Genomic DNA, 227,897 nt, shown 5'->3' with positions numbered 1-227,897 from the left:
GGAACGAGCCGCTGCGGGTCGAGATTGCGCTCCGTCGGGCGGAGCATACCGGCGACGCGGCCGTCGAACTGACGTTCGACCGGGAGCGGGTTCGGAAGCCGTTTTACCGCGATCTCCATTACGTGACGCAATTCGCGTCGTTTTCGTTCGCCGACGTCGAGGTCGAGCCGGGTACCGTCCGCGTTTCGTTTTTGCGTTTGCGGGAGCGGGGCGAGGCGGGAGCCGCCGACCGGATCTTGCTTTGGCTTCACGATCGCCAGGTGGAGGCGGTTCGGAGCTTGAGTCCGGTCGGAGGATGGATGCACGATTTGAAAAACGGGCTGTGGATCTTGAAGAACAGGATCGCCCTGTTCCGCAAAAAAGGGATCGGCAGCGAAGCGGAGCTGCACCGGCTCGGACAAGCATGCCTCGCCAAAGTGCATCGGCTGTCCTCCTTCTTCCGCTTCACGAAGCCGAAGCGGCAGCCGGTCGACGTGACGGCGCTCGCGGCGCAAATCGCGGGGGAGCTGGGCGCCTTGGCGGGCGAACGCCGGACGGTATCGGTCGACGTCGCGCCGAAGCGTCTCGTCGTGCGCAGCGACGCGGACATGCTCTATTCGCTCGTGACGAATTTGGGCAAAAACGCGATCGAAAGCTTGGGCGCCGACGGCCGGCTGGACATCGCGTTCGAGGGCGCCGACGGCGGCGGTGCGCTGCGGATCACCGTAGCCGACAACGGCTGCGGCATGCCGGAGGAGAAGAAGGAGCGGCTGTTCACGTCGTTTACGACGACGAAGGCGGGCGCGAGCGGAAGCGGTCTCGGGCTCCCGACGGTGAAGCGGATCGTCGACCTGCTGGACGGCGACATCGTCTGCGAAAGCGAGATCGGCCGCGGCACGACGTTCCGTGCGACGATTCCGGCGAAAGCCGTTCGGCAGACGGAGCCGGACGATTCTCCGGCGACGTGAGCCGCGGGAAGTTTGTCGGACGGCCGCGACTTTTGCGCTTGCCCGGGAAATGGAACCATACGAAAGGCGCCCGCGAGGGCGCCTTATTCAATGCTTATCGGTTATTCAGTGGCAGTCCGGGGCGTCGTTGTACGTAATCGTGCCTCCGTCGAGCACGATCAGCGGCTGGGGAACGTACGGCTTTGCCTCGACGACGCTCGTGCGGTCTTTTTGTCCGTAGAGGGCGATAACGACCGCTATGACGGCGATTGCGGCGAAACCGGCCCATTTTTTTGCTCTGTTCATCCGTCCAAGCTCCTTTCGCGAAACGATCCGATACCGGTATTGTACCTCATTCCGGAGCGAAATACTAGGGATTTTTCGTGTCCTCGCATGGCGTCTCCGATTTCCGAAATTCCTTCATCCCCTTGTACCCGACTCGCCGCGATGCGGCGCGAAATTTGCAAAATGCTGACAATCGCCGGCGACACCCGGTTTGCAAATATTTTGCAAACCATGTAACTTTTTTTAAGGTCGCGACGTCTAAACATTGTATGAACGGAGTATGAACGACAGGATGGGAGGGAGAGCCGGGAAATGGGGTGGCTTCCGCGTTTCGCCGCAAAGACAAAGAGGGGAACAGCGCCGACCGAACCGTTGCCCGACGACGGGAAGGACATGCCGGCCGAGCCGGGCGCGCATTCGGAGATCGCCTCGGCCGCCGAGCGGGTTAGCGCGCTGCCGGTTTCAAACGAGCCGATCTTGACCGTCAGCGGTGTGGAACGGTCGTTTCCGGTCGGCGGCCGGCAGCTTCACGTGTTGAAAGGAATCGACATGGAGCTGAGACCCGGCCAGCTCGTCATGCTGCGGGGCCGTTCGGGCTCCGGCAAGACGACGCTCATGAACATGATCGGGGGCTTGGACCAGCCGAACCGGGGAGAAATTTATTTTTTGGGACATCCGTTCCATCTATGGAACGACGATCAGCGGACCGATGTGCGCCGGAAGCAAATCGGGTTCATTTTCCAGACGTACGCGCTTATGCCGCTCTTGTCCGCTTGGGAGAACGTCGAGCTGTCGCTGCGCATGGCGGGCGTTCCGAGGTCGCAATGGAAGCCGCGGGTGCAGCATTGCCTCGAGCTCGTCGGACTGGGCAAGCGGATGCACCACCGGCCGTTCGAGCTGTCCGGAGGCGAGCAGCAGCGGGTCGCCATCGCCAAGGCGATCGCACACCGGCCGACGCTGCTGCTGGCGGACGAACCGACGGCCGAGCTCGATTCGCAAATGGGGGCGCAGGTCATGGCGGTTTTCCGCGAAATTATCGACACGGAACGGGTAACCATCTGCATGACGACACACGACCCTACGATTTTGGAGGTAGCCGACCATGTCTATCAAATGGTTGACGGAAAATTCATCACTACATAAGCGTTCCCGATCGCTCCTGTCGATCGTACTTATCGCGGCGCTGGCGACCGCCTCCGGCTGCTCGCTGCTTCCGAAGGAAGAAGAGGAGGAGACGCTTCCGGCGATTACGCCGCCGAAGCTGTCGGAGAAGCCCACCTACACGGTGAAGACGACGACGCTCGAAACGAAGGTTCGCGCCTCGGGCCGGCTGATGTCGACGAAGGAAGAGATTCTTTACTTCACCGAGGACAACAAGCGGATCAAGGACATCTACGTCAAAACAGGCGACGCCGTCAAAGCCGGCCAGCTGATCGCCGAGCTCGACGCCTCGACGCAGGAGAGCGATCTCCGGCAGAAAAGGCTGCAGCAGCGAAGCGAAGAGCTTAGAATGATCGAGATGCTTCGCAAAAACGACGGATCGCAATCCGCCGCGGAGCTGGAGCAGGCGAAGATCCAGTTCGAGCTGAAAAAGGAAGAGCTCGCGAAGCTCGAGGAGTCGATCGCGAAGTCGAAGCTGACCGCCCCGTTCGACGGCACGATCGTATCGGTCTCCGTCAAGAAGGGCGACAGCGTGAAGGCGTACGACGACATCGCCGTCATCGCCGATCTGAACACGCTGACCGTCGCGGCCGACCCCAGCGCCGACGATTTGAAGAAGGTGGCCGTCGGCATGGAGGCCATCGTCGACATCAACTCCGCCGGCCAGCACAAGGGCAAGGTGCTGCAGCTGCCCGTGCCGAAGCCGGAAAACGGTCAAGGCCAAGGCAACCCGGGTCAGGAGAAGGAACAGGATACGATCGAGAACTACTTGGTCGTCGCGCTCGACGAATTCCCGCAAGGGCTGAACCGCGGAACGCCGCTTAGCGTGACGGTCATTACGCAGCGCAAGGAAAACGCCGTCGTCATTCCCTCCGCGGCGCTCCGTACGTACTCCGGACGCAATTACGTCCAGGTGGTCGACGAGAAAGGCGGCAAGCGGGAGGTCGACGTCGAAATCGGTCAGCAGACGTCCACCGAAGTGGAAATCGTCAAAGGCTTGCAGCCGGGGCAAAAAGTGGTGGGGAGATAACGCTTATGCCGATGCTGCGGTTTTTATATCGTAAAATGTGGAACAACCGCTGGATGACGCTCAGCACGCTGCTCGGGCTTATCGTCGCGGTTGCGTTCACGACGAGCATCCCGATGTACGCGGACGGCTCGCTCAAGCGGGTCGTCGCCAACACGCTGCTCGACAACACGGACGGATTGCCTCCGGGGTCGACGCTGATCCGCTACCAGGCGGTCGGCTCCGACAAGGCCGATCTCGAATCGCTCCGTAACGTCGACGACTACATTCGCGACGAAATACCGCCGATGATCGGCTTTCCGCATACGACGTATGTGCGCACGTATTCGATCCGCGGCTCGCAGATTACGCCGGTCGATCCGTCCAAAACCGATCCAAGCAAACGTCGCCAAATGACGCTGACCTCCTGGAGCGGCCTCGCCGATCATGTCGAGATGACGAACGGCAACCCGGCCTCCGATCAGGTCAAGAACGGCGTCATCGAAGCGGTCGTCTTCGAGGAAGCGATGTACCGCAACGACTTCCGCGTCGGGGACGAATTCAACTACCCGATCGGCGGGGGACTCGGCATCGCCCCGCTCAAGGTGAAGGTCGTCGGTACGTTCAAGCCGAAGCAGGACGACGATCCTTATTGGTATCAAGGGTTCGAAGGACTGCTGAGCAGCCTGATCGTCCCGGACGACGTCTTCCAGAAGGAGCTGCTCGAGAAGAAAAAAATTCCGTTGAACCTGGCGAACTGGTATTACGCCTTCGATTTGCGGGAAATCAAAACGAGCCAGCTGTCCGATTTGTCGCGCAAGCTGAACCGGCTCGACATTACGCTCTACCAGACGCTGAAGGATACGAAAGTCGATTTCTCGTTCCAAGACATGCTGTCCGAATTCCGGAAGCAAAGCGTGCAGATGCAGATGATGCTGTTCACGTTGGCCGCGCCGATGATCGCCATGGTTTTCTATTATATCGTCATGAACGCGCGCCAATCGCTCGACCGACAGCGGAGCGACATCGCCGTGCTGCGAAGCCGGGGAGGCAGCACCTTCCAAATCATTTGGGTGTATTTGCTGGAAGGGCTTCTGCTGGGGGCCGTCGCCCTCGTCATCGGCCCGATGATCGGCTGGATGATGGCCAAAAGCATCGGCTCGTCGAACGGCTTCCTCGCCTTCGTCGAGCGCAAGTCGGTTCCGGTCGGCGTCACGACGGAAGCGCTCCTGTACGGCGTCGGAGCCGTCGCCATCGCCATCCTGGCCAGCATCATTCCGGCCGTGTCGTTTGCGCGCGCTTCGATCGTCAGCTACAAGCAGTCGCTCGCGAGGTCGGACCGGAAGCCGGTATGGCAGCGCTGGTTTCTCGATATCGCGCTTGTCGCGCTGGCAGGCTACGGGTACTATTCGTTCATGAATTACCAGGTGCTTTCGGCGAAAACCGGCCTGACGAACGACCAGCTGCAAGTGCATCCGCTTCTGTTCTTCGTGCCGGCGCTGTCCATTTTCGCGCTGGGGCTGTTTTTCCTGCGGCTGTTCCCTTGGCTGCTGCGGCTGTTCAACTGGCTCGGCAAAACGTTTTTGCCCGTGCCGATCTACTTGACGCTGACGCAGCTGTCGCGCTCGGCCAAGTCGTATTATCCGCTCATGCTGCTGCTCATTTTGACGCTCGGCCTGGGCGTCTATAACTCGTCGGCGGCGCGAACGATCGACTTGAATTCGACCGAACGGACGCTGTATCAGTTCGGCACCGACGTCGTACTGGAAACCGCATGGGAAGCTTACTCGGAGACGCCGCTTCCTTCCCAGGGGGGACAAGGACAGGGTCAAGGTCAAGGCCAGGGACAAGGCCAAGGTCAAGGCCAAGGCGGCGGCGGTTCCGGTTCGGGCGGCTCCGGAGGGGGCCAGGGCGGACCGGGAGGCGGAGGAGGCGAGCAGCAAAATTCGAAAATGCTGTACGTCGAGCCTCCGTTCGAGATGTACCGGACGCTCGAGGGCGTCGAGCATGCCGCGCGCGTGCTTCAGACGAAAGGCAACATCGTCGTTTCCGGCAAATCGCTCGGCCAAGGCACCGTCATGGGCATCGACAACGTCGATTTCGCCGAGGTGGCGTGGTTCCGCAACGACCTGTTCCCGGCTCATCCGCGGCAATATTTGAACTTGCTCGGCTCGTACGAGCAGGCCGTCATCATTCCGGAATCGTTCGCGCAGAAGCACCAGATCAAGCCGGGCGACCTGATCTCGCTTGCGATCCAGCAGCAGATGGTCGAATTCGTCGTCGTCGGCACGCTCCCGTACTGGCCTTCGCTGTATCCGGACCAGTCGCCGTTTTTCATCGCCAATCTGGACTACATTTTCGATCAGGCTCCGGTCGTCCCGTACAACGTCTGGCTCAAAATGAAGCCAGGGGCGCTGCTGGCACCGGTCATCGAGGAGCTCCAGGCGAAAAACATCCAGCTCGTCAGCTACAAGGACGTGCGGCGGGAGCTGATCACGCAAAGCAAGCATCCTTCGCGCGGCGGCGTCTTCGGCATCTTGAGCCTTGGCTTCCTCGTGTCGGTGCTGGTGTCGCTGATCGGGTACGTGCTGTACTGGTTTTTCAACTTGTCGAGCCGGGTCGTCCAATTCGGCGTCCTCCGGGCGATGGGCTTGTCGCGCCGCCAGCTGACCGGGATGCTGCTGCTCGAGCAGCTGTTCACCGCGGGGCTGTCCATCGTGCTCGGCTTTGTCATCGGCAAGCTGACGAGCATCTTGTTCCTGCCGTTTCTGCAAACGGCGGAAAGCGCGAAGACGCAAGTGCCTCCGTTCCGCGTCGTATTCGAGGCGAGGGACATGTACCAGCTGTATGCCGTCGTGGCGTTCATGATGGTGACCGGGGCGACGCTCTTGCTGCTGCACATCCGCCGACTGCGCGTGCATCAGGCGGTCAAGCTGGGGGAGGAGCGGTAACCGATGATCCATTGCGAAGGGCTAGTCAAAATTTACAAAACCGACGAGATCGAAGTCGTCGCGCTCCAAGGCTTGAACATTACCGTCGAGCCCGGTGAGATGATGGCGATTATCGGCAACAGCGGAAGCGGCAAGTCGACGCTGCTCAACATTTTGGGCGGCCTCGACCGGCCGTCCGCCGGACAGGTGAAGGTCGGAGAATGGGATTTGCTGAAAATTACCGACGATCAGCTGGTCGAGTACAAGCGCAAGACGGTCGGCTTCATCTGGCAAAACAACGCGCGCAACCTGCTCCCGTATTTGACGGCGCTGGAGAACGTGGAAATGCCGATGATGCTGAACGGCAAAGTCGACCGCGAGTACGCCAAGCAGCTGCTCGAATGGGTCGGCCTGAAGGAACGGCTGCACAACAAGCTGTACCAGCTGTCCGGGGGCGAGCAGCAGCGCGTCGCCATCGCCATCTCGCTGTCGAACCGGCCGTCGCTCCTGCTCGCCGACGAGCCGACCGGCTCGGTCGACACGCAGACGTCCGACATGATCATGGACATCTTCCGCAGGCTGAACAAAGAAATCGGCGTGACGATCGTCATCGTTACGCACGACTTGTCGCTCGCCAGCAAAGTCGACCGCGTCGTGGCGATCCGCGACGGCTTGACGAGCACCGAGTTTGTGAAACGCAACGAAAATCTTGACGGCACCGGGCGCAGCCGGTCGATCCAGGAAGGCCACGAGGAATACGTCGTGCTGGACCGGGCGGGCCGTCTGCAAATTCCGAAGCCGTTTTTGCAGGCGCTGAACATTACGAACAAGGCGTCGATGGAATTCGACGGGGAGACGATCGTCATCAGGGCGCCTAAACAATTGGGGGGAACGAACGATGAACAATAACAAACCGCGGTGGCTCAAAACGATTACCGGGCTGACGCTGGCGGTCACCTTGACCGTACCGGTCCTTGCGGCGTGCAACAAGAGCGACAGCGCCGACGACAAGACGGAGCGCGTCCTGCGCATCGCCACGCCTTATTACGGCGAGGAGGACGAATACTTCCGCCAGCAGTTCACCGAAATTTTCGAATACACGAACCCGAACATCAAAGTGGAAATCGTGTCCGCGATGAATCAGGACCGGTACCGGTACGGTCCGCCTCCGGAAGGGGAGAAGCCGGAAGATCCGAACGAGAAAATGAAGGAGCTGATGAACGGCGACAACCCGCCGGACGTCGTCATGCTCGACTACGGCCAGCTTCCGGACTTTATCGGAAGCAACCTGCTGCAGCAGCTCGATACGATGATCACGAAAGACAAGTTCGACATCAGCGACTTCGTCCCCGCCGTCATCGACGGAATCAAGTCGGCCGGCGACGGCAAGCTGTTCGCGCTCGCGCCTACGTTCTCGTCCCAAGTGCTGCTCTACAACAAGAAGCCGTTCGACGACGCCGGCGTCGAATACCCGAAGGACGGCATGACTTGGGACGAAATGTTCGATCTGGCGCGCCGCGTATCGAAGGGCGAAGGGGAGAACCGCGTATACGGCTTCTCGTTCAATCCTTACAACTACGGCTCGAAGGAAAACCTGTTCTGGGAAATGAACACGTACACGGCGCCGCTGCAGCTGCGCATGTTCAACGATACCGCGGATAAAATGACGGTCGATTCCGACCAGTGGGAAAAAGTATGGTCGACGATGATTTCGCTCAGCAAGGAGAAAATTTTCCCCGAGCCGATCGACTACAGCAAGATGGACGCGGCGAGACGGGCGGCCATGGACAAGGGCGAATACAATCCGTTCCAGGGCAATCCGTTCATGAGCGGCCAGGTCGCGATGACGCTCGGCCAAACGTATAACCTGAACGAGCTGATCAATGCGAACAAAAGCGCGCAAAACATTAAAGGCTATACGCCGATCGATTGGGACATCGTCTCGGTGCCGACGCATCCCGACGCGAAAGGAATCGGCGGCAACGTGTACATGAACGGGCTGATGGGCATTAACGCCAAAGCGCAAAACCCGAACGACGCCTGGAAATTCATCAAGTTCATCAACGGCGAAGAGTGGGCGAAGCTCAAGTCGAAGAGCGTTAATCAGCTCGTATCCCGCGCAAAATATATTCAGCCGCGCGACGGCATGCAGTACAACGTCAAGGCGTTCTATTCGAACAAGCCGATCCCGATCGAGAACGAAATGAGCAAGCTGTACCGCGAATACCCGAACATCGGTCAAGTGAGCCAAATGGGCATGGAGTATTTCAAGAAGGCGATGGAGGGAACGTCCACGGTACGCGACGCCTTGAAGGAATGGCAGACGGCCGGCGACGCCGCGCTGAAGCAGATGAAAGAAAATCCGAACGCACCGATCAACCCGATGCCGGGCAAGGCGATTGCCGTACCGGCCGGCTAATCGGCCGTAGCAGGCAGCCGGATCGCGATCAGCGATCCGGCTTTTCGCGTTCCTCGCGGATGTCGCAGACGTTCCGGGCGTAGTGGCTGCCGCCTACGACGACGTGCTTGTCGTCGAAAGTCTCGATAACGCCTCCCCGGGACGGCTCGTATGCGACGTTCCGAACGAATACCGTCACCGGGGTTTGGAACAGCATCGCCAAGTACAAGTCCGCATCCGTTGCAAGCTTTCTGCCGTTCATTCCCGATCCCTCCGGAAGCTGGGTTGGATATAGATTGGACGAAGAAAGGCCGAATTCCTGCATCCGCACGGACCGTAACGTGCTATAATGAGGGTATGTCTGACATCGAAGGGGAGATTCCTATGCCACAGCGGATACACAGTAAGGAAGTCAAGGAAGCCGCCCGGCGCAAGCTCGCGGAACGCGGCGTCCTGCTTGAGGACGTTGCCCATATCGTCTACGAAATGCAATCTCCCTACAACCCGGGGTTGACGATCGACACGTGTCTCGAAAGCGTCCATGCCGTGCTCGAGAAGCGGGAGCTGCAGCACGCCATTCTGGTCGGCATCGAGCTGGATCAGCTTGCCGAGAAGAAGCTGCTCTCCGAGCCGCTGCAGACGATCGTGGAGTCGGACGAAGGGTTGTTCGGCTGCGACGAAACGTTGGCGCTCGGATCGGTGTTCGGCTACGGGAGCATCGCGGTGACGACGTTCGGGCATTTGGATAAGCATAAGATCGGCATTATCAAGCGTCTGGATACGAAAAGCGGCAAAGGCATTCATACGTTTCTGGACGATCTCGTCGCGAGCATCGCGGCATCGGCCGCCAGCCGGATCGCGCACCGTCTTCGCGACGAAGAAGAGAGCCGGGACGAAGCGATGCGCTCCTCGCGTCTTCCCGAGGAAAACGCCGGCTGATCGGATTTGCGAAAACCTCTTTCCCGCCGGGAAAGAGGTTTTCCGCTTATTTCCGCCGTCGGACGGCGGCTGCGCGCGCGATTTTTCGGGGTCAAAACGACGCGTTTCTTCGTTTTTTTCGCACGACCCGTAAAAAAGAGAAGGAGATGGGATATGCTATAAAGGAACAATTCTCGCGAAAGGAACGTTGGGTCGTGATCAAATGGGTATATTGGGTGAAATTGTACGAAAGCAAATTCCAAGCCGGCTGCTTGGCCAAACGGATGGAGGAGGATTGGTGGATTTACGGCTACGAATGCCCCCAATCCGTCGAAGTGTTCCGTTCGAAAAAGGGACGGTTTGGCGTCCGGTACCAGCTGTAGCGGCCGCCGCTCGGCCTTTGCAAAATACGCTTGACATATGCTTCCGCTCTGGTGTATAGTTATTTTTGTCGCTGTTCGATATTGATCAGCATTTTCCAACGACGCGGGGTGGAGCAGCCCGGTAGCTCGTCGGGCTCATAACCCGAAGGCCGCAGGTTCAAATCCTGCCCCCGCAATTCCTCTTAACCCATAGGGGCCCTTAGCTCAGTTGGTTAGAGCGGTCGGCTCATAACCGATTGGTCGGGGGTTCGAGTCCCTCAGGGCCCATCCGCGATAAACCTTGATCTTGAGCAAGGTTTTTTTGTTTTATATCGACTCTTAATCGGACGCGGACCGATACGTTCATTCGCCAGCCTTTTCCGTTCGGGGACTGTATCGCGAGGCTGAACCCGGCCGAATCCCCCTGTCTTCACGCTTTCGCCGCCCTTTTCCAACGTAACCGGTAATTGACCCCATCGAGGGGTTATTTTTGCTGCGGGGACTCGCCGACGGCCTTCACATCGTTGTCATAATGGAGACCGAGATCGTATGCCCGGGCCAAAATTTGTTCGAAAACTTCCGGCTTTGTATCCAAGGTGTCGTATAAAATCTCGACCTGGCTGTTGGAAATGCCGCAGTATTCGGCTATTCCGACGTTCAGCAGGTGGGAGAGCGTCTTGCCGTATTGTCTTTTCTCGAAATGTTCCCTCGACGCGGCCGCCAAGCCGAGCCACAGCACTTTTTGATGGTGCAATCGGTTCGAGCCGTACGCAAAACCGTTATTCCACACCCGATCGATATATCCTTTCAGCATGGCGGGCAAGTAGTACCACCAGATCGGAAAAACGAAGGCGAGAGCATCGCATGCTTTCATCCGTTCGATTTCCGCTTCCACCTCGGGCGAATACGTTTTGCGGCTGGATGACCAATCCGGCTCGTCGGCTTCCCCCAGCACGGGATGAAATCCGATGCGATGCAAATCCAGCATCTCCGCTTCGTGCCCCGCAGCGGCGAGTCCCGAAATAAACCGGGATGCCACGGAAAACGTTAAAGAATTTTCCCGAGGGTGCGATACGACAACCAAAATTTTCATAGTTTTCCCCTTCCGTCCGATCCGTCTGTACTTCTTTATCTGGTACAATCAAATTATGTGTTGTACCGGGAAAGAAAGGAAGAACGCACTTTTCTGTGCTATAAGCACCAAAAGGTAATATAGGCACCGAAAAGTGCCGTGCGTGTTACCAAAGTCTTGCAATCGCTTGACTAACGGTTGCGAAGCGTGATATTATCAAATTCGTTGACTAGCGCGAACGTACCGGATTTTGTTGCAAATGAGCGCAGCTCTAGAGGCGGTTTGAAGGCAGCCTGCGGGACAAGCCTCACATCTGTTAACGAAATTGGCGAAGCGGTAGATGACGCAACAATCGAGCAGAAGCGCATACGATCATGCCGGGGTGGCGGAATGGCAGACGCACAGGACTTAAAATCCTGCGGGGGCAACCCCGTACGAGTTCGAGTCTCGTCCTCGGCATTTCTCTAGCAGGCTAGCAAGCGAAACGTTCGGACGCACGGGAAGGTGCTAGTCTTGCACCGCTCCTCCGAACGTTTTTTTTGCTTTTCCGCCCCGTTTCTCCCGCTCCGGCTCCATGGGCGGAGAAGGGGCTTTTTTCTTGCCAAACGGCGGCACTTGTAGGAAGATGGACGTGAACTGTTTCTACGTATGGTACGTATATTCCTATAGAGGTCGTGACTTCGACCGGGGAGCGCTGGATGCACAAAGCTACCGATGGAGAGTTGATGCGGCAAGTTCGCCAGAAGGACAGGGCCGCCTTTGAACAATTGTATGACCGGTACGTCAAGCTCGTCTATTCGTTCGCCTTGAAATCGACCCGGAACGAGCAGGCGGCGAAGGAAGTCGTGCAGCTCGTGTTCACGCGGCTGTGGACGACGGAGAGCGGCTACGATCCGGAGAAAGGCCAATTCGCCAATTGGATCATTACGATCACCCGCAATATCGCCATCGACCATTTGCGCAAGCAGCGCCGTCATGACTCGTCCGTCTCGATCGAACCGGACCAATGGGCGAACATTCCGGACGACAGCGGCCGAACGCCCGAGGAGGAGATCGGGCGGAGATGGGTACGGGAAGAAGTGCGGGGCGCTTATCATATGCTGTCGGAGCATCAGATCCGGCTGATCGAGCGGGTGTACTGGGAAGGCTACACGCTAAGCGAAGTCGCTCAAATGAACAACGAGCCGCTCGGGACGATCAAGAGCCGGCTTCACCAGTCGTTGAAGGTGCTGCGCAAACATTTGACACCGAAGAAGGAGGGGATCTGACGATGGAGACGACTAACGGAAATCCTTGCGACCATTTGCTCGACTGCTTGCTCGGGGAAGCGCCAGACGAGGCGCGCAAGGCGTTTGAGCGCCATTTGCCAGGATGTCCTTCCTGCCTGCAGCAATGGAACGAAATGACGGAAGTATGGAACGCGATGCCGTTCGTCGCGGAGGAAGCGGAACCGCCGGCCGGTTTGAAGGACGACGTCATGAACGCCATTTTCGGTACGGAGCGTCCCTCTGGCGCCGAGATGGCGGATGCGCCCCGCGCCGTCGCGGATGTAAGAACCGCCCCGGACGCCGCCGCGAAAACGGCGGCCATCGCGCGTCCGCGTCGAATCCGCACATACGGGATCGCCCTTGCGGCCGCCGTGCTGCTCATCGCCGCCTCGATCTGGACGGTTTCGTCCCGCTTCGACGAGGCGAACGTCGTAAACGCCGTCGATCAGCCGCTATACGTGGAGCAGACGTACGTGCTGAACGCCTCCGACAAGTCGATGGCCGACGCGCGCGGAACCGGATGGATCGTCTGCCAAGGGAACAAAAAGAAGCTCGTCTTGAACGTAAACGGTCTAGTCAAAACGAACGACGACGAAGCGTATCAAGTGTGGCTCATTCACGAGGGCAAACGCAGAAACGCCGGCACGTTCTGGGTCGACCCCCAGGGCAGCGGCGTGCTCGTCTACGAGCTGCCGCAGACGGGCGGGGAATTCGAAGCGATCGGCATTACGCTCGAGCCCGATTCGCGGGGCAGCGCGCCGCGCGGCAAAAAGGTGCTGGGCACCTGATCTTCCGCGACTGTCGGTGGATCGGCTAGAACGAAAAGGACTCCCGGAATCGGATATCCGGGAGTCCTTTTTTTGCCGCATACCGGCCGTCAGTCGGCGGCTCTTTTCAATACGGGCTTGTAGGAGGCGGCGACGAACGTGTCGACCTTTGCTTCGGTGACGACCTGCGGGTACATTTTGCCCGGCTCCGGCTCGTGCAGCACGTACGAGATGACCGCCTCTCCGCCGTTCGTGAACTCGATGTTCGATACGGTGATGCGGTAGCCCGGATTCGGCATCTCGCCCCAAGTCAGCGTCACTTTGTTTACCTCGTCGTTGACCTTCGCGACCGACAGGGCGATGTTCGGCTCTTCGACCGGCGGCTTCGGAAGCGGCTCCGTTTTTTTGACGAATTGGACCGCCTTGTGGACGAGTCGAGCCGCTTCGCTTCGCGTAATTTCGCTCTTCGGATGGAAGCGGCCCTCGTCGAGCTCGGCGATTTTGGCGACCAGCAATTTTTGGATGCTGCCCATATAATCGGGATTCACGTCTTTCTCGTCCTTCAGCATGACCCACATTTCGATGAAGGCGTAGTCGCCTTTGGCCGTAATCGCGTGGAACAGCAGATCGGCGAATTGCTCCTTCGTCAGCCGCTGCGCCGGATCGACGTCTTTCGCGAGCGGCAGACCGTTCAGCTGGGCGTACAGAAACGCTTGCGCGTACCAGGCGTCGTCCGGAATCGTCGTGAAATAGTCGCTCGCCTTCGGCTCCTTGATAAACGTCATATGAGCGATGTTCAAATCGAACGCCTTCACGAGCATGGCGACGCCCTGCGCCATCGTCACTTTTCCTTTCGGCGCGAACAGCTCCGCCGTTACGCCGTTGACGACGCCGGACTGCCGAAGCGCGTTAATGTCCGCCGCGTTCGGATCGTCCTGAATGTCCGTAAAAGCAAATACCGAGCCTCCCAGCATCATCGTCAACACCAATGCCGCAACGAGTGCGAACGTCCAACGTTTTTTCATGCGCATCACCTATGTTTTCGAATAGTTTGATCGATCGATCACTATTCCTAACGGACGTCATCAGGAAAATGTTGCACGACCCGACTCCTTTTTTTGGAAAGGCGTCCGACTCGGCCTCGGCCGGTCAACGTTCAGTCGTTCAGCCCGGCCCTGCACGATTCCTCTCCTTCGGCATCGGTACGGGCATAGGCGATCAGCGTAACGGAACGGCCGGTTTGCTTGTGCAGGCGGCGCTCCAGCTCGACGATTTCGTCGACCAGTTCGGGTTTGTCGTTCAAATCGGCGTATTCGTATTCGTTTCGGGTGGACATGGGAAACGCTCCTTCTCTTCTCGGATGATTCGCGCTTCGGGCGGACGCACGGACGGCGACCGCCGCGCTGACGGGAATAGGGTCGCCGGAAACACGCGCCGTTATTCCTTTTTTTCCAAACGCGAAGGAATCGGAGCCTTGTCGTAGAATGGGTAAATGGTGTTGAATATGTCGGACAATGACGAGGAGAGACGCGATGAAAGCATTGCTGCTGGCCGCCGGGTACGCGACCCGGTTGTATCCGCTGACGCTCGACAAGCCGAAAGCGCTGCTCCCCGTCGGATCGAAGACGATCATCGACCGGATCGTCGATCAGCTGGAGCGGATTCGTCCGATTACCGCAATCGTTGTCGTTACGAATAACAAGTTCGCGGATCGGTTCCGGCAGTGGCGTGACGGGCGGGGCGCCTCCGTACCGATCTCGATCGTCGACGACGGTACGGCCTCGGACGCGGATAAGCTGGGAGCGATCGGCGACATCCGGTTGGCCGTGGAGCGCGCGGGGATCGACGACGATCTGCTCGTCATAGCCGGCGACAACGTGTTTACGTTCGATTTGGGCCGGTATGTCGATTATTTTTACCGGGTGGAGCGCGATTGCATCGTTGTGCGGACGGTCGACCGTCTCGAGGAACTGAAGCGGGTCGGCGTCGTGGAGCTGAACGGCGACGGGAGGGTGGTCTCGTTCGAGGAGAAGCCGGCCAACCCGAGGTCGAATGTCGGCGCATTCGCCCTATACGCTTATCGTCGCGATACGATTCCGCTGTTCGCGGATTATTTGAGCGAGGGCAACGATCCGGACGCCCCGGGACACTTTCCGGCGTGGCTGTGCAGGCGGAAGGACGTCAGGGCGTATTTCGCGGACGGAGCCGTGTACGATGTAGGGACGCCCGAAGCCTACGAGGAAGCGCGGCGCGCGTTCGGGCCAGGCGATGAACAATTAGATAGAAGAAGCGAGGATTAGCGACTATGAGTATAGCGGACGACATTTATAAAGAGCTGGTGACCGATATTTTGGAGAACGGCGAATGGGACCGCGACCAGCGGGTGCGGACCGTGTGGGCGGACGGGACGCCCGCCTATACGAAAAGCGTCATTTGCAAGCAAATCCGGTTCGACAATACCGAAGTGCCGATTTTGACGACGAAGCGGGTGCCCTGGAAGTCGGCCATCCACGAGCTGCTCTGGTTTTACGTAAAGCGGACGAGCGACTGCTCGTATTTGGACGAGCATGACGTCAAGCTGTGGCGGGAATGGACGAACGCGCACAACAACATCGGCAAGGCGTACGGCTATCAGCTGGGCAAGCCGATTTACATCAAAGGGAAAATCACGAACCAGGTCGATCATCTGATCGACGAGCTGATCCATAATCCCGCGTCGAGAAGACACGTCATTTCGTTATGGAACATCGACGACCTGGACCAGATGGAGCTGTATCCGTGCGTCTGGAACAACCAGTGGCTCGTCAAGACGGGCAAGCTGCATCTCGTCGTCAACGCGCGGTCCAACGATATCGGTCTCGGCAACCCGTTGAACGTGTTCCAATATTACGTACTGCAGCGGATGATCGCTCAAGTGACGGGCTACGAGCTCGGCACGCTGACGTTTAACGCGAACGACGCGCACATCTACGAGCGCCACGAGCAGCCGCTTCGGGAGCAGCTGAAGCGGGAGCCTTATCCGGCCCCAAGGCTTTGGATCAATCCGGAGATTAAACGATTCGACGATTTTACGATCGACGACTTCAAACTGATCGATTACCGGTACCACCCGTCGATCAAGATGGAAATCGCCATTTAAAGGCGACAATCCGTCTAGGTTGACTTCGATCGGAGCTTGCCGGTATAATATAGGAACAAATGTTCCTGTGTGGGAGGTCGTTACGATGATCAAACAAACGGCCGAAGCCGGCTCGCCGGTCTCGTTCCCGATCGATTCCGGTTCCGCGCGAAGAGCTCCGGCAATCGACGATTTGCAATACGAGGAGAATATACGTTCGTTGGCCGTCGCTCTGTTCACGGAGAGAGAAACGATCGTAACCGTCTGGGGAGACGGGGAAGACCAATCGATTCAAGGGCGGATTACGAAGCTGGACAAAGAACGGAGAAGGATTAAGATCGAGAACGCGGCCGAATACAGCTGGATCGACTTCGCGGACGTCATCGGCATCGAGCTGCTCGTCGACCGGGCGTAATTGGAGATCGTTCGGACCGAATGATAAGCTGGTGTCGGACTTAGTACATCGTTATTTTATTACTGGAGCTGGGAAGATGGTCAACACGATCGACATGCGCCTTGTGAGGGACAAGCTGAACGTCATCTCCGAGCAATTCGCGGAGACGCTCTTCTTGCTGAAGGCGAAACAAAACGCCGACGGCGTAAGCCTCGTGACCCGCAAAGAAATGGCGGCCGCCATGCGGATTACGCCGAAGTCGGCCGTCGAGCGGATCGACGGGCTTATCCGGTTCGGCTTGGTCGAGAAGCTGGACGACAAATCGTACAAAATCGTACATACGGAAGTGGAGCGAACCGCTCTCGGCATGGTGACCGGGCTGATTCGCGTCGTATCGGAGCAGCCGGACGCGAGCTATAAGCGGCAGGCCGAGGCGCTCGGCATTACGGTGAAGGAGCTCGAATACGTGTACGAGACGCTCGTCGATTTGATCCGATGATAGAACAAGCGCGATTATCGCTATAAGCAGCGCGAAAAGGGACGGTGCCCGAAAACCGTCCTTTTTCGCGTATATGGAGCCAACCGGTTCAAGCTCAACAAAAGCGATTTCCTCGTTCCGAGTGCGATTCCGCCATGCGCGTTCATGACGGCGCGTCCGTATTCATATACTGATGTCACCCGGTATGGAAGAGGTGAACCGCATGGAACGCAACGGCTCGGCCGTTAGAGGTCTCTTGTTCGCGACGCTGATCGTCGCGCCGGTCTGGATATTCGTCATTTGGCTCTTGTTTTGCCACTAAGCGGAAAAAGAATGGGGCGGCTCCCACGCTTTGACAAATCTCGTAATCCGGACATGGTATGCTGGAAGACGACTATGACGGAGCGGAGGGATCGCGATGTATACGATTCATATCGAGCTGCACAAGGACAAGCATTTGTACGTCTTGACGGACAACGCCAAGCTGAACGGACTCATTCGGCGACAATCGTTCATGCTCGGTCCCCGCGACGAGGACGGCTTCTACGCGGTCGTAATCGATACGGACCGCGACGGGTACCGCAAGGCGGTGCACGTGGACGTCTGGCTGCAGCAAATCGCGCGAGCCGGAGCCGTCGGCGATTTTATCGCAGTCAAGCAGTACGTGGACGAAAACGGGCCGGCGGGCGGGGATTTGTTTTGCAGCGGCCGCTACCGAAAGACGGTCGTGCGGGAGGCGGTGCGCTTGCTCCGGGCGATAGCGGTCCGACCGGCCGTGTACGGCGGATACGGGCGGGAGAAAGTGACGGCACGCATCGGCACGCTCCAAGCGTCTTACGTCGAACCGCAACCGGCGGACGACATCGGTATCGGTGCAGAAGGCAAGTAAAAAAAGCGAGGATCGCATAGCGCGGGTGAATCCTAATTCGCATCGTCGGCAGAAGCGAATAGCAATGCGGCTTCTTCCGGTCGAGCGAACATGATACAATGGAGGGGCCATCATCCTATGTTCTTCGCTAAGAGGTGTATGTCATGATCGAATGGACCGTTATTTGGCCGTTTTTGGGCGTATCGATGCTGCTGACGATTGCGCCTGGACCGGATAATTTGTTCGTTGCCGCCCAAAGCATCGCGAACGGCCGCAAGGCGGGGATTGCGACGGCGCTCGGCTTGTGCACGGGACTGATCGCCCATACGTCGGCGGCCGCCTTGGGCGTTTCCGCCGTTCTGTACGGCTCCTCGTTGGCGTTCCAAGCGGTCAAATATGCCGGTGCCGCCTATTTGCTTTACATGGCTTGGCAGGCGTTCCGGGAAGGGCGCGAGCCGACAGGGGCGCTCGCGGTACCGCGGCAAAAGCTGTCGTCCTTATACGTCAAAGGAATCGTCATGAACGTTCTCAACCCGAAAGTATCTTTGTTTTTCATCGCGTTTCTTCCGCAATTCGCCAATCCCGAGGCCGGGAGCATGATCGCTCAGATGATCGGGCTCGGCTTGCTGTTCATGGCTCAGGCGCTCGTCCTGTTCGGCTTGATCGCGCTATTCGCCGGAACGGTCGGCCACCGGTTATGGTCGAGGCCGTCGTTCGCCCGCGTCGTCGGGTACGCGAAATCGGTTCTATTCGCCGCAATCGGCGTCCGGCTCGTGTTTGCGGAGCGGTAAGCGTAAGCGTCCCGATTACGGGGCGCTTTTTCGGTTAAGCAGCCGGACAACCTTTAAATTCGATATGAGTAGCAGGAAGGCGATCGGGTACAAACAGGCGGAATACCACCATTTCCAGCCGTTGTAATAAAACATCTCGGTATGCGTCGCCAGCGCCTCGTAAGCCGTCGCGAAAATCGACCATCCCAATATGTACGACGCTTTGGTGCCCAGCCCTTTCCCGAACGGAAAAAAGTTCAAGAACAGCATATTAACCTGAGGGTATATGCCATAGATGACCAGGTACCCTTTCCAGTCGACGCCTTCCTCGAAATAGCCGTACAAATGAAACTGCAAATTGAAAATAAAGTCGCAAAGATTGTTCAAGCCGAGGGCGAACAAGGCGGTTGCATACGTTTCAATCGCGTTGATCCGTTTCGGCATGAATGTGACGGCAAGGTTGAAGACGATTACGGATACGATTGTCAGAGCCATGGAGTCACACTTCCCCGTATGCGTATATGGAAACCAGTATCTCCCGTTAGCCGTCGCTTTACTCCGCGATACCATTTCGAATCCGGCCTGCCCCAAAGGAGGGAACCTAGTTTGACGCAACCGATCCGAGTCGTAATAGGAGCCGGGACGACGAATAACAACCCGGGATGGATTCATACGCAGGAGGACGAGTTGAATTTGCTGCATCCCGACGATTGGGATCGCGCGTTCGAGCCGGACTCCGTAACGGCCGTTTTGGCCGAGCATGTCTGGGAGCATTTGACTTACGAGGAAGGGGTTCGGGCGGCGAAGGTGTGCTACCGGTATTTGAAGCCGGGCGGCTACATCCGCTGCGCCGTTCCCGATGCGTACTTTCCGGACGAGGATTACCAACGGCTCGTGCAAGTCGGCGGTCCCGGCCCTATCGACCATCCCGCAGCCTCGCACAAAATCGTCCATTCCTACAAAACGTTGACCTCGATGTTCGAGCAGGCCGGCTATCGGGTGCAGCTGCTTGAATATTGCGACGAGTCGGGCCAATTCCATGCCGTCCCTTGGGACGAATCGCAAGGGTTCATTTACCGGTCCAAACGGTTCGACCATCGCAACCGGGACGGGAGGCTGGGGTTCGTTTCGTTGATTGCGGACGCATATAAGCCCGTTATTCCTTCATAAACCAGCGTACGACGAAAGCGATCAGCGAGAGCGCCGCGCTCACGATCACGCATGTCGCGACCGGGAAATAAAACTTGAAGCTGCCTTTCTCGATGGCGATGTCGCCCGGCAGCTTGCCCAAAGGGACGAAACGGCCGACGAGCATCCAGACGAGGCCGATGGCCACGAGCGCGATGCCGGAAACGATCATGATTTTCGGTATATGCATAGACGTTCACCCCCCTTATCCAGTATGCCCGACGGATGGATGCGCAGTCGCGGGCAAGCCGGACGAGCGACAAAACAAGAAAAGAGCCCTTGCCGTCCGTCAAGGGCTCTTGGTTATGGTCCGTTCGAAGAAGGCGATCTTACTTTTTGTTTTTGCCGCCGCGCCAGCCGTGGTCGTGCCCCCAATCGTGCCCGCCGCCGTAACCGTGATATTGCCCGTACGGATGATAGCCGTAATGATGGTGGTGATGATGCGGATAGTGCGGGTGCCAATAAGGGGCATGATGATAGTAATGACCATGATACGGAACCATGTGGTGCGGCTGATGATAGGAGGGGTACGAATACGTTTGGTAAGGGTTGTAAGCCATACTTTCACTCCTTCGGGATTATTCACGATCAGCATATGGCCCATTCCATAAAACGAAACTTGGCAAAGTCGAAATGGGCGAAAGCCGTGGAGGGAGCAGAGTTTCGAAGCGAAGGAGAGGGAAGGGCGCTGCGAAACGTAAAAAAGACGAATGCTCGGAAGCGTCCGTCTTCATAATCGGAAAATCGTTCGTATAAAAGGCGAAAACCTCTTGGAATCAAGAGGTTTTGAGATGACCTGTAGTGGGCTCGAACCACTGACCCCTACCCTGTCAAGAAGAACTTACGTTGCTGCTGATTTTTGTTGAATGTTGCTAAACCTTGATCTTATGCTGATTTTTAATTTTGTGTGTTTGTTGCATTTAGTTCTCGGTTGGTGGGGATTTTTAACTTTCGGCACCATTTTCGGCACCAAAATAAGAGAGGGATTACCGCCCTTCCAGCCAATTAAAAAACGAGTCTCTTGACACCTTGATCAAACGCCTTTTCCCGATTCGGACAACATGGAAAGGCGGATTTTTTAACAGCTCGTATGTTTGTCTCCGCCCGATGCAAAGAATTTCTTGAATTTCTTCTGGTCCAAGGACTAATGGATAACATTCCCTCGTTAACATGTACTGGATCACCTCCCGGTGACCATGGTACATGCTTGAAGGGGTCTAAGTCACCGCCCCCCGCAGCCGCAGCGTGCCCCCCATGCGTTCGAATGTCTTCTGTGCAATCACACGGCCATCCATCTCCAAAATAAGCGTTGTAGGGACTGCGGACGGTCCCGACATGCTGACGTTCGGCGTGCTAGCCACCGCATCGGTCACACCGGAAAGCGGAACGGCTGCCATGTTTTGAGCGGCAGCGCCGACCATGCTGGAGCTGTCATCCAAACCGATTGCGAAGCCCTCGCCAGTCCATGCGCCGATTTGCATGAACAGTTTGGACGGCGAGTTTATCCCGAGGAAGTTTTTCGCAGCATTGACGGCAGACTCTACAACCTGTTTGGCTTTTTGTGCGAGAGCGTTCGCCATGCTCGCGATACCGTCCATCATGCCTTGCATCATGTTTTTGCCGATCTCAAACGCTTGGTCAGGAACGCCGAGGAAAAACTTTTTGATCGCATCCCATGCACCAGTAAACAGCCCCTTTATATGGTCCCATCCTGCCTGTGCCGCGTTCCCGATCGTTTCGAATGCGCTCGACCATATCCCCTTGATTTTGTCCCAAGCGTCACCCAAAATCGATTTGAGTTTTTCGCCGGCAGCAGCGAACACCTTGCCGATCTCGTCCCATCGGCCCGTAACAAGATTGTAAACAACAAGGAAAGCGGTCGCGAATATAGTCTTGATGGTTTCCCATAGAGTCGATACGATCGTTTTCAACGTCTCGTACGCGGCCTTGAAGTATGCCTTTATCGCGTCCCATCCCGCTGTCACGATCGGGCCAACAATTGCCCAATAGCGCTTAAACAGGCCGACGATCCAATCCCAAGCGGCTTGTAATGCGGATTTAACGGCCTCCCAAACTTTGACCGTGTAGGCTTCGATCGTATCCCAATTGTCGTATATGACGTAGGCCAACGCAGCAATGATCGCTATGACCGCGACGACGGCCGCTATTATCCCGGCGATCGGGAGTATGACGGCCCACTCTGCCGCGGCGAGGAATCCAAGGGCTACGGCGAGGAATCCAACGACGCCAGTCAAAACGAGCAGTCCGGCAGCAAGGGATGCGCCGATTGCAATTAATTGTTTAGTTTCCGGTGAAAGCTTACTGAACCAATTTATCGTGTCTCTCAATGCGTCAGTTATGGCAATTAAAGCAGGCTTTAAGGAATCTGTGAACAGAATTTGAGCGGTTTCAATAGCACCAAATAATTCTTCGAATGACCCTTTTAAATTTTTTCTCATCAACTCTGCCACTAATTGAGCAACGCCCTCGGAGTTTTGCATTTCGGTCGTGAGCGACCGAAATTTTTCAGGGCCGGCTTCGATAAGCGACAACATCCCGGTCATGGCCTCGGTTCCGAAAATAGTAGACAACGCCTGCGCCTTTTGCGCGTTATTCAAGTTGGCAGTAGATGCCGAGAGTTGGGCGACGATCTGGTCGAACGGCAGGAAGTTTCCGGCCGCGTCCGTAACCGACACCCCGAGCGCCTTCAATTGGTTTGCCGCTTCCTTCGGTGGATCGGTCAGACGGAGGAGTGCAGCCCGCAGAGTCGTGCCGGCCTGTTCGCCTTTCATGCCGCTGTCGGCCATGATCCCCGTCGCGGCGGCGAGCTGTTCCATCGATATGCCGAGAGCATTCGCAACCGGGGCCGCGTACTTGAACGAATATTGGAGGTCTTGAATCCCGGCAGCGGACGTATTGGCGGACATTGCGAGGATGTCGGCTACACGGGAAGCGTCTGCGGCCTTCATCTGGAACGCATTAAGCGCGCTGGCGACCGTGTCAGCGACAAGCGCCATATCCTCCCCGGATGCTTCCGCAGCCGCGATGACGCCGGGCATGGCGGCCATTACCTCGGACGCTTCGTACCCCTTGGTCGCCATCAGCTCCATGCCCACGGCAACTTCTGACGCGCTCTTAGACGTGCTCGCTCCAAGTTCGAGGGCGGTCTGCCTCATGGCTTCCAATTCCGCCGCCGTGCCTCCTGCAATTGCTCCAACGCGGGACATCTGCGCGTCGAAGTCCATCGCTGTCGAAACTGCCGTCCCCAGTCCGGCCGCAACCGCTACACCCGCCGCCGTGAATCCAGCCCCGATTTGTGTCCCGACTTGTTGGAGCTGCCGGCCGAGTTTACCAAATGTTTTCTGAAATTCGGCCATGTCCTTCGTGAAATCGGAGAGGTCAACCCCTATCCGCACCGCCATACTAGCGATCGTTTCACTTGGCATTCTGTTCACCTCTGCTTTCGAACACTGGTTCTATCAAGGCATATTTCCGGTAACGCTTTGGAACGCTCCAAATCATCGCGTTTTCCCGAACGACTTCCCAACACTTCCCGGCGCATATCGGCCTAGGCGAGCCCTTATAACGCATGGGAATATCGGTTTTCCGATTGTCCCGTTTGTCCGTGATACGTACCGCCTTCAATATGCCGGCGCTCTGCTTGCCGCAATTCGCGCAAATCATCGTTCTCACCGTCCCCTTATGGAAAAAGGGGGCACTTTGGCCCCCCTTAAATTAGGCTTGCTTCAAACCAGTGATTTTACAGATTCGCTCCGGGCGAAGAACCGCGATGTCGAGCATGGCGTAAACCCGCAAATACACAATTCCCTTTTGCCATGCGTCGCCTGCTTCTCTCGAAATCTCCACCATGAGCGGCGATTGGAGTCCAATCAGCAGAGCGCTAGGGTCATAAATCAAAGAGGTGCTTTCGTTCGTGCCCGTTCCGCCATCGCTCGGCAATTGATTTGAGATTAGCCTTTGAAGATTGGATACCACCGGCGGAATTGTCATCGGGTCGCCTTGCGTGTTAAGGAGTAGGTTCAACATTTCGTCCGTTGTCGCATTAAGCGCCCACGCTGTCGGTTCTCCGTTGGCCTTGCGTACTTTACCAATAGCTTTAACGAACGGGCTATAGTTCGCCAAGGCCGCCGTTTCAGCTTGTTCGCCGATTTCGGAGTATGTCAAAATTCCCTTCGGCTCGTTGTTGGCCGTTTGACCGTACAAGCATTTGAGATCAATCGTCCGAGCCATACTTTCGGCGATTGCATTTGTTACAACAGATTCGAGGTTCCCGCTACTCTTAAGAGCTTCCAGCGTAACGGAAATCAAGCCGTATGCGGTTTTCGATTTCAGTGTTACACCTTCGAATTCCATAACACTTTCAGTAGTTGCAGCACCTTCGGCCTTAAAGCCGAACGTCGGATCGGTCTTCACCTTTGAAATAGTCAGGTTGTTAGAGGTCATTTCGACCATTGGCACATTGGATTGAAACAAGATGCTCTTATTCCTCGCCAAATCGATCACCTGCGCGGAAAGGACTTCCGGTATCATGACGCTAGACGTGGCCGTGGACAAAGCACGGAATTCCATCTGTTCCTTATCGGCGTTCTTCCAATCCCCGGTAATGGCCCCGCGGAGATAGCGGCCGAGGCTCAATTCCTCTTTGTTCGGATGGAAGTCGGACAAACGGTGATTTCTCCGGTAGATTCTCACTTCGTCACCGGTGCTAGTTATTGCCGTTTCAAAGCTAGACGTTCCGGGGTGGATAGCCCTAGTTTCGACGTTCCCGTTGTTGATTCCGTCCACGATCTCTTTGCGCTTTTCGATTTGTTCCTTTTCAGCGCCCAAATCGCGCACCTCTTTCTCTAATGCATCCAAATCGATGGGCTCGCTGCCTTCCAGCAGGGCGCGAATTTCCTTCATACGTGCTTCGATTTCTTTCAGTCTGTTCATATGGTTTAATTGCCTCCTTCGTTTTCGTCTTCACCCAATTGGTATTTGTTGGCCTTGTCAGCCTGCACGAAATTCAGCGATACGATATACTTATCGCCGCCCGGAATCGGGCCAAGGTTGAAGATTTCGCGTCCTTCGTTTTTGTTAAGCAATCCGCGGTCGACCAATGTTTCGATAAGCTTGATCTTGGTTCCGTTCGACGCATATTGCAGGCGGTTGGCCTCGAAAATGATCTCGTTACCGTTACTCCGCTCGCGGTTCGTGAAAATCTTTGCCGTAAATTCAAGGCTCATTTGAATTGCCAGCGGTTCGAGAACGGACTCATAGAATGCGTTCCATTCGTCTTCGGAATAGTTCGAGGCAATGATCTTCTCGTTGACGCTGAAATACTTGTACACCTTGTCCTTGATCGCGGCCATTTGCTTGTCGTCGATCATCTTCGGATCATTTTTCAATTCCTGATATTCGGTTTTGGAATCCGTCGCCGCTACGCCGCCGTTGTTGCTTACGTCGAGGTAGTCCTTAACAAAATCATCCCTCTGCTTTTTCAAATCCTCCGGCTTAAGCATGGTCGTGAATTTGAGCAACCCCCGGAGGAAAGCGGAAGATTTGACCGCGTTCGCTATGCCTTGGTCGGTCGTGTTGATAAGCTCCAGCGTAGGCGTAAGGGCTTTTTCGGATGTTTCCCCGAACATATCGTCCTTGTAGAAAAAACGCCGCAAATGAATCAAGTCCTCGTATGGCAACGTCACCGCTTGACCGCCCCGGAATCGGAATCTGGCGTACACTTCCCCCGGCTGGTTTCGAGCCTCCAAGAAGTCGACCGTTGAAAAATCAATTGGGTACAGGCCGCGGACGTCCCCTGTTTCGTCATCCCAATCGATGTACACGAACGCATTGTTCGTCATCATGAGCAGCGTGACAACCTTGTACAGAAAGGCGAATGAATTCATGAACGGGTTAGGACGGACTTGGAGAAGCTTTTCCAAATTTGACTCCGTCTTTACGATCTCGCCGTTCACTCGCCGGACGTGCTTCGGCTTGAATTTCGCGGCGTTCCGTGCGATTGCGTCAACAGTTGAGCGGACGACATCGCTATCGTAGGCATTCCCTGAAAAGGGCGTGAATGTCGGTACGAAGCCATTGAGAACGCGGAAATAATTTTTGTCGGTGTCGTTCACTTTCGGGCGATTGCCAAACATAATTTGATACAAAGATCGTTTTTGCACCTTTTCACCTCCCCTTCAAGTCGAATTTTTACCCCCCCGGTCTATACGCGAGGCCCGTGTGTTCTCTGAAAGTCCCCTCACCGGTCCTCGGCCGGGGCACCCTGTTCCGGGATAGGGGGGGCCTCGCGCATGTTTCCCTTTGCGATACGCTGCTGCTTGTGCTATAATGTGAATGTTTCGAGTCATTTCAAACGTTTGCCGTTCTCGCTACTGCCAATAGTGGGAACGGTTTTTTCTTTGATCCGCCGCACTTCTTCAAACAGACCGCACGCACGCGCTCGTGCGATTACTTCGTTTCTGCTCCGGGTGACTTCAACCAGATCGGCTTCGAGCGCCTCCAGTTCTGCGCGTGCCTCGATTATTCGCATCTGGAGGAGTCGGCATTCCTCATTCCATTCGTGGATTTCAATGCACATACGTTCCATATCGACAGTGTTTAACGCCATCGTCATTCCTCCCCAGTTGGCTTATACCTCCCGCAGTTCTCTACTTCCTTGTTGACGAGAAAGATTTGTTGGCGTGCATCATAATGCTTCGTTATGAGTTCGTACCCCGACATGCCCCGGAGTTTCCTTACGATCTTCTCCAGCGCCGAAACCGTGCGACCGCCCTTGGCTATTGTGATATAAGCGTAGTCGTAAGCGGCCCTGTATTCGTCCGGGCCGACGCGCTCTACCTCGACCAAATCGACCCAAAATCGATCGGATACGACGACATGGGTTTCATCCACGAGGAGGGCGTTTTGGACCCGTCCGTATTGATTGCGGGGCAAAAGTTTTACCGGTTGCACCGTGTTCACCTCCCTTCAAATTGTGCAATGATCTCGTCCCGCTCGCGGCGCAGCTCGTCGATACGGTCATAGAGAGCGGATGCCGCTCGGAGTCCCATTTTCCGAATTTCGCTGATCCTGCGGGCAAGGCGCGTATGTTCTAGGGCGATCTGTAAGAGGCGATCGCCCTTATCGCTGCTAGCGGCAAGCCAAACGGCCCGCTTACTCTGCGACATCTTCCATTTCCCTCCTCGTAATCCCCAATGCTTCCGCCAGCTTTTCAAATGCTCGGGCACGGATTTTCCGATATGGCACGTGGCTGATCTGCATCGCATTATAAACATGGTGGTCGTTCAAATAATCCGAATCGACCTGTAAATAGCGGCGTTCGATCAACTCTTTTTCGATAGACGCTAGTTTCGACACGGCCCTTTCGATGCGAAGAATAAACTGTCTGCGCTGCTCGGTTGTTTCGGCGTATCGCTTGCCCTGCTCCGGGTCTGTGTATCCCATGACGACTTCGGGTTCATCTTCAACTAACGATTTGTAGAAGCGGGATCGGATAAGCATTTCTTCGATCATGCGGCGAGTAGGTTTGTCCATGGGTTTTCCTCACTTTTTCGTAACGATCTCTTTGCGTTTTTCATGTCGTTGTAGCATCCTCGACCTTGACGCTTCCCTTTGTTCGGGAGTCATTTTCGAAACGATCTCGACAGCAAAACGCACTTGGTTGCCCCGTAATTTCCATTTGGCGGCGGTGACGCGGTCGCCATTTTTTTCTTCCCAACAAGGTTCAGCAATCTTTCGTAGCTTGGTTATGTGCCGGGGTACGCAGCTGTAAACCGTCCATTGATCGTCGATGTAATCATAGACGCAGGTCGTTTCCTTTTCTTCTGCCGAATACTGCAACGGATTTCACCTCCATACCGATTTTCGTGACGATCTCAACATGATAATGGGATTGTCACGAGGAAACATTACCTTGCCGCCTTGCAGTTCTCCCGTTCCTGTTGTGCGATCCAATCGTCGAGCGTTGTTTTGCGGAAAAGGATGCGGCTACCGATGCGATACGAGGGAATTTCTTTTTGCCGGACCATCTCGCGCAGCTTGTATTCACTCGCACCGATATAAGGAGCAGCTTCTTTCACGCTCATACGTTCCATTTGTTCCTTCACCTCCGATTGTTGATGTATCAACATTCTGTTGATGTATCAAATATAATACATCTCTGTTTCTCTGTCAACATTTTTGTTGTTGATTCACCAACAATGGGGTATTATATGGTTAAAGGAGGATGAATTAACTTGAATATCGATGAATTTGGTTCGTATCTAAGGAGCCTGCGTGAAAAGAAAGGGCTTACGCTTTCAAAAATCGCTCAATTATCGGGTGTTTCGCACCCCTACTTGTCACAAATTGAGAATGGCAAAGTAAAGGGGGTGCCGTCCCCGGAGATATTGAAGAAACTGGCTGAACCGCTAGGGGTGTCACATGCTGAATTAATGGTTGAAGCTGGACATTTCACCTTTGCTGATTATTTAGCAGAAGAAGATGAGGAAGGGTATGACAAGGAACTGCATGATGCATATTCCCGAAAGTTGATTGATAACGATCGGAGATTAATGGAAAGGGAGATCACCAAGATACTTATTCATCGAGAGGACTTAACGTATAACGGGCACGCTCTAACAAGCGACGATCGTCGCCGCATCTTGGACATGCTGGCCGTTTTATTCCCGGAGAGAAATAAATAATCGATGATCGATGGATGACTATATGTTTTTATATATTCTTTATTTCTTAATTCTTGTTAGTTGTTAGTTTTCGAGTAGAAAGACTGTTAGACCCTTTGTTAGACCGAACAGGTGAAACGCCGAAATCCCTTGATACGACTGGATTCTCGGCATGTCGTCGCTTTGTTGGAAACTATGTTAATTACTTTGTTAGTTGTCTGTTCATTTTTCATTATTTCCCGGAGTATTTCCCAAGGCATCGAAGGAGGATTTCGAATGGCTGTAACCAAGGACAAGAACCTAAAAACAAACCCGTGGTACTTCACGATTGAGGTGAACGAGAACGGAAACCGGAAGCGGATCAAACGGCGTGGTTTCAAGACGAAGAAGGATGCAGAAGCGGCGCAACGCGATCTTTTGAAAGAGCTGGAACGGGGGCTCGACTTGCAGGCTTCGAAGACGCTTTATAAGGATTTCATGCACGATTGGTTGGAGGACAAGAAAGCCAGCGTCAAGGGGCGCACGCTCAATACCTACAGGGCACTCGTTAATAATCACATTCTCCCGATGCGAAAAAACGAGCAGGGCAAGGAAGTAGGGCTTGGGGAGCTGGCTTTGTCCGAAATCACGCCGCGGCACATTCAAAACCTATACAACTATCTGCGCGAGAACGGGAGTCTATCCGGGGAGAACATCCAGAAGGTTCACACGATCATCAACGAGTCGTTAAAGAAGGCGGCGGGGTGGGACATGATTATCAAGAATCCCGCTGCTGTTGTGGATCGGCCGAAAGCAGAGATGGGGGAAATGTTGTTCTGGACCGACGAGGAGGCCCACCAATTTTTGGCGGCAGCTCGGGAGGATCGGTATTATACCGCTTTCCTTCTGGCCGTAACAACGGGCATGAGACAGGGGGAATTGCTCGGCTTGCGGTGGCAGGATGTCGATTTGAAAAGCCGGACCATTTCAGTCCGACAAATTTTGAGCCATGATGGAAAGAGTCTCGAGCACGGGGCAAAAACGGCATCTGGAATCCGTTCAATCGGGATTGACAGGGTGACGGCCGTGGAACTTGAAAAGCTTCAGCGGAGAATGAAGCTAGAAAAAATGCACCATCGCGACATATACGAGGACCACGACCTCGTGATTTGCACAGCTCACGGGACGCCTGTATCGCCTCGTAATCTTAATCGATCGTTCTATAGGTTGATCGAGAAGGCCGGCGTAAAGAAAATTCGCTTCCATGACCTTCGACATTCCCACGTTGTAATGCTTTTGAAGATGCGCGAAAACAATAAGCGTATTGCGGAGAGGATGGGGTGGGCGAGCGTGAAGATGCTGGACCGTTATTCGCACATTACGCCGCATATGCAGCAGGAAACAGCGGATGCATTCGGAGAAATGTTCTTCACGGCACCAAAAGGCACCAAATCGCTTTAGTCGAATGAAGGGCACCATTTCGGCACCAAATCGGAAAAATGGGGCTCGCTTGGGCTTGCTTCGTTGTGCCAAAAAGGAAAAGAGCCCTTGATATACAAGGGCTCTTGCTTATGACCTGTAGTGGGCTCGAACCACTGACCCCTACCCTGTCAAGATAGTGCTCTCCCAACTGAGCTAACAGGTCTTGTTTATTCGTTTTTGTCTTTCATTTTCGTTTACCTCGCGGCGACAAGATTTATAATACCAAGGATCGTTTCCGAAGTCAACACTTTGTCCGCATTTTTTTAAAAAAAGGTGATATTACATTCCTTTGTTGATTTTGACGATCTGAAGACAGCCTTGAAGAAGGGAGGTAATGGAGCTATCGTTTCCCGTTCGCTTCCCATCCGCAGCGCCATTCAAGCGGTCGCGAAAAAAGGAAAAGGCCGAACCCGTCCGGTTCGGCCGACGAAAAGAGCGCAACTACGAGAGCGTCGATTGCTCGTCTTCCCGCTCCAAATATTGATCCTGGTCGCTCCCGTAAATAAAGTCGACGGTGTAATCGATACCGGGTTGTTGCGTATTCGCGACTTGCGATTGGGTCTCGTCGTAGTCCGACGGCTGCCGGTCGTTCGGCATCACGGATCCCTCCCCTGTCGTTGTTGAAGGAAGTATGTGCCGGAATCCTCGAACTTATTCCGTTCGGGGAGGGGGAGAAGAATGTCGAAATTCGCCGGGCGCTTTCTAGTTCGACGGCCGTCCGACGATCGAAGCGGAGAAAGGGCAAAATTTGTTGTTTCCCTAGTTCTTCGGATCTCCTTCTACGGTCTGTCGTCCGATTTTTCTCATACTTTTTTCACGTTGTTCTTAATCGACAAGATGTGATAATGTAAAAATAAGGCCGAATAGGCCGAAACTACCCGATTGATGCAGGCGGAGGAGCCGATGAAACGGTATGGCGAAATGACTCGCGAGGAGCTCCTCGCGGAAGTGGACAAGCTGAAGCGCGAGAAGAAGGGCGCCTCGTTTCCGAGCCAAGCGGAAATGCTCGAACGCAAAATCAAAATGGCCGAGTCGTACTTGCTCTCGCCGGATTCGTTTCCGCCCGGTACATACGAGGTCGAAGGCAGCGCGGAGCGATTCGAGCTCCGGTACGTAAACGGCGTCATGGCATGGGGGACAATGGGCCGCGAGGACGAGGCAAGCTTCCCGCTCTCCATGCTGAAACGGATCGAAACGGATTGAAACGGCTCGCAACTTGCAATTTTTTATAAAAATTCGACGATGAAAAGCAGGAATTTCGTTCCAGCCGCCGAAATAGTACGAGGATTCCGATTCTCGGTTTCGCGGTGCGGCGGTCAAGGATTCATCGCGGTCGAGGGGGGAACGAATGCATAGAGGATGGCTACATTCCACCATCATCAACCAAGAGCAGCGGGCGATCAGGCTGTTTTTGACCTTGTTTTACACGATCGTCTTTTCATTCGATGCGTTCTACTTCTACATCTACCCCAAATATATGAGCGATACGAGAGCGGTCGGCATGACCGAGGGCGGCTTCGGCTTCGGCTTGTACGTCGTCCTGCTGGCGATGATCCCGTTCGCCGTATACTTGTACCGCCACGGCAAGCCGACCGCGGTGAAATATGTGTACCTGTACGGCTACTTGGCCGTTACGACGTGCAACGATCTGATCGTTTACGCGGGCTCGGACAAGTCTTACGACGCGAGCAACGTGGCGGAAGTGCTGTTCGTTCTGTTTTCTCCGATTTTTTTGAATCGCAACTATTTTTTTCAGGTCATCGGCGGCATTACGGCCAAATATATCGTTCTGTTCCTCGTCATCCGCCAGCCGGTGCTCATCATGGCGCTCGCCCTGTACCCGATCTTGTCCTCGATCGCGTATATCATCCTGAATCGGTTTATCGGATACGTGAACGCGATCCGCGATTCGTACAACGCGCAGATGGAAGGGATCGTCCGGGGGATCGTCGCCACGCTGGAGCTGAAAGATCCGTACACGCGGGGACATAGCGAGCGGGTCGCCCATTTCTCGCTCGTGCTGGCGAACCGGATGAACCGGTTTTCGGAAGAGGAGATGAAGTCTTACTACTACGCCTGTTTGCTGCACGACGTCGGGAAGGTGAACATCCCGGACAGCATCTTGACGAAACCTTCTTCTCTGACCGAACAGGAATACGAGATTATTAAAACCCACCCGGTCGTCGGGGTGAACGCCATTCGCGATATCGAAGGATTGCGCGATAGCGTCGACGTCGTCCTCCATCACCACGAAAGATGGGACGGCAACGGGTATCCGCATAGGCTGGCCGGCGAACAAATTCCGCTGCTCGCCCGCATAACGGCGGTGGCCGACGCTTTCGACGCGATGACGACGAAGCGGTCGTACCGCGGCGCGCTGTCGGTCGAGGAGGCGTACGACCGGATCATCCAAGGCAAAGGAACGCAATTCGATCCTTCCATCGTCGAAGTGTTCCAGGACGTATTCCCGATTTGGGTCAATTACGTCAAGTCGAAGCAAGCGAATTCCGCCGTCGTTCCGGGACGGCCGTCGGAAACGGCTTTATCCGGATGACCTATACGATTCCCATTGAAAGGGGGTGAATCAAGATGATCATTCGCAAACTCGCGAAAGTGAAAACGACTTGCTGGTGGTGCGGCATTTGGCACTAATGATCGATATGGGAAGCGGGATGCAGCCGTCGCGGCTGCATCCTTTCCCTTTTTTTGGGCAAGGCTTGGGAAGGAGGGGCGGCTCGTGAACGTAACGAAAGAGAGCCGGGTCGTACCCGTCGAGCTGACGGTTCGGCCCGATCGCGGAGGTTTTATCGTCGAAGACGCCCGGACGGGCGATTACTACGAAATGCCCGAGCCCGCGGTAGAAGCGCTGAGGCGAATGCGCGAAGGCGGGACGCTCGGCGAGATCGGAGCGGAGCTGGCCGGGCGGTATCCCGACGAAGAGATCGATATGGTCGGCTTCGCCGGGCAGCTGTTCGAGCTGGGGCTGGTCGCGCAGGTAGACGGGACGGCGATCGGAAACGGGAGGCCCGACGGAGAGAGCGAGGCGTCCGCCGCAATCGAAGGCGGCGTGGCGGGGAGGAACCGTCGGGAACGCGGCGGCTTTCTTTGGATTCCGCAGTCGTTTGCCCGGCTGTGGGTACATCCGGCGGTGCGAGCGATCGCGGCGGCGGCCGTATGCGCCAATATCGCGCTCATCGCGGCGAAACCGGAGCTGCTCCCGCGATACCGGGACGCCTTCCCGTTTGAATCGATGGCGCTCAACGGCGTAACGTGGCTCGTCGTATCGCTGGCGCTCGTGCTGCTCCACGAGCTTGGACACATCATGGCGCTGCGCGCGTACGGGCTGCCGGCCAAGCTCGGCATCGGACATCGCACGATATTCGTCGTGCTGGAAACGGAGATGGACGGCATATGGCGTTTGGAGCCGAAGCAGCGTCACGTCGCCTACTTGGCGGGGATGGGCGCGGATCAGCTGGTGCTGCTTCTCGCTTTGGCCGTTCAGGCTGCCTACCCCGGCGAAGGAGGATGGGCGCTCAAGCTGGCCGCTTTCGCCGCGATGGACTTGTTCGTCAAAACGTTATTCCAATGCTGCCTGTTCATGAAGACGGACTTGTACTACGTGCTGGAAAACGGGACGGGATGCTACAACTTGATGGAGAGGAGCCGCCGGTGGCTGGCGGTGACGCTCGGGGGAGGGAGCGACGGCGGGCGCGGTGCGGACAAGGAGCCTCGCGCCGTCCGTCTGTATGCGGTTTTGCTAGTGGCGGGGTACGCGTTCCAGCTCGGGCTGCTTGCGTTCTATTTCGCTCCGCAGCTGATCGCGTCGGCCGCCGCCGTCGTTCCCCACTTGGCCGATTGGGACGGAGGCGCCGCGTTCTGGGATGCGGTCGTATTCGTCTTGGAGTTCGCTCTTGCGGCGGGCTTGCTCGTGTATTCGTGGCGGAAACAGCGCGGAGGAGGGGCGGCTTCCCGGTCAGGATGAGCTATCCCCGCCTCCGCACATCGCGTTGTACAGCCGGTCGCACCGGTCGATCAGCTCGAAATCGAGGGGCGTGATGCCGCCTTCGCTCCAGCTCGTCACGCTGATCGTAACGACTTTATATTCGATCGCGATCATCGGGTGATGGTTGAGCGCTTCCGCGGTCATCGCCGTCTGCTGGACGAATTCGATGCCTTTCATGAACTGCGGAAACCGGTATTTTTTGACGAGCCATTTGGCGTCTTTGCGCGTCCAGCCGGGTCTGTCGCCGAGCAGCTCCTGGATGCGCTCGTCGGGCAATTTGGCCATGCGGGTCACCTCGATCGCGAAGGGTTGGGGTACCCTTCTATTATACACCATGCGCCGGGAAGGGAGGCCCCTCATGATCAAATTTGATGCCGAATTGATGTTCGAGGCCGAGCTTCGGCCGTACCGCCCGATCGTCGAACGGCGGGGCGCGTATATCGACATTTTGTTGAAGCTGGAGCGCGGCGGAGCCGAATGGCCCGCGGAGCTCGCCGATCCGGGGGCGCTGATCATTTGCGATTCCGCCGGCGAGCCGATCCAATACGTCGTGCTGGACGAAGGCTGCGACAGCGAGTACAAGTTTACGGAGAACGAAAAAGAGCAGCTTCGCCGTTATATCGAGACGGAGCGTCTCGTCGAACGGGCGGGTCCTCCGGGCTGACGGTCCGAAAGGCAACAAAAAAGAGAGGGGGAGTCCCTCTCTTTTTTTGCCGTCTTATTCGACGATCAGTTTCGCTTTCATGTTCACATGGCCCGCGCCGCAAGGAACGGTACATACGATTTCGTACGATCCCGCTTTGTCGAACGTGACGTCCTTCGACAATTCTTTACCGCTCAGCGTAACGCCGAGACCGTTGATTTCCATGCCGTGGACGCCTTCTTTATTTTTCAATACCACTTGCAGCGTCTCGCCCTTTTTCACTTTGTACTCCGGTTGGTCGAACTGGAAGTTGCTGGCCGTAATTTTCAGTTGAGGCTTCCCGCTTTCGGCGGCCGCATCTTCTTCGCTTTTTTCCGGTTTTGCGCTGACCAACAGGAAGATCAGTCCGAACGCGCATGCGCCGAAAAACAAGACGGACATTAACCATTTATACATGTGTGGTCCTCCTCGAACGAAATGTCACTAGAAGATTATACGCTATTTCGGATTTCAAATCCATTCGCCCCTGAATCGTCTTTTTGACAAAACGTTGAACAATCCCGGCTTGTCCGGTCCGTCCCAAATAGACGATTCCGCCAAACCGTAGCGTATGCGGGACGCCGTCCGTTTATCCGCGCGGCGAAACGTGGTACAGTATAGGCGTAAGCGTATAACGCCGGAAGCTCCCAGCAAGGAGCGACGGCCGATGCCAACGACGGGAGCTGACAGCATGTACTTCTCATCCAAGGACGAAACGACCCATCGCGAACGATACGAGCGGCTGCTTGCCCGATACGAAGCCGGGGAAGACGAGCCGGAGCTCGCCGCGGCCTGCTACGTTCTCGCCTATCCCGGCATTTACGAAGCGATCCCGGACGGCCGAACGGGCGGCAATCCGTTCACCTGGTATTGGGGGCCGTACGATACGACGCTGGAAAGGCGGACCGAGTCGGAGGCGGTCGGCGGCCTGCCGCCGGGCTTGCGTCAGCTCGTCCGGGCCGCGGCGGAGCTGTACGCCGGCCGTCCGCTTTTCTTCGATCTCGCCGCGGCGGTCCGCGATTGGGATGCGGACATGACAGCCGCGTTCGCGCAGACGATCGCGCTGAGACGGGGCGAAAGCCGACGGTAGCCGAGCCCGGCACGGCGATCGCGCCGGTACCGGCTGGGCGTCCGACCAATTTGTCTAGACTGGGTATTTAACCGTGTTCCCGGTAGGTGCTTCCCCATAGACTGATGGTAGATCAGGTCGCAAGGGAGGTGTCATAATGGAATATACGCCCAAACCGGTCGTCAAGCCGTCTACCGCGCCGATGCCGCTGCCCGCGCCGGTTCCGCAAGCTCCGATCGCGGCGGCGCCGCTGCCGGCCCCGATGCCGCTGCCGGTCGTCAAGCCGTCGTATGAACACGTGACGGTCAACTACGTGCATGCGCATGTGGTGGAGAAAAAAGCACCCGTCTATTCGTCGACGGGCGTCATCCTCGTCTTGTTCATTTTGCTGGTCATCATTAGCCGCGCCAAGTGCTAGCGGACGGTGCGATAGATCGAAGAGCCGGGAAGCTTGTTCCCGGCTTTTTCGCATCCGGCGGAAAACGAGGCCGCCCGCGAGCCCACGCCGCAGCCGGCGGCGGCGCGTATACTACCGAGGGCAAACGTACAGACGGCAGGGGGATGAATGGAAGAGATGAAACGTCAACAACGGAAACGGGCTGACGATATCGCCCGAAAAATGAGCCCGCATTTGCGAAAGGCGTTATCGGCCGAGTCCCGGCGGAAAGCCGGAGGGTCCGGCGGCGGCAGGACGATGCGCATCCTGCTCGAAGTCGATCGCCGGCCTTCCCGGGGCTGGGTCGAATCGCTGAAGCGCGGCTTCGCCTCGCGCGGCTACCGGTTCCAAGTCCTGCGGCGGATGCCGAGATTGCGCCTCGTGTCCGCGATCGTGTCGATTCCGTGCTTGCGCACGCTGTGCCGGCATCGCCGCGTGACGCGGGTCCACCTGGACCGGAAGGTGCGCGTCAGATTGAACGTCGCAACGCCGTCCGTCGGGGCGTCCGCGCTGCAAAGCCGCGGCAGCACCGGCAAGGGCGTCGCCATCGCCATTATCGATACCGGCGTATATCCGCATCCCGACTTGACGAAGCCGGTCAACCGGATCGCCGCGTTCCGCGATTTCGTCGGAGGGCGCACGAAGCCTTATGACGACAACGGCCACGGCACGCACGTCGCCGGGGATGCGGCGGGCAACGGCTTCAGCTCGAAGGGCAAATACCGAGGTCCCGCGAGCGGAGCGAAGCTCGTCGTCGCCAAAGCGTTCGATCGGAACGGGGAAGGGAACAGCTCCGACATCGTCGCGGCGATCGACTGGGTGCTGCGCGTTCGGAAAAAGTACGGCATCCGCGTCGTCAACATGTCGTTCGGACTGCCGGGCGTCTCGCGCTGCTCGGACGATCCGATATGCCGGGCGGCCGAACGCGCCTGGCGGTCGGGACTCGTCGTCGTGGCGTCCGCGGGCAACGACGGTCCCGGCCCGAGGACGGTCACGTCGCCCGGCATCAGCCCGCTGCTGCTGACGGTCGGAGCGGTCGACGACCGTCGGACCGTCCGGCAGGCGGACGACCGCGTCGCCGCGTTCTCCGGACGCGGGCCGATCGCCGGAGGCCGGACGAAGCCCGACCTGACCGCGCCCGGCGTCGGTATCGTTTCGCTGCGGGCGCCCGGCTCGGCGATCGACCGCGACGATCCGTCCGCCCGTGTCGGCGCCCGCTATTTCAAGCTGACGGGCACGAGCATGGCGGCGCCGATCGTCGCCGGCGGCGCGGCGCAGCTGCTGCAGAAGCGTCCGAGGCTGTCGCCGGCCGGCGTGAAGCGGCTGCTGAAGCGGGGGGCGTTCCGGCTGAAGGCGCCGCGGAACGCGCAAGGCAGCGGCGAGCTTGATTTGAGATTCGCGGTGAAATGATATTGCCAGCGAATCGGTCGCGTGGTAATATATAACAAACTTCCTGGAAGGGCTTCTAGGGATCCGCGGCGGCGTCGACAGCGTCCGCCGGCGAACCGAGCGGAGCCGAACGCGACTTCGACGATTGCGTTACACCGTGGGGATAAAAGACCCGTGGCAAGTTCCGGCTCATGACGAGCGGAACGCCACGGGTCTTTGTTGCTTTACAACGGTAAAGATTCGGCTGAGGGGAAAGAGAGGAGCGAAAACGAATGAAAGCGATCCGGGTGAACGGCCTGACGAAGCGATTCCGGCAAAAACGGAAGCGGGAAGGGCTGGGGGGAAGCGTGCGCGCGCTATTTCGGCCGGACTATACGGAGAAGACGGCGGTCCATCCGATCGACTTCGAGGTGGAGGCCGGCGAGTTTTTGGCGTTTCTCGGACCGAACGGGGCGGGGAAATCGACGACGATCAAAATGCTGACCGGCATTCTCCATCCGACGGAGGGGGAGGCCGAGGTGCTCGGGCTTTGCCCGTGGACGGACCGGAAGAAGCTCGCGTACCGGATCGGCTCGGTGTTCGGGCAAAAATCGCAGCTGTGGTACCATCTGCCCCCTTCGGATACGTTCGAGCTGATGCGCCGCATTTACGAGCTGGAGGACGGGGACTACAAGCGCCGACGCGCCGACCTGATCGAACGGTTCGAGCTCGGTCCTTACGTCGACGTGCCGGTGCGCAAGCTGTCGCTCGGAGAGCGGATGCGGTGCGAAATCGCGGCGGCGCTCCTGCATCGCCCGAGCATCGTCTTTCTGGACGAACCGACGATCGGCCTCGACGTCGTCGTCAAGCAGCGCATCCGCGAGCTGCTGCGCGAGATGAACGAGAAAGAGAACATTACGGTGTTTCTCACGTCGCACGACGCGGGGGACGTCGAGCAGCTGTGCCGCCGGGCGATCGTCATCAATCACGGCCGCATCGTGCTGGACGGCCAAGTATCCGAGCTGAAACGGACGTACATGACCCGCAAGACGATCGGTCTTTTGCTGGAGGAGGAGCCGGAGCGCTTCGAAGGCGCCGGCATCGAGGAGCTGGAGCGGTCCGGCCGCCGGCTGAAGCTGTCGGTCGATACGTCCTTGACGACCGTCGAGGACGTGCTGGCGAAGCTCGTCGCCCGTTATCGGCTCGCCGACGTCACGATCGAGGATCCGCCGATGGAGGAAGTGATCACGCACATTTACGAAGGCCGGGCGTTGAAGGAGGGAGCGCCGTGATCGCGATTCGCAAGGCGGCCAAGTACGTCGCGTACGCCCGGGTGACCGTGCGCAGCCATTTGGCGTACGTGCCCGATTTTTTGATCCGGTCGGCGTTTCTGGTCGTCATCCTGTTCATCTTCTTCCAGCTCTGGTCCGTTACATACGGCGGCGTCGGAGAGAGTGTCATCGGCGGGTATACGTTCGAGCAGATGATCTGGTATTTGGCCGTCGCCGAATCGGTCATCCTCGCTTCCCCGAAGCTGAACGCCAAGGTGGAGGCCGAGGTGAAAAACGGCGACATCGCCTACCAGCTGACCCGTCCGGCGAGCTATCTGCTGCTTCATTACGGCAGCTATATGGGGGAGGCGGCCGTTCGCGTCGTCGTCAACCTCGCGCTCGGCTCGGCGCTTGCGATGCTCTGGTTCGGGTGGCAGACGCCCGGCTGGAACGTGCCGCTCTGCCTGCTCGTCATGGCCGGCTCGTTCACCGTCAACTTCCTGCTGACGATGCTGCTGTCGCTGGCGGCGTTCTGGGTCGAGGAGACGCGAGGACTCGACTTCGTGTACAACAAGCTGCTGTTTACGGTCGGCGGCATGCTGCTGCCTCTGGAAATGTTCCCGGACGCGCTGCGCTCGGTCAGCGAATGGCTGCCGTTTCAGACGGTCGCCTACTTCGCGGCGAAGACGGCCGTTCGCCCCGAGGCGGCCGAGACGGTCCGGATGATCGCGATCCAATGGGGGTGGGCGGCGCTGCTTGCGGCGGCGGCGGCCTTCGTTTACCGGAAAGGGGTGCGCAAATTAAATGTCAACGGCGGTTAAGCTGCTCCGGTTCGTCTTGGCGTGCTGGAAGCTCAATTTGGCCGGAGCGATGGAATACCGGATGAGCTTCCTGCTGACGGCCGGCATGATGGTTGTCAACAACGTCGTTTGGATTTTTTATTGGGCCGTCTACTTTACGAAATTTCCGGTCGTCAACGGCTGGGAGCTGCGGGACGTCATGATGATGTGGGCGGTCGGGGCCGGGGGGTTCGGGCTGTCCGCCGTCCTGTTCGGCAACAGCTACGCGATGGCGGGGCTGATCGCGAACGGCCAGCTGGACACGTACTTGACCCAGCCGAAGCCGGTGCTGCTTCACGTCCTAATCAGCCGGATGTCGGTATCCGCGATCGGCGACGTCGTCTTCGGCTTGATGCTGTACGCCGTCTTCGGCGATCATACGGTAACGGGACTGCTCAAGTTCGCGTTCGCGCTGACGCTGGCCACGGCGATTTTCGTCTTTTTCAACGTCATCGCCCAGACGCTCGCCTTTTATATCGGCAACGCGGAAGGGATCGGGCAGCAGGTGTTCATCGGGTTCGTCACGTTCTCCACGTATCCGACCGACATCTTCCGCGGCCTCGGCCGGCTCGTCCTGTTCACGGTCATTCCGGCGGGCTTCATCAGCTATTTGCCGATCGGCCTGCTTCGCGAAACGCAGTGGACGTTCGTCGCCGGAGCCGCCGGCATGGCGGCGCTTCTCGCGGCGGGCGGCATTTTGCTGTTCTACCGCGGATTGAAGCGGTATTCGTCCGGCAACGCGATAACGCTCCGGTCGTAGCGCATAGACGCTCCCGTTTTCATCTATGCTATAATCGAGGTGATGACAGCCATGAACAAAGCGCTCTCCACCGCGATTGCCGGCATCGGAATCGCGCAAGCGCTGAAGGTGCCGTTCCATTATGCGAAAACGGGACGCTGGAAATGGTCCAAGGCATTCGATGCCGGCGGGATGCCGAGCTCGCACGCCGCCGGCGCCGCTTCGCTCGCCACGTCCGTCGCGTTGAAGCGGGGCGTCGCGTCGGTCGAATTCGCGATCAGCTCGCTGTTCGGCCTGATCGTCATGTACGATGCGATGGGCGTCCGTCGGCGCACCGGCGAAATCGCCGTCGAGGTGAACGATCTCGACGCGGCGGTCGAGAAGCTGGCGGAGCGACATCCCGGCATTTATCATCGGAAGCGGGACAAGGAATTGAAGGAAATGATCGGTCACCTGCCGAGGGAAGTGGTCGGCGGCTGTCTGCTCGGCGTCGCCGTCGGGCTGTGCGGCCATTTGACTGGCAAGCCGAAGTGACCGCGGGCAACGGAGGGTGGACCGAACGGAGTTCAAGGATGGGGGAAACGATGGAAGCATTCGTTGTCGAGAAGCCGGAGCAGCTCGCTTCGTGCTTGAAGCTTCGCAAGGACGTGTTCGTCGGGGAGCAGGCGGTACCCGAGGAGCTGGAAATCGACGAGCTGGACGCGCTCGACGCGCCGTGCCGCCACATTTTGCTGACAGACCGCGGGGAACCGGTCGCGACGGCGCGGGTGAAGGCGTACGACGGGCGAACGGCCAAAGTGCAGCGGGTCGCGGTCAGACGCGAAAGCCGCGGACAAGGCTGCGGGCGGCTCGTGATGGAGGCCGCGGAGCGGGCGGCCCGCGAGCTCGGGTACGACTACGCGGTGCTGGACGCGCAGCTTCAAGCGCGGCCTTTTTACGAGCGGCTCGGATACGCCGCCGAGTCGGAGGAGACGTTTTACGATGCCGGCATTTTGCACGTCCGGCTGAAAAAAAAGCTGTAAGCCGCAAAAGACGAAAAACGCCCCGGGAATCCCCGAGGCGTTTTTCGTTTTTTGGGCGTTTGCTCTCTCGGGAGCCCGCCCATGCACCGCGCGACGACGTCGCCGGGAAAACGTTCACTCCCCGGCGTCCTTCCCTTCGCGATGCAGCGGGAGCGTAATGCGGAACGTCGTTCCCGCGCCCGGCTCGCTTTCGACCTCAATCATCCCTCCATGATCATGTACAATTTTTTGGCAAATCGATAGACCGAGTCCGGTCCCTTGCTCCTTCGACGTATAGAACGGCTGGAAAATGCGATCCAGCTCCTCGCGCGGAATGCCGACGCCGGTGTCCGACACTTCGATGACCGCGCGGGAGGCTTGCTCCATCAGGCGGATCGTGACGAGACCTTGGCCGGGCATCGCCTCCAGCGCGTTTTTGACCAAATTGAGCAGCACCTGGATCAGCTTGTCCTGATCGCCCCGGACCGCGATGCCCGGGTTCGACGTCTCGTAGACGAGCCGGTGGCCGAGACGGCTCGTTTCCGATTCGGTCAGAGAGACGACCCGTTGGATGCAGACGTGCAAAGGCATCGTCTCGTAAAGCGCATCCCGGGGCTTCGAAAATCGCAAAAACTCGGTCGTCAGCTCGGACATCCGGTCGACCTCGTTCATGATCAGGGCGTACCACGGCTCGATGTTGTAGCCGTTCGCCCGGGAAAGCTGCAGGAAGCCCTTGATCGTCGTCAGCGGATTGCGAATTTCGTGGGCCATGCCGGACGCCAGCTCGCCGACGACGCGCAGCTTCTCCGACCGCGCCATATGGTTTTCCCGCTGCTCCCACAGCTCCCGCTTCATCGCGTTCAAGCGCGTCTCGGCGGCGTGCAGCAGCTTCGCCCAGCCTTTCCCGTCGTCGGGCGACGCGGAGAACCCGTATGCGAGCCGGACCCCGGACCGCTTCGGAATGTCGTAGTCGAGCATTCTCCGGATCTCCCCGATCTCGTCGTCGGTACGGCCGCCTCGAAACGCCATCGCGAATTCGTTGCCTCCATAACGGGCGACGAGCGTCGCGTCGGGGATCGACTCGTACAGCATCTCGGCGACTTGCTTCAACATTCGGTCGATTCCTTCGACGCCTTCCGCTTCGCTCAACGACTTGATTTCGTAACAATCGATCAGCACCATGAGGACGCGGGAAGCGGAACGGTTCAGCCCGTCGATGCGGCGGACGAATTCGTCGCGGCCAATCAGTCCGGTAAGCGGATCGCGCGTCTCCGCGGGCCTCTTGTCCGAGCCGCTTTGCCGGCTCCAGCCGCCGGAGATGAAGGCGCGGTACTTGACCGAGCCGAGCAGGACGATCCCGGCGCAGCCCGCGGCCAATAAGACGTACAGCATAACATTACCTCCATCGTAATGTTAAGAAAGTTATCACCACAATACCATGCCAAACCGTCGAATGGTAAGGGAGCGTTCTTCAGGTTTGCTAAAAAAATGATAAAGTTTTCATAAAACGGCGTCAAACGGGAAACGATAAACGGGAATTCGATTACAAGGAGGCGTATCGCATGAACTCGAACCAAGGGAACGAGCGAGAATCGTTCGTAGCCGTTCAAAAAAACGGAGACGGGGACATTACCGCCTTCCGGACATCGGGCGGACGCACGCTGAACTACGAGCAGGCGTTGGAGGAAGTGAAGGCTGGCGCGATTCAGGGCGTCAACGCTTTTAAAGGAAGAGACGGCGAGACGTATATACGCGGCGACGCCGACGGAGATCCGAGCAACAATCTCGACAACTTGCCGACGTTTTAATAACGGCTATATAAGGAAGAAACGCGGAAAACCGGGCGATGCGAATGCCCGGTTTTTCGTCGTGTTTCGCCGCATCGTCCGGTTCGGGCGGAATCGGATCAGTCGGCCGTCGCCGGTGCCGAAACGGGGAACGAGTACGTTTCGTGCTGAAGCAGGAACTTCATCGGGCCGGTTTTGCCGATATACGATTCCATATTGTCTCCGTAATGCATGAGCCATATTTTTTGCTGGATCGACTCCGGCAGCGTCAGCAGCTCCTGCAGCGTCGCATGAACGAGGCCGTGCCCGTCCAGCTGGCAGTCGTGGAGCAGGTACGTGCAATTGCGCTCGTGGACGGACCGGATCAGCTCCGGATCGAACACGGTGTCCCCGCTGTAGAACAGCTCGTCGTTCAAAATGACGCAATAGCTCGGCATGTCGCGAAAATGCTTCGTCGGCAAAATCTCCATCCGGAATCCGGGAACGATTTCGTGGGGCTTGCCGACGGAAAGCGGAACGACGTCGAAAAATTGGTCCAGCGTCTGGCGCTCCTCCGCGCCGAATTCCAAGCCGCCCCGGAGCGAGTATTCCCAGAACGGCTCGATCAGCCGCCCTTCGATGAACAGCTGCGGCTTCTTGCCGTAATGGAACCGGAGACGAAGCATCAGCTCTTCGAAGCCGCCGATATGGTCGGCGTGCAGATGGGTGATGAATACGCCGTCGATCACGTCGAGCGGCAGGCCGAGACGATGCATCGCGAGCGGGGCGGTGATGCCGAAATCGATCATGAGCTTATAGCCGTTGCAGGCGACGAGCGCATTATTGTTGTAGTAGTTTTTGGCGAAAGCGGAGCCGGTTCCGATCATTTGAATATCAATGCGCATAAGCGTCCTCCTTAAGCGGGTTCGAGCAATCGGAATCGATCGATGGCGATGGCGAAAAAAGACATATTACATCCAATGTACCATTTTTCCAGCGAAAATGAAAGAATGCGCTTCCCTGATTCGACAAAATCTTCGCTTGCCGAACCGGACGATCGCCCATTGGGCCCGGTATCCGGGCGGGAGCGGAGTCCCGTTTTTCCGCATTCGCATACGATACAGTGCGATTTTGTCGCGATATGCGTTGGGCGGGAGGACGAAGGCGATGGCAGGAAAAAAAGTGAAGAAGCAGGCGCCGGGGAGCAGGGTGCAGGCGCACTACAAAATCGTCAGCTCCGACGTGTGCGCCGTATGCCGGCAGCAATGCGAGCGCGGCATCCGGTACATGGCCCGGCTGGAAAGGCCGGGGGCGGTAGGCAACGGCGTTCCCTGCGTGCTCACCCGTTATTTCAAATGATTATCGGATCCGGTCCGGATGCGTATACACGTTCATGGCGCCGCCTCTCAGGAAGCCGACGGCGGTGAGGCCGAGCTCGTCGGCGAGCTGCAGGCCGAGCACGGTCGGCGCCGATTTGGACAACAAGACCGGTGCGCCGATTTTGACCGCCTTCAGGACGACCTCGGACGAGAGCCGGCCGCTGAAGGCGACGATTTTGCCGGATGCGCTCAAGCCGCGCATCAAGCTGTGCCCGTACAGCTTATCCAAGGCGTTATGCCGGCCGATGTCGGAGAAGCGCGCCTCGATGCCGGCCTCGCCGAACAGGGCGGCGCCGTGCACGCCGCCGGTCAGCCGGTGCTCGGCGGACGCGTCGTGCAGGGCGCGCATCAGCTCGTAGCAGCGGCCGGGCGTCACGGCGAACGACGGGTCGGCGCCGATCGGCCGCGCCGTCCGCGCGTCGGCGTGGAAGTAAAACGACTGCCGGCTTTTGCCGCAGCAGGAGCCGATGCGCCGCTTCGCGAAGGCGGCGGGATCGAGCGCGTCGCGCCGGACGAGCCCGACATAGGCGATGCCGCGGTTCTCGTCGATCGCCAGGCTGGCGATGTCGGCCGTCCCCCGGATCGCGCCTTCCGAAGCGAGAAACCCGACCGTCATCTCCTCGAGATGATCGGGGGAGCAGACGATCGTGGCGAATTCGGCATCGTTGACGATAACGGTAAGCGGGTATTCCTCGGCGACGGGATCGATCGCTTCGGTCCAGATGTCGCCGTCGTATTTGCGCGCAAGCCAGCGGCCTGTGCCGATGATGTCGCTCATGTCGCTCATGTCGGATCGCTCCTTGTCGTTCGCGAAATCGCGGATGCCGCGAGGAAATCGTTCGTGGTATTATACTCATAATAGCATGAACGAACGCGAACGGAGGAGCCCCTCATGGGTAAAACGAAGCATACCGGGCCGGTCAAGCTCGACCGGACGCCGAAGCCGGCGCTGTGGGTCAGTGCGGCTCCGCTCGGGCTCGGCAAGGTGAAGCCGCGCCATATTCGGGATACGTTGAAAGCGCTTTACGAAAACCGCGACAATTTGCCCTACGCCTACCGTATTTTGACGAAGGGCGTATGCGACGGCTGCGCTCTCGGCGTATCGGGCCTGCGCGACCGCACGCTGACGGGGCCGCATCTGTGCACGACCCGGCTGAACGTGCTGCGGCTGAACACGATGCCCGCCATCGAGCCGCATTGGTTCGAGGACGTGGAGAAGCTCCGGGCGATGGACAGCGCGTCGCAGCGCCGGCTCGGCCGCATTCCGTATCCGCTGATCCGCCGGAAAGGGGAGAACCGGTTTACCCGGCTAACGTGGGACGAGGCGCTCGATCGGATCGCCGCCAAAATCCGTTCCGTCGATCCGAAGCAGCTCGCCTTTTATTGGACGGCGCGCGGCATTACGAACGAGACGTATTACGCGGCGGCCAAAGCGGCGCGCTTCCTCGGGACGAACCATATCGACAACGCCTCGCGGATATGCCACTCGCCCAGCAAAACGGCGCTCAAGCGTTCGCTCGGCATCGGCGCGTCGAGCTGCAGCTACAAAGATTGGATCGGCACCGACGTGCTCGTCTTCTGGGGGTCCGTCGCCGCGAACAATCAGCCCGTCTCGACGAAATATATGTACGCCGCGAAGAAGGCCGGCACGAAAATCGTCGTCGTCAACCCGTACCGCGAGCCGTCGATGGAACGGTACTGGATCCCGTCCATAGCGGAAAGCGCGCTGTTCGGTACGAAAATCGCGGACGAATTCGTCCAGGTGAACATCGGCGGCGACATCGCCTTGATGAACGGCGTCATGAAGACGTGGTTCGAGATGGAGAAGGCGCGTCCCGGCTCGGCGATCGACCGCGCTTTCGTCAACGCGCATACGACGGGCGTCGAGGACGTAAGGCGCCACGTCGCCTCGCTCGATTGGCCGACGCTCGAACGAAGTTCGGGCATGACCCGGGAGAAGATCGCCGACTTCGCCCGGCTGCTCGCCGCAGCCAAGACGGGCGTATTCGTCTGGAGCATGGGGCTGACGCAGCACCGGTTCGGCACCGACAACGTTTCCCAGCTCGCCAATTTGGCGATGCTGCGCGGCTTCGTCGGCCGCGAGAAGTGCGGGCTCATGCCGATCCGCGGCCACAGCGGCGTGCAGGGCGCCGGCGAGATGGGCGCGGAGCCGATGTCGCTGCCGGGCGGCGGGCCGATCGACGACGAGAGCCGCAGACGGTTCGAGGCGCTGTGGGGGTTCCCGATCCCCGATTGGCAGGGCGACATCGTCGGCTTGTCGCTCGAAAACGCGCTGCTGCCGGACGGCCACGAACGGCGGACGCGCGTGTTCTATACGAGCGGCGGCAACTTCCTCGAGACGATGCCGAAGCCGGATTTCGTCCGGAGATGCCTCGAGAGCGTCGAGCTCCGCGTCCATCAGGATATTATCCTGAACACGTCGACGCTGGCCGACGCGAGGGAGGAAGTGATCGTGCTGCCGGCGATGACGCGCTACGAGCAGCCGGGAGGGGGAACGTCGACGAGCACGGAGCGGATGGTCTACTTCAGCCCGGAAATCGACGGACCGCGCATCGCGGAAGCGCGCGCGGAATGGGACATCGTCACCGAAGTGGCGGCGCGGGTGAAGCCGGAGATGCGGGGGAAGATCCGGTTCCGCTCGGCGCAGCATATCCGCGACGAGATCGCCGCAGCCGTACCGTACTACGACGGCATCCAGCATTTGGCCAAAGCCGGGGACGTGTTCCAATGGGGCGGCGCCTGGCTTTGCGAGGACGGGGAATGTCCGACGGCCGACGGCAAGGGGAAGCTGCTGCCGATCCAGCTCCCGGAGCTGCGCAAGCCCGAAGGCCATTTCCGGGTGACGACCCGGAGAGGCAAGCAGTTCAACTCGATGGTGTACGCCGCCGTCGACCCGTTTAACGACGCGAAACGGGACGACGTCCTGCTTCGCCCGTCGGACGCGCGGGAACTCGGCATCGCGGACGGGGAGGCGATCGTCGTGTACAACCGGAGCGGCACGCTGTACGGCCGGGCCAAGCTCGCCGAGATGGCGCCGGGCAACATCGGGGTGTATTGGCCGGAAGGCAACGTGCTGTTCCCGAAAGGGGTCTACGAGCCTTATGCCGGCATCCCGGAATATAACGGGACCGCGATCGTCGAGAAAGCCGAGACGTTTTTCGCCTTCAAAGACACCCGGTATGCGGAGCGCCGCATCGCCGAGCTGGACGTCGGCACGGAATGACGGAGCGGCCCCGCGGCCGCATGACGAAGCCGGAGAAGGCCGATCTCTTCCGGCGCGACAAAGAACCCCTTCGCGAAAGGCGAAGGGGTTCGGACATATCGATTAAGCGGTAGCGGTTATCGGGTGTATCTCATCACTTTAACGATCAACCGGTCCAATTGCTGACTGATTTCCAACACGTGGGGATGTCCGAAATTGTACTTGTGCTCTTTCGCAGTCCGAACGAGCAGCTGCTTCAATTGGTTGATTTCACGATTCAATCCGATATGATGGCTCATGATGACTCCCGCTTCCCCTTCGATTGTATATTTCTGTATCAGTTTACATGATTTTATCCCATCGCGTAACTTCAATCTGAGCATGCTTATTTTTGTTTACAAAAGATGGGTATTTCGTGTAAAATATATGGATTTTCCGGTTGCCGTTACCACTGCCGGTGAATACGATGTATCGTGCGGGCTGCACGAACAGGATCGACAGGCAGGAGGCGAACCGGATTGGACATCGTATGGAAGGGAAACGCCAATACCAACTCCAGCAGCAGGGAAGGCTACGTCCCTTTCGTCATCGTCGACCATATCTCGGTCGGTACGATGTCGAGCTTGGACAATTGGTTCACGGACCCGAACAACAACGTCTCGTCCGCCCATTTCGGCGTCGCCAAGGACGGCCGCATTCACCAATATGTGCAGATCGAACGGATGGCGTGGGCGCAAGGCATTCCCGCAGACCGGATTCCGCAGGCGCGGGCGCAGGTCGTGCGCGATATGGGCGTCAATCCGAATTTGTACTGCGTATCGATCGAGCACGAGGGGTACGACGGCGACTTGACGCAGGCGCAATTCGAAGCGACCGTCTGGCTGCACCGGTACATTCGGGATTATATCGCCGGCGCATACGGCAAACGGTTCCCGCTGGACGAATACCACGTCATCGGCCATTATCAGGTGAATCCGGTCGGCAAGCCGAACTGTCCGGGGCCGGCGTTTCCGTGGGAGCAGCTGTACGCCACGCTTGCGGAGATGGAGGAGGGAGACGAGGAGATGGAACAATTGCTCGCGCAGCTGCAGGAGCTGCAAAACCGCGTCGCGGCGCTCGAAAGCCTCGAGCGGTTGGACGAAGTGCCCGCATGGGCGCAGGATGCCGTGCAGGCGGCCGTCAGCCAAGGGCTGATCGATACGCCGCAGGGCGGCTCGTACGACTTTTACCGTCTGCTGACCGTCCTGCACCGCAAAGGCATCATCTGACCGCGAGCCCCGAAGCCTGCGGCGAAGCCGCTTTCCGGCATCGTCCGCCGTGGCGGATCGGGGACTATTTTTGGAGTCGATTGGTAATATAAAACATTATTGTAACTATATTCACGTCGAAATGCAAAACATTTCTCCGCCCGCTCCCGCAACTTTTCGTTCGACATCGAGTATAACGATTCAGAACGACACGCTTGATGGGGGTATCCGATAATGAAGGTGAAGCGGCTTGCAGCACTAACTGCCACGCTGGTCGTGCTAGGAGCTGGGATCGTTTACGCAAGCTCGCCTTGGGGTGAGTACCAAGGATTTGCGAAAGTCAGAGTGCAATTGAACAATTCGGGCGTCGCCACCGACGACGTACCCGCTTTCATGATCAACGGCCGCGTCGTGCTTCCGCTTCGCTCGCTCTCCGATTCGCTCAATGCGATCGTCAAGTGGGACGACGACACGAAGACGGCATCGATCTACAAGCCCAACGTACATATGTTCGTAGCGACGGATATCGCCAAGGACGACTCGCCCAAGACGCCGTTCGGCAAAGTGAGCAAAGGAAAAAAGCTCAGCTTCGTCGTCGCCGCGCAAGTGGACAGCCTCGCCACGCCGATTCATTCGTTCCGGATCGATCTCGTCGCGCCGGACGGCTCGGTCATTCGAAGCACGGACGCGGTAGCCCTCGAAGGAAGCAAGGACAGCTTCTGGTACAGCTGGCCGCTCGAAGGCGTCACCTTCGACGCTTCGGGCACGTACAAGGTGCAGTTCAAAATCAAGCTCGACGATTCCCGCGATTATGCGGTCGTTTCCGAGAAGACGATTACGTCCGAATGACCCCGGCGGAGCGGTTCGCTCCCGGCCCTTCATTGACCCGCCATTTGGAAAATGGTACGATAGGAAAGATTTGAAATTCTATCGATGAAATGAGGGCTTGGCATGAGCGAGCATCAGCACGACGAGAATTGCGGCTGCGAAGACCACGAGGACGAAGTGTTCATCCTGACCGACGAAGACGGCAACGAGCACGAGATGGTGATCGTATATACGTTTGAAACGAAAGACAAAGCATACGCCGTATTGCTCGACCGGAACGAACCGGAAGCGGACAGCATCATTTTCCGGATCGAAGAGGAAGGCGAAGAATCGTTCCTCGTCAATATCGAGGACGACGCCGAGTGGGAGCACGTAACCGCGGTGTACGAGCAGATCGTGGAGACGGAAGCGAACGCGTAAAGCGGCGAAACCCCCTTGTCCGGCAGGACGAGGGGGTTTTTGTTCCGTTCAAGCCGCGCATGCGGGCCTTTCTCTTATTTGCGCGGATTGAAGTACATCGTGCGGCCGTTGAACAACCGCAGCTCCGCCTTCAGGCGGCGGGCCAAATATTTGCACAGCTCGTTGCCCTTCGACTTGTCGCCGTGGGTCGCATCGTCCGGAAGCGTCACTTGGACGTACGCCTTTTCCTTGTCGCCCTCCGTCTTGGTGCCGACGCCGAACAAAATATATTTGTAGAGTGGATTGAGGCCTTTCAAATAAAACCATTTGCCTTCGCCCTCCGGCTTCGTCTCGACCGAATACGGGAAGGCGGAAGCGGCGTAATCCCAGCCGAGCTGCCGGCCGGTCAACGAGGTTTGCTCCTTGTAGCGGTCCAGATGCTCCTTCAGTTCGTCGAGCGTCAAGGCGGAAGCGGCGGATCCGTCCACGAGATAAATGTAAGCGCTTTGCGCCATCGTTGCACCACCTTTGTCGTTGGCGTTTTTCCATGACCATCATAGCACTTCGGATTCCCGATGACAATATGTCCCACCGGGGGGCGAAGCGGCGCATGCGCGCCGGCGGCAATGTCAATTCGGCATTGTCACCGAACCGTCGGCGTGGTATAGTATGAAAACAGAACAAATATTCAGAATATTCAAACCAAAAGGAGTGTGACGCATCATGTTCGAACGACTGTACGATACCGCGGAGCAAGCGAATATCCAATTTGTCGGGTATGCGACCGAACGGACCCGCTACGATTTCGGCATCGTCTATACGAACGCGTTTTTCGGCAAGCCGCTCGTCGTGTGCATGCAGACGAACCGATCGTCCCTTTTGGACTACCACGACCTCGACAACTTGACGCATTTGCAAAAATCGTTCCGGCTGACTCCGGTGGAAGCCGCCGAGGTGTCGTCCTTTCTCAGGCAGCTGATCCCGCCGCTGCCGGCCAAGGATCAATATTGACTCGGCGGGCGTCCGGCGCGCCATGACGCAACCGGAAAGAGCGTTCCCCTTCGATGGGAACGCTCTTTGTCGTTATCGCGCATTCGTTTAGAAGATCGGCTTCGTCTCGACGATCACCTTGACGTACTCGATCGTGCGGTCCTCGGGCCCTTTCACCGGCAAGCCGACTTCGAGATGGTCGACGATATAATCGATGTTGTCCTGCGAGATGACCTCTCCCGGGAGCAGGATCGGGATGCCGGGCGGATAGACGTAAATAAATTCGGCCATGATACGACCGGCCGATTCCTTGAACGGCACGAGCTCGGTATCGCCGTAGAACGCGTCGCGCGGCGTGAGCGACAGCTGCGGAATTTCCGGAATTTCGATGACGAGCTCCTTCGATTCGCGCGCGCCGCCCGTCTCACGGGAAAGCTCCCGCAGCGCCTCGAGCAGCGTGTCGACGTTTTCCTGCGTATCTCCCGGCGTGATGAGGCAAAGGATGTTGTACATATCGCTAAGCTCGATCTCGATATTGTACCTTTCCCGCAGCCAATTTTCCGCGTCGTATCCCGTAATGCCGAGATGGCGGACGTGAACGGTCACCTTCGTCGGATCGTAGTCGAAGGTCGCCTCCGTCCCGAGGATGTCTTCGCCGAAGCAGTACAAGCCGGGAATTTCGTTGATGGCGCTGCGCGCGTACTGGGCGAGTCCGATCGCCTTCTCCGCCATCGCTTTGCCGTTCAGCGCCAAGTTCCTTCTCGACGTGTCGAGCGAGGCGAGGAGCAAATACGACGTCGACGTCGTCGTCAGCATGCTGATGATCGTCTGAATGCGCCGTTGGTTAATGCGCGGGCCTTGGACGTTCAGCACCGAGCTTTGCGTCATCGAGCCGCCCAGCTTATGGACGCTCGTGGCGGCCATGTCGGCTCCCGCCATCATCGCGGAGAGCGGAAGCTTGTCGTGGAAATGGATAAGCGAGCCGTGCGCTTCGTCCACGAGCACCGGAATGTCGTAGCCGTGCACGAGCTCGACGATTTCCTTCAGATGGGCGCATACGCCGTAATACGTCGGATTGATGACGAGAACCGCCTTCGCGTCCGGATGCTTCTCGAGCGCCTTGCGCACGGAGCTGGTCGTGACGCCGTGGTCGATGCCCAGGTTCGGGTCGCGCACGGGGGAGACGAACACCGGCTTCGCGCCGGAGAAGATGATCGCCGATAAAATCGATTTATGTACGTTCCGGGGAACGATGATTTTGTCGCCTTCCCCGACGACGGACATGATCATGGTCATGATGGCGCCGCTCGTCCCCTGCACGGAGAAGAACGTATAGTCCGCTCCGAACGCGTCGGCGGCGAGCTGCTGCGCTTCCTGGATGACGCCGGTCGGTTGATGCAGATCGTCAAGCGGCGCTATATTGATCAAGTCGATCGAGAGCGCGTTGTCTCCGATAAACGATCGGAACTCCGGATCGGCTCCCGCTCCCGTCTTGTGCCCGGGGATGTGAAATTGAATCGGGCGTCTGGCCGCATGTCGGGTCAATGCGGTGAATAAAGGGGCGCGGCTGTGATCCATGCGGTCATCCCTTCCTTCCAACGAATTCGAATGATATGCTTAAACAAGCTTGAGTATATCAAATTGGGGGAGCGATGCAAGTCCGTCTTTCATGAACGGAGCGAGTCGGGGGAATACTGGAAGGAAGCGTCCGCGCATCCTGCGGCCGGACGCCGTACATAAAGCGAATCTCAGAGGTGAAGGCATGAACCGGCTCCAAACGTTTTGGGCAACGCAAAGGCAGTTTTTCACGCCGTTCGTCGTCCTGCTGCTCGTCATCATGTTTATCGTCGAATTCGTCAAGGGAGCGATCCTCGTCTCCATCTTGCCGATTTACATGAAGTCGGCGCTGGGCATTACGACGTTTATTATCGGATGGACGATGGCGCTTCAATACATCGGGGACAACTTGTTCCGCTCGCCGATCGGCTGGCTGATCGACAAGGTCGGCTACCGGCCGGTCATGCTGACCGGCATCGTCCTGACGTTTTTGTCCGTCGTCATTCTCGTGACGTTCTCGAACCATTACTGGATCATGCTCGCCTGCACGCTGCTCGGCGTCGGAACGTCGCCGCTGTGGCCCTGCGTCATTACGGGGGCGACCGAGTCGGCGGGCGAGAAGGCGACCGGCACGACGATGTCGGTCGTGTACATTTCATGGCTTTCCGGCGTCGGCTTGGGGCCGGTCGTCATCAACTTTTTCATCGCGGACTCGTATACGCCGGCATTCCGGGTATTGATCGGATTGATGGCGATATGCGTCGTCGTTACCTTTTTTTTGCCGGGACGCCGCCGGGACGCGGCCGATTTGAAGACGCTCGTGCACGATTTCAAGGAGCGCAAAGGGCCGGCGGAGGCGGGAGGCGGCAACGTGTTCGTCCGGCAGCTGGACAAAATGCGCCGCTATTTGGACGAGGCGAACCGGTCGCTGAACGTCGGCTGGGCGTTTTACGCCGCGCTGTTCGCGCAGACGTTCGCGATCGGGCTGCTGACGCCGGTGCTGACGCTGTATGCGCGGACGGTGCTTCAGTTGACGCCGTCCCAATACAGCTTGTTTCTGGTCGCCGGGGGGGCGATCACGGTGCTGTGCCTCATCCCGGTCGGCAAGCTGGTGGACCGATGGGGCGTTCGTCCGTTTATCAATACGGGCCTTCTTCTTAGCGCCGGATCGCTCCTTACGTTTACGTACATCCGTTCGGTGTCGCTCGTCCTCGTCCTCGTCGCGCTGCTCGGCATCGGCTACGCGCTCATCATTCCGTCGTGGAACGCGCTCATCGCCTCGGTCGTCCCGAAGGAGAAGCGGGGGGCGATATGGGGCTTTTTCCTGACGATCGAAGGGTCCGGCAACGTCATCGGCCCGATCGTATCGGGCAAGCTGTGGGACACGCTCGGTCACCGCTCGCCGTTTGTGGCGAGCGGCCTCGTCCTCGCCACTTTGTTCGTTCTCCAATTGTTCATTTTCGCCCGGCGAAAAGTTATGGTAAGATAAGGAGAGCGCCCGCAGGCGCTTTCTTTTTGCGTACGGATGTTTCGTTCGGAATAGGGGAGGCCATTCGTTCAATGAGAAAACAATTGTCCGCGATCATGCTCATCTTGATGACGATTTTCATCGGGTTCGGCATCATCATTCCGGTGCTTCCGGAAGTCGTCAGCCCGTTTCACCTGAATATGATGCTGATGCTGTACTCCGCCGTCTCCTTCGTCATGTCGCCGTTCTGGGGCTCGCTGTCCGACCGGATCGGCAGACGCCCGGTGCTGCTGCTCGGCCTGCTCGGCTTCGCGGTCAGCTTCCTGCTGCTCGGGCTCGCCGGCGACAGCCTGTGGCTGATGTACGGATCCCGGCTGCTCGGCGGTCTGTTCTCCGGAGCCGCGACGTCGTGCGCCGTCGCTTACGTCGCCGACGTGACGACCGAGGAGAACCGGACGAAAGGAATGGGGCTCGTCGGGATGTCGATCGGGCTCGGCTTTATTTTCGGTCCGGCCGTCGGCGGCTTGCTGAGCGGGTTCGGGCTGTCCGTTCCGTTCTTCGTCTCGTCGGCGCTGTCTCTCGTCACGCTTCTGTTCGCGGCGAGCCGGCTCGTCGAATCGCTGCCGGCCGACAAGCGGGGTCAGGCGCGGAAGCGGCCGTCCCGGTGGAGCGCCTTTTCCGGCTCGTTGAAATATTTGTACGTTTTGTCGTTTTTCGTAACGTTTACGCTCGCCGGCCTGGAAGGAACGCTGCAATATTTCGAGGCGCTCCGATTCGGCGCGGGGCCGATGGACATGGGCATCATGTTCCTCGTCAGCGGCATCGTCGGCGCCGGCATCCAGGGCGGCGTCGTCCGCCGGCTCGTCAAGCCGGGCGACGAGACGAAGGTGATCGCGATCGGGCTTGTCCTGTCGGCGATCGGCTTCTTCCTCATCCTGCTTTCTTCGAGCCTGCTGACCGCCACCGTTTACATGACCGTCTTTGCGGCCGGCAACGCGCTGATTCGGCCATGCGTCCTGTCGCTCATTACGCAGAAGACGAAGGCCGGCCAAGGGGTGGCGACCGGGCTCAACTCCTCGATGGACAGCCTCGGGCGAATCGCCGGCCCGCTGATGGGGATGGGGGCGTACCATCTGAACGTCCATCTGCCGTTCGCGATCGGCGGAGCGCTCTGTCTGGCGGCGATCGCGCTGCTCGTGCCGTTCCGGGCGCTCGACCGGCGGGCGGGGAAAGCGGCGGGCTGAATCCGATGCCCGCCGCCCGTTCGGCGAACGGGCGGAACGTTTCGTTTGCTTTTTCCGTTCGCCTGTGGTAAAGTATAACTAACTGGAAAACGTAATCCGATTCACATATTGATAATCGTTATCATTTGTGAGAATGGTACCATTATCAATGTGTGAATTTTTATTTTCGAATAAAAAGAACATATTAGTTTCTGATGGAAGGAGTGACCTCCATGCAAACCGGAACAGTAAAATGGTTTAACGCGGAAAAAGGCTACGGCTTTATCGCGACGGAAGGCGGAAATGACGTATTCGTTCATTTCAGCGCCATTACCGGCGACGGCTACAAGTCGCTGGACGAGGGCCAACGCGTACAATTCAACGTGGTTCAAGGCAATCGCGGACCGCAAGCCGAAAACGTAGTCAAGCTGTAATCGAAAAAGCTGCCCTGCCTCGTCGTATGGGCGGCTTTTTTACTTCAGGCCCTGTGTTGGCGATCCATACCACTATCGGAAGGGGTACCCCGATGAACAAGCGCAGACGGTTTACGGAAGAGCTCCCGCTCGAGGAGACCGAAATTTGGTCTTGTACGAACGACGGATGCAACGGTTGGATGAGGGACGATTTCGCTTTCGATCATACGCCGACCTGCCGGCTTTGTTTGTCGCCGATGACCCGGACGATGAAGATGGTTCCGGCGATCGCCGGTCCGAGCGGCGGCGCGAAGCCGCTGAAGAGCGGAACCGACGTCTGAGCCGGCCCCGATACCCGGCATCCGATTCGGTGCCGCATCATGTCATGACAACCTCGATCCCCTTTTTCCGCACGCGGAAAAGGGGATTTTTTGTTGGTGACTTCTGTAAACGCTTCAGCTATAATTACTCGTGATAGAACCGCACCGGCTTGTCGGACATCAGGAGGGACCCGCATTGAGAGGATGGCTGTTCGGCCGCAAAGCCCGTATCCGCTTCTCCATAGCCGCCGCGATCGCGTTCGTGCTGCTGTACGCGCTGCACTTCGCCCCCGTCGTAGGCAACGATAACAAGCCGAAGCAGATGCTGCTTCGGCTCGAAGACGTCGGCCCCGGCGGACAGTACGAAGGCCCCGAGCAGCTCGGCAAGCTGCGTGCCGTCCTCGACCTGTTGAAGGAACGCGGCGTCCGGTTCCAGATCGCGGTCATTCCGCGCTGGGTCAACATCGGGAAGGACGGGAAGCGGTACGACGTATCGATCGACCAGCTCGACAACGAATACGTCCGCTCGTTCGTGTCGCTTCTTCAGGATGCGGCCCGTTCCGGAGCGGTCGTCGGGATGCACGGCTACACGCATCAGGTCGGCGGCGTCTTCCGTGACGACGGCCAGCACGAATCCGGTATCGGCAACGAATTTTTCGTACCGGACGCCGGGGAGACGATGACGCCGCAATTCGCTTCGCAACGGGTGGAGGAGGCGGCCGAAACGTTTCGCCGCGCCGGGCTGTTCCCGTATTTTTGGGAAGCGCCCCATTACCATACGCTGCCGGAGCAGGACGCCGTCTTCCGCAACTATTTCGGACTTCATTTCCAGGCGGACATGCAGGCGAACCGCAACGCTTTGCACCCGCAATACTCGACCGCGCGCAACGCGGGGGACGGGGCGCCGTCGCTCGGAGCGGTCAACGTGCCGACGCCGCTTTCCTATATCCCATACAACCGGGACGTCGATATCATCATGAACCAGCTCGGCAAATCCGATAAGCTTCCGGCTTTTTTCTTCCATCCATTTTTGGAATTCCGTCATTTGATCCCGGTTACGGACGACGAAGGGAATCCGGTCGTTCGCGACGGCTTGCCGCTGTACCGGTATCCGGACGCGGAGAAAAGCCATCTGCAGCGGCTGCTGCCCCGGTTGGCCGAGAAAGGCTACGGCTTCATCTCGCTCACCGACTTCATTCCGTTCGTCCCGGCGCACAGCGTCAAGGTAGGGACGTCGATGGAAGGAGCGGTCGAGACGGCCGACGTCACCGGTGACGGCCAAGCCGACGTCGTCGTCTGGGACCGGGGGAAAGGAGAGATCGTCGTTCGGGACGGCCAGTTCCGCGGCCTTCGCAACGAGGAAAGCGGTCCTCCCCGGAAGTGGTGCGACGTCGCGTACGGAAAAGGAGACGTCTGGACGCTATTGGACGACGACGGAGACGGCAAATCGGATTTATGGGTCATGCGGTCGACGGGGGCGATGGAGTCGTACCGGTCGCAAGGGGACCGGTTCGTTCCGGCCCGTACGTGGAGGAAGGGCAAGCAAGGATGGACCGACATGTATGCGTTGAGGCGCGGACCGAAAGAATGGGTCATCGCCGGGGAAGCGGCGGACGGCAGCCAGCTTGAAAGCTTCTCCCTTCGGCAGGGGGAGCTCACGCCGCTCGCGCCGCGGGCGTGGGACCGGAAATTTCCGGTACGGCTGACGGTCGGCGATTTGGACGGCGACGGCCGCGATACGCTGCTCATCCCGTTCCCGCATTCGTCCCGGTGGATCGAGCTCATCCCGGACACGGAGGCGAAAAAGTGGAAGCGCAGCGTGCTCGAGCTCGACATACCGACCGGAGAGAACGGCACGGTCAAGGTCGGCGACTTCAACGGCGACGGCAAGGACGACGTCCTGTTCTGGGATGCGGAGGAGAAGCGATTCGCCGTGTACCGGCAAACCGATCCGATGAAGTTCGAGCTGTTGTCCCGGATGGGACCGTGGGGACATTCGACGGGGGAGCTGTTCGTCTGCGACATGAACGGCGACGGGAAAAAGGACGTAGCCGAGCTGGCCAACGACGACTCGTACCTCGATACGGCGCTGTCGTTTCAATCGAAAACGCCGTTTCCGGCGGAGAGCCGCCATTAGATGCGTAAATCAGAGGGCTATCCCTATAAGGCCAGTCATCGGCCGGGGGATAGCCCTCGTTTGTTGGATCGATACGGTTACGCAACCGGGGGTCGGCCCGATGCCGATAAGCCGTACAGGATGAAGTCGAGCGTCGTGTCGATCTCCTTGGCGTCGTCCCATTCGCGCTCCGGCAGCATGACGAAGCGCATAAGCAGGAAGCCGAGAATGGCCGAGGCCGACAGTCTCAGCACCGATTCGGGCGGAATCGGTACGATCTGCCCTTCGTCCTGAAACTTGCGGATGACCGGCACGATCCGCTCCAACACCTTTTTGCCGACCCGTTCGACAAACTGTTCCTTCAGCTCCGGATGGAACGGGATTTCCTGCAGCATGATTTTGATGACGGGCAAATGGTTGCGGGCGAATTCCGCCCGGTTGATCAAGACGGCGCGCATGAAATCTTCGTACCGGGCGTACTTCGCATCCAGCACCTTCGAGAAGTCGCGCAGCACGAACGGCGCGATCAGCTTGCTCATCATCGGCGCGACGATGGACAGGAGCAGCTCCTTCTTCGTTTTGTAGTGCCGGAAAATGGTACCTTCCGCGACCGCCGCCCGCTGGGCGATCTCGCTTGTGGACGAAGCCGCGAACCCTTTCTCCGCGAACACCTCGATCGCCGCGTTCAGGATGCGCAGCTGCTTCTCGGTCATTTTCCCTTCTTCGTCGTAGGATTGGAGCAGCTCCTTCACCCATTGCTCCACCGGTTCGGACATGCGGCTCCCCTCCTCTCGAAACGGGCATGTCGCTTGCGATTTCGTTCAGATGCGCCGATGCTTCTTCAGCGCGAATACGTTCAAAACGAGGACGACGGCGGAGAAGCCGAGCAGGACGTAAACGTCGGTCGCGATATCCGCCCAGCCTTTGCCGCGGATCATGATGTCCCGCAGCGCGTCGGCGCCGTATGAAAGCGGCATGAGCCGGCCGATCCAGCGCAGCCATTCGGCCATCGTGTCCATATTGAACAGGCCGGAGAAAAACACCTGCGGCACGATAACCAACGGAATAAATTGTATCATCTGAAATTCGTTGTTGGCAAATGCGGACAAAAACGTGCCGAACGTCAGCGCGGTGACGGCAAGCAGCAGCGTCACGAGCAGGACGTAGACGAACGAGCCGGCCATCCGCATATCGAGAACGTCGATCGCAAACCAGGCGATGAGCGCGGACTGAATCGTCGTAAAGAGGCCGAAGCCGGTCACGTAGCCGACGACGATTTCCCAGCGGCGCAGCGGGGAGGCGAGCAGCCGCTCCAGCGTGCCGCCGGTCCGTTCGCGCAAAAAGGAGACGCCGGACAGCAGGAAGACGAAAAAGAAGACGAAAAAGCCGATCAGCACCGGACCGAAATGGTCGAAGGCGGCCATCGAAGCCGATCCGTGCAAATACGCGACGGCCGGCTCCGCCGAGGCGGCGGCCGGGTTCAATGCCCGGACGGCGTGCTGCAGCAGCAGGAGGACGGCTTTGTTCGCGGACGGGTCGCTCCCTTCCAGCCGGACGGACGGCGCACCGCCTTCGATCGAGACGATCGCGTCGATCCGGGCGTCGGCCAGCGCCCGTTCGGCCTCCTCCGCGGAGTAGCGGCGAACGATTGCGTCGCTTTGCTCGAGCTTCCGGACGAAGCTGTCGGGAGCTTGCACGACGGCGATTTCGGGCCGGTACGGCTCCCCGTTGAAGACGAGCGACATGAGCAGCAGAACGAGCATCGGGGCGACGATCATGAGCGCGAGCGTGCGCTTGTCGTGCCAAAATTGGCGCAAAATGCGGATAATGAGCGCGCGAATTCTCATCCGGCGGCACCTCCGTAACGGAGAAACGCCTGCTCGATCGTAGCCGAGCCGGTTTCGCGCTTCATCGATTCGGGCGTGCCGACGGCGATCAGCCGGCCGTCGCGAATCAGGCCGAGCCGGTGGCAGCGGTCCGCCTCGTCCATGACGTGCGTCGTGACGACGACCGTCGTGCCGGACCGGGCCAGCGACTCGAGCTCCCGCCAAATCGACTGGCGAAGCACGGGGTCGATGCCGACGGTCGGTTCGTCCAATAGAAGCACCGGCGGCTCGTGAAGGAGCGCGATCGCGAGCGACAGCCGGCGCTTCATGCCGCCGGAGTAGCTGCGGACGGGGCGGTTCAAATGCGCCGTCAAGCCGACGAGCTCGATCGTCTCGCCGATCCGCTTCTTACGGCGGCCGCCCGCCAGCCCGTACAGCGCCGCGAAAAACTCCATATTTTCGCGGGCGGTCAGCTCGGCATACAGCGCGTCCGACTGCGCCATGTAGCCGATGCGCCGCAGCTGCGCCAGCTTCGGCATCCGCTCCCCGAGCACGTAGACGTCGCCCGCGCTCGCCTCGTCGATGCCCGCGATCAGTTTGACGAGCGTCGTTTTGCCCGAGCCCGAAGGCCCGAGCAGTCCGAATATTTCCGATTCGTTGACGGCAAGCGTAATGCCTTCGAGCACCGTCTTGCCGCCGAAATTCCGCCCGACCGACTCCAATCGGATGCAATCCGTCCGTGTCATGTCGCATCCATCCTCTCTGTTGAAGTGAGTAATCACTCATTATTAGTCTACGTCATCGGATGTGATGTTGTAAATGAGCAAGCACTCACTTTTTTTGGGGATGCCGTACGATAACCGCCGCCGAATCGCGGTGGAGGCGCGATCCGGCACGTTACGGCTGAACAGAAGGAGGGATCGGGAAGGGAGAACTCGCCGGAAATGCCGTTTGGATGAATCGGGCGGAGGCGGGAGCGGAGCGACGGCGTCACGCCCGGTTATCCGGAGCGACGGCCGGTTCGGGCGTTGACGCCCTTTTCTCGTGCTGCACGTCGTCCAGCCATTTGATCCCCCATGCGTCCATTTCGTGCAGCACGGTTTGAAAGTCGATTCCTTTCGGCGTAAGCGAATATTCGACCGTCACCGGAGTCGTCGCGTAGACGCGGCGGTCGACGATGCCGTGCGATTCCAGGTGGCGGAGCGTGTCGGACAGCGCCTTCGAGCTGATTTGCGGCAGCTGGCGATGCAGCTGGTTATACCGCTTCGTGCCGGAGAACAGCAAATCGAGGACGAGAAACGACCATTTGCCGCCGAATATTTCCAGCACTTTGGACACGTTGGCGCGGCAAGCGATAGGGCAGAACGGTTCGGACATCTGGGATACCTCCTGTTACAATAAGTAACTAAGTATACTTTTATTCACCACATATAAATTATTTTCGTACTTCACATTTTATAGTTGTAGAATTAAAATAGCAACTGTACGAATCATAAGAAAAGAGGAGAGAACCAGAATGTCCAAAGACTTTTTGACTTCCGTCCGCGAAAGAAGATCGATTTACGGCATCGGGAAGACGTCCCCCATCTCGGACGATCGAATTGTGGAAATCGTCCGCGAAGCGGTCAAGCATACGCCGTCGTCGTTCAACTCCCAAAGCGGCCGCGCCGTCGTTCTGCTGAACGAGCAGCACGACAAGCTGTGGGACATGACGACCGCCATTCTGAAATCGATCGTCCCGGCGGATCAATTCGAATCGACGCAGCAGCGGATGAACGGCTTCCGCGGCGGCTACGGCACCGTCCTGTTCTTCGAGGACCAATCCGTCGTCGAAGGGCTGCAAGCGCAATTCCCGACCTACGCCGACCGGTTCCCGATCTGGTCGCAGCAATCGAACGGCATGCTGCAATTCGTCGTCTGGACCGCGCTGGAAAACGAAGGGCTCGGCGCTTCGCTGCAGCACTACAACCCGCTCATCGACGACAGCGTGCGCGCGGAATGGAACCTTCCGGCCACTTGGCAGCTCGTGGCGCAGCTGCCGTTCGGCCAACCGTTGGCGCCGGCGGGCGAGAAGCAGTTCAGCCCGGTCGATGACCGTCTGAAAGTGTTCCGCTAAGCAAAATTCGGTAAATCGTCACCCCCCGTACTGTCCCGTTGTGGCACAATGGAATCGATCGGCATGAACGATGGCGATCGCCACGAACTAGTACGAGGGCGGTGACGGTTCATGGACAAATGGCACGGCGCGGCTGGCGTCTGCGTCGACGAGGCGGGACGGCTGCTGATGGTGCTGCAAGGGAAGCCGGACGAAGAGAAGCGGTGGTCCGTCCCTTCCGGCGGCATGGAAGCGGGGGAAACCCTCGAGCAATGCTGCGTCCGGGAAGTATGGGAAGAGACCGGCTTCCGGGCGCGGGTCGTCGAACAGGTATTCGGCAAGGAAGGAACGGTCGGCTCGGTCGAGTTTTCGGTGACGTACTACGAGATCGAGCTCGTCGGCGGAACGGCCGCGATCCAGGATCCGGACGGACTCATTCACGACATCGCGTGGAAAACGGCCGGCGAAATCGAATCGCTTTCGCTTTCGTTTCCGGAGGACCGGGCGTTTTTGCTCGATTATATCCGGAACAAAAGCGGCCGCGGTTCCTTGTAACCTCTGCGCCATCCCGGCGCAAAACGGCAAGCCCCCGACTTTCCGCAAGGAAGGTCGGGGGCTTGTCCGCGTTCGGCCGGATCAATACAGCGACAAGGCGAGCGAGTCGTTTTCGTTGAGGCAGTGCAAAATCGCTTCGCCTCCGTCGATTTCGATGCTGATGAGCGAAGCCAAACATTTTTTCATCGCCGATTTGCCCGTTTCGATTTTCGTCTCCAACGCTTTCAGCAGCTTGTTGTACGCCTTTTTCGACGTCGAATTTATGAAGTAAACGGGAATGCGCCTATTCTGGAAATGTATCAACGTTCTCATCGGAAACCATCCTTTCGTATCGGTCCGCCTCGCTTCCGCGCCCCAATAAGTCGACGAAGCGCGGCCGCTTCGCTAGGAATGCCTCGATCGTACAGCTCTTATAAATAATTTAAATAATGAACATTAAAATAACCTTAAAAGACGGTTACACAAATGTGAAAATTTTGTCCGCGAAACTTCAAGCGGTACCCTGCGTCGAATACGGGGAAAGGAGCCGGGGAACGATGGATGTCGATTTGTCGAAGGTCGTCATCGCGCCGATTCGGGAAAGCCAGCACTTGGAGGCGAAACGGCTGGTGCTGGAAGGGCTGAAGGAACATTTCGGGTTTCTCGACGAATCCTTGAATCCGGATTTGGACGATATTGCGCAAAGTTACGCGGATAAAGGACACGTTTTCCTGACCGGCTCGGTCGACGACCGGGTCGTATGCTGCGGCGCCTTGGTCGAGGCGGACGAAGCAACGGGACGCATCGTGCGGATGTCCGTCGGGAAGCCGTACCGCAGAAACGGCTTGGCAAGCCGGTTGATCGACGCGCTGGAACGGAAGGCGAAGGAGCGCGGCTATACGTCGGTCATGCTCAAAACGATTCACGACTGGTCGGACGCCGTCGGGTTTTACGAGAGCAAGGGGTATGCGGTCGTCGGACGCGAAGGCCGGAGCGTGAAGATGGCGAAACGGCTGACGTAACGGGCGTATCGCGGCATACGATAACGGCCGGGCGACGAAAGCGAGCCGGCTCCGTCGCGGCGGAGTCGGCTCGTTCGCATGCTGATCGATCATTCGGCGGACGATTCGTCCGCTCCCGTTTCTTGAGGGTGCGGATGACGGTGCGGCTTGTCGTCCTTCCGTTCCTTCCAATCCTTCCGGTTCACGAGCGTTTTCAAATGGTCCGGCAGCTTTTGCTTGATCCGGTCCGCTTTTTCTTGCGGCCATTTGCCCGCTTTGACCGCTTCGTCGATTTTTTGCGTCCGGATGGCGACCAGCTTGTCGATCAGGTCGTCCTCGCGGATGCCTTTCGCTTTGGCGATTTCGGCCAAGCTTTTGCCTTCCTTCAGCTGCTTTTTCAGCTCGTCCTTGTCGATGCCGATCACGGCGGCGGCGTCCTCGAACAGGAAAAAGCGTTTATGCCGCTTGATCTCGCCGCGCTCGCCTGCGGACGGATCGGCGCCCGGCGAGCTCCGCTGCGCCTCCGGGGCGGCCGGCTCGGACGGTGCGGCTTGCGCGTACGCTTCGGGCGCGGATAAAGCGATCGTCCCCGACACGCCGAGGACGACGGCGCCGAGCGCAAGACGTTTCAGCGCATGACGGCCGTTCATGGAACATCACCTTCCTTTTCGTATTCGTTCCCGGGTAGTTTGTTCCAAAGATTGGTCGATCATACGCGTCGGCGGCAAGCACCGCCCTTGCCGGGCGGCGAAGCCGTACCGGTTAAAACGCCATCCGGTACAGCGGCATGACCCGCTCGAACGTCCGTTTGACCGTTTCGGCCAGCTTGTCCGGGTCGGAGAGGAGCGGATCGTCGCGCTCGATGCGGATGCCGCACAGCGCCTCGGCTTTTTTCACGCGCTTCAGCTTGTCGATCAGGGCGGCGAAGCCTTCGTCGCCAAGCTCGTCCTGCGGCGTCGATTCGGGCTGCATATGGTCGGTCGACCAGCGGAAGTGGCCGGGAATGTCGCGGCGCACTTCGTCGAGCTTGCGCTCGAGATGGCGGGCGAACGTTTCCTTCTGACCGCTTTCGTAGATGAGGGCGAATTGCACGAACAGGTGGGTCGACCATAGCCCGACCTGGAAATGGGGGTGGGCTTTGTACCCCTTCTTGCTGTTCGCCCACGCCACCCACGTATCTTGGGGCGGGTTGATCGTCCGGCGGGCGTGCTTCGCGACGTGCGCGAACATCGGCTCTCCGCACAGGACGGACAAATAAGGCTCGAGCTCGGCGCCGAGCGCCGTCAGCTTCGGACGGACGCGCTCGATCAGCGCCTCCATGCGCGGCGCGAGGCCGGGAATGGCGAATACGTCGAAATCGGATGCGTCGAATGTCGGAAAGGTCATCGTAATCCTCCTGCGTGTCTTGTAGCCGTCTCGCCAAATCGTACACCAGAACGGAGGCCGGGCGCAAACGGGATCGATCGGCTCCTTCGGCTTACCGTTTCAAATAAAAGATGGCGATCTGGGTCCGGTCGCGCAAGCCGAGCTTGCCCAATATTTCCGTTATGTAGTTTTTTACCGTGCCTTCGCTCAAGAACAGCTCTTGGGCGATTTCTTTATTCGACAGCCCTTCCGCGATTTTCTCCACGATTTGCCGCTCGGAGGCGGTCAAGCCGTAATCGGCGAGTCGTTTGTCGGCCGTTTCTGCGGGGGCCGAAGCGGGGTGGAGGAAGACGGTCAGCTTTTTGGCGATGTCGGGATGAATGAGCACGCTGCCGCGGCGGACGGTTTTGATCCCTTCGACGATGCGGTCGGGCGGAATGTTTTTGAGCAGATAGCCGCCGGCGCCGTTTTTGAGCGCCTCGATGATGTACTCGTCGTCGTCGAACGTCGTCAGGATGAGGATGGCGACGTCGGGCCGGGCCGCCTTGATCCGTTTCGTCCCTTCCACGCCGTCGCACACCGGCATGCGGATGTCCATCAGGACGACGTTCACCGATTCGCGCTCCGCGACGAACCGGACCGCTTCCTCTCCGTTCGTGCAGACGCCTTCCACCGTAATGTCCGGATCGAGCTCCACGATCATTTTCAAGCTTTCGCGTATAAACGGATCGTCGTCGACGATCAACAGCCGGATGTCGCTCATGACAGTTTCCCCCTCGGTTCGTTAACGTTCGTCCGGCTTGCGGTGTCTCGGGATGGCGGTGGTGACCGCGAATTCCGGACCCAGCTCGAAGGCGAGCGAGCCGCCGAGCAGCGCGACCCGTTCCTCCATGCCGCTCAAGCCGAGCCCCCTGCGGGCGATCGACTCGGGCACGGCCCCGTTGTTCGACACGGTCATGACCACCTGCCGCTCCCCGTACGAAATCCGGATGCGGAACGCGTCGGCGCCGCCGTGACGGATCGCGTTCGTCACCGCCTCCTGCGCGTTGCGATACAGGACGATCTCCTCGCTCGGATAGAGCGGGTAAGGCATCCCTTCGGTGGCGAAGTCGAGCCGGATGCCGTTTTGCTTGCCCAAATCTTCGATCAGGGCGGCCAGCGAATACGGGTGCTCCGCCTCGCGCGGCTTCATGTTGCGGACGGTGCTTCGCAATATGTCCATGCTGTCGGTCAGCTGGTCGCGCACTTGCCGGACGAGCTCGAACCCTTTGTCCGGCTGGCCGGGAATAACCGCACAGGCGGCGTCCATCATCATTTTAAGCCGGACGAGCTTATGGCCGAGCTCGTCGTGAATGTCGCGGGCGATCCGGTTCCGCTCTTCGACCTGCGCCAGATGCTCGACTTTGGCGGCATAATCGGCCAGCCGGTTGCGCGCTTCCTCGAGCTCGTAATGTTTGCGGCGCAGCGCGTCGTTGTACGATTCGGCCCGGATCATGCCGGACGAAGCGGCGCGCAGCGCGTACAAGGCGGCCGCCCAGGCGACGAGCGCCAGATTGAGCGCAAGCCGGACGGACGGCGTCGCGGACGAGGCCGAAACGTTCACGGCGGCGAGCAGCACGGCCGCCGGCGCAAAGGCGGCGAACCGGCTCCGTGCCTCGACGACGGCCAGCAGCGGGGAGAACAGCATCGCGTGGGCGATGCCGCCGTACGTCCAGCATATCCAGAAGGCGAGGCCGATCTCGCCTCCCAACGCGATCGCCCGAACCGGACGGCCGCGCAGCTTGTCGCCGATCTGGACGAGCCAGACGAGCGCCAGCGCGTACAGCGTATACAGCGAATAAGAACGAATGTCCGACAGGAACAGCCCGGACACGGCGGGAACGATGACGAGCAAGTAGCGGGTCGCGCGGAGCGGCGCAGGCACAAGCATTCCTCCGGAATTCAGCTTCCCCTCCATTATACTCGCCGTCGCAGGGAGGTCCATCGGAAATTTGGTGACTTTCGTCATGTCGTCGGGATGACTTATTCTACCTGCTACGACGGCCGGGGCGCGTTACAATGAAATCAATCGAAACCGTCGAAGACGCGAAGGAGGAAGGGTCGGAATGGATTACGTGCAAGCGAAAGATGTGGTCAAACGATACGGCAGCCAGCTGTCGGTCGACCATTTGAGCTTCGGGATTCGCGAAGGGGAAGTATACGGGCTGCTCGGACCGAACGGCGCCGGCAAAAGCACGACGATCAAAATGATGTGCGGGCTGCTCAAGCCGGATTCCGGCGACATTACGATCGGAGGCTTGTCGGTTCGATCGCATCCGCTCGAGGTGAAGAAGCGGATCGGCGTCGTGCCGCAGGATTTGGCCATCTACGAAGATTTGACCGCACGGGAAAACGTGACGTTTTTCGCCAAGCTGTACGGGCTGAGGGGCAAGGAGCTGGAAAGCCGCGTGGACGAAGCGCTCGGCTTCGTCGGACTGCTCGACCGGCAAAAGGATAAGCCGGGCGCCTATTCCGGCGGCATGAAGCGGAGGCTGAACATCGCCTGCGCCATCACGCACCGCCCGAGCTTGATCATCATGGACGAACCGACGGTCGGCATCGATCCGCAGTCGAGGAATCATATTTTGGAATCGGTTCGGACGCTGAACCGGTCCGGCTCGACGATCATTTATACGACCCACTATATGGAAGAAGTCGAAGCGATCGGCACGCGCATAGGCATCATGGATCACGGCCGTTTGATCGCAAGCGGCACGAAGGAGGAGCTGGTCCGCCAGCTGGCGCGCGAGGAGAAGCTCGTCATCCGGACGGACGGCGCGAAATTGTCCGCGATCGAAGAGCTGCGCGAGCATCGAATGGTGCAGCGCGTAGACGTCGAGGGGGACGAACTGACCGTCTATTTGCCGTCGTCGTCCTCGTATTTGCAAGACATTTTGTTCATCCTGTCGAAGCACGAAGTATCGATTCAGACGCTGACCCGGGTGGAGCCGGATTTGGAAACGGTGTTCCTGTCGTTGACCGGCCGTACGCTGCGGGATTGAGGAGGGGAGTGACAGCATGCGCTTGTGGACCGTAATGAGGACGGAAATCGTCCGGATGACCCGAACCCGCGCGTTTTATTTCGTCTTGTTTCTTCTCCCGTTCACGCTCATCCTGATCCTCGGCAACGCGCTGGAGGATGCGTTCAGTCAAGAGGACCGAACGATCGAGCCGGCGCGGGTGTCGGTCGTGCTGGCCGACGGTGGCGCGCTTGCGTCCGGTATCCGTTCGTTCCTGGATAACAAGGACATGGCCCGGTATGTCACGCCGGCCTACGTCGGAACGCGAGAGGAGGCGGAAGCGTCGGTGCGGGCGGGTGACGCCGATTTCGGTCTCGTCGTGCCGGCAGGCTTCAGCGAGTCGGTGCTGCAAGGGAAGCCCGCCGAATGGGAAATGATGCACGGCCGCGACCGGCTCAAAAACATGACCGCGGAAAACGCGCTCGGCGCGTTCGTCCGCCAGACGAATGCGATGCAGGCGATCCGGATCGCGATGGGCGGGGGCCCGACCGCGTCCGCGGGGATGACGGGAACCGCGCCGGCAGGCGATACCCCCGTTCGCATCGGAAGCTTGAACAAGGAGGCGAAGTCCGTATCCGCCCTCCAATATTACGCGGCGGCGGAGCTGATCATGTTCCTTCTGTACGCCGGGATGCTCGCGGCGAACAGCTTGGCGAGAGAGAAGGCCGGCCATACGCTGGAGCGGCTCGCCGCGATGCCCGTATCGTCCTCGACCGTCATCGCCGGCAAAATGCTCGGTCAAGGGCTGCTCGCCCTTTTGCAGGCTGCCGTCATTATCGGCGGCACGGCTTGGCTGTACGGAGTCGATTGGGGGAACCGTTGGGGACTGCTCGCGCTCGTCGTCGTCATCGCCGTGATCGCGTCGATGAGCATGGCGCTGCTCGTCTCGCTGCTCGTCAAGTCCGGCCGGGCGGCGATCGCCGCGTTCCAGACGGTCATTATCGTCATGACGCTGCTGAGCGGCGGCTTTACGCAGATTCACGGGTTTCTCGAGCGTGCCGGTCATTTCACGTTCAGCTACTGGGCGACGGATAGCGTCATGCGCATCATGACGGGCTCCGAGCTAGAACCGCTGCTGGGCGGCATCGGCATCATGGCCGCCATCGGGGCGACGCTGCTGGCCGTCTCGATCGGCGTATTCCGGAAGGTGGGGTATCGATGAACAGTGTTCCTATCGCATTGAATTTGATCCGCCGCACGCTCGGCACCAAGAAAGGCATATTGCTCTTCCTGCTCGTTCCGTCGATCGTCGTGGCGCTCGTCATCGGTCTTCTCGGGCATTCGTCCGACGAGCGGCCGACGGTCGCGTACTTCGACGGGGACCGGGAAGGGATGGGCGCCCATATCGCCGACGGAATCGCGAAGGCGGGGACGTTCGAGCTGGCGCCGGCGGACAGCGCGGAATCGGCAAGAGCGGCGGTACGCGACCGGAAGGCGACGGCCGCCGTCATCGTTCCCGAGTCGTTCGGCGAGAGGTCGATGCGCGGCGAGACGCCCGAGGTCGAGCTGATCCAGCGCAGAATGGACGAAACGACGTTCGTCCTGAAGCTTCGGCTCGAGCAGTCGGTCCGCGACGTCGCCCAGGCGGCGGGATACGCGAAAGCGTCGGGACTCGCGGGGACGGAGCTGAAGCAGGCGATCGAGCGCATCGTGCGCCAGCAGGAGAAGGAGCAGGTGAGCGTCAAGAAAACGGATTTCAACTTGTCCGTCAATCCGGCCGTCGCGACGGCGACCGGCATGCTGTTCCTGTTCATGCTCGGCCTCGTCAACAATTCGGTGTCGGCCGTCGTGGACGATCGGGAGAATAAAACGATGTCCCGCATGTATACGGCGCCGGTCCGGGCGATCGAAATCGCCTTCGGCAATTTCGCCGGCAGCTTCGCCGTCGGAACGCTGCAGACGATCATCGTTCTGCTGTTCTCGCGGTACGTGCTCCGGTTCGATTACGGGGTCGGATTTTGGGCGCACTTCCTCGTCATCGAATGTTTCCTGCTGGCCGCCATGGGCATCGGCTGCGCCATCGCGGGGATGGTCAAAAACCCGAACCATCTGAGCTCGATCAACTCGCTCGTCGTCGTGCCGACCTGCATGCTCGGGGGCTGCTTCTGGCCGGTCGAGATTACGCCGGACTTCATGCAGAAGCTGTCGCTCGTCGTGCCGCAGCGATGGGCGATCGACGCGCTGCAGCGGCTTGCCGCCGGCGAGACGATCGCGGCCGTTTCGTTGAACTTGGCGATACTCGGCTTGTTCGCGGTCGTTCTGCTCGGCTTCGGCGCCATCGTCCTGAAGCCGAACGAACAATCGTAAGCGCAGCGGCGCCGCCCGTTTCGCCCCGCTTTCGCCCCTTCGGGGCGGGCGGGGCTTTTGCCGTTCGCAGCCCCGCCGCGCCGTCGGACGGTCGTCCCGCCGGGGCGGGCCTGTTTCGTTTTCCGCCCGTCCGGCTTAAAAAATAATCAATAATCCAAGTTGCTAAAACATATGATCCATAATAAGATAGTAGTAAGCAAACGAAGTTGTCTGAACATTCTGTCAAAACTTACCTAAACCGAAACGGGTACGGAATCGCGGCGCACGGCGCGCCTCCGCGGCCGCAGGCGGACGCAATACGACGAACATGCGGCCGGGAACGCCGAGAAGTTGTTGGTCGAGCAAGGGTGTTCCATCGTTACTAGGGAGGGGATTGCCGTGAATAAAAGTTACGAAGTGGAATATTGCAACCTGGAGTTGCGTTTTGACCGCCGGCAAATCCGCAACTTCATCAAGTCGCTCATCCAGGAAGGCTACTCCTTGTATTGGAACGAAAACGAACAGCAGTTCGTCATTTCGATCCGCACCGGCCGCAAATTGATCAAGCTGAAGTTTCAACGGATCGGAGACCGCTACAAAATCGTCGGCGACTACTCGTTCAAGGACGAGAAGCTGTCCGAGCTGATGGAGAAAATGATCGGGGATACGCGCGGGCACGCCATCGTGAAGCGGTTCCGCGAACGTCAAATCGTGATCGAAAACATTATGTTCGGCGAAATTATCCGCATGGTGGAAATATCCGGGGTCGAGCACAAGGTGCTGTTTCAAAAGGAGCCCGTCGTGACGCTGGACGAAATGATCCAGGCGTTCAAATCGAAGCGGGCGGAGGAGCGCGCGGCGGTGCTGCGGCTCGAGCTCGATTACGAGCTTGCCGTGCTCCACGAAGCGATGCAAGCGGGCGACGCGGAGAAGACGGCGGCCTGCAAAGAACGGTTGAAAGGGATGCGCAGCGAGATGCTGCAGCTGGAAATGTGAGCATGAACGATAACGATACGAGGTAGCGGCCGTCAGCTCGGCCCCGGAGGCGGGGGAGCGGACGGCCTTTTTGCTTGCGCCGGAAGCGGCCGGCGAACGCCTTTCGGATTGCGCCGGATCCCTTCCGAGCCGACGCCGCTATGTCGGCCGAGAACGAGGACGGCCGCGCCGATTCGTTCTTGTTAACGTGTGCATGATGTGCTATGATCAAGGCGACAAGAGCGCATGGTTACGAAGTGCGGTTCTGACGAAACGCTTGAGGTGGTAGGATGACCGTTACGATCAAAGACATCGCGAGGATGGCGGGCGTGTCGCATACGACCGTATCGCGGGCGTTGAACGACAGCCCGCTGATCCACGAGGAGACGAAGCGGAAAATACGGGCGATCGCCGAACGTCTCGACTATACGCCCAATTACAGCGCGAAAAGCTTGGTGCTGTCGCGATCGTATCATATCGGCCTGTTTTTTTCGACGCTGTCGACGGGGACGTCTTCCAACTTTTTCCAACAGACGGTCAAGGGCGTCCACGGCGCGATCCATTCCGCGTATCATCTGATCGTGAATGCGATCGACGATTACGAAGGCAACTTCTCGGCGGTTACGCGCAAAACGTTCGACGGCGTCATCGTCATGAGCCAGAGCGACCGCGACGAAGCGTTCATCCGTTACGTTCACGACAAGGGGATTCCGCTCGTCGTGCTGAACCGGAATGCCGAACGGCTGTCGCCGGTCAACGTGCTCGCCGACGACAGGGCGGGCGTTTACCGTATCGTCGAGCATATGATCCGGCAAGGGCACCGGACGATCGCCATCATCGAAGGGAAGCAGACGTTCAAGTCGTCGCAGGCGAGGAAGGACGGGTACCTCGAAGCGCTCGGCCGGTACGGCATCGCGGCGGACGCCCGCTATCAGGCGGTCGGCGGCTATACGCTCGAGGGGGGCTACCGGGCGATGAAGGAGCTGCTGCGGACGTCGCCGCTGCCAACCGCCGTCTTCTGCTCGAGCGACGAGATGGCGGTCGGGGCGATGAAGGCGATTGCCGAGCACGGGCTCACCGTGCCGGGCGATATTTCCGTCGGCGGCTTCGACGACGACGTCTTTTCCGCGTTTTTGTCGCCGGCGCTGACGACGGTGAAGCGGCCCGTCGAGACGATCAGCCGGATCGGCGCGGAGAAGCTGCTGCGCGACATCGAGCGCGGCTCGCCTGCGAAGGAGACGGTGTACGTCGATACCGAGCTCGTCATACGCGATTCGGTGCGGAACCTATAGGCAAGCGGGCCCGGCACGAACGTGTCCGGACATGGAAACGAGGACAAGGAGGCCATCCCAAAGATGAGCATATTGCGAACGCTGCTGGACGACATTCCGATTCCGCAAATGGTGCGGATTCGCCAAAAATTCGACGCCGCGAAAGTCGACGACTACGCCGGCGCGCTGCGCGCCGAGCTGGCCAAGCCGGGCGCGATCGACGCGATCAAGCCGGGGCAGCGGGTCGCCGTCGCCGTCGGCAGCCGCGGCGTGGCGCACATCGCCGATTTCACGCGCGTGACGATCGACGCGATCAAGGAGGCCGGCGCCGAGCCGTTCATCGTGCCGTGCATGGGCAGCCACGGCGGCGCCACGGCGGAAGGGCAGCGCGACGTGCTGCACCATCTCGGCGTCACCGAGGAAGCGATGGGCGCCCCGATCTTGTCGTCGATGGACGTCGTCCAAATCGACAAAATGCCGAACGGCTTGCCGGTCTACGTCGACAAGTACGCCTACGAGGCCGACGCCATCGTCGTCATCAACCGGGTGAAGCCGCATACCGCCTTCCGCGGACGCATCGAAAGCGGCATCATGAAAATGATCGCCATCGGGCTCGGCAAGCAGAAGGGCGCCGAGGCGTGCCACCAGCTCGGCTTCAAATATATGGCCGAGAACGTGCCCGCGATGGCGAACATCATGCTGAACAAGCTGCCGATCGTCTTCGGCGTCGCCCTCGTCGAGAACGCTTACGACGAGACGTGCCGCGTCGAGGTGCTCCCCGCGGCCGATATCGAGAAGCGGGAGGAGCAGCTGCTCGAGGAAGCGAAGTCGCGCCTGCCGAAGCTGCTGTTCGACCAAATCGACGTGCTCGTCATCGACTACATCGGCAAAAACATTAGCGGCGACGGGATGGACCCGAACGTGACGGGACGTTACCCGACGCCCTACGCCCACGGCGGGCCGGACGTGTCCAAGATGGTCGTCCTCGACTTGACGCCCGAATCGAAGGGCAACGCGAACGGCGTCGGCACGGCCGACTTCACGACACAGCGCCTTGCGGACAAAACCGACTGGCCCGGCACGTACGCGAACGGCCTCACCTCGACCGTCTGCGCGCCGACGAAGCAGGCGACGACGCTCGAAAACGACTTGTACGCGATCAAGGCCGCGGTCAAAACGTGCAACATTCTCGATTATACGACGTGCCGGCTCGTCCGCATCCGCGACACGCTGCATCTCGGCGAAATCGAAATTTCCGTGAACATGCTGGAGGAAGCGCGCCGGCATCCGGATATCGAAGTGTTGACGGAGCCGTACGATTGGACGTTCGACGACGAGGGGTATTTGCCGAAATGACCGACATCGCCAACCGTACGAAACGATACGTCATCGCCGCCGATCTCGGCACGACGAGCGCGAAAACGCTCGTCATCGACCGGGACGGACGGGTGCTCGCCTCCCGTTCGATCGAATATCCGCTCCATACGCCTACGCCGGACCGGGCCGAGCAGGACCCGCTCGAACTATTCGCGGCCGTCGTGCGCGGCATCCGCGAAGTCGCGGCGAAGGCCGGCATCGCCGCCTCCGACGTGCTGTGCGTCTCGTTCAGCTCGGCGATGCACAGCCTGATCGCCGTCGACCGCGAGCTGAACCCGCTCACCCCTTGCATCACGTGGGCGGACAACCGGGGCGCCGAGCTCGTCGGCCCGCTTAAAGCCGAGCGGAACGGGCTCGGCATCTACCGGAACACCGGCACGCCGATCCATCCGATGTCGCCGCTGCTCAAGCTGATGTGGCTGAACCGGCACGAGCCGGAGCTGGTCGCCCGTACGTACAAGTTTATCGGCATCAAGGAGTTCGTCTTCGCCAAGCTGTTCGGCACGTTCGTCGTCGACCATTCGATCGCGAGCGCCACCGGCCTGTTCAATCTGCGCAAGCTCGCCTGGGACGACGAGGCGCTCGACGTCGCCGGCGTGACGCGGGAGCAGCTCTCCGAGCCGGTGCCGACGACGCACGTCGTACAGGGGCTGTCCCCGCAGTACGCTGCGGAACTGGGGCTCGCGGCCGACACGCCGTTCGTCGTCGGCGCTTCCGACGGCGTGCTGGCGAACCTCGGCGTCGGCGCCTTCGAGCCAGGCGTCTACGCCGTCACGATCGGCACGAGCGGCGCGGTGCGGGGCGCCGTGAGCGAGCCGTTGACCGACCCGCAAGGCCGTCTGTTTTGCTATGCGCTGAAGGAACATTTCTGGGTCGTCGGGGGCTCGATCAACAACGGCGGCATCATGTTCCGCTGGGTGCGCGACCAGCTGGCCACGCTGGAAGCCGAGGAAGGACGCCGCCGCGGGATGGATCCGTACGACTACTTGACCGGACTGGCGGCCGAGATCGCTCCCGGCTCGGACGGTCTCCTGTTCCTGCCGCTGCTGGCCGGCGAACGGGCGCCGTACTGGAACGCCAACGCCCGCGGCGTATTTTTCGGACTGTCGCTGTTTCACGAGAAGAAGCATATGATCCGATCCGTGCTCGAAGGAGTCGTCTACCGGATCCATTCCGTCGCGACGGCGCTCGAGGAGCTCGGCGGCAAGACGAACGAAATCCGCGCGTCCGGCGGCTTCGCCCGCTCGCCGTTCTGGCGCCAGATGATGGCGGACGTGCTGAATACGCCGGTGACGGTGCCGGATTCGATCGAAAGCTCCGGACTCGGCGCGGCGCTGCTCGGCTTGCTCGCGATGGGCGAAATTCGCGACTTTTCGTCCGTGCACGACTGGGTGCGCTCCACCGTGCGCCATGAGCCGAACGGAAGCAACCATGCCGTTTACAAGGAGCTGACGGCGATCTACAGCGCCGTCTACCACCAATTGAAGGACCAGTTCGACGCGATCGCGGCGTTTCAAAAACAGCACGTCGGGGGACGCCAGCCATAACCGCCGTTCGGCGATAACGGGGAGGATGAATCATGATGAATTTGTTCGATTTGACGGGGAAAACGGCGGTCATCATCGGAGGGAACAGCACGCTCGGCGGCGCCATGGCGGTGGCGCTCGGCGGGCACGGCGCGGACGTGGCCATCGTCGGCCGCAATCAGGAGAAGTGCGAGCAGGTGGTCAAGCAGATCGAGGAAGTCGGCGGCAACGCGAAAAGCTTCAGCGCCGACGCGACGAGCGTCGAGGATTTGCGCGCCGTACTGGCCGACGTGCTTGCCTGGACCGGCCGCGTCGATGTGCTCATGAACTGCCCGGGCAAAAACAGCGCGACGCCGTTTTTCGATATCACGATGGAGGAATGGGACTCGATCATGGACGTCAACCTGAAAAGCGTCGTCCTCGCCTGCCAAGTGTTCGGCAAGCATATGGTCGAGAAGGGCGAAGGCGGCAGCATCATCAACATTTCGTCCGTCTCGTCCGAGCCGCCGCTGTCGAAGGTGTTTACGTATTCGGCGTCGAAGGCGGCCGTCAACAACGTGACGAAGTTTTTGGCGCGCGAGTTCGCGCCGAGCCGCGTGCGCGTCAACGCGATCATCCCGGGCTTCTTCCCGGCCGAGCAAAACCGCAAAATTTTGTCCCCCGAGCGGGTCGCCTCCATCATGTCGCATACGCCGATGAACCGGTTCGGCGAAGCGAGCGAGCTGCAGGGCGCGGCCGTCTATTTGGCGTCCGAGCGGGCGTCCGGATTCGTGACGGGAACGCTGCTTCGGGTCGACGGCGGATTTGGGGCTATGACAATTTGACCGAATGGGATAAAATAGGTTCGTGCGACTTTTTGTTTGAGACGTATACATACTTCGGATAAGGGTGGTTGAGAATCCATGTCGAAACAACAAATCGGCGTCGTCGGCCTAGCCGTAATGGGCAAAAACCTGGCGCTCAATATCGAAAGCCGCGGTTTTACCGTCTCGGTGTACAACCGTTCCCGCGAGAAAACGGACGATCTCATCGCGAACGAAGCGAAAGGCAAAAACTTGGTGCCGACCTATACGGTCGAAGAGTTCGTGCAGTCGCTCGAGCGTCCGCGCAAAATATTGCTCATGGTCATGGCCGGCAAGCCGACCGACGATACGATCAACCAGCTCGTCCCGCTTCTTGAAGAGGGCGACATTTTGATCGACGGCGGCAACGCCTACTTCCCGGATACGCAGCGCCGCAACAAGGAGCTGGAAAGCAAGGGCATCCGCTTTATCGGTACGGGCGTATCGGGCGGCGAGGAAGGGGCGCTCAAAGGTCCGGCGATCATGCCGGGCGGCCAAGAGGACGCCTACCGTCTCGTCGAGCCGATCCTTACGGCGATTTCCGCCAAAGTGAACGGCGATCCGTGCTGCACGTACATCGGTCCGGGCGGCGCCGGCCATTATGTGAAAATGGTACACAACGGCATCGAGTACGGCGACATGCAGCTCATCTGCGAAGCGTATCAGCTGCTGAAAGAAGTGCTCGGGCTGAACACCCAGGAGCTTCACGAAATTTTCTCGGAATGGAACAAGGGCGAGCTGGACAGCTATCTGATCGAAATTACGGCCGACATTTTCACGAAAACGGACCCGGATACCGGCAAGCCGATGGTCGACGTCATTCTCGATACGGCGGGGCAGAAGGGCACCGGCAAATGGACGAGCCAAAGCGCGCTCGATCTCGGCGTGCCGCTCTCGATCATTACGGAGTCGGTGTTCGCACGCATGCTGTCGGCGATGAAGAGCGAGCGCGTGCAGGCGAGCAAGCTGCTGAAGGGGCCGCAAACGACCGGCGAGACGCCGGACAAGGCGGCGTTCGTCGAAGCGGTGCGCAAGGCGCTGTACGCCAGCAAAATTTGCTCTTACGCACAAGGGTTCGCCCAAATGCGCGCCGCTTCCGACGAATACGATTGGAATTTGAACTACGGCAACATCGCGATGATTTTCCGCGGCGGCTGCATCATCCGCGCCCGTTTCCTGCAAAACATCAAGGACGCGTACGACCGCGAGCCGGGCTTGCGCAACTTGCTGCTCGATCCGTATTTCAAGGAAGTCGTGGAGTCTTACCAGGATGCTTGGAGACAAGTCGTCTCCGTCGCCGTCTCGCGGGGAATTCCGGTGCCGTGCTTCGCGTCCGCGCTGGCGTATTACGACAGCTACCGGACGGAGCGGCTGCCGGCGAACTTGCTGCAGGCGCAAAGGGACTACTTCGGAGCGCATACGTTCCAGCGGGTGGATAAAGAGGGGACGTTCCACTTCCACTGGATGGATTAAGGCGTCCGTTCCCCCGGAGCGGGCGTCAGCAAGCCGTATGCCGCTTCGCGAAGCGAGCTGCGAAGGCTGTCCGCTTCGTTGCCGTAGCAAGGTCGGCGCTGCATCAGCATCGTGGCCGCTTCGGCGAAATGCTGAAAGTTTTTCAACAGGCGTGGCTGAGACAGGTCCAGCAACCGGGGGTCCTGCTCGGCCACCTTTTTTTTCACGTATTCGAGCACCCAGACGACGTCTTCCTTGCACAGCGGGTGGTTCGGGCTCAAAATTTGGGCGAGCCGGTTGTGCGAAGCTTTCGGAACGGCGGCATGCTGCATCGGAACGGTCAACTCCTTTTCGGCGTAGAAGGTTTACTATTAACTTTACGATTCGCGATGGAAATTATTCACAATGTTTGGCTGAACCCGCCGAAACCCGTCGCCGATCGGTCCCGATTTGTCACAAATAAGTGCCGTCGATCGTCATGCGGGTATAACGTCGAAAGGTGTGGTGACGATGACGGTGAAACACAAGGGGATCGATGCGGGCACGGTGATCGTAGGAGGAGGATTGGCCGGCTTGACGGCCGCGGTATGGCTGGCCGGAGCGGGACACCGGGTGACGGTGCTGGAAAAAGCGGGTCGGGCCGGCGGCCGGGCCGCTACGGTGCGCAAAGAAGGGGTCTCGTTCAATCTCGGCCCTCACGCCTTGTATAAGGGCGGGGAAGCGTACCGGACGTACCGGCGGCTCGGCTTGCTCCCGAGCGGCGGGACGCCGCCGCTGTGCATGCTCGGGCTGTGGAAGGGCGCCGCTTATCCGATGCCCGTATCGGTCGGCACTTTATTGAAGGCGAAGCTGCTGTCGTGGACCGGCAAATTCGAGCTGGCGTCGTTTCTGTCCGGCCTCGGCCGGCTTGATCCGAGCTCGGCGGGCGGCGCAAGCTTGCGGGAATGGGCGGAGGGACGCTTCCGCGACCCGATGGTCCGCCACTATTTATACGCCCTCAGCCGGACGTGGACGTTCCGCTCCGACGTCAGCGCGCTGCGGGCGGAAACGTTTTTGCGCCAGGCGCGCCATTCGGTCGTCGACGGCGTCCACTATATCGACGGCGGCTGGCAGACGCTCGTCGACGGCTTGAAGGAGGCCGCCGAGCGGGCCGGCGCACGCGTCTTGACCGGCACCGCCGCCGTCCGCATCGAGCGGGAGGACGGGGAGGCGAGACGGGTCCGCTGCGCCGACGGCACGGCGTTCGACGCGTCGGCGGTCATCGCCGCCGTCCCGCCGGCCGCCGCCTGCAAGCTCGTCGAGGGCGGGGAGCCTGCGGCGGCGCTGGAGGCGTGGAGCCGGCAAGCCCGCCCGGTGACGGTCGCGGCGCTCGATATCGCGCTTCGGCGCGCGCCGGAGCCGGGGCGCAACCTGGCGGTCGGCCTCGATACGCCTGTGTTTTTCAGCGCCCAATCGCTGGGCGCCAAGATGGCCGACGACGGCATTCTGGTCGCCACGCTGGCGAAGTACGCCGACGCGAGCCGGATGGACCCGGCGCGCGACGAGGCCGATCTGGAGGCGGCGCTCGACGTCGTCGTCCCCGGCTGGCGCGGGCAAGTCGTGCGGCGTCAATTTTTGCCGCGGCTCACGGCGATGTACGAGACGCGTCCGGCGGGTTCGCCCGCGCCGTGGATCGGCCCGGAGGTGCCCGGCATACGCGGCCTGTATGTCGCCGGCGACTGGGCCGGGCACGGGGAGGAGCTGGCGGACGCGGCCGTCGCCAGCGCGGCGCGCGCCGTTCAAGCGATCGCCGAATCGTCCGGCGGATCGGCCGCGGCCGACCGCATCGTATCGATAGGCGGATAACGGGGGGGAAACGTTCATGACCACGTCCACGGAGCAATGGTACGCGTCTTACAAGCCGCTTCTGTTTTCGCTCGCTTACCGGATGCTCGGCAGCGCGGCGGACGCCGAAGATATCGTTCAAGATACGTTCGTCGCCTCGGCGGGCGTCGATGAGTCTCGTATCGGCAACATGAAGGCGTATTTGTGCAAGATGGCGACGAACCGGTGTCTCGACCGGCTGAAGTCGGCGACCCGGCAGCGGGAGACGTATGTCGGACCGTGGCTGCCGGAGCCGCTCGCCACGGACGTCTCGGCCGACGATCCGTACGAATCGTTCGCGCTCAAGGAGTCGATCTCGACCGCCTACCTGCTGCTGCTCGAGCAGCTGTCGGCGACGGAACGGGCAGTCTTCCTGCTGCGCGAAGTGTACCAGTACGACTATGAGGAAATCGCCGACATGGTCGGCAAGACGGCGGCCAACTGCCGGCAAATATTTCGCCGGGCGAAGCGGAGCTTACACGGCGGGCCCGAGGCGAAGGCGATTCCGGCCGCCGCGCCGGCGCAAGGCGAAGCCCGGGCGGTCGTCGAGCAGTTCGTCGAAGCGCTCGCCGGGGGCAACGTGCCGCGGCTGCTCGAGCTGCTGGCGGCCGATGCGGTCATGCTGACCGACGGGGGCGGCAAAGTACGGGCGGCGATCAACCCGCTGCTCGGAGCGGATCGCATTTTGCGGTTTTTCGAAGGGATTCGGCACAAGTACGGGGAGGAGCTTCGCTACGAATGGCGGACGATCAACGGCGGACCGGGTCTTGTCACGCGTTGGGGCGAGGCGGCCGTCTGGGTCGTTACGTTCGACGTCCGCGACGGGGTGCTCCGTCGCATCTACAGCGTGTCGAATCCGGATAAAATCAACCGGTTTCTGGACGCGAACGGTTGAATGTCCGAAGCGCCGGGCGCTCCCTGCGGGGCGCTTTTTTGGCGTTTAATCGTGTCGCGGGCGGCGAGATCGTTGCGTGCGACGGTTTCTTTTTCGCGGGGGAGCCGTTATGATAGGATAGGAAACAGAACGGAAGGGGGGCGCGAGCGAATGAATGCGCGCAACATCGTGTTGATCGGATTTATGGGCACGGGCAAATCGACCGTGGCGCACGAGCTGGCGCAGCGGTTCGGCTGGAAGCGGGTCGACCTGGACGCCTCGATCGAGGAAGCGGAGAAGGCCACGATCCCGCAGCTGTTCGCGGACAAGGGCGAGCCGTACTTCCGCCGGGCGGAGACGGAGGCGCTGCGGCGGGAGCTCGAGGGCGTCGAAGGACGCGTCGTGGCGACCGGAGGCGGAGCCGTGCTGGCGGAGGAGAACCGGGCGATCATGACGGCGAACGGCCTCGTCGTGGCGCTGACCGCGGACGAGGAGACGATCGTGCGCCGGGTGAAGGACGATCCGAATCGCCCTCTGCTGCAGGGAGATTTGCGCGAACGGGTCCGTACGCTGCTGGGGCAGCGCAAGCACGCCTACGATTTCGCGCACGTCCGCATCGATACGTCGGACAAGACCGTCGAGCGGATCGCGGACGAAATCGCCGCGCATCTCGCGCGGTAAGACGACTTCCCGGCAACGAAAAAAGCTGCAAGGCGCAGCGTTAGCGCCTTACAGCTTCTCCCAGGCGAGCATGCCGCCGGTCATGTTTTTCAGTCCGGTGTAGCCGATCGACTCCAAAAAGCCGTAGGCGCGGCTGCTCCGGTTACCGCTGCGGCAGACGAGAACGATCTCGCCTCCGGAACGGTCGATTTCCTCGTGACGCTCCGGCAGCTGCCCCAGCGGGATGTGCTTGGCGCCGGGAATCATGCCCGCGGCGACTTCCTCGTCCTCGCGCACGTCGACGACGGTCAGCCGCTCGCCGGCTTCCAGTCTGAGCTTCACGTCGGACGGATCGATCGATACGATATCGCTCATGAGGGTATCCTCCTTGCCGCCCGCCGCCGCTTCCGAAGGAAGCGATCGGAATCGGACGACGAATAGTCACGCTAATCATAGGGGAACGAATCGGAGAAGTCAATTCGTTCTCAGCAAGCAGGTGATCGTAAATGCGCAACGTTACCGAGGTGGCGCTCGTCTTCCTGAAGCTCGGGACGACCGCGTTCGGCGGACCGGCCGCCCACATCGCCATGATGGACGAGGAAATCGTCAAGCGGCGAGGCTGGGTCGACCGGGAATCGTTTCTCGACATGCTCGGCACCGCGAACTTGATCCCCGGCCCGAACTCGACGGAGCTCGCGATCCATATCGGCTACAAGCGGGCCGGCTGGCCGGGGCTGCTTGCGGCCGGCATATGCTTCATCGCGCCGGCGATGCTGATCGTTTGGCTGCTCGCGTGGCTGTACGTCCGCTACGGGACGCTGCCCGAGCTGACCGGCGTCCTGTACGGGATCAAGCCGGTCATCGTCGCGGTCGTGGCGCAGGCGCTCTGGAGCCTCGCCCGGACGGCCGTCAAATCGCGGACGACGCTGGCGCTTGGCGTCGCCGCCTTGGCGGCGGTCGCGCTCGGGGCGAACGAGCTTCCCGTCCTTCTGGCTGCCGGGTTCATCGGCGCCGCCCTGTCGGGGCGTATCGCTCCCGGCGGCGCGGCCTCGTTCGCGCCTTGGCCGGCGATGGCCGCCGCGGCCGCGGCAGCCGAGCCTTCGGCGCTCAAGCCGGCGGGCTTGTCGCTTGCGGCCTTGTTTTTCACTTTTCTGAAAATCGGCTCCGTCCTGTACGGCAGCGGCTACGTGCTGATCGCCTACCTGCAGGCGGACTTCGTCGACCGGACGGCGGCGCTGACCGCCGGGCAGCTGATGGACGCGGTGGCGGTCGGCCAGTTTACGCCCGGACCGCTGTTCACGACGGCGACGTTCGTCGGCTACCTCGTCCATGGGGGACCGGGGGCGCTGGCGGCGACGGCCGGCATCTTTTTGCCGGCGTTCGTCTTCATCGCGTTGATCGGCCGTTGGGCCGCCAGGCTGCGGTCGCATCCGCGCACGTCCGGCTTTCTCGACGGGGTTAACGTCGCCTCGCTCGCGATGATGACGGCCGTTAGCGGGAAGCTCGCCGTCTCGTCGGTCGTCGACTGGACGACGGGGGCGCTGGCCGCCGCGGCGTTCCTCGTTCTGGTCCGGTATAAATGGAATTCGGCCTGGCTCGTCCTGGCCGGCGGCATCGCCGGCTGGGCGGCGACCGCGGCGTCGGGAGGCTGACGGGGCTCATGACCTATTTGTTCGTCGGCTTGGCCGGCATTGGGGGCGCCCTGCTCCGCTTCGCGATCGGCGCGGCGTTCGAACCTTTCGTCCCGCCTGCGCTGTTCCCCGCGGCGACCTTGTTCTGCAACTGGACGGGCAGCTTTGCTTTGGGGTGGATGCTCGGCGGGGGACTGGCGCGAACGAGCTTGTCCGAAAGGGCCCGGACGGCGATGGCGACCGGCTTCGTCGGCTCGTATACGACGTTTTCGACGTTTAGCGCGGAGACGGTTCGGTTCATCGACGGCGGGCAGGGCTGGCTGGCCGTCGTCTACATCGTGACGAGCATGTGGGGCGGTATCGCTCTCGCATGGGCGGGGGACAGACTGGCGGCCGCACGGTCGGACGGAGGGGAGACGGCATGATGTGGACCGACGTCGGACTGGTGGCGGCAGGCGGCTTTCTCGGGGCGGTGGCCCGGTATTACGTCTCCAAAAAGATTGGAGGGCGATTCCAAAGCGCGGTCCCGTATGGTACACTGACAGTAAACCTGACCGGATGCTTCGCGCTCGGTCTGCTCGTCGGCGCCGATTGGGGACACGCCGTCTCGCTGCTGGCGGGGACCGGCTTCATGGGAGCGTATACGACGTTTTCCACCTTCAAGGCGGAGCTCGTCGCTCTCGCCCGGCAGTCGCGCTACGGCGCGCTGATCGGTTACATAGCGGCGACTTATTCGCTCGGAATCGCATGGTGTTATATCGGATATTGCGTCGGTCGATCGATTTGACGCGTCCACAGCATAAGGGAGAGATGAATTCACGATGAAAGCGATTGTAAGACCGACTGCGGCATTGCAAGGGGAAATCAACGCCCTTTCCTCGAAAAACTATACGACGCGCTACATGCTGGTCGGCGCGCTGGCGGACGGGACGAGCACGATCCGGTTTCCGGCGCACAGCGAGGACAGCGACGCGATGCGGCGCTGCATCCGCGATCTCGGCGCGGACTTGATCGAGGAAGGCGACACGATGACGATCCGCGGCTTCGGCCGCCATCCGAAGCCGGTACGGGAGCTCAACGTGGGCAATGCGGGCGCCGTCCTCCGCTTCCTCATGTCGGTGGCGGCTTTCTGTCCGGAGGTGACGTTCGTCAACGCGTACCCCGATTCGCTCGGCAAACGTCCGCACGACGACCTGATCGCGGCGCTCGGCCAAATGAACGTTTCGATCGACCATAACAACGGCAAGCTGCCGATTACGATACGCGGAGGCCATCCGAAGGGCGGACGCATTCAGGTGTCCGGCAACGTCAGCTCGCAATTTTTGAGCTCGCTCCTGTTCATGACGCCGCTTCTCGACGAGGATAGCGAAATCGAAGTGCTGCACGACCTGAAATCGAAGGTCGTCGTCGGCCAGACGCTCGAGGTCATTCGTCAAGCCGGCATCCGGCTCGAGTCGAGCGACGACCTGATGCATTATCGCATCCCCGGCCGGCAACGCTATGAAGCGAAGGAGTACGTCGTTCAGGGCGACTATCCCGGATCGGCGGCGATATTGGCGGCGGCGGCGGTCACCCGCTCCGACGTGCGAGTGCTCCGGCTGGAGGAAGCGAGCAAGCAGGGCGAGCGCGCCGTCATCGACGTGCTGCGCGCCATGAACGTCCCGCTGACGCACGAGAACGGCATCGTCCACGTACGCGGAGACGGGAAGCTGAAGGCGGTCGAGTTCGACGGCGACCATTTTACCGACGCCGTTCTCGCGATGGTGGCGGCGGCCGTATTCGCGGAAGGAACGTCGCGATTTTATAACGTCGAAAATTTGCGGTACAAGGAATGCGACCGGATTACCGACTATTTGAACGAGCTTCGCAAGGCCGGAGCCGACGTCGAAGAGCGGCAAAGCGAAATTATCGTCCACGGCAAGCCGGAAGGCGTCGAAGGCGGCGTCGAGATCGACGCGCATTTCGATCATCGCGTCATTATGGCGCTGACCGTCGTCGGGCTCCGCTCGAAGCGCGGACTTACGATCCGCGACGCGCATCACGTCGCCAAGTCGTACCCGCAATATTTCGATCATTTGCGATCGATCGGCGCGCAGGTCGAGCTGGCGGACCAATGAGCCGGCCCCGGCCGGCGGTCGCACGGTCGCGGCCGCCGAAGCCGGTCCGTTTCCGCCCCGCGCCTATCCCTACAACATGCGAATGAGTTGATTGCGAATGATGATCGTCTTGAATATCGTCAAGTCTTTGTTCACCGTCTTTCTGATCGTCGGGCTGCTGTTCTCGAGCGGCGTCTTCAGCGTCCTGCTTTATGCGAAAATGACCGGAAAAGAATTTTTCGCGGAAAGTCCTCCCGCGGTCGTCCTGGCGGAAGGGGCCCCGGACCAAGCCGGGCAAGCCGGGCAGAAGCCGCCCGAGCCGGTCAAGCCGAAGCCGGCTTCGGCGATGCTCGACGCCCCGGTCGTCCGCCAGCTGCCCGAGCTGCCCGCCGGCTGCGAAATCGTCAGCTTGACGATGCTGCTGAACTATTACGGCATCGACAAAGGGAAGATGGAGCTGTTCGGCGAAATGAAAAAGGACCCTACGCCGATCCGATGGGAAAAAGGCGCGATCGCGTATTGGGGCCACCCGAATACCGGCTACGTAGGCGACGCCACCGGCAAGTCGCGCGGCTTCGGCATTTATCACGCCGCGCTGTTCGACACGCTCAAGGCTTACGTACCGACGGCCAAAGATTTGACCGGCTCCGCGTTCGACGCCGTCGAGCGGCAAATCGCCGACGGCTATCCGGTTGTCGTTTGGACGACGATCGATTTTGCGGTTCCGCAAAAATGGGTATCGTGGGATACGCCCGTCGGTCCGATCGAAACGACGTTCATGGAGCACGCCGTCCTGTTGGTCGGCTACGACGAAACGCACGTGTTCGTCAACGACCCGCTCAGCGGGAAAAAAGCCCACAAGCTGAACAAAGACCAATTTTTGGCGACATGGGATGCGATGGGGAAGCAAGCGTTGTCTTACGTCAAGTAATCCGGGATTCGTATTCCCAATCGAACGGAGGTACGTGCCGATGGCATTCGAAAACCCGCCTCGCGAACGGATCAAAACGATTTTGGAGCAAACGAAAACGATCGCCGTCGTCGGCCTGTCCGACAAGCCGGACCGGACGTCCTACATGGTGTCGGAGGCGATGCAGCAAAAAGGATACCGGATCGTCCCGGTGAATCCGAACGTCGAATCCGTTCTGGGCGAGAAAAGCTACGCGTCGCTCGCCGATATCGATGAACCGGTCGACATCGTCAACGTGTTCCGGCGGAGCGAGGATACCGTGTCCGTGGCGGAGGATACGCTTAGGATGAAGCATAAGCCGAGCGTCTTTTGGCTGCAGCTGGGCATCTATAACGAAGAAGCCGCCGCCCTCGTCCAAGCGGCCGGCATCGAGGCGATCATGGACCGCTGCATCAAAGTCGAGGATTCGATACTGCGGCCGAAGCAGTAAACGACTTCCAGCCATAAAAAATCGCATAACCGAAAAAAATAGTAAAGGCTTCAGCAACGGATGCCGCATGGAACGCAATACGGACCCGAAGCTGAAGACTTTTCTATTTCCAAGGGAGGAACCCCACTCGTGTACAGTCAACAAAACAGCTCCTTTTTCGGTAATGCTTCCGCTTTCGGCGCGCCGGTATCGTCGCAATACCGCGGCATTCAAAAGCCGTATCAGCCGGTAGGCCTCGTCCAATCGCAATACGGTCAAAACCAATCGTTCGGTACGTCGACGCAATACCAGCCGACTTCCGCTTTCGGCGCTCAAAGCACGAACGCGTTCCATACGGCGAACTACCGCGGCAACCAACAAGGCCATGACAACTACTTGCGCGCGGACTCGACCAATCCGTCCCAATTCGGCGGTTCGGCTGCGGGTGCGTCCTTCGGCACGATCAGCCAATCCAGCCAATTCGGCATCGGCTCTTCCGCATTCGGCGGCGGCGCTTCGTCGTACCAAAATCAAAACCCGAACGCGTTCCATACGGCGAACTACCGCGGCAACCAGCAAGGCCATGACAACTATCTGCGCGCGGACTCGACGAATCCGAGCCAATCCGCATTCGGCTTCGCCGGCTCTTCCGTACAAAGCCAATATCAGCCGCAAAGCCAGTTCCAAGGCCAATTCCAAAATCAGTTCCAAAGCCAATCGAGCGTATCGCCGCAATCGTTCCACACGGCGAACTACCGCGGCAACCAGCAAGGTCACGACTCGTACTTGCGCGCCGATTCGACTCAACCGACGAACGCCTTCTCCGGCTTCGGCGCAAGCTCCTATCGTTTCTAAACATCGCGATCGACGGATGCGGGCCGCAAGGTCCGCTCCTTCTATTATGCGAAGGATGCATCCATTCGGAAAAAAGACGGAGGTAGCGAACGCATGACTCAATCGCAGCAATCGAACGCCACGATGACCGCCGACCGGAGCCAGCTTTCCGACAAAGAGCTTCATTACTTGAAAGATTTTTTGTCGTGGGAGCTGCTTGCCATGAAGAAGTGCAAGGACGCCGCGGATCAATGCGCCGATCCCGAAATTCGCGCGAGGATCGAGCAGACGGGCCAGACGCATATCGCCCATTTCGATACGATCTTGTCGCTGCTGCAATAATTCATTCGAACCGAAAGGACGGAGAAGGCCGATGGCTACGCAAATCGCGGTACCGCAAACCGGACAGCTGCCGAAGGTGAAGGGGCCCGAGTTCAACGACCGGGACCGGATCAATGACATTTTGTCCTATGAGAAATATTTGACCGCCGGCTACAACACCGGATTGAACGAAATGCAAAACCCGAAGCTCCGCGAGGCGATCGGGTCGATTTTGCGGGACGTTCACGACAATCAGTTCCAGCTGTTCGATCTGATGTTCCAAAAGGGCTGGTACAAAATGAAGGCGGCCGACAAGCAGGAAATCGGGCAGGCGCACCAGCAGTTTTCCAATTACAAAACGCAGTTTCCGACGTTCTCCTAAATCGGCTTCGCAAGCGTGCCCCGTCCGGCGCAGGGCGGGGCTACATACGTTTTGACAAAAGAAGGGCGAACCTTTACGATGGATGAGAAGGGGGGACAACGGTTGAACTGGATGGGGAATTTGCAGCAATTCGGACGCTCGCTCATGATCCCGATGATCGCGCTTCCGGCCGCGGCGATTTTGCTGTTCCTCGGCAATTTGCCGTGGGACTTGATCGGGATGGAGCGGTTCGCGGAACTACTGAACTTTACCGGCAACGCGATCTTTACTTATTTGCCCTTCCTGTTCTCCATCGGCGTCGCGCTCGGCTTGACGCAGAACGCCGGGATCGCGGGCATGGCCGCCCTGCTCGGTTATTTCATCTTTTTTTCGCTTACGAAATATTACATGGGAACGTTTTTCGAGCTGGGGGTGGCGGGCGGCGTCCTGATCGGATTGCTGGCCGCGTTGTCGTACCACCGGTTCAAGTCGATCCAGCTTCCCGAATACATACAGTTTTTCGGCGGACCGCGGTTCGTGCCGCTGTTCATGAGCTTCGCCTCGATTTTGTTCTCCGCCGTCGTCATCCAGGTCGGGCCTTCGGTCAAGTCGGTGCTCGACCGGCTCGCGGAATGGATATTGACGCACGGCGCGGCCGGCACGTTCGTCTACGGCGTCGCTTATCGGCTGCTCGTGCCGACAGGCCTGCATCACATTTTGAACAACGTCGTCTGGTTTCAGGTCGGGCCTTACATGCGCGAGGACGGACACGTCGTCTACGGCGACCTGCCGCGGTTTTTCGCCGGCGATCCGGACGCCGGCATGTTCATGGCGGGTCTGTATCCGATCATGATGTTCGCGCTTCCGGCTGTCGCCTTCGCGATCATTCACGAGGCGCGGGAAGATTTGAAGCCGAAGGTGAAGGCGACGTTTTTGACGGCGGCGCTCGCTTCGTTTTTGACGGGCGTGACCGAACCGATCGAATTCGCGTTTCTGTTCGTGGCGCCTTACTTGTTCGTCGTTCACGCGCTATTGTCCGGCGTCGCGATGTGGCTCGCGTACGAGCTCGACATTCGGCACGGCTTCTCGTTTTCGGCGGGGGCGATCGATTTCGTCATCAACGAGCATTTGGCGACGAACGGGCTGCTGCTGCTGCCGATCGGCGTCTTGTTCGCGGGCGTCTACTACGTGCTGTTCCGGTGGGCGATCCGGCGGTTCCAGCTGCCGACGCCGGGCCGGGAGGAAGGCTCCCAGCTCGAGGAATGGGCGGGCGACGTCCGTTACCGGGCGCCGCTCATCCTGCAGGCGCTCGGCGGCAAAAACAACGTCAACGAAATCGAGGCGTGCATCACCAGGCTCCGGCTGACGCTGGCGAACGACAAGCAGATGGATATCAACGCGTTGAAGCATTTGGGGGCGGCCGGCGTCATCCGGCTCGGAGGGGGCAATGTGCAGGTGGTGTTCGGGACGTTTTCCGAATTGATCCGGGAAGAAATCGTGAAAGTGCTGCATAAGGAAATTCATCAGGTTCATTTTCACGCGCCGGTCCAAGGCGATATGATCCCGATCGAAGACGTCCCCGACGCCATCTTCGCCCAGAAGCTCGTCGGCAACGGCGTCGCCTTTTACCCGGAGCGCGGCGAGCTGCTGGCCCCCGTATCGGGGAAGGTGGTCCATATTTACCCGACGATGCACGCCATCGGCTTGAAAACGAAAGAAGGTCTCGAGGTGCTGCTTCATATCGGCATCGATACGTCCCAGCTGACGGGCAAATGGTTTCAGGCGGTCGTGAAGGAAGGGGACGACGTGGAGGTCGGCCAGCTGCTGATCCGTTTCGATTTGCAAAAAATCAAGAAGCATGCCAAGTCGCTCGCAACGCCGATGGTCATTACGAACCCGAACGTCGTCAAATCGTGGGCGTTCGCTCCTTTCAAGCACGTGAAGAAAGGCCAGGCGTCCGTCATGTCGGTCATTATGAAGGAAGCCGGCGATCAAGACGCCAAGCTCTCGGGAGGTGACGCATCGCATGGTTAAAGGCAGCGGAGGAGCGGTCGGGATCGCCATCGGCAAAGCGTTTGTCATGCCGGACTGGGAATGGGAGCTGTCCGAGCATTCGATCGACGTGGGCGACATGGCGAACGAGTTCGAGCGGCTGTACGAAGGCGTCCGCATTTCCAGAGCGGAGCTGCAGCAGATCAAGCAGGAAATCGCGGAAGTGATCGGCGCGGAAGAGTCGAACATTTTCGACGCGCACTTGGCGATACTCGAAGATCCGGTGTTCATGAACGAGGTGGCGACCATCATTCAGCGGCAGTACAAAGCCGCGGAGGTGGCGGTCAAGGAAGTCGTCGACAAGTTCGTGAACATGTTCGACCTGCTGGACGACGAGTACATGAAGGAGCGGGCGCTCGACATCAAGGACGTCGGGACGCGGCTGCTGAAACATTTGCTCGGCGCGTTCGAGGAGGCGAAGCCGCCCGAGGACCATCCGTTCGTCATCGTCGCCCGGGAGCTGACGCCGTCGCAGCTCGCCCACTTGAATCCGACGCGGCTGCTCGGCATCGTGACGGAAGCGGGCGGCAAGACGTCGCATACGGCGATCATGGCCCGGGCGATGGGCATCCCGTTCGTCTTCGGCGTCGAGGGCGGCATCCAGACGGGCGATCTGCTCGTCGTCGACGGGGAATCCGGCGACGTGTACGTCAACCCCGACGAGGACGTCGTCGCGACGTACCGCGAGCGGCGCAAGCGGATGGATACCGTCCGGGAGCGCCTGCGGGAGGTCGTCGGCGTCCCGTCGGTGACGAAGGACGGCCGGGAAGTGAATTTGTCCGCGAACATCACCTCCGTGCAGGAGCTGGAGCAGGCGCTCAAGCTCGGGGCGAAGGGCGTCGGCTTGTTCCGGACCGAGATGCTGTATATGGACCGGGACACGTGGCCGAAGGAAGACGAGCAGTTCGAAGTGTATCGGAGCGCCGCGGTCATGCTGGAGGGCCGTCCGATGATTATCCGGACGCTCGACATCGGCGGGGACAAGCAGCTCGACTACATCTCCCTGCCGGAGGAGGACAATCCGGTGCTCGGCTACCGGGGCATCCGGATCTCCATCGACCGGCGGGACTTGTTCAAGACGCAGCTGAAGGCGATTTTGCGGGCGAGCCATTACGGCAACGTCAAAATTTTGCTGCCGATGATTTCCTCCGTCGAGGAGGTGCGCCGGGCGCGCGACGTGCTGGAGCTGGCGAAGCAGGAGCTGCGGAAGGCGAACGAGCCGTTCAACGAACGGATCGACGTCGGCATCATGATCGAGGTGCCGGCCGCGGTGGCGATCGCCGATTTGCTGGCGCGGGAGGTCCAGTTTTTCAGCATCGGCACGAACGATCTCGTCCAGTACGTCCTCGCGGTCGACCGGATGAACGAGCGGATCGCGCACTTGTACGAGCCGTATCATCCGGCCGTGCTGCGGATGCTGAAGCTGACGGTGGAAGCGGCGCGCCGGAACGGCATTTCGGTCAGCGTCTGCGGAGAGCTGGCGGGAGACGCGGACGCGCTGCCGATCTGGCTCGGACTCGGCGTGCACGAACTGAGCATGTCCGGACAATCGCTGCTCGACGTCCGCAGCCGGCTCATCGAAAGCTCGGAGAAGGAGAGCGAGAGGCTGCTCGAGAAGCTGCTCGACTGCCGCACGAGCGCGGAGATGAAGGCGCTGCTGCACGGTGTCGCGAGCGTGTCCGTCGCCGGGGACGAAGGCGGGACGAAAAACCGGCTCCCCGCGATCGGCACCGGCTCGAACGGGAGTGAGCCGGCTTGACGGGTCGTTCCATTTTGATGTATGGGGAGGAAGGGCCATGTTGACGAAAGATCAGCTGCGCGCGGCGCAGGAAAGGACGGCCGCTTTGTTCCGCGAAGCGGGAATCGTGCTGACGGCCGCGGAAAGGGACAACATCGAAATCGCCGATTTCGGGCTGAACGAGCTGGAGCGGCAAGGACTCGAGCTCGTCACTTACGTGAACAACGAGCGCTATTGCGCGAAGGAGCTCGTGCTGTTCCCGCGTCAGACGTGTCCGGAGCACCGCCATCCGCCGGTCGGCGACGATCCCGGCAAGACGGAGACGTTCCGGTGCCGGCACGGAAACGTGCTGCTCTACGTCGAGGGAGAGCCGGCGGAACGGCCGCAAGCCCGCATTCCGGAAGGAAGCGAGCCGTACTACACGGTATTTCGCGAAATCGTGTTGAATCCTGGCGACCAATACACGATTCCGCCCAATACGCTGCATTGGTTTCAAGCCGGCGATGCCGGCGCGATCGTATCCGAATTTTCGAGCACGAGCCGCGACGAGTTCGACGTGTTCACCGATCCGCGCATTAAGCGCATTCCGGAAGCGGCGGACTAAACCGGCCGCGGGTTATTGCACGCGGGAAAGCGAAAGCGATAGGCGGACCATATCCCGGCAGCGAATCCCGTTCTCGACGATTTCTTCCGGGTAATGCCGGACGAAAAAGTCCGGGTCGACGCCGGTAATGCGGAACCCGCACTTCTGGTACAGCGCAAGCTGCAGCATGCCGGAATTGCCGGTCCCGACCTCGATATCGGCGTAGCCGAGCGTTTTCGCCGTTTCGATGGCGTGCAGGACGAGACGCTTGCCGATGCCTTTCCCGTGCAGCGGCTCCGCCACGGCGACGTTGACGAGCTCGGCCGTGAGCGGACGGGTCGCGATCAGGACGTATACGCCGACGACGTCGCCCGCCAGCTCGGCGACCATGCACGTGCCGCGCCGCAAATAATCGTCGACCGCCTTGCGGGACGGATCCGCCAGCAGCAGCAAATCGAGCGGCGCCGGCTCGCCGTCCGCGAGCGGACGAATGACTAGGTGTTCCACGTTATCCTCTCCTTCAGTATTTCTGATCTTGCGATGGACCGCCCAGGCGAAAAGCCCCCGTGTCGGCCGGTACCCGGCTTCGATCGGGGGCTCCTTCATCGCCGGCGCCATCTTGTCATTCGCCGGCCAATGCGTCGCAAAACGCCTTCGCGTAGGGCGGAAGATCGGGCGGACGGCGGGACGACACGAGGTTCCGGTCGACAACGACCGGCTCGTCGATCCAGATCGCGCCGGCGTTCTCCATATCGTCGCGAATGCCGGGCGTCGACGTCACTTTGCGCCCCTGCAATATTTTCGCGGATACGAGCACCCAGCCCGCATGGCATATTTGTCCGATCGGCTTGCCCGCCGCGTCCATGTCGCGGACGAGCTGCAGCACTTTGGGGTACCGCCGCAGCTTGTCCGGCGCCCAGCCGCCCGGTACGAGCAGCCCGTCGACGGCGGAAGCGTCCATTTCGTCGAACGACAGGTCGGATACGGCCGGCACGCCGTATTTGCCGGTATACGTCTTGCCTTTGTCCGCGCCGGCGAGCTTGACGACGGCGCCTTCCTCGCGAGCCCGGTATATCGGGTACCACAGCTCCAAATCCTCGAACTCCTCGTCCACGAGGCAGATCACTTGCTTGCCGTTCAATCGCATCGTTACATCCCTCCGTGCAACATTGTACCATAAAACCGTTGCAAAATTTACCCGCTCCTTACATAATGGGGAATGATCGGACGGACGGGCCCGCCGCAGAGCGTTCGCCGTTTCGTCGACTATTCGAGGACCGGACGGGAGGAACGCCATGCATCGGATCGTGCGCTGGCTGCCGGCCGTCGCCTGTATGGCGGCCATTTTTTATTTGTCCCACCAGACGGGGGACGACCTCGGGACGCTGCTTCCTTTTTTTCAACGGCTGCTGCCGGCGATGGAAAGCTTCGACTGGGGGCATTTCTTCGCCTATTTCGGGCTCGCGCTCACGTATTACTGGGCGCTGCTGCCCCGGCTGTCCGGATGGGGAGGGAAGGCGCTCGTCGTGCTGCTGAGCGTGCTGTACGGCGTGACGGACGAATTCCATCAACGATTCGTGGAAGGCCGGATGTCCGACGTGCGCGATCTTCGCAACGACGCGATCGGAGCGGCGCTCGCCATGCTGTTCGTTTCGCTTCCCGCGATCGACCGGCTTCTCCGCCGCGCTTCGGACGCTAGCAAAAAATACTAGCGTCGGGCGGAAGGAGATTCGGGACGAAAATCGAATTGGTATACATCACATACCGTCCATAGACAGCGAGGGCCGACCGGGAAGGAGTGCTTTTGGGAGTGCAAAAGCCATGCAATTGCGGAGCGACGATGCACATTCGTCTGCGCACCGTCATTTTTCAAAATAAAGTGGAGATCGAGAACGTGCCGATTTACTCGTGCGACGATTGCCATCGTTCGGAAGTGTTTCCGCCCGTCAAGCCGGAGCTGACCGGCTACATCCGGACGCTCGGTCCGAAGCCCGAGCCGGCGACGGTGTCGTTCGGCGATTTATCGGAGCTCGCGCACCTGATGCAGATGGCGACGAGCAAGGAGCACCAGCACCGTTCCGTCGAATCGATTGTCGAAGATCGGGTCAACGAGCTGCTCGATCTGCTTCTGCTTGCCCGGTCGCTCGAAGACGGCGCGTGGGCGGAAAACGTCCGGCACCGGTTGACGCAAATTACGAGTCATATGACCACTACATATCGTCTGTCTTGAGAAAGAAGGGGATATCGGCGAAGGAAACGGGACCGTTTTCGCGCCGCGAGCGACAAGCCGACGCAAGTTGGCTTTTTTGCCTTGTTTTTGGTAGTATTTAATAGTAGGCAGGAAACGGAATGCGAGAGGTGTGAACGACCGATTGGAAACGATCGAACTGGAATCCGAGAAGCAATGGCTCAGCTTGCTCGAATCGAGCTCCGAGACGCCGGTGCTCGTGTTCAAGCACAGCACGCGCTGCCCGATCAGCGCCGAAGCCCATGACCAATGGCTGTCTTACTTGGGCGATTCGCCCAATCCCGATATCGAATACGCGATCGTGCTTGTCGTCGAATCGCGCCCCGTGTCGAATTTGATCGCCGACACGCTGAACGTGAAGCACGAATCGCCCCAGGCGATTCTCGTCAAGGGACGCCGGGCGGTATGGCATACGTCGCACGGACGGATAACCGAGCCGGTGCTGCGGGAAGTGCTCGGCGGCGATTCTGTAACCGAAATGTAACCGTGTTTTCATTGCGATTTGGGCGGTTTTGTCGTATGATGTATGCAAATGGAAGAGAAAACGTTTCCTTTCGCTTTTACACTGAATACTGGAGTAGATGATAGTGACCGTAACGATTTATGACGTCGCCCGCGAGGCCGGCGTGTCGATGGCGACCGTATCGCGCGTCGTCAACAACAACCCGAACGTAAAACCCCAAACGCGCAAAAAGGTATTCGAAGCGATCGAGCGTCTCGGCTACCGCCCCAATGCGGTGGCGAGAGGTCTCGCCAGCAAGAAGACGACGACCGTCGGCGTCGTCATTCCCGACATCTCCAACTCGATTTTCTCCGAGGTGGCCCGCGGGATCGAAGATATTGCGAACATGTACCATTACAATATCATTTTGTGCAACGCCGACAAGAAGAAGGAGAAGGAAATCCGCGTCATCAACACGCTGCTCGAAAAGCAGGTGGACGGGCTCCTCTTCATGGGCGGCACCGTCACCGACGATCACCTGCAGGCGTTCAAAACGGCTTCCGTCCCGATCGTCCTGTGCGGCACGACGGACGACAAGGATACGATTCCTTCGGTCGACATCGACCACGAATCGGCCGCTTACGACGCCGTCAAGCTGCTGATCGGACAAGGCCATACGAAGATCGGCATGATCAGCGGCACGCTGCAGGATCCGGCCAACGGCTACGCGCGCTATCAAGGGTATAAGAAGGCGCTCGAGCAGGCGGGCATTCCGGTCACCGAGGAACGGGTACGCGTCGGCAACTACCGGTACGAGTCCGGCTATGAAGTGATGAAATATTTCCTCGAGCTGTCCGACCGCCCGACCGCGATATTCGCGGCGACCGACGAGATGGCGATCGGGGCGATTCATGCGGCCCAGGACCAAGGGCTGAAGGTGCCGGACGATCTATCCGTCATCAGCGTCGACAATATCCGGATGGCTTCGATGGTTCGCCCGCAGCTGACGACCGTCGCCCAGCCGATGTACGATATCGGCGCCGTGTCGATGCGGCTGTTGACGAAGCTGATGAACAAGGAAAACGTCGAAATGTCCAAAGTGACGTTGCCTCACGAAATTATTCAGCGCAAATCGGTGGCTCATGCATAATGAGCCGCTTTTCTTTGTCCGGCAAACCCGCGGCAGCGAGATTGAGAAGGAGGCGGTTGACGCATGTGGAACAAAATCGGCCTGATCGGCGCGATGGTCGAAGAAATTCAACGAATCGAGGAACGGCTGGAAAGCCGGACCGTCACGGATAAAGCGGGCATCCGCTTCATGGAAGGAACGTTTTGCGGCAAGCCGGTCGTGCTGTGCAAATCCGGGGTCGGCAAAGTGAACGCGGCGGTTTGCACGCAGCTGCTGATCGACCGGTTCGGCGTGGACGCCGTCGTCTTCACCGGCGTGGCGGGCGCGCTCGACCCGTCGCTCGACATCGGCGACATCGTCATTTCGACCGACTGCCAGCAGCACGATATGGACGCCTCGCCGCTCGGGTTTCCGCGCGGCACGATCCCGTTCGCGGAGACGTCGGTCTTCCCGGCGCATCCGGAGCTCGTCCGGCTCGCCGTCGAGGCGAGCGAGCGGCTGGCCGAAGGCCGCACGCTGCAGGGGCGCGTCTTGTCCGGCGACCAATTCGTCGCCGACCGCGAGACGGTCCGGCTGCTGCACGAGCGGCTCGGCGGCGCCTGCACGGAGATGGAAGGCTCCGCCGTCGCGCAGGTGTGCGCGATGAACGGCGTGCCGTACGTCGTCATCCGTTCGATGTCGGACAAGGCGGACGGGTCGGCGCACGTCAATTTCGCCGAATTCGCGGTGCAGGCGGCGGACCGCTCGTACCGCATCGTGGAGCGGATGATCGGCTCGATGTAAACGAATAGAGGCGTACGAACGGATTTCCCGTCGTACGCCTTTTTTTGCAGCCTGCCGAAGCGCTCATTTCGGCACGTACATCAGCGCGATTTCCCGTGCGCGCCGGTTGCTTTCGACGATTTCCCGGCGCCGCGGCATCGGCGTCCACAAGTCGGTCGGGTCGAGCCACGTCGTCGGCAGCTCCACGGGACTTTTGTCCGCCCACGCCGCCAGCCAGTCGGCCGGCAGCGGCAAATCGGGCTCGCGCTCGATCCGGTCGAGCAGCGGATGCTCCGTCATGGCGAGCCAGACGAAGCTCCACGCCCGCGGCACGACGCGCCAGATGTCGTAGCCGCCTCCGCCGAGTGCGATCCATCGTCCCCCGCAGTACCGATGCGCCAGCCGGTGAATCGTCCGCGGCATATCGACGTAGATGCGGGTGCTGCAATGGACGTGGGCGAGAGGGTCGAGCGCGTGGGCGTCGCAGCCGTGCTGGCTGACGATGACGTCCGGCTTGAAGAAGCGGACGACCCGATCGAGCGCCTCGTCGAACCCTTCCATCCACGACTCGTCTTCCGTATACGGCTCCACCGGCACGTTGACGCACATGCCGTAGCCTTCGCCTTCGCCGCGCTCGTTCGCCGCTCCCGTGCCGGGAAACAAATATTTGCCCGTCTCGTGAAACGATAGCGTGCATACGTTCGGGTCGTGGTAAAACGACCATTGCACGCCGTCCCCGTGATGGACGTCCGTATCCACATACAGCACCTTGACGCCGTAGCGGGCGCGGATGTAAGCGATTGCGACGGAGGCGTCGTTATAGACGCAAAAACCGGCGCCCTTATTGGGCATGGCGTGGTGCAGGCCGCCGCCCAAATGCAGGGCGTGATCGGTCATACCCGACATGACGGCCTCCGCCGCTTCGATCGATCCGCCGACGATTTGCAGCGTCACGTCGTGCATGCCCGCGAAGTAGGGCGTATCGTCGGTATTCAAGCCGAACCGCTCCGCGTCGCGTACCGCCTCCTCGGACGGATGCGGCTCGCTCAGCCGCTTGACCGCCTCGACGTATTCGGGCGTATGAACGAGGAGCAGATCGCGCTCTCCGGCTTTGGTCGGCGTCACGATCTGCGAATCGTCCAGCGCGCCGGCTTTCCGGAGCAGGTCTCCGGTCAGAAGCAGCCGTTCCTGGTCGAACGGATGCGTATCGTTGAAGCGGTACAACGTTTCGTCTGGATGATAGACGTACACCGCATGTTGGCTCATGGCAGTTCCTCCGTTATATCAAAACATGAACCGTTGGCGAAAACGGATCGTATCGAATTTTTCCACCGAGGACTGCGGCACTTCCTTGCCGATGCGCACCATCAGGCAGTTGGCGGGATGGGAGCATATTTCCGGATCGTCCGTGGCGAACCAGATCATATCGACCGACTTCATCAGCTTCTCCATCATTTTGCGATAGTCCCATACGTTGGACAGGCTGCCCTTCAAGTCCCAATGCCAATAATACTCCGTCGTGAAGACGATCATGTTCTCCAATTGCCCGCCCTCGAACGCGAGCCGAATCATCGTCTTGCCGAGTCCGACCGACCGGTAGTCGTCCGCCACCTCGATCGCTCCGAGCTCGACGAGATCCTCCATGTTGCCTTCGGACCAGCGTTCCATCTCGTCGGGATAATGGAACGTGACGTAGCCGACAATCGTGGAGCCGTCCCGGGCGAGAATGATGCGGCCTTCGGGAAGTTCGGCGATTTCGACGAGCGCCTCGTGCTGCTCGTCGGGACGACGAAAGGCGTCCAAATCGGGATGCATGCGCATATCCCGCAGACGGCCCGGCTCGACCGGCCCTTCCACAAGCAGCGGGCGGCCCTCGTATTCGACTTCGCACGAATGGTACAGTTTGCGGTGCTCCATGAGCGGCTCCTTTCCGGATGCGTATCGTTCCTTGAACACGAGCTCCCTTAAGCTACTTATAACAGATTCGGGGGGAGTTGAAAAGGAATGGGCGCATATTTTCAGCTATGCTATAATAGAATGGCCACAAAACTTCCAAACTTTTCACATCTTGGAACGAAAGACGACGGAACGGAACAATGGGGACGAGCGTCCCCGGGAAGCGGCGTTAGGATTCGATAGGATCTTATACCGGGAGGGAAAGCTCATGAGCAGCGAGCAGAAGGAAACGTTGCGTGCGACCGCCGCGAACGCCAACTTGACCAGCTACGAAGAAGCGCGCAGGACGTTCGATTGGTCCGAGGTGGAGAAGCATTTTACTTGGCACTCGACGGGCAAAGTGAACATGGCCTACGAAGCGATCGACCGGCATGCCGAAGGCGGCTTGGCGGACAAGGTGGCGCTGCATTACAGCGACGCGACCCGATTGGAAGCGATTACGTACGCGCAGATGAAAGCGAATTCGAACAAGTTCGGCAACGTGCTGCGCCAGCTCGGCATCGGGAAGGGAGACCGCGTCTTCATCTTCATGCCGCGCTCGCCGGAGCTGTACTATGCCTTGCTCGGCACGATCAAAATCGGCGCCATCGTCGGGCCGCTGTTCGAAGCGTTCATGGAACAGGCGGTTCGCGATCGCCTCGAGGACAGCCAAGCGGTCGCCATCGTCACGACGCCTTCCCAATTGCCGCGTGTCCCGGTCGCCGACCTGCCTCACCTGAAGCACGTCATTCTCGTCGGAGACGACCTGCTGCAGCTGGCCGCCGGACAAGTTGATTTCAAGGCCGAGATGGCGCAAGCTTCCGACGAGCTGGCGATCGAATGGGTCGACCGCGAGGACGGGCTCATCCTGCATTACACGTCCGGCTCGACGGGCAAGCCGAAAGGCGTCTTCCACGTTCACAACGCGATGATTCAACATTATTATACGGGACGCATCGTCCTCGATTTGAAGGAAGACGACGTATACTGGTGCACGGCCGACCCGGGCTGGGTGACGGGGACGAGCTACGGCGTATTCGCCCCGTGGCTGAACGGAGCGACGAACGTCGTGCGCGGCGGACGGTTCAAGCCGCAAGACTGGTACGATACGATCGAGCGGTTCAAAGTGACGGTCTGGTACAGTGCGCCCACGTCGTTCCGGATGCTGATGAGCGCGGGCGACGACACGGTAAAAGCGTTCGACTTGAGCAGCCTTCGCCATGTATTGAGCGTAGGGGAGCCGCTTAATCCGGAAGTGGTCCGTTGGGGATTCAAAGCGTACGGTCAGCGCATCCACGACACGTGGTGGATGACGGAGACCGGCGGCCAGCTCATCTGCAACTACCCGAGCATGGATATTCGGCCGGGCTCGATGGGCAAGCCGATTCCGGGCACGGACGCCGCGATCATCGACGATAACGGCAACGTGCTGCCGCCGAACCGGATGGGCAACCTGGCGATCAAGACGCCGTGGCCGTCGATGATGCGGGCGATTTGGAACAATCCGGCGAAATACGAGGAATATTTCCGCTTTCCCGGCTGGTACGTATCGGGAGATTCCGCCTACATGGACGAAGACGGCTACTTTTGGTTCCAGGGCCGCGTCGACGACGTCATCAACACCGCCGGCGAACGGGTCGGACCGTTCGAGGTGGAAAGCAAGCTGATCGAGCATCCGGCGGTCGCGGAGGCGGGCGTCATCGGCAAGCCGGACCCGATTCGCGGCGAAATCATCAAGGCGTACATCGCGCTGCGCGAAGGGTTCGAGCCGAGCGACGAGCTGAAGGCCGACATCGCCAAATTCGTCAAGGAAGGGTTCGCCGCGCATGCGGCTCCCCGCGAGATCGAGTTCAAGGATAAGCTGCCGAAGACGCGCAGCGGCAAAATAATGCGCCGCGTCCTGAAAGCGTGGGAGCTCGGCCTGCCGACCGGGGACCTGTCGACGATCGAGGATTAGAATCGGTATATCGTTTCGAAACCACCCCGTCGGCTCGCCGATGGGGTGGTTGCCTTTCGTGCGCATAGGTTCGTTATAACGAAACGTTCCCTTTCCTGCGGCGAACCGGTCGTAGTACAATAGACGCTCATTCGTCCGGAAAGGGGACTGGCTATGGATCGAATCGCCGTCATTTCCGATATTCACGCCAACTTGCCGGCGCTGCGGGCCGTCTTGGCCGATATCGATCGGAGGAATATCCGGCGCATCTTTTGTTTGGGCGATTTGGTGGGCAAAGGGCCGCATCCGTCGGAGGCGGTCGACCTCGTGCGGGAGCGGTGCGAGGTCGTGCTGCAGGGCAATTGGGATCACAAGATGACGCTTCCGCCGGAAAACGAGGAATGGGTATGGCAGCTGTGGGGGCAGCCGCTGCTCGGGGACGCCCGGCTCGATTATTTGCGGGGCCTGCCGTTCTCGCACGATTTTTATTGGAGCGGGCGCAAAGCGAGGCTTCTGCACGCTTCCCCGACGAGCGTATACGATCGAATCCGGTTAAAAGCGACGGAGGCCGAAAAAATGGCCATGTTCGACAACACGCCGTTAACCGTAGATTGGCTGGGGAGGAAGGGGGAGGCGCCCGATCTTGTCCTGTACGGGGACATCCATATGGCATACGCCCTGCCTTTGGAAAATCGCTTCCTCGTCAACGTCGGGAGCGTCGGACTGCCGCTCGACGAAAATCCGCTGGCCGCCTACGTCGTGCTGGAAGGCCTCTTGCACGGAGAGGAGAGCTCCGCCTTCTCGGTGCAAATCGTTCGAATTCCTTACGATCGCGATGAAGCGCTTCGGGAAGCGGCCGTTACGGGCATGCCGAGGCGGGAGAAATTCGTCCGAGACGTCACCCGGGCGAAATAACGAAGCCGCCCCGCCTCTTGCATGGAGGCGGGGCGGCTTTTTGCAGGCTACTCCTGCTTTTTTTTGCCGGTATATTGCACCGCTTGCGACGCCTTCGATTCGCCGGCGTCGTTGACGGCGACGACCCGGTACCAGCCGTCGTAAACGATCGCGTAATAGCTCAGCTTGTTGGATTCGCTGGACTGCAGCTTCTTGTATGTGCCGTCCTGCTTGTCGCTGTAGTAGACGTCGTACCGTTTCACCGCTTCCGCCTTCGGGTTGGCGGACCAGCCGATCTCGATGCCGACGCCGGACGCCTTGACGGAAACGTTTTTCGGAGCGGTCGGCGGCGTTTTGACGTCGGTCTTCTCGTCCGGCTTCTCGCCCGGCTTCTCACCCGACGGCTGGACGGACCCGTCGCCGGGCTGCGAACCCGACGACCCGCCGCTAGGCACGCCGAACGGATCGAGCGGAGACGAGACATCCGCGGAATGGCCGTCCGTGTATACCGCCTTGCTCGGCTTCGACTCCCGGCCGGCGACGTCGACCGCCGTAATGTAGTAGCCCGCGATATGCTGGCCCGGGGCGATGTCGGTGAACAGCCGGTCTTGGCCGGTCAAGACGACTTTGCCCGCGACCCGCTGGAAGCCCGCGGTCGAGTCGGATTTGTACAGCCGGTAGCCGACGATGTCGGCGCTGCCGGCTTCCTGGAACGTGATCTCGGTTTTGTCGCCGGACCGCTTCAAGACGACGGCGCCGGGCGGATTCGGATTTTGCCCGTCGTCGGCGCGCGGATCGACCTCGGAAGCGGCGTCGTTCTCGTAATCGAGCGGATAATAATGGTCGATGCTCGGCCGGTTGTTCGCCGGCAGCTGCGGCAAGATCGCCTCGATTTCCTTGATGATGGCGGCGATCGGCCGCTCGCGCTTGACGACCGTTTTTTGCAGCACCATATCGTCCGGCGTGCTTGGCTGCGGCAGGTACACTTTGCCGTCGAACGTGACGTACTTTTGGTTGATCAGCACCGAGTCTTCCTCGGTCGGAATAAACTTTTTGTTGAAGATGTCGGTGACGAGCTTGCCCGCTTTTCTCGTCTGCTCGTTCGGCAGCTTGCCCGAATAGCCCGACACCGTCATGCTGACGATGTTGGCCGGCTTGACGAAATCTTTCGTCACGAGCAGATCCGGCTTCTTCTCGACGACGGCGTTCATCACCTTCGCCCAAATTTTCATGGCGCGCTGCGTGCCGCAGCCGAGCTCGCTCGACATGCTGCAGCCCGATTTTTTCAGCGTATGCTTTTGCTGGTCGTATCCGGCCCAGACGCCGACCGTAATGTCCGGCGAATAGCCGATAAACCAGGCGTCCCCGTCGTTTTGGGTGGAGCCGGTTTTGCCGGCGACGGGCGTTTTGCCGTAATACTTGAACTCTCTTTTCAACAGCGACGCGGTGCCGGAGCTGATGACCGTTTTCATCATGTCGGTAATGATGTAGGCCGTCTCCTCCGAGAAGACCGGCGTCGGCTTCACTTGGTGCTCGTAGACGACTTTGCCTTCGGAATCCGTAATTTTGCGAATGAGGAACGCGTCCGTGAACACGCCCTTATTCGGAATGGCGCTGTAGGCGTTCGTCAGCTCCTCGACCGTCACGCCTTTGGAGAGACCGCCGATGACGCCGGTTTGCGCCGCGTAGTCGCTTTTCTCGAGCGTCGTAATGCCGAGCTTCTTCGCGAAATCCCAGGCGTTGTTGATGCCGACGACGTCGAGAAACACTTTGATCGCCGGGATGTTGTACGACTGGTTCAACGCATGGCGCGCGGTGACGAGGCCGTGGAAGTCGTTGTCCCAGTTTTCCGGCAAGTGGAATCCTTTGGAGCCGTCCTTCAAAATGACGGGCACGTCGTCGATAACCGTCGCCGGCGATATCGCGCCTTTATCGATGGCCGGGATGTAGGCGGCGATCGGCTTCATCGTCGAGCCCGGCTGCCGGGTCATTTGCGTCGCCAAGTTCATCTGCTCTTTGTAAAAGTCGCGGCCCTCGATCATGCCGAGAATGGCGCCCGTCTTGTTGTCGAGGGCGATCGCGGCGATCTGCTCCATCCCTTTCTCCTTGTCGTCCGGGGTGAAGTTGGCCTTATTGTCGGAGATGGCGTGCATCTCGTCGTACAGCTGCTTGTCGATCGTCGTATAGATGTGGTAGCCTTTGCGCAGCAGCTCCTCCCGCGTCTGCTTCACCGCTTCCGCGAACTGCTCCTGGCCTTCCTTCGTATCCTTTTTCAGATCGGGATTGGCGATATCGGCGAGCACTTCCGCCGCTTTCCGTTCGACCTCGAGCATCAGGTACGGGTATGTATTGTACGCCTTTTGCTCGGACTTGGCGAGCGAGCCCTTGATGTCGAAGGCGAGCGCCTCTTCGTATTGCGCCTGCGTCAGCTTTCCTTCGTCCAGCATCCGCTTCAGGACGAGCTTCATCCGGTCGACCGCGCCGGCGAACCCTTTCTCGTCGAGCTCCCCGCGGCTCGTGAACGCCGAATATTTGGACGGCAGCTGAGGCAGCCCGGCAAGGTAGGCCGCTTGGGCCGTATTGAGCTGGTTCAGGTCGTCGATATTGAAAATCCCTTTGGCCGCCGCCTTGATTCCGAACAGATTGTAGCCGGACGAGCCGTTGCCGTACGGAATTTTGTTCAGGTAGGCGAGCAAGATTTGCTCCTTCGACAGCAATCGCTCGAGCCGGAGCGCCAAAAAGATTTCTTTCGCCTTCCGGTTGTCGCTCTTGTCGAGCGTCAGAAAGACGCGTCGGGCGACCTGCTGCGTGATCGTGCTGCCGCCGGTCTGCACGTCGGCGTTCGTCAGCTTCTGCGTCACGGCCCGGAAAAAAGCTTTCACGTTGACGCCGTAATGGTTGTAAAACTCGTGGTCCTCGATGGCGAGCACCGCGTCCTCGACGAGCTTCGGCAGCTCCTCGATGCCGATCGGCCGGCGGTCTTCCTCGGAGCGGAGCTGGCCGATTTGCGTGTCGTCGTTGAAATAGACGAAGCCGGTTATCGCATTTTCGTTGATTTTCTCCAAAATTTCGCTCTGCGGCCGGACCGGGTCGTCCTTCACCAGCGCGCTCACGTAGCCGAATGCGGCCCCCGCCCCCAAAAATCCGACGATGAGTCCGGTAAAGACCATCCATTTGAGGGTGACCAGGGTTATCCAGACCGCTTTTCTCGCTTTCATGTTGCGAATGAACGTAAGCTTGTTCGATAAGTCCTTGGCCATTCACTTTCCTCCTTCGGCATAACAGGCTTTATTATACCACAAAATTCATGGTTTGACTTTGCCGCGGTTTCTGTGATAAGGTAATTAAAAATTTGACGGCCCAAGCGGCCGTTCTGTTGCAAAGCGACGAAGGACTGCGCCGCGGAATCGTCTCCGGCGGGCGCGAGTAAGCGGGCGAAGCGGGCGTTTCAGAGAACCGGCGGGTGGTGCGAGCCGGTACGCCGCCGCCGGCCGAATTACGGTCCGGAGCAGCGGGAAGGGAAGCGCGCCTGCGAAGGGCGGCGCCAATTTTCCGCCGGGTTCTCCCGTTACAGGGAATCGAGCGAGAACGCTCGGATCGGATACGGATGCAGCGCGCCGGGGCGCCGCTCTCGATCCGGCACGGCGTTCTAATTAGGGTGGTACCGCGGGTTTGAGCCTTCCCGTCCCTTGTGGACGAGAAGGCTTTTTTGCGTTTTTCCGCAGAGACTGCCGCGGACAACCGCAAATCGACAACGAGGGGATGGGGCAAAATGGAGAGGAACATGACGTTGACGGAGGAGCAAAGGAGCGAGGTCGAGCGCCAGCTCGCGGCGATTCGCCGGGGGGCGGCCGATATCGTGCCGGAGGAGGAGCTCAGACGGAAAATCGAGCGTTCGGTCGTTACCGGCAAGCCGCTCAAAGTGAAGCTCGGGCTCGATCCGTCCGCGCCGGACATTCACGTCGGGCATACGGTCGTGCTGCACAAGCTGCGGCAATTTCAGGAGTTCGGGCACGAGGTGCAGCTCATTATCGGCGATTTTACCGGTCGGATCGGCGACCCGACGGGCAAGTCGGAGACTCGCAAGCAGCTGAGCGAGGAGGACGTGCTGCGCAACGCCGAGACGTACCGGACCCAGCTGTTCAAGCTGCTGCATCCGGATCGGACGACCGTCCATTACAATTCCCATTGGCTCGGCAAGCTGCATTTCGCCGACGTCGTCCAGCTTGCGGCCAAGGTGACGGTGGCACGCATTTTGGAGCGCGACGATTTCGCGAAACGGTATGCGAACGGGCTGCCGATCGGGGTTCACGAGTTTTTTTACCCGCTTATGCAGGGCTACGATTCGGTCGAATTGGAGAGCGACGTCGAGCTCGGCGGAACCGATCAGACGTTCAACGTGCTGATGGGCCGCGTGCTGCAGAAGGAATACGGCAAGGAGGCGCAGGCGGTCATCACGATGCCGCTGTTGCCCGGTCTCGACGGCGTCAACAAAATGAGCAAAAGCTTGGGCAATTATATCGGCATCGACGAGTCCCCGACCGACATATACGGCAAAACGATGTCGGTGCCCGACGCGCTCATGATCGACTACTTCCGGCTCGCCACCGACTTGCCGGACGAGGAGCTGCATCGGTTGGAGGCGGGGCTTGCGGACGGGACCGTCCACCCGCGGGACGCGAAGATGAAGCTGGCCTGCACGTTCGTCCGGATGTACCACGGCGAAGCCGCGGCGGAAGAAGCCGAGCAGCGGTTCGTCGCCGTGTTCCGGGAAGGCGAGCTGCCGGAGGACATCGCCGAGGCCGAGCTGGTTCTCTCCGAGTTGACGGACGAAGGGGGCGCGGTCCGGCTCGTCCGGCTGCTCGTGGCCGCGGGGCTGCAGTCGTCGAACGGCGAGGCGAAGCGGAGCGTCGAGCAGGGAGGCGTCCGGCTGAACGGAGCGAGAGTGACCGATCCGAACGCCGTCGTGACGGTCGGCGACGGGGACGTGCTGCAGGTCGGGAAACGCAAGTTCGCGCGCATCCGGCTGCGCTGAGAGCCGCGCCCGTCAACACGGCGGGCACAAGAAAACCCCCAAGCGGTCGCTTGGGGGTTGCGGTTCTTCTTAGCGGCTGTAAAACTCGACGATTTGCTTCTCGTCGATTTCTTGCGGAAGCTCCGAACGCTCCGGCAGACGGATGTACTTGCCTTCCATCGACGAATCGTTGAACTCCAGGTAGTTCGGCAGGAAGTTGCGGTTCGCAAGAGCTTCCTTGATCGAGGACAGGCCGCGGCTTCTTTCGCGCAAGCCGATGACGCTGCCGGTAGCGACCGTGTACGAAGGGATGTCCACTTTTTTGCCGTTGACCGTTACGTGACCGTGAGCGACGAGCTGACGAGCGCCCGCGCGGGAGTTCGCCAAGCCGAGACGGTAGACGAGGTTGTCCAGACGGCTTTCAAGCAGGATCATGAAGTTTTCGCCGGAGATGCCTTGCATGTTCGACGCTTTGTCGAACAGGTTGCGGAATTGCTTCTCGCCCAAGCCGTACATGTGGCGAAGCTTTTGCTTTTCTTGCAGCTGGATGCCGTAGCCGCTCAGCTTTTTGCGTTGTCCCGGACCGTGCTGTCCCGGAGGAAATGCGCGTTTCAGTTCTTTGCCGGTGCCGCTGAGCGAAACGCCGAGACGGCGGCTCAATTTGAATTTGGGGCCTGTATAGCGTGCCATGTATGAGTTGCTCCTTTGACCGTTAGTGTTAATTTCTATTGGGCGGCGGAATAGGGGAGACGTTCCGACGCGGCGATCGTTGCGAAACGGGGCGGTTCGCGCCCGCTTCCCGGCAAACAGTTCAGCCGCTGGCCTGCCGGTAACGAAAGCCGTGAGGGTGCGCATCGTGCGTCGCCAATTAAACAAACACCTTTTTCCACTCGACTATTAATTTTAAAAGATCGGCATAGGCAATGTCAAGCGAGAATTCGCTTTAGCAAAACTTGAAGCAAATTTTAATGCAGTTGCCCGTCGAGACGTAGTATGATAGAAACATTGACGTTTCATAGAAGGGGTTCGTTATGGAAGAGTTGCCACACCAGGAACGTCTCGCCGCCTGGATAACGAATGCATTCCGCTCGTTCGCGGCCGACCTCGGGAATCGTGCGTCCGTCCGTCCGGACGTGTACGCGGTATTCGACGCCGACGGCCGATATTTGACGCACCACCCGTCCGATCCGATCCAATCGGGCTCGAAGCGCTCCGCCGCGACGGACGCCGAGCCGTTCCATACCGCACCTATCGCCGCCGCCATCGCCGATTGCAGCGCCGCCCGCAAGCTCCGCATCGCCCCGGTCGTCTGGCCGCCCCGGCATCCGGAAGCTCGTCCATCCGTACTGGCCGCTTATCCTGTTCGCACCGATCGCCACGACGACCCGATCGCATTCTTGATCCGCATATCCGACGAAACGGACGACGCCGACCCGGCGGCCGCCGCCCAGATGGCCGGCCTCGCTTTCGGCGCTTATTTGCGAGCGCACCGGTCCGAATCAGCGTCGGCGGAGCTGCGCGGGAAGCTCGACGCGGCGGAACGGACGGCGCTTCGCAACGAAGCGCTGTTCGACATGGCGGTCCGGCTTCATTCCCGCACCGAAGCCGACCGGGTGATGGCGGAGCTGACCCGCTGCCTGGAGGAGCTCGCGTCGGAACGGCCGTTCGACATTTATTTGTCGCAGGAACAATACGGCCCGATCCCGTCGGTGAAGCCGCTGCGATTCGGCCCGTCCGAGGAAGACATGCGGTTCCGGGCGTTTACGGAGGGCAAGCCGGTCGTCGGCAGGCGCGATGGTCGCGTTCATGCCGAAGCCGTCTTCCCGCTGCGCGGCAAGCAGGGCGTCTACGGCGTCGTCCGCCTCGAGCTCGCGGATGGCGAATCCGGGGACGAGGACTTGTTTCGCAGCGCGGCGATTTTGGCCGACATCGCCGGCAGCGCCTTCGAAAACGCCCGGTTGTACGAGCAGTCGAACCGCCTCGTCGGCGAGCTGCGTCTGATTAACGAGATTACGCAGCGGCTGAATCAAAGCTTGAAGCTGCAGGACGTTTTTTTGTTCGCTTCGACGGAGCTGCGCCATATTTTCGACGCGGAGTTTTCATGCATTTTGGAGCTGGACCGGGACCGCGACGAGCTCGTCGTCCGGGCGAGCGAGCCCGCCTCGTTTTTCAGCGAGCATTTCGCCTCCGATTACGGCTATGCGGGACGCGTCGTCGCGACGAAGGAGCCGGTCATCATTTCGGATTATAAAACGGACGAGGCCGTGCCGTCGGTCTGGATGGAAGCGACGCGCTCGCGGTCGCTGCTCGCTTGCCCGGTATTGGTCGAAGGCGACGTGGTGGGGGTTATTCTCGTCGCCCACCGGAGGCCGCACTATTTCACGTACGAAAATTACAAGCTGCTGCAAACGCTGTCCGGCCATATCGGCCTGGCGATCTCGAACGCGAGCCTGCACGCCGAAGTGCGGCGCATGGTGCAGACCGACCGGCTGACCGGCTTGTACGCGCGGCATTATTTGGACGAGCAGATCGGCCTTCTGCAAAAGAAAGACTACTGCGGCTCGCTGATCGTCGTCGACATCGACGACTTCAAGAAGGTGAACGACACGCACGGCCACCAGATCGGCGACCGCGTCCTCATCCAAGTAAGCGCGATTATCCGCTCCTGCATCCGGGAGGGAGATACCGCGTCGAGATGGGGCGGGGAGGAGCTGGCCGTCTACCTGCCGCAGGCGACGGGAGAGCAAGCGCTCGTCGTGGCCGAGCGGATCCGCCGCAAGGTGCAGACGGAGACGTCTCCCAAGGTGTCCGTCTCGTGCGGGGTGTCGGACTGGAATTGGGAGGACGACAAAATCAGCGTGGAGTCGCTGTTTTACCGGGCGGACATGGCGCTGTACAAGGCGAAGCATTCCGGTAAAAATCGGATCTGCACCGGCTGAAGCCGTGCCTTCCAACGCATAACATTGCTCTTCATGGAAACGATAAGCGCGAACGGCTTGATCCATCACGCTTTTCCAAGAGGAGAGATATCATGCGAACGAAAGGGAGTCGGTCCCGGCTTCGTCGATTGCCGGCCGTTTTGGCGGTGTTGACGTTGGCCGGTCTTTGGTCGTCGGGCTGCTCGATAACGGGGATGCAGACCGAACCGGGCGAACTATTGAAGCAAACCGTGTCCGGCCTGTCCGGTACGGACGATTTCCGGTTCACGGGCACGACCAACGTGTCGGTCGGGGATCGGCCGATGCAGGAAGCGGCGGCATTCGAAGGCGTCGTCACCGGCCACAACCGGCTGTCCATGAAGTTCAAGCGCGGTGCCGGGACCGGCGCGATCGGCGCGATGGGAGCGAAGTCGGATGCCCCCGTCGTATTCAGCCGCAAGCAGAACGAGTGGGTGCTGGCCGAGCCCGCTTCGGAGAGCGATGCCAGTCTGCTCCTCCCGTGGAGCCCGATCTTCAAGCTGGAGCAGCTCAATACGATGGCGAAGCGGGTGGAGGGCGCCCGCGACGAGTCGGACCGCAAGCTGACCGTCTTGACGGTCACCCCGGAGCCGGGCGACGTCACGGAATCGGTCAAGCGGCAGCTGACGCGGCAGTCGGGCATGCTCGATACCGACAAGAAGCTGTCCGAGCTCCGGACGAAGCTCGGCATGTCGGAGGCGGAAGCGTCCCGGCTGAAGGACGAGCTGGACCGGAACGTGCAAAAGACGAAGCGGCAGCTGGACGAGGCGGCCGGCTCGCTGCAGGCGAGCTCCGTCTATCGCATCTGGGTCGGCCGGGTCGACCGGCTGCCGCAAAAGATGCAGGTGGAAACCGACATGAGCTACACGGTCGACGGGCAGCCGAAGCGGGAGAAAACGCGCGTCGATTACCAATTCACCGGCTACGGCAAAGCGGCCGGGAGCGCGGAGAAGGCGGAATAATCCGGTTTCGACGGCCTTCGACGGAGCCGGTTTACTTTCCATTTACATTGTCCGTTTCCGTGATACAATAGGTAAGGGTATACACAGGGGAGGGGCGCAGGCTTGAACACCATTCGTTCGCGATTGAAATTCGGCATACCGATTGCCTTGTTCGCGGCCGTCGCCTATTTCGTCCTCTTCACGGAAGCCGGTTCCGAGCTTCGCCACGGAAACGTCGAGCAGCTCGCCGATTTGCTGCACTCGTTCGGCATTTTCGCCGTCATTGCGGGCATGCTGGCGATTTTTTTTCAGACATGGTTTCCGTTCGTTCCTTTCGTTCTGCTGGCCGGAGCCAACGCCTACGTATTCGGGCTGTGCGGCGGCTTCGCCATCAATTACGTGATGTCCTGCGCGGCCGCGGTGTCCGCCTTCGTCATCGCGCGCTACGTCGCCCACGATTATGTCGAAGGGAAGCTGGCGAAATACGCCTCGGTTCAGTCGTTCAACCGAAAGCTCGAGCGGCACGGCTTCTTTTATACGCTGCTCGGCCGATTGATCCCGGTGATCCCGTCCTCGCTCATCAACTTCGGTGCGGGCGTCTCGAAAATCAAGTTCCGTCCGTTTTTCGTCGCGACGGTCATCGGCAAGCTGCCGATCGTCCTGATGGAAACGTTGATCGGACACGACTTGCTCCGCTTCAAGGAACACAAGGGGCGTCTTTTTGTCGTTCTTTTGCTGTTCGTGCTGCTGCTGTGGGCCGGTCATTACATGAAGAGCAGATGGACGCTGAAGCGGGATGAAACCGATACGATGTAAGGAGATGATTCGTCGATGCGCGACCCCCGTTTGCAAACGCTGGCCGCCAATCTGGTGGGCTATTCCGTAGACGTGAAGCCGGGCGACAAGGTGCTGATCGAAATGATCGGCTCGGAAAGGGAAATCGTCCGCTGCCTCGTCGAGCAAGTTCACGAGAAAGGCGGTTATCCGTACGTCGTTTACGAAGACCGGGCGGTGTTAAGCTCGCTTCTCCGGTCGATGACGAAGGAGCAGTTCGAGCATTGGGCGGAGCTCGATTTGCGTCGTATGGAGCAGATGGATTGCTACATAGCCGTACGTTCCGGAGAGAACGTCAACGAGCTGGCCGACGTGCCGGCCGACAAGAACGACATGTACAAGCGCATTTATTACAAGCCGATTCACCTGGAGCAGCGGGTGAAGAAGACGAGATGGGTCGTGCTCCGTTATCCGAATCCGTCCATGGCCCAGCTCGCCAACATGAGCACGCGCGCGTTCGAGGACTTTTACTTCGACGTCTGCAACCTCGACTACCGGAAAATGGACAAAGCGATGGATCCGCTCGCCGACCTGATGGCGCGGACGGACAAAGTCCGGATCACGGGACCGGGCACCGACCTGTCGTTCTCGATCAAAGGGATCGGCTCGAAAAAATGCTCCGGCCACCGGAACATTCCCGACGGGGAAGTGTACTCGTGTCCGGTGCGCGACTCCGTCAACGGCGTCATCCAATACAACACGCCGAGCGTCAACTCCGGCATCACGTTCGAAAATATCCGGTTCCGGTTCGAAAACGGCAAAATCGTCGAAGCGACGGCGAACGATACGAAGCGGCTGAACGAAGTGCTCGATACGGACGAAGGCGCCCGCTACATCGGCGAGTTCAGCATCGGCTTCAACCCGTACATTTTGCACCCGATGAAGGATACGCTGTTCGACGAGAAGATCGACGGCAGTCTGCACTTCACGCCGGGTCAGGCGTACGAGGATTGCGACAACGGCAACCGGTCGGCCGTCCATTGGGATTTGGTGCTCATCCAGCGTCCGGAATACGGCGGCGGCGACATTTATTTCGACGACGTGCTCATTCGCAAAGACGGACGGTTCGTCGTGCCGGAGCTCGAAGGGCTCAACCCGGAGCATTTGAAGTAAGGGCTTACCCTTTAAGCAAATTCAGGTAAATTGAGCATTGCGCGAAAACTTGTTCCACGCTAATATAGAAGTAACAAATACGGAAGCCGGGCTAACATCCGCTTCTTTGGAGGGATTGTGCCATGTCAAGCGCAAGCAACGCGGCGATTGTGGAAGTGTCGCAAACGGCCAACAAATTCAGATCTTCCATCGTGCTCCAATACGAGAACAAATTCATCGACGTCAAAAGCATTCTCGGCCTGTTTACGACGCTGCTCGACTCGGGCACTTACGATTTGCACGTTCACGGTCCCGATGCCGACGAAGCGACGAAGGCGATGGTCGACGTGTTCCAGAAGCACAACTTGAAAGTGAACGTCGTGAACGGCTGATCGTCGTTCGCGAGACGAGAAGAAGGCTGCTCCCGCTATGCGGGGGCAGCCTTTCGTCATGATCGGGATTTTTACCCGTTACAGGGCCTGATCGGCGGGGACAAAGGCAAAGCCGAGCGCTTCCGCGACGGCCCGGTGCGTGACGGCTCCTTTGTACGCGTTCAGTCCGCTGCGCAGCGACGGATCGGTACGGACCGCATCGAGGCCGTTCGCAGCGATTCGCAGCATATACGGCAGCGTGGCGTTCGTCAGCGCCATCGTCGACGTACGCGGCACGGCCCCGGGCATATTCGCGACGGCGTAATGGACGACGCCGAATTTGTCGTACGTCGGGTTGTCGTGCGTCGTCAGCCGGTCGACCGTTTCGAAGATGCCGCCTTGGTCGATGGCGACGTCGACGATGACCGAGCCCGGCGTCATCGCCCGGACCGCGCTTTCGCCGACCAGCTTCGGCGCCTTGGCGCCGGGGATGAGGACGGCCCCGATGACGAGATCGGATTCGGCGACCGCCTCCTCGATATGAAGCGGGTTCGACATCAGCGTCCGGATGCTCGTGCCGAATATGTCGTCGAGCTGCCGGAGCCGCTCGGTGCTCACGTCGACGATGGTGACGTCCGCGCCGAGCCCTGTCGCGATTTTCGCCGCATTCGTGCCGACGACGCCTCCGCCGATGATCGTCACTTTGCCGCGGCGGACGCCGGGAACGCCGCCGAGCAAAATACCTTTGCCGCCATGCGGCCGCTCCAAAAACTGCGCGCCGATCTGCGCGGCCATCCGTCCGGCCACCTCGCTCATCGGCGTGAGCAGCGGCAGCGTCCGGTTCGCCTCGACCGTTTCGTAGGCGATGGCGGTTACGCCGCGGGTGACGAGCGCCCGGGCCAGCTCCGGCTCGGCCGCCAAATGCAAATACGCGAACAGGAGAAGCCCTTCGCGGAAATGCGCGTATTCCGCCGGAACCGGCTCTTTCACTTTCACGATCAGCTCCGCCTGGTTCCAGACGTCGGCCGCTTCGTCGCACAGCCTCGCGCCGGCCGTCGCGTAGTCGTCGTCCCGGAAGCCGCTGCCGACGCCCGCGTTCGTCTCGACGAACACGTCGTGCCCGGCTTTGACGAGCGCTTGCGCGCCGGCGGGCGTTAGCGCCACCCGGTTTTCGTTGTTTTTGATCTCTTTCGGTACCCCGATTCTCATGTCGAGCCCAACTCCCCCGTATACGTTATCCGATATCAGTATACGAATGGACGGGCCGGCTTGCTTTGTCCCTTGACCAGAAAAGAAAGGAGCGTCATTGTGAAAATTCACAAACGCTCCGTCGTTCCGCTCCATTTGTCCGTTTTCAAGTCCAAATACAGCGTTATTTTTTGATCGACATCGCCGAAGTCGATTCCGCCGATCTCGGCGATCCGCTTCAGCCGGTAGGCGAGCGTGTTGGCGTGCACGTGCAACATGTCGGCCGCTTCCTTGGCGTTCCCGTCCCGGGCGAGAAACGTCTCCAGCGTCTCGACCAGATTGGCGTGGTGCTCGCGATCGTAGGCGCGCAGCCGCTTCAGCGCCGCATTCTCGTAGCGGTGCAGCTTCTTTTGCTCGACCAAATACGGCAGGTGGCGGTAAAAACCGAGCTCGCGGTAAAACGTCATCGCGCCGGTTTCCGCGGGGAATTGCCGCTTGATCCGGACGAGGGCGAGCGCCTCCCGGTAGCTTTGCCCGACGGCGGCTGCGTCCTCTTGGACGGAGCCGATGCCGGCCGCCAAAGGAGCGTTCGCGAGCCTCTCTCCCAGCTGGCGGAGCAGCGAACCGACGAACTCCGACGCGTCGGCCTCGAAACGGGGGCCGGCCGAAGCTTCCGTCAGCACGATCAGCTGGCTGCCCGATACGACATGCAGAAGCGGGCGGACCCGGCGGCTCGACGTCACGATATAATGGATAGATTGATGGAGCGCCTCCTCGACGTCCGCGGCGAACTGGACGACGACGACGGCGGTTGCGTCCGGAATCCGGATGCCGAGCGACTCCGCCTTCGTCTTCGCCTGCGGGCCCGAAGGATGCCGGTCGGTCAGCAGCTCCCAGAACAAGTCGCGGCGTTCCTCGTCTTCTTTCCGCTTCTGCGACTGCAGGCGGAGCAGCTTGATTTTCGCCGCTTCCGCGGCGGCCTTCAGCAGGTGCAGGGCGTCATCATCCAGCTTTCGCTCGACTTCCAGCGCCCAAATGTAGCCGAGGACGCGGCCGTTTTGGCGAATGGAAACGGCGACGCGGTCGCCCAGCCCCACCTCGTCGATCGAGCGGACTCGGACGGGTTCGTCGGTTTCCATCAGCTTCGGGATGACGCCGTCCCGCCATAAGCTGCCGACGACGTTCTCGGGGACGCGCCGGCCGATGATCGTCGCGATACGCGCCGGATCGGTTTTCGGGTCGTGCTTGCTGTAGGCGAGCAGACGGTGCCCGGCGTCTTCGATCGTGACCGGGGCGCGAAGCGATTCGCCGATCGTGTCGGCCAACGTTTCCAAATGGTCGAAATGCCGGTTGAAGGGATTCGTGTCGGCGTTCAAGCGTACGCTCCTTGTCGGGACTTCCAGAATCTTTTCGATTCTATTGTATCGGTTGGCGCCGGACGATTCAATCGCGAAATGGGAGAGAAGCGGTATCCGTTATGCTTGTGTAATCAACGATTTTCGACTATCATAAGCTTATAAGGGTGGAAGAGCTTTGCGCAAAGGGGGAAACGGCATGTCTACATCGGACGTGATGGTCAATCTGCATCAGAAAGCGCTGACGCTGCTGCAGGAAGATGCGGATAACATCGAGAAGCTGATTCAGATCCAGATGGAAACGTTAACGAATCGCAGATGCCCTCTTTACGAAGAGGTATTGGATACACAGATGTACGGGCTGTCCCGGGAAATCGACTTCGCCATTCGCGCGGGGCTGTTGACGGAATCGGCCGGCAAGCACATTTTGAGCGAGCTGGAGCGCAAGCTTGCCCAGCTGTACGAGGCGTTGGCATTAAGCAAAAACGAGTAGCTCCGTGAAGGAGTTACTCGTTTTTTTGATGTACGCGGGTTATACCAAATAAAAGGCGATGCCGAGAATGACGTAGACGACAAGCAGCAGGACGCCTTCATACCAGCTCGTCGAGCCGTCCTGCGAAATCGATTTGGCGATGACGGCCGAAACGCCGATCGCGGCCAGCTCGTACACGGTGAAGACGATATTCATCGTGTTCCCCATGAAATAGCTGACGAGGACGAGCACGGGCGCGACGAACAGGGCGATTTGCAGGCTGCTGCCGATTGCGATCTCGACGGCGGCGCCGATCTTGTTCTTGAGCGCGAGGAAGACGGCGGCGCTATGCTCAGCGGCGTTGCCGATGATCGCGATGAGGAAGGCGCCGACGAACAGCTCGGACAAGCCGAATTTATGGGTGAATTCCTCCAGCGTCCCGACAAGCCATTCGCTGATGAACGCGACCATGACGGTGGCGATGACGAGGAACAGCACCGACTTGCCTTTGCTCCAGTTGATTTCGTGCGCGTGGGCTTCCTCCGCTTGCACGGCGGCTACGTCCGCCAGTTCTTCCTTATGGGTGATCATCGAGAACAGCAGCCACAGGGCGTAGGCGACGATGAGGATGACCGCGACGATCAGGCTGAGCGTATCCGTTTCTTTCGTCGTGAAGCTTTTCGCGAACAGCGCCGGAATGAACAGCGCGACGACGGCGAGCAGCATAAGCGACGCATTGTAGCCGGCGAGCATGACGTTGAACTTCTGCACCTTGAACTTCAAGCCGCCGAGCAGGACGCTTAACCCCAAGACGAGCAGCATGTTGCCGATGATGGAGCCGGTAATGCTCGCTTTGACCATATCGTACAGGCCGTCTTTGACGAGAAATATCGCGATGATGAGCTCGGCCGCATTGCCGAACGTGGCGTTCAAAAAGCCGCCGATCCGCTCGCCCGCGTAGTGGGCCACGCTTTCCGTCGCTTTGCCCATGAAGCCGGCGGCGAACACGACGGCGATACAGCACAGTACGAACTGCAGCGTCTTCGACATGTGGCTGTAATGGGCGACGGCGCTCAGCGCGAAACTGGCGATCAGGATGACGTAGAACAACTTCTGCTTCATTCTTTTCTTGCTCCTTCCGTTATGTACCAGTGTTCCTGTCTGCTGCAAATCCTATTCTACTATAAAGGAAAACTTTCCAAATGCAAAGGGGGAATCCCGCCTCGGGTCCGGTTGCGAACGGGCCTTGCAAAAAGGTACAATGGGAATATCCGTAAATCAAGGAGTGAGAACATGTCCGCTGAAAATCAAACGGGAATGATCCGCATTTCCGATGACGTCGTAGCCACCATCGCCGGTCTGGCTGCACTTGAGACGCCGGGCGTAGCCGCCATGTCGGGGGGCATATCGGAAGGGCTCGCCAAACGGCTGAGCGGAAAAAACGTACAAAAGGGCGTGTCCGTCGAAGTCGGACAGTTGGAAGCCGCGATCGATCTGCGTGTAATCGTCAACTACGGTTCGAAAATACAGGAGGTTTGCCGCAGCCTTCAGGAAAACGTGAAGGAGGCGGTCGAAAATATGACCGGCTTGAACGTGGTCGAAGTGAACGTGAAAGTGGAGGGCGTCGCGTTCCGCGAGGAGGAAGCGGAAGAGACGACGGTACGGATCAAGTGAAAGAGGGCGGCGCTTAGGCGTCGCCTTTTGTTTGTCGGGGCGAGGGAGGAGGCGCCGCAGTAAACGGAGACGCGTCGGTTTCGCGCCGACGGCGGGGCAAGCCCACACTGCGTGGCCGAACGGCCTTCGCGCTCCGTTGAACCTTCGGCTCTCCCGTCGCGTGAATCGGTCGCGTACGCGGCCCACTCGACCCTCGCTGGGCGCGAAGCCTCTATAGCAATCCGCGTCCGCTTCGCGCCGACGGCGGGGGAGGGAGGGGGGCGACCGACCCAATTAGAAGGAAAACATACCGCTAATTGTAAGAGTCCGCCCGAAGGACACCCCTTAGATGGAAAAGCTCCTGCTAATTGGACCCACATGATCTCGAATGGACGGTTTGCCTTGTATTAGATGGAGAAATTCCAGCTAAATGTATGTATACCATTGATTTGGAGAAAATTAGAGGTACCTTTTCCGGTTAAGCTTCCCGGCCCGTCCGCCTTCAGCTTCCTAGCCACCCATTATCCGCGCGCCTACGCGCTTCCCACCCATCGCCCGCCGATGGAAATCAATGTCTTGGTTACCGGTACGCTCGCGATGAGAAACTAGCCGTGAGCGAGTAACCCGAATGAGGAGGAGCAAGAGCACGATGCGAATGAAAAGCGCCCTGCTGCGCGTGGCGGTTTGTTTGGCGTTGGTTGCGGGAATCGGGGCGGCGGACGTCCAGGCGGCCGGCGACCGGCCGTACCACTTCGGCTTCAAAAAGAGCAAAAACGGCGCCCCGGCGTCGATCGACGAGGAGGGATTCAAGCCCGTCATCGACAAGCACGGTGCGATATTCCGGCGGGACGGCACCGGGAAAACGTTGTACTTGACGTTCGACAACGGGTACGAGAACGGCTATACGGCGAAAATTCTCGACGTGCTGAAAGAAAAAAAGGTGCCCGCCGTCTTTTTCGTGACGGGGCACTACATCGAGGACCAGCCCGAGCTGCTCAAACGGATGGTGAGCGAGGGGCATATCATCGGCAACCATTCGTGGAGCCACCCCGACATGACGCAAATTTCCGACGATCGGATCGCGTCCGAGCTGAACCGGGTGAAGGAAAGCGTCGCCGCCTTGACGGGGCAGCAGGAGATGCGGTACTTGCGTCCGCCCCGCGGCATATTCAGCGAACGGACGTTGGCGGTCAGCGGCAAGCTGGGGTATACGAACGTCTTCTGGTCGATCGCATACGTCGATTGGGATACGAGCAAGCAGCGCGGAAAGGAATATGCGTACGAGAAAGTTATCTCGCAGCTGCATCCCGGGGCGGTCATTTTGCTCCATTCGGTATCGAAGGACAACGCCGAGGCGATGGCTAGCATAATCGACCGCGCTCGGGAGCTCGGCTACGAATTCAAGGCGCTGGACGCCCCGGCGTCCTAGCCCATTTCGGAACATGAAAAGAGCGGCCGCCAAGCGCAGCCGCTCTTTCTTCGTGGAATCATCCCCGCACGAGCTTCAAAAATTCGCGCATGAAGCCGGGCAAATCCGGCCAAGCATGACCCGAGACGAGGTTGCCGTCGACGTGAAGCGTCTCCTTCGCGTACGTCGCGCCCAATTGCTCCACGTCCGGCCTGCACGCCGTATAGGCGGTCATCGTCCGCCCTTCGAAGTGCCGGTTGCTTTTCAAGGCGGAGAAGACGAGAGCGGCATGGCAAATCGCGCCGACCGGCTTGTTCGCCTCGAAGAAATGGCCCAAAATGCGCGGCATGTTCTCGTCCAGCCGAATATATTCGGGAGCGCGTCCGCCCGGAATGAGCAGCCCGTCGAACTCCGCCGGGTCGACCTCCGCGAACGAAACGTGCGATTCGAGCTGGTAGCCGGGCTTCTCGGTGTACGTGTCCCAGCCTTCGAAGTCGTGGACGACCGTTCGCAGCACTTTTTTCGTCGGGGACGCGATGACCGCGCGATAGCCTTCCTCGAGCACGCGATAAAACGGATAATACACTTCCAGCGCCTCTACGGCGTCTCCGGTGACGATCAAGATCGATTTGGACATCGGACTCACGCTCCTGGATTGGAAATTGGTTACCACGTTTTAGTTTGGAATAGCGGAGTTGGTTTGTAAAGAGGGGGATTTTGTAAAAGTTTGTAAACGAAACGGGAACGTTGACGAATGCCGAACGGCTAAGCGAACCGGGAACCCTCGAATCCGCCAACCCGCTAGGAACTGCTCGGATCCCACCGCCCGAAACGACAAAAAAGAGCGGAATTGTCCGCTCCCTCAAGATCGCTCATTTAAAATCAATTGATACAGATGCACGTCCTGCCAAGCGCCGAACTTGTAGCCGACCTCGCGCCAAACGCCGGCTTCCGCGAAGCCGAACTTGCGGTGAAGCTTGACGCTCGTCTCGTTGCCCCCCGTAATGGCGGCGACGATCACGTGAAACTTCCGCTCCCGGGCGATGCCGATGATGCGCTCCATCAGCGTCGTGCCGATCCCCGCACCGCGGAACCGCTTGTCCAAATAAATCGACAGCTCCGCTGTACCGGCGTAAGCGGGCTTCGCACGAAACGGGGACAGGCAGCAATACCCCGCGACTTCGCCGCCGGTCTCGGCGACGATAATCGGATACCGGTCGCCGAACTGCCGGAACCACGCTTCCCGTTCGGGCAGCGTCTGCGGCTGAAGGTCGAACGTGGCCACGGAGTTGACGACCGCGTCGTTGTAAATGTCGAGCAGCTGCGGAACGTCTTGGACGACCGCCTCGCGAATCGTAACGGACATGGCTTATCCCACCTTGCGTATGTTGCCGGACTTTCGTTCCTTTTCCTGCCGCGCATGCTCTCTTGAAATACTGAGCAGTATCCCGATGCTGCACATCGTGACGAGCAGGGAGGACCCCCCGTAGCTGATGAACGGCAGCGTTACCCCGGTCATCGGAATGGTGCCGGTGACGCCGCCCATATTGATTAGCGCCTGGATGCCGATCAGACCGACGATGCCCGTACCGGCCAAGCTCCCGAAATTGTCGGGGCACCGGAGCGAGATGATGAAGCCGCGCCACAAAAAGGCCAAGTAAAGAAACAAAAACAAAAGCGTGCCGAAAAAGCCGAGCTCCTCGCCGATAATCGCGAAAATAAAATCGTTGTGCGCCTCGGGCAAGTAATGCATCTTTTGGATGCTTTGACCGAAGCCGGCGCCCGTCAGCTCCCCGTGCCCGAACGCGTAAAGCGATTGCACGATCTGATAGCAGCTTCCTTGCGGATCGGACCACGGATTCAAGTAACAGGCGACCCGGTCCATCCGGTAGCCGAGCGAGCTGGCGGACAGGACGTAAATCGTCAGGAAAACGGCGGCAATCCCCGCGATCGAGCTGATGGCGAGAAAAATATGTTTCAAATTCGCGCCGCCGACGACGATGACGAGAGAAGCGGCCAAGACGAGAATCATCGTCGAGCCGAAGTCCGGCTGCATCATGATCATGCCCGCCACGATGCCGACGATAATGACGGTCGGCAGCAGCCCTTTTTTCAAATCCCGGAACTTCTCGCCCTTCTTGCTGATCAGCAGCGCCAAGTAAAGGATGACGGCGACTTTGGCGAACTCGGAAGGCTGCATGCCGAAGCTGCCGAAATAAAACCAGCTGCGCGCCCCGTTCACCTCGATGCCCAGAAACGGGACGAGGGCGAGCAGCACGAGGACGCAGATGAAGCCGGGGCGAAGCAAAGGCCGCAGCTTGGCGGCCGGAACGTTCATAAGAAAAAACATGCCAACCGTGCCGGCAACGGCAAAGATGGCTTGTTTTTTGACAAAATATAACGGATCGTTATTGAATTTTTCTTTGGCAAGCGCCGTAACGGAGCTGGCGCTGAATACCATGACGAGCCCGAAGCCGACGAGCAGAAACGTAAGCAGCAGCAACAGGAAATCCGGTGTGCCCCTGCGGGGTTCGTTCATATCGGTTCCGCCTTCTCGTTTATTCGCTCAGCTGCTTCTTCAGCTCGGCCAGCTTTTGGTTCGCGAGCTTCAAAATTTGATCCGGTACCGGCGATTGATAGTCGAGACCGTGAGGAAACGTGGACCGTCCGATGTAGGCGTCCTCCAGCACGAGAATCGCGTAAGGGGATTCGAGCTTGCCTTCGACGGCTCTCGTGTTGAAGCGGAGGTAATAATCCGCCTTGTTCGCTTTATCTTCCAATTTCAAATCGTATGTAGCGCGATAATATTCCCACTGCCAACGCACGAAGCCGAGCTTCGACGATGCGCCGTCCAGATGGGCCAGATCGCTTTTCAAGCCTTTGATGCCGCTATTCTCGATAATCACGATAGGGAAACCTCCTGCGTTTCGTTAAAAGTAACTTCCGATAGGCGTGCAGTCCTCTATTCATGATAGTATGTTTCCCCTACATGCGCAAGCCTATTAAGACGCGGAGTTTTAAACATTTGATGGCGATTCCGCCGATGCGGATGAAACGGAAGCCGGCATTTGGTACAATGGAAGGAATACGATTACGATGCGATTGACGGAGGTGGAAGCATGGACAAGACGGTCGAAGCGCTGAGCCGGTTGTACCCGGACATGGTCCGGTGGCGTCGACATCTGCACCGGTATCCCGAGCTTTCGTACGGGGAGCGGCAGACGTCCGCTTTCGTCGCCGATTTGCTGACGCAATGGGGGCTCGACGTCCGGACGAACGTCGGCGGCTACGGCATCGTCGCCACCGTAAGAGGCGGCGAAGGGCCGACGGTGGCGCTGCGGGCGGACATGGACGCGCTGCCGATCCAAGACGAAAAGACGTGCGAATACGCCTCGACGGTTCCGGGCGTCATGCACGCGTGCGGACACGACGCCCATACGTCGGCGCTGCTGGCGGTGGCGAACGTCTTCGCGGCGAATAAAGGCGACTTGCGCGGGAGCGTCCGGTTTTTGTTCCAGCCGGCGGAGGAGATCAGTCCGGGCGGAGCCGCACCGATGATCGCGGACGGCGCCATGGACGGCGTCGATGCGGTATACGGGGTGCACCTATGGACGCCGTTCCCGGCGGGAACCGTCTATTCGCGCCCGGGCCCGCTTATGGCGGCCGCCGACGAGTTCGTCATCCAGATTCGCGGCAAAGGCGGACACGGCGGGCTTCCCCACGAGACGGTGGACAGCATCGTCGTCGCCAGCCACCTCGTCGTCAACCTGCAGACGATCGCGAGCCGCAGCGTCGATCCGGTCGAGCCCTGCGTCGTCTCGGTCGGGAAGCTTCAGGCGGGCAACGGCTTCAACGTCATCGCGGAGTCGGCGTACTTGAACGGAACCGTTCGCTCGTTCAGCGTCGAGACGAGAGACCGGATCGTCGAACGGATGAAACGGATTTGCGAATCGACCGGCGATTTGTTCGGCGCCGACATCGAGCTCGATTACAAGGTCGGCTATCCGCCGGTCGTGAACGATGCGGCCGAATCGGAACGGTTTTCCCGCGTGGCCGGGCGCCTGTTCGGCTCCGAGCGGGTGAGGCAAAGTCCGCTTATTATGGCGGGAGAAGATTTCGCCTATTATTTGCATCGCGCGCCGGGCTGCTTCATGTTCGTCGGAGCGGGCAACGCCGAGGCCGGCATCGACGCCCCGCACCATCATCCGAAATTCGATATCGACGAGACGTCGATGCTGCAATCGGCTGCGCTGCTTGCGAGCATGGCCGAGGATTTTTTGAACGGCGGCGGTTGAGCCTGCATTTCGGATTATTCGATGGCACAAACTCACAGGGATGTCTCCTCCCGATGCGGGGGAACCTAACGATGCAATCCGTCAAACCGACTGCAGAGGAGGAGCCCCGATGAAAACGATCAAAGAGATCATGAGCACCGACTGCGTGACCGTCACGCCGAAGGACAACATTTACGAAATCGCAGTCAAAATGAAAATGAACGACATCGGCTTCATTCCCGTCGTGGAAGGCAAAAAGCTGGTCGGCGTCGTCACCGACCGCGACCTTGTCATTCGCGGCTATGCCGAGAAGCATTCCGGCTCGACGGCGGTCGAGGAGGTCATCTCGAAAGACGTGAGAACCGTGACGCCGGAGACGACCGTGGATGAAGCCGCCAAGCTGATGGCCCGCGAAAAAATTCGCCGCCTGCCCGTCGTCGAAAACGGCGAGCTCGTCGGCGTCGTCGCGATCGCGGACTTGGCCGTTCGCGAAGTGTTCGTGAACGAAGCCGGTCAAGCGCTCAGCGAAATATCGGAAAACGTCGACCATATGGCGACGGCCCGATAACGAGAACGAAACCCCAAAAAAGCGGACGAAAGACGTTCCGCGCTTTTGGGGTTTCTTCTTTACTTCCCTTTCATTCTCTCCGCTATCCACGAATCGTGAAGCCATTTCTCGGTAACGCGGCCGTCCCGCCAGACCATCCCCTGCTCGAACGAGACGATTCGTCCCTCGGCACCGACGATCACCCATGCATAGCTGTCGTCCTGCTCCGAATAGCACTTGTATTTCATGCAGGGAATCGGAACGGTGACGCGCCTCCCGTCCCGGACGACGGTGACGCGCTCGTCGTGCCGGTCGGTCCATAAATGGCGCAGTCGCAGCGACAGTCCCGGCTCCACTCGATCGAGGAAAGCGGACGCGATGGCGGCCGTTCGCTCCCGATCGGGGAGTGGCCCCTCGGCGTCGCCGGCGTCGATTCGCGTGTAGCCGAGCAGCCTCATGCCGGTTCGCTCGACCGTAAACGAGACGTGCTCCCCTCCTAAGCCGTTGTTGACGCCCGATTTCTTCTCGTGCCGGACGACGCGCACGTCCTCCCCGTTCTGCCGGCGGTCATGCGCGGAGCGGAACTCGTACTCGTCCGGGATGTCCACGATTCGAAGCGTCCGTTCGAGTCCGGCGTTCTCCGCCGTTTTCATGCCGGCTCCCCTTGGAGACGCTCTACCGTCGTGATCCGGCTTTTGTCGAGAAAATCCGGGTCGGTCGCCACCGTACCGGCCTGCCCCCAATTCGCCACCGACGTCTCGCGCAGGATGACAAGCACTTTGTCGGGCGGCAGATTGAACAGGTTGACCGTCACGTCCGTCAAGCCGCGAATCCATTGCTGCTTTTGCTCCGCATTGAACCCTTCCCAGCAGTCCACATTAATGATCGGCATATTTGATCGCTCCTATCGATTCGAATGATTTGGATAAGTTGCGCAACTTATTTGCGTTAATTGTAACATATCTACAATTGATGTCAATAAGTTTCGAATCGTTGTAAATAAGTTTCGTTTGTCGTAAAATAGCTTCAAGGAAACGCAAGCTTGGAGGAGTCGCAATGGAACCGAAAGATCAACCGGAGCACGTCCTGCTCGATTTCGACCTGCTGCGCAAGCTCGTCGTCGGCATCGGGGAAGTGTCGGACATTACGGGCGTGCCGCAGCGCCAAATCCGATACTGGGAAGAGAAAGGCATCATCGTCTCTTCGAAGGACGGGGAAGGCGGCACGCGGAAATACGATTATTTGAACATTAAAAAAATATTGCTCGTCAAGGAACTGATGGACGACGGCTTTACGCTCGACGCGGCGGCCCGAAAGGTGGAGGAGCGGATGCGCAGCATGTCCGACGTGTTCGCGAAGCTGGCCGGACGAACGCCGCGTGAGACGTAATACGGCAAACGTCCTCGGTTTTTTCAGGAAATGCTGACCGTGCTTGTCAGTGATCGTCGCGTATGATGGAATTAGTTCGAGGCGACAGGCGGTGACCGAATCATGTCCAAATCGACGAACATGCTGTCCATTTTATGGCTGCTCCGAGAGGGCCGGCGAATGACGGCCCAGCAGCTGGCGGACGAGCTGGAGATTCATATCCGGACCGTCTACCGGTGCATCGATTCGTTGTGCGCGAGCGGCGTTCCCATCGTCGCCGAATCGGGCCCGAACGGCGGCTACCGCATTTTGGACCATTTTGCCGAGTCGCCGCTGCTGTTCGACATGGAGGAGCAGAAAGCGCTCGTGCAAGCTTCGACGTTCGCCCGGGAAGCGGGCTATCCGTTCGGGGAGGCGCTCGGCCGGGCGATCGACAAGCTGAAGCGGTACACGAACGAGGAGCAGCTGGACCGGATCGAGCGCCATATGGACGCGTTCTCGGTCATCCATCCGCCCGTCGAGGTGCGGCAGAGGGAGACGCTTCGCGCGCTGGAGGAAGCGGCCTCCCACGGGCGTTCCGTGAAGATGGAGTACGACAAGGGCAAGGGGGAAGCGCCCGTTGCCCGCATCTTCGATCCGTATGGCATCGTTCATTGGAAGGGCGCCTGGTATACGGTCGGCTTCTGCTGCCTGCGCGGACAGCTGCGCAGCTTCCGGGCGGACCGCATCGTCCGGCTGGAGCCGGCCGAGCGGCGGTTCGAGCGCCCCGACGGCTTCTCCGCGAAGGAGCATCTTCTGCGCGAGCTGCTGCCCGACGCCCTCGATGCGGATGAGGTGACGCTCGTGCGCCTGCGGGGAGACGAGCGCGTGCTGGACCTGCTCGGCCAGCACTGGCTGTTCGCCCATACGGTCGTCGAACGCGGGGATGGCCATGCGGCGTACCAAATCGGGACGTCTTCCTTGCAGAAATATGTCCCGTATTTTTTGCTGCCCTACGGCAAGGCGCTGACGATCGTCGAGCCGGACTTTCTGATCGAGCGGATGGCGGATCTGTGCGGAGAGTTGGCCGATCATTACGGGGAGATGAAAAACAAGACGGGGACGGAAGCGGAGTGCCGTCCCGGGAAGGAGGGTGAGACGATGGGCAAATTTGCGATGTACGGCAAGCTCAAGGCGCATCCGGGTCAGGGGGAAGCGCTGGCGGCCATCTTGCTGGAGGCGGCGGAGCAGGCGGAAACGACCGAAGGCTGCGAGCTTTATATCGTCAACGTCGCCGAAGACGATCCCGATACGATTTGGGTGACGGAGCTGTGGCGTGACGCCGCGGCGCATGAAGCTTCGCTGCGCGACGAGGAGACGCTGGCCATGATCATGCGGGCGAAGCCGCTCATCGCGGGCGTCGAGCCGGTCAAGCTTCGTCCGCTCGGAGGCAAAGGATACCGGTAAAACCGGATGAAGGGCAGAAATGGTTATAGATGGCCGCACTCGCCGCTCGCGAGGGCGGTTTTTTTAACGTTATAGAAATGCTAAAGCACGAAAGCGAATGCAACTCTCTTCACCAAAAATAAGTTATATCGCAATAACACGAATGTACCTCATCGAAAAGCTCCGGTCGGAAGCTTTTCTTATTTTTCGGGGGAATGTGAAAATGACTGACCGCGCCTGTCAGCGATCGCTCGTTATAATGGGAGATGAAAAACGAATAGTGGAGGGAACGAAGATGTTCACATCGATCGACGCTTTCTTGGAAGAATTCGAGACGGAGACCGCTATTACGGCGCGCGTGCTCGATTCGCTTACGGACGAATCGCTCGGGCAGGCCGTGGCGGCCGATTACCGGACGCTCGGCCAGATCGCCTGGCATATCGTCGGCTCGTACAACTATATGACCTATTTGGGCTTATCGTATGACGAACCGTTGGCCGCCGAGGAAGCTCCTTCGTCGGCCGCGGCGATCGCCGCCGAATATCGCCGGATGACGCAAACGTTCATGCGCGCCTTGCGGAGCCAATGGACCGACGAGACGTTGTCGCGCGTCGTGAACATGTTCGGAGAGGATTGGAAGAACGGCGCGTCGCTCCGGTTTTCGCTGCGGCACGAAATTCATCATCGCGGACAGATGACGGTGCTCATGCGCCAAGCGGGGCTGCGCGTGCCGGACGTGCTCGGTCCGACCCGCGACGACTGGATCGCCCAAGGCGAGAAGCCCCGCGTCTGAGCGGGAGCGCCATAACGAACGAAAGACCGCCCGAGGCGGTCTTTCGTTCGTTATTCATTCACCCGCCTTGCGGAAGCCGGCCGCTTCCGCTTCGTCCTCCGTACAAAACATCGCTTCCGCTTTCGTCTGCTCGTACGAGCGTCCGCCGGGCACGTGATAAATTTTTTCGTGCTTCGCATTGATGTTCCCTTTGATTTTCGGCTCCTTGCAGGAAGCGCCGGCTGCAGCTCCGGAGGCGGCTCCGCTTTTGCCCCACAAGCCTTTGCCGCCGTTCCGCGCCTCGCGCTCCGCCTCCACGAACGTTTTGGCGAACATGACGTTCGGCTGGATCGTCATCGTGTTCGCATATCCTTCCTTCAGCAGCGTCTCGTTGAACATCTCGGATTCGCCGCGAATGAACGCGTAGCGCAGCAGCCGGCCGTACTTGTCTTTGTCCCCCGCGTCGGCGAACAGGTAGACGGTTTGGCCCGTCAGCCGTTTCTTCGTATAGGCGCTCGCTTCTTTGCCGTACGCCTCGACCGGACTGTTCGGCTTGACCGTCTCGGGCGTGTTCATCCCGATCAGGCGCACTTTGTCGCCCGCTTTCGTCTCGAACGTATCGCCGTCGACGACCCGCTTCACCTCGGCGGTCGTATACGGCCTTCCTTTCAACTCGGGGTAGCGGCTCCATATGCCGGCCAAGTCGTCGGGCGCCCGGCCTCCGGCAGGGGAGGCGCATCCCGGAAGCAGCGCGGCGAGCAGAAGCAGGAGCGGCAGCAGCATTCGAATTCGTGTCATCGCGTGTCGGCCTCTTTCTCGTTCGGTTTTCCGTCTTCTATACTAGCCGTTTCGCGGCCGCGTTTCAATGACGGCCGGCGAAGCGGTCCGTTTATTTCCAGCCGTTTTTTTTCATACTAAAAGAGAATCGACATTTCGGAACCGTAGCGAGGAGGAAGCAGCATGCGATACGATCCCGGAAAGCCGCTCATGGTGCAAAGCGACTCGACCTTGATGCTCGAGGCCGATCATCCGGAAAGCGAGGCGGCCGGCGCCGCCCTGAGCCGATTTGCCGAGCTCGTCAAGACGCCGGGGCACATCCATACGTACCGGATGACCCCGATGTCGCTATGGAACGCCGCGTCGTCCGGCATGGGCGCCGAGCGCATCCTGGACGTGCTGAACGGCTACGGCAAGTTCGACGTCCCGCTGCAGGTGCGGCAAAACGTCAACCATTTCGTCGGAAGGTACGGCCTCGTCAAGCTGACGCTCGACGGGCAAAGGCTGATGCTCGTCTCGGACGAACGGGAGCTGCTGGACAAGCTGGCGGGGTACAAGTCGCTCCAGTCGTATTTCGTCGGATCGCCCGGCGAAGGCGGCCTTGAGGTCGACCCGGCCTACAGAGGCATGATCAAGCAGGATTTGATCCGACTCGGGTTTCCCGTGCAGGATTTGGCCGGCTACCATCACGGGGAGACGATGCCGATCCGGCTGCGCGACGCGACGGCGGGCGGCCGGCCGTTCCGGCTGCGCGACTACCAGCGGGCGGCGGTCGACGCGTTCTACGACGGCGAGCGTCTGCACGGGGGCAGCGGCATCGTCGTCCTGCCGTGCGGAGCGGGGAAGACGGTCATCGGCATCGCCGCGCTCGCCCGGCTCCAGTGCGCCGCCCTCATCCTGACGACGAACGTCGCCTCGGTCCGGCAATGGAAGCGCGAGCTGCTGGACAAAACCGATCTGGACGAGCAGCTCGTCGGCGAGTACAGCGGCGAGCGGAAGGAGGTTCGGCCGGTGACGATCGCGACGTACCAAATTTTGACGCACCGCCAGCGGAAGGACGATCCGTTCTTGCACATGTCGCTGTTCAACGAGCGGGATTGGGGCTTGATCATATACGACGAGGTGCATCTGCTGCCCGCCCCGGTATTCCGGGCGACGGCGGACATCCAGGCGACGCGCCGGCTCGGGCTGACGGCGACGCTCGTGCGCGAGGACGGGCGGCAGGAGGACGTCTTCTCGCTCGTCGGGCCGAAGCTGTTCGAGGCGGGGTGGAAAGACCTCGAGCAGAAGGGCTGGGTCGCTCACGTCGAATGCACCGAGGTGCGCGTGCCGATGCCGGAGCCGGTCCGTGAGCGGTACGTCCGGGCTGAGCCGAAGCACAAGCACCGGATCGCCGGCGAAAACCCGGTCAAGCTAGAGGTGCTGTCGCGCCTGCTGGACAAGCACAAGGAAGAGCAAACGCTGATCATCGGCCAATATTTGGACCAGCTCAAGACGATCGCCGATTCGGTGCGGGCGCCGATGATATCGGGCGAGATGCCGCACGAGGAGCGCGACGGCTTGTACGCCCGGTTCAACCGCGGCGACATCAAGACGCTCGTCGTGTCGAAGGTGGCCAATTTCGCCGTCGACTTGCCGGACGCGAGGGTCGCGATTCAGGTGTCCGGCAGCTTCGGCTCGCGTCAGGAGGAGGCGCAGCGGCTCGGCCGCATTTTGCGGCCGAAGGAGGAGGACAACCGCGCCTACTTCTATTCGCTCGTCAGCGACGATACGCGGGAGCAGGAGTTTGCGATCCACCGCCAGCTGTTCCTGCTGGAGCAAGGTTACCGGTACGAAATCCGGAAAGCGGCGGAGACGGACGTTCGCGAGGAACGGGAAACGGAGGGAGCGACATGAAACTTGCCGAGCTGCTGGCCGGCATGCCGGAGCCGATGCAAGACGAAATCCGCAAGGCGAACGGCTGGGACCGGGCGTCCGCCGCCATCGAAGCGCTGCTTCTGTCGGAGGAGGAGGCGCGGAACGTCGAAGCCGCGCTGTACGATTTGGAACGGAAAACGCTGCAGCTCGTCGTGCGCCGGTTCGGGTACGCCGCGTTCGATTGGGCGAAGCTCGAAAAGGCCGGGCGGAAGGAAATGTCCGGCGCCGCGCTCAAGGTCGGCTTGATCCGGCTATGCCGGAGAGGGATCTTGTTCGCGCTGCGGCGGAAATGGGGGGAGACGGACTACGTCCTCCCCGAGGAGTCGTTCGTCGTGTGGCGCAAAAGGCTGCTGCCGCCGGAAACCGCCGCGGCGACGTATGCGGAAGGCGGGGCGTCGACGGATTCGCCGTATCGTCCGGGGATGGCGTCCCAGCTGCTGTCCGTTCTCGCCTACGCCGCCAAGGAGGACGTGACGCTTACGCAAAAGGGCGGGCTGCATAAGCGCCACGCCGGACGTCTGGCGGCGCTCGTCCCCGTGCAGGACGACGAGCTGCCCGCGGGTGGAGACGCCGCGCCGCCGGCCGGTGCCGATTGCGGCTCGGCCGCGGCAGGCTGGCTGTGCGCAATGGCGGTCGAGCTCGGCTTGCTGGACAAGACGAAGGATCGGCTGAAGACGAAGCCGCAGCCGCTGAGACGTTGGCTTCGGCTATCCGAAGCGGCGATGAACGCCCGCCTGTACGCGTTGTGGAAACGCAGCAATGCGCCTGCCGACGTCTGGCTGCAGCATGCGGTCGCTTTCGCCGAGGAGGCCGCGGAAGGCGAGTGGCTTTCGGTCGCGGACGCGGCCGAACGGTTGATCGCGGCCGGCGTCGGCCCGGCGGACAAAGGAGCGGCCGGAGCCGCGGAGACGCGCCGCCGGACGGCCCAGCTGCTCGACTGGCTGAAGCCGCTCGCCGCTTGGGGATGGGCGGAGACGGGCGTCGATCCGGAGGGTCGGCCGCTGTTCCGCTGGACGTCGAAGCCGCTGTCGGCCGCGGAGAGGGCTTCGGAACCGGAAGCGGGAGAGTGCTTGTTCGTCCAGCCCGATTTCGAGCTGATCGTGCCGCCGGAATGCCCGTATCCGGTTCGGTGGGAGCTGGAAATGATCGCGGAGCGCGTCCGGCACGAGCATGTCGCCGTATACCGGATGACGCGGGAAACGGTCGTCCGCGCGTTCGACTACGGACGGACGGCTTGCGGCACGATCGATTTCCTCGAGCGCCACGCCAAGTACGGCTTGCCGGACAACGTGAAGACGGCGATCGCCCAATGGGGGGACGCGCACGAGCGGCTTCGCGTCGAGACGGTCGTGCTGCTGAAATGCCGCGACGAAGCGACGGCGAATACGCTGGCGGCGGACGATCGCGTCGCGCCGCTGCTCGCGGAGCCGCTCGGGCCGGCGGCCTGGATCGTGAAGCCGGACAAGGCGGGCGAGCTGCGCGCGCTGCTCGCCCGCAGCGGCTACAGTCCGGGCGGCGGCAAGCCGGGCGGCGAGGGCGTCGACGGTCTGTTTCCTCGGTTGGACGAACCCGATTCCCCGGAGGAGCCGGACGTCGAGGCGCCGGAAGGGGCGACGAAGGGGGAAGTTCCCGGTCAAGGGCTTATTTACTCGAAGGCGGCGGTGCAGTATTATGATAAAGAGCGGCCTTTTCCTCCGATCGAGGACGTGTACCCCGGACTGCAGGAAGTTCCTTCCATGTGGTTGAACGATTTCCGGTCGTACCACGCCTCGACCCGCAAGCAGATGATCCAGAAGGCGCTGGAATGGAAAGCGTGTCTCAAGCTTCGCAAGGCGGGAGCCGAGACGACGTTCATCCCGCTCCGGCTGGACGGCATCCGCGACGATTGGGCGGTGACGGGCTTCGAGGAAGCGCACGAAGTGCGGCTGTCGCCGGATCAGTGGGAGGAAATGCAGCTGATACTGCCGGGCATCAACGATTGATCCCGGGCGACCGAGGAGGACGGTACCGTGACCATGATCGGGACGATCGAAACGCTGGACATGGGGCAGCTGCTCCTGCAGGCGTACGAAATCGGTGACATGATCAACAGCTCCGCGGAAGTGGCGGATTATCTGCACTGGAAAAAAGCCGTGGAACGCGATCCGGACGTCCAAGACGCCGTCTCGGCGTTTGCCAAGGCGAAGGAGTCGTTTCAGGATTGCGAGCGGTTCGGACATTTTCATCCGGATTACCACGCCGCATTGGAAGTCGTACAACAAGCGCAGGCGCGGCTCGATTCGTTCGACGCCGTCCGGCGGTTCAAGGAAGCGGAGGCGCGGCTCGACGACTTGCTGTTCCGCGTGTCGGAAACGATCGCGCACTCCGTTTCGGATACGATCAAAGTGCCGAGCAACAACCCGCTGCCGACGAAAGGCTGCGGCGGCAACTGCAACGGCGGCTGCGGCTGAAGGGATTCGTCAGAGCAGCCGGAAATCGGGCACGACGGCGCCGACCTCGTCGCCGCTCCAATTCCGCACGGGCGGACGATGGAACGGAGCGAGGGCGTCCCGCTCGTCGGGCCCGATCCATTCCAATTGAATAAGCGCTTCCACGACGGCCGGATAGAGCGCGCGCAGCGAGCCGTCCTCGATTTTGACGGCGAGCGCCGCCCCTTCGGCTTGCGACGCGAGCGCGAACACGCCTTCGGCGCCCATCTTGCCGATGAGCCGGCCGCCGGTCGCCTGAACGAGCCGGGTGTCGAACCGGTCGGTGCCGGCGATGTAGTGCGGATGGCGGCGGATGGCGTCCGCGATCGTCCGGCAGGCGTCGGCGCGTCCGGCGTCGAGCCGGTCGGGTCTTGCGAGCGTGGCGAACGCGAAGGCGAGCCGGTCGAGCGGCAAGCCGAATACGGGGACGCCGCAGCCGTCGGTGCCGAGCGGGATCCGATCGGCGGGGACGCCGGACATGTCGGCGACGGCGGCGAGCATCGCCCGCTGCACCGGATGGCCGGGCTCCATATACCCGTCGGGCGACGCGTCGAGCAGGCGCGCGAGCGCCAGCATCCCGGCGTGCTTGCCGGAGCAATTGTTATGTAGCCGGGTCGGCCGCTCGCCGGCGCGCTTCATCCGGTCGGCGCTCGGCTCGTGGTACGGGTAGTGTGGTCCGCACCGCAGCGCCTCGTCCGACAAGCCGATCCGGCTCAAGATGTCGGCGGCGGCCGCGACGTGCTCCGGCTCTCCGTTATGGGAAGCGCACAGCAGCGCGATCTGCTCCCCGGTCAAGCCGAAACGTTCGCGGGCGCCGGCCTCGATGACGGGGACGGCTTGAATCGGCTTGGCGGCGGATCTGGCGAACGTTACGCGGTACGGGTCGCCCGCATGGGCGATCATCCGTCCGCCGCCGTCCACGACGGCGATATGGACGCGATGGGACGACTCGGTCAGAGGCCCCCGTTCGATGCGAATGCGTGGTTCGTTGGACATGATGGATTCCCCCGATATCGGCGATAGATGAATAGAAAACGAGCCCGTCCCGGCGCGAGGACGGCGGAAAGGATCGAAGACGATGTACCCACAACGCACCGGCCTGATCATATGGGTGACCGACGTGAAGCAGACGAAGCATCTCGAGAAGCTCGGAACCGTCCATTACGTTTCCAAGCGCATGCATTACGTCGTCTTGTACGTCAACGCCGACAAAGCGGACGAGACGGCCAAAGCGGCTCAAAAGTACCCGTTCGTAAAAAAAGTCGAGCGGTCGTACCGAAATGAGATCCGCACGGAATATAATAGTAATGTTCCAGATAAAGCGAAGCTTTACACGTAAACGGACCGACCGCTTTCCGGATATTCAGCCCAGCGATGCGAGCGCGAAAAAAACCGGATCTTTTCAGTATAGCACACCGGACCGCTCGCGAGATAGTCGACGGACGGTGTTTTTTTGCACAATTGATGTACACGAATCGGGCTAATAATCTTGCAAATTGGTGCATTTTCCATTTGGAAAAATATTAAAGATCGAGTAAAATAAAGTTAACTTTCGATGTACATAGGTAATAAGGCCTAAATCGGGTAGGAGAGGGGTTGGGATTATGAAGGATAAAATCATGGATCGCTGGAGCACCTACGAACCGTTTCACGTCGTCCTGGGCGATAAGAAAGTAGCCGACATCATCATTACGAATCATGCCCGATCCCGCTGGATCGATCGCGTGGAGAGCGAGAAGACCGGCTTCGAGGACATCTGCGCTTTTCTATGGGATCGATTGAAAAAAAACCAGATTCAGCCTTATTACAAAAACGAGAAGGACGTCTATGTCGTCGAAGACGATCTCGTCATGGTCGCCGAATTCGCCGTCCTCGACAACGAATTCGATATCGCCGGCAATCCGCTGCACAAGATGATTATCGTCACGTTTCTCGGACGGATGTCCGAGGTGATCGAATTGAGAGACTTGAAGTCTTATTATTCGTGGCTTCGCCACTCCCGCCGGATGACCTTGATCAAAAACAGCCGCAAACGCAAATGACTAGAAACCGAAACCGGGCAAGCGGGCGAACAGCCGCTTGCCTTTTTTTCTTGCCCGGAAGCGGCGACGGTACTCCGCCGCCGGCGATTGTTGCAAACGAAAGGGCGTTTCGCTACAGTAGTAAGGAAGCAGAAAGGGGCGGGAGACTTGGCGCTTAATTTTCATCAGCTGCATATCTTTTATACCGTCGCGGACAAGGGCAGTTTCTCGATGGCGGCGCAGGCGCTCCATATGACCCAGCCGGCGGTGACGATGCAGGTGCAGTCGCTCGAAGATTACTTCGGCACGAAGCTGTTCCAGCGCTCGACGAAAAAAATCGAGCTGACCGAAGCGGGACGGACGCTGCTGCCGTTCGCCAGGCGCAGCATCGACTTGATCAAGGAAACGGACGGCGCGATGGCGAAGTTTACGCACATGCTGGAGGGGCGTCTGCAGCTCGGCGCCAGCCTGACGATCGGCGAATATATATTGCCGCGGCTGCTCGGGCCGTTCCGCAAAGAATACCCGAGCATCTCCGTCAGCTTGAAAGTGATGAACACGACGCAAATTATGGAGGAAATATTCAACCACCAGCTGACGTTCGGCCTCGTCGAAGCGCCCGTCCATCATCCGGACGTCCGGACGGAAATCGTGCTCAACGACGAGCTGAAGCTGATCGTGCCGTCGGATCATCCGCTCGCCGACCGGGACGTCGTGACGATCGACGACGTGCTGGCGCACCCGTTCATTTTGCGGGAGCAGGGTTCGGGAACGCGGCAGGTGATGGAGCAGGAGCTGCAGCGGACGGGCATCGGGTCCGACCGGCTCAATATCGTCATGGAGCTCGGCAGCACCGGGGCGATCAAATCGGCGGTCGAGGCGGGCCTCGGCATTACGCTGCTGTCGCCAACGGCCGTACGCCACGAGACGGCGCTCGGCATTTTCAAGGTGAAGACGATCGAAGGGCTGACGTTCACCCGGCACTTTTATTCGATTTATTTGCAGGCGGCGCTGCTGCCGATTTCGGCGGTGACCTTTTTGACGTTTTTGCGGGAACGGGATTTGAACGCCTGGCTGTAACCGGGAGAGTCCTTTACGGAATCTTCATCCCGGCTTTACGCCCGCTTGACGGGCACGCGCTACGATAAGGGAAACGGGGAGGACCATCGACTTGAAGCAAACGTACGATTTGCATTCGCATACAACCGCATCGGACGGCACGAACGCGCCGGCGGTTAACGTCCGGTTGGCCAAGGAGGCCGGACTTCGCGGCTTGGCGATTACCGATCACGATACGGTGGCCGGCATCGCGGAGGCGGCGGCCGAAGGGGCGGCCATCGGCGTCGACGTCGTGCCCGGCGTCGAAATCAGCACGGTAGACGGCGGTCAAGACATTCACGTGCTCGGCTATTACGTCGATACGGAGGACGGCACGTTCCGCGAGCGGCTCGAGCAGCTGAGACGGACGCGCGACCGGCGCAACGAGATGATGGTGGCGAAGCTGACGGAGCTCGGCATGCCGGTCACGATGGACGACGTGATGGCGGCCGCGCGCAAAACGCCCGGCAAAGACGAGACGATCGGCCGGCCGCATATCGCGCAGGCGCTCATCGACAAAGGCTACGCAGCCGACATGACGGAGGCGTTCGACCGATATTTGGGGAAAACCGGGGCGGCCTACGTCAATCCGCCGCGCATCCGTCCGGAGGACGCGATTCAATGGATCCGCGAAGCGGGCGGCGCGCCCGTGCTGGCCCATCCCGGGCTGTACGGCGACGATGCGCTCGTGGAACGGCTGATCGCATTCGGGCTCGCCGGCATCGAGGCGTACCATTCCGACCATTCGCCCGAGGACGAGGCGCGATATGCGGCGATCGCCGAACGGCACGGGCTGATCGCGACGGCCGGCTCGGATTTCCACGGCTCCCGCGGCGGCGTCGTGTTTCATGCGCCGCTCGGCTCGCGCCGGGCGGACGCGGACGTCGTGGAACGGCTGAAAGCGGCGAGCCGGGCGAACGAAAGGAGCGGAGAGCGGACATGACGATACGCAAAGCGATTATTCCCGCTGCAGGGCTCGGCACCCGCTTCCTGCCGGCGACGAAGGCGCAGCCGAAAGAAATGCTGCCGATCGTCGACAAGCCGGCCATCCAATATATCGTGGAGGAAGCGATCGCATCCGGCATCGAGGACATTATCATCGTAACCGGCCGCAACAAGCGGGCGATCGAGGACCATTTCGACAAGTCGGTCGAGCTGGAGGCGACGCTCGAGGAGAAGGCGAATTCCGATCTGCTCCGGATCGTGCAGGACATCTCGAACATGGCCGACATCCATTACATTCGCCAAAAGCAGCCGCTCGGGCTCGGCCACGCCGTCTATTGCGCGAGGAAATTCATCGGCGACGAACCGTTCGCGGTGCTGCTCGGCGACGACATCATCGACTCCGACCCGCCCTGCCTGAAGCGGATGATCGAATTGTACGACCGGCATCGGACGTCCGTCATCGCCGTGCAGAACGTGCCGTGGGAAGACGTCAGCAAGTACGGCATCGTCTCCCCGGCCGAGCGGCTCGACGTGCCGGCGCCGGTGACGCGGATCGGCGATTTGGTCGAGAAGCCGGACCGGGAATCGGCGCCGTCGAACATGGCCGTCATCGGCCGGTACATTATCGAGCCGGACGTGTTCCGCATGCTCGAGCAGTGCAAGCCGGGCCGCGGCGGGGAAATTCAGCTGACCGACGCGCTGCGCATGCTGAACGCCGACAAGCCGATGATCGCTTATCCGATCGAAGGGAAGCGGTACGACATCGGCGACAAATTCGGCTACATCGAGGCGACGATCGAGTACGCCCTGAACCGGGACGATTTGCGGGATGACGTGAAGCGGTATTTGACGGCATTGGTCGACGGTTGGGGGACGCAGGCGGGAACGTAACGCGCGGTCAAATCGAGGCGGGAGCGTGATGGGGCTTGGTGAACGTGGCGGTCATCGGAACGGGATACGTCGGACTCGTAACGGGAGCTTGCTTGGCGGAGGCGGGCCATCGGGTCGTCTGCGCCGATCGGGACGAGGTGAAGATCGGACGGCTGCGCACAGGCGTCGTGCCGATATACGAACCGGGGCTCGAGGAGCTCGTCCGGGCGAACGCGGAAGCCGGACGGCTCCGGTTCGCCTCCGATGCGGCGGAGGCGGTGGCGTCGTCGGACGTCGTCCTGTTTGCCGTCGGCACTCCGCCGCTCGCGAACGGCGACGTCGATACCGGGCCGCTGTTCGAGGCGGTGGCCGAGGCGGCCGCGCATACGCGCACGCCCAAGCTGTTCGCCATCAAAAGCACGGTGCCGGTCGGCACGGCGCGCAAGGCGGAACGGCTCGTCGCCCGGGCGCTTCCGCGGCCCGTAAAGGTCGACGTCGTCTCGAACCCCGAGTTTTTGCGCGAAGGCTCGGCCATACGCGACACGTTCGAGGCCGACCGGATCGTGATCGGCTGCGCCGACCCGGAGGCCGGGGAGCGGCTGGCCGGGCTGTACGAACCGTTCGGCCGGCCGGTCCAGATGACCGACCGCGAAAGCGCCGAGCTGATCAAGTATGCGGCCAACGCGTTTCTCGCGGTCAAGATATCGTTCATTAACGAGGTGGCCAACGTCTGCGAGAAAGTGGGCGCCGACATTCGGTCCGTCGCGCGGGGCATCGGGGCGGACCGCCGCATCGGCCCCCATTTCTTGAACGCGGGCATCGGCTACGGGGGCTCCTGCTTTCCGAAAGATACGAAAGCGCAGCTGCGCATCGCCGAGAACGTCGAGTACGACTTCCAAATACTGCGCGCCGCCGTGCACGTCAACGCGATGCAGCGCATCCGGTTCGCCAACGCGGTCGAGCGGACGCTCGGCGGGTCGCTCGCCGGCAAGCGGGTCGCCGTGCTTGGCTTGGCGTTCAAGCCGCACACGGACGACGTGCGCGACGCGCCGGCGATCGACATCATCCGTCTGCTTCATGACAAGGGAGCGGACGTGCGAGCCTACGATCCCGTGGCGACGGCGAACGCGCGGCGGCATCTGCCGGACGTCGAGCTGTTCGACGAGCCGTACGGCGCGATCGCCGGCGCGGACGCGATCGTCGTGACGACGGAGTGGCCGCAGGTCGCCGCGCTCGATCTCGACCGCGTCAAGCGGCTCATGACCGCGCCGGTCGTGCTCGACGGGCGGCGTGCGTTCGAGCCGGAAGCGATGCGGGCGCGCGGCTTCCGCTACGTCGGGGTCGGCATCCCGGCCGAGCCGGCGAGCGGGACGTAACGAAAACGACGGCAAGGGGCTTCGCCGAAAGGAGCCTGCGGGAAGAGCGCATAGCCGCTCTTCTTTTTTTATCCGCCGCCGCCCGCGAAGACGGCCGTTCTTCCGCCGTTCCAAGGTGGCGGAGAATGTGCTGATGTCGCAATATCGGAGTATGGTTGTCACAAAATAGAACTAATCAACTGGGCGGAACTGTGGTATTTTGTAGAAGGTGTCGTATTTTTTCAGTCCAAACCGAAGGAGTGGATTCGCCGTGATTCGAGTGGCCATGTTAAGTTTCTGGCACGTTCATGCGAGAGATTACGCCAAACAAATTACCGAGCATCCCGAGACGGAAATCGTGGCGGTATGGGACGAGCAGCCCGAGCGCGGACGGAAGGAAGCGCAGGAACGGGGCGTCCGCTTCTACGAGTCGCTGGACGAGCTGCTCGCGCAGCCGGACATCGACGCCGTCGTCGTGGATACGCCTTCCGATATGCATCGCGACGTTATGGTGAAAGCGGCGAACGCCGGCAAACATATTTTCACGGAGAAGGTGCTGGCGATTACGCTCCGCGAGGCGAACGAAATCGTCGCCGCCGTCGACAAGGCGGGCGTCAAGCTGACGGTATCGCTTCCGCGTCTGAACGACAGCTACACGCTGGCGATTCAGGACGTGCTCCGGGAAGGGCTGCTCGGCGAGCTGACGCTCGTCCGGACGCGGCTTTCGCACAACGGCGCGACGGCGAACTGGCTGCCGGCGCACTTCTTCGACGCGAAGCAGACCGGAGGCGGCGCATTGATCGACCTCGGCTGCCATCCGATGTACTTGGCGCGCCTGTTCCTCGGCTTGCCGGAGAGCGTCACGGCCAGCTACGGGTATGTGACGGGCAAGGACGTCGAAGACAATGCGGTCGCCGTGCTCCGCTATCCGAACGGCGCGCTCGGCATCGTGGAAGCGGGCTTCGTCAACCGGTTCTCGCCGTTTACGGTGGAGCTTCACGGTACGGAAGGATCGCTGCTGTACGGAACGCCGGACAACCGGATCGTGCTGCGCACGTCCAAGCTCGGCGAGGAGGCGTCCAAATCGTGGACCGTGAAGGAGCAGCCGGACCCGCGTCCGTCCGCGATCCAGCAATGGGTGCGCCACATCGTCGACGGCACGGTCGCGGAAGAAAACATCGGTCTCGCGCTCGACTTGACGAAGCTGATGGAGGCGTCCAACTTGTCGGCGCGCCGCAATCAAGCGGTGAAGCTGAGCGAGCTGGCGCAGTAAGGACGAGGAGCATGGCGACGGATCGCACCGAACGGGGCGGCGGGGGAACGGAAGCGCCGCCGTCCAAACGCGCGGACAAACGGAACGCCTTCGACTTTTTGCAGGGACGGTACAACGAGCTGGAGCGTCACGATATCCGGTTCCGGTGGGGCGACTACGGCTTTCGCGTTCTCCGGTTCCATTGGACGACGTTCGCTCCTTCCAAGGTAATCGGCTTCCATCAGCACGACGAGTTCGAATTTCATTTCATCCCCCGCGGCAAAGGGATCGTCATTATGGACAATATCCGTCATCCGTTTCAAGAGGGGATGTTTTATTTGACCGGTCCCGGGGTCGAGCATTGCCAGGAAGCGGACGAACGGGAAGGGATGGATGAGCTGTGCCTCCATATCGACATCGTCAAGCTCCGTGAGGACGAGGACGAGGACGGCGGCGAAGAAGGCGGTTCGGACCGTGCCGTTCCGGCGTGGGGAGCCGATTCGGAGGCCGAGGAGGCGGAGGAATGCGTCCGTCTGCTGCGGGAGCTGCCGCGCAGACCGGAGGTCGACCGGTACAAGGCGATGGACGGGTTCATGACCGCCTTCCGCGCCTGGGCCGACAACGAGACGGGTTTGTACACGACGGTCAAGCAGTCGATCATCCAAATCCTGCTCCGTTCCGTGCGCGCCTACGGCGACAAGCAAACCGAGCCGGCGCTGCCGACGCGGGACATGAACGCGTACCGGATTCAGCTGGCGAGCCGGTTTATACAGGCGAATTCGACGAAGCCGATCGCCTTGGAGGACGTGGCGGAAAAGCTTCGCATCAGCGGACGGCAGCTGCAGCGCATTTTTCGCGATAACGGGCTGGGCTCGTTCAGCGACTACGTGGAGAAGGTGCGGCTCGGGCGGGTGTGCGAGGCGCTGCTCGATTCCGACGAGCCGATCGAGCGGATCGCGCTCGATCAAGGGTTTTCCAGCGCGAATTACTTGTACTACGTATTCAAGAAGCGGTTCGGCACGACCCCGGGCGCGTACCGGGATTCCAGGCGAAACGAGGCGAAACATTCGACATGACCGTATCGAAGACGATCCGGGTCGGCATTATCGGCAGCGGCGGCATCGCCCGCGCCCATGCTGCCGCCTACAAAACGATGGACCACGTGGAGATCGCGGCGGTGGCCGACGTCGTGCCGGGCAAGGCGCAGCAGTTTATCGACCGCGACGAGCTGAAGGACGCCCAACCGTTCGAAGACCACCGCGAGCTGCTCGCGCTCGATTTGGACGGGGTCAGCATCTGCACGCCGAACAAGGCGCACCACCGGACGGCGGTCGACGCGCTGGAGGCCGGCAAGCACGTCCTGCTCGAGAAGCCGATGTCCGTCACGCTCGACGAGGCGATCGACATGGTGCAGACGAGCAAGCGGACGGGCAGCATGCTGAGTATCGGCTTCCAGCCGCGCTACGACCCGAATATGGACATCGTCCGAAACATCGTGCAGTCCGGCCGGCTCGGCAGCGTCTATTACGTCGAGACCGGGGGCGGCCGGCGCCGCGGCATGCCGGGCGGCACGTTCATCTCCAAGGAGCTGGCGGGGGCCGGCGCGATGGCCGACATCGGCTGCTACTCGCTCGACATGGCGCTGAACGCGCTCGGCTATCCGAAGCCGCTCACCGTCAGCGCGTACACGTCCAACCTGTTCGGCACGAATCCGCGCTACCATCGCGAGGCGGAGCGGTTCGACGTCGAAGATTTCGGGGTGGCGCTCGTCCGGCTGGAGGGCGGCATCGCGCTCAACTTCAAGATCAGCTGGGCGATGCATATGGATACGCTCGGCGCGACGATGTTTCTCGGCTCCGAGGGCGGCCTGAAGGTGACGCCCGCCGGCGTCGGGCCGTGGAGCGGCGTATGGGACGGCAAGGTGGGCAGCATCACGCTGTTTCACGATCTGCTCGGCCATCATACGGAGAGCCCGATACCGGTCAAGGAGCATTCGATCAACCTGTTCCATGAGAAGGTGCGCGATTTCGTCGCGGCCATCCGCGAAGGGCGGGGCGCCCCGATCCCGGGCGAGCAAATTTTGTACAACCAGGCGATTATCGACGGCGTGCTGCGCTCCTCCGAGCTGAAGCGCGAGGTCGAGATCGCGCTGCCTTGACGGTTATCGCAGAGAGTCTTTCGAGCCGCGGCGACGCGGAGCGGAAGGCTCTTTTTCGCGTGCGTCCGTTTAAAAATGACCGGCAATAGTTTAAAACCGTCCCAGCCGTCGCCGGGTCGCCGTATGATAAAATGGGATGAGGGTGCCGCGTCCGTTATTATGGGTAGTAGGCGGCGTAGTCGAATGGTAAAATGGGGGAAAACACTCGTTGACGGGAGAGTGGCGCGATGGTTCGGGTACTTGTCGTCGATGACGAGAAAGAAATTCGCAACGGGCTCGTGCATCATATCCCTTGGTCCGAATGGGGCGTTCGGCACGTGGACGCCGCCGACGACGGCGACTCGGCGCTCGAGCTCGCGACGCGGCTCGGGCCCGAGCTGATCGTCACCGATATCCGCATGCCGCGCATGAGCGGGCTGGAGCTGATCGCCGGGCTGTCCCGGACCGGATATACGGGCGACGTAATCGTCATTAGCGGCTACGACGATTTTCATTTCGCCAAGGAGGCGTTCAAGCTGGGCGTCTCGGACTATTTGCTCAAGCCGATCAACAAGCAGGAGCTCGGCCGGGCCGTCGCGGCCGCACTCGAGAGGCGGCGGGAGCGGAGCGAACGGGACCGCGACGAGACGGTTCTTCGCCAAAGCCTCGTGCAAGTCATTCCGAAGCTTCGCGAAGAGACGATGCGGGAGCTGGTCGAACGGTCGTATCGCGAAGACGTCGGGGGACGGACGGAGCGGAAGCTGCGGCAGGCGGGGCTCGACTGGCTGGCGAAGGAGCCGCTGCGGCTGGCGGTATTCGGCATCGACAACTTGAAAGCGCTAACGGAAGGGAAGCCGCCCGGCGAAAAGGAGCTGGTGCTGTTCGCCGTCGGGAACGTTTTGGACCATTTGTTCAAGGAAGAGGTGCCCTTCTACGTCTTGTTCCGGTCCAGCCTTGACCATTGGGTGGCGGTATTCGGGGACCCGGCGGACGGGGACGGCCGTCCGGACGATTGGGCCGGCACGACGCTCGCGGCCGCCGAGCGGGCGGGGCAGTACGCCAAAGTCGGCGTAAGCGTCGGGATGGCGCCGGAGCCGGGGACGATGCAGCAGCTGTACCCGATGCACCGCCGGGCCGTCGAATCGCTTGACTACCATAAGATTTATAAAGGCATCGCGGCAAGCGAGGAGCATACGGATTATTTGGAGAAAAACGGGGAGCTCGTGCTGGCCAGCCCGAAGCAGCTGACCGAGCTGCTTCTGTACGGAACGGAGCGCGATATCCGCGCGGCGATGGAGCATTACCCGAACTGGGCGAAAAGCCGGGACGTCCACGATCCGAAAGATTTGCAGCAGCTTACGTTCGAATGGCTGCTCGAGACGTTCCGTACGGCGCAGAAGCTGGGCTGGAAGGAGACGTCGTGGGAAAAAAATCCGATCGCGATCTGGGAGCAGCTCGAACGGTTCGATACGCTCGAATCGCTCCAGCGGGAAGCGACCGCAAGGCTGCTGCAGGCGTCCGAAAGCATGCAGGAGCAGCTGGCGCCGCGCAGCCAGATCGTTCATGCGGCGGAACGGTGGATCGAGCGGAATTACGGCGACATGCTGACGCTCCAGACGGTGGCCGATCAAGTGCACGTGACGCCCGTCTGGCTGAGCAAGCTGTTCAAGAAAGAAACGGGCATGAGCTTCCTCGAGTACGTGACCGGCGTCCGGCTGCGGAAGGCGACGGAGCTGTTGATGGATTTGAACTTGAAGGTGTATCAGATCAGCTACCTTGTCGGGTACCAGGACCCCGTTCATTTCTCCCGGCTGTTCAAGAAGAAGTACGGCTGTACGCCGCACGAATACCGCAACAAGCGGGGCAACCATCTTGAATAGCCGGCTGCGCGACTGGAGCCGGTTTTCGATCCGTCATCAAGTGCTGCTTCTGTTCTTCGTCGTGATCGTCCTGCCGTTCGTCTTCATCGGGTATTTCGCCTACACGAAATCGGTGGAAGCGATCGAGAACGTCAGCTCCGTCGTATCGCTCGACATGATCGACAAAAACGGCAAGACGCTCGACAACTATTTGAATCTCGTCGGCTCGGCCCAAAACGAGCTGATGTTTTCGTCGGAAATCCAGGAGCTGCTCAGTCAGGAGCCGAAGACGAAGGTGGAGGAGATGGAGTTCGCCCTTCGTCTCATCCAGCTGACGAATTCGCTCAGCAGCAACCCGCACGCCTATTCGATCCGCCTGTTTCCGATCGAGCCTTCGCGGTTCCCGACGTTTACCGAATCGATCTATAACGGGATCGACATCGAGAACGAGCCGTGGTTCCGGCAGGCGAAAGAAACGAGGTCGCCGTTTTGGCAGCTGTTTCTGCCGCGGGACACGCCGACGATTCCGGCCGAGCCGGTCATTTCGAAAATCAAACGGCTGTACAGTCTCGGACAAGCCGACATTCGCGGCATCGTCGCCGCCGACATCAAGGTAAGCACGCTCGGGGACTATCTCGCTCCGGTGAAGATGCTGCCCAACCAGCAGGTGATGCTGCTCGACGAGAACGGTGCGATCGCGTATCACCAAGATGCGTCGCGGCTCGGGACCCGCGTCAAATCGTCGAACCTGACAAGGCTGCTGGCCGGCAGCGTCCGCGGCTCGGAGACGATCGAGCTGGAAGGCGTGAAGCACATGGTCACGTTCACGACGCTCGGCAGCAACGGCTGGAAGCTGGTCAGCCTCGTTCCGCTGTCGGTGCTGACTCAGCCGGTTTCGGGCATCGAGCGGATCAGCGTCCTGTTTCTCCTGTTTTACTTCCTGATCTCCGTCTTCACGGTCGTCTACATCACGGTTCGATTCACGAACCCGATCCAGCGGCTCGTCCGGTCGATGAGTAAAGTGGAGCGGGGCGATTTCCCGTCGCCGGGCTTGCCGCAGGCGCGCCGCCAGGACGAGATCGGCTGGCTGTACCGCGGATTCGATACGATGGTCCGGCGGATCGATCGGCTGGTGCAAAACGCGGAAAAAGCGGCCAAAGACAAAAAAGAGCTGGAGTTCCAGGTGCTGACGCATCAGATCAACCCGCACTTCCTGTACAACACGCTCGAAGCGATCCGCTGGAAGGCGGAAAGCCGCGGCGCCGACGACATCAGCGAGATGGTAAGCTCGCTCGGCAATTTGCTCCGCCTCAGCTTGAACGACGGGAAGGAGCTGACGACCGTGGAGCGGGAAATCGAGCACGTCCGGCAGTACGTCAACATCGAGATCGCCCGCCAGGCGGTGCCGATCCGGGTCGTCTACGGGGTGGACGCGGACATCGCCGGACTCCCGTTTCTGCGTCTGCTCATCCAGCCGCTTGTGGAAAACGCGATCAAGCACGGCATCCGCAGCCGGACCGACGGCTCGGGCATCAAAATCGTCATTCGCGGCGAATGGAAGGACGGGATGGTACGGTTCGAAATCAGCGACAACGGACCGGGCATTCCCGAGCCGGTACGAGCCCGGCTGTTGAGCCCCGGCGCTCCCGATTCGGGGGAACGGAGCGGCGTCGGGCTGCGCAACGTGCACGCGCGGCTGAACCTTTACTTCGGCGAACCGTACGGCCTCCGCATCCCGGAGAGAGACGGGGCGGGTGCGACGATCGAGCTGCTGCACCCGGTGCTGGCGACCGAGCCGAACCGTACGGAATAACGGAGCGGCGGCCGGTCGTTCGCTGGGATGCGGAAAACCGGTTCGGCGCTGTCGCGCGGCGACTTCGCGAAGCTCGGCTTCTCGGCTAGCCGGCTGTCCGAAGGCTTAAAACCGAACGTCCCGCCTGGACGGACGACATCAAGAAGCCGTAATCGGCGGAACTTTGCAAAACGGACCGCGAGCTGACGAAAAAAAGGGCCGTTCCCATACGCCGGGAACGGCCCTTCGTGCGCCCGCAGCGCTATTTCACCAAAACCGGCATCGCCTTGACCGCCTCTTCGTCGGGCGTCACGTACAGCGTCTTCTGCCGCTCGTAGATGACGAAGCCGGGCTTCGCTCCGCTCGGCTTGCGCACGTGGCGGATGAGCGTATAGTCGACGGGCACCTGGCTCGACGATTTCGCCTGGCTGTAGTAGGCGGCGAGCATCGCCGCCTCGTGCAGCGTCCGCTCGCCGAATTCGCCGGCGCGGATGACGACGTGCGAGCCCGGAATGTCTTTCGTATGGAGCCACGTATCGTTCGGCTGAGCGAGCCGGTTCGTCAAATATTCGTTTTGCACGTTGTTTTTGCCGACATAGATCGGGATCCCTTCGCCGGACGTATAACACGTCAGCGCCGGCTTGTCCGGCTTTTTCTTCTTCGCGCCTTTCCGTCCCCCGCGATCGCGAAGATAGCCCTGCTCGACGAGCTCGTCGCGAATCCCTTCGATGTCGCCGAGCGACGCCCGTTCCAGCTGGGCGAGCAGCGTGTCCAAGTAGACGATTTCCGCCTGCGCGGACTCGATCTGCTCGCCGACGACCGACAAGCTGTTGCGCAGCTTCGCGTATTTCTTGAAGTACCGTTGGGCGTTTTCCGACGGCGTCAGCAGCGGATCGAGCTCGATGCGGATCTTTTTCTGCTCCTCGTCGTAATAGTCGATCACCTCGATCGACTTGTCGCCTTTTTGCGCCTCGTGCAGCGAGGCCGTGAGCAGCGCGCCCAGCTTGCGGAACCGGTCGGCGTCCTTCGCTTCCTCGATCGTTTCGCGCAGCTTGTCGAGCTTCTTCCCGTTTTTGTTCCGCTCGTTCTGCAAAAAACGGAGCAGGTCCGACGCGCGCTGCTTGACCGCGTCGCGCTCCGCCTTGTCCCCGTAGTACGCCTCCAGGCAGGCGCTGACCGTGTCGAACCGGCGGGATTCTCCCCGCACGTGCGTCAGCGCGATGACGGAGAAGTGCGACTTGCCGCCCGCGGCTTCCTCCGCGATGACCGGCTCGAACCGGTGCGCGGCCACCGCCTCCATCACGCCGCGGAACGCGCGCCATACCGCGGCCAAGTCCGCCTCCTCCGCGGTGGCGCCTTCCGCGCCGCCTCGATAGGCGATTTCGCGCGCCGCGAGCGGGCCGATGCCGCTGAACCGGTCGACGATGCGCTGGCGCACGAGGCCGGAGCCTTCCTCCTCCGCGGGGCGCATCGCTTCCCGAAACGCTTCCTCCGAGACGATGTCGAGCGGATTCGTCTTGCCCTGCTCGGGCGGCGCCGTGTACGCGCTTCCCGGCATGACGATCCGGTACGCGCTGATCGCGGGCGTCACGTGGTGAATGCCGTCCAGCACCGTCCCCGATTTCGGGTCGACGAGAATGATATTGCTGTGCCGCCCCATAATTTCGACGACGATCCGCTTCGCGCTCACGTCGCCGATTTCGTCCCGCTGCCTCAAGTCGATCCGGATGATGCGCTCGAGCCCGACCTGCGTCACCGATTCGATGACCGCGCCTTCGCAATGTTTGCGCAGCAGCATGCAGAACATCGGAGCCTCGGTCGGATTGACGAACGGCGCCTCCGTGAAATGAACGCGGGGGTACGTCGGGTTCGCCGACAGCAGCAGCTTCCGGTTGTGACCCTGCGCCCGGATTTGGAGCACGATGTCGTGCCCGGAGGGCTGATAAATTTTATGAATGCGGCCGCCTTCGCACGTCGCAAGCTCGGCTGCGACGGCTCGGGTGACGAGACCGTCCAACGACATAGAGCAACACCCCTTTATCGAGTCGAAAAAAAGAATCCTTCCCTATCATGCCATAAACGGGGGTGCCGAACAAATCCGTTCCCCGTCCGGCTGTCGGCGGGTTATCGAAAAATCGCGGGCGAGCGGACGGGCGTTGGGATATTTTTCGGTTTGTCCGAATACATTTACCGTGAGTAGAGCGTGTACGACGAGCGCTTCGGGAGGGGAAGAGTGCGTGGAACAGAACAAGTGGTATCAGATGGAAACGGAGGAAACGGCCCGGGTGCTGAACGTCGTTCCGGCCCGGGGGCTGTCCTGGGAGGAGGCGAAGGAGAGGCGGAGCCGTCACGGGGACAACGAGCTGACGGAGAAGCGGAACGTTTCGCTGATCGCGTTGTTTTTGAACCAGTTCAAAGATTTCATGGTGCTCGTGCTGATGGCGGCGACGCTCGTCTCCGGCCTTCTCGGCGAATATTTGGACGCGATCACGATCGTCGCGATCATCGTCATGAACGGCATACTCGGGTTCATCCAGGAGTTTCGGGCGGAGCGCTCGCTGCGGGCGCTGAAGGAGCTGTCCGCTCCGTCCGCCAAGGTGCTGCGAGACGGGACGCTCGCGCAAATTCCGGCGAAGGAGCTCGTGCCCGGCGATGTCGTGCTCATCGAGAGCGGAGACCGGATTCCCGCCGACGTCCGGTGGATCGAGACGAACAGCCTGTACGTGGAGGAGTCGGCGCTGACCGGCGAATCGGTGCCGGTCGGCAAACATACGGAGGCGCTCGGCGGCGGCGACGTGCCGCTCGGCGATCAGAAAAACGTCGGCTTCATGGGGACGATGGCGACCCGGGGCACGGCGAAAGGCATCGTCGTGCGGACCGGCATGGATACCGAGATGGGCAAAATCGCCGACTTGATCCAAAACACCGAAACGATGGAGACGCCGCTGCAGCACCGTCTCGAGCAGCTCGGCAAAGTGCTGATCGCGGTGGCGATCGGGCTGACGATCATGGTCGTCGTCGCCGGCATCCTGCACGGCCAGCCGCCGTACGCGATGTTCCTGGCCGGCGTCAGTCTCGCGGTGGCGGCGATCCCCGAAGGGCTGCCCGCGATCGTGACGATCGCGCTGGCGCTCGGCGTGCAGCGGATGATCAAGCGGAAGGCGATCGTCCGCAAGCTGCCGTCGGTCGAGACGCTCGGCTGCGCGTCCGTCATCTGCTCGGACAAAACGGGAACGCTCACGCAAAACAAAATGACCGTCACCCACGTCTGGCTCGGCGGCGACGTGCTCGAGGTGACGGGGGACGGCTACGAGCCGTCCGGTCAAATTTTGTCCGGCGGCCAGCTCGTCGATTTGCGGCAAAACCAGATGCTGCGCCGGCTGCTGCAAATCGGCGTGCTGTGCAACAACGCCCATCTCCACGAGGAATTCCCGGACCAGAAGCGGAAGTCGTCGAAAGGTCCGGTGAAGCCGGTCTATTCGATCAAGGGCGATCCGACGGAAGGCGCGCTCGTCGTCCTGGGCGCCAAAGCCGGCATTACCCGGCATTCGCTCGAAGGGCTGTACGAACGGAAGGGCGAGCTGCCGTTCGATTCCGACCGGAAGCGGATGTCGGTGCTGCTCCAGCATCAGGGCGGCCGGCTGCTGTACACGAAGGGAGCGCCCGACGTCGTGCTCGAGAAGTGCGCTTACGTGCTGTGGGAAGGGAAAGTGATCCCGTTCACGCCGACGCTCAAGCAGAAGGTGCTCGCCGCGAACGAAGGAATGGCCCGCTCGGCGCTGCGCGTGCTCGGTCTCGCCTACAAGGAGCTGAAGCCGACGGACCGCGAGGATACGCCTCATACGCTTGAAAGCCAGCTCGTCTTCGTCGGCTTGGCCGGAATGATCGATCCGCCGCGCAAAGAAGTGCGCGACGCGATCGTCACCTGCAGGCGGGCGGGCATCAAGACGGTCATGATCACCGGCGACCATCAGGCGACGGCGGAGGCGATCGCGCGCCAGCTCGGCATGCTGCCGCCGAACGGGCTGTCGATGAACGGCCAGCAGCTGGCGGCGATCTCCGACGACGAGCTGGACGAGCGCGTCGATCAAGTGTACGTTTACGCACGCGTCTCGCCCGAACACAAGCTTCGCATCGTCAAGTCGCTGCAGCGCAAAGGCCACGTCGTGGCGATGACCGGCGACGGCGTGAACGACGCGCCCGCAATCAAGGCGGCCGACATCGGCATCGCGATGGGCATTACCGGCACCGACGTGACGAAGGAAGCGTCCGCGCTCGTCCTAAGCGACGACAACTTCGCCTCGATCGTATCGGCGATCGAGGAAGGGCGGGGCATCTATGAGAACATCCGGAAATTTATCCGCTACCTGCTCGCCTCGAACGTCGGGGAGATCATGACGATGTTCCTCGCGATGATGATGGGCTTGCCGCTGCCGCTCGTGCCGATCCAAATTTTGTGGGTCAACCTGGTGACGGACGGCTTGCCCGCGATGGCGCTCGGCGTCGATCAGGCGGAGAAAGATTTGATGCAGCAAAAGCCGCGTCCGGCGAAGGAAAACATTTTCGCCCGCCGGCTGGGCTGGAAAATCGTCAGCCGCGGCCTGTTGATCGGCTTGTGCACGCTCGCGGCGTTTTGGCTGACGCTGCAGGAAAACCCGGACAGCGCCGAGGGGCTCGTCAAGGCGCAGACGGTCGCATTCGCCACGCTCGTCATGGCGCAGCTCATCCACGTGTTCGACTGCCGCAGCTCGCGCTCGATTTTTCATCGCAATCCGCTGCAGAACAAATATTTGGTGCTGGCCGTTCTTTCCTCGGTGGCGCTTCTGCTCGGCGTTCTGTACGTCGAGTCGCTTCAGCCGATCTTCAAGACGGTGCCGCTCGGCGTCAAGGAGTGGGTCGTCACGCTCGTCTTCGCCGGCATTCCGACGTTCCTGATGGGGTTCGGCAGCGTTATGACGACGCAGCGCCGCAAGCGCCGGAAGCTCGTCTCCGGCTACGGCTCCAAGCCGGTTGTCCGATGACCGGCGACGGCCGCCGCCGCGGTCGAATGCGCCGGGTCCGTACAGGGCCCGGCTTTCGGCGTGTCCGGGCTTTGTCGGAAACTATATTTCCGGACGCGACAGGAGTTCGTCCTTCCGATCAGAATTTACTAGGGGAGAACATGCGACGGAGGGCGAACGATCATGAGATTCAAAACGAAGCTATACGCCGGGTTCGGCATCGTGCTGGCGATGCTCCTGCTGCTGTCGGGCCTGGGGTCCGTGCTGCTCGGCGATATGAACGGCACGATGAAACGGATCGTCAACGACAATTTCGTCGGCGTGAAGCTCGTCACGTCCATACGGGGGGAAGTCAATACGATCGGCCGGGAGCTGAACGCCCTGCTGCTGAACTTGGACACGGCCGGCATCCAGTCGCACAAGCAGCCGATTCTGGAAAGCCGCAGCCGGATCGAGCGATATTGGGAGCAGTTGTTGTCGCTAAGCACGGCGCCCGGCGATACCGAGGCGCTCGCCCGTTTAAGCGCCTACTACGTCGAATACAGCCGCGGAGTGGACCGGCTTATCCAGCTGGCGGAGGACGGCAACCGGAGCGGCGCCTTGACCGCCTATTACGACTCCGTCCAGCCGACCAGCACGGCGCTGTTCGAGACGATCCGCACGTTCAGCGCCGTTTACGAAGACGATATGGAGAAGGCGATCGCTTCGTACGAAAGCGTTTACCGGTCGACGCTGTACATGCTGACCGGCTTCGTCGTCCTGCTCGTCGCCATCTCCGCGTCCGTCGCCGGCTGGGTGCTGCGCAGCGTCGGGGGAAGCCTCGGGGAGGTGGCGAACGTCATGAAGGGCGTCACGTTCGACGATACGAGCCGGCTGCCCCGCATCGAGGTGCGGGTTGACGACGAGATCGGCAATATCGCGCGGGCGTATAATCAAATGGCCGCCGCGCTCGAGAAGCATGCGCTGGACGTTCTGCATTACCAGGCGAAGCTGGAGGACTACGCCAGGCACAAGGCGAGGCTGGCCGACATGTCCGCGAAGCTTCAAGGCGTCCATGACGTCTATGCGCTGGGCAGCCTGTTCGTCAACGAAATCGCGCCGATGGCGGGGGCCGGGTACGCGGTGCTGTACCAGGTCGACTCCGAGGATGGCGTCGCCTCCGGCATGAATAAGCTGGCCGCCTATGCGGACGACGGGGAGGACGTCGGAAGCGGGGAGGCGAAGCCGGGAGTCGGGCTCGTCGCCCAATGCGCCCGGGAGAACAAACGGATCCTGCTCGATCGCGTGCCGGGCAGCCATATCCGGGTCCGCTCCGGACTCGGCTCGTCGGAGCCGGCTCATCTTCTTCTTCTCCCGGTATCGTTCGAAGGGAAGGCGATCGCCGTGCTGGAGCTCGCTTCGTTCTCCCCGTTCGATCCGTCCAAGCTCGACATGCTCGAGGAAATGAACGCGCTGCTCGGCACCGCGCTCGACAGCGTGTCGGCCTACGCGAAAATTCGCAAGCTGCTGACCGAGTCGCAGCTGTTCTCCGAGGAGCTGCAGGCGCAGTCGGAAGAGCTGCAGCTTCAGCAGGAGGAGCTGCGGGCGCTCAACGAGCAGCTGGAGGTGCAGTACAAGCACGCCGACCGCAAAAACAAGGAGCTGGAGCTGGTGCGGCAGGCGCTCGAGGAAACGAACCGGCGAGTCGTCCAAAGCTCCCGCTACAAAACCGAGTTTTTGGCCAACGTCTCGCACGAGCTGCGGACGCCGCTCAACAGCCTGCTGCTGCTCGCCCAGCTGCTCGCCGAGAACAAGGAAGGAAACTTGACGCCGAAGCAGAAAGAATATGTCAGGACGATTTACGGATCGGGGGCCGATCTGCTGAACCGGATCAACGACATCCTCGATTTGTCGAAAATCGAGGCGGGCAAAATGGAGCTCGTCCGGGAAACCGTTACGCCGGCCGGCTTGGCCGATTTCGCGAAAAGCCGGTTTTGGGCGCTCGCGTCGCGCAAAGGACTCGAATTCCGGATCGACGTCCGGGCGGGGGAGGAGAACGCCGTCATCGAGACGGACGTCCGGAAGCTGGAGCAGATTGTCGGCAATTTGCTGTCCAACGCGATCAAGTTTACGGAAAGCGGAACCGTGACGTTATCGATCGGAATCGAGCCCGCATCGCCGGAACCGCCGGCCGGAGGCGGGGAGTCCCCACGCGGCGGGACGCTGCGCGTGACGGTGGCCGATACCGGAATCGGCGTGCCGGCGGAGAAGCGGGACGCGATCTTCGAGCCGTTCCGTCAAGCGGACGGCACGACGAGCCGCAAATACGGAGGCACCGGACTCGGGCTGTCGATCAGCCGGGAGCTGGTCGTCCTGCTCGGCGGGACGATTGCGCTGGAAAGCGAGGAAGGGAAAGGAAGCGCGTTTACGGTTGCCGTGCCGCTTATGACGGGCGCCACGGATGAGGCCGAAGCAATCGGGACCGATGCCCGTTATGAAAGCGCGGCTGCGGCGGAGACGAGCCGAAGCGGCGCCGATGCGGCCGACGCGGCCGAGCGGCTGAGCGGCCGGAAAATCTTGCTCGTCGACGACGACATGCGCAACATTTTCGCGCTGACAGGCGTGCTCGAATCGTTCGGGACGAACGTCATTTTCGCCGAAAACGGACTCGAGGCGCTCGAGCTGCTCGAACGGAACACCGATACGGACCTCGTGCTGATGGACATCATGATGCCGAAGATGGACGGCTACGAGGCGATTCGCACGATCCGCGCAAGCGACGCCCCCTACCGCCAATTGCCGATCATCGCGCTGACGGCGAAGGCGATGAAGCACGACAAGGAGAAGTGCATCGAGGCCGGCGCCAACGACTACATCAGCAAGCCGATCCAATTCGATCAGCTCGTCTCGCTGCTGAAAGTGTGGCTGCACCGATGAGCCGCCTTTCCCCCAACCCGGACCGCCGCGAGGAGCAGGAGGCGCTGGAACGGATCGAGGTGTCGCTCCTGCTCGAAGGGGTGTATCGCCATTACGGTCACGATTTCCGCAATTACACGTATTCGTCCATCCGCCGGAGAATTTGGAACCGCGTGCGCGCGGAGCGGCTCCCGACCATATCCGCGCTGCAGGCCAAAGTGCTCCACGATCCGGCCGCCATGGAACGGCTGCTCGCCGACTTTTCGATCGGCGTGACGGAAATGTTTCGGGACCCGACGTTCTTCCTCGCCCTCCGCCATAAGGTCGTTCCGCTGCTGCGCGCGCTGCCGTTCGTCCGCATCTGGCACGCCGGCTGCTCGACGGGGGAGGAGGTCGTGTCGATGGCGATTTTGCTTCACGAGGAGGGGCTGTACCGGAAAGCCCGCCTATACGCCACCGACATGAACGCGGCGGCGCTCGGCCAAGCGGAGGGCGGACGCTTCCCGCTCGAGAGGATGCAGCAGTACACGAAAAACTATTTGCTGTCCGGCGGACGGCGGGCGTTCTCGGAATATTACACGGTATTGGGAGAGCGGGCGGCGTTCCATCCGTTTTTGGCGGAAAACCTCGTCTATTCCCAGCATAACCTCGCGACCGATCACTCGTTCAACGAATTTCATCTGATCGTCTGCCGCAACGTGCTCATCTACTTCGACGACGTCATGCAGCGTCGCGTGCTGGAGCTGTTCCGGTCGAGCCTGGTGCCGGAGGGCATGCTCGGGCTCGGGCGGAAGGAAAGTCTCCCGAGAGAGCTGCAGGAGGGAGCGTTCGAGACGATCGACGGGCAAGAGAAACTATACCGGAAGTGTGATCCGACCGGAAGGGATCGAACCGAATGATCAAACTATTGGCGGTAGACGACCGCCCGGAAAATTTGCTGGCGCTCGAAGGGGTGCTCGCCTCGCCCCAATACGAGGTCGTCTCGCTCCGATCGGGTGAAGACGCGCTTCGCTACTTGCTGCTCGAGGACGTCAGCGATTTGGCGGTCATCTTGATGGACGTGCAGATGCCGGGCTTGAACGGCTTCGAGACGGTCAAGCTGATCAAGCAGCGGGAGCGGTGCCGGGAAATTCCGGTCATCTTCCTGACCGCGATCAGCACGTCGACGGAGCACGTGCGGCAGGGCTACGACGCGGGGTCGATCGATTACTTGTTCAAGCCGATCGATCCGGATTTGCTGCGGCTCAAGGTGGATGCATTCGCGAAGCTGCACCGGTACCACCGGCAAATTATCGAGCAGGGAGACATGCTGCGCCGGCGGGCGCTCGAGCTGGAGCAGTCGAACCGGCGGTTCGCGGAGGCCGACGCGCTGCTGAAGCTGCAGAACGAGCGGCTCGAATCGATGGTCGAGGAGCGGACGCTCGAGCTGCGCGAGACGAACGAGAAGCTGCGCAGGTCGCAGGAGCGGTTTCGCAAAATGTTCATGTCCAATCCGTGCCTCATGGCGATCCGCCGGCTGTCGGACATGGCCTGCATCGACGTGAACGAAAGCTGGCTGCGCATGACGGGATTCGGGCCGGATACGATGCCGGCTCCTTCCGAGGCGCTGCGGTTCGCTTCCGATGCGCCGGATGAAGCCGTCCGATGCGGAGAGCGCACGGTGCGCAACGCGAAGATCAAGTACGCGACGAGGTCGAACGAATGGCGGGACGGCTTGCTCTCGACGGAGCTGATCGAGCTGGACGGGGAGAAATGCTTGCTCGAAGTCGTCGTCGACGTGACCGAGAACGTCCGCTTCGAGAAGGAAATGTCGCGGCTCGCCGAGCTGAACCTGATCGGGGAGATGGCGGCCGGCATCGCGCACGAAATCCGCAATCCGATGACGACGATACGCGGGTTTTTGCAATTGTCGCAAAGTTCTCCGGGACGGATGGAGAAGGAGCACGTCGACATGATGCTCGAGGAGCTCGACCGGGCGAACGGCATCATTACCGAATATTTGTCGCTGGCCAAAAACAAGCAGACGGTCATGGTGCCGCGGCCGCTGAACCGGCTTGTCGAATCGCTGCTGCCGCTTATTCACGCGGAAGCGATGGTGTCCGGCAAGCACGTCCAGATCGAGTACGGCGAATGTCCCGACATCCCTCTCGACGAGAAGGAAATTCGCCAGCTCGTGTTGAACATGACGTTGAACGGACTCGAGTCGATGTCCCCCGGCGGGGTGCTGCGCATCCGGACCGGTACGGACGACGGCGAGGTCGTCTTGACGATCGCGGACCAAGGGCACGGCATCCGCGAGGACGACCTGGAGAAGCTCGGGCGCCCGTTTTTTACGACGAAGGAGAACGGAACCGGCCTCGGGCTCGCCGTCTGCTACAGCATCGCCGCCCGTCACGGGGCGACGATTCGCGTGACCAGCGGACCGGAGGGGACGACGTTCGACATCCGGTTTCCGCTGCCCATCCGTTGAAGGATGCGTTCCGCGCATTCCGTTTGCCGCCATCCGACTGGAAAGGAATCGATGACTTTATGACGAAGCCCGATTATATCGTTCGACCAGCGACCATTGAGGATACGGACCGGCTCGCCGAGCTGTTCGACGCGTACCGCGTTTTTTACGGCAAACCGTCCGATGCGGAAGGGGCCCGGCAGTTTTTGCGAGAAAGGATGACGATGAGGGATTCGATCGTATTCGCCGCCGAACGGGAGGCGGAGGGGAGGCTCGTCGGCTTCGCGCAGCTGTATCCGACGTATTCGTCGATTTCCATGAAGCGGGCGCTGATCCTGAACGATCTGTACGTGGCGGAACAATGCCGCGGAGGCGGCGTCGCCACGGCGCTGCTCGATCGCGCGAAGAAGTACGCGCTCGCGATCGGGGCCAAGGGGATCGGCCTGGAGACGGGGGCAGACAACGTGCGCGCGCAGCGGCTTTACGAGAACAACGGCTACGTGCGCGATACGTCGTTTTACCATTACGAGTGGACCGCGAAGCCGGAAGCGTGACCGCCGCTACATGCGGGCTTTCATCGTTTTCAAATATTCCGAAGGCGACATGCCGGTCGCTTTCTTGAACTGGCGGGAGAAGTAATGGATGCTGGAGAAGCCGAGCCGTTCGGCGATTTCCGTCACGTTGCTCGTCTCCTCGCGGATGTACGTCTTGGCGCGCTCGATGCGCAGCCGCCCGACGTACTCCGCGACGCCGCAGCCGGTATGCTCGCGGAAGACGGCGCGCAGCTGCGTCCGGCTCAAGGCGAATTCGGCGCACAGCTCGTCGACGGAAGGGTTCTCCGGCAAATGGGCGTCCAAATAGTCGAGGATGCGCTTCACGAGCTCGCGCTGCTCGTTCTCCTTCGTGATCGGCGTCAGCTTCACCTTCGCCGGGGCTGTCCGGTTCAGGCGGATGAGCCGGATGAAGAGCATTTCCAAATACATTTTGATCAGCTGCTCCGCGCCGAATTCGGGCTTTTCCTTGCGGGTGAGCGGATGCTTCGGCCGACGGTCCCCGGACAGCCGGCTCGGAATCGCCACCGGCATTGCGAACAGCTTGTTCCCTTCCTCGATCAGCAGGGAGAGCAGCCGCCGTTCCTCGTCGCCAAGCCGCACCGTCTTGTGGGTGAAGAAGCGCATCGCCTCCGACTTGCAGTCGAACGAGACGATGAAGATGTTCGGAGGCGTCTTCCGGTTGCACCGCAAGCTGTGGAACTCGTTCGGGGAGTAGAACACCATGTCGCCCTGCTTCAAATGAAACGTGGCGAACTCGGTCGTAATTTCCACCTCGCCCTTGTCCACGTACAAAAATTCCCAGAAGTTGTGCCGCTCGCCGTCGTAGACGAAATCCTTCAACAGCTCGTTGTAATGAAACGAATAAATTTTGTCGATCGACAGCTGCTCCTTGAGCTTGATGTGCCGGTATCGTCGGTTCACGGGCGCCCCGTCCTTTTGCTGAAATCGCTTACACCGCTATCGTAAGACGGCTCTCCGGATCTGTCAACAAAGGGCGAACCGATTTTCGAAAGTGCAACTTTTGCGTCGTTTTTGCCAAAGATTTTCGCCTCCTTCCGCCGTTATGATTACGGGGAGAAAACGTTTTCCAGTCAAGGAAGGAGAGAGACGCTATGAGTAACATTCGTACGGCCGTAGTCGGACTGAACATGGGGCTGGACCACGCCCACGCCTACAAGATGGCGGAACGGTCGGAGCTCGCTTGGGTGGTCGATCTGGACGAAAGCAAGGCGGCTCGCGTCGCCGAGCAGCTCGGCTGCCGCTACGCGACCGATTGGACGGCGATTCTCGACGACGTCGACGCGGTCAGCCTGTGCACGCCCCACCATCTGCACGCGCCTCAGGCGCTGACGGCGATCGCCGCGGGCAAGCACGTGCTGCTCGAGAAGCCGCTCGCCAATTCGGAGCGGGACTGCCTCGACGTGATCGAAGCGGCGGAGCGGAACGGCGTGACGCTGATGCTCGCTTTCGTCGTCCGCTATTTGCCCGCGATTCGGAAGCTGAAGGAAGCGATCGACAGCGGCCGCTACGGCGTGCCGATCAGCGCCCAAGGGTGGGTCGAGGCGTTCCTCGAGCCGATGCCCGGCACCTGGTTCGCAAGCAAGGAGAAGCTCGGCGGCGGCGTCCTGTTCAGCCACGGCTGCCATTACATCGACATATTGCTGTACCTGCTCGGCGAGCCGGCGCGCGTATCGCATTTCGGCACGCGGGTCGGCACGGACTGGATGGAGGGCGAGGGGACGTCACACGGCATCATCGAGTTCAAGAGCGGCGCGCTCGCGCATTTGATCAGCAGCTGGGGGCTGAAGTATAAAAAGACTCCGGCGAGGTATCAAATTCATTTGACCGAAGGGATGCTGCAGCTGAACAACGACATGTGGACGGTGGAGGCGGTGACGAAGGACGGGACGGAGACGCTGTACCAACGTCCGCCGGAATACCCGGCGCGGCCGGGACAAAACGTGCTGTTCGAAATCGAGCATTTTCTGGACTGCATCGCCACCGGGAACCGGCCGGAGACGGACGGCCGCGAAATTCTAAAGTCGCACCGGACGATTTGGGCGATGTACGGCAGCCCGGGCGTCCCCGTCCGCTTGTGACGGAGCCGAATACGAGGAGGGTGAAACCGATGACGATCAAAGTAGGCATTATCGGCTGCGGGCTGATGGGGTCGCTGCATGCGCGCACGCTGCATGCGCTGCCCGGTGTGAAGGTGACGGCCGTCTACAACCGGACGCGCGACAAAGCGGAGGCGCTCGCCGCCGAAGTCGGGGCGACCGTGTACGACTCGTTCGAATCGCTGCTGGAGCAGGACGTGGACGCCGTCTGGGTGGCGACGCCGGATCACCTCCACGTCGACGCGTCGAAGGCGGTTCTGGCGGCGGGCAAGCATCTGTTTCTGGAGAAAGCGCTCGCCACGTCGGTCGCCGACGGCGCCGAGATCGTGGCGGCCGGAGCGAAGCGTCCCGATCTGAAGGCGATGGTCGGCTACCCGCTGCGGTTTGCGCCCGTTTATCGGGCGATGAAAGAGACCGTATCGATGGACGGAGCCGGCAAGCCGATCCAGGCGTGGTCGATGCGGACGCACTTTCTCGATCCGAACCAGCGGGTGTACGACAAGTACCGCGACCATTACTACGATACGCCGAGCTGGTATTTCGATGACGCGACGGCGAAAGGGCCGATTTTCTCCCACGGCTCGCACGATTACGATCTGCTCATGTGGATGTGCGGCGAAGTCGAATCGGTGTTCGCCTACGGCGGCACGTACTTGCTTCCTCCCGGAAGCGTCGCCGACGCGTTCACGGTATCGCTCCGCTTCGCGAACGGCGGCATCGGGCAAGTGAGCACGCCGTGGGTGACCCGCGTCGAGTACGACATGACAGGGGTGGCGACGGAGAAGCTGACGGCCGTCAACAACAACGGCCAGCTGCTCGTGAAGGACGACGAAGGCCCGGAACGGCGGACGTCGTTTGCGGACAACGACATGTGGGTGCGGCTGAACGGCCATTTCATCGAGTGCATCCGCGACGGCAGGCGGCCGCTCATCTCGCTCGAGGACGGCCTGCGCGTCATCGCGGTATCCGAGGCGGCGTACCGCTCGCTGAAGGAACGGCGCGAGGTGGCGGTCGACTATACGGCGGTTCGCGATGCGGCGCGCGCCGGGGGCGGGGGGCAAGCATGAAGCCGACCGTCAAGCTGGCCTGCATGACTTGGATTTATACGAAGCATCCGTTCGAGCTCGCGCTCGAGCGAATCGCCGGCGCCGGCTACCGGTACGTCTCGTTCGGCCTGCCCCACGAAGGCAAGCCGGCGTTCGACGATGCCGGGGAAGGGGAGGCCGAACGGATCGCCGGCCTGCTCGACCGGCACGGCCTGAAGCCGGTGTCGCTCGTCAGCACGGACGTTTTTCATCCGAACGCGCCGATCGAGCGGGTGATCCGGCGGCTCGATTTCGCCAAGGCGATCGGGGCGGAGGAGCTGCTGTCGCTCGGCACGACGAGCTATCGGCGATTTCCGTCCGAGCCGATTCCCGCCGACGAAATGAAGCCGCTGAACGACGCGTTCGCGGCGAAATATCGCGCCATCGGCGAAGAGGCGGGCAAGCGCGGGCTCGTCGTCTCGATCAAGCCGCATACGGGCAATACGGCGACGGCGCGGGTCATCGCCGACACGCTCGAAGCGATCGGCTCCCCGCACGTGCTCGCCAGCTACGATCCCGGCAACGTCCGCTATTACGAAGGCGTCGACCCGTCTGGCGACTTGCCGGCGATCGCCGCGAAGACGGTATCGCTCGTGGCGAAAGACCATCGCGGTGCGCGGGCGAACGACGATTTCCCGATCCCGGGCGAAGGCGACGTCGACTTCGCGTCCATCTTCGCGACGCTGCATGCGGCGGGCTTCGCCGGGCCGGTCATCGTGGAGCGGCTGGACGGCGCGCACGGGGAGTTCGGCGCGGGCGTCGCCGTCGGCGCGCTCGACGAGCGGATCGCGGCGGCGCGCGTCCGGCTCGAGCGGCTGTTGGCCGCCGCCGGATACGCGGTATGACGGGTGACGGGCTGCAAGCCGAAACCGAAAAAGGAGGGACCGGTATGGAAAGCTCCGCGGACCGAAGCGACATTCGCCTATGCCGATTGGAAGACTGCACGTTCCGCCAGGCGGTGGAGCTGTGGAACGCCGGATTTTCCGGCTATTATTCGGACATGACGACGACGGTGGAGAAATTCGCCGTGCGGCTGGGGCGCGAATCGATTCGCCCGGATTTGTCGGTCGCCGCCTTCGCGGGCGACGAGCCGGCCGGCTTCGTGCTGGTGGCGCTCAAGGAAGCCGGCGGCGTCAAGATCGCATGGAACGGCGGCACCGGCGTCAGTCCGGCCTGCCGCGGCCGCGGACTGGCGAAGCGGCTGATGCGCGAAGCGGTCGAGGCGATGAAGCGGGGCGGGGCCGAGCTGGCATACCTGGAAGTGGTGCAGCAGAACGCGGGTGCCGTCGCGGTGTACGAAAGCGTCGGCTTCCGGATCGTCGACGGCTTGATCGGGGCGAAGCGGACCGGCCCTGTGGGCCGCTATCCGCAGGCGGACGACGAGAACGGCGGGAAGGAGGGCTATACGCTCTCCGTCGTCAAGCCGCGCGAGCTGACGAGGCTGCCCTTTTTCCGCTTCGATGCCGCATGGTCCGGTCAATGGTTCAACCGGGCCGAGGACGACGGCATCGTCGTCTCGGGTGTCGACGGCAAGCCGCTCGCCTACGCGCTCGTCCGCCGCGCTCAGGACGAGGACGGCGCACTGCGCGCGGTCACGCTGTATCATTGCGCCGCCGATCCGGCGCTGGGCGACCGCCGAACGGGGCCGCTCCACGCGGCGCTCGAGGCGGCGTTCGGACCGGCGGAGGCGGATTGCGCAAGAGCGACCGACAACTTGTCGATGTCCGACCCGGCCGTCGTCGAATGGCTGAAGGCGGCCGGCTTCGAGACGGCGTACACGCAATATTTGATGAAGGCGGCGTTTGGAACGGAACGGAGGGATCTCTCGTGATCCGATGCGGAATGAGCGAAGTGGACGTCACCCCGCCGCTCGGCGGCGAAATTCCGGGCTACTTCGGCCCCCGGACGGCGACGGGCGTTCGAGATCCGCTGTACGCGAAATCGTTGGTGCTGGAATCGTCCGACGGGACGCTGGCGGCGATCGTCGCCGTCGACGCCCTATCCGTGCCGCGGGAAACGGTCGAAGCGGTGCGGCAGCGATTGAAGGAAGCGGCGGGCTTCGACCCGGCGCACGTTTTCGTTTCCACGACGCATACGCATACGGGCGGTCCGGTGTCGACCGGCTTCGGCTGCACCGAGGATCCGGGCTATTTGGACTGGCTCGCGCGAAAGGCGGCGGACAGCGCGCTGCTGGCGTACCGCAGCCGCCGCGAGGCGCGCATCGGCTTCGGCCTCGGCCGTGAGGCGGACATCGCCTTCAACCGCCGGTACTTCATGAAGGACGGCTCGTTCCGGACGAACCCCGGCGTCGGCAATCCGAATATCGACCGGCCCGCCGGGCCGATCGATCCCGACGTGCTCGTCATGCGGATCGACGACGCGGAGGGGCGGCCGATCGGCGTCGTTTCCAATTACGCCTGCCACACCGATACGGTGGGCGGCACCGAGTATGGCGCCGACTTTCCCGGTGAGCTGAGCCGGTTCGTGAAGCGGGCGCTCGGGGAGCAGGCGGTCAGTCTGTTTCTGTTAGGCAGCTGCGGCGACATCAACCATATCGACGTGTCGGGGAAGCGGGCGAAGTCGCCGGACCATTACCGGCGGATGGGGCGCATTCTCGGCGCCGAAGTCGTCAGGACGCGGGAGAAGATCGACGTCGCGGACGAAGCGGATGTCGCCGCGTTGAGCGGAACGTTCGAGGTCGACCTACGGTCGCCCCCGGAGGCGGAGCTTGCGGCGGCGAAGCGGCTGCTCGAGGAAGGGACGGACGACGTCCGCGAAGCGACGTACGCCCGCGAGCTGCTGAAAATCGCGGCGGAATGCCCGGTTGCGTCGCGGACGGTGGAAGTGCAGGCGATGCGGATCGGCGACATGGCGCTGGTCGGCTTCCCGGGCGAAATATTCGTCGAATTCGGGCTGGATGTGAAGCGGAAATCCCGCTTCGCGTACACGATGATCGATACGATGTGCAACGGCTCGGTTCGGGCGTACATTTGTACGCGGGACGCGTTCCGCCAAGGCGGCTACGAGCCGCGGATGACGTTCCGCAACCGGTTTCCCGAGGAAACGGGGGAGCGGATGGTCGGGCTCGCGCTCGAGCTGCTGGAACGGCTGGGCGTCGGGGGGACGCGGTAGCGGACGGAACGCGGCTCGCCCGCGAGGCCGGGGAAAGCGCCGAGCCGCACGCTCCGAGGGAACGCCGCTCGCCCGCGCGGGCGATGGGGTGGCGCACCGTCACGCGGATCGGCAAGGTCTTTCGCGCGGTTCGACGCGGAAGACCTTTTTCCGTTACCGGGATGCGCCGCTCGCCTCCTCGAGGCCGATCGCTTGTTCCCGGGCGTCTGCACCTGCTTGCAGGCTGTACGCCCACTCCGGACCAAATCCCGTACAACCATTCTTCCCCTTGCGGAACCGTGCTCCACCGCGCATGATGGGAGAAGAAAACGCCTTTCATCATGAAGGACCAATAGGAGGTCACATGGACGATCGTCTTCATACCGTCCGTCTGGACGACGTCGTCTTCGGGCTCCGCGAGGAGCACGATTTCGGCTGGCTGCGCCGGCTCGGCCGGACGTTCGCCGTCTTCGATCAGCAGGATTCGGGCAATATCTCGTTCGGCGTGGAGCGTGGCGGATCGAACTATTTCGTGAAATATGCGGGGGCGAAAACCGCCGAATTCGCGGGCGACCCCGAGGACGCCGTCGCGGCCCTTCGGCAGGCGGTGCCGGTGTATGAAGCGCTGCGGCACCCGGCCCTGATCGCTCCGATCGATCATTTCGATACCGGAGCCGGCTTCGCGGTCGTGTTCGAATGGTTCGGCGGCGAATGCCTGCACCCGCACTGGGCGTTTGCGGGACCGGCCAAATACGGCCACCCCGATTCGCCCTTTTACCGCTATCGGCGGCTGTCGGTCGAGAAGCGGCTGCATTCGCTGGACGTCCTCTTCGACTTTCACCGGCACGTCGAAGCGAGAGGCTACGTGGCGGTCGATTTTTACGACGGCAGCATCCTGTACGAGTTCGCCTCCGATGCGACCCGAATATGCGATATCGATTTGTACCGAAAAAGGCCGGCCGTCAACGACAGGGGGGAGACGTTTTGGGGGGCGCGACGGTTCAAGTCGCCCGAGGAGTTCGAGCTCGGCGCGCCGATCGACGAGCGGTCGAACGTATTCCTTATGGGGGCCGTCGCCTTCGGTTTGCTCGGAGGCGAGCTGGACCGGTCGCTTTCCCGGTGGGAGGCGGGCCCGCGTCTCCACGAGGTCGCGCTCCGCGCCGTCTCGCCCGATCGGGCGCTCCGATATGCGCATGTGGCCGAGTTCAAGGCCGCCTGGGATTCGGTCCGATAGCTTCCCGCGGACGGCGGGGGTCCGGACACGTTTCCGCAAGGGAGGACCGCGGCGCGAGACGGCCCAAGACGCCCTTAGACCTTCGCACGGCGTATCGCCTTTCGTTCCCGGGCCGGACGTCTTCGTCCGTCCGAAGCCCTCGTGCTCCGGACGGTTCTTTCCCGTGAGCGGCTGGAGTATAGTGGGAGTAAAACGTGCCGCCGCCGGTCCTGACACCCGGGATGCGGCCGTACGAGGACGAGGGAGGAACGCATGGAAGAAGTCGTGATCAAGCGGTTGTCCGAATTGGACGAGGCGGGCGTCGAGCAGGCGGCCGACATTTTTGCCGACAGCTTTTACGAAGCGCTGCGCATGTTTTCGAAAGACCGGGCCGTGCTGGCGAAGGCGATGAAGCATTCGTTCGTGCGGGACCGTTTTTTCGCCGCGCTCGCGGACGGGCGGGTGGTCGGCATATTCGGCTACTCCACCTCGGAAGGGCGCGCTCACCGGTTCGATAAGCGTCAGGCTCAAGCGGCGCTCGGTGCGTGGAAAGGCTGGCTCTTCCATACGTTCGTTCGGGGAGAGATGGAGAAGCCGCTCGGGCTGACCGGCAGGCAGTGCTATATCGAATCGGTCGCCACGGACAGACGGGCGAGAGGCAAAGGAATCGCGACGAAGCTGCAGCACCATTTGATCGAGGCGCTCGACTGCGACGAGTTCATTTTGGAAGTGGTCGACACGAATACGAACGCGATCCGGCTGTACGAGAAGCTCGGCTTCACCGTATTCCGCAAAAAAAAGCAGCGTTTCTTCCGCAAGCAGGCCGGCTTTAATGAAAGATGGTACATGCGCAAAACGGTAACCCGGTAAACCGGGTCCAGCGGGCGGGCCGCCCGGCCGGGCGAACGGGTCGGCCGCCGACGCGCGGGAACGCCGCACCGGCGCCTTCCCGCCAATCTCCTCGCATCCGCACCGCCCCCGAATCGTCCTCACGGGACCGAGCCCGGCTTCCCCGGGTCGCCTTCAGAAGCTTCCTTCTCCCCGCCGAAACGGTGCATCCGCCGGAACTCTCCCGGGGGCACGCCGATCGTTTTCTTGAACATCCGGATAAACGAATTGACGTTGTAGTAGCCGACCTTCTCGGCGATATGCTGAATTTTAAGATCGGTGTCCCGGAGCAGCTCCTTCGCCTTTTCCATGCGCAGGTCGTTCAAGTAATCGGAGAAGTTCATTCCGGTCTGCTCCTTGAACAGCTTCGACATGTAGCCCGCCGACATGTTCAACCGGTCCGCGGCCGTCTCGAGCGAAATATCCTCGTGATAGTGGCGGTGCAAATAGTCGAGAACGGCCCGTTTCACCGGATGGCTCTCCTCCTTCTTCCGCGCGACGAGCCGGCACGCTTCGCCGAGAAACGTTTCGAAAAACCGGACGAAGTCGTCGACGGTCGCGCACGACTGGATGTCGTCGTAAGGCGTCCGGCCGTCGAAAATGCCGCTGATGTCCAAATTCATCGCAATGAGCGCGGCCATCGTCTTCGCCGTCGCCTCCTTGGCGAATTCGACGTAGTGCGCGGCCGGGGAGCGCTTCTTCTCCATCTGCACGAGAACGCGGCCGACGAGCTCGAGCACGGCTTCCGCGTTGCCGGCCTGCAGCCGGCCGGCGAATTCGCGCTCTTGGGCCGGAAGGAAGCCGATTCGTACCGGGGGCGGATCGTACGCCAGCACGAGCTCCGTCTCGCCCGAAGGCATGCGCTGCTGCACCATGGACCGGGCGGTCTCGTAGGCGGCCGTGAAGCCGGTCGGCTCGCGAAGCTCCGGGTGGAAGGCGATCGTCAGGAAGCAGTAAGCTTTGTCGCGATCGAACACCGACTTCACGAACTCGAGCGCGCGGACGACTTCGGACGCGGGCTTGTCGGCGAAGACGAGCGTCATGATCTCGTCCTTCTCCGCCTGCAGCGTAATCGTATCGCCGAACCGGTCCGCCATCGTCGCCGCGATATATTCCTTGATCAGGTAGGAGGCGCGCTCCGGCTTGACGGCGAGCGTCTCGTGGAACTGCCGCGTCAGCGCAAGCTGGAACAGGACGAGATAAAACGGCTTGTTCGGCTCGGTCAGCGGGTCGGCGGCGGAGTAAATGTTTTTCAGCTTGTTCAAAAAGCCGAATTGGCGCAGCATCGCCGTCTTCTCGTGCAGATCGTCGTGAATGTCGCGGTTCGTGCGCAGGATCGTCCTGATTTTGTCGTGAATGAAGTTGAACTCGTCGATTTTGCTTTGCAGCGGGCTGTCCGGATCGGCGTGCTCGATCGTGTCGATAATGGTGCGCACGGGCGTATTGAACCCGACGCTGACGAAGACGGATATCGCCACGCTTATCGCGGCGGCCAGCGCGAGGACGGCGAGCAGCACGACCTTGAGCCGGGACGCCTCGCGGGCGACGTTCGCATCCGAAACGGCGTTGACATACGTCAGTCCCGTCGGCCCTTTCTTATAGAAATAGTAGCTGCTGTCAAGCTTGACGAAGCCGTCGCCTTCCGCCAGCTCCCCGATGATGCCGTCCGGGAGCGGCTCGTCCGTGGATCGATAAATCGTCGTCCCACCGTCGTCCAGTACGTAAAACCGCCGGTCGATCGAGCTGTGGAACGAGCGGAACATCTTCTCGGCGTCCAGCAGGACCGCGATGTACAGCGCGTCATTGATCTTGTTGCGCATGATGACGGGGATGTATGCGCCCGACCGGTTGTACGGCACGTCCGTGAAGACGGACTGCGGGAACAGCCGGATCGTTTCGGTCATGCCGAGCTGCCCGGTCCAGTACGACGGGCCGTAGTCGGCGCTCAGGTAGGTGCGCGCGAACGTTTCTTCCGTGCGGCCGGGTCCGTGCTTGTCGAGGACAAAGCCGTTTTTCGCGAACTGGAGCACGATATTGTCTAGAAACAGCAGCTCGTTGCCGATCGTCGCGCGGATTTCGTCCACGACGAGGTTGACCGGCTCGAACTGCTCGGAATTGGCCAGCTCGGTCAGCAGCACGACCTTCGGATTGAAGTACAGCCGCGCGATCGTCCCTTGTACGATGCGGATATGGTTTTCGTACCGCTCGGCCGTGACGCCGACGTTTTGCTTGTTGTATTTGATCACTTCCTCCTGGATGTTCTCGCTGAAATAGGCAAAGGAAAACAGATTGAAGGAGAGAAGTAACAGGATGACGGAAAAAAATCCGCCGAGCAGCTTGATGAACAGCGAGTTTCGCTTCAGCTTGAGCTTGATGCGGAATCGGGAGGGCGTCATCGGCTCCGGCTCCTTTCGCGATGGCGCGCATTCCTTCGGTTGCCCGAAGCGTTCGCGCGCGGATCGGATGGAGAGCGCTTACATTGCGCGCTGCGCTCCTTCCCATCTATCTTACCGTATCGGCGGACCGGATCAATATGCAATTGTTCATCCCGTATGCAAGTTCGGATAATCGCCGCAATCGGAGATCGGATCCGAAAGTAGCGATGGCGCTCCCGCCCAACCGGATGCGATCATGAAGCTGCGAAGCCGGAACCGGTGACGGCGGAGGAAGCGGAAAAAGGAAAGGGGGATCGCTTCGATCGATCGGCGGATGGAGAGACAAGAGGAAGCGGGGAATGGGATCGATGGCTTGCGATCGATCGCATGATACGGGGGAAGGGAAGGGATACGATGAAGAAGACGGTTGCATGGGCGCTCGTCGGACTGCTCGGGACGGCGGCCGCGTTGTCCGGATGCGGCGCGGACGAAGCGGGGCAATCGGACGGGGGCGCGAAGTCGGAGACGTCCGGGGAGGCGAAGCCGGGTGAGGCGAAAGGGCTGCCGGACAAATTCGCCCCGCCCGTCAAGCTGACGACGGCGAGCTTCAATTACGGCGTGCCGAAGTTCGCGCAGGGCGACGACATGAACAACAATCCGTGGACACGGTATTTGAAAGAAACGGCCGGCATCGAAGTAAATACGGTGTGGGACGGCCCGCGCAAGGAGCTGGAGCAAAAGACGAATCTGATGATGGCGTCCGGCGACATCCCCGACTTTTTCCTGGCGACGCCCGACCAGTTCGCCCAGCTGAACCGCGCCGGGCTGCTCGAAGAGTTGACCCGGGTCTACAACGATTACGCCACCGACAACATCAAGCAGGTGATGAAGGATGCGGGCCCCGAGCCGATGCAGGCGGCGACCGTGGGGGGCAAGCTGATGGGCATCCCGTTCACCGGCGTGGCGAAGGAGTCGGTGCCCGTCGTCTGGATTCGCGAAGATTGGATGAAGAAGCTGGGGCTGTCCGCGCCGAAATCGATGAACGACTTGCTGGCTATTTCGGAAGCGTTTACAACGAAAGATCCCGACGGCAACGGGAAACACGATACGTTCGGCTTGTCGCTCGACAAAGAGTTCGGCATCGTAAGCGGCTTCCTGAACGGCTTTCACGCCTACAAAAGCATCTGGATCCAGGATAAGGACGGCAAGCTCGCGTACAGCTCGATCCAGCCGGAGATGAAGACGGCGCTCGCCAAGCTGCAGGAGATGTACAAGGCCGGGCAAATCGACAAGGAGTTCGGCGTGAAGGACGCCGCCAAGGTGTACGAAAGCTTCGGCGGCAGCAAGCTCGGCATTTACTACGGCGCCTTGACGGCCGGGTTCGCTCCGCTGTCGGTGCAAACGCCGAACGTGCGCTGGCTGCCGTTCGCCGCTCCTTCGATCGACGACCGTCCGGCGAAGCTGCAGCACGGGCTGAACATTTTCGGCGGCTTCTGGGTCGTCAAAAAAGGCGTGAAGCACCCCGAAGCGGTATTGAAGCTGGCCGACATTTGGCTGCAGCTGTTTTACTTGAACACGAAGGACGACGTGTACGCGAACTATAACGACAGCAACGGTATCGCCCATTGGACGAACGCGCCGGTGAAAATTTACAAGCCGTTCAAAAACGCGGAAATTTCCGTCCACCTCGAGCCGCTGCTGAAAAGCCCGCAAAAAGCCGACGAAGCGGCCCTCGCCAAGCTGACGCCGGAGGAGCGGGGCGAATACGCCCAAATTACCGAGTACCGCAAAGGGTCCGGATCGTCGTGGAAGGAAGCGTCGCGCAGCGACTCGTGGGGGGCGGGACCGATCGTCAACAACGTTTATTTGAAGGAGGACCGGTTCATGCCGGATCGGTTCATTACGGTGCCGACGCCGAGCATGGTGCAGAAGAAAGCGAATCTCGACAAGATGGAGCTCGAGACGTTCACCAAAATCGTGCTGGGCGCCCCCCTCGACACGTTCGATCAGTTCGTCCAGGATTGGAAGCGGCTCGGGGGCGACGACATGACGAAAGAAGCGAACGACTGGTATTCGAAACGATAACGGGAGGGCGGAGGGGCGAGCTTCGGCCCCTCCCGCCGACCGATTCGAAGGAGGGGACATCCCGTGATCCGGCGGTTGAAATCGGAATGGCCGTTCCATCTGATGCTCGTGCCCGGGCTGCTCGTCATTCTCGTGTACAGCTACGGGCCGATGGCCGGCATCGTCATGGCGTTTCAAAACTTCGTTCCGGTGTTCGGCATATGGAAATCGGATTGGGTCGGCTTCGACAACTTCGCGTACGTGTTCAGCTTGCCGGATACGATCAAGGTCGTCCGCAACACGGTCGCGATCGCGATCATGAAAATCGCCGCGGGGCTGATCGTGCCGATCATGGCCGCTCTGCTGCTGAACGAGGTGCGGCACAAATGGTTCAAGCGGAGCGTGCAGACGCTCGTCTATTTGCCGCACTTCTTGTCGTGGATCATCGTAGGCGGCATCCTCATCAACATCTTGTCGCCGTCGCAAGGGATCGTGAACGGGGTGCTGGCTTCGTTCGGCGTCGAGCCGATTTATTTCCTCGGCGACAACGGCTGGTTCCGGTTCGTGCTCGTCGCCTCGAACGAATGGAAGGAGTTCGGCTTCGCGACGATCGTGTATTTGGCCGCGCTGACGTCGATCGATCCTTCGCTGTACGAAGCCTCCGTCGTCGACGGGGCGGGGCGGCTGCGCCAGACGTGGCACGTGACGCTGCCCGGCATGCGGCCGGTCATCGTGCTGCTCGCCACGCTCAGCCTCGGCAACGTGCTGAACGCGGGCTTCGATCAAGTATTCGTCCTGTACAGCCCCCAAGTATACGAAACCGGGGACATTATCGACACGATGGTGTACCGGATGGGGCTGCAGCAAATGCAGTACAGCGTGGCGACGGCGGTCGGGCTGTTCAAGTCGGTCGTGTCGCTGGCGCTGATCGGCGTGTCGTATTGGCTGGCCTACCGGTTCGCCAATTATCGGATTTTTTGAGGAGGGCGGCCGAATGGTCGAAGATCGCTCTTGGGGAAGAAGGCTGTTCGTCGTCGGCAATACGGCGTTTTTGGCCGCCATGGCGCTGCTCTGCCTATTGCCGCTCGTCCACGTGCTGGCCGTCTCGTTCAGCTCCAACACGGCGGCGGCCGCGGGACTCGTCAAGCTGTGGCCGGTCGAGTTCAACACGAAGTCTTACGAGTACGTGCTGCGCCAGGAGGCGTTCCTCCGCTCCCTGCTCGTCTCGGTGAAGCGGGTGGCGCTCGGCACGCTCGTCAATATGGTGCTGATCGTCCTGACGGCGTACCCGCTGTCGAAGGAAGTGCGCGTATTCCGGCCGCGTACCGTGTACGTCTGGGTGTTTTTCCTGACGGTGCTGTTCGGGGGCGGACTCGTCCCGACCTATATGGTCGTGCAGCAGACGGGCATCCTGAACACGATTTGGGCGCTGATCCTGCCGCACGCCGTGCCGGTATTCAGCGTCGTCCTGCTGCTTAACTTTTTTCGCGGGCTGCCGAAGGAGCTGGAGGAGGCCGCGCTCATCGACGGGGCCGGGCAGTTCGTCATCCTGTGGCGGGTTTTCGTCCCGCTGTCGGTGCCGGCGCTCGCCACTTTGGCGCTGTTCGCGATGGTCGGCCATTGGAACGCCTGGTTCGACGGCCTGATTTATATGCATAAGCCGGAAAACTATCCGCTGCAATCGTATTTGCAGACGGTCGTCATTCAGCAGGATTTGCAGCAGCTCTCCATGACGGACGACAAGCTGCTCAAGCTCATCTCCGACAAAACGTTCAGCGCGGCGCAAATTTTTCTCGGCGCCCTGCCGATTTTGCTCGTCTATCCGTTTTTGCAAAAATATTTCATGAAAGGCATCGTGCTCGGCAGCGTCAAAGGGTGACGCGGCAGACGGGCGCGGGAGCCGAAAAGGAGGAACCGGGGCATGAAGGTCGAACGCCGATACGCATTCCGACGCCGGCTGGAGGTCGTGCATAAGCCGGGCAGACGAGACCCGCTGGCGGCGGCGGAGGAGGGGGAGACGATCGTCGGCGACGGCTGGCGGATCGCGATCGCCGAACGGGCGAGTCCGCTCGTGCGGAACGTGGCCAAAGATTTGCAGGACTATTTCTTCGAAAGCATGGGCGTATCCGTCACGCTGCGCCTGACGGACGACCCGGAGAAGGAGGCGCGCGAAGGCGAGAAGACGATCGTGCTCGCCGAAAAGCGCGATTTGCCCGAGCTCGGCGCGGGCCTTACGGTCGGCCGCGAATACCGGCTCGTCGTCGGACCGGAGCGGATCGTCGTCTGCGGCTTCGACGACCGCGGCGTCGGGCAGGGCAGCTATTTTCTCGAGGATGTGATGAACTTGCGGGAGGCGCCGTTCGTCGCTTGGCGGGATACGACGCGCAAGCCGCTGTTCTCGCCGCGGATGGCCCATTCCGGCTGGGGGCTCGACCGGTTCCCGGACGCGCATCTGAACGCGATGGCGCATGCGGGCATCGACGCGATTCTCGTCTTCGTCAAGGACGTGGACAAAACGCCGGAAGGCTATCAAGATTTCAACGCGCTCATCGACAAGGCCGCTTCGTACGGCATCGACGTTTATGCATACAGCTACATGATCAGCCGCAAGCATCCGGACGACCCCGACGCCGAAGACTATTACGACTCGACGTACGGCCGGCTGTTCGCTTCGTGCCCGGGGTTCAAGGGCGTCGTCTTCGTCGGCGAATCGTGCGAGTTCCCGAGCAAGGATCCGCGTACGACGGGCATGCTCCGGCTCGAGTGGCCGCAGGACAAACCGCGCACGAAGCCGAGCCCGGGCTGGTGGCCGTGCGCCGATTATCCGCAATGGCTGAATATGATCAAAAAAGTCGTCCGCAAGCATAACGCCGAAGCCGACATCGTCTTCTGGACGTACAACTGGGGCTACGCGCCGGAGAAGGAACGGCTCGAGCTCATCCGCGCCATTCCGGACGACGTGACGCTGCTCGTCACGTTCGAAATGTTCGAGCAGCGCCGCAACGAGCACGTGACGAACGTCTGCGTCGACTATACGGTATCGTTCGAGGGACCGGGCCGCTATTTCCGGAGCGAGGCCGAGGCGGCGGCCGAACGGGGCATCCGCCTGTACACGATGAGCAATACGGGAGGCCTCACCTGGGACATCGGCGTCATCCCGTACGAGCCGGTGCCGTATCAGTGGGCGCGCCGGCACGAGGCGCTGCACCGGGCGCGCCGGGACTGGGGGCTCTCCGGTCTGATGGAATCGCACCATTACGGCTGGTGGCCGTCGTTCGTCAGCGATTTGGCGAAATGGTCGTATTGGTCGCCGAGCCCGCCGGCCGACGAGACGTTCGCGGCCGTGGCGCGACGCGACTTCGGCGCGGAGGCGGCGCCGCACGTGCTGGCGGCGTGGCGGTGCTGGAGCGACGGCATCCGCCACTACGTGCCGACGAACGAGGACCAGTACGGGCCGTTCCGGGTCGGTCCGTCGTATCCGATGGTGTTCCGGCTCGGCGTGCGGATGCCGGCCGCCTGGCACGCGATGTTCGGCAACGACATCGTCAAAACGGCTTACGGGCCGCTGGAAGGAAGCCGCCAATCGCTCGGCGCGTCGCGCTTCGGCGTCGAAATTCGCAGCCTGGAGCGGATGGAGGAGCTGTGGCGGGAGGGCAACGCCCATCTGGAGCGGGCGCTGGCGCTGACGCCGGAGCGGAAGCGGGAGGAGGGCGAGCGGCTGCTCGGCATGAACCGGTTCATCGCGCTGTGCGTGCGAACGACGATCCATCTGAAGATGTGGTGGCTGCTGAAGCAGCGGCTGTTCGCCGAGCCCGATCCGGCTGCGGCCGAGCCGATCCTGGAGCAGCTGGCTCGCGTGGCGCTCGCGGAAATCGCCAACGCGGAGGCCGCGATTCCGCTCGTCGAAGCCGATTCGCGGCTCGGCTGGGAGCCGAGCATGGACTATATGACGGACGCCGACCATTTGCGCTGGAAAATCGCCCAAGTGCGCACGGTGCTCGAACACGAATTCGCGGATTTCCGGAAATCGCTCGCGCTGACCGGCGCGGCGGACGGGGCGCCCGCGCAGGCGTGAGTGCGGCAAGCAAGTGCAGAGGGGGCGCCTTTCGCAAGGCGCCCTTTGGCGTTCGCCGCGCAACTGGAAAACATTGCACGTCCGCCCCGGCCCTCCCTCCATCTGGTCGTCCGCGTCCGAACGCTATATGATGGAAGAAAGACAGGCAACCGATTTCAGCATGGGCGGAGGAAACGCATGACAAACGATCTGAAGGCTACATATCCCACGAAAACCCGGCGGTTCCCGCCGGCGCTCATCGCCGTATCGGCCGCGGCCGTGCTGGCCGTCACGCTGGCCGCGCCGTCCGGCTTCGCGAATGCGTCGGCGGACTCGGTCCGGTACGAGACGCGGTCCGTCGCGGCCGCCGGCAAAACGTTTCCGGTCAAGCTCGTCACCGTCGATTTGACCGATCCGCACTTGTCCGTGGAGCCGGTCGTCGCCGGCGGCGGCATCGGAACGGATCAAATCTTCGGCGCCATGATGGCGGCGAGCGGGGCGGTGGCCGGCATCAACGGCACGTTTTTCGACGCTTACGAGGACGATCCGCTGCGGCGGTTTCCGAACGGCGCGATGATGCGGAGCGGCGACGTCGTCCACTCGGGGGACGGCCCGACGTTTGCGATCGGCGCCGACAAGACGGGCTGGCTCGCCCGGTGGAAGACGCAGACCGAAATCCGGATCGGAAGCGGGGCGTCGGCGTATCCGGTACGCCCTTGGGGCGTCAACGCGTATTACGGCGAATCGTCTGCCGACCAAGTCGTCCTGTTCACCCCCGACTTCGGACGGCCGGTCGATTATCCCGGCGGGATGAAAATCGTCGTGAGCGAAGGCGCCGTGCGAAGCGTAACCGATACGGCGGCCGACGTGCCGGAGGACGGCTACGTCCTGTTCGTCGGGCTGAGCGACAACAACCGGACGTACTTGCTGCCGAACGTCGCCGTAGGCGCCCGCGCGGCGCTGCGCACGACGCTCGTCGCGCCGGACGGCTCGACGGCGGCGGACGCGAGCCGGGTGCTGGCTGCGGTCGGAGCCGGGCCGAAGCTCGTCGGCGGAGGCGCCGTCGACGTCGATTTCGCGCGGGACGGCTTCGACGATCCGAAGCTGACGACCGCGTCCGGCGCGCGCAGCTTCATCGGCATCGACGGCTCCGGCCGGCTGGCGATGGGGACGACGCCGTCGGCCACGATCGCCGAGCTCGCGCAGGTGGCCGTGTCGCTAGGGCTCGTCGAGGCGATGAATCTGGACGGCGGCGCCAGCTCCGCCCTGTACGCCGACGGCGCGGTCGTCACGCGGCCGGGCCGCCCGCTGTCCAACGCCTTCGTCGTCAAGCGCCACGACAATCCGCAGGTACAGGTCGTCGTGAACGGCTCGTTCGTCCACGAATTCCGCGGCTACGTCGAGAACGAGACGACGATGGCGCCGTTCCGCGGCATATTCGAGCGGCTCGGCGCGCCGTTCCGGTGGAACGGTGACGAGCGGACGGTGACGGCCGAGCTTAACGGCCGGACCGTCTTGCTCCGTCCGGACGTCGCGACCGCGACCGTCGACGGCGAGCCGGTGGCGCTGAGCGCCGCTCCGCGCATCGTCGACGGCCACTTGTACATTCCGCTTCGGTTCGTCGCCGAGACGTTCGGAGCGAAGGTGACGTGGAACCAGGCGCTGTATCGGGCTTCCATCGATCTGTGACGGACCGCGGCCCGTCCGCTCCGATGGCCGCACCGCGATGCGGGATATGCCGCCGCTTTTCGTACGGGTCCGAGCCCGCTCGGAAGGCGGCGGCTTCTTTTCGGCCGTTTCGGCACGTTTCGGGCGAAACGGCGCGGCGAAGCGGCCGTTATCTCCGCCGGATACGTCCGTCCTTACGAAATCACTAGGCATACCGGTCGTTTTGCACTATAATAAGGTCTAATCCAAACGATAAAGCGCAGGGGAACGGTTATGAACTTTACGAAAATGCACGGTCTCGGCAACGACTTCATCGTCATCGGCGGCGAATCCCGCCTTCCCGACGACGCGGCGGCGCAAGCGGTACGGTTGTGCGACCGCCATTTCGGCATCGGCGCGGACGGGCTCGTCTACGCGCTTCCGTCGGAGCGGGCCGATTTCATGATGCGCATCATCAATTCCGACGGGTCGGAGGCGGAGCAGTGCGGCAACGCGATCCGCTGCATGGCCAAGTTCGTATACGATAACGGGTTGACCGACAAGACGGAGCTGTCGATCGAGACGATCGGGGCGGGGGTTCAGCCCGTCCGGCTTCGGGTCGAGGACGGCAAGGTGCGCACGGTGCGCGTCGATATGGGCGCGCCGATTCTCGAAGGACTCGCCGTGCCGACGACCGTCGACGCCAATCCGGTGTTGAACTACCCGGTCGAGGTCGACGGGAGCGAATTCCGCTTCACCGCCGTCTCGATGGGCAATCCGCACGCCGTCATCTACGTCGACGACGCGGTCGGCTTCGATCTGCACCGCTACGGTCCGAAGCTGGAGACGCACCCGCTGTTTCCGAAGCGGATCAACGTCGAATTCGCGACCGTCCGCTCGCGGACGCATATCGACATGCGCGTCTGGGAGCGCGGAGCGGGTCCTACGCTCGCCTGCGGCACCGGCGCATGCGCGACGCTCGTCGCATCGGTGCTGAACGGCGCCTCCGATCGCCGGGCGGTCGTCTCGCTGAAAGGCGGCGATCTGGAGATCGAATGGGAAGAGACGGACAATCGCGTCTATATGACGGGACCGGCGGAGACGGTATATCGGGGCTCGCTGGCCTGATGCCCCTATGCCCCCGCAGGGGGTCGTGATACAGTAAGGAGGACGATGGCCCTTCGCGGCCGTCGGGGAGAGAGAGAAGCCATATCCAGAAAGCACGGTGACGAACGAGGATGAAAGCGGATTTGCGTCAAGCGCTCCGGGAGGGCGTTGTGATCGGCGACGGAGCGATGGGGACGTTCCTGTATCAGCTCGGATTTCCGGTCGGCGTCTCCTATGAGGAATACAATATCGAAAAGCCGGACGTCATCGCCGACGTTCACCGGCAATATTACGCGGCCGGCGCCAGGCTGATCGAGACGAATACGTTTTCGGCGAACCGCGAGAAGCTGTCGAAGTTCGGCCTCGAGAACGACGTCCGCGCGATCAACCAAGCCGGCGTCGCGATCGCCCGTCAGGCGGTCGGGAACGACGCTTACGTCGTCGGCGCCGTCGGCTCGATCCGGGCGGCCCGGCGGCTCAACGTGACCGCGGAGCAGCTCGAGCTCGCCTACGGCGAGCAAATGGAGGCGCTGCTCGAAGGGGGCGTCGACGGGCTGCTGCTCGAAACGTTTTACGATTTGGAAGAGATGAGCATCGCCCTGCGCATCGCCCGCCGGCTGACGAAGCTGCCGGTCATCGGCCAGTTCGCGACCGACGGCGGGACGATTACGAACGACGGGGCTGCGTACCAAGACGCGTTCGAGCGGCTGGCGGCCGAAGGCGCCGACGTGCTCGGCTTCAACTGCCACAGCGGGCCGAACGGCATATTGCGCACGCTGGAGAAGCTCGCGCCGGTCGACGGCGTACCGTTCTCGGTGTTCCCGAACGCGGGGCTGCCGAGCTACGTGGACGGCAAGTACGCGTTCGGCTCGAAGCCGGACTATTTCGCCGAAAACGCGATCAAGTTCGCCGACTTGGGCGCGCGGCTGCTCGGCGGCTGCTGCGGCACGACGCCGGATCATATCGCCGCGATGAGCAAGGCGCTGCAGGGCTACGTGCCGAAATCGGCGGCCGTCGCGGCGCACGAGCCGAGCGCCGAAGCCCGCGCGGCCGCGCCGGTCGTCATCGGGCCGGCGACCGAGGCGCCGCCCGCGGCCGAGGCCGTGGAGCCGTCCTTGATCGAGCTGGTCAAGCGCCGGCATACGGTGATCGTCGAATGGGACACGCCGAAAGATTTGGATATCGGCAAGTTCATGGAAGGCGCCAAGGCGCTCAAGGAGGCGCGCGTCGACTCGATCACGATGGCGGACAACGCGCTCGCGATTACGCGGATGAGCAATTTGCCGATGGGCTTTCTCGTGAAGGAACGGCTCGGCGTCCGGCCGCTGCTCCATATCGCCTGCCGCGACCGGAACTTGATCGGCACGCAGTCGCATTTGATGGGCATGCACGCGATCGGGCTCGACCATACGCTCGTCATTACCGGGGACCCTTCGCGGTTCGGCGATTTGCCGGGCTCGAGCTCGGTGTACGACATGACCTCGTTCGAGATGATCCGTCTCATCAAGCAGCTGAACGAAGGCATCGCGTTTTCCGGCAAACCGCTCAAGCATAAGGCGAACTTCATCGTGGCGGCGGCGTTCAACCCGAACGTGAAATATTTGGACAAAGCGGTGCAGCGGCTCGAGAAAAAAATCGAGGCCGGCGCCGACTTCATCATGACCCAGCCCGTCTATGACGCCAAGCTGATCGAGAACGTGTACGAATCGACGAAGCATTTGAACGTGCCGATCTTCATCGGCTTCATGCCGATCGTCAGCGAAGGCAACGCGACGTTTTTGCACAACGAGGTGCCGGGCATCCAGCTGTCGGACGAAGTGCGCGGCCGGATGGCGGGGCTGAGCGGGGCGGCCGGACGGGAGATGGGCGTCCAAATTACGAAGGAGCTGCTCGACGTCGCGATGCCGAAATTCAACGGCATTTACATCATGACGCCGATGCATTTTTACGACATGAGCGTGCAGCTGACCCGGTACGTGTGGGACAAGAACGGCCGCTGACGGGCGAGGCGGGACGGAAACTCGTTTTCCACTTGTCCCCTCTTGCAAAATGCATTAAAATAAGGTACGGATGTGAGCCGCATGATTCGAAGCATGACCGGATTCGGGCAATCCGACCGCGCCGCGGGCGGGTTTGCGATCCGCGCGGAGCTGAAATCGGTCAATCACCGATACGGCGAAATCGCCGTCCGGATGCCGCGCGAATGGCTCTCCTCGGAGGAGGGCGTCAAGCGGGAAATTCAGGCGGCGGTCAAGCGGGGCAAAGTAGACGCGTATGTCGCGATCGAGCGGGAAGCGGGTACGGCGAAGACGGTCGAGATCGACTGGCCGCTCGCGGAAGCGTACCGCCAAGCGGCGGAACGGCTGAAGGAGCGGTTCGGCCTGAGCGATTCGCTGACGCTTCGCGATGTCCTTGCGGTACCCGGCGTCGTCGCGATGCGGGAAGACGTGCCGGATGCCGGTCCGATCGCCGACGCCTTGCTCGAGTGCGTGCGCGAGGCGGTGAAGTCGCTCGTGCGGATGCGCGAAGCCGAAGGCGCGCATTTGGCGCGGGACGTCGCCGGCCGGCTGGACCGGCTCGAGACGCTCGTGCGCGAGATCGGCGCGGAGGCGCCGAAGGCGGTCGAGGATTACCGGGCGAAGCTTGCCGAGAAGCTGGCGGATCTGTTGGGCGGGACGGCGGCGATGCAGCCGGACGACCCGAGGCTCGTCGCGGAAGTCGCGATCATGGCCGAGAGGACCGATATCGCGGAGGAGCTGAGCCGGCTCGAGAGCCATATCGGCCAATGCCGGCGGCTGCTGGAAGCCGAAGAGCCCGTCGGGCGCAAGCTCGATTTTCTCATCCAGGAAATGAATCGGGAAACGAACACGATCGGCTCGAAATCCAACCGTCTCGACATCGTCAATCGGGTTGTCGACATGAAGGCGGAGCTGGAAAAGATGCGCGAGCAAGCGCAAAATATCGAATGATCGGCCTTCCGAAAAAGTATGAGCGCATAGGGAAAAGGCAAGAATAGTGCAAGGCTGTGACGGTTTGCGGTAAAAGGCGGACCAGTGGGTCTTGAATACGTAGGAGGGCAATGATGGCCATTAAATTGATCAATATCGGCTTTGGGAATATCGTGTCCGCGAACCGGATCATCTCGATCGTCAGTCCGGAATCCGCCCCGATCAAGCGGATCATCCAGGAAGCGCGCGACCGGCACATGCTGATCGACGCGACTTACGGCAGACGCACGCGCGCGGTGATCATCACCGACAGCGATCACGTCATTTTGTCCGCCGTACAACCGGAAACGGTGGCGCATCGACTTACGAACAATAAGGACGATGATCATGACGAATAATGCGGACAAAGGCCTTTTGATCGTGCTGTCCGGCCCGTCCGGCGTAGGCAAAGGTACTGTCTGTTCCATGCTCCGCAAGCTGGCCCCGGAGCTCGTATACTCGGTCTCCGCCACGACTCGTTCGCCTCGTGCGGGCGAAGTGGACGGCGTCAACTATTTTTTCAAAACGAAGGAACAATTCCGATCGATGATCGAGCGGGACGAGCTGCTCGAATGGGCCGAATACGTCGGCAACTATTACGGTACCCCCCGCAGCTTCGTGAACGACACGATCCGAGCCGGCAAAGATATTATATTGGAAATCGAAGTGCAGGGCGCGATGAAGGTGAAGCAGAAGTTTCCCGAAGGCGTCTTCATTTTCCTGATGCCCCCGTCGCTCGGCGAGTTGAAAAACCGCATCGTGACGCGCGGCACGGAAACCGACGATTCGATCCGCAGCCGGATGTCCGTAGCCGTGGACGAAATCAAGCTGCTCGAGCATTACGATTATGCCGTCGTCAACGATCAAGTGGAGTCGGCTTGCGCCCGGATCCGTTCGATTATTACGGCCGAGCATTGCAGACGGGAACGGATCATGCCTTATGTGAATTCATGGATGGAAGAGGTGCGTTGAATGCTGTACCCATCGATCGACAAGCTGATCAACAAAGTCGACAGCAAATATTCGCTCGTCGTCGCCGCGGCCAAGCGAGCCCGGATGCTCCGCGACGGCTCCAAAACGGAATTGGCCGACCCGCACGCCAGCAAGTACGTCGGCGTCGCGCTGGAGGAAATTTACGGCGACTACGTAAACGTCGAGTCGCAGCATAAAGAAACCACAAAGTAAGACGCTTCTCCCGACAACCTTGAAACAGGTTGTTATTTTTTTCTGCGGGGAAAGAAACGGCTGCGAAGCGTTTCTTCACTTTTTGAGGCAAGGTTTGGGGGGCCCCGAAAAGGATTCGGAAAACGCTGCGAAGCATTACTTCACTTTTTGGGGTGCTAAAGGAGGGGAAGCGCATGCTTCATGGGAAAACGATCGTGCTCGGCGTCACCGGCGGCATCGCCGCGTTCAAGGCGGCCGCGCTGTGCAGCAAGCTGGCGCAGGCGGGCGCGGACGTCCGCGTCATCATGACGGCGTCGGCGACGAAATTCGTGGCGCCGCTTACGTTCCAGACACTGTCGCGTCACGACGTCGCCGTCGATACGTTCGACGAGAGGGACGCCTCGGTCGTCACGCATATCGACTTGGCCGACCGGGCCGACCTGGTCGTCGTCGCGCCGGCGACCGCCAACATTATCGCCAAGATGGCGCACGGGCTCGCCGACGACATGCTGAGCACGACGCTGCTCGCGACGGAGGCGCCGGTACTCGTCGCCCCGGCGATGAACGTACATATGTACGCCCATCCGGCCGTCCAAGCGAACATGCGCACGATCGCGCAGCGCGGCGTCTCGTTCGTCGAGCCCGGCGAAGGCCAGCTCGCCTGCGGCTACGTCGGCAAAGGCCGGCTCGCCGAGCCCGAGGAGATCATGGCGGCGATCGTGCGCATGCTCAACCCGGCCAAGCCGCTGGCGGGCAAGAAGGTGCTCGTCACCGCGGGAGGGACGGTCGAGCGCATCGACCCGGTCCGCTACATCACGAACGATTCGTCGGGCAAGATGGGGTACGCCATCGCCGAAGCGGCGAAGCGGATGGGAGCCGACGTCACGCTCGTGACCGGCAATGCGACGGCCGACCTCCCGGCCGGAGTCGAAGTGGTGCGCGTCCAGTCGACGCTCGACATGATGGATGCGGTGCTCGCCCGGTTCGGCGAAACCGACGTCGTCGTGAAGGCGGCGGCGGTCGCCGATTACCGCCCGGCGCAACGGGCCGATCAAAAAATCAAAAAGAACGACGACACGATGACGCTCGAGCTCGTCAAAAACCCCGACATTCTGCAGACGCTGGGCGAGCGGAAAACGAACCAATTCGTCGTCGGATTCGCCGCCGAAACGAACGACGGCGAGCGGTATGCGCTCGACAAGGTGAAGCGCAAGAAAAGCGACCTGCTCGTCCTGAACGACGTCACCGTCCCCGGAGCCGGCTTCGGGACGGATACGAATATCGTGCGCATTTACGATGAGGCGGGCCTTGTCGAGGCGCTGCCGCAAATGAGCAAGCGCGACGTCGCGGAGCGGCTGCTCGGCCTCGTGGCCGAACGGTTGAACGCGAGCGCGCGGCGCGGCGGCGGGAGCGGATCGTAATGGCGGGCCGCGAATCCGCGCTGTACGACGAGACGCTGCTGCCGCTGGACGGCCCCGAGCCGGGGCGCCGGTACGCGCAGGTGATCGTGGACGTGCCGGCGAAGCAGACGAACCGGCCGTTCGACTACATCGTGCCGCCGGAGCTGGAGGCGTGGGTCGGCGTCGGCAGCCGGGTCGGCGTACCGTTCGGGCCGAGGACGCTGCAGGGGTTCGTCGTCGGGCTGTCCGAATCGACCGGCATGGACCCGCGCAAGCTGAAGCCGATCGAGCAGGTGCTCGATCTCGTGCCGCCGCTCAATCCGGAGCTCGTCGACTTGGCCCGCTGGATGAGCCGGACGTACGTCTGCCACGAAATTACCGCCTTGCAAGCGATGATTCCGGGGGCGCTCAAGGCGAAGTACGAAAAATACGTCGCGGTCGCCGAGGAGGCGGACGGGCATTCGGCGCCGCCGCCGGAAGGGCAAGCGCTGCTCCTCGCGGGAAGCCCCGAGGAGGACGAGATTACGGCGTTCGTCCGGCAAAAAGGGACGGTGCCGATGGACGCGATGCTGCGCCGGTTTCCCGCCGCGGGACCGCTGCTGAAGCGGATGCTCGAGCGCGGCGTCCTCGTCGAAGTGCAGACGGTCAAAGACCGGCTGAACGCGAAAAAAGTGCTGTACGTCGAGCCGGCCGCCGACCCGCGCACGTTGACCGAAGAAAGCGGCAAGCTCGCCGCCGGCGCGAAGCGGCAAAAGGAGCTGCTGCTCCATTTCGCCGCCCATCCGTCCCCGGTACCGCTCGCGGAGCTGACGGACAAGCTGAACGTCGGGGCGGGGACGGTCAAGGCGCTGGCCGACAAAGGCTGGCTCACGATCCGCGAGCGCGAAGTGTTCCGCGATCCGTATGCGGGACGTTCGTTCGCGCGGACGGAGCCGCTTCCGTTGACCGAGCAGCAGCGCGGCGCGTTCGCGGCCATTTCGGATGCGCTCGGCGCCGAGCGGCACGACGTGTTTTTGCTGCACGGCGTCACGGGCAGCGGCAAGACGGAAGTATATTTGCAGTCGATCCAGCAATGTCTCGACCAAGGCCGGGAAGCGATCGTGCTCGTCCCGGAAATTTCGCTGACCCCGCAAATGGTCGAGCGGTTCAAAAGCCGGTTCGGCGACGCCGTCGCCGTCATGCACAGCCGGCTGTCGCAGGGAGAGCGGTACGACGAATGGCGCAAAATCGGCTTGAAGCGGGTCAGCGTCGTTATCGGCGCCCGATCGGCCGTGTTCGCGCCGTTCACGAAGCTCGGCCTCATTATTATCGACGAAGAGCACGAATCGTCATACAAGCAGGAGGAAAGCCCGAAGTATCACGCCCGGGAAGTAGCGGTGCAGCGGGCGGCCCGTCACGGCGCCGTCGTCGTGCTCGGCTCGGCGACGCCGTCGCTCGAAAGCTTCGCGCGCACGTCGGGCCGTGGCGCGCCGTACCGGCTGCTGACGATGGCGGACCGCGTCGAAGGCCGTCCGCTGCCGGCCGTCCGCATCGTCGACCTGCGCGAGGAGCTGAAGGCGGGCAACCGGTCGATGTTCAGCCGCGGGCTGTATAAAGCGATCGAAGAACGGTTACACAAGAAAGAACAGACCGTGCTGCTGCTCAACCGGAGAGGCTATTCGACGTTCGTCATGTGCCGGTCCTGCGGCTACGTCGTCCAATGTCCGCACTGCGACATTTCGTTGACGTACCATCAGGTGTCCCGGACGATGCGCTGCCATTATTGCGGCTTGACGCAGCCGGAGCCGAAGACGTGCCCGAGCTGCGACAGCGAGCATATCCGCTTCTTCGGCACGGGCACCCAGCGCGTCGAGGAGGAGCTCGGCAAGCTGTTCCCGGGCATCCGCGTCATCCGGATGGACGTCGACACGACGTCGGAGAAGGGTGCGCATGAGCGGCTGCTGACGAAGTTCCGCAACAAGCAGGGCGACGTGCTGCTCGGCACGCAGATGGTGGCGAAAGGGCTCGATTTCCCCGACGTTACGCTCGTCGGCGTCATCGCCGCGGATACGGTGCTGCACCTGCCGGATTTCCGCGCCGCCGAGAAAACGTTCCAGCTGCTGACGCAGGTGGCGGGAAGGGCGGGGCGCCACCGGTTGCCCGGCGAAGTGTTCATCCAGACGTACACGCCGGACCATTACAGCATCGAGCATGCGAGCCGCCACGACTACGGGGCGTTTATCGCAACCGAGCTGGACAGCCGCAGGCAGCGGGGCTATCCGCCGTACTGCGAGCTCGTCCTCGTCACGTTCTCGCACGAGCAGGTGGCGATGGTCGTCCGCGCCGCCGAGTCGTTCGCGACCCGGCTCAAGGAGAAGTGGCAGCGGATGCGGACGGAGTTCGACAGCGTTTCCGGTGCCGGAGCGGAAGACCGTTATTTCGAGGTGTACGGCCCCGTGGCGTCGCCGATCCCGCGAATCAAGGATAGATATCGGTTCCAATGCATGGTAAAATATCGGGGGGATGTCGACGTCTCCGGCATGCTGACCGAAACGGCGGCCGCTTTCGACGAAACGGTACGCCAGGAGAAGCTGCACATTTCGATCGACGTCAACCCGCAAGTGCTCATGTAACGAGGCAACGAGACGGAAAGCGGAAAGGTAGGGCGATTCCATATGGCCATTCGGATTATCGTAAAAGAACCGGATCCGGTGCTGCGCGAGAAGGCGAAGCCGGTTCCGAAAATAACCCCCAACATTCACAAGCTGCTCGACGATATGGCGGACACGATGTACGACGCCGAGGGCGTCGGACTGGCCGCCCCGCAGATCGGCATTTTGAAGCGGGTCATCGTCGTCGACGTCGGGGACGAAAACGGGCTGATCGAGATGATCAATCCGGAAATCGTCAGCAAGGAAGGCGAGCAGCTCGGACCGGAAGGCTGCTTGAGCATTCCGGGACTGCGCGGCGACGTCAACCGGGCGATGACGGTAACGGTGAAAGGGCTCGACCGCAACGGCGACGAGATCGTCATCACCGGCTCGGAGCTGCTCGCCCGCGCGTTTCAGCACGAGGTCGATCATTTGAACGGCGTGCTGTTTACCGATTTGGCGCAAAGCGTATACCGCGAAGAGGAACGGCAAAAGAAGGGCGAGGAGTGAAGACATGAACGTCGTTTTCATGGGAACGCCCGATTTTGCCGTTCCTTCCCTTAAAGCCCTTATTCGCGAAGGGTACAACGTCGTCGCCGTCGTGTCGCAGCCGGATCGGCCGAAAGGACGGAAGCGCGAGCTGGCGCCGACGCCGGTCAAAGCCGAGGCGCTCGCGCACGGCATCCCGGTGCTGCAGCCGCTCAAGCTGCGAGATCCGGCCGCCGTCGAGGAAATCCGCGCCTTGCGGCCGGATTTGATCGTCACCGCCGCCTACGGGCAAATTTTGCCCAAGTCGGTGCTGTCGATGCCGAAGCACGGCTGCATCAACGTGCACGCCTCCTTGCTGCCGAAGTACCGGGGGGGCGCGCCGATTCATCATGCCGTCATGCACGGCGAGCCGACGACCGGCGTCACGATCATGTACATGGCCGAGGGGCTCGATACCGGCGACATGATCAGCCGGACGGAGCTTCCGATACTCGACGACGACACGACGGGCACGCTGTTCGTCAAGCTGAGCGAGGCGGGGGCCGACCTGCTCGTCCGCACGCTTCCCGATTTGCTGGCCGGCCGCATCGAGGCCGTCCCGCAAAACGACGGCGAGGCGACCTACGCTCCGAATATTTCCCGCGAACAGGAACGGATCGATTGGACGAAAACGTCGACCGAGCTGTTTAACCATATACGCGGCTTGAACCCGGTACCCGGCGCCTTTACGCTGCTGAACGGCGAGGTGTTCAAGGTATGGGAAAGCCGCAAGCCGTCCGGGCGAAGCCCGTCCGGCGCCGATCGCGCCCCCGGCACCGTCCTGCAAATGACCGATGACGGCCTCGAAGTGGCGACCGGCGACGGCTCGATTTGGCTGACCCGCGTCCAGCCGGCGGGCAAGAAGGCGATGAGCGTCTCCGAGCTGAGACGGGGTGCGCCGATCGCGCCCGGCACGATATTGGGGGCGGAGACGACGTGAAGCCGACCGACAATCGAACGTCGAAGCCTGCCGGGAAGCCGAAGCCGAAACCGAACTTTGCCCAATCGCAGCCCGCCGGCCGGAAAGGTCAAGCCCCCGCCGGAACGGGCAAGCCGCGCCCCGGCGCCGCGAAGTCGGCCCCGGCCGGCAAAGACAACCGCAGGCCGCCGACCGCCCGCGAGCTTGCGCTCGACGTGCTGACGCGCGTCGAGACCGAGGGCGCTTACAGCAACCTGCTGCTGAACCAGGCGCTGCAGAGAAGCCGGCCCGACAAGCCGGATGCGGCGCTTGCGACCGAGCTCGTCTACGGGACGATCCAACGGCGCAACACGATCGATTATTTCCTCGACCGGTTCGTCGCCAAAGGCGTCGCGAAGCTCGAGCCCTGGGTACGAAACTTGCTCCGTCTCAGCTTCTACCAGCTGCATAACCTCGACCGGATTCCGGAGCACGCCGCCGTCAACGAAGCGGTCAACATCGCCAAGCGGAAAGGCCACGCCGGCATATCCGGCATGGTGAACGGCGTGCTGCGCAACGTCATCCGCCGCAAGAGCGAGCTCACTGTACCGGCCGGGCTCCCCGCCGTCTCCCGCATTGCGCTCGAGCATTCGCACCCGGAGTGGCTCGTCGCCGATTGGATTCGCCGCTTCGGCGAGGAGACGGCGGAGTCCGTATGCCGGTCGAACAACGAGCCGCCGCATACAAGCGTCCGCGTCAATGCGCTCAAGCTGTCGCGCGACGAGCTGCTCGAGCGTCTCGCCTCCGCCGGCTGCGAGGCGCGGCCGTCGGCGCTTTCCGGCGCGGGTGTCATCGTCGCCGGCGGAGGCAACATGGCGCTGACGCCGTGGTACGCCGGCGGCGAGCTGTCGGTGCAGGACGAAAGCTCGATGCTCGTCGCCGAAATGGTCGACGCGCGTCCCGGCATGTCCGTGCTCGACTGCTGCGCCGCGCCGGGAGGCAAGACGGCGCACATGGCCGAGCGGATGAACGACACGGGGCGCATCGTCGCCTGCGACATTCACGAGCACAAGCGGGCGCTGATCGAGGAGCAGGCGAAGCGGCTCGGTCTCCGCTCCGTCGAGACGCGGACGATCGACGCGCGGAAGCTCGCCGAGACGTTCGGCGGCGGCGCGGCGTTCGACCGCATCCTGCTGGACGCGCCGTGCTCGGGACTCGGCGTCATTCGCCGCAAGCCGGACATCAAGTGGGCGAAGCGGCCGGAGGACGTCGCCGAAATCGCGGCCCTGCAGCGCGAGCTTCTCGCCGGCGTCGCCGGCCTGCTCGCCCCCGGCGGCGTCCTCGTATACAGCACATGCACGATCGCCGAGGAAGAGAACGAACGGGTCGTCGAGTCGTTTTTGCGCGACCATCCGGCGTTCGAGCCGGACATGCCGCCCGTGGAGCTTCTCGACCGGCTGCCGAAAGACGTCGTCGGCGCGAGCGGGGCGGTTACGATTTTGCCGCACCGGTTCGGGTCGGACGGATTTTTCATCGCGAGGCTGCGCCGCAAATCCGAACGGCATTGACGTCCGGTCCGCCGCGAAACTTTTGAAGCGTGCCCGGTTATGCTACACTATGTAAGATAGCCATACGCGACTGACTATACGAAGTAACGGGTAGGGATGCTTTTGCTGGAACCTTTGAAGCCTTTGAAACCGCTCAAACCTTTGGAACCCCATATTCCCGACAAGCTGTCCGCTTACGACCTTTCGCTTGAAGAATGGCAGGATTGGTTGAAGCGGAACGGCGAAGCGGCGTTTCGCGCGGGACAAATTTTCGACTGGCTGTACGTGAAGCGGGTCGGCTCGTTCGAGGAGATGTCGAACTTGTCCAAGCCGCTGCGCGAGAAGCTGACCGCTTCGTTCGAATTCGTCTCGCTGACCGAAATCGCCCGCCAGCAGTCGAAGGACGGCACCGTCAAGTTTCTGTTCGAGCTGGCCGACAAAAACGCGATCGAAACGGTCATCATGAAGCACAACTACGGCAACAGCGTCTGCGTCACGACGCAGGTCGGCTGCCGGATCGGCTGCACGTTTTGCGCCTCCACGCTCGGCGGGCTGAAGCGCAACCTGTCCGCGGGCGAGATCGTCGCCCAGGTCGTTCAGGCGCAGCGCCTGCTCGATGCGACGGGGGAGCGCGTCAGCAGCATCGTCATCATGGGGATCGGCGAGCCGTTCGAGAACTACGATGCGATGCTCAAGTTTTTGAAGCTGATGAACCACGAGAAAGGGCTCAACATCGGCGCGCGCCACATTACCGTGTCCACGAGCGGCATCGTGCCGAACATATACCGGTTCGCGGACGAGAACATGCAGATCAATTTGGCGATCTCGATCCACGCCCCGAACGACGAGCTCCGCTCGAGGCTGATGCCGGTCAACCGGCGTTATCCGTTTGCGGAGCTTATCGAGGCGTGCAAATATTATTTGCGCACGACCGGCCGCCGCATCACGTTCGAATACGCCCTCATGGGCGGCGTCAACGACAAGAAGGAGCACGCGGAGGAGCTCGCCGAGGTGCTGAAGGACATGCTGCCGCTTTGCCACGTCAACCTGATCCCGGTCAACTTCGTGCTGGAGCGGGACTACAAGCGGACGGAGCGGGACGATATATTCGCCTTCCAGCGCATCCTGGAAAAGCACAACATCCCGGCGACGATTCGCCGCGAGCACGGCAGCGACATCGCCGCCGCGTGCGGACAGCTGCGCGCGAAGCACTTGGAGTCACAGTGAGGTGAGGGGAACATGCAAACGGCGCATCGAACGGATGCCGGGCTCGTCCGGTTGATCAACGAAGACCGGGCGGCCGTAAGGGACGAATGGAACGGGTTTACGCTCGCCGTCGTCGCGGACGGCATGGGAGGCCACCAAGCGGGGGAAGTCGCCAGCCAGATGGCGATCGAGCTGGTGGAAACCGAGATGCGTTCCGTCGAAACGGACATGACGGTGGACGAACGGAAGGAGGCCGTGCGCAGGGCGATTTCGACGGCCAACGACAAGGTGTTCGAATTCGCTTCGCAGCAGGCGCGCTACCAGGGGATGGGCACGACGGTCGTCGTCGCGCTCGTCACCCGCTACGATATCGTCATCGGCCATATCGGCGACAGCCGCGCCTACCTCGTCTCGGGAGACTCGATCCGCCAGCTGACGGAGGACCATTCGCTCGTGAATGAGCTGATCAAATCCGGGCAAATTACCCCCGAAGAGGCGAACGTGCATCCGCTTCGCAACGTCGTCACCCGGGCGCTCGGCACCGACAAGCAGGTCGAGGTCGACGTCTACCACAACGGCTGGCGCCCGGGCGACTATTTGCTGCTGTGCAGCGACGGCTTGAGCGGTCTTGTCGGCGAACCGGAGCTGTACGCCATCGTCGCGGACCGCCGGGCGCTGTCGTGGAAGGTCGATCGTCTCGTCCAGCGGGCGCTCGAGGAGGGCGGCGGCGACAACATTACGGTCGTGCTGCTCGCGAACGACGAGGCGGACGGGGCGGAAGCCGCGAACGATCCGGAAAGGGGGGATGACGCATGATCGGCCAAGTGTTGGGCGGGCGCTACGAGATTCTCGAGCGGATCGGCGGCGGCGGAATGGCGTTGGTATACAAAGGGCATGATATTTTACTCAATCGGAAAGTCGCCGTCAAAGTGCTGCGGCAGCAGTACGTCCATGACGAGGAGTTCATCCGCCGGTTCCGTCGGGAAGCCCAGGCGGCCGCGTCGTTGTCGCACCCGAACGTCGTCAGCATCTACGACGTCGGCCAAGAGGACGAGACGCATTACATCGTCATGGAATACGTCGAGAACAAGACGCTGAACGACTTGATCAAGGAGCGTGCGCCGCTCCCCGTCGAGGAATCGATCCGGATCGCGAGCCAAATTTGCGACGCGCTCGATCATGCGCACCATAACCAGATCATCCATCGCGACATCAAACCGCACAACATATTGATCGGCAAAAACGGCCGCGTCAAAGTAACCGACTTCGGCATCGCCCGCGCCGCAGACTCGACGCAGCTAACCCAGACCGGCTCGGTCGTCGGCTCGGTCCATTATTTCTCGCCGGAGCACGCCAAAGGGACGTTGACCGGCGCGCAGTCCGACTTGTATTCGCTCGGCATCGTCCTGTACCAGATGCTGACCGGCCGGCTGCCGTTTCTCGGGGAAAGCCCGATCAGCGTCGCCTTGAAGCATTTGCAGGAAGATTTCGAAGAGCCGCGGAAAGTGAATCCGCTTATCCCGCAAAGCGTCGAAAACCTGATCATGAAATCGATGCGCAAAAATCCGCAGGAGCGGTACCAGTCCGCGAAGGAAATGCTGCTCGATCTCGACACGTGCCTGACGCCGGACCGGCGGAACGAATCGAAAATCGTATTCGCCTCCGACGACTACGACGACAACGAAAAGACGCGCGTCGTCCCGGCGATCCGCGGGGATCAGTATGCTCAGCCGGTGCAGGACGACGGTCGGGCGGGAGCGGGAGGCCGCAAGAGAAAGGCGTGGGTGAAGCCGGTCGTCTGGACGGTTGTCACGCTGCTTCTGCTGTTTCTGATGTACCTGGGCGTCCGGTACGTGAAAAGCATGGTCGAAGTGCCGGAGACGGACGTCCCGAACTTGGTCGGCAAGACGGTGCAGGAAGCGGAGAAGGCGCTGGCGGACGCGCAGCTGCAAAGCAAAATCGTCACGGAGACGAACGAGCAGGTGGCGAAGGACATCGTCATCCGCCAAGATCCGGAGCCGATCCGGCTCAAGATCAACAATACGGTGACGCTGTACGTCAGCCTCGGTCCGGAGAAGAAGAAGATGCCGGATTGGAAAGGCAAAAAGCCGGCCGACGTGAAGGCGGAGCTCGCCACCCTCGGCATCGCCGAAACGCAGCTGAAGCAGGAACAGGTGTTCGCCGAGGAAGAGGCCGGCACGGTCGTCGCGCAGACGCCCGCCGCGGGAGAGGAATACGATCCGAAGACGGTGGCGATCAAGCTGTCCGTCAGCAAAGGCCGGGAGCAGGTGTCGATGCCCGAGCTGATCGGCAAGACGCAGGCCGAGGCGGAGGCGCTCGCCAAACGGTTCGACCTGAAGGTCGTCACCGAGCAGGCCCCGACGTTCAAGCAGCCGAAAGGCAAAGTGTTCGACCAGTTCCCGTTCAAGCCTAACGATCCGGTGACGCCGGGCGCAGAGGTGAAAATATTCGTCAGCTCCGGCTATCCGGCGAACGCGAAGGAAGTGACGGTGTCCAAAGTGCTGTCGCCGGCGGAGAAGGGCAAGGAGAGCACGATCAAGATCGTCTACAGCGACGCGCGGGGCGACAATATCGAATGGGGCTCGCCGCGCAAAATTACCGATACCCAAACGTTCGACGTGCAGCTCGTGCTGTCGCCGGACAAGGACGGCTCGGTAGCGTATTACCGCGACGGGAACCGGGTCGACATCGACACGGTGCCGTATGCGGGCAAAACGACGACGAACCCGGGCACCGGCGGCGGCACGACCGCTCCGGGAGGCGGCACGCAGCAGCCGGGCGGCCAAAAGCCCGGCACCGGCACCGGGACCGGCACGAGTACGGGGACGAGCACCGGCGGCACGACGGGCGACACCAAGGCCAATACCGGAACCGGAGGCGCGCAGACGACCTCCGGTTCCTCCGGCGGTTCGAACACGAGTACGGGAGGACGGAACTGAATGCCCGAAGGCGTTATCGTAAAAGCGTTGAGCGGCTACTATTACGTCCGGCCGGCGGAATCCGGCTCCAAGCCGCTCCAATGCCGGGCGCGCGGCATTTTCAAGAAGAAGGGCGTCTCCCCGCTCGTCGGGGACCGCGTCGTCTACGAAGTGACAGAGAACGGGGAAGGGACGGTCGACGAAATTTTGCCGCGCTCCACGGAGCTGATCCGTCCGCCGGTGGCGAACGTCGACCAGGCGGTGCTCGCGTTTTCGCTGACCGAGCCGGCGCTGAACCTGCAGCTGCTCGACAAGTTTCTCGTGCATACGGAGCGGGCGGGGCTCGAGACGGTCATCTGCCTCACGAAGCGCGACTTGCTTGAAGACGCCGATACGGCGGAGCTCGCGTCCGGGCAGGAGCCGATGGCCGTCGACGACGTGAAGCGGCTGTACGAGCGGATCGGCTATACGGTCATCGCGACGAGCACCGCCTCGGGCGAAGGGCTCGACGACGTGCGCGCCCGGCTGGCGGGACGCATCAGCGTCTTCTCCGGGCAGTCCGGCGTCGGCAAGTCGTCGCTGCTGAACGCCCTCGTCCCCGGCTTGACGCTCGAGACGAACGAAATCAGCTCGAAGCTCGGCCGGGGCAAGCATACAACCCGTCACGTCGAGCTGATCGCGCTGGAAGGAAGCGGCGGCGGGCTCGTGGCCGATACGCCCGGCTTCAGCCAGCTCGACTTCCTGCAGATGGAAGCCGAGGAGCTGTCCGGCTGCTTCGCGGAAATGAAGCGGATCGCGTCCGGCTGCAAATTCCGCGGCTGCCTCCACCAGCACGAGCCGGGCTGCCAAGTGATCGCCGCCGTGGAGAGCGGCGACGTCGCGCCGACCCGGTACAAGCATTACCTCGTCTTTTTGCAGGAAATGAAAGAACGGAAACGGAGGTATTGACGGATGCCCGATTTGCTGATCGCGCCTTCGATCTTATCCGCCGATTTCGCCCGGTTGGGCGAGGAGATCGCGGACGTCGAGCGGGGCGGGGCCGACTGGATTCACGTCGACGTCATGGACGGCCATTTCGTGCCGAACATTACGCTGGGGCCGCCGATCGTGCAGGCGATCCGGCCGCACACGAAGCTGCCGCTCGACGTGCATTTGATGATCGAACGGCCGGACGAGTACGTCCGCGCCTTCGCCCAAGCGGGCGCGGATTATATTTCCGTGCACATCGAGGCTTGCGCGCATTTGCACCGGACGGTGCAGTTGATCAAGAGCGAAGGGGCCAAGGCGGGCGTCGTGCTCAACCCGGCGACGCCGCTCTCGACGCTCGAGCATATCGTCGAGGACGTCGACCTCGTCCTGCTCATGACGGTGAATCCCGGCTTCGGCGGACAGCGGTTCATCGGCTCGGCCGTTCCGAAAATCGCGGCGCTTCGCCGCCTGCTGGACGAACGCGGCCTTGCCGGCGTCCACGTCGAGGTCGACGGCGGCGTCAACGAGGAGACCGCGCCGCTCGTCAAGCAGGCGGGCGCGAACGTTCTCGTCGCCGGCAGCGCCGTGTTCGGGCAGCCGGACCGCCGCGAGGCGATCGCCCGCATACGCGGCTGACGCCGCACTCGACGCTTGACGAAAGCGGGAAAGGAGGGGGCGCCCGTTGAGGAAGACGCTTTGGCTGCTCGTCTGCAGCTTTTTGGCCGGCCACTTGCTGCTTATTTTTTCGTGGCATGATTATTCGATTTTCCGTTACATATATTCGCTGGGCGCATTGTTCGTCGGCATCTATTACTTCAAAAACTTCGAATCGAAAGGGCTGCGGATCGGATTCGTCCTGACGTCACTCGTCTTTTGGCTCCTACTGACCGTTGTTTATGTCGCGCTCGGCAAAATCCCGATTTTGAATCTGGAGCCGCCGGGATTGAAAGTGGAGCCGTGAGCCATGCCGCTGGCATCTTTTCCCGCATGCCCGCATATAGATGACTACAAGAGTTGCCGCTCTTGTAGTTTTTTTGTTCGGGTATCACCTTTTCCGCAGCGGCGAATATACTAAAGACATAAGGTGAATCCGCGCGGCGGCGCAAGGATGAGGGACAGACGGCAGGCGGGCGTTCGTGGCCGTGCGGAACATGCGAGGGAGGGGTAGAAATGAAATTTTATACGATCAAGCTACCGAAGTTTTTGGGCGGTGTCGTGAAGGCGATTTTGAACTCGTTCAGCAAAAGCTAGTCGGCCGCCCGGACATAGCGCGATCTGCGCCGGGTGTTTTTTCGACCATGCCGGTGAAGGGAACGACAACAAGCATACTTACGGACGCCGTTCGTCGCGGCTTTCCCGGTCCAAGCCTGCCGGTCTGCCCTCGCTTCAAGCTGCGGCGGAATATTGTCCAAGCGGGTCCGGTCCTCGCCCGGGGGCCGGAAAACGGCCGTTCAACGAAAAAAAAGCACCTAGAATCGGGTGCTTTTTGTCTATTCGGCTCATTGCGCAAGGCGGTAACGCCATGCGATTCGGACTTACACGCGCTCGACGAGTCCGGATTTCAGAGCGCGGGCGCTTACGTAAACGCGCTTCGGCTTGCCGTTCACCATGATGCGGACTTTTTGCACGTTAACGCCCCAAGTGCGTTTGTTCTTGTTGTTGGCGTGGGACACGTGGTTGCCTTGGCGCGGGCTTTTACCGGTAATGAAACATTTGCGGGCCATGAATTACACCTCCTGTAAAGCAACTATACCGAACACATACCCCAATATATTAGCATATGCGGCAAGGGGCCGTCAATTCCGGTTGGAGCGGTTTTTGCATTTATTTCTTTTGTCGATTATAGTAAAATGGTAGCAACCGTTTCAGGAGGCACGTTCGGCAGCACGACCGCCGAGCCGGCTTCGGCTCCGGCCGGCGTCGCCGCCGACCTAATACTATCGCTCACAACCATCGAACCGGAGGGGATCGCCATGCCCATGCAAATCGACGGCGAATGCGGCAAAATATTCGTATCGAACGAGGTGATCTCGGTCATCGCGGGCTCGGCCGCGCTCGATTGCTACGGACTCGTCGGCATGGCTTCGCGCAAGCAGCTGAAGGACGGCATCGCCGAGCTGCTCGGCCGGGAAAACTTGAGCCGGGGCGTCGAAGTCCGTACCGAGCCGGACGGCGTACATATCGATCTGCACATCATCGTCAGCTACGGAACGAAAATTTCCGAGGTGGCCCACAACGTGCAGTCCAAAGTGAAATACGTGCTGAACGATGTCGTCGGACTGAAGGTCGATTTCGTGCACATTATCGTACAAGGGGTACGCATCGCCCGCTGACCGATCGCGATCGGCGAGCCGGCATTTTTTCGACAGGAAGGGGATCTTTTTTGAGTAAGCGCTTTAATACGCTAAATGGACCAAATTTTGCCAGCATGATCATTAAAGGCGCCGAACATCTTCATGCCAACGCGGAGAACGTCAACGCGCTGAACGTCTTTCCCGTTCCCGACGGCGATACGGGAACGAACATGAACCTGACGCTCGCTTCCGGCGCGAAGGAGCTTCGCCGCAAGACGTCGCCGCATATCGGCAAGTCGGCCGAAGCGCTGTCGAAAGGGCTGCTCATGGGCGCCCGCGGCAACTCCGGGGTAATCCTGTCGCAATTGTTCCGAGGCTTCGCCAAAGCGATCCAGGATGCGGAGGAGATCGACGCCGCGCAATTCGCGGCGGCGCTCCAAAGCGGCGTCGATACGGCCTATAAAGCGGTCGTCAAGCCGGTGGAGGGGACGATTTTGACCGTCGCCCGCGAGGCGGCCAAGCATGCGGTCGCCTCCGTCCGCCGCGACGGCGATATCGCCGAGCTGATGGACGAGGTGCTGGCCAAGGCGAAGGAGGCGCTCGCGAAGACGCCCGAGCAGCTGCCGGTGCTGAAGCAGGTCGGCGTCGTCGACGCGGGCGGGCAAGGGCTCGTCTGCATTTACGAGGGCTTCGTCGCGGCGCTTTCGGGAGAGGCGCCGGCGTATGAGCCCGTATCGCCGTCCCGGCCCGCGCCGTTCGCCGAAGCGGGAACGATGCCCGGACACGGCGCGTCCGATCGCAAAAAGGCGCAGTCGCATATGGCGACGGAAGATATCGAATTCGGCTACTGCACCGAATTCATGGTCCGGCTCGAGCCGGGCAAGACGCCCGGCGCCGTCTTCGACGAGGCGGCGTTCCGCGGCGAGCTGTCGGGGTACGGCGACTCGGTGCTCGTCGTCGCGGACGACGAGCTCGTCAAGGTGCACCTGCACGCGGAGCGGCCCGGCGAGGTGCTGACCGCGGCGCAGCGGTTCGGCGAGCTGGTGAAGATCAAAATCGAGAATATGCGCGAGCAGCACGCCCATATCGTCGAGGACGAGTCCCCGTCGACGGCGGAAGTGCGGGCGGCCGCAGCGGACGACGACGCCGGATCGGCCGGACCGGCGAAGCCGTCCAAGCCGTTCGGGTTCGTCGCGGTCGCGGCCGGAGACGGCGTCGCCGCCATCTTCGAAAGCTTGGGCGCGGACGTCGTCCTGTCCGGCGGCCAGACGATGAACCCGAGCACGGAAGACATCGTAGGCGCGATCCGGCGCGTCGACGCGGATACCGTATTCGTCCTGCCGAACAATTCGAATATCGTGCTGGCGGCGAAGCAGGCTTGCGACATGACCGACCGCCGCGTCGTCGTCGTGCCGACGAAGACGATCCCGCAAGGGATGGCCGCGCTGCTCGCCTTCCGGGCGAACGCGACGGCGGAGCGCAACGCCGAGTCGATGGAGGAGGCGGTCGCGCGCGTCCGGTCGGGTCAAGTGACGCATGCGGTGCGCGATTCGCAAATCGACGGCATGGACATTCGCGCCGGCGACTATCTCGGCATCCGGGACGGGCATATCGTCGTCTCGACGCCGGACCTGCTCGCCGCCTGCAGCAGGCTGATCGACGACATGATGGCGGGCGGCGGGGAAGTCGTGACGATTCTGACCGGAGCGGAGGCGTCCGAGCCGGTCACCGCGGCGATCGCGGCGTACGTGGAGGAAGCGTACCCCGACGCCGAGCTTGAGGTGCATCCCGGCGGGCAGCCGGTATACAGTTACTTGATCGCCGTCGAATGAAGCGGCGAGGCGATCATACGGAAGGGAGTGCTCCGATGGCGAACGTCCGGATAGTGACGGACAGCACGTCCGATATTCCGGAGGCGGTCCGGAAGCAGTACGGCATCGAGATGGTGCCGCTGAAAGTTCATTTCGGGACGGAGACGTTTTACGACGCCGTCACGATCCAAGCGAACGAATTTTACGATAAATTGAAAAGCGCGTCCGCGATGCCGACGACGTCGCAGCCGTCCCCGGTCGATTTCCTCGAAGCGTACAAGCGGGCGGCGGACGAGCCGGACACGTCGGTCGTCTCGATCCATCTGTCGTCGGCGGTAAGCGGCACGTACCAGTCGGCCGTCCTGGCGAAGTCGCTGCTCGAGGACAAAGGGGACGTCTCGGTCGTCGATTCGAAGTCGGCGTCCTACGGCATCGGCCTGCTCGTCGTCGAAGCGGCCAAGGCGGCGCGGGAAGGCAAGAGCAAGGAGCAGATTTTGGAGCTGGTCGCGAAGCTGCGCCGGGAGACGCGCATTTATTTCCTCGTCGGCACGCTCGAATATTTGCAGAAGGGCGGACGCATCGGCAAGGCGGCCGCGCTGTTCGGCTCGCTGCTCAACATCAAGCCGATTCTGACGATCGACGACGACGGGGAAGTCGCCTCGGTGGACAAGGTGCGGGGGCATAAGAAGGCGATGGGGCGCATCGTCGAGATGCTGAAGGAAGAGTTCGGCGACCGCGAGCTGCACATGACGGTTGCGCACGGTCAGGCGGAGGAGGCGGCGAACGAATTCGCCGCGCTGCTGCGGGAGCAGTTCAACATTACGCAGATGACGTACGCCGAAGTCGGCCCGGTCGTCGGCGCCCATACGGGTCCCGGAGTGCTTGCGGTGTTCGTCGTTCCGGCGTCATGAGTGCCGGCCTGCACGCGATGTCCGTCCGCGCCGTCAAAGGCGTCACGCCGGCCAAGGCGAAGGAGCTCGAGACGCTCGGCATCGATTCGGTCGCCAAGCTGCTCGAATATTATCCGTTCCGGTACGAAGACTACCGGATTCGCGACTTGACCGGCGTGAAGGACGGGGAAAAAGTAACGATTCAGGGCAAGCTGTATAGCGAGCCGTCCGTGCAAATGTACGGGCGCAGCAAATCGCGCATGTCCTGCAAAGTATATGCCGACCCGCTGTTTATAACCGCCGTCTGGTTCAACCGGCACTTTCTGAAGGATCGGCTGAAGCCGGGACAGGAAATCGTCCTGACGGGCAAATGGGACGGCCGCCGGCAGCAGCTGACCGTCTCCGAATCGGAGTTTCCGGGCGGCAGCACGTCCCGATCCGGGACGCTTCAACCGGTTTATTCGGTAACGGGGGCCATTACGCAAAATTGGATGCGGAAGACGGTGCAGCAGGGCATCGCCCAGTTCGGCGATCTCGTCGCCGAGGCGCTGCCGAGGCCGCTCGTCGACAAGTACGGCTTCATGCCGCGCAAGCAGGCGATCTACCGGATCCATCATCCCGACGACGTCGAGGAGGGCAAGCAGGCGCGCCGGAGGCTCGTCTACGAGGAACTGTTCTTCTTCCAGCTGAAGCTGCACGCGTTCCGCGCCATCCAGCGCAAGCGCGCCGACGGCGTCGCCCACGAGTTCGACAACGAGGACGTCCGCAACTTCGTCCGCGGGCTTCCGTTCAAGCTGACCGATTCGCAGAAAAAGGTTATCGGCGAAATTTTGCACGACCTGAAGGAGCCGTACTGCATGAACCGGCTTCTGCAGGGCGACGTCGGCGCGGGCAAGACAGTCGTGGCCGCGGCGGCGCTGTTCGCGACGGTAAAGGCGGGCTGCCAGGGCGCGCTCATGGTGCCGACCGAAATATTGGCCGAGCAGCACAAGCGGTCGCTGGAGCGGCTGTACGAGCCGTACGGCATCGTCGTCGGCCTGCTGACCGGCAGCTTGACCGACCGGCAGCGCCGGGACGTCATCGCCTCGCTTCATATGGGGCTCATAGACGTCGTCGTCGGCACCCATGCGCTCATCCAGGACGACGTCCTGTTCCGCAAGCTCGGTCTCGTCGTGACGGACGAGCAGCACCGGTTCGGCGTCAACCAGCGCACCGTCCTGCGGCGAAAAGGAATGAACCCGGACGTGCTGACGATGACGGCGACGCCGATTCCGCGGACGCTCGCCATTACCGCCTTCGGCGACCTCGACGTGTCGACGCTGCGCGAGCTGCCGCAAGGGCGGAAGCCGATCAAGACGTACGCGGTCGGCCACGACAAGCTGGAGCGCGTCATCGGCTTCATCCGCGGCGAAGTGTCGGCCGGGCGGCAGGCGTACGTCATCTGTCCGCTCATCGAGGAATCGGAGAAGCTGGACGTGCAGAACGCGCTCGACGTCCACGCCCAGCTGTCCCACGCCTTCCCGGAATTCCGCGTCGGCCTGCTGCACGGACGGATGTCGACGCAGGAGAAGGACGAGGTCATGCGCGCGTTCAAGGAGAACGAAGTCCAGGTGCTCGTCTCGACGACCGTCATCGAGGTCGGGGTCGACGTGCCGAACGCAACGGTCATGGTCATCTACGACGCCGTCCGGTTCGGGTTGTCGCAGCTTCACCAGCTGCGCGGCCGGGTCGGCCGGGGCGAGCATCAATCGCACTGCATCCTGATCGCCGATCCGAAAAACGAGACGGCGAAGGAGAGGCTGCGCGTCATGACGGAGACGAACGACGGCTTCGAGATCGCCCGCCGCGATTTGGAGCTGCGCGGGCCCGGCGACTTTTTCGGCACGAAGCAGAGCGGGCTGCCGGAGTTCAAGCTGGCCGACATGATGAGCGACTTCGATATCATGGAGCTGGCGCGCGACGACGCGGCCGAGCTGGTCGCATCGCCGGAGTTTTGGACGTCGGCGGAGATGCTGCCGCTGCGCGAGTTTTTGCAGCGCGAGCAAATTTTCGACGGGGAGCGGCTCGATTGAGCTGCCGCCGTCCCGTTCGTTATACGCACTAATCCGTTGAACCGTCGGGGGAAGCCCCGGCGGTTCTTACTTCTGTTTGTCCAGAATGTCGGCGAACCGATCCATCAGCTCCATCGCCCCCTCGGTCATCCCCGATTGAAGCACGCCGTCGCGTACTTCGACCGAAGGGTAAAGGGACGTTTCCGTCAGTTTCGTCCTTCTTCCTCCATCCAATTCCTCGAACGTGACCGTGACCAGCCCGACGGACGGAACGCCTTCGAACTCGTACGTATGGACGAGCCGTTCCGGCGCCGCCACTTCGTGAAAAACGCCGTTATGCGCGTACTCGTTCCCGGCCGGATCCCGTTGGACGTATCGCCAGACGCCGCCTTTTTTGACGTCCAAGCTGTCCACGACCGTCGTCATGACGCTCGGTCCCCACCATTCGGGAATGGAGGCTTGATCCGTCCACATCCGGAAGACGAGCTCGCGGGGAGCTTCGAACGTCCGGCTAATCACAATCTCCTGCTTATTCGGTTCTGCAACGATCGATGTTTTGGCCATGTTTTCATTCTCCTTTTCCTCTTGAAAGAGTCATTTCGATTCGTTTTCCTGTTCCTGTTCCTGCACCTTCCGGAGAAGAGCGTCGAACCGGTCGAATTGCTCCTCCTTGGCGTCCAGAAACGTTTGCACCCAGCGGTCCAGCTCGGCGAACCGCTCCTTGCGCAGCTTGAAGATGCGTCGGTTCGCTACGGCCTGCACGTCGACGAGCCCGGTATCGTTCAATACCCGGAGATGCTTGGACGTTTGGGGCAGCCGCAGTCCGAGCCGCTCGGCGATTTCCCCGAGCGTCAAAGCTCCCCCGTCCCGCAGCAGCTCGACGATGTTCACCCGGTTCGGTTCGGCAAGCGCGCTCAACGTGGCCGCGTTCATGGATCGGCCTCCTTTCCTCGACCCGGAAACCGGGTCGCGTCGTCTTTACGCATCCAATATACCACAAAAGGAATTTTCCTGTAAAGGAAATTTCGTATAGAGGAAACTATGATGCGTTATTATGGCGTCTTCAAAAATTTTTAACAAGTTTGTGTCGTTTTCGGTCGGATTCGGTTTGGTGGCGCTTACAATACATTCACAAGACGTTCCATCCAGGAGGAGGGAGAACATGATCCGGTTTCATCAAGTCAACAAGCATTACGGCCCGTTCCACGTGCTGAAGGATATCAATCTGTCGGTCAAGTCGGGCGAGGTCGTCGTCGTCATCGGACCTTCCGGCTCCGGGAAAAGCACGCTCGTCCGCTGCATCAACCGGCTGGAGACGATTACGGACGGCGAGCTGCTCGTCGACGGCGTCCGGGTCAACGACGCCAAGACGGACATCAACCTGCTCCGGCGCAACATCGGCATGGTGTTCCAGCATTTCAATCTATATCCGCATATGACGGTCTTGAAAAATATTACGCTCGCCCCCATGAAGGTGGCCGGCGTCTCCGAGAAGGAAGCGCGCGAAACCGCGATGTATTACCTCGAAAAGGTCGGCATCTCCGGCAAGGCGGATTCGTATCCGTGGCAGCTGTCCGGCGGCCAGCAGCAGCGTGTCGCCATCGCGAGAGGGCTCGCCATGAAGCCGAAAATCATGCTGTTCGACGAACCGACGTCCGCGCTCGATCCGGAGACGATCGGCGAAGTGCTCGACGTCATGAAAACGCTTGCCCGCGAAGGGATGACGATGGTCGTCGTGACGCACGAGATGGGATTCGCCCGCGAAGTGGCCGATCGCGTCGTGTTCATGGACCAAGGCAAAATCGTCGAGGAGGCGGCTCCGGCCGACTTTTTCGCCAACCCGGGCGAGGAGCGGGCGCGCCTGTTCCTGAGCCGGGTGCTAAACCATTAATCGCTTGGCAGTACGCTCATACCAATTGACGAAAAGGGGATATAAAAGATGAAAATGATGAAAACGTTGACCGGATTGACACTGACGGCCGTCATGGCCGTATCGCTCGCGGCATGCGGCGGCGCAAGCGGCGACAAAGCGGCGGATAACGCGACGAACGCGTCCAACACGGGAGCGGCGTCCGGCTCCGTCGAGAAGATCAAAGCGCGCGGCAAGCTGGTCGCCGGCGTGAAGTACGACTTGAACCTGTTCGGGCTGAAAGACCCGGCGTCGGGCAAAGTGGAAGGCTTCGACATCGACATCACGAAAGCGATCGCGAAGAAAATTTTCGGCGACGAGAACAAAATCGAGCTGAAGGAAGTAACGTCCAAAACGCGCATCCCGATGCTGAAAAACGGCGAGATCGACATGATCGTGGCGACGATGACGATTTCCGAGGAGCGCAAGCAGGAGATCGACTTCTCCGACGTCTACTTCACCGCCGGCCAATCGCTGCTCGTGAAGAAGGACAGCAACATCAACGGCTTGGCCGATTTGGGCAAAGGCGCGAAAGTATTGACCGCGAAAGGGTCGACGTCCGCGAAAAACATTCGCGAGAAGGCGCCGGACGCGCAAGTGCTCGAGTTCGAAAACTACGCCGAGGCGTTCACGGCGCTGAAGGCGGGACAGGGCGTCGCGCTGACGACGGATAACGCGCTTCTGTTCGGTATGGCGAAGCAGGACCCGAACTTCCGCGTCACGACCGAGACGTTCACGACCGAGCCGTACGGCATCGGCATGCGCAAAAACGAGCCGGACCTCGTCAAGCTCGTCAACGACGTCATCGCCGAAATGAAGGCGAACGGCGAATACGACAAGCTGTACGAAAAATGGATCGGCGAAAAGCCGAAAAAATAATGAAAGCCGCCGGGGTGGGCCGACTCGCCCATCCCGTTTTATTTTGAAAGCAAAGGAGGGACGGGGATGATCGACTTCTCCATCTTGACGGAGCATTGGGGCATGTACATGGACGGGTTCGTCAACACGATCAAGGCGAGTCTGATCGCGCTCGTCGCCAGCTTCGTCCTCGGTACCGTATTCGCGGTGTTCCGCATCGCGCCCGTCCGGGTTTTAAACGCGATCGGCGCGGCATATGTTGAGTTTATCCGCAACATCCCGCTGATCCTCGTCGTGTTCTTCATGTTCGTCGGGCTGCCGGTCGTCGGAATCCGGCTGAACCCGTTCATGGCCGGGACGGTCGGGCTTACGATTTATACTTCGGCGTTCATCGCCGAAACGCTGCGCGCGGGCATCGCTTCCGTGCCGAAAGGGCAAATGGAGGCGGGACGGTCGTCGGGGTTCGGCTACGTCGAGACGATGCGGTACATCGTGCTGCCGCAGGCGGTCAAAATGGTCATTCCGCCGCTCGGCAACCAGTTTTTGAACCTGATCAAAAACTCGTCCGTCTTGGGCGTCATCGCCGGTCTCGATTTGATGTATTACGGCGATTTGGTTTCCTCGGCGACATTCGTCACGTTCGACGTTTACATTTTCGTCGCGCTCTTCTACTTGGTGTTAACGATTCCGCTCAGCCTCGGCGTCCGCCATCTGGAACGCCGCATGGCTCGGGCGCGATAAGGAGGGGGAACCGATGGATTTCGCCGGAGCATACTCTCCCGCCCATTTGAAGTTTTTGCTGCAAGGGTTTTGGATTACGCTCGAAGTGGCGTTCGTCTCGATCGTCCTCAGCTTCATCGTCGGCACGGTCGTCGGCATCGTCCGCTATTGGCGCATTCCGGTGCTGTCGCACGTCATGGGCGTTCTCGTGGAGACGATCCGCAACTTGCCGCTGCTGCTCATTATCTTTTTCACCTATTTCGCGCTGCCCGAGGTCGGGATCAAGATGAGCAAAATGAACGCGGCCATCCTGGCGCTCGTCATCTTCGAATCGGCGATGCTGGCCGAAATCGTGCGCAGCGGCTTGACCTCGATCGATAAAGGACAGACGGAAGCGGCCCGGTCGTCCGGCTTGTCCGCGCTGCAGACGATGCGGTTCGTCATTTTGCCGCAGGCGCTGCGCCGGATGGTGCCGCCGATCGTCAGCCAGTTCATTTCGCTGCTGAAAGATACGTCGCTCGCCGTCGTCATCGCGCTTCCGGAGCTGATGAACCACGCGCAGATCATCAACGGACGCAACGTCAACTACGTCATCCCGACGTTCATCGCGGTCGCTTTGCTTTATTTCGCGGTCAATTACGCGTTGTCCGTCTTGTCGAGGAAGCTGGAGAGCAGACAAATTTGAATCGGCGATACGGATCTTCGTTTCTTGGGTAAGTTAAGAAACGGGGATCTTTTTCGCATCCGCTCGAAATCGTCTGCCGGCTTTCGACGCGGTTCCCGGAGGTGAAGGCTAAGTCATGTCGGATCGGATTCGGATTTTGATCGTCATTATGGCGGCGACGGCGCTGCTCGGCGAAGTGAAGCTGAATCCTTTCGGGGATACGTTTCGCATATCGCTCGGAATCGTCGTTTATTTTTTCGGGCTGCTATGGTTTTCCGTCCCCGTGCTGTCCACCGGCTTGCTGACGGGAGGCGCCGTCGTCCTGTTCCGGGTCGGGATGGACTTGGCCGGCGGCGATGCCGGCTTGTTCGAGAGCTTTATGCGGCACAGCTCGACGTTCGGCTTTTATTTGTGCTTCGCCGTCGCCGTGAAGCTGATGCGCATCCGCAAGCAGGCGGAATTTCCGATCCGCGTCGGCTTAATCGGGGCCGCGGCCGACTTCACGTCGAATGTGGCGGAGCTGACGGGGCGCTACTTGCTGCTGGACGGAGCTCCGCCGACGTGGCACGGCATCCTGCTCGTCGCGATGGCCGGCGTGCTGCGCAGCTTCTTCGTCGTCGGCCTGTACAATATGCTCTCGATCCGGCAAGTTCGGCAGGAGGCCGAGTGGCGCAAGCTGGAGCTCGACCGGATGATGCTGCTGAACTCGAGCCTGTACGAGGAATCGTTCTTTTTGCGCAAGCTGATGGCGCAGGTCGAGATGCTGACGCGGGAAAGCTACCGGCTGTACCGGCGGCTGATGGAGCAGCGCGTCGCCGAGCATCGGGCGGCGCTCCATATGGCGGAGAACGTGCACGAATTGAAAAAGGATATGCAGCGCATTATGGCCGGCTTGTCGAAGCTGATGCGTCCGAACGAAGCGGGGGAGAGGCTGCCGATCCCGGAGCTGTGCGGCCTGGCCGTCCGGGCGAACGAGAAGTACGCGGACTCGCTCGGCAAGCGGATTGCGTTCCGCGTCGAGGCCGGCGTTCAGCTGTCGACGAATCAGGTGTATGCGCTGCTGTCGATTTTGAACAACTTGCTTGCTAACGCGGTGGAAGCGATTGCAGAGGAAGGTGAGGTCGTCGTGGAAGCCGAGCTGGTCGACGATTGGGTCCGTTTTCAAGTGCGGGACGACGGGCCGGGCATTTCGAATCCGGAACGGGAGTGGGTGTTCGAGCCGGGGTATACGACGAAGTTCGATAGCGAGGGGTATTCGTCGACGGGAATCGGGCTGACGCATGCGCGCGACATCGCGAAGTCGTTGGGCGGTGCTCTCGAGCTAAGGGAGCAAGCCGTCGGCGGCGCCCGGTTCGAGCTGCGCGTCCCGGTCGACCAGCTGATGCGAAAGGAGGAGGACGAGGCGGATGAGGCTCTTTCTGATCGATGACGATGCGGCGGTGCGCAAAATGCTCGAGCGCATGATCGCCGAAAGCGGACTCGGCGAAGTCGTGGGCGAGGCGGAGGACGGGCTGTACGTCTCGGCGAGACAGGTGGCGGACGCGGACGTCGTGCTGATGGACCTGCTCATGCCGGGCAGGGACGGGATCGAGACGATCAAGGCGCTTCGCCGGGAAGGGTACGGCGGGACGTTCGTCATGATTTCCCAAGTCGAGCACAAGGACATGGTCGGCGAAGCGTATCAGGAAGGCATCGATACGTTCATCCGCAAGCCGATCAACCGGTTCGAGGTGCTGTCCGTGCTGAAGCGCGTCTCCCATCATATCAAGCTCGTCCGCTCGCTCGATACGATCCGTCATTCGCTTAGCGCTCTGGGTGGCGAGGCGGGGGGCGCGGCTCCGCCGGGGCCGGCGAAGCCGTCGCTCGAGGAGAAGGCGCGCTCGCTCATGCTGCAGCTCGGCATCGCCGGGGAAGCGGGCGCTGCCGACTTGCTGAACCTGGTTCGCTGGCTCGAGGAGGAGGAGGGACGCAGCGGCCCCGTCCAGGAGCTGCCGGCATTGAAGGAAATGTACGGGTACGTGCTGCGCAAAGGCAAAGAATCGGACCCCGAGCAGCGCGAGCGGGAAATTCGCGCGATGGAGCAGCGGATGCGCCGGATGGTGCTGCAGACGCTGACGAACGTCTCGTCGCTCGGGCTGAACGATTTCGGCAATCCGGTGTTCGAGCATTTCGCTTCGCGGCTGTTCGATTTCCAGGAGGTGCGGCTGCGGATGCGCGAGCTGGAGCAGGAGGCGGAGGGGACGAATGCGAAGGTGAACGTGAAAAAGTTTTTGCAGGCGTTTTTCTCCGAGTTGAAGCAAAATTGATCGGCAAAACGGCGGCCCTTCCGGCATACACTGGAGAATGACCACTTCGGGAGGTGTCGACCGTGTCGTATCAGAAGTACGGAATCCCGCGCGAGCTGGTGGAGCGCGTCAAGCTCAAGCTGAAAAATCCCGATACGAAGGATCGGGTAAAAGCGATATTGGACGGCGTGACGAAGTCGGACCTGCAGGACCGCGCCAAAGTGAAGTCGCTGCTGGCCAAGCTGACGAAGGCGCTCGGCGAGCCGATCTCGGACGGCCTCGCGAACCAGATCGTGCAGATGGTGCTCGACTTGAAGATCGATCCGAACAATACGTTCCACTTGATCAAATTGTGGGGGATGTTTCGGTAGGGGCGCGCGCCGCTCGGGCGATCGTTGACGAAGGTTCGGCAGAGGCGCGCTTTCGTCCGGACGGAGCCCGGGTCGGACGGGATGCCGGTTCGCCGGACACGCTCGACGTTGGCGTACATAGGAACGCGATGCCCCGGCGGCCAACGGGGCTTTTGGCGTGTTCGGCTCGGGTCGGCGGGCTTGAGGGTCGCCCGCTCGGGGGCGCAGTCATGACTTGGTTTATCAAGTTCTGTTCGTTCGAGCGGAGGGGGACCCTCCCGGCGAGCTGAAGTCGCAAGCCGGGGCGGGACGGCCTCGTGAGGGTGACTACCATCATGCGACGCCACGCCGCGCGCCGGGAGCAATTGGATTCCATCCAACGGATTTCCCGTTCGGGGACGCGATAGGGGCTTCCGTTGGAACATATCCAATAGAAAGTTCCGCACCGTCCGCATTAGGGCCATTTTGGGAAAAGCAATCGGATCGTTTCCAATTAGAGTCGCATATGACCCGCCATGCGCGGCGATCTGTTGGATAAAATCCAATAACCGCACACTAACCCTTTTGTTTTCCATCTCTTGACACGGCGCCGGCGATCGAATATGATTGCGATGTAAGTGATCACTTGCATCGAAGAAAGGGACGGTCCATGGGCGGCAATCTCCAAACAAGCGACAAATTGATGCTGGCGGCCATCGATCTCATGGCGGAGAAAGGGTATGACGGCACGACGACCAAGGAAATCGCCGCCGCCGCGGGCGTTAACGAGGTGACGCTGTTTCGCCATTTCGGAACGAAGCAGAAGCTGCTCGAAGCGGCGTTCAACCGGTATCATTACGCCGACGAGATGACGAAGCTGTTCGAGCAATCGATCCGCTGGGAGCTCTACGAAGACCTGCTCCTGATCGGCCGCACGTACCATCGGATCATGAACCGGAACCGGAAGCTGCTCTCCATCGTGCAAAAGGGAGGCAGTCATCTCCCGGCGGACATTCAACGGGAGGCCGGGCGTCATCCCCGCCATCTGAGGAAGCTGCTGTCGGACTACTTGACGGCCATGACGGCGCAAGGCAAGGCGGCGGCCGCAAACCCCGCCATGCAGGCGCTCGCGTTCATGTGGATGCATTACGGTGCATTCATCAGCAAGCTGAACCCCAATGACGACGACCCGGAAAACTCGATGGACGAATTTATCGAGGAGAGCGTACGGCTGTTCGCTAGGGCGTTAGCCCCCTAGCTCTTTTTTCGGACAAAATGCAAGTATGTGCTTGCACACATTTTTCGATTTCCCGAGGAGGTATCATGCTCATGCATACGGATGCCAAACTGCGAAAAGGTACGGTTTTAATGCGTTTATTGCTGGCGACCGTCATGATTTCGGCGATGAACGCCATAATGTTTAACGTCGTCCTTCCGCAAATCGGCGACGAGTTCGGTCTTACGCTCGCACAGGCAAGCTGGCTGTCGTCGGCTTACACGCTCCTTTACGCATTCGGAACGGTCACGTACGGGAAGCTGGCCGACCGGTTCCAGCTGAAAAGCTTGCTGACGTTCGGATTGTCGCTGTTCGCGGCGGGCTCTCTCGTCGGACTTTTGTCCCAATCGTTCGGGATCGCGCTGCTCGCAAGGTGCTTGCAAGCGGCGGGGGCGGCCGCCGTTCCGGCGATGGCGCTCATTATCCCCGCCCGCTATTTTCCGCGCGAGAAAAGGGGCTCCGCGATCGGCATGACGGCGACGGGCCTCGCGCTCGGCGGCGCGCTCGCTCCCGTCGTGTCGGCGGCGGTCGTCAGCGTCGCAAGCTGGCGATGGCTCTTCCTGCCTTCCTTGCTCATGCTGGCTCTGCTTCCGCTGTACCGCCGTTTTTTGGAGAACGAGCCGAAGGAAGAACGTTCGCGGCCCTTCGATTGGCTCGGCGGAAGCTTGCTTGCCGCTTCCGTTACGCTTCTTTTGCTCGGCGTGACGAACCGGTCCTGGTTGTATGTGTCTTGCGGCGTCGCGGCCGTACTCCTCTTCATCGTGCGAATCCGCCGGGCCGAGCACCCTTTCGTGCAGCCCCGGCTGTTCCGGAACCGGGCGTACGCCGTCGGGTTGACGCTCGCTTTTCTCATCGCGGGGATCGGCGTTTCGTTATACTTTCTGACTCCGATTATGCTTTCGGACGTCTACCGCTTGGATTCCGCGTGGATCGGCTTCGCCATGGTCCCGGCGGCGGCAGCCTCCTCCATCTTGGGAAGAAAGGCAGGCAAGCTGGCGGATCGGAAAGGAAACGCCTACCTGTACGCCGTCGGCTCGGCCTGCTTGATCGGCTGCTTCGCCCTGTTGTCCGTCTTCACGGGAATATCGCCGGTATGGATCGCCGTCTTCTTGATGTTCGGCAACGTAGGCCAGTCGTTTTTGCAAATCGCGATGTCCAATTCCGTGTCGGGGTCGCTGCCCCAAGACCAGACGGGAATCGGGATGGGGCTGTTCTCGATGATCAGCTTCATCGCCCAAGGAATGGCGGCGGGCGTGTACGGCATCGCCGCCGCGCAAGGGGCGTCCGCGAATTGGAATCCGCTGCTCGCTGGTCCCGACGGCGCCTTGTACAGCAACGTGTACCTCGTGTTGGCCGCCGCGCATGTCGTCTTGTTGACGGTATATCGATTGCGGCTTCGCAAGGGGCGTCCGAGCGTGGCCGTCCCGCTTTCCCCGGCTCGCGAATAGGCGGCGAGAGGGGAGCATCACCGAAACGGAAAGGAGAATGTCCCATGGCCTTATCTTCGAAGCGGTCGTGGATCGACGAATTATTGGCTTGGCCCGGGGTGACCCGGCACCCCCATCGGTTCGGAGGAATCGAGCTCCGATTCGACGGGCGCGAAATCGGTCATTTGCACGGCGAGCGGCTGGCCGACCTGCTCTTCCCCAAGCCGGTGCGCGACCGGCTTTTGGCGGAAGGGCGCGCGAAGCCCCATCATATAGTTCCCGATTCCGGCTGGGTATCGTTTTACATCGACTCGGAGGAGGACATCGTGCAGGCTGTCGAGCTGTTCCGATTGAAGTACGACCTCATGACCGCGAAACGGAACGAACGAAGCGCGGGAGAAGAAACATAGCCGCCGGCCTACGCCTGTTCTCCGGCCGCATACGGCGCGCCGCCGTCCCTCACCGGGACGGCGTTTTTTTGCTTTCTGCGCCTCCTTAGGCGAGCCAACCTAAAAAAAACACAAGGCCAATCAAAGGGACTCCATTGTTGGCATGCGCCCCTCCGCTTTAAGATAAAGGAGGATAAGCGCTTACACGATCGAACGTCGAACCGGAACGGGACGGGACGCCCGTCGTCTCCCGTGGCAAACGTTCGCGAGAAATCAACGGGTTTGGGGGGAGCGAACATGGCGGCACATCTTCAATCCGCGTCGGGCAAGGCGGAGAGGCCGGCTACGGGCGGCAGCCTGCTGTCTTACATGTGGAAATACCGGACGCTTTATTTGATCTCGATACCGGGGATCGTCTACTTTTTCATTTTCAAGTATATTCCGCTGTTCGGGTCGGTCATCGCCTTTCAGGACTACAACATTTTCAACGGCTTCGCGGGCAGCGTCTGGGTCGGCCTGAAACATTTCCGCACGATGTTCGAGCATTACGATTTCCTGCGCATTTTGAACAACACGATTCTGCTCGGCCTGTACGACCTGTTCATCGCCTTCCCGGCACCGATCGTGCTCGCGCTGCTGTTGAACGAGCTGCGGGTCGTCCTGTACAAGCGGGTGCTGCAGACGATCGTCTACATGCCGCACTTCTTGTCGTGGGTCATCATCAGCGGCATCGCGATCGGCATCCTGTCGCCGTCGACCGGCCTGCTGAACAAGGCGCTCGGCCTGTTCGGCGCCGATCCGGTCTACTTCCTGGGCGAAAACTCGTACATCCGCACGATCTTGATCGGCTCGGGCATATGGCGCGACACCGGGTACGGCACGATCATCTACTTGGCCGCGCTCGCCGGCATCAACCCGGATTTGTACGAGGCGGCCGAGGTGGACGGGGCGGGCCGCTGGCGGCAGACGATGTCGATTACGATTCCGTCGCTGCTGCCGACGATCATGATTTTGTTCCTGCTGCATATCGGCAAGTTTCTCGACCTCGGCTTCGAGCGCGTCTTCGTGTTCCTGAACCCGCTCAACACGGAGAACGGCGAAATTTTGGACACGTACATTTACAAGGTGGGGCTGTTGTCCCAGCAATACAGCTACACGACGGCGGTCGGTCTGTTCAAGTCGCTCGTCGGACTTATCCTGATCGTCATCGGCAACGTGTTCAGCCGCAAAACGACGGGTGAAAGCCTTTACTAGGAGGTGGCAACCTTGAGACAATATAGCCGTGGACAAAACGTCTTCAACGCGTTCAACGTCACGCTGCTCGCGATCGTCGCCCTGACGATGCTGCTGCCGTTCCTGAACGTCGTCGCGCAGTCGCTCAGCAGCTCCGAGGCGATCATCAACAACAAGGTCGGCTTGTGGCCCGTCGAATTCACGACGATCAACTACCGCTACGTGTTCAGCGACGCGTCGATCTGGAGGGCGTTCGGCGTTACCGTCTATATCACAGTCGTCGGCACGCTGATCAACCTGATCGCCACCGCGTCGCTCGCTTACCCGGTGTCGCGTCAGGAGTACGTCGGGCGCAAGGCGGTCGTTATGTTCGTGCTGATCACGATGGTGTTCACCGCGCCGCTCATCCCGAACTTCATCCTGATGAAGAGCCTGCACCTCGTCAATACGCTGTGGGTGCTGCTTCTTCCGGGAGCGATCAGCGCGTTCAATTTCTTCGTCATGCGCTCGTTTTTCATGCAAATTCCGGGAGAGCTGATCGATTCGTCGCGCATCGACGGCTGCGGCGAGCTGCGCATCATCTCGAGCATCGTGCTGCCGCTGTCGAAGCCGGTCATGGCGTCGCTCGGCATTTTCTACGCGGTGAACCATTGGAACACGTACATGAGCGCGCTGTATTACATCAACAAGCCGGCGCTGTGGCCGCTGCAGGTGAAGCTGAAGAAGCTGTTCGAGACGGACGACATCAGCATCGATCCGTCGTCGCAAGTGTTCAGCTCGCTCGCCCACACGTCGCCGGAAGGGATCAAGATGGCCGTCATCATCATCGCGACGCTGCCGATCATTCTCATTTATCCGTTCCTGCAGCGTCATTTCGTCAAAGGCATGATGGTCGGCTCGGTCAAATCGTAATCGCGCATTCCGGCGGTCGTTCGCTTGTCGTCCAGCGACCGCGCCGCGTGCGGGAGCGGGAAGCCGGGATAGCCCGGGCGCCGTTGGCGAAAAACGGTGTGTAACGGAAACGAAACGGAAACGCGCGCCGGACCGCGCCGCCAGCCGGCGGAGGAACGGTAGCGCCAAAGGGGCGTTATCCATGTACCGCATTCTGATCGTCGACGACGAGCCGATGATTCGCAAAGGGCTGGAAAAATTGATCGTACAGACGGAGGGTTTCGACTGCTCGGTCCGGACGGCCGAGAATGGGGAGGAGGCGCTGGAGCGAATCCGCGAGGAGCGGCCCGACTTCGTCTTCACCGACATCCGGATGCCGCGGATGGACGGGCTCGAGCTGTGCCGCCGGCTGGCCGAGGCGGAGCCCGACGTGCAGGTCGTCGTCGTCTCCGGGTACGGCGATTTCGAGTACGCGCGGAAATGCGTCTCGTACGGGGTGAAGGAATATTTGCTGAAGCCGGTCGGCACCGCGGAAGTGCGGGACATCCTCGCCAAGCTGGCGGCGTCCCGCGAGAAGAAGCGGTCCTCCGTCTATCTGTCCGTCGCCAAGCTCGACGAATGGGTCGAGCGGATGGAGCTGGCCGTCTGGAGCTTGCAGGCCGACGAGCTCGAAACGCTGCTCGAGCGGCTGAAGCGCGATTACGACTTCGCCCACCTGACCGTCAGCCGGCAAAACGAAGCGCTGCAGGAGCTGTACGCGCTGCTCGTCAAGAAGCTCGTCCAGCGGGACGTCGTCCCGGCCGACAAGGAGCTGAAGCTGGAAGGGATCGCGACGAGCGGCGAGTCGTTCGCGAAGCTGGAGGAGGCGGTGCGCCAAGTATTCCGCGACCTGAAGGCGAAGCGCAAAGGCAAGGCGCGCAATCCGGTCGAGGCGGCGAAAGCGTTTATCGACGACCATCTGGCGAAGGACGTGTCGCTCGAGGAGGTGGCCGACATGCTCGGGCTCAACCCGTCGTATTTCAGCCAGCTGTTCAAGCAGTCGACGGACGAGACGTTCGTCCAGTACCGGACGCGCCGCCGGATGGAGAAGGCGAAGAGGCTGCTCGAGCAGCCGCACTACCGGATTACGGACATTTCGTACGAGGTCGGGTACGCCGATCATCCGCATTTCACGAAAATGTTCAAAAAGCATACGGGGCTTTCGCCGTCCGAATACCGCAGCAGTCTGGGGATCGACTGATGAGGAGCCTGTCGAAGCGGCTGTTCGTTTACTTCCTCGTCGTCATCGTCATGTCGCTCACGACGGTGGGCGTCTTCGCGTACACGCAGTCGTCCCGGGCGCTCGACCGGCAGTCGGAGCGGTACATTTCGCAAATCATGTCGAGCGCCGTCTATCAGAGCGACCTGTACTTGAAAACGTACGAACGGGCCAGCGAGTCGCTGCTCACGGACTTGGACCTGAAGCGGTTTCTCGACATCAATCCGACCGACAGCTTCGCCTACTACCAATATTACGACGCGCTGCAAAAGCGATTGTTTCCGACCGTCTTCATTCTTCATCCGCAAACGCATTTGATTTACTTGATCGGGGAGCACGGCCGCGCCGTCGCCGACGACAATTCGAACCAGGCGTATACGCCGAACTTCCGGCCGGCGGACATGTACCGCGAGCTGCTCGAGCGGACGCCCGAGAACGGAGCGATCGCCATTTTCAAAGGGAGCATCAAGCCGGATCAGGCGGACCGCGTCATTACGCTCGCAAGAAGGGTCCGGGGGGTGCAAAGCTATTCCCCGAACGGGGTGCTCGCCATCGAGTTCCGCGAGCAGGACTTGGCCCGCATCTGGCAGCCGCTCGATATCGGGGAGCAGGGCTTCTTCTTCATCGTCGACGACAAGGGCGGGCTCATCTTCCGGCCTTCGGAGCCGCATGACGAGCTCGACGGGTCGCTCGTCCGGAACGTATTGGCGGCGGGCAGCGGCAGCTTCGTCGGGAAGCTGGACGGGGAAAACCGGCTGTTCGTCACCCGCAAGTCGGACTATTCGAGCTGGAGTATCGTCGTGTCCGTTCCGGTGCGGGAGCTGCGCGGCCCGATCGCGACGATCCGGACGACGACGCTCGTCGTCGGGCTCGCGACGCTCGTCGCGGCGATATTCGTCGCGCTTCGCTTCGGCCGCTCGATCGTCAAGCCGATTCAGGTGCTGAAGGACGGGATGCGTCGGACGGAGAAGGGCAACTGGGTCCGCCTCGACGTGCCGGAGCGGCTGGACGAGATCGGCGGGCTCATCCTGAGCTACAACCGGATGGTCACCCGGCTGTCCGAGCTGATCGAGCAAGTGTACGAGGCCGAGCTGAAGCAGCAGGGAACGCTGCTCGACCTGCAGGAGACGCGGCTCGAGCGGCAGAGGGCGGAATTTCAGGCGCTGCAAATGCAGATCAATCCGCACTTCCTGTACAACACGCTGGAGACGATCAAATGCTACGCGGTCGTGCAGGATTCGCGGGAAATTACCGAGATGGTCGAGGCGATGGCGTTCATGCTGCGCTATTCGATCCAGACGAACCTCGAGGAGATTACGGTCGCCAACGAGCTGAAGCACGTGCTCCGCTACATGACGATTCTCCGCCATCGGCTCGGGCGCGACTTCGATATCGACGTCGCGGTGCCGCCGGGCTTGCTGCTCGAGAAGATGGTGCGGCTGACGCTGCAGCCGATCGTGGAGAACGTTTTCCAGCATGCGTTCCCGAACGGCATCGAGGACCGGCATACGATCCGGATCGACGCCCGCCGGGAGGAGGAACGGTTTCTCGTCATCGTCGAGGACAACGGCGCCGGCATGACGCCGGAGAGGCTGGCGGCGCTGCGCGGCAAGCTCGGGCAAAACCGGCTCGCCGAATCGGACGCCGGCTCGATTTACCACCGCGGCGGCATCGGCCTCATGAACGTGCACCGGCGCATCCAGCTCGTCTTCGGCGAGCAGTACGGGATGACCGTCGAGAGCGAGCTCGGCCGCGGCACCCGCATCGTCTTGACGATGCCGGGCATCCGCAACAAGCTGAGCATCGCGGACCGCCATCAGCAGCGGCCGAATTCGGAGCGGCCGAATCCGGAACGATCGAATCCGCAGTCGGAATAGCCGGGCGGAATTTATGGGGAGGAATGGACGTATGGCAACGATCGATTTGAAGGGGAAAATCGCGCTTGTAACCGGATCCAGCTCGGGCATCGGCCGGGCGATCGCCGTCGCCCTCGCGGCGGGAGGAGCGAAGGTGGCGGTCAACTATCTCCGCAGCCGCGAGGACGGCGAAGAGACGGTGCGGACGATCCGCGAGGCGGGAGGAGAGGCGGAGCTGTTCCAGGCGGACGTCTCGAAGGTCGACGCGATCGAGGCGCTCGTGAGAGCGGTCGAGGAAACGTTCGGGGCGGGCGTCGACATCCTCGTCAACAACGCCGGACATCTGGTGCGGCGATGCCCGAACGCCGACATGACCGAGGAGCTGTACGAGACGATCATGGACGTCAATTTCAAGAGCGCCGTCTTCGTCACGAAGGCGGTACTGCCGGGGATGAAGGCGAAGGGCGGGGGCGCGATCGTCAACTTGTCGTCGCTCGCGGCGCACGACGGCGGCGGGCCGGGGGCGAGCGTGTACGCGGCCAGCAAGGCGGCGATCGTGTCGTACTCGAAAGGGCTGGCGAAGGAGCTGGCGCCCGCCGGCATTCGCGTCAATACGGTGTCCCCGGGCTTCATCGGCCGGACGGCGTTCCACGCCACGTTCACGTCGGAAGAAGGCCGGAAGGCGACGGTCGGCCGCGTGCCGCTCGGGCGGGAAGGGACGCCGGACGACGTCGCGGGCGCGGTGCTGTACCTCGTCTCCGGCTTGGCCGCGTATGTGACCGGGGAGACGATCGAGATCAACGGAGGCTTGTTCATGCGATGACGAACGCGGACCGGATTCGGGACAACGTCCGCTCGTACGTCTGGGCGGCCGACGCGCTGGCCCGGCTGCGCGGGGAGCTCGACGCGCTGCCCGCGGAGGCGCTCGCCGTGCCGTCCGAGCCGGGCGGCTGGTGGCACCAGTACGTCTGCCCGACGCACCATGCGGAGCTTCTGTTCGATCCGCGCGAGGCGGACGCGCACGAATTCGTCTGCCCGCGCGGCTGCCGGCTGGGCGGCGAGCCGTACCGCGGCGCGTGGCTCGTCTTCAAGCACCAGTCGCTCGCGCGGTACGCGCTGCAGGCGGCGGTCGTCCGCGCCGGCACCAGGGAGGACGGGTACGCCCGGCTCGGCGCCCGGCTGCTGCGCGATTACGCGGCGCAGTTTCCGCGGTACCCGGTTCACCCGGACGCGCAGCCGTGGATGCTGAAGGGCCGCGCCTTCCATCAGGCGCTGACGGAGGCGATCTGGGCGACGACGATTATCCGCGCCTATTTGCTGCTCCGCGACGAAGGAGCGGCTCCGCCGGACGACGACGGCGTCATGGCGACGTTTTTCGGCATGCTGGAGGGGAGTATGGAGCAGTACCGGCATATTCTCATCCACGAGAAGAAAAACGCCGAGAACAACTATACCGCCTGGCTGAACGCGGCGCTCGCGTGCGTCTACGCGGCGCGCGGCGAGCGTGGAAAGCTGTCGGCGCTCGTCGACGGGGAAGGCGGGCTGATCCACCATCTGTCGATCGGCGTGAAGCCGGACCAGCTGGAGTTCGAGGGAAGCGCGTATTACCATATTTTCGTCCTTCGCGCTTATTTGATCGCGGCGGAGATGGGCGAGCGGCTCGGCGTCGACCTGTTCGGCGTTCGCGGTACCGACGGCCAGTCGTTCGAAGGGATGTTCGGTGCGCTCGTCGCGCTGGCGAACCGGCAGGGCGAGCTGCCGGCGCTGCACGACGGCCCGTATGCGCGGGAGCCGTACGCCCGGGAAATCGCGGAAATATGCGAGATCGGCTTGACCCGGTACGGGCACGCCGGCTTCGTGCCGATCGCCGCCGAGGCGAACCGCCAATTGTACGGCGCGCCGATCCGGACCGGGCTCGAGGCGCTCGCGTTCGGGACGGGCGAATGGCCGGCGGGGCGGGACGCCGCGGCCGCGCTGGAGACGCGGCGCTCGCTGCTGCTCGCCGATTCGGGCTTCGTCGCGCTGCGCCGGCCGGGCGCCAAGCTGTCCGGCTTGGCCGACTTCGGTCCGCACGGCGGCTCGCACGGCCACTTCGACAAGCTGCACCTGTCGCTCGTCCACGAGCGGGGCGCGATTTCGCCCGACCTCGGCGTCGTGCCGTACGGATCGGCGCTGCGCAAAGGCTGGTACGCCGAGACGGCGAGCCACAACACGGTGGCGATCGGCGGCCGGTCGCAGGCGGAGCACGCGGGCCGGTGCATGAAGTTCGTCGACGGGGAGGACGCTTCATACGTCTGGCTCCGATCCGAAGGCGCTTACAACGATACGACGCTCGACCGGCACGTGCTGCTGACCGACGACGGCCTGCTGCTCGACTGGTTCGAGGCGCGCACCGGCGAGGCGGCCGCCATCGACTGGTGGCTGCACCCGCTCGGGACCGCGGCGCCGTTCGGCGACGATCCGTCCCGCTGGGTCGAGGAAGCCGAGGAGGCGTCTCCGCTCGGCGAGACGGGCGGCTACGTCCACGTGCGGCCGGTCCGCAGCCGGAAGCCGTCGGCCGCGGAGCCGGCGACGCTGCTGTGGCGGCTCGGCGTATGCGCGCCGGCGGACGGCGGGGCCGAGGCCGCGGCGGTGACGGCGGCGATGTGGCTGCCGCCGGGCGCCGAGGCGAAGCTCGTCCGCACGCCGGGCACGCCGGTCGATCCGAGCCGTCCGCTGGCCGGCATCGTGCATCGGCAAGCCGGCCGTCACGGGCGGTTCATTACGGTATACCGCGACGGCGAAGAGCCGATCGCGCTTCATTGGAGCGGCGAAGCGGCGGGAGCGGAGCGTGTGGACGTCCGGACGCCGTCCGGCGCGCGCGCGTTCCGCCTCGTCCCGGGCTCGGGTCTGACGGCGGAGCCGGTGTAACGGGGACGGAGGTCAGAGAACGGAGAACGGAGAAGCGGGCTAACGCAATCCGACTAGCGGGGGGAAACCGAAATGACGAAGCTGTACGAGCCGCAAAGCGGCATGCTGACCGTCCAATACGAGCCGAACGAGCGCACGGAGCTGCTGGAAAATCCGCCCCGGTTCACGTGGATGGCGGCGAGGGCGGACGACGACCGGTACGCGCTGCAGGTGTCGTCGTCGCCGGACTTCGACGAGGAGACGACGACGCTGTACGAGCCGATTCCGTACAATTTGTTCACGCCGGACCGTCCGTTCGCGCCGGGCGCGTACTATTGGCGCTATGCGCTGCTGGAGGAGAGCGGCGAACGCTCCGCCTGGAGCCGGACGCGCGCGTTCGTCGTGCCCGAGGGGCTGCCGGAGACGCCGCTGCCGGGACGCGCGGACCGTTACGCGGGCGCGGACGCGGCGCATCCGCGGCTGTGGCTGCCGGCGCGCGAGCTCGCCTCGTTCCGCGAGGACGTCCGCCGCGATCCGTCCGGCACCGGCTGGGCCGACTTTCTGGAAAAGTCGGTCGCTCCGTGGACGGACCGGCCGCTCATTCCGGAGCCGGCTCCGTATCCGGACAACAAGCGCGTCGCCCGGCTGTGGCGGCAAATGTACATCGACTGCCAGGAAATCTTGTACGCGATCCGCCATATGAGCGTGGCGGGCGTCGTGCTCGAGGACCGCGGCCTGATCGCGCACGCGAAGCGATGGCTGCTGCACGTCGCGGCGTGGGATACCGAAGGGACGACGTGCCGCGATTACAACGACGAGGCCGCGTTCCGCGTCGCCGGCGCGCTCGCTTGGGGCTACGACTGGCTGCACGGCGAGCTTGACGCCGACGAGCGGGCCGCGGTGCGGCGCAGCCTGCTCCGCCGTACCGAGCAGGTGGCGCTCCATGTCATCGAACGGTCGAGCATCCACCAAGTGCCGTACGACAGCCACGCCGTCCGGTCGCTCTCGTCGGTGCTCGTCCCGTGCTGCATCGCGATGCTCGGGGAGGAGCCGCAGGCGCGGGAATGGCTCGACTATACGCTCGAATATTACTCGGCCGTCTATACGCCGTGGGGAGGCCGCGACGGCGGATGGGCCGAAGGGCCGATGTATTGGACGACGGGGATGGCGTTCGTCACCGAGGCGATGAACCTGCTGCGCAATTATGTCGGCATCGACTTGTACCGCCGCCCGTTTTTCCGCCGCACCGGCGACTTCCCGCTGTACGTCTTCCCGCCGGATGTCACCCGGGCGAGCTTCTGCGACCAGTCGACGCTCGGCGATCCGGCAAGCCTGAAAACCGGCTTCAACGTCCGCCAGTTCGCCGGCGTGACGGGCAACGGCTGGTATCAATGGTATTATGAGCAAGTGAAACGAATCGATACGGATGCGGAGAGCAAGTTTTACAATTACGGCTGGTGGGATTTCCGGTTCGACGAGATGATGTACCGTCGCGACTTCCCGGCGGTGCAAGCGGAGGCGCCGATCGGCATCGAGCCGGTGAAATGGTTCAAGGACGTCGGCTGGGTGGCGATGCACAGCCGGATGGACGATCCGTCCGAGCATATCATGCTGCTCGCGAAAAGCAGCCGGTACGGCTCGATCAGCCACAGCCACGGCGATCAGAACGCGTTCCTGCTCCATGCGTACGGCGAGCCGCTCGCGATCGAGAGCGGGTATTACGTCGCCTTCGGCAGCACGATGCACCGTCATTGGCGGCGGCAGACGCGCTCGAAAAACGTCATCCTGATCGACGGCCAAGGCCAGTACGCCGGCGCCGACAAGGTGCTGAGCATGGCCGCCTCGGGCACGGTGCTGGACGCGGGCTCGGCTCCCGGCTACGGCTTCGTTCGCGCCGACGCGACGGCGGCGTACAAGGAGCATGTGCCGTACTTGAAAACGTACGTCCGCGACATCTACTTCGTGCGCGAATCGTACTTCGTCGTCGTCGACTCCGTCGACCTCGAGCGGCCGGCGACGATCGACTGGCAGCTCCACGCGCTGCGCGAAATGACGATCAAGGGCCAATCGTTCCGCGTCAACGGGGAGAAGGCCGACCTCGACGGCAAGTTCGTCTACTGCTCGTCCGGCGATCTCGAGCTGTCGCAGTACGAAGGGTTTCCGGACGTCGATCCGTCCGAAATCGAAGGGCTGCCGCTCCATTGGCATCTTCGCGCCGCCACCCGGAAGGCGGCGAGCCACCGCATCGCGGCGCTGCTCGTGCCGGTGAAGAAGGGCGAGGGCAAATACGTCTCGCACTTCATAGACGATCAGGACCACGGCGTGCATCTGTATGCTACCGAGGACGGGGTAACGCAGCGGATCGAGATCGCAAAGGCGTACTAAAAGCGCTCCGAAACCTAAAAGAATGACAAACCGACATAAAGCGATTCCATTGTTGAAAACGTTGCCCGACTTTAAGATAAGGTTAGCGCTGCGGATGAAGCGCTTTCACATTATCGTGAAACGGGAAAGAGGGGTAACAATGAGAAAATGGATGAAAGTGAGCTTGGTCGCCACTCTCGCCCTCGGCACGCTGGCCGCCTGCGGCACGAAGCAGGATGCGACGTCCGGCAACGACGGCGGCGGAGCGGCTCCGGCGGAGAAAACGAAGTTCTCCATCGCGCTGCGGACACTGGCTTTCAACTACGTGGAAAAGTCCCCGAACATCAACGAAGACAAATGGGTGAAGCGGCTCGAGGAAAAGACGAACGCGGACTTGAACATCGTGCTCGTGCCGCACAAGGAATACGAACAGAAGATGGTGCAAATGTTCGCCACGGGCGACGTCGCGGACGTCATGCAGGGCAGCGGCGGCGTCAACGGCAAGGAGATGGCGGGCTCGGTGCAGGCCGGCGTGTTCATGCCGCTCGACGATTTGCTGAAGAAGTCCGGGCAAAACCTGCTGAAGAAAATTCCGAAGGAAGCTTGGGATCAAGTGTCGTACCAGGGCAAAATTTACGCGATTCCGGAATATTTGTCCAACCCGTCGCGCCGCGCGACGTGGATTCGCAAAGATTTGCTCGACAAAACCGGCCTGCCGGTGCCGAAGACGGTCGAGGAGACGATGGACGTGCTGCGCGCGTTCAAGAAGCTCGGCGTCGAGAACCCGTACATGGGGCGGCAAGACTTCAAATACGCGGATACGTTTTTCGGCGCCTACGACGTCTATCCGTACTTGTCGATGTTCGAGAAGCAGGGCGACCAAGTCGTGCCGAAGTTTTTCGACTCGGAGAACATGCAGAAGGCGCTCGGCGTCTACAAGACGATGTATGACGAAGGCTTGATCAACAAAGAATTCGCCACGATCAACCCGACGACGTTCAAAAATACGATTCTTGCCGGCAAGGCGGGCATGTGGACGATGAACGCGAACGAAATATTGCAGTGGGAAGCGCAGCTGAGGGCGAGCGTGCCGGACGCGAAGCTCGAGATCATCCCGTCGCCGACCGGTCCGGACGGCAAGGGCGGCCATTACTTGTACGGCTCCGTCACCCGTTCGTACTTCATCAAGAAGGACGTGAAAAACGCGGAGGCGATCGTCAAGTTTTTCGACTGGATGGTATCGGACGAGGCGGAAACGTTTTTCACCTTCGGCGTCGAAGGGGAGACGTTCACGACCGAGAACGGCAAAATCGTCTACAAGTCGCCGACCGAGCCGAACGCCGTCGACGAGGAGCGCTACAGGCAGGCGTTCCTGTGGATGGTGCAGGACACGACGTACAACAAAGGCTCGCTCTCGCTGACGCCGGAAGGCAAGAAGCTGATGGAGGTATACGACACCGTTCTGGCGAAGGAAGGCCGCGACGGCATCACGTTCGAGCCGCGTCTCGAATCGCTGACGAAAAACCCGGACGTGTCGCCGAACTCCGATACGGCGCCGCCGCTGCTGCTCACCCATATGGTCAAGATGGTGTACGGCAAGGAGCCGATCTCCGATTGGCCGAAGGTGATCGAGGAGTGGAAGTCCAAGGGCGGCAACGACGTCGTCAAGGAAGCGACCGACAAGTTCAACAAGAAGGAAGGCATCACGATGCCGCGCCGGTAAGCGGGCGGAACGGCTTCGGTGCGGGAAGCGCGGCCTCGGGCCGCGCTTTCTCTCGTGCCGGCGGGCGGTTCGGCTCCGGGCCGGCCCGGTCTGATGCGAAGGAGGCTATCGATACGATGACGATGACGATGACGAAGACGGCGGACGGAACATGGGACGCGATATGGGCGGACGTGCGGCGCAAAACCGACCGGATGGTCGGGCGGCTGCGCGGCAAAAGCCCGCACAAGACGACGGACGGCGTCTACGACGACATGCGCCTTGATTGGTGGACGTCCGGCTTCTGGCCGGGGCTGTTGTGGATCATGCACGACATGACCGGAGACGAGACGTACCGGCGAGAGGCGTGGGAGTGGGACGCGAGGATCGAGCGATGCTTCGTGACGGAGTCGAATCTGCATCACGACGTCGGCTTCCAATTTTTGCCTACCGCGGTGATCAAGCACCGGTTGACCGGCGACAAGGACGGCTTGCGCCGTGGCATCGCGGCGGCCAACTTCCTGGCCGGCCGGTTCAATATCGCGGGCCGGTTTTTGCGGGCGTGGAATCAGGACAAGCTCGGCTGGGCGATCGTCGACTCGTCGATGAACTTGTCGCTCTTGTTCTGGGCGGCCGAGGCGACGGGGGACCCGCGTTTCCGGCATATCGCCTGCGCTCATGCGGATACGGTGCTGCGGCATTTCATCCGCGAGGACGGCTCGGTCGTCCATATCGCGAGCTTCGATCCGCATACCGGCGAATTTCTCGAATCGCTCGGCGGGCAGGGCTGCGGGCCGGATTCGGCGTGGAGCCGCGGGCAGGCGTGGGCGCTGTACGGGATGGCGAACACGTACCGGTATACGGGCGATATCCGGTACTTGCGCGCGGCGCAGCGGGTGGCGCATTATTTTTTGGCGGCGACGGGGGACGATCCGGTGCCGCTGTGGGATTTTCGCGTGCCGGACCCGGCGGGCGAGCCGAGGGATACGTCGGCGGGCGCCTGCGCCGCATCGGGGCTGCTCGAGATCGCCTCGCACTTGCCGCCGGAGGAAGGGCGGCTGTATACGTCCGCGGCCGAGCGGCTCGTGCTGGCGCTGACCGAGCGCTACGCGTCGTTCGACGACCCGGCGGAGGAGGGCATCCTGCGCGAAGGGACCGGGCACAAGCCGGCGGGGCAAAACGTCAACGTCTCGCTCATCTACGGCGACTTCTTCTACGTCGAGACGCTCGCGAAGCTGCGCGGCTGGCGGCACCGCATTTTTTGACGACGAACAACCTCCGGATCGTTCCGCCGCTGGCGGGACGGTCCGGAGGTTTCGTCTTTGGTACGCGTTATCCGGCGGCTCGGAGCTACTCGCCGTCGCCGGGCCGGACGGGCGGCTCGACCGGGCGAATGCAGTCCGGGCCGTCGTTTCTCACGTTGCCGACGGCCGCGGCGACCGGATACGCCGTCATCTCCTCGGCCGGATACGGCTTCAGCAGGTCGAGCAGCCGGGCGGTGTCGCGCATGTCGCGATCGAGCCAGGTCGATTCGTCTTCCGGCCGCAGGATGACCGGCATCCGGTCGTGAATGTCGGCCACGAGCCGGTTCGGCGTCGTCGTGACGACCGTGCACGTGCTGATTTTGCGGCCGTCGGGAGTCGTCCACGTTTCGTACAGGCCGGCCAGGGCGAACGGCGATTCGTCGCGCAGCACGATGCGCATCGGCCGCTTTTTGCCGTCGGCCGCCTTCTTCCATTCGTAGAAGCCGTCGGCCGGCAGCAGGCAGCGCTTGCGCTCGAGCGAAAGCCGGAACGCCGGCTTCTCGGCGACCGTCTCGGCCCGCGCATTGATCAGCTTCGAGCCGATCGTCTCGTCCTGCGCCCATGGCGGCACGAGCCCCCACTTCAGCTCCCCGAGCCGGTTTCTCCGCCCGTCGTTCACGACGGCGAGCACCATTTGCCCCGGGGCCACGTTATACCGCGGCCGATAGTCCAGCTGAAAATCCGGGTCGAGATGAAACCGGAGCATCAGCTCCTCGAGCGAGATCGTGATCGTATAGCGTCCGCACATCGGCTGTCGTTCCTCCTTCGGCTGCCGGATTCGGTCCGTTCGTTTTCGTCCAGCTCCATTGTACGCCTTTTTCGGCCCCGCCGCCACCGCGGAGGGCGGCCCGGGTTTTGCCGCGCCGGACGAGCCCGAATTCGCGCGCACCAATATTTTACCTCTTGAAACGGGAATATATGTTCGCTTATTGTATATAATAAAAAGGGAACAGACGTTCTTATTTTCGGAGGCGATGCTTATGGTGGCGAACATGGGGCGGTACGCCGGGCGGACCGTCGAAATCGTCTATATCGACCGGCACGACCGGATTACGCAGCGGACGGTCGTCGTTCTCGGCGTCGGGGACGGCGAGGTGCAGGCGTTCTGCTTGCGCAAGCGGGAGCCGCGGCGGTTCAAGCTGGACCGCATTCTGGCCGTTTCGGTTCCGGGAGGCCGACGGACGGGATGAACCGGACTCCGCTACGATCGGCCTTCGCCGCGGCGAAGGGGTGTTGTTTGTGGATCGCGTCATTATGCTTATCGACGGGCAGTCGTTTTATGCCTCCATCGAAAAGGCGTCCCGGCCGGATCTGAAGGATAGACCGGTAGCGGTAGGCGACCCCGAGCGAAAGTCGGGGATTATATTGGCCGCTTGCCCGATTGCGAAAGCACGGGGAGTCACGACGGCCGGACGGGTGGGCGAAGCGCTTGCCCAATGCCCCGATCTGGTCGTCCTGCGTCCGCGGATGCAGACCTACATTACCGTCTCCATGTTCATTACCGAAATATTCGAATCGTTTACCGATTTGGTCGAACCGTATTCCATCGACGAGCAATTTCTCGATGTTACCGGTTCCATCGGTTATTTCGGTACGCCGGAGGAGATGGCCCGCCGGATTCAGAGACGTGTTCTGCTGTCGACGGGCGTTTGGGCCCGGTGCGGGATCGGCCCTACCAAAATATTGGCGAAGATGGCTACCGATAACTTCGCCAAAAAAAGGCCGGAAGGCATTTTCAAGCTGGGCGCCGACAATATCGAATCGGTCCTGTGGCCGCTGCCGGTCCATCAGATGTTCATGGTCGCTTCCCGCATGACCCGCCATTTCATCCGGATGGGCCTTCCGACGATCGGCGACATCGCCCGTCTGGAGCTCGGCGATTTCAAAAGGCGCATGCGCAAGGAAATGGGGAAGCAAAGCGATATCCAGGCCGAATACTATTGGCAGACGGCGAGAGGGATCGACCCGAGCCCGGTCGTGCCCAGCATTCGCAACAAATTGAAATCGGTCAGCCACGGCAAGACGCTCCGAAGCAGTCTGTACCGCAAGCTGGAAGATATCGAGGTCGTCCTCTTGGAACTGGTCGTGGAGGTGTGCCGGCGCAGCAGAAGATGGGGCTATATGGGGCGGGTCGTCTCCGTCGGTGCCGCCGAAACGGACGGAACGCATTCGGCATCGTTCAACCGGCAGGTCACGCTTCCGCAGCCCACTTCCCTTTCGCATGAAGTCGCGGCGGCGGCGAGCGGGATATTCAGGAAATATTGGAGCGGCCTGCCCGTCAGCCACCTCCATATTTCGCTGACGGATTTGACGGACGACAGCGTGTTTCAGCTTACGCTGTTCGACGACCGGGTCAAGGCGTACCGTTTGGAAAGGGCGATCGACGAAATCAAGGACCGCTACGGCAGTGCCGCGATTATGCGAACTTCCTCGCTGCTGAAGGCCGGAGTGGCTCGCGAGAGGGCGGAACAGATAGGAGGTCATTACAAATGAGCAAACTGGACGGCAATGAGCGGTGGAAATCGAAGATGCTGCTCACGGAGCATCAAGAGCAATACGAACAGCGTAATGATTCCAAAACTTCCCGCAAGCAGCCTACCGAGGAGGAACTGACGATGATCCGCGATTACGTCTTGCTCCCCCACATGTTAAGCATGGTGCAGAAGAGCATCGACGACATCGGGCATCATTCCAATTTGCTGAAGCAGCTGTACGTGATGGCGGGTCAAGCGGTCATGAACAAAATAAGCGAGGACTTGTACGGCCTGCGGCGCGAACTGTCCAGGCGCAACATCAAAATTATAAACGACGAGCAGGTGGACCTGATCGTCTATCACCGTTTTATTTGCCGAGGCTACGAGGATCGGTTCGGCATGGTTCGGGACGTGATGCGATCGGAGATCGGCATTCGCTTGGCCAAGTATGTGAAAGAAATCGCCGGCAAATTGGCGGCGAAGTGAGCGTGGGGCGTTGCAGAGAAGGCGGGGGCGAAACGGGAGGGGCCAGGTCGTTGGGACTATGGCCCTTTTTGCCGGATTCCGGATTTTGTTTCATTCTCTCGAGTCTTCTTGTCCTGCACCTCTATTTGCGGAGGGCCGCTATTTGTAACGGCCTTACGTCCATGTTCGCTTCAGCTGCCGGACGTAAGCGAACAGCCGAAGCCGGAACCCGTCCGGCGATTCTTTCATGGAAGCCAGCAGGCCGGCGAGCAGCGAGCTCGTCTCGGGACGATAAGGCGCGTTCCACCGTCGCACGTTCAGCGTCCAGAACAGCCGCTCGGACGTCGTGCGAAGCAGGCGCTCCATCTCCGCATTATGACACTGCGAGACGAGCCGATGGAGCATGTCCAGCTCGAACCGGCACAGAGCGTCCGCGTTGTCGTCACCCCGTTCCTCCGAATGGGCGAATAGCGCCCGCAGCTCGGACAGCCGGCTGTCCGCGAACGCCGGCAGGCCGTCCGGCCGGCTGTGCCGTTGTTGCTCGAACGCATACAGCGCCAGCGAGGCGACGATGTCGAGCAAATCGCCGACCCGCTGGGCGGAAGAGTCGAGGATCAGGATGCCGTGCTTCGGCGCGATGCGCAAGAAGCCGTCCGTCTCGAGCTGCTGCAGAGCGGCCCGGATCGGGGTCCGGCTCATGTTCAGCATGGCGCACAATTGCAGCTCCGATGTGACGCTGCCCTTGGGCAGCCGGTTGGCGGCGATCCATTCGCGGATCGTCTCGTATGCTTGTTGCCGCAGCGAGCGGGTTTGCAAGGCGACTCACCTGTTTCCGTCATGCAATGTGGGGATAAGCCGATTATAGCACAGCCGGGACGGGAAACGTTTCAACCGGCCGAACTTTGTGCTACCCTAATCGTGTATCCGACCGATCGAGCGCAGGGTTAGACGCATGACAAGATCAGGATCGGAATCCTTTCACCTTAACGGAGGGAACCATGGCCGAGCTGCCTGTAGCGAAGACATTGAAGGAGAAAGCGTTCGAGACGATCAAGACGAATATCGTGGACGGCGTATGGGAAGGGGGCACTTTCCTGTCCGAGAAGGCGCTCAGCGAGCTGCTGCAAATGAGCAAGACGCCGATCCGCTCCGCTCTGGACCGGCTGGAGATGATGGGGCTCGTCAAGCTGTCCCCGAATCAGGGCGTCATCGTCCAGGAGGTGTCGCTCAAGAAGATTTTGGAGATCTACGAGCTGCGCCTGGCGCTCGAAACGTTCGCTGCGCGGCGGCTGACGGGCAAGCTGGACCAGCGGTTCTTCGACCGGCTGGACGACAATCTCGAGCGGCAGGCCCGGGCGATCGAGCGGGAGGATATCGCCGAGTACGTGAACTGGGACCGCGAGTTCCATGAAACGATCGTAGCGGCGCTGGACAACGAGGAGTACACGGAAGCGATGTCGCGCCTCCAGGACAAATTCGTGATGGTCGTGCGGACCACGTTCATGAAGAACAAAAGCCGGCTGTGGAGCAGCCGGGAAGAGCATCTGCGCATACGCGACGCGCTGGCCGGCGACGACGCCCCCCTCGCGGAGCGGCTGGTGGCGAGTCATATCGAGTATGTGAAGACGATCATGCTGTAAGCATGCCGCGAAGCCGGCGCCGATTCGCCGCCAGCCTGTGCCGACCCGGCATCGAACCGGCCGTCACCCCGTGCCGACCTGACGACCGGTCCGCCGTCAAACGAGCCGCTTGACCGTCACCCAACTCGTCGCCGATTTGCCCGCTTGATGTATACAAGTTAGACATCTTGTAGGTCCTAAACCGCTATGCT

Annotated in this window: 229 protein-coding genes and 4 tRNA genes (1 of these 233 cut by a window edge); 170 read left to right on the top strand and 63 right to left on the bottom strand. The window is 61.0% G+C overall.

Going from position 1 to position 227,897, the window contains the following annotated elements:
* Positions 1–947 carry the 3' portion of an ATP-binding protein gene (locus DLM86_RS13775; protein WP_110840583.1) on the top strand. Its footprint begins 2,080 nt before the window's first position, so only the last 947 of its 3,027 coding nucleotides appear in the window; its start codon lies beyond the left edge, outside the window; it ends in the stop codon at positions 945–947.
* Between the two features lie 105 nt (positions 948–1,052).
* Here the strand turns inward: DLM86_RS13775 and DLM86_RS13770 are convergent, their stop codons facing one another.
* Positions 1,053–1,232, bottom strand: a complete 180-nt coding sequence (locus tag DLM86_RS13770; protein WP_110840582.1) for a hypothetical protein — start codon at positions 1,230–1,232, stop codon at positions 1,053–1,055.
* A 372-nt stretch (positions 1,233–1,604) separates the two neighbouring features.
* Between DLM86_RS13770 and DLM86_RS13765 the strand changes: the two genes are divergently transcribed.
* The 5 genes from DLM86_RS13765 to DLM86_RS13745 are packed head-to-tail and all read left to right on the top strand — an operon-like array spanning position 1,605 to position 8,727.
* Complete coding sequence (locus tag DLM86_RS13765) at positions 1,605–2,354, top strand: ABC transporter ATP-binding protein (RefSeq protein WP_110840716.1); 750 nt, start codon at positions 1,605–1,607, stop codon at positions 2,352–2,354.
* Positions 2,314–3,402: an efflux RND transporter periplasmic adaptor subunit gene (locus DLM86_RS13760; RefSeq protein WP_110840581.1), complete on the top strand. Its 1,089-nt coding sequence runs from the start codon at positions 2,314–2,316 to the stop codon at positions 3,400–3,402. The genes DLM86_RS13765 and DLM86_RS13760 overlap by 41 nt, the downstream gene beginning before the upstream one ends.
* Positions 3,403–3,407: 5 nt before the next feature.
* Complete coding sequence (locus DLM86_RS13755; protein WP_110840580.1) at positions 3,408–6,329, top strand: ABC transporter permease; 2,922 nt, start codon at positions 3,408–3,410, stop codon at positions 6,327–6,329.
* Positions 6,330–6,332: 3 nt separating this feature from the next.
* The gene (locus tag DLM86_RS13750; protein WP_110840579.1) at positions 6,333–7,217 is read left to right on the top strand and encodes an ABC transporter ATP-binding protein; all 885 of its coding nucleotides are present in this window, start codon (positions 6,333–6,335) and stop codon (positions 7,215–7,217) included.
* Positions 7,207–8,727 (top strand): ABC transporter substrate-binding protein, encoded by a 1,521-nt coding sequence (locus tag DLM86_RS13745; RefSeq protein ID WP_110840578.1) that lies wholly within the window; start codon positions 7,207–7,209, stop codon positions 8,725–8,727. The genes DLM86_RS13750 and DLM86_RS13745 overlap by 11 nt, the downstream gene beginning before the upstream one ends.
* 28 nt (positions 8,728–8,755) lie before the next feature.
* Here DLM86_RS13745 and DLM86_RS13740 read toward each other — a convergent pair whose 3' ends face one another.
* A complete protein-coding gene (locus DLM86_RS13740; RefSeq protein WP_110840577.1) occupies positions 8,756–8,968 on the bottom strand; it encodes a hypothetical protein in 213 nt (70 codons plus the stop codon).
* 122 nt (positions 8,969–9,090) lie between these two features.
* Between DLM86_RS13740 and DLM86_RS13735 the strand changes: the two genes are divergently transcribed.
* From DLM86_RS13735 to DLM86_RS13725, 4 genes are all read left to right on the top strand, one after another.
* On the top strand, positions 9,091–9,645 hold the full coding sequence (locus DLM86_RS13735) for a phosphatidylglycerophosphatase A family protein (RefSeq protein ID WP_110840576.1): 555 nt from the start codon (positions 9,091–9,093) through the stop codon (positions 9,643–9,645).
* A 194-nt stretch (positions 9,646–9,839) separates the two neighbouring features.
* Positions 9,840–10,007 (top strand): hypothetical protein, encoded by a 168-nt coding sequence (locus DLM86_RS32075; protein WP_158289467.1) that lies wholly within the window; start codon positions 9,840–9,842, stop codon positions 10,005–10,007.
* Between the two features lie 102 nt (positions 10,008–10,109).
* Positions 10,110–10,183 (top strand) — tRNA-Met (locus DLM86_RS13730).
* A 17-nt stretch (positions 10,184–10,200) separates the two neighbouring features.
* A tRNA-Ile gene (locus DLM86_RS13725) sits at positions 10,201–10,274 on the top strand.
* A gap of 196 nt (positions 10,275–10,470) precedes the next feature.
* Here the strand turns inward: DLM86_RS13725 and DLM86_RS13720 are convergent.
* Positions 10,471–11,079 (bottom strand): NAD(P)H oxidoreductase, encoded by a 609-nt coding sequence (locus tag DLM86_RS13720; RefSeq protein ID WP_110840575.1) that lies wholly within the window; start codon positions 11,077–11,079, stop codon positions 10,471–10,473.
* 355 nt (positions 11,080–11,434) lie between these two features.
* On the opposite strand from DLM86_RS13720, the gene DLM86_RS13715 reads away from it, so the two are divergent.
* From DLM86_RS13715 to DLM86_RS13705, 3 genes are all read left to right on the top strand, one after another.
* Positions 11,435–11,517, top strand: a tRNA-Leu gene (locus tag DLM86_RS13715).
* Between the two features lie 239 nt (positions 11,518–11,756).
* On the top strand, positions 11,757–12,326 hold the full coding sequence (locus DLM86_RS13710; protein WP_110840574.1) for an RNA polymerase sigma factor: 570 nt from the start codon (positions 11,757–11,759) through the stop codon (positions 12,324–12,326).
* A 2-nt stretch (positions 12,327–12,328) separates the two neighbouring features.
* Entirely contained in the window at positions 12,329–13,114 is a 786-nt protein-coding gene (locus tag DLM86_RS13705) for an anti-sigma factor (RefSeq protein ID WP_110840573.1), read from the top strand.
* Between the two features lie 89 nt (positions 13,115–13,203).
* On the opposite strand, the gene DLM86_RS13700 is transcribed toward DLM86_RS13705, so the two are convergent.
* A complete protein-coding gene (locus DLM86_RS13700) occupies positions 13,204–14,118 on the bottom strand; it encodes an S-layer homology domain-containing protein (protein WP_158289466.1) in 915 nt (304 codons plus the stop codon).
* A gap of 131 nt (positions 14,119–14,249) precedes the next feature.
* Entirely contained in the window at positions 14,250–14,429 is a 180-nt protein-coding gene (locus DLM86_RS13695) for a hypothetical protein (protein ID WP_110840571.1), read from the bottom strand.
* 196 nt (positions 14,430–14,625) lie between these two features.
* On the opposite strand from DLM86_RS13695, the gene DLM86_RS13690 reads away from it, so the two are divergent.
* The 6 genes from DLM86_RS13690 (at position 14,626) to DLM86_RS13665 (ending at position 18,742) form a co-directional block, all read left to right on the top strand.
* Positions 14,626–15,393 (top strand): nucleotidyltransferase family protein, encoded by a 768-nt coding sequence (locus DLM86_RS13690; protein WP_158289465.1) that lies wholly within the window; start codon positions 14,626–14,628, stop codon positions 15,391–15,393.
* Positions 15,394–15,398: 5 nt separating this feature from the next.
* Entirely contained in the window at positions 15,399–16,232 is an 834-nt protein-coding gene (gene thyA, locus DLM86_RS13685) for a thymidylate synthase (protein ID WP_110840569.1), read from the top strand.
* Between the two features lie 85 nt (positions 16,233–16,317).
* The gene (locus DLM86_RS13680; protein ID WP_146250209.1) at positions 16,318–16,626 is read left to right on the top strand and encodes a YolD-like family protein; all 309 of its coding nucleotides are present in this window, start codon (positions 16,318–16,320) and stop codon (positions 16,624–16,626) included.
* Between the two features lie 76 nt (positions 16,627–16,702).
* Complete coding sequence (locus DLM86_RS13675) at positions 16,703–17,104, top strand: hypothetical protein (RefSeq protein ID WP_110840567.1); 402 nt, start codon at positions 16,703–16,705, stop codon at positions 17,102–17,104.
* A 397-nt stretch (positions 17,105–17,501) separates the two neighbouring features.
* Positions 17,502–17,972: a hypothetical protein gene (locus tag DLM86_RS13670; protein ID WP_110840566.1), complete on the top strand. Its 471-nt coding sequence runs from the start codon at positions 17,502–17,504 to the stop codon at positions 17,970–17,972.
* Between the two features lie 143 nt (positions 17,973–18,115).
* Positions 18,116–18,742 carry a LysE family translocator gene (locus DLM86_RS13665; RefSeq protein ID WP_110840565.1) on the top strand — a complete coding sequence of 209 codons (627 nt, stop codon included), beginning with the start codon at positions 18,116–18,118 and terminating at the stop codon, positions 18,740–18,742.
* Positions 18,743–18,757: 15 nt separating this feature from the next.
* On the opposite strand, the gene DLM86_RS13660 is transcribed toward DLM86_RS13665, so the two are convergent.
* Positions 18,758–19,216 (bottom strand): CBO0543 family protein, encoded by a 459-nt coding sequence (locus DLM86_RS13660; RefSeq protein ID WP_110840564.1) that lies wholly within the window; start codon positions 19,214–19,216, stop codon positions 18,758–18,760.
* Positions 19,217–19,327: 111 nt separating this feature from the next.
* Between DLM86_RS13660 and DLM86_RS13655 the strand changes: the two genes are divergently transcribed.
* A complete protein-coding gene (locus DLM86_RS13655; RefSeq protein WP_110840563.1) occupies positions 19,328–19,891 on the top strand; it encodes a class I SAM-dependent methyltransferase in 564 nt (187 codons plus the stop codon).
* On the opposite strand, the gene DLM86_RS13650 is transcribed toward DLM86_RS13655, so the two are convergent.
* From DLM86_RS13650 to DLM86_RS13590, 11 genes are all read right to left on the bottom strand, one after another.
* Positions 19,878–20,099 carry a DUF2905 domain-containing protein gene (locus tag DLM86_RS13650; protein WP_110840562.1) on the bottom strand — a complete coding sequence of 74 codons (222 nt, stop codon included), beginning with the start codon at positions 20,097–20,099 and terminating at the stop codon, positions 19,878–19,880. The two genes, DLM86_RS13655 and DLM86_RS13650, sit on opposite strands and share 14 nt — an antisense overlap.
* A 99-nt stretch (positions 20,100–20,198) precedes the next feature.
* Positions 20,199–20,504, bottom strand: coding sequence for a hypothetical protein (locus DLM86_RS13645; protein ID WP_158289464.1), 306 nt, complete (start codon positions 20,502–20,504; stop codon positions 20,199–20,201).
* A gap of 622 nt (positions 20,505–21,126) precedes the next feature.
* On the bottom strand, positions 21,127–23,355 hold the full coding sequence (locus DLM86_RS13635; protein ID WP_110840559.1) for a phage tail tape measure protein: 2,229 nt from the start codon (positions 23,353–23,355) through the stop codon (positions 21,127–21,129).
* 289 nt (positions 23,356–23,644) lie between these two features.
* A complete protein-coding gene (locus DLM86_RS13625; protein WP_110840557.1) occupies positions 23,645–24,862 on the bottom strand; it encodes a phage major capsid protein in 1,218 nt (405 codons plus the stop codon).
* A 5-nt stretch (positions 24,863–24,867) separates the two neighbouring features.
* Positions 24,868–26,091: a phage portal protein gene (locus DLM86_RS13620; RefSeq protein WP_146250208.1), complete on the bottom strand. Its 1,224-nt coding sequence runs from the start codon at positions 26,089–26,091 to the stop codon at positions 24,868–24,870.
* A 182-nt stretch (positions 26,092–26,273) separates the two neighbouring features.
* Positions 26,274–26,537, bottom strand: a complete 264-nt coding sequence (locus DLM86_RS13615) for a hypothetical protein (protein ID WP_110840555.1) — start codon at positions 26,535–26,537, stop codon at positions 26,274–26,276.
* A gap of 2 nt (positions 26,538–26,539) precedes the next feature.
* Positions 26,540–26,881 (bottom strand): hypothetical protein, encoded by a 342-nt coding sequence (locus DLM86_RS13610; RefSeq protein WP_110840554.1) that lies wholly within the window; start codon positions 26,879–26,881, stop codon positions 26,540–26,542.
* 5 nt (positions 26,882–26,886) lie between these two features.
* Positions 26,887–27,096: a hypothetical protein gene (locus DLM86_RS13605; protein ID WP_110840553.1), complete on the bottom strand. Its 210-nt coding sequence runs from the start codon at positions 27,094–27,096 to the stop codon at positions 26,887–26,889.
* Complete coding sequence (locus DLM86_RS13600) at positions 27,083–27,463, bottom strand: ArpU family phage packaging/lysis transcriptional regulator (protein WP_110840552.1); 381 nt, start codon at positions 27,461–27,463, stop codon at positions 27,083–27,085. The genes DLM86_RS13605 and DLM86_RS13600 overlap by 14 nt, the downstream gene beginning before the upstream one ends.
* 9 nt (positions 27,464–27,472) lie before the next feature.
* Complete coding sequence (locus DLM86_RS13595; RefSeq protein WP_110840551.1) at positions 27,473–27,769, bottom strand: hypothetical protein; 297 nt, start codon at positions 27,767–27,769, stop codon at positions 27,473–27,475.
* A gap of 68 nt (positions 27,770–27,837) precedes the next feature.
* On the bottom strand, positions 27,838–28,023 hold the full coding sequence (locus DLM86_RS13590) for an excisionase family DNA-binding protein (protein ID WP_110840550.1): 186 nt from the start codon (positions 28,021–28,023) through the stop codon (positions 27,838–27,840).
* Between the two features lie 141 nt (positions 28,024–28,164).
* Between DLM86_RS13590 and DLM86_RS13585 the strand changes: the two genes are divergently transcribed.
* Positions 28,165–28,614: a helix-turn-helix domain-containing protein gene (locus tag DLM86_RS13585; protein ID WP_158289463.1), complete on the top strand. Its 450-nt coding sequence runs from the start codon at positions 28,165–28,167 to the stop codon at positions 28,612–28,614.
* 255 nt (positions 28,615–28,869) lie between these two features.
* Positions 28,870–30,033 carry a site-specific integrase gene (locus DLM86_RS13580; RefSeq protein ID WP_110840548.1) on the top strand — a complete coding sequence of 388 codons (1,164 nt, stop codon included), beginning with the start codon at positions 28,870–28,872 and terminating at the stop codon, positions 30,031–30,033.
* Positions 30,034–30,144: 111 nt separating this feature from the next.
* Here the strand turns inward: DLM86_RS13580 and DLM86_RS13575 are convergent.
* Positions 30,145–30,217: transfer RNA gene (locus DLM86_RS13575), tRNA-Val, on the bottom strand.
* Positions 30,218–30,495: 278 nt separating this feature from the next.
* A complete protein-coding gene (locus DLM86_RS32070; RefSeq protein ID WP_158289462.1) occupies positions 30,496–30,651 on the bottom strand; it encodes a hypothetical protein in 156 nt (51 codons plus the stop codon).
* Positions 30,652–30,957: 306 nt separating this feature from the next.
* Between DLM86_RS32070 and DLM86_RS13570 the strand changes: the two genes are divergently transcribed.
* The 3 genes from DLM86_RS13570 (at position 30,958) to DLM86_RS13560 (ending at position 34,036) form a co-directional block, all read left to right on the top strand.
* Positions 30,958–31,257 carry a DUF1811 family protein gene (locus DLM86_RS13570; protein ID WP_110840715.1) on the top strand — a complete coding sequence of 100 codons (300 nt, stop codon included), beginning with the start codon at positions 30,958–30,960 and terminating at the stop codon, positions 31,255–31,257.
* Positions 31,258–31,402: 145 nt separating this feature from the next.
* Positions 31,403–32,608: an HD-GYP domain-containing protein gene (locus DLM86_RS13565; RefSeq protein ID WP_110840547.1), complete on the top strand. Its 1,206-nt coding sequence runs from the start codon at positions 31,403–31,405 to the stop codon at positions 32,606–32,608.
* Positions 32,609–32,791: 183 nt separating this feature from the next.
* The gene (locus DLM86_RS13560) at positions 32,792–34,036 is read left to right on the top strand and encodes a PqqD family protein (protein ID WP_110840546.1); all 1,245 of its coding nucleotides are present in this window, start codon (positions 32,792–32,794) and stop codon (positions 34,034–34,036) included.
* On the opposite strand, the gene DLM86_RS13555 is transcribed toward DLM86_RS13560, so the two are convergent.
* On the bottom strand, positions 34,028–34,342 hold the full coding sequence (locus tag DLM86_RS13555; RefSeq protein WP_110840545.1) for a 4a-hydroxytetrahydrobiopterin dehydratase: 315 nt from the start codon (positions 34,340–34,342) through the stop codon (positions 34,028–34,030). The two genes, DLM86_RS13560 and DLM86_RS13555, sit on opposite strands and share 9 nt — an antisense overlap.
* A gap of 73 nt (positions 34,343–34,415) precedes the next feature.
* On the opposite strand from DLM86_RS13555, the gene DLM86_RS13550 reads away from it, so the two are divergent.
* Entirely contained in the window at positions 34,416–34,721 is a 306-nt protein-coding gene (locus DLM86_RS13550) for a hypothetical protein (RefSeq protein ID WP_110840544.1), read from the top strand.
* 54 nt (positions 34,722–34,775) lie between these two features.
* Here the strand turns inward: DLM86_RS13550 and DLM86_RS13545 are convergent, their stop codons facing one another.
* A complete protein-coding gene (locus DLM86_RS13545; RefSeq protein ID WP_110840543.1) occupies positions 34,776–35,156 on the bottom strand; it encodes a cupredoxin domain-containing protein in 381 nt (126 codons plus the stop codon).
* Between the two features lie 250 nt (positions 35,157–35,406).
* Here DLM86_RS13545 and DLM86_RS13540 point away from each other — a divergent pair, with 250 nt between their 5' ends.
* From DLM86_RS13540 to DLM86_RS13505, 8 genes are all read left to right on the top strand, one after another.
* On the top strand, positions 35,407–35,829 hold the full coding sequence (locus DLM86_RS13540; protein ID WP_158289461.1) for a DUF2538 family protein: 423 nt from the start codon (positions 35,407–35,409) through the stop codon (positions 35,827–35,829).
* Between the two features lie 136 nt (positions 35,830–35,965).
* A complete protein-coding gene (locus tag DLM86_RS32715; RefSeq protein ID WP_110840541.1) occupies positions 35,966–36,226 on the top strand; it encodes a hypothetical protein in 261 nt (86 codons plus the stop codon).
* Between the two features lie 156 nt (positions 36,227–36,382).
* On the top strand, positions 36,383–37,654 hold the full coding sequence (locus tag DLM86_RS13530; RefSeq protein ID WP_158289460.1) for a S8 family peptidase: 1,272 nt from the start codon (positions 36,383–36,385) through the stop codon (positions 37,652–37,654).
* A gap of 251 nt (positions 37,655–37,905) precedes the next feature.
* A complete protein-coding gene (locus DLM86_RS13525) occupies positions 37,906–38,904 on the top strand; it encodes an ABC transporter ATP-binding protein (RefSeq protein WP_110840539.1) in 999 nt (332 codons plus the stop codon).
* Positions 38,901–39,704 (top strand): ABC transporter permease, encoded by an 804-nt coding sequence (locus tag DLM86_RS13520; RefSeq protein ID WP_110840538.1) that lies wholly within the window; start codon positions 38,901–38,903, stop codon positions 39,702–39,704. The genes DLM86_RS13525 and DLM86_RS13520 overlap by 4 nt, the downstream gene beginning before the upstream one ends.
* Entirely contained in the window at positions 39,688–40,482 is a 795-nt protein-coding gene (locus DLM86_RS13515) for an ABC transporter permease (protein WP_110840537.1), read from the top strand. Before DLM86_RS13520 ends, DLM86_RS13515 begins: the two co-directional genes overlap by 17 nt.
* A gap of 51 nt (positions 40,483–40,533) precedes the next feature.
* On the top strand, positions 40,534–40,995 hold the full coding sequence (locus DLM86_RS13510) for a divergent PAP2 family protein (RefSeq protein WP_110840536.1): 462 nt from the start codon (positions 40,534–40,536) through the stop codon (positions 40,993–40,995).
* 50 nt (positions 40,996–41,045) lie between these two features.
* On the top strand, positions 41,046–41,483 hold the full coding sequence (locus tag DLM86_RS13505) for a GNAT family N-acetyltransferase (protein WP_110840714.1): 438 nt from the start codon (positions 41,046–41,048) through the stop codon (positions 41,481–41,483).
* A 114-nt stretch (positions 41,484–41,597) separates the two neighbouring features.
* Here DLM86_RS13505 and DLM86_RS13500 read toward each other — a convergent pair whose 3' ends face one another.
* On the bottom strand, positions 41,598–42,854 hold the full coding sequence (locus DLM86_RS13500) for a two-component system sensor histidine kinase NtrB (protein WP_110840535.1): 1,257 nt from the start codon (positions 42,852–42,854) through the stop codon (positions 41,598–41,600).
* 170 nt (positions 42,855–43,024) lie between these two features.
* Here DLM86_RS13500 and DLM86_RS13495 point away from each other — a divergent pair, with 170 nt between their 5' ends.
* The gene (locus DLM86_RS13495) at positions 43,025–43,270 is read left to right on the top strand and encodes a DUF3892 domain-containing protein (RefSeq protein WP_110840534.1); all 246 of its coding nucleotides are present in this window, start codon (positions 43,025–43,027) and stop codon (positions 43,268–43,270) included.
* A 98-nt stretch (positions 43,271–43,368) separates the two neighbouring features.
* Here the strand turns inward: DLM86_RS13495 and DLM86_RS13490 are convergent, their stop codons facing one another.
* Positions 43,369–44,133 carry an MBL fold metallo-hydrolase gene (locus DLM86_RS13490; protein WP_110840533.1) on the bottom strand — a complete coding sequence of 255 codons (765 nt, stop codon included), beginning with the start codon at positions 44,131–44,133 and terminating at the stop codon, positions 43,369–43,371.
* A 262-nt stretch (positions 44,134–44,395) separates the two neighbouring features.
* On the opposite strand from DLM86_RS13490, the gene DLM86_RS13485 reads away from it, so the two are divergent.
* Positions 44,396–44,587 (top strand): hypothetical protein, encoded by a 192-nt coding sequence (locus tag DLM86_RS13485; RefSeq protein ID WP_110840713.1) that lies wholly within the window; start codon positions 44,396–44,398, stop codon positions 44,585–44,587.
* Here DLM86_RS13485 and fdhD read toward each other — a convergent pair whose 3' ends face one another.
* Complete coding sequence (gene fdhD / locus DLM86_RS13480; RefSeq protein WP_245954576.1) at positions 44,588–45,394, bottom strand: formate dehydrogenase accessory sulfurtransferase FdhD; 807 nt, start codon at positions 45,392–45,394, stop codon at positions 44,588–44,590.
* 105 nt (positions 45,395–45,499) lie between these two features.
* On the opposite strand from fdhD, the gene DLM86_RS13475 reads away from it, so the two are divergent.
* Positions 45,500–47,851, top strand: a complete 2,352-nt coding sequence (locus DLM86_RS13475) for an FdhF/YdeP family oxidoreductase (protein ID WP_110840532.1) — start codon at positions 45,500–45,502, stop codon at positions 47,849–47,851.
* Between the two features lie 116 nt (positions 47,852–47,967).
* Here the strand turns inward: DLM86_RS13475 and DLM86_RS13470 are convergent, their stop codons facing one another.
* Positions 47,968–48,129: an aspartyl-phosphate phosphatase Spo0E family protein gene (locus tag DLM86_RS13470; RefSeq protein WP_110840531.1), complete on the bottom strand. Its 162-nt coding sequence runs from the start codon at positions 48,127–48,129 to the stop codon at positions 47,968–47,970.
* Positions 48,130–48,348: 219 nt separating this feature from the next.
* On the opposite strand from DLM86_RS13470, the gene DLM86_RS13465 reads away from it, so the two are divergent.
* From DLM86_RS13465 to DLM86_RS13455, 3 genes are all read left to right on the top strand, one after another.
* The gene (locus DLM86_RS13465; protein ID WP_110840530.1) at positions 48,349–49,098 is read left to right on the top strand and encodes an N-acetylmuramoyl-L-alanine amidase; all 750 of its coding nucleotides are present in this window, start codon (positions 48,349–48,351) and stop codon (positions 49,096–49,098) included.
* A gap of 324 nt (positions 49,099–49,422) precedes the next feature.
* Positions 49,423–49,926 (top strand): stalk domain-containing protein, encoded by a 504-nt coding sequence (locus tag DLM86_RS13460; RefSeq protein ID WP_245954574.1) that lies wholly within the window; start codon positions 49,423–49,425, stop codon positions 49,924–49,926.
* 102 nt (positions 49,927–50,028) lie between these two features.
* The gene (locus DLM86_RS13455) at positions 50,029–50,325 is read left to right on the top strand and encodes a DUF1292 domain-containing protein (protein ID WP_110840528.1); all 297 of its coding nucleotides are present in this window, start codon (positions 50,029–50,031) and stop codon (positions 50,323–50,325) included.
* Between the two features lie 74 nt (positions 50,326–50,399).
* On the opposite strand, the gene DLM86_RS13450 is transcribed toward DLM86_RS13455, so the two are convergent.
* Positions 50,400–50,819, bottom strand: a complete 420-nt coding sequence (locus DLM86_RS13450) for a DUF1885 family protein (protein ID WP_110840527.1) — start codon at positions 50,817–50,819, stop codon at positions 50,400–50,402.
* A 208-nt stretch (positions 50,820–51,027) separates the two neighbouring features.
* Between DLM86_RS13450 and DLM86_RS13445 the strand changes: the two genes are divergently transcribed.
* Entirely contained in the window at positions 51,028–51,315 is a 288-nt protein-coding gene (locus tag DLM86_RS13445) for a DUF3055 domain-containing protein (protein ID WP_110840526.1), read from the top strand.
* 87 nt (positions 51,316–51,402) lie between these two features.
* Here DLM86_RS13445 and DLM86_RS13440 read toward each other — a convergent pair whose 3' ends face one another.
* A complete protein-coding gene (locus DLM86_RS13440; protein ID WP_110840525.1) occupies positions 51,403–52,872 on the bottom strand; it encodes an aminotransferase class I/II-fold pyridoxal phosphate-dependent enzyme in 1,470 nt (489 codons plus the stop codon).
* 184 nt (positions 52,873–53,056) lie between these two features.
* On the opposite strand from DLM86_RS13440, the gene DLM86_RS13435 reads away from it, so the two are divergent.
* The 5 genes from DLM86_RS13435 (at position 53,057) to DLM86_RS13415 (ending at position 58,412) form a co-directional block, all read left to right on the top strand.
* Positions 53,057–54,340 (top strand): MFS transporter, encoded by a 1,284-nt coding sequence (locus DLM86_RS13435; RefSeq protein ID WP_110840524.1) that lies wholly within the window; start codon positions 53,057–53,059, stop codon positions 54,338–54,340.
* Positions 54,341–54,411: 71 nt separating this feature from the next.
* Positions 54,412–55,563, top strand: a complete 1,152-nt coding sequence (locus tag DLM86_RS13430) for an MFS transporter (RefSeq protein WP_110840523.1) — start codon at positions 54,412–54,414, stop codon at positions 55,561–55,563.
* Between the two features lie 212 nt (positions 55,564–55,775).
* On the top strand, positions 55,776–55,976 hold the full coding sequence (locus DLM86_RS13425; protein ID WP_110840522.1) for a cold-shock protein: 201 nt from the start codon (positions 55,776–55,778) through the stop codon (positions 55,974–55,976).
* Positions 55,977–56,068: 92 nt separating this feature from the next.
* Positions 56,069–56,296, top strand: a complete 228-nt coding sequence (locus DLM86_RS13420) for a cold-inducible protein YdjO-related protein (RefSeq protein ID WP_110840521.1) — start codon at positions 56,069–56,071, stop codon at positions 56,294–56,296.
* Between the two features lie 175 nt (positions 56,297–56,471).
* The gene (locus tag DLM86_RS13415; RefSeq protein ID WP_110840520.1) at positions 56,472–58,412 is read left to right on the top strand and encodes a DUF2334 domain-containing protein; all 1,941 of its coding nucleotides are present in this window, start codon (positions 56,472–56,474) and stop codon (positions 58,410–58,412) included.
* Positions 58,413–58,489: 77 nt separating this feature from the next.
* Here the strand turns inward: DLM86_RS13415 and DLM86_RS13410 are convergent, their stop codons facing one another.
* From DLM86_RS13410 to DLM86_RS13395, 4 genes are all read right to left on the bottom strand, one after another.
* Complete coding sequence (locus DLM86_RS13410) at positions 58,490–59,167, bottom strand: TetR/AcrR family transcriptional regulator (RefSeq protein ID WP_110840519.1); 678 nt, start codon at positions 59,165–59,167, stop codon at positions 58,490–58,492.
* A gap of 45 nt (positions 59,168–59,212) precedes the next feature.
* On the bottom strand, positions 59,213–60,238 hold the full coding sequence (locus DLM86_RS13405; RefSeq protein ID WP_110840518.1) for an ABC transporter permease: 1,026 nt from the start codon (positions 60,236–60,238) through the stop codon (positions 59,213–59,215).
* Entirely contained in the window at positions 60,235–60,963 is a 729-nt protein-coding gene (locus DLM86_RS13400) for an ABC transporter ATP-binding protein (RefSeq protein ID WP_110840517.1), read from the bottom strand. Before DLM86_RS13400 ends, DLM86_RS13405 begins: the two co-directional genes overlap by 4 nt.
* Before the next feature lie 244 nt (positions 60,964–61,207).
* Positions 61,208–61,594: a winged helix-turn-helix transcriptional regulator gene (locus DLM86_RS13395; protein WP_110840516.1), complete on the bottom strand. Its 387-nt coding sequence runs from the start codon at positions 61,592–61,594 to the stop codon at positions 61,208–61,210.
* A 139-nt stretch (positions 61,595–61,733) separates the two neighbouring features.
* Between DLM86_RS13395 and DLM86_RS13390 the strand changes: the two genes are divergently transcribed.
* Positions 61,734–62,333, top strand: a complete 600-nt coding sequence (locus DLM86_RS13390) for a nitroreductase family protein (protein WP_110840515.1) — start codon at positions 61,734–61,736, stop codon at positions 62,331–62,333.
* Between the two features lie 111 nt (positions 62,334–62,444).
* Complete coding sequence (locus tag DLM86_RS13385) at positions 62,445–62,867, top strand: NUDIX hydrolase (RefSeq protein WP_110840514.1); 423 nt, start codon at positions 62,445–62,447, stop codon at positions 62,865–62,867.
* Positions 62,868–62,948: 81 nt separating this feature from the next.
* On the opposite strand, the gene DLM86_RS13380 is transcribed toward DLM86_RS13385, so the two are convergent.
* Positions 62,949–63,179: a hypothetical protein gene (locus DLM86_RS13380; protein WP_110840513.1), complete on the bottom strand. Its 231-nt coding sequence runs from the start codon at positions 63,177–63,179 to the stop codon at positions 62,949–62,951.
* Between the two features lie 224 nt (positions 63,180–63,403).
* Between DLM86_RS13380 and DLM86_RS13375 the strand changes: the two genes are divergently transcribed.
* Positions 63,404–63,868, top strand: coding sequence for a GNAT family N-acetyltransferase (locus tag DLM86_RS13375; protein ID WP_158289459.1), 465 nt, complete (start codon positions 63,404–63,406; stop codon positions 63,866–63,868).
* Positions 63,869–63,957: 89 nt separating this feature from the next.
* On the opposite strand, the gene DLM86_RS13370 is transcribed toward DLM86_RS13375, so the two are convergent.
* The 4 genes from DLM86_RS13370 to DLM86_RS13355 form a co-directional block, all read right to left on the bottom strand.
* Entirely contained in the window at positions 63,958–64,497 is a 540-nt protein-coding gene (locus tag DLM86_RS13370; RefSeq protein WP_110840511.1) for a hypothetical protein, read from the bottom strand.
* A 112-nt stretch (positions 64,498–64,609) separates the two neighbouring features.
* Positions 64,610–65,233 carry a YktB family protein gene (locus tag DLM86_RS13365; protein ID WP_110840510.1) on the bottom strand — a complete coding sequence of 208 codons (624 nt, stop codon included), beginning with the start codon at positions 65,231–65,233 and terminating at the stop codon, positions 64,610–64,612.
* Between the two features lie 91 nt (positions 65,234–65,324).
* The gene (locus tag DLM86_RS13360) at positions 65,325–65,975 is read right to left on the bottom strand and encodes a response regulator (RefSeq protein ID WP_110840509.1); all 651 of its coding nucleotides are present in this window, start codon (positions 65,973–65,975) and stop codon (positions 65,325–65,327) included.
* 21 nt (positions 65,976–65,996) lie between these two features.
* Positions 65,997–67,136 (bottom strand): sensor histidine kinase, encoded by a 1,140-nt coding sequence (locus tag DLM86_RS13355; protein ID WP_158289458.1) that lies wholly within the window; start codon positions 67,134–67,136, stop codon positions 65,997–65,999.
* Between the two features lie 181 nt (positions 67,137–67,317).
* On the opposite strand from DLM86_RS13355, the gene DLM86_RS13350 reads away from it, so the two are divergent.
* The 9 genes from DLM86_RS13350 to gndA all read left to right on the top strand — a co-directional run bounded on the left by DLM86_RS13350 (position 67,318) and on the right by gndA (position 78,021).
* A complete protein-coding gene (locus DLM86_RS13350) occupies positions 67,318–68,253 on the top strand; it encodes an ABC transporter ATP-binding protein (RefSeq protein ID WP_110840507.1) in 936 nt (311 codons plus the stop codon).
* A gap of 16 nt (positions 68,254–68,269) precedes the next feature.
* A complete protein-coding gene (locus tag DLM86_RS13345; protein ID WP_110840506.1) occupies positions 68,270–69,433 on the top strand; it encodes an ABC transporter permease in 1,164 nt (387 codons plus the stop codon).
* Positions 69,430–70,578, top strand: a complete 1,149-nt coding sequence (locus tag DLM86_RS13340; RefSeq protein ID WP_110840505.1) for an ABC transporter permease — start codon at positions 69,430–69,432, stop codon at positions 70,576–70,578. The genes DLM86_RS13345 and DLM86_RS13340 overlap by 4 nt, the downstream gene beginning before the upstream one ends.
* 378 nt (positions 70,579–70,956) lie before the next feature.
* Complete coding sequence (locus DLM86_RS13335) at positions 70,957–71,553, top strand: hypothetical protein (protein ID WP_110840504.1); 597 nt, start codon at positions 70,957–70,959, stop codon at positions 71,551–71,553.
* Between the two features lie 269 nt (positions 71,554–71,822).
* On the top strand, positions 71,823–72,824 hold the full coding sequence (locus DLM86_RS13330) for a LacI family DNA-binding transcriptional regulator (RefSeq protein ID WP_110840503.1): 1,002 nt from the start codon (positions 71,823–71,825) through the stop codon (positions 72,822–72,824).
* Between the two features lie 63 nt (positions 72,825–72,887).
* Entirely contained in the window at positions 72,888–74,159 is a 1,272-nt protein-coding gene (locus tag DLM86_RS13325) for a nickel pincer cofactor-dependent isomerase, group 22 (RefSeq protein WP_110840502.1), read from the top strand.
* The gene (locus DLM86_RS13320) at positions 74,156–75,727 is read left to right on the top strand and encodes a gluconokinase (RefSeq protein WP_211326523.1); all 1,572 of its coding nucleotides are present in this window, start codon (positions 74,156–74,158) and stop codon (positions 75,725–75,727) included. The genes DLM86_RS13325 and DLM86_RS13320 overlap by 4 nt, the downstream gene beginning before the upstream one ends.
* A 35-nt stretch (positions 75,728–75,762) precedes the next feature.
* Complete coding sequence (locus DLM86_RS13315) at positions 75,763–76,530, top strand: SDR family oxidoreductase (protein WP_110840710.1); 768 nt, start codon at positions 75,763–75,765, stop codon at positions 76,528–76,530.
* 78 nt (positions 76,531–76,608) lie between these two features.
* On the top strand, positions 76,609–78,021 hold the full coding sequence (gene gndA, locus DLM86_RS13310; protein WP_110840501.1) for an NADP-dependent phosphogluconate dehydrogenase: 1,413 nt from the start codon (positions 76,609–76,611) through the stop codon (positions 78,019–78,021).
* Here gndA and DLM86_RS13305 read toward each other — a convergent pair.
* Complete coding sequence (locus DLM86_RS13305; RefSeq protein WP_110840500.1) at positions 78,018–78,332, bottom strand: hypothetical protein; 315 nt, start codon at positions 78,330–78,332, stop codon at positions 78,018–78,020. The two genes, gndA and DLM86_RS13305, sit on opposite strands and share 4 nt — an antisense overlap.
* A gap of 178 nt (positions 78,333–78,510) precedes the next feature.
* Here DLM86_RS13305 and DLM86_RS13300 point away from each other — a divergent pair, with 178 nt between their 5' ends.
* From DLM86_RS13300 to DLM86_RS13290, 3 genes are all read left to right on the top strand, one after another.
* Entirely contained in the window at positions 78,511–79,845 is a 1,335-nt protein-coding gene (locus DLM86_RS13300; RefSeq protein ID WP_110840499.1) for a phytoene desaturase family protein, read from the top strand.
* Between the two features lie 16 nt (positions 79,846–79,861).
* Positions 79,862–80,758 carry an RNA polymerase sigma-70 factor gene (locus DLM86_RS13295; RefSeq protein WP_110840498.1) on the top strand — a complete coding sequence of 299 codons (897 nt, stop codon included), beginning with the start codon at positions 79,862–79,864 and terminating at the stop codon, positions 80,756–80,758.
* A 150-nt stretch (positions 80,759–80,908) separates the two neighbouring features.
* Positions 80,909–81,418 (top strand): shikimate kinase, encoded by a 510-nt coding sequence (locus DLM86_RS13290; RefSeq protein ID WP_110840497.1) that lies wholly within the window; start codon positions 80,909–80,911, stop codon positions 81,416–81,418.
* Between the two features lie 48 nt (positions 81,419–81,466).
* Here the strand turns inward: DLM86_RS13290 and DLM86_RS13285 are convergent, their stop codons facing one another.
* Complete coding sequence (locus tag DLM86_RS13285) at positions 81,467–81,772, bottom strand: rhodanese-like domain-containing protein (protein ID WP_170143710.1); 306 nt, start codon at positions 81,770–81,772, stop codon at positions 81,467–81,469.
* Positions 81,773–81,903: 131 nt separating this feature from the next.
* Here DLM86_RS13285 and chrA point away from each other — a divergent pair, with 131 nt between their 5' ends.
* The 12 genes from chrA to DLM86_RS13225 all read left to right on the top strand — a co-directional run bounded on the left by chrA (position 81,904) and on the right by DLM86_RS13225 (position 92,413).
* On the top strand, positions 81,904–83,049 hold the full coding sequence (chrA, locus tag DLM86_RS13280; protein WP_110840496.1) for a chromate efflux transporter: 1,146 nt from the start codon (positions 81,904–81,906) through the stop codon (positions 83,047–83,049).
* Positions 83,050–83,057: 8 nt separating this feature from the next.
* Positions 83,058–83,453 carry a fluoride efflux transporter FluC gene (locus DLM86_RS13275; protein WP_158289457.1) on the top strand — a complete coding sequence of 132 codons (396 nt, stop codon included), beginning with the start codon at positions 83,058–83,060 and terminating at the stop codon, positions 83,451–83,453.
* Complete coding sequence (gene crcB / locus DLM86_RS13270; RefSeq protein ID WP_110840494.1) at positions 83,450–83,815, top strand: fluoride efflux transporter CrcB; 366 nt, start codon at positions 83,450–83,452, stop codon at positions 83,813–83,815. The genes DLM86_RS13275 and crcB overlap by 4 nt, the downstream gene beginning before the upstream one ends.
* A 34-nt stretch (positions 83,816–83,849) precedes the next feature.
* Positions 83,850–85,145, top strand: a complete 1,296-nt coding sequence (gene aroA / locus DLM86_RS13265; RefSeq protein WP_110840493.1) for a 3-phosphoshikimate 1-carboxyvinyltransferase — start codon at positions 83,850–83,852, stop codon at positions 85,143–85,145.
* A 97-nt stretch (positions 85,146–85,242) separates the two neighbouring features.
* Positions 85,243–86,055: a C39 family peptidase gene (locus DLM86_RS13260; protein ID WP_110840492.1), complete on the top strand. Its 813-nt coding sequence runs from the start codon at positions 85,243–85,245 to the stop codon at positions 86,053–86,055.
* Positions 86,056–86,095: 40 nt separating this feature from the next.
* A complete protein-coding gene (locus tag DLM86_RS13255) occupies positions 86,096–86,524 on the top strand; it encodes a CoA-binding protein (RefSeq protein WP_110840491.1) in 429 nt (142 codons plus the stop codon).
* Between the two features lie 129 nt (positions 86,525–86,653).
* The gene (locus DLM86_RS13250; protein WP_110840490.1) at positions 86,654–87,358 is read left to right on the top strand and encodes a hypothetical protein; all 705 of its coding nucleotides are present in this window, start codon (positions 86,654–86,656) and stop codon (positions 87,356–87,358) included.
* A gap of 93 nt (positions 87,359–87,451) precedes the next feature.
* A complete protein-coding gene (locus tag DLM86_RS13245; protein WP_110840489.1) occupies positions 87,452–87,679 on the top strand; it encodes a hypothetical protein in 228 nt (75 codons plus the stop codon).
* Positions 87,680–87,710: 31 nt separating this feature from the next.
* The gene (locus DLM86_RS13240) at positions 87,711–88,040 is read left to right on the top strand and encodes a spore coat protein (RefSeq protein ID WP_110840488.1); all 330 of its coding nucleotides are present in this window, start codon (positions 87,711–87,713) and stop codon (positions 88,038–88,040) included.
* A gap of 102 nt (positions 88,041–88,142) precedes the next feature.
* A complete protein-coding gene (locus DLM86_RS13235) occupies positions 88,143–90,053 on the top strand; it encodes a glucose PTS transporter subunit IIA (protein WP_110840487.1) in 1,911 nt (636 codons plus the stop codon).
* On the top strand, positions 90,046–91,830 hold the full coding sequence (gene ptsP / locus DLM86_RS13230) for a phosphoenolpyruvate--protein phosphotransferase (RefSeq protein ID WP_110840486.1): 1,785 nt from the start codon (positions 90,046–90,048) through the stop codon (positions 91,828–91,830). Before DLM86_RS13235 ends, ptsP begins: the two co-directional genes overlap by 8 nt.
* Before the next feature lie 55 nt (positions 91,831–91,885).
* A complete protein-coding gene (locus tag DLM86_RS13225; protein ID WP_425453966.1) occupies positions 91,886–92,413 on the top strand; it encodes a D-lyxose/D-mannose family sugar isomerase in 528 nt (175 codons plus the stop codon).
* A gap of 12 nt (positions 92,414–92,425) precedes the next feature.
* Here the strand turns inward: DLM86_RS13225 and DLM86_RS13220 are convergent, their stop codons facing one another.
* Together DLM86_RS13220 and DLM86_RS13215 are read right to left on the bottom strand one after the other, a co-directional pair.
* Positions 92,426–92,899: a GNAT family N-acetyltransferase gene (locus tag DLM86_RS13220; RefSeq protein ID WP_245954572.1), complete on the bottom strand. Its 474-nt coding sequence runs from the start codon at positions 92,897–92,899 to the stop codon at positions 92,426–92,428.
* 115 nt (positions 92,900–93,014) lie between these two features.
* Entirely contained in the window at positions 93,015–93,539 is a 525-nt protein-coding gene (locus tag DLM86_RS13215) for a type 1 glutamine amidotransferase domain-containing protein (protein WP_110840484.1), read from the bottom strand.
* Between the two features lie 148 nt (positions 93,540–93,687).
* On the opposite strand from DLM86_RS13215, the gene DLM86_RS13210 reads away from it, so the two are divergent.
* From DLM86_RS13210 to DLM86_RS13190, 5 genes are all read left to right on the top strand, one after another.
* Entirely contained in the window at positions 93,688–94,104 is a 417-nt protein-coding gene (locus tag DLM86_RS13210) for a VanZ family protein (RefSeq protein ID WP_110840483.1), read from the top strand.
* A gap of 98 nt (positions 94,105–94,202) precedes the next feature.
* The gene (locus DLM86_RS13205) at positions 94,203–94,622 is read left to right on the top strand and encodes a hypothetical protein (protein WP_110840482.1); all 420 of its coding nucleotides are present in this window, start codon (positions 94,203–94,205) and stop codon (positions 94,620–94,622) included.
* Positions 94,623–94,764: 142 nt separating this feature from the next.
* Positions 94,765–95,124, top strand: coding sequence for a bacillithiol system redox-active protein YtxJ (gene ytxJ, locus DLM86_RS13200; protein WP_110840707.1), 360 nt, complete (start codon positions 94,765–94,767; stop codon positions 95,122–95,124).
* 103 nt (positions 95,125–95,227) lie between these two features.
* Entirely contained in the window at positions 95,228–96,232 is a 1,005-nt protein-coding gene (ccpA, locus tag DLM86_RS13195; protein ID WP_110840481.1) for a catabolite control protein A, read from the top strand.
* A 63-nt stretch (positions 96,233–96,295) separates the two neighbouring features.
* On the top strand, positions 96,296–96,994 hold the full coding sequence (locus DLM86_RS13190; protein ID WP_110840480.1) for a 5'-methylthioadenosine/adenosylhomocysteine nucleosidase: 699 nt from the start codon (positions 96,296–96,298) through the stop codon (positions 96,992–96,994).
* Between the two features lie 63 nt (positions 96,995–97,057).
* Here DLM86_RS13190 and DLM86_RS13185 read toward each other — a convergent pair whose 3' ends face one another.
* Together DLM86_RS13185 and DLM86_RS13180 are read right to left on the bottom strand one after the other, a co-directional pair.
* Positions 97,058–98,239: an acetoin utilization protein AcuC gene (locus DLM86_RS13185; RefSeq protein WP_110840479.1), complete on the bottom strand. Its 1,182-nt coding sequence runs from the start codon at positions 98,237–98,239 to the stop codon at positions 97,058–97,060.
* Positions 98,240–98,257: 18 nt separating this feature from the next.
* Positions 98,258–98,890, bottom strand: coding sequence for a GNAT family N-acetyltransferase (locus DLM86_RS13180; RefSeq protein WP_110840478.1), 633 nt, complete (start codon positions 98,888–98,890; stop codon positions 98,258–98,260).
* Positions 98,891–99,137: 247 nt separating this feature from the next.
* Between DLM86_RS13180 and acsA the strand changes: the two genes are divergently transcribed.
* Together acsA and DLM86_RS13170 are read left to right on the top strand one after the other, a co-directional pair.
* The gene (acsA, locus tag DLM86_RS13175; protein WP_110840477.1) at positions 99,138–100,865 is read left to right on the top strand and encodes an acetate--CoA ligase; all 1,728 of its coding nucleotides are present in this window, start codon (positions 99,138–99,140) and stop codon (positions 100,863–100,865) included.
* Positions 100,866–101,018: 153 nt separating this feature from the next.
* Complete coding sequence (locus tag DLM86_RS13170) at positions 101,019–101,759, top strand: metallophosphoesterase family protein (RefSeq protein WP_110840476.1); 741 nt, start codon at positions 101,019–101,021, stop codon at positions 101,757–101,759.
* A 47-nt stretch (positions 101,760–101,806) separates the two neighbouring features.
* Here DLM86_RS13170 and DLM86_RS13165 read toward each other — a convergent pair whose 3' ends face one another.
* The gene (locus DLM86_RS13165; protein ID WP_110840475.1) at positions 101,807–104,998 is read right to left on the bottom strand and encodes a penicillin-binding protein 1A; all 3,192 of its coding nucleotides are present in this window, start codon (positions 104,996–104,998) and stop codon (positions 101,807–101,809) included.
* Positions 104,999–105,510: 512 nt separating this feature from the next.
* Between DLM86_RS13165 and tyrS the strand changes: the two genes are divergently transcribed.
* Positions 105,511–106,773, top strand: a complete 1,263-nt coding sequence (gene tyrS, locus DLM86_RS13160) for a tyrosine--tRNA ligase (RefSeq protein ID WP_110840474.1) — start codon at positions 105,511–105,513, stop codon at positions 106,771–106,773.
* Positions 106,774–106,842: 69 nt separating this feature from the next.
* Here the strand turns inward: tyrS and rpsD are convergent, their stop codons facing one another.
* Positions 106,843–107,442 carry a 30S ribosomal protein S4 gene (gene rpsD, locus DLM86_RS13155; protein WP_110840473.1) on the bottom strand — a complete coding sequence of 200 codons (600 nt, stop codon included), beginning with the start codon at positions 107,440–107,442 and terminating at the stop codon, positions 106,843–106,845.
* Positions 107,443–107,783: 341 nt separating this feature from the next.
* On the opposite strand from rpsD, the gene DLM86_RS13150 reads away from it, so the two are divergent.
* The 5 genes from DLM86_RS13150 (at position 107,784) to DLM86_RS13130 (ending at position 112,968) form a co-directional block, all read left to right on the top strand.
* A complete protein-coding gene (locus tag DLM86_RS13150) occupies positions 107,784–109,691 on the top strand; it encodes a GGDEF domain-containing protein (RefSeq protein WP_110840472.1) in 1,908 nt (635 codons plus the stop codon).
* A gap of 92 nt (positions 109,692–109,783) precedes the next feature.
* The gene (locus DLM86_RS13145) at positions 109,784–110,671 is read left to right on the top strand and encodes a hypothetical protein (RefSeq protein ID WP_110840471.1); all 888 of its coding nucleotides are present in this window, start codon (positions 109,784–109,786) and stop codon (positions 110,669–110,671) included.
* 102 nt (positions 110,672–110,773) lie between these two features.
* Complete coding sequence (locus DLM86_RS13140) at positions 110,774–111,466, top strand: TVP38/TMEM64 family protein (RefSeq protein WP_146250207.1); 693 nt, start codon at positions 110,774–110,776, stop codon at positions 111,464–111,466.
* A gap of 15 nt (positions 111,467–111,481) precedes the next feature.
* Entirely contained in the window at positions 111,482–112,597 is a 1,116-nt protein-coding gene (locus tag DLM86_RS13135; protein ID WP_110840469.1) for an aminopeptidase, read from the top strand.
* 122 nt (positions 112,598–112,719) lie between these two features.
* Positions 112,720–112,968, top strand: coding sequence for an HPr family phosphocarrier protein (locus DLM86_RS13130; protein WP_110840468.1), 249 nt, complete (start codon positions 112,720–112,722; stop codon positions 112,966–112,968).
* Positions 112,969–113,046: 78 nt separating this feature from the next.
* Here the strand turns inward: DLM86_RS13130 and ald are convergent, their stop codons facing one another.
* Together ald and DLM86_RS13120 are read right to left on the bottom strand one after the other, a co-directional pair.
* Positions 113,047–114,156, bottom strand: coding sequence for an alanine dehydrogenase (gene ald, locus DLM86_RS13125; protein WP_110840467.1), 1,110 nt, complete (start codon positions 114,154–114,156; stop codon positions 113,047–113,049).
* 107 nt (positions 114,157–114,263) lie between these two features.
* Positions 114,264–115,511, bottom strand: a complete 1,248-nt coding sequence (locus DLM86_RS13120) for a PucR family transcriptional regulator (protein WP_110840466.1) — start codon at positions 115,509–115,511, stop codon at positions 114,264–114,266.
* A gap of 178 nt (positions 115,512–115,689) precedes the next feature.
* Between DLM86_RS13120 and DLM86_RS13115 the strand changes: the two genes are divergently transcribed.
* A complete protein-coding gene (locus DLM86_RS13115) occupies positions 115,690–115,983 on the top strand; it encodes an Fpa/YlaN family protein (RefSeq protein ID WP_110840465.1) in 294 nt (97 codons plus the stop codon).
* A gap of 39 nt (positions 115,984–116,022) precedes the next feature.
* Here the strand turns inward: DLM86_RS13115 and cax are convergent, their stop codons facing one another.
* On the bottom strand, positions 116,023–117,084 hold the full coding sequence (gene cax, locus DLM86_RS13110; protein WP_110840464.1) for a calcium/proton exchanger: 1,062 nt from the start codon (positions 117,082–117,084) through the stop codon (positions 116,023–116,025).
* Between the two features lie 171 nt (positions 117,085–117,255).
* Here cax and DLM86_RS13105 point away from each other — a divergent pair, with 171 nt between their 5' ends.
* Together DLM86_RS13105 and pdaA are read left to right on the top strand one after the other, a co-directional pair.
* Positions 117,256–117,636: an Asp23/Gls24 family envelope stress response protein gene (locus tag DLM86_RS13105; RefSeq protein WP_110840463.1), complete on the top strand. Its 381-nt coding sequence runs from the start codon at positions 117,256–117,258 to the stop codon at positions 117,634–117,636.
* A 634-nt stretch (positions 117,637–118,270) separates the two neighbouring features.
* On the top strand, positions 118,271–119,044 hold the full coding sequence (gene pdaA, locus DLM86_RS13100) for a delta-lactam-biosynthetic de-N-acetylase (protein ID WP_110840706.1): 774 nt from the start codon (positions 118,271–118,273) through the stop codon (positions 119,042–119,044).
* A 58-nt stretch (positions 119,045–119,102) separates the two neighbouring features.
* Here the strand turns inward: pdaA and DLM86_RS13095 are convergent, their stop codons facing one another.
* The 4 genes from DLM86_RS13095 to DLM86_RS13080 all read right to left on the bottom strand — a co-directional run bounded on the left by DLM86_RS13095 (position 119,103) and on the right by DLM86_RS13080 (position 121,929).
* Positions 119,103–119,660, bottom strand: coding sequence for a DJ-1/PfpI family protein (locus DLM86_RS13095; protein WP_110840462.1), 558 nt, complete (start codon positions 119,658–119,660; stop codon positions 119,103–119,105).
* Positions 119,661–119,885: 225 nt separating this feature from the next.
* The gene (locus DLM86_RS13090) at positions 119,886–120,389 is read right to left on the bottom strand and encodes a GNAT family N-acetyltransferase (protein ID WP_110840461.1); all 504 of its coding nucleotides are present in this window, start codon (positions 120,387–120,389) and stop codon (positions 119,886–119,888) included.
* Between the two features lie 3 nt (positions 120,390–120,392).
* Positions 120,393–121,562: a putative lipid II flippase FtsW gene (gene ftsW / locus DLM86_RS13085; RefSeq protein WP_110840460.1), complete on the bottom strand. Its 1,170-nt coding sequence runs from the start codon at positions 121,560–121,562 to the stop codon at positions 120,393–120,395.
* A gap of 19 nt (positions 121,563–121,581) precedes the next feature.
* Positions 121,582–121,929, bottom strand: coding sequence for a YugN family protein (locus DLM86_RS13080; protein ID WP_110840459.1), 348 nt, complete (start codon positions 121,927–121,929; stop codon positions 121,582–121,584).
* Positions 121,930–122,142: 213 nt separating this feature from the next.
* Here DLM86_RS13080 and DLM86_RS13075 point away from each other — a divergent pair, with 213 nt between their 5' ends.
* Positions 122,143–123,318, top strand: coding sequence for a M20 family metallopeptidase (locus tag DLM86_RS13075; protein ID WP_110840458.1), 1,176 nt, complete (start codon positions 122,143–122,145; stop codon positions 123,316–123,318).
* A gap of 109 nt (positions 123,319–123,427) precedes the next feature.
* On the top strand, positions 123,428–123,865 hold the full coding sequence (locus tag DLM86_RS13070) for a CBS domain-containing protein (protein ID WP_110840457.1): 438 nt from the start codon (positions 123,428–123,430) through the stop codon (positions 123,863–123,865).
* Between the two features lie 59 nt (positions 123,866–123,924).
* On the opposite strand, the gene DLM86_RS13065 is transcribed toward DLM86_RS13070, so the two are convergent.
* Positions 123,925–124,497 carry a hypothetical protein gene (locus DLM86_RS13065; RefSeq protein WP_110840456.1) on the bottom strand — a complete coding sequence of 191 codons (573 nt, stop codon included), beginning with the start codon at positions 124,495–124,497 and terminating at the stop codon, positions 123,925–123,927.
* A complete protein-coding gene (locus DLM86_RS13060; protein ID WP_110840455.1) occupies positions 124,494–124,736 on the bottom strand; it encodes a tautomerase family protein in 243 nt (80 codons plus the stop codon). The genes DLM86_RS13065 and DLM86_RS13060 overlap by 4 nt, the downstream gene beginning before the upstream one ends.
* A 164-nt stretch (positions 124,737–124,900) precedes the next feature.
* Here DLM86_RS13060 and DLM86_RS13055 point away from each other — a divergent pair, with 164 nt between their 5' ends.
* The 3 genes from DLM86_RS13055 to DLM86_RS13045 all read left to right on the top strand — a co-directional run bounded on the left by DLM86_RS13055 (position 124,901) and on the right by DLM86_RS13045 (position 127,430).
* A complete protein-coding gene (locus tag DLM86_RS13055) occupies positions 124,901–125,233 on the top strand; it encodes a MerR family transcriptional regulator (protein ID WP_110840454.1) in 333 nt (110 codons plus the stop codon).
* A gap of 102 nt (positions 125,234–125,335) precedes the next feature.
* On the top strand, positions 125,336–126,658 hold the full coding sequence (locus DLM86_RS13050; RefSeq protein ID WP_110840453.1) for a WYL domain-containing protein: 1,323 nt from the start codon (positions 125,336–125,338) through the stop codon (positions 126,656–126,658).
* 274 nt (positions 126,659–126,932) lie between these two features.
* Entirely contained in the window at positions 126,933–127,430 is a 498-nt protein-coding gene (locus DLM86_RS13045; RefSeq protein ID WP_110840452.1) for a DinB family protein, read from the top strand.
* Positions 127,431–127,484: 54 nt separating this feature from the next.
* Here the strand turns inward: DLM86_RS13045 and DLM86_RS13040 are convergent, their stop codons facing one another.
* Complete coding sequence (locus DLM86_RS13040) at positions 127,485–128,207, bottom strand: thermonuclease family protein (protein WP_110840451.1); 723 nt, start codon at positions 128,205–128,207, stop codon at positions 127,485–127,487.
* 162 nt (positions 128,208–128,369) lie between these two features.
* Between DLM86_RS13040 and DLM86_RS13035 the strand changes: the two genes are divergently transcribed.
* From DLM86_RS13035 to DLM86_RS13025, 3 genes are read left to right on the top strand one after another with little or no spacing between them, the layout of a single operon-like run.
* Positions 128,370–130,082: a DNA repair helicase XPB gene (locus DLM86_RS13035; protein WP_110840450.1), complete on the top strand. Its 1,713-nt coding sequence runs from the start codon at positions 128,370–128,372 to the stop codon at positions 130,080–130,082.
* Positions 130,079–132,085 (top strand): helicase-associated domain-containing protein, encoded by a 2,007-nt coding sequence (locus DLM86_RS13030; RefSeq protein ID WP_110840449.1) that lies wholly within the window; start codon positions 130,079–130,081, stop codon positions 132,083–132,085. The genes DLM86_RS13035 and DLM86_RS13030 overlap by 4 nt, the downstream gene beginning before the upstream one ends.
* A gap of 33 nt (positions 132,086–132,118) precedes the next feature.
* Positions 132,119–132,553, top strand: coding sequence for a YlbF/YmcA family competence regulator (locus DLM86_RS13025; RefSeq protein ID WP_110840448.1), 435 nt, complete (start codon positions 132,119–132,121; stop codon positions 132,551–132,553).
* Positions 132,554–132,562: 9 nt separating this feature from the next.
* On the opposite strand, the gene DLM86_RS13020 is transcribed toward DLM86_RS13025, so the two are convergent.
* Positions 132,563–133,567 carry an asparaginase gene (locus tag DLM86_RS13020; protein WP_110840447.1) on the bottom strand — a complete coding sequence of 335 codons (1,005 nt, stop codon included), beginning with the start codon at positions 133,565–133,567 and terminating at the stop codon, positions 132,563–132,565.
* Between the two features lie 82 nt (positions 133,568–133,649).
* Here DLM86_RS13020 and DLM86_RS13015 point away from each other — a divergent pair, with 82 nt between their 5' ends.
* The 11 genes from DLM86_RS13015 (at position 133,650) to DLM86_RS12965 (ending at position 145,921) form a co-directional block, all read left to right on the top strand.
* Complete coding sequence (locus DLM86_RS13015) at positions 133,650–133,910, top strand: YlbG family protein (RefSeq protein ID WP_110840446.1); 261 nt, start codon at positions 133,650–133,652, stop codon at positions 133,908–133,910.
* A 265-nt stretch (positions 133,911–134,175) separates the two neighbouring features.
* Entirely contained in the window at positions 134,176–134,613 is a 438-nt protein-coding gene (locus tag DLM86_RS13010; protein WP_110840445.1) for a hypothetical protein, read from the top strand.
* A 147-nt stretch (positions 134,614–134,760) separates the two neighbouring features.
* Entirely contained in the window at positions 134,761–135,672 is a 912-nt protein-coding gene (locus DLM86_RS13005) for a selenium metabolism-associated LysR family transcriptional regulator (RefSeq protein ID WP_110840444.1), read from the top strand.
* A 91-nt stretch (positions 135,673–135,763) separates the two neighbouring features.
* Positions 135,764–136,633, top strand: coding sequence for a PHP domain-containing protein (locus DLM86_RS13000; protein WP_110840443.1), 870 nt, complete (start codon positions 135,764–135,766; stop codon positions 136,631–136,633).
* Complete coding sequence (gene galU / locus DLM86_RS12995; RefSeq protein WP_110840442.1) at positions 136,630–137,526, top strand: UTP--glucose-1-phosphate uridylyltransferase GalU; 897 nt, start codon at positions 136,630–136,632, stop codon at positions 137,524–137,526. The genes DLM86_RS13000 and galU overlap by 4 nt, the downstream gene beginning before the upstream one ends.
* A 35-nt stretch (positions 137,527–137,561) precedes the next feature.
* Positions 137,562–138,881 (top strand): UDP-glucose dehydrogenase family protein, encoded by a 1,320-nt coding sequence (locus DLM86_RS12990; protein WP_110840441.1) that lies wholly within the window; start codon positions 137,562–137,564, stop codon positions 138,879–138,881.
* Positions 138,882–139,131: 250 nt separating this feature from the next.
* A complete protein-coding gene (locus DLM86_RS12985) occupies positions 139,132–140,133 on the top strand; it encodes a Gfo/Idh/MocA family protein (protein ID WP_110840440.1) in 1,002 nt (333 codons plus the stop codon).
* 11 nt (positions 140,134–140,144) lie between these two features.
* Positions 140,145–141,188, top strand: coding sequence for an AraC family transcriptional regulator (locus tag DLM86_RS12980; protein ID WP_110840439.1), 1,044 nt, complete (start codon positions 140,145–140,147; stop codon positions 141,186–141,188).
* A complete protein-coding gene (locus DLM86_RS12975) occupies positions 141,185–142,270 on the top strand; it encodes a Gfo/Idh/MocA family protein (RefSeq protein WP_110840438.1) in 1,086 nt (361 codons plus the stop codon). The genes DLM86_RS12980 and DLM86_RS12975 overlap by 4 nt, the downstream gene beginning before the upstream one ends.
* 227 nt (positions 142,271–142,497) lie before the next feature.
* Positions 142,498–144,129, top strand: a complete 1,632-nt coding sequence (locus tag DLM86_RS12970; protein WP_110840437.1) for a response regulator transcription factor — start codon at positions 142,498–142,500, stop codon at positions 144,127–144,129.
* Complete coding sequence (locus DLM86_RS12965) at positions 144,122–145,921, top strand: cache domain-containing sensor histidine kinase (protein ID WP_110840436.1); 1,800 nt, start codon at positions 144,122–144,124, stop codon at positions 145,919–145,921. Before DLM86_RS12970 ends, DLM86_RS12965 begins: the two co-directional genes overlap by 8 nt.
* A gap of 241 nt (positions 145,922–146,162) precedes the next feature.
* On the opposite strand, the gene DLM86_RS12960 is transcribed toward DLM86_RS12965, so the two are convergent.
* Positions 146,163–147,923, bottom strand: coding sequence for an Rqc2 family fibronectin-binding protein (locus DLM86_RS12960; RefSeq protein WP_110840435.1), 1,761 nt, complete (start codon positions 147,921–147,923; stop codon positions 146,163–146,165).
* A 214-nt stretch (positions 147,924–148,137) separates the two neighbouring features.
* Here DLM86_RS12960 and DLM86_RS12955 point away from each other — a divergent pair, with 214 nt between their 5' ends.
* The 5 genes from DLM86_RS12955 (at position 148,138) to DLM86_RS12935 (ending at position 156,798) form a co-directional block, all read left to right on the top strand.
* A complete protein-coding gene (locus DLM86_RS12955) occupies positions 148,138–150,921 on the top strand; it encodes a calcium-translocating P-type ATPase, SERCA-type (protein ID WP_245954570.1) in 2,784 nt (927 codons plus the stop codon).
* Positions 150,922–151,083: 162 nt separating this feature from the next.
* Complete coding sequence (locus tag DLM86_RS12950) at positions 151,084–153,816, top strand: response regulator (protein WP_110840434.1); 2,733 nt, start codon at positions 151,084–151,086, stop codon at positions 153,814–153,816.
* On the top strand, positions 153,813–154,694 hold the full coding sequence (locus DLM86_RS12945; protein WP_110840433.1) for a CheR family methyltransferase: 882 nt from the start codon (positions 153,813–153,815) through the stop codon (positions 154,692–154,694). The genes DLM86_RS12950 and DLM86_RS12945 overlap by 4 nt, the downstream gene beginning before the upstream one ends.
* Complete coding sequence (locus DLM86_RS12940; RefSeq protein WP_110840432.1) at positions 154,691–156,265, top strand: ATP-binding protein; 1,575 nt, start codon at positions 154,691–154,693, stop codon at positions 156,263–156,265. The genes DLM86_RS12945 and DLM86_RS12940 overlap by 4 nt, the downstream gene beginning before the upstream one ends.
* 59 nt (positions 156,266–156,324) lie before the next feature.
* On the top strand, positions 156,325–156,798 hold the full coding sequence (locus DLM86_RS12935; protein ID WP_110840431.1) for a GNAT family N-acetyltransferase: 474 nt from the start codon (positions 156,325–156,327) through the stop codon (positions 156,796–156,798).
* 6 nt (positions 156,799–156,804) lie between these two features.
* Here DLM86_RS12935 and DLM86_RS12930 read toward each other — a convergent pair whose 3' ends face one another.
* Positions 156,805–157,719, bottom strand: coding sequence for an AraC family transcriptional regulator (locus DLM86_RS12930; RefSeq protein WP_110840430.1), 915 nt, complete (start codon positions 157,717–157,719; stop codon positions 156,805–156,807).
* 191 nt (positions 157,720–157,910) lie between these two features.
* Here DLM86_RS12930 and DLM86_RS12925 point away from each other — a divergent pair, with 191 nt between their 5' ends.
* From DLM86_RS12925 to DLM86_RS12895, 7 genes are all read left to right on the top strand, one after another.
* Positions 157,911–158,897: a Gfo/Idh/MocA family protein gene (locus DLM86_RS12925; RefSeq protein ID WP_110840429.1), complete on the top strand. Its 987-nt coding sequence runs from the start codon at positions 157,911–157,913 to the stop codon at positions 158,895–158,897.
* 29 nt (positions 158,898–158,926) lie between these two features.
* Entirely contained in the window at positions 158,927–159,982 is a 1,056-nt protein-coding gene (locus DLM86_RS12920; protein ID WP_110840428.1) for a Gfo/Idh/MocA family protein, read from the top strand.
* Positions 159,979–160,845: a sugar phosphate isomerase/epimerase family protein gene (locus tag DLM86_RS12915; RefSeq protein ID WP_110840427.1), complete on the top strand. Its 867-nt coding sequence runs from the start codon at positions 159,979–159,981 to the stop codon at positions 160,843–160,845. Before DLM86_RS12920 ends, DLM86_RS12915 begins: the two co-directional genes overlap by 4 nt.
* Before the next feature lie 44 nt (positions 160,846–160,889).
* The gene (locus DLM86_RS12910; protein ID WP_158289456.1) at positions 160,890–161,831 is read left to right on the top strand and encodes a GNAT family N-acetyltransferase; all 942 of its coding nucleotides are present in this window, start codon (positions 160,890–160,892) and stop codon (positions 161,829–161,831) included.
* On the top strand, positions 161,828–163,132 hold the full coding sequence (locus DLM86_RS12905) for a neutral/alkaline non-lysosomal ceramidase N-terminal domain-containing protein (protein ID WP_158289455.1): 1,305 nt from the start codon (positions 161,828–161,830) through the stop codon (positions 163,130–163,132). The genes DLM86_RS12910 and DLM86_RS12905 overlap by 4 nt, the downstream gene beginning before the upstream one ends.
* Before the next feature lie 343 nt (positions 163,133–163,475).
* The gene (locus DLM86_RS12900) at positions 163,476–164,345 is read left to right on the top strand and encodes a serine/threonine-protein kinase (RefSeq protein WP_110840424.1); all 870 of its coding nucleotides are present in this window, start codon (positions 163,476–163,478) and stop codon (positions 164,343–164,345) included.
* A 252-nt stretch (positions 164,346–164,597) separates the two neighbouring features.
* Entirely contained in the window at positions 164,598–165,194 is a 597-nt protein-coding gene (locus DLM86_RS12895; RefSeq protein ID WP_110840423.1) for a GNAT family N-acetyltransferase, read from the top strand.
* Between the two features lie 119 nt (positions 165,195–165,313).
* Here DLM86_RS12895 and DLM86_RS12890 read toward each other — a convergent pair whose 3' ends face one another.
* Positions 165,314–167,608 carry a helix-turn-helix domain-containing protein gene (locus tag DLM86_RS12890; protein ID WP_110840422.1) on the bottom strand — a complete coding sequence of 765 codons (2,295 nt, stop codon included), beginning with the start codon at positions 167,606–167,608 and terminating at the stop codon, positions 165,314–165,316.
* 393 nt (positions 167,609–168,001) lie between these two features.
* Between DLM86_RS12890 and DLM86_RS12885 the strand changes: the two genes are divergently transcribed.
* The 23 genes from DLM86_RS12885 (at position 168,002) to spoVM (ending at position 193,978) form a co-directional block, all read left to right on the top strand.
* Positions 168,002–169,672 carry an extracellular solute-binding protein gene (locus DLM86_RS12885; protein ID WP_158289454.1) on the top strand — a complete coding sequence of 557 codons (1,671 nt, stop codon included), beginning with the start codon at positions 168,002–168,004 and terminating at the stop codon, positions 169,670–169,672.
* Between the two features lie 102 nt (positions 169,673–169,774).
* Positions 169,775–170,632 (top strand): ABC transporter permease, encoded by an 858-nt coding sequence (locus DLM86_RS12880; protein ID WP_110840704.1) that lies wholly within the window; start codon positions 169,775–169,777, stop codon positions 170,630–170,632.
* Positions 170,633–170,645: 13 nt separating this feature from the next.
* Entirely contained in the window at positions 170,646–171,530 is an 885-nt protein-coding gene (locus DLM86_RS12875; RefSeq protein ID WP_110840420.1) for a carbohydrate ABC transporter permease, read from the top strand.
* Between the two features lie 42 nt (positions 171,531–171,572).
* Positions 171,573–173,726 carry a hypothetical protein gene (locus DLM86_RS12870; protein WP_110840419.1) on the top strand — a complete coding sequence of 718 codons (2,154 nt, stop codon included), beginning with the start codon at positions 171,573–171,575 and terminating at the stop codon, positions 173,724–173,726.
* Between the two features lie 177 nt (positions 173,727–173,903).
* Positions 173,904–175,394, top strand: a complete 1,491-nt coding sequence (locus DLM86_RS12865; RefSeq protein ID WP_110840418.1) for a stalk domain-containing protein — start codon at positions 173,904–173,906, stop codon at positions 175,392–175,394.
* 252 nt (positions 175,395–175,646) lie between these two features.
* Positions 175,647–176,480 (top strand): diaminopimelate epimerase, encoded by an 834-nt coding sequence (gene dapF / locus DLM86_RS12855; protein WP_110840416.1) that lies wholly within the window; start codon positions 175,647–175,649, stop codon positions 176,478–176,480.
* 110 nt (positions 176,481–176,590) lie between these two features.
* Positions 176,591–178,459, top strand: a complete 1,869-nt coding sequence (locus tag DLM86_RS12850; RefSeq protein ID WP_110840415.1) for a bifunctional homocysteine S-methyltransferase/methylenetetrahydrofolate reductase — start codon at positions 176,591–176,593, stop codon at positions 178,457–178,459.
* 81 nt (positions 178,460–178,540) lie between these two features.
* Entirely contained in the window at positions 178,541–179,428 is an 888-nt protein-coding gene (locus DLM86_RS12845) for a YicC/YloC family endoribonuclease (RefSeq protein WP_110840414.1), read from the top strand.
* 113 nt (positions 179,429–179,541) lie between these two features.
* A complete protein-coding gene (remA, locus tag DLM86_RS12840; RefSeq protein WP_110840413.1) occupies positions 179,542–179,805 on the top strand; it encodes an extracellular matrix/biofilm regulator RemA in 264 nt (87 codons plus the stop codon).
* The gene (gene gmk, locus DLM86_RS12835; protein WP_110840412.1) at positions 179,795–180,418 is read left to right on the top strand and encodes a guanylate kinase; all 624 of its coding nucleotides are present in this window, start codon (positions 179,795–179,797) and stop codon (positions 180,416–180,418) included. The genes remA and gmk overlap by 11 nt, the downstream gene beginning before the upstream one ends.
* Positions 180,419–180,631 carry a DNA-directed RNA polymerase subunit omega gene (rpoZ, locus tag DLM86_RS12830; RefSeq protein ID WP_110840411.1) on the top strand — a complete coding sequence of 71 codons (213 nt, stop codon included), beginning with the start codon at positions 180,419–180,421 and terminating at the stop codon, positions 180,629–180,631.
* 173 nt (positions 180,632–180,804) lie between these two features.
* Complete coding sequence (gene coaBC / locus DLM86_RS12825) at positions 180,805–182,031, top strand: bifunctional phosphopantothenoylcysteine decarboxylase/phosphopantothenate--cysteine ligase CoaBC (protein ID WP_110840410.1); 1,227 nt, start codon at positions 180,805–180,807, stop codon at positions 182,029–182,031.
* Positions 182,031–184,622: a primosomal protein N' gene (gene priA, locus DLM86_RS12820; protein WP_110840409.1), complete on the top strand. Its 2,592-nt coding sequence runs from the start codon at positions 182,031–182,033 to the stop codon at positions 184,620–184,622. The genes coaBC and priA overlap by 1 nt, the downstream gene beginning before the upstream one ends.
* Positions 184,623–184,664: 42 nt before the next feature.
* Positions 184,665–185,150, top strand: coding sequence for a peptide deformylase (gene def, locus DLM86_RS12815; RefSeq protein WP_110840408.1), 486 nt, complete (start codon positions 184,665–184,667; stop codon positions 185,148–185,150).
* Positions 185,151–185,154: 4 nt separating this feature from the next.
* Complete coding sequence (fmt, locus tag DLM86_RS12810) at positions 185,155–186,108, top strand: methionyl-tRNA formyltransferase (RefSeq protein ID WP_110840407.1); 954 nt, start codon at positions 185,155–185,157, stop codon at positions 186,106–186,108.
* Positions 186,105–187,634 (top strand): 16S rRNA (cytosine(967)-C(5))-methyltransferase RsmB, encoded by a 1,530-nt coding sequence (rsmB, locus tag DLM86_RS12805; protein WP_110840406.1) that lies wholly within the window; start codon positions 186,105–186,107, stop codon positions 187,632–187,634. The genes fmt and rsmB overlap by 4 nt, the downstream gene beginning before the upstream one ends.
* A 96-nt stretch (positions 187,635–187,730) precedes the next feature.
* Positions 187,731–188,840, top strand: coding sequence for a dual-specificity RNA methyltransferase RlmN (rlmN, locus tag DLM86_RS12800; protein ID WP_110840405.1), 1,110 nt, complete (start codon positions 187,731–187,733; stop codon positions 188,838–188,840).
* Between the two features lie 12 nt (positions 188,841–188,852).
* Entirely contained in the window at positions 188,853–189,635 is a 783-nt protein-coding gene (locus DLM86_RS12795; RefSeq protein WP_110840404.1) for a Stp1/IreP family PP2C-type Ser/Thr phosphatase, read from the top strand.
* Positions 189,632–191,779 carry a Stk1 family PASTA domain-containing Ser/Thr kinase gene (gene pknB, locus DLM86_RS12790; RefSeq protein ID WP_110840403.1) on the top strand — a complete coding sequence of 716 codons (2,148 nt, stop codon included), beginning with the start codon at positions 189,632–189,634 and terminating at the stop codon, positions 191,777–191,779. The genes DLM86_RS12795 and pknB overlap by 4 nt, the downstream gene beginning before the upstream one ends.
* The gene (rsgA, locus tag DLM86_RS12785) at positions 191,780–192,706 is read left to right on the top strand and encodes a ribosome small subunit-dependent GTPase A (RefSeq protein WP_110840402.1); all 927 of its coding nucleotides are present in this window, start codon (positions 191,780–191,782) and stop codon (positions 192,704–192,706) included.
* Positions 192,707–192,709: 3 nt separating this feature from the next.
* Positions 192,710–193,363 carry a ribulose-phosphate 3-epimerase gene (gene rpe / locus DLM86_RS12780; RefSeq protein ID WP_110840401.1) on the top strand — a complete coding sequence of 218 codons (654 nt, stop codon included), beginning with the start codon at positions 192,710–192,712 and terminating at the stop codon, positions 193,361–193,363.
* A 46-nt stretch (positions 193,364–193,409) separates the two neighbouring features.
* A complete protein-coding gene (locus tag DLM86_RS12775) occupies positions 193,410–193,688 on the top strand; it encodes a hypothetical protein (RefSeq protein ID WP_110840400.1) in 279 nt (92 codons plus the stop codon).
* A 209-nt stretch (positions 193,689–193,897) separates the two neighbouring features.
* Positions 193,898–193,978 carry a stage V sporulation protein SpoVM gene (gene spoVM / locus DLM86_RS12770; protein ID WP_110840399.1) on the top strand — a complete coding sequence of 27 codons (81 nt, stop codon included), beginning with the start codon at positions 193,898–193,900 and terminating at the stop codon, positions 193,976–193,978.
* A gap of 284 nt (positions 193,979–194,262) precedes the next feature.
* On the opposite strand, the gene rpmB is transcribed toward spoVM, so the two are convergent.
* Complete coding sequence (rpmB, locus tag DLM86_RS12765; RefSeq protein ID WP_110840398.1) at positions 194,263–194,451, bottom strand: 50S ribosomal protein L28; 189 nt, start codon at positions 194,449–194,451, stop codon at positions 194,263–194,265.
* 249 nt (positions 194,452–194,700) lie between these two features.
* Here rpmB and DLM86_RS12760 point away from each other — a divergent pair, with 249 nt between their 5' ends.
* The 4 genes from DLM86_RS12760 to recG all read left to right on the top strand — a co-directional run bounded on the left by DLM86_RS12760 (position 194,701) and on the right by recG (position 199,794).
* Positions 194,701–195,060 (top strand): Asp23/Gls24 family envelope stress response protein, encoded by a 360-nt coding sequence (locus DLM86_RS12760; protein WP_110840397.1) that lies wholly within the window; start codon positions 194,701–194,703, stop codon positions 195,058–195,060.
* A gap of 95 nt (positions 195,061–195,155) precedes the next feature.
* On the top strand, positions 195,156–196,853 hold the full coding sequence (locus DLM86_RS12755) for a DAK2 domain-containing protein (RefSeq protein ID WP_110840396.1): 1,698 nt from the start codon (positions 195,156–195,158) through the stop codon (positions 196,851–196,853).
* A 35-nt stretch (positions 196,854–196,888) separates the two neighbouring features.
* Positions 196,889–197,743 (top strand): DegV family protein, encoded by an 855-nt coding sequence (locus DLM86_RS12750; RefSeq protein WP_110840395.1) that lies wholly within the window; start codon positions 196,889–196,891, stop codon positions 197,741–197,743.
* Positions 197,740–199,794 (top strand): ATP-dependent DNA helicase RecG, encoded by a 2,055-nt coding sequence (gene recG, locus DLM86_RS12745; RefSeq protein WP_110840394.1) that lies wholly within the window; start codon positions 197,740–197,742, stop codon positions 199,792–199,794. The genes DLM86_RS12750 and recG overlap by 4 nt, the downstream gene beginning before the upstream one ends.
* A gap of 66 nt (positions 199,795–199,860) precedes the next feature.
* Here recG and DLM86_RS12740 read toward each other — a convergent pair whose 3' ends face one another.
* A complete protein-coding gene (locus DLM86_RS12740; protein ID WP_110840393.1) occupies positions 199,861–200,337 on the bottom strand; it encodes an SRPBCC family protein in 477 nt (158 codons plus the stop codon).
* 30 nt (positions 200,338–200,367) lie between these two features.
* Entirely contained in the window at positions 200,368–200,706 is a 339-nt protein-coding gene (locus tag DLM86_RS12735; protein WP_110840392.1) for an ArsR/SmtB family transcription factor, read from the bottom strand.
* 229 nt (positions 200,707–200,935) lie between these two features.
* On the opposite strand from DLM86_RS12735, the gene DLM86_RS12730 reads away from it, so the two are divergent.
* From DLM86_RS12730 to DLM86_RS12640, 19 genes are all read left to right on the top strand, one after another.
* Positions 200,936–201,664 carry an amino acid ABC transporter ATP-binding protein gene (locus tag DLM86_RS12730; RefSeq protein WP_110840391.1) on the top strand — a complete coding sequence of 243 codons (729 nt, stop codon included), beginning with the start codon at positions 200,936–200,938 and terminating at the stop codon, positions 201,662–201,664.
* A gap of 54 nt (positions 201,665–201,718) precedes the next feature.
* Positions 201,719–202,561 (top strand): glutamate ABC transporter substrate-binding protein, encoded by an 843-nt coding sequence (locus DLM86_RS12725; protein ID WP_110840703.1) that lies wholly within the window; start codon positions 201,719–201,721, stop codon positions 202,559–202,561.
* A gap of 66 nt (positions 202,562–202,627) precedes the next feature.
* Positions 202,628–203,281: an amino acid ABC transporter permease gene (locus DLM86_RS12720; RefSeq protein WP_110840390.1), complete on the top strand. Its 654-nt coding sequence runs from the start codon at positions 202,628–202,630 to the stop codon at positions 203,279–203,281.
* A 13-nt stretch (positions 203,282–203,294) separates the two neighbouring features.
* Complete coding sequence (locus DLM86_RS12715; protein ID WP_110840389.1) at positions 203,295–203,945, top strand: amino acid ABC transporter permease; 651 nt, start codon at positions 203,295–203,297, stop codon at positions 203,943–203,945.
* A gap of 115 nt (positions 203,946–204,060) precedes the next feature.
* Positions 204,061–205,353, top strand: a complete 1,293-nt coding sequence (locus DLM86_RS12710) for a sensor histidine kinase (protein ID WP_110840388.1) — start codon at positions 204,061–204,063, stop codon at positions 205,351–205,353.
* The gene (locus tag DLM86_RS12705) at positions 205,331–206,230 is read left to right on the top strand and encodes a response regulator (protein WP_110840387.1); all 900 of its coding nucleotides are present in this window, start codon (positions 205,331–205,333) and stop codon (positions 206,228–206,230) included. Before DLM86_RS12710 ends, DLM86_RS12705 begins: the two co-directional genes overlap by 23 nt.
* A 62-nt stretch (positions 206,231–206,292) precedes the next feature.
* Entirely contained in the window at positions 206,293–206,580 is a 288-nt protein-coding gene (locus tag DLM86_RS12700) for a stage VI sporulation protein F (RefSeq protein WP_110840386.1), read from the top strand.
* 628 nt (positions 206,581–207,208) lie between these two features.
* Complete coding sequence (locus DLM86_RS12695) at positions 207,209–207,796, top strand: TetR/AcrR family transcriptional regulator (RefSeq protein WP_211326522.1); 588 nt, start codon at positions 207,209–207,211, stop codon at positions 207,794–207,796.
* Between the two features lie 110 nt (positions 207,797–207,906).
* A complete protein-coding gene (locus tag DLM86_RS12690; RefSeq protein ID WP_245954568.1) occupies positions 207,907–209,262 on the top strand; it encodes an MFS transporter in 1,356 nt (451 codons plus the stop codon).
* A gap of 44 nt (positions 209,263–209,306) precedes the next feature.
* Positions 209,307–209,651, top strand: a complete 345-nt coding sequence (locus tag DLM86_RS12685) for a luciferase domain-containing protein (RefSeq protein ID WP_110840385.1) — start codon at positions 209,307–209,309, stop codon at positions 209,649–209,651.
* A 276-nt stretch (positions 209,652–209,927) separates the two neighbouring features.
* Complete coding sequence (locus tag DLM86_RS12680; RefSeq protein WP_110840384.1) at positions 209,928–210,884, top strand: ABC transporter permease; 957 nt, start codon at positions 209,928–209,930, stop codon at positions 210,882–210,884.
* Positions 210,885–210,896: 12 nt separating this feature from the next.
* A complete protein-coding gene (locus DLM86_RS12675) occupies positions 210,897–211,775 on the top strand; it encodes a carbohydrate ABC transporter permease (protein WP_110840383.1) in 879 nt (292 codons plus the stop codon).
* 181 nt (positions 211,776–211,956) lie between these two features.
* Positions 211,957–212,994, top strand: coding sequence for a response regulator transcription factor (locus DLM86_RS12670; RefSeq protein WP_110840382.1), 1,038 nt, complete (start codon positions 211,957–211,959; stop codon positions 212,992–212,994).
* Positions 212,994–214,889, top strand: a complete 1,896-nt coding sequence (locus tag DLM86_RS12665) for a sensor histidine kinase (RefSeq protein WP_110840381.1) — start codon at positions 212,994–212,996, stop codon at positions 214,887–214,889. Before DLM86_RS12670 ends, DLM86_RS12665 begins: the two co-directional genes overlap by 1 nt.
* Positions 214,890–214,920: 31 nt before the next feature.
* Positions 214,921–215,691: an SDR family NAD(P)-dependent oxidoreductase gene (locus DLM86_RS12660; RefSeq protein ID WP_110840380.1), complete on the top strand. Its 771-nt coding sequence runs from the start codon at positions 214,921–214,923 to the stop codon at positions 215,689–215,691.
* Positions 215,688–217,778, top strand: a complete 2,091-nt coding sequence (locus DLM86_RS12655; protein ID WP_110840379.1) for a heparinase II/III domain-containing protein — start codon at positions 215,688–215,690, stop codon at positions 217,776–217,778. The genes DLM86_RS12660 and DLM86_RS12655 overlap by 4 nt, the downstream gene beginning before the upstream one ends.
* A 72-nt stretch (positions 217,779–217,850) precedes the next feature.
* Positions 217,851–220,142, top strand: a complete 2,292-nt coding sequence (locus DLM86_RS12650; protein WP_110840378.1) for a DUF4962 domain-containing protein — start codon at positions 217,851–217,853, stop codon at positions 220,140–220,142.
* Positions 220,143–220,281: 139 nt separating this feature from the next.
* Positions 220,282–221,844 (top strand): extracellular solute-binding protein, encoded by a 1,563-nt coding sequence (locus DLM86_RS12645; RefSeq protein WP_110840700.1) that lies wholly within the window; start codon positions 220,282–220,284, stop codon positions 221,842–221,844.
* Between the two features lie 122 nt (positions 221,845–221,966).
* Positions 221,967–223,088, top strand: coding sequence for a glycoside hydrolase family 88 protein (locus tag DLM86_RS12640; protein ID WP_170143712.1), 1,122 nt, complete (start codon positions 221,967–221,969; stop codon positions 223,086–223,088).
* 85 nt (positions 223,089–223,173) lie between these two features.
* Here DLM86_RS12640 and DLM86_RS12635 read toward each other — a convergent pair whose 3' ends face one another.
* Positions 223,174–223,875 carry an SOS response-associated peptidase gene (locus DLM86_RS12635; RefSeq protein ID WP_110840376.1) on the bottom strand — a complete coding sequence of 234 codons (702 nt, stop codon included), beginning with the start codon at positions 223,873–223,875 and terminating at the stop codon, positions 223,174–223,176.
* Between the two features lie 232 nt (positions 223,876–224,107).
* Between DLM86_RS12635 and DLM86_RS12630 the strand changes: the two genes are divergently transcribed.
* From DLM86_RS12630 to DLM86_RS12620, 3 genes are read left to right on the top strand one after another with little or no spacing between them, the layout of a single operon-like run.
* The gene (locus tag DLM86_RS12630; RefSeq protein ID WP_110840375.1) at positions 224,108–224,317 is read left to right on the top strand and encodes a hypothetical protein; all 210 of its coding nucleotides are present in this window, start codon (positions 224,108–224,110) and stop codon (positions 224,315–224,317) included.
* Between the two features lie 49 nt (positions 224,318–224,366).
* The gene (locus DLM86_RS12625; RefSeq protein ID WP_110840374.1) at positions 224,367–225,620 is read left to right on the top strand and encodes a DNA polymerase IV; all 1,254 of its coding nucleotides are present in this window, start codon (positions 224,367–224,369) and stop codon (positions 225,618–225,620) included.
* Positions 225,617–226,087, top strand: coding sequence for a YhjD family protein (locus tag DLM86_RS12620; protein ID WP_110840373.1), 471 nt, complete (start codon positions 225,617–225,619; stop codon positions 226,085–226,087). Before DLM86_RS12625 ends, DLM86_RS12620 begins: the two co-directional genes overlap by 4 nt.
* 153 nt (positions 226,088–226,240) lie before the next feature.
* On the opposite strand, the gene DLM86_RS12615 is transcribed toward DLM86_RS12620, so the two are convergent.
* A complete protein-coding gene (locus DLM86_RS12615) occupies positions 226,241–226,882 on the bottom strand; it encodes a GntR family transcriptional regulator (RefSeq protein ID WP_110840372.1) in 642 nt (213 codons plus the stop codon).
* A gap of 182 nt (positions 226,883–227,064) precedes the next feature.
* Between DLM86_RS12615 and DLM86_RS12610 the strand changes: the two genes are divergently transcribed.
* The gene (locus DLM86_RS12610; protein WP_110840371.1) at positions 227,065–227,706 is read left to right on the top strand and encodes a GntR family transcriptional regulator; all 642 of its coding nucleotides are present in this window, start codon (positions 227,065–227,067) and stop codon (positions 227,704–227,706) included.
* Positions 227,707–227,897: the final 191 nt, after the last annotated feature.

The sequence above is a fragment of the Paenibacillus flagellatus genome (assembly GCF_003217775.1).
GTDB classification, from domain to species: Bacteria; Bacillota; Bacilli; order Paenibacillales; family NBRC-103111; genus Paenibacillus_AB; species Paenibacillus_AB flagellatus.
The sequence above is the reverse complement of the archived record's forward strand: the minus strand, read 5'-3'. Positions and strand labels throughout refer to the sequence as shown.

Coding starts and splice junctions, on each gene's coding strand:
- DLM86_RS13600 (WP_110840552.1), bottom strand. CDS start 27,463: ATGGACAAACCTACTCGCCGCATGATCGAAGAAATGCTTATCCGATCC.
- DLM86_RS13440 (WP_110840525.1), bottom strand. CDS start 52,872: ATGGATCACAGCCGCGCCCCTTTATTCACCGCATTGACCCGACATGCG.
- ptsP (WP_110840486.1), top strand. CDS start 90,046: ATGGTTAAAGGCAGCGGAGGAGCGGTCGGGATCGCCATCGGCAAAGCG.
- DLM86_RS13150 (WP_110840472.1), top strand. CDS start 107,784: ATGGAAGAGTTGCCACACCAGGAACGTCTCGCCGCCTGGATAACGAAT.
- DLM86_RS13510 (WP_110840536.1), top strand. CDS start 40,534: ATGAACAAAGCGCTCTCCACCGCGATTGCCGGCATCGGAATCGCGCAA.
- DLM86_RS12870 (WP_110840419.1), top strand. CDS start 171,573: ATGAAGGTCGAACGCCGATACGCATTCCGACGCCGGCTGGAGGTCGTG.
- DLM86_RS13670 (WP_110840566.1), top strand. CDS start 17,502: ATGTATACGATTCATATCGAGCTGCACAAGGACAAGCATTTGTACGTC.
- DLM86_RS13530 (WP_158289460.1), top strand. CDS start 36,383: ATGAAACGTCAACAACGGAAACGGGCTGACGATATCGCCCGAAAAATG.
- DLM86_RS13765 (WP_110840716.1), top strand. CDS start 1,605: ATGCCGGCCGAGCCGGGCGCGCATTCGGAGATCGCCTCGGCCGCCGAG.
- DLM86_RS12645 (WP_110840700.1), top strand. CDS start 220,282: ATGAGAAAATGGATGAAAGTGAGCTTGGTCGCCACTCTCGCCCTCGGC.
- DLM86_RS13045 (WP_110840452.1), top strand. CDS start 126,933: ATGTTCACATCGATCGACGCTTTCTTGGAAGAATTCGAGACGGAGACC.
- DLM86_RS13320 (WP_211326523.1), top strand. CDS start 74,156: ATGACCGACATCGCCAACCGTACGAAACGATACGTCATCGCCGCCGAT.
- DLM86_RS13525 (WP_110840539.1), top strand. CDS start 37,906: ATGAAAGCGATCCGGGTGAACGGCCTGACGAAGCGATTCCGGCAAAAA.
- gndA (WP_110840501.1), top strand. CDS start 76,609: ATGTCGAAACAACAAATCGGCGTCGTCGGCCTAGCCGTAATGGGCAAA.
- DLM86_RS13135 (WP_110840469.1), top strand. CDS start 111,482: ATGCGCGACCCCCGTTTGCAAACGCTGGCCGCCAATCTGGTGGGCTAT.
- DLM86_RS13605 (WP_110840553.1), bottom strand. CDS start 27,096: ATGTCGCAGAGTAAGCGGGCCGTTTGGCTTGCCGCTAGCAGCGATAAG.
- DLM86_RS13750 (WP_110840579.1), top strand. CDS start 6,333: ATGATCCATTGCGAAGGGCTAGTCAAAATTTACAAAACCGACGAGATC.
- DLM86_RS13215 (WP_110840484.1), bottom strand. CDS start 93,539: ATGCGATTGAACGGCAAGCAAGTGATCTGCCTCGTGGACGAGGAGTTC.
- DLM86_RS12610 (WP_110840371.1), top strand. CDS start 227,065: ATGGCCGAGCTGCCTGTAGCGAAGACATTGAAGGAGAAAGCGTTCGAG.
- DLM86_RS12695 (WP_211326522.1), top strand. CDS start 207,209: ATGGGCGGCAATCTCCAAACAAGCGACAAATTGATGCTGGCGGCCATC.
- DLM86_RS12630 (WP_110840375.1), top strand. CDS start 224,108: ATGGTGGCGAACATGGGGCGGTACGCCGGGCGGACCGTCGAAATCGTC.
- DLM86_RS12960 (WP_110840435.1), bottom strand. CDS start 147,923: ATGTCGTTGGACGGTCTCGTCACCCGAGCCGTCGCAGCCGAGCTTGCG.
- DLM86_RS13390 (WP_110840515.1), top strand. CDS start 61,734: ATGTCCAAAGACTTTTTGACTTCCGTCCGCGAAAGAAGATCGATTTAC.
- DLM86_RS13210 (WP_110840483.1), top strand. CDS start 93,688: ATGCATCGGATCGTGCGCTGGCTGCCGGCCGTCGCCTGTATGGCGGCC.
- DLM86_RS13745 (WP_110840578.1), top strand. CDS start 7,207: ATGAACAATAACAAACCGCGGTGGCTCAAAACGATTACCGGGCTGACG.
- gmk (WP_110840412.1), top strand. CDS start 179,795: ATGACGAATAATGCGGACAAAGGCCTTTTGATCGTGCTGTCCGGCCCG.
- DLM86_RS13705 (WP_110840573.1), top strand. CDS start 12,329: ATGGAGACGACTAACGGAAATCCTTGCGACCATTTGCTCGACTGCTTG.
- DLM86_RS13145 (WP_110840471.1), top strand. CDS start 109,784: ATGCGAACGAAAGGGAGTCGGTCCCGGCTTCGTCGATTGCCGGCCGTT.
- spoVM (WP_110840399.1), top strand. CDS start 193,898: ATGAAATTTTATACGATCAAGCTACCGAAGTTTTTGGGCGGTGTCGTG.
- DLM86_RS13025 (WP_110840448.1), top strand. CDS start 132,119: ATGATCGGGACGATCGAAACGCTGGACATGGGGCAGCTGCTCCTGCAG.
- DLM86_RS13645 (WP_158289464.1), bottom strand. CDS start 20,504: ATGCTGATCGTGAATAATCCCGAAGGAGTGAAAGTATGGCTTACAACC.
- DLM86_RS12690 (WP_245954568.1), top strand. CDS start 207,907: ATGCGTTTATTGCTGGCGACCGTCATGATTTCGGCGATGAACGCCATA.
- DLM86_RS12890 (WP_110840422.1), bottom strand. CDS start 167,608: ATGACGCCCTCCCGATTCCGCATCAAGCTCAAGCTGAAGCGAAACTCG.
- DLM86_RS13755 (WP_110840580.1), top strand. CDS start 3,408: ATGCCGATGCTGCGGTTTTTATATCGTAAAATGTGGAACAACCGCTGG.
- galU (WP_110840442.1), top strand. CDS start 136,630: ATGACGATACGCAAAGCGATTATTCCCGCTGCAGGGCTCGGCACCCGC.
- priA (WP_110840409.1), top strand. CDS start 182,031: ATGGCGGGCCGCGAATCCGCGCTGTACGACGAGACGCTGCTGCCGCTG.
- dapF (WP_110840416.1), top strand. CDS start 175,647: ATGAACTTTACGAAAATGCACGGTCTCGGCAACGACTTCATCGTCATC.
- DLM86_RS13240 (WP_110840488.1), top strand. CDS start 87,711: ATGGCTACGCAAATCGCGGTACCGCAAACCGGACAGCTGCCGAAGGTG.
- DLM86_RS13695 (WP_110840571.1), bottom strand. CDS start 14,429: ATGTCCACCCGAAACGAATACGAATACGCCGATTTGAACGACAAACCC.
- rpmB (WP_110840398.1), bottom strand. CDS start 194,451: ATGGCCCGCAAATGTTTCATTACCGGTAAAAGCCCGCGCCAAGGCAAC.
- DLM86_RS12910 (WP_158289456.1), top strand. CDS start 160,890: ATGGAAAGCTCCGCGGACCGAAGCGACATTCGCCTATGCCGATTGGAA.
- DLM86_RS13360 (WP_110840509.1), bottom strand. CDS start 65,975: ATGAGCGACATCCGGCTGTTGATCGTCGACGACGATCCGTTTATACGC.
- DLM86_RS12845 (WP_110840414.1), top strand. CDS start 178,541: ATGATTCGAAGCATGACCGGATTCGGGCAATCCGACCGCGCCGCGGGC.
- DLM86_RS12655 (WP_110840379.1), top strand. CDS start 215,688: ATGACGAACGCGGACCGGATTCGGGACAACGTCCGCTCGTACGTCTGG.
- DLM86_RS13710 (WP_110840574.1), top strand. CDS start 11,757: ATGCACAAAGCTACCGATGGAGAGTTGATGCGGCAAGTTCGCCAGAAG.
- DLM86_RS12705 (WP_110840387.1), top strand. CDS start 205,331: ATGAGGCTCTTTCTGATCGATGACGATGCGGCGGTGCGCAAAATGCTC.
- DLM86_RS13030 (WP_110840449.1), top strand. CDS start 130,079: ATGAAACTTGCCGAGCTGCTGGCCGGCATGCCGGAGCCGATGCAAGAC.
- DLM86_RS13625 (WP_110840557.1), bottom strand. CDS start 24,862: ATGAACAGACTGAAAGAAATCGAAGCACGTATGAAGGAAATTCGCGCC.
- DLM86_RS13095 (WP_110840462.1), bottom strand. CDS start 119,660: ATGTCCAAATCGATCTTGATCGTCACCGGAGACGCCGTAGAGGCGCTG.
- cax (WP_110840464.1), bottom strand. CDS start 117,084: ATGAAGCAGAAGTTGTTCTACGTCATCCTGATCGCCAGTTTCGCGCTG.
- DLM86_RS12850 (WP_110840415.1), top strand. CDS start 176,591: ATGAAAGCGGATTTGCGTCAAGCGCTCCGGGAGGGCGTTGTGATCGGC.
- DLM86_RS13565 (WP_110840547.1), top strand. CDS start 31,403: ATGCATAGAGGATGGCTACATTCCACCATCATCAACCAAGAGCAGCGG.
- DLM86_RS13405 (WP_110840518.1), bottom strand. CDS start 60,238: ATGAGAATTCGCGCGCTCATTATCCGCATTTTGCGCCAATTTTGGCAC.
- DLM86_RS12940 (WP_110840432.1), top strand. CDS start 154,691: ATGATCAAACTATTGGCGGTAGACGACCGCCCGGAAAATTTGCTGGCG.
- DLM86_RS13455 (WP_110840528.1), top strand. CDS start 50,029: ATGAGCGAGCATCAGCACGACGAGAATTGCGGCTGCGAAGACCACGAG.
- DLM86_RS13385 (WP_110840514.1), top strand. CDS start 62,445: ATGGACAAATGGCACGGCGCGGCTGGCGTCTGCGTCGACGAGGCGGGA.
- DLM86_RS12635 (WP_110840376.1), bottom strand. CDS start 223,875: ATGTGCGGACGCTATACGATCACGATCTCGCTCGAGGAGCTGATGCTC.
- DLM86_RS12715 (WP_110840389.1), top strand. CDS start 203,295: ATGGATTTCGCCGGAGCATACTCTCCCGCCCATTTGAAGTTTTTGCTG.
- DLM86_RS12925 (WP_110840429.1), top strand. CDS start 157,911: ATGAGTAACATTCGTACGGCCGTAGTCGGACTGAACATGGGGCTGGAC.
- DLM86_RS13435 (WP_110840524.1), top strand. CDS start 53,057: ATGAACCGGCTCCAAACGTTTTGGGCAACGCAAAGGCAGTTTTTCACG.
- DLM86_RS13760 (WP_110840581.1), top strand. CDS start 2,314: ATGTCTATCAAATGGTTGACGGAAAATTCATCACTACATAAGCGTTCC.
- DLM86_RS13490 (WP_110840533.1), bottom strand. CDS start 44,133: ATGCGCATTGATATTCAAATGATCGGAACCGGCTCCGCTTTCGCCAAA.
- DLM86_RS13190 (WP_110840480.1), top strand. CDS start 96,296: ATGTGGAACAAAATCGGCCTGATCGGCGCGATGGTCGAAGAAATTCAA.
- DLM86_RS12720 (WP_110840390.1), top strand. CDS start 202,628: ATGATCGACTTCTCCATCTTGACGGAGCATTGGGGCATGTACATGGAC.
- DLM86_RS13430 (WP_110840523.1), top strand. CDS start 54,412: ATGAGAAAACAATTGTCCGCGATCATGCTCATCTTGATGACGATTTTC.
- DLM86_RS13410 (WP_110840519.1), bottom strand. CDS start 59,167: ATGTCCGAACCGGTGGAGCAATGGGTGAAGGAGCTGCTCCAATCCTAC.
- DLM86_RS13495 (WP_110840534.1), top strand. CDS start 43,025: ATGAACTCGAACCAAGGGAACGAGCGAGAATCGTTCGTAGCCGTTCAA.
- DLM86_RS12920 (WP_110840428.1), top strand. CDS start 158,927: ATGACGATCAAAGTAGGCATTATCGGCTGCGGGCTGATGGGGTCGCTG.
- DLM86_RS13300 (WP_110840499.1), top strand. CDS start 78,511: ATGACGGTGAAACACAAGGGGATCGATGCGGGCACGGTGATCGTAGGA.
- DLM86_RS13345 (WP_110840506.1), top strand. CDS start 68,270: ATGCGCTTGTGGACCGTAATGAGGACGGAAATCGTCCGGATGACCCGA.
- ftsW (WP_110840460.1), bottom strand. CDS start 121,562: ATGAACGAACCCCGCAGGGGCACACCGGATTTCCTGTTGCTGCTGCTT.
- DLM86_RS13180 (WP_110840478.1), bottom strand. CDS start 98,890: ATGGAGCACCGCAAACTGTACCATTCGTGCGAAGTCGAATACGAGGGC.
- DLM86_RS13770 (WP_110840582.1), bottom strand. CDS start 1,232: ATGAACAGAGCAAAAAAATGGGCCGGTTTCGCCGCAATCGCCGTCATA.
- DLM86_RS12900 (WP_110840424.1), top strand. CDS start 163,476: ATGGACGATCGTCTTCATACCGTCCGTCTGGACGACGTCGTCTTCGGG.
- recG (WP_110840394.1), top strand. CDS start 197,740: ATGAGTGCCGGCCTGCACGCGATGTCCGTCCGCGCCGTCAAAGGCGTC.
- DLM86_RS12685 (WP_110840385.1), top strand. CDS start 209,307: ATGGCCTTATCTTCGAAGCGGTCGTGGATCGACGAATTATTGGCTTGG.
- DLM86_RS13185 (WP_110840479.1), bottom strand. CDS start 98,239: ATGAGCCAACATGCGGTGTACGTCTATCATCCAGACGAAACGTTGTAC.
- DLM86_RS13060 (WP_110840455.1), bottom strand. CDS start 124,736: ATGCCGATCATTAATGTGGACTGCTGGGAAGGGTTCAATGCGGAGCAA.
- tyrS (WP_110840474.1), top strand. CDS start 105,511: ATGGAGAGGAACATGACGTTGACGGAGGAGCAAAGGAGCGAGGTCGAG.
- DLM86_RS13660 (WP_110840564.1), bottom strand. CDS start 19,216: ATGGCTCTGACAATCGTATCCGTAATCGTCTTCAACCTTGCCGTCACA.
- DLM86_RS13400 (WP_110840517.1), bottom strand. CDS start 60,963: ATGACACGGACGGATTGCATCCGATTGGAGTCGGTCGGGCGGAATTTC.
- DLM86_RS13555 (WP_110840545.1), bottom strand. CDS start 34,342: ATGGCCAAATTGCCCGACGAGCGCATCCAGGAGCTGCTCGGCGACAGA.
- DLM86_RS13315 (WP_110840710.1), top strand. CDS start 75,763: ATGAATTTGTTCGATTTGACGGGGAAAACGGCGGTCATCATCGGAGGG.
- DLM86_RS12895 (WP_110840423.1), top strand. CDS start 164,598: ATGGAAGAAGTCGTGATCAAGCGGTTGTCCGAATTGGACGAGGCGGGC.
- DLM86_RS13680 (WP_146250209.1), top strand. CDS start 16,318: ATGATCAAACAAACGGCCGAAGCCGGCTCGCCGGTCTCGTTCCCGATC.
- DLM86_RS13245 (WP_110840489.1), top strand. CDS start 87,452: ATGACTCAATCGCAGCAATCGAACGCCACGATGACCGCCGACCGGAGC.
- thyA (WP_110840569.1), top strand. CDS start 15,399: ATGAGTATAGCGGACGACATTTATAAAGAGCTGGTGACCGATATTTTG.
- DLM86_RS12670 (WP_110840382.1), top strand. CDS start 211,957: ATGTACCGCATTCTGATCGTCGACGACGAGCCGATGATTCGCAAAGGG.
- DLM86_RS13375 (WP_158289459.1), top strand. CDS start 63,404: ATGGATGTCGATTTGTCGAAGGTCGTCATCGCGCCGATTCGGGAAAGC.
- DLM86_RS13075 (WP_110840458.1), top strand. CDS start 122,143: ATGGACAAGACGGTCGAAGCGCTGAGCCGGTTGTACCCGGACATGGTC.
- DLM86_RS13740 (WP_110840577.1), bottom strand. CDS start 8,968: ATGAACGGCAGAAAGCTTGCAACGGATGCGGACTTGTACTTGGCGATG.
- DLM86_RS13735 (WP_110840576.1), top strand. CDS start 9,091: ATGCCACAGCGGATACACAGTAAGGAAGTCAAGGAAGCCGCCCGGCGC.
- chrA (WP_110840496.1), top strand. CDS start 81,904: ATGCGCAACGTTACCGAGGTGGCGCTCGTCTTCCTGAAGCTCGGGACG.
- DLM86_RS13365 (WP_110840510.1), bottom strand. CDS start 65,233: ATGACCTTTCCGACATTCGACGCATCCGATTTCGACGTATTCGCCATT.
- DLM86_RS12710 (WP_110840388.1), top strand. CDS start 204,061: ATGTCGGATCGGATTCGGATTTTGATCGTCATTATGGCGGCGACGGCG.
- rpoZ (WP_110840411.1), top strand. CDS start 180,419: ATGCTGTACCCATCGATCGACAAGCTGATCAACAAAGTCGACAGCAAA.
- DLM86_RS32070 (WP_158289462.1), bottom strand. CDS start 30,651: ATGCCGAACGACCGGCAGCCGTCGGACTACGACGAGACCCAATCGCAA.
- crcB (WP_110840494.1), top strand. CDS start 83,450: ATGATGTGGACCGACGTCGGACTGGTGGCGGCAGGCGGCTTTCTCGGG.
- rlmN (WP_110840405.1), top strand. CDS start 187,731: ATGCTTTTGCTGGAACCTTTGAAGCCTTTGAAACCGCTCAAACCTTTG.
- DLM86_RS13050 (WP_110840453.1), top strand. CDS start 125,336: ATGTCCAAATCGACGAACATGCTGTCCATTTTATGGCTGCTCCGAGAG.
- DLM86_RS13035 (WP_110840450.1), top strand. CDS start 128,370: ATGCGATACGATCCCGGAAAGCCGCTCATGGTGCAAAGCGACTCGACC.
- DLM86_RS13340 (WP_110840505.1), top strand. CDS start 69,430: ATGAACAGTGTTCCTATCGCATTGAATTTGATCCGCCGCACGCTCGGC.
- DLM86_RS13570 (WP_110840715.1), top strand. CDS start 30,958: ATGAAACGGTATGGCGAAATGACTCGCGAGGAGCTCCTCGCGGAAGTG.
- DLM86_RS12620 (WP_110840373.1), top strand. CDS start 225,617: ATGAGCAAACTGGACGGCAATGAGCGGTGGAAATCGAAGATGCTGCTC.
- DLM86_RS13445 (WP_110840526.1), top strand. CDS start 51,028: ATGTTCGAACGACTGTACGATACCGCGGAGCAAGCGAATATCCAATTT.
- DLM86_RS13065 (WP_110840456.1), bottom strand. CDS start 124,497: ATGAAAACGGCGGAGAACGCCGGACTCGAACGGACGCTTCGAATCGTG.
- pknB (WP_110840403.1), top strand. CDS start 189,632: ATGATCGGCCAAGTGTTGGGCGGGCGCTACGAGATTCTCGAGCGGATC.
- fdhD (WP_245954576.1), bottom strand. CDS start 45,394: ATGAGCGACATGAGCGACATCATCGGCACAGGCCGCTGGCTTGCGCGC.
- DLM86_RS12875 (WP_110840420.1), top strand. CDS start 170,646: ATGGTCGAAGATCGCTCTTGGGGAAGAAGGCTGTTCGTCGTCGGCAAT.
- DLM86_RS13665 (WP_110840565.1), top strand. CDS start 18,116: ATGATCGAATGGACCGTTATTTGGCCGTTTTTGGGCGTATCGATGCTG.
- DLM86_RS13635 (WP_110840559.1), bottom strand. CDS start 23,355: ATGCCAAGTGAAACGATCGCTAGTATGGCGGTGCGGATAGGGGTTGAC.
- ald (WP_110840467.1), bottom strand. CDS start 114,156: ATGAGAATCGGGGTACCGAAAGAGATCAAAAACAACGAAAACCGGGTG.
- DLM86_RS13515 (WP_110840537.1), top strand. CDS start 39,688: ATGTCAACGGCGGTTAAGCTGCTCCGGTTCGTCTTGGCGTGCTGGAAG.
- DLM86_RS13505 (WP_110840714.1), top strand. CDS start 41,046: ATGGAAGCATTCGTTGTCGAGAAGCCGGAGCAGCTCGCTTCGTGCTTG.
- DLM86_RS12650 (WP_110840378.1), top strand. CDS start 217,851: ATGACGAAGCTGTACGAGCCGCAAAGCGGCATGCTGACCGTCCAATAC.
- DLM86_RS13305 (WP_110840500.1), bottom strand. CDS start 78,332: ATGCAGCATGCCGCCGTTCCGAAAGCTTCGCACAACCGGCTCGCCCAA.
- DLM86_RS12935 (WP_110840431.1), top strand. CDS start 156,325: ATGACGAAGCCCGATTATATCGTTCGACCAGCGACCATTGAGGATACG.
- DLM86_RS13475 (WP_110840532.1), top strand. CDS start 45,500: ATGGGTAAAACGAAGCATACCGGGCCGGTCAAGCTCGACCGGACGCCG.
- DLM86_RS13040 (WP_110840451.1), bottom strand. CDS start 128,207: ATGACACGAATTCGAATGCTGCTGCCGCTCCTGCTTCTGCTCGCCGCG.
- DLM86_RS13325 (WP_110840502.1), top strand. CDS start 72,888: ATGAGCATATTGCGAACGCTGCTGGACGACATTCCGATTCCGCAAATG.
- DLM86_RS12945 (WP_110840433.1), top strand. CDS start 153,813: ATGAGCCGCCTTTCCCCCAACCCGGACCGCCGCGAGGAGCAGGAGGCG.
- DLM86_RS13700 (WP_158289466.1), bottom strand. CDS start 14,118: ATGAAAAAACGTTGGACGTTCGCACTCGTTGCGGCATTGGTGTTGACG.
- DLM86_RS13470 (WP_110840531.1), bottom strand. CDS start 48,129: ATGAGCCATCATATCGGATTGAATCGTGAAATCAACCAATTGAAGCAG.
- DLM86_RS13290 (WP_110840497.1), top strand. CDS start 80,909: ATGAATGCGCGCAACATCGTGTTGATCGGATTTATGGGCACGGGCAAA.
- remA (WP_110840413.1), top strand. CDS start 179,542: ATGGCCATTAAATTGATCAATATCGGCTTTGGGAATATCGTGTCCGCG.
- coaBC (WP_110840410.1), top strand. CDS start 180,805: ATGCTTCATGGGAAAACGATCGTGCTCGGCGTCACCGGCGGCATCGCC.
- DLM86_RS13545 (WP_110840543.1), bottom strand. CDS start 35,156: ATGTATAAATGGTTAATGTCCGTCTTGTTTTTCGGCGCATGCGCGTTC.
- DLM86_RS13165 (WP_110840475.1), bottom strand. CDS start 104,998: ATGGCCAAGGACTTATCGAACAAGCTTACGTTCATTCGCAACATGAAA.
- pdaA (WP_110840706.1), top strand. CDS start 118,271: ATGAAAAGCGCCCTGCTGCGCGTGGCGGTTTGTTTGGCGTTGGTTGCG.
- DLM86_RS13330 (WP_110840503.1), top strand. CDS start 71,823: ATGACCGTTACGATCAAAGACATCGCGAGGATGGCGGGCGTGTCGCAT.
- DLM86_RS12950 (WP_110840434.1), top strand. CDS start 151,084: ATGAGATTCAAAACGAAGCTATACGCCGGGTTCGGCATCGTGCTGGCG.
- DLM86_RS12730 (WP_110840391.1), top strand. CDS start 200,936: ATGATCCGGTTTCATCAAGTCAACAAGCATTACGGCCCGTTCCACGTG.
- aroA (WP_110840493.1), top strand. CDS start 83,850: ATGAAAGCGATTGTAAGACCGACTGCGGCATTGCAAGGGGAAATCAAC.
- DLM86_RS13260 (WP_110840492.1), top strand. CDS start 85,243: ATGATGATCGTCTTGAATATCGTCAAGTCTTTGTTCACCGTCTTTCTG.
- DLM86_RS13275 (WP_158289457.1), top strand. CDS start 83,058: ATGACCTATTTGTTCGTCGGCTTGGCCGGCATTGGGGGCGCCCTGCTC.
- DLM86_RS13425 (WP_110840522.1), top strand. CDS start 55,776: ATGCAAACCGGAACAGTAAAATGGTTTAACGCGGAAAAAGGCTACGGC.
- DLM86_RS12885 (WP_158289454.1), top strand. CDS start 168,002: ATGAAGAAGACGGTTGCATGGGCGCTCGTCGGACTGCTCGGGACGGCG.
- DLM86_RS12915 (WP_110840427.1), top strand. CDS start 159,979: ATGAAGCCGACCGTCAAGCTGGCCTGCATGACTTGGATTTATACGAAG.
- def (WP_110840408.1), top strand. CDS start 184,665: ATGGCCATTCGGATTATCGTAAAAGAACCGGATCCGGTGCTGCGCGAG.
- DLM86_RS13010 (WP_110840445.1), top strand. CDS start 134,176: ATGAAGGATAAAATCATGGATCGCTGGAGCACCTACGAACCGTTTCAC.
- DLM86_RS12975 (WP_110840438.1), top strand. CDS start 141,185: ATGACCGTATCGAAGACGATCCGGGTCGGCATTATCGGCAGCGGCGGC.
- DLM86_RS12880 (WP_110840704.1), top strand. CDS start 169,775: ATGCTCGTGCCCGGGCTGCTCGTCATTCTCGTGTACAGCTACGGGCCG.
- DLM86_RS13720 (WP_110840575.1), bottom strand. CDS start 11,079: ATGAAAATTTTGGTTGTCGTATCGCACCCTCGGGAAAATTCTTTAACG.
- DLM86_RS13255 (WP_110840491.1), top strand. CDS start 86,096: ATGGCATTCGAAAACCCGCCTCGCGAACGGATCAAAACGATTTTGGAG.
- DLM86_RS13590 (WP_110840550.1), bottom strand. CDS start 28,023: ATGGAACGTATGAGCGTGAAAGAAGCTGCTCCTTATATCGGTGCGAGT.
- DLM86_RS12680 (WP_110840384.1), top strand. CDS start 209,928: ATGGCGGCACATCTTCAATCCGCGTCGGGCAAGGCGGAGAGGCCGGCT.
- DLM86_RS12660 (WP_110840380.1), top strand. CDS start 214,921: ATGGCAACGATCGATTTGAAGGGGAAAATCGCGCTTGTAACCGGATCC.
- rsgA (WP_110840402.1), top strand. CDS start 191,780: ATGCCCGAAGGCGTTATCGTAAAAGCGTTGAGCGGCTACTATTACGTC.
- DLM86_RS13690 (WP_158289465.1), top strand. CDS start 14,626: ATGAAAGCATTGCTGCTGGCCGCCGGGTACGCGACCCGGTTGTATCCG.
- DLM86_RS13500 (WP_110840535.1), bottom strand. CDS start 42,854: ATGCTGTACGTCTTATTGGCCGCGGGCTGCGCCGGGATCGTCCTGCTC.
- DLM86_RS13170 (WP_110840476.1), top strand. CDS start 101,019: ATGGATCGAATCGCCGTCATTTCCGATATTCACGCCAACTTGCCGGCG.
- DLM86_RS12735 (WP_110840392.1), bottom strand. CDS start 200,706: ATGAACGCGGCCACGTTGAGCGCGCTTGCCGAACCGAACCGGGTGAAC.
- DLM86_RS13580 (WP_110840548.1), top strand. CDS start 28,870: ATGGCTGTAACCAAGGACAAGAACCTAAAAACAAACCCGTGGTACTTC.
- acsA (WP_110840477.1), top strand. CDS start 99,138: ATGAGCAGCGAGCAGAAGGAAACGTTGCGTGCGACCGCCGCGAACGCC.
- DLM86_RS32715 (WP_110840541.1), top strand. CDS start 35,966: ATGGAATATACGCCCAAACCGGTCGTCAAGCCGTCTACCGCGCCGATG.
- DLM86_RS13090 (WP_110840461.1), bottom strand. CDS start 120,389: ATGTCCGTTACGATTCGCGAGGCGGTCGTCCAAGACGTTCCGCAGCTG.
- DLM86_RS12755 (WP_110840396.1), top strand. CDS start 195,156: ATGATCATTAAAGGCGCCGAACATCTTCATGCCAACGCGGAGAACGTC.
- DLM86_RS13015 (WP_110840446.1), top strand. CDS start 133,650: ATGTACCCACAACGCACCGGCCTGATCATATGGGTGACCGACGTGAAG.
- rpsD (WP_110840473.1), bottom strand. CDS start 107,442: ATGGCACGCTATACAGGCCCCAAATTCAAATTGAGCCGCCGTCTCGGC.
- DLM86_RS13420 (WP_110840521.1), top strand. CDS start 56,069: ATGAACAAGCGCAGACGGTTTACGGAAGAGCTCCCGCTCGAGGAGACC.
- DLM86_RS13650 (WP_110840562.1), bottom strand. CDS start 20,099: ATGCATATACCGAAAATCATGATCGTTTCCGGCATCGCGCTCGTGGCC.
- DLM86_RS13675 (WP_110840567.1), top strand. CDS start 16,703: ATGGTCAACACGATCGACATGCGCCTTGTGAGGGACAAGCTGAACGTC.
- DLM86_RS12760 (WP_110840397.1), top strand. CDS start 194,701: ATGCCCATGCAAATCGACGGCGAATGCGGCAAAATATTCGTATCGAAC.
- DLM86_RS13295 (WP_110840498.1), top strand. CDS start 79,862: ATGACCACGTCCACGGAGCAATGGTACGCGTCTTACAAGCCGCTTCTG.
- DLM86_RS13105 (WP_110840463.1), top strand. CDS start 117,256: ATGTCCGCTGAAAATCAAACGGGAATGATCCGCATTTCCGATGACGTC.
- DLM86_RS13450 (WP_110840527.1), bottom strand. CDS start 50,819: ATGGCGCAAAGCGCTTACATTTATCTCGTGGACGGATCCGCCGCTTCC.
- DLM86_RS12665 (WP_110840381.1), top strand. CDS start 212,994: ATGAGGAGCCTGTCGAAGCGGCTGTTCGTTTACTTCCTCGTCGTCATC.
- DLM86_RS13055 (WP_110840454.1), top strand. CDS start 124,901: ATGGAACCGAAAGATCAACCGGAGCACGTCCTGCTCGATTTCGACCTG.
- DLM86_RS13285 (WP_170143710.1), bottom strand. CDS start 81,772: ATGAGCGATATCGTATCGATCGATCCGTCCGACGTGAAGCTCAGACTG.
- DLM86_RS13350 (WP_110840507.1), top strand. CDS start 67,318: ATGGATTACGTGCAAGCGAAAGATGTGGTCAAACGATACGGCAGCCAG.
- DLM86_RS12640 (WP_170143712.1), top strand. CDS start 221,967: ATGACGATGACGAAGACGGCGGACGGAACATGGGACGCGATATGGGCG.
- DLM86_RS13540 (WP_158289461.1), top strand. CDS start 35,407: ATGCCAACGACGGGAGCTGACAGCATGTACTTCTCATCCAAGGACGAA.
- DLM86_RS13550 (WP_110840544.1), top strand. CDS start 34,416: ATGATCAAATTTGATGCCGAATTGATGTTCGAGGCCGAGCTTCGGCCG.
- DLM86_RS13395 (WP_110840516.1), bottom strand. CDS start 61,594: ATGTCCGAACCGTTCTGCCCTATCGCTTGCCGCGCCAACGTGTCCAAA.
- DLM86_RS12795 (WP_110840404.1), top strand. CDS start 188,853: ATGCAAACGGCGCATCGAACGGATGCCGGGCTCGTCCGGTTGATCAAC.
- DLM86_RS13130 (WP_110840468.1), top strand. CDS start 112,720: ATGTCAAGCGCAAGCAACGCGGCGATTGTGGAAGTGTCGCAAACGGCC.
- DLM86_RS12750 (WP_110840395.1), top strand. CDS start 196,889: ATGGCGAACGTCCGGATAGTGACGGACAGCACGTCCGATATTCCGGAG.
- DLM86_RS13370 (WP_110840511.1), bottom strand. CDS start 64,497: ATGAACGGCCGTCATGCGCTGAAACGTCTTGCGCTCGGCGCCGTCGTC.
- DLM86_RS13020 (WP_110840447.1), bottom strand. CDS start 133,567: ATGTCCAACGAACCACGCATTCGCATCGAACGGGGGCCTCTGACCGAG.
- DLM86_RS13070 (WP_110840457.1), top strand. CDS start 123,428: ATGAAAACGATCAAAGAGATCATGAGCACCGACTGCGTGACCGTCACG.
- DLM86_RS13485 (WP_110840713.1), top strand. CDS start 44,396: ATGGCAGGAAAAAAAGTGAAGAAGCAGGCGCCGGGGAGCAGGGTGCAG.
- DLM86_RS13115 (WP_110840465.1), top strand. CDS start 115,690: ATGTCTACATCGGACGTGATGGTCAATCTGCATCAGAAAGCGCTGACG.
- DLM86_RS12865 (WP_110840418.1), top strand. CDS start 173,904: ATGACAAACGATCTGAAGGCTACATATCCCACGAAAACCCGGCGGTTC.
- rpe (WP_110840401.1), top strand. CDS start 192,710: ATGCCCGATTTGCTGATCGCGCCTTCGATCTTATCCGCCGATTTCGCC.
- DLM86_RS13380 (WP_110840513.1), bottom strand. CDS start 63,179: ATGAGAACGTTGATACATTTCCAGAATAGGCGCATTCCCGTTTACTTC.
- DLM86_RS12740 (WP_110840393.1), bottom strand. CDS start 200,337: ATGGCCAAAACATCGATCGTTGCAGAACCGAATAAGCAGGAGATTGTG.
- DLM86_RS12970 (WP_110840437.1), top strand. CDS start 142,498: ATGGTTCGGGTACTTGTCGTCGATGACGAGAAAGAAATTCGCAACGGG.
- fmt (WP_110840407.1), top strand. CDS start 185,155: ATGAACGTCGTTTTCATGGGAACGCCCGATTTTGCCGTTCCTTCCCTT.
- DLM86_RS12725 (WP_110840703.1), top strand. CDS start 201,719: ATGATGAAAACGTTGACCGGATTGACACTGACGGCCGTCATGGCCGTA.
- DLM86_RS12980 (WP_110840439.1), top strand. CDS start 140,145: ATGGCGACGGATCGCACCGAACGGGGCGGCGGGGGAACGGAAGCGCCG.
- DLM86_RS13615 (WP_110840555.1), bottom strand. CDS start 26,537: ATGGCGTTAAACACTGTCGATATGGAACGTATGTGCATTGAAATCCAC.